Origin of the sequence: Lacrimispora sphenoides JCM 1415 (assembly GCF_900105615.1) — a bacterium.
Taxonomy (GTDB): domain Bacteria; phylum Bacillota; class Clostridia; order Lachnospirales; family Lachnospiraceae; genus Lacrimispora; species Lacrimispora sphenoides.
In genome coordinates, this window is sequence record NZ_LT630003.1 from 5,108,076 (window position 1) to 5,300,135 (window position 192,060).

Annotated in this window: 176 protein-coding genes, 6 tRNA genes, 3 rRNA genes and 1 pseudogene (1 of these 186 cut by a window edge); 153 read left to right on the forward strand and 33 right to left on the reverse strand. The window is 43.6% G+C overall.

Translation table 11 applies throughout. The annotated features are described in order from the left end of the window. From BMX69_RS23085 to BMX69_RS23135, 10 genes are all read left to right on the forward strand, one after another. Positions 1-126, forward strand: the 3' portion of a protein-coding gene (locus BMX69_RS23085; RefSeq protein ID WP_054792123.1) for a hypothetical protein. 858 nt of this gene lie to the left of the window's left edge; the window shows 126 of its 984 coding nt (coding positions 859-984); its start codon lies beyond the left edge, outside the window; it ends in the stop codon at positions 124-126. A 40-nt stretch (positions 127-166) separates the two neighbouring features. After that, positions 167-670 (forward strand): GreA/GreB family elongation factor, encoded by a 504-nt coding sequence (locus BMX69_RS23090; RefSeq protein WP_054792124.1) that lies wholly within the window; start codon positions 167-169, stop codon positions 668-670. A 22-nt stretch (positions 671-692) separates the two neighbouring features. Continuing rightward, positions 693-2,042: an MATE family efflux transporter gene (locus BMX69_RS23095; RefSeq protein ID WP_100043645.1), complete on the forward strand. Its 1,350-nt coding sequence runs from the start codon at positions 693-695 to the stop codon at positions 2,040-2,042. Further along, positions 2,035-2,649, forward strand: a complete 615-nt coding sequence (locus BMX69_RS23100) for an HAD family hydrolase (protein WP_100043646.1) — start codon at positions 2,035-2,037, stop codon at positions 2,647-2,649. Before BMX69_RS23095 ends, BMX69_RS23100 begins: the two co-directional genes overlap by 8 nt. Before the next feature lie 58 nt (positions 2,650-2,707). After that, a complete protein-coding gene (locus BMX69_RS23105) occupies positions 2,708-3,589 on the forward strand; it encodes a DNA glycosylase (protein ID WP_054792125.1) in 882 nt (293 codons plus the stop codon). 540 nt (positions 3,590-4,129) lie between these two features. Further along, complete coding sequence (ltrA, locus tag BMX69_RS23115; protein WP_100043648.1) at positions 4,130-5,413, forward strand: group II intron reverse transcriptase/maturase; 1,284 nt, start codon at positions 4,130-4,132, stop codon at positions 5,411-5,413. A gap of 214 nt (positions 5,414-5,627) precedes the next feature. Beyond that, positions 5,628-6,695, forward strand: a complete 1,068-nt coding sequence (locus BMX69_RS23120; RefSeq protein ID WP_054792154.1) for an ABC transporter ATP-binding protein — start codon at positions 5,628-5,630, stop codon at positions 6,693-6,695. Beyond that, a complete protein-coding gene (locus tag BMX69_RS23125; protein WP_100043649.1) occupies positions 6,695-7,561 on the forward strand; it encodes an ABC transporter permease in 867 nt (288 codons plus the stop codon). The genes BMX69_RS23120 and BMX69_RS23125 overlap by 1 nt, the downstream gene beginning before the upstream one ends. A gap of 10 nt (positions 7,562-7,571) precedes the next feature. After that, positions 7,572-8,942 (forward strand): GldG family protein, encoded by a 1,371-nt coding sequence (locus BMX69_RS23130; protein ID WP_100043650.1) that lies wholly within the window; start codon positions 7,572-7,574, stop codon positions 8,940-8,942. A gap of 14 nt (positions 8,943-8,956) precedes the next feature. Continuing rightward, positions 8,957-9,937, forward strand: coding sequence for a DUF4340 domain-containing protein (locus BMX69_RS23135; protein ID WP_100043651.1), 981 nt, complete (start codon positions 8,957-8,959; stop codon positions 9,935-9,937). 46 nt (positions 9,938-9,983) lie between these two features. On the opposite strand, the gene BMX69_RS23140 is transcribed toward BMX69_RS23135, so the two are convergent. The 3 genes from BMX69_RS23140 to BMX69_RS23150 are packed head-to-tail and all read right to left on the reverse strand — an operon-like array spanning position 9,984 to position 12,874. Then, complete coding sequence (locus tag BMX69_RS23140; RefSeq protein WP_025231377.1) at positions 9,984-10,334, reverse strand: cupin domain-containing protein; 351 nt, start codon at positions 10,332-10,334, stop codon at positions 9,984-9,986. A gap of 23 nt (positions 10,335-10,357) precedes the next feature. Beyond that, positions 10,358-11,923, reverse strand: a complete 1,566-nt coding sequence (gene lsrK / locus BMX69_RS23145; protein WP_054792152.1) for an autoinducer-2 kinase — start codon at positions 11,921-11,923, stop codon at positions 10,358-10,360. Positions 11,924-11,944: 21 nt separating this feature from the next. Next, positions 11,945-12,874 (reverse strand): sugar-binding transcriptional regulator, encoded by a 930-nt coding sequence (locus BMX69_RS23150; protein ID WP_054792151.1) that lies wholly within the window; start codon positions 12,872-12,874, stop codon positions 11,945-11,947. Positions 12,875-13,178: 304 nt separating this feature from the next. On the opposite strand from BMX69_RS23150, the gene BMX69_RS23155 reads away from it, so the two are divergent. From BMX69_RS23155 to BMX69_RS23225, 15 genes are all read left to right on the forward strand, one after another. Then, a complete protein-coding gene (locus BMX69_RS23155) occupies positions 13,179-14,714 on the forward strand; it encodes a sugar ABC transporter ATP-binding protein (RefSeq protein ID WP_100043652.1) in 1,536 nt (511 codons plus the stop codon). Continuing rightward, positions 14,711-15,709, forward strand: a complete 999-nt coding sequence (locus BMX69_RS23160) for an ABC transporter permease (protein ID WP_100043653.1) — start codon at positions 14,711-14,713, stop codon at positions 15,707-15,709. Before BMX69_RS23155 ends, BMX69_RS23160 begins: the two co-directional genes overlap by 4 nt. Then, positions 15,706-16,701 carry an ABC transporter permease gene (locus BMX69_RS23165; RefSeq protein ID WP_025231382.1) on the forward strand — a complete coding sequence of 332 codons (996 nt, stop codon included), beginning with the start codon at positions 15,706-15,708 and terminating at the stop codon, positions 16,699-16,701. The genes BMX69_RS23160 and BMX69_RS23165 overlap by 4 nt, the downstream gene beginning before the upstream one ends. A 64-nt stretch (positions 16,702-16,765) precedes the next feature. Further along, complete coding sequence (locus BMX69_RS23170) at positions 16,766-17,917, forward strand: substrate-binding domain-containing protein (RefSeq protein ID WP_054792150.1); 1,152 nt, start codon at positions 16,766-16,768, stop codon at positions 17,915-17,917. A gap of 59 nt (positions 17,918-17,976) precedes the next feature. Further along, positions 17,977-18,858: a 3-hydroxy-5-phosphonooxypentane-2,4-dione thiolase gene (gene lsrF, locus BMX69_RS23175; RefSeq protein ID WP_092240433.1), complete on the forward strand. Its 882-nt coding sequence runs from the start codon at positions 17,977-17,979 to the stop codon at positions 18,856-18,858. Between the two features lie 267 nt (positions 18,859-19,125). Beyond that, on the forward strand, positions 19,126-20,604 hold the full coding sequence (locus BMX69_RS24985; RefSeq protein ID WP_100043654.1) for a collagen-like domain-containing protein: 1,479 nt from the start codon (positions 19,126-19,128) through the stop codon (positions 20,602-20,604). A 98-nt stretch (positions 20,605-20,702) separates the two neighbouring features. Then, the gene (locus tag BMX69_RS23185; RefSeq protein ID WP_100043655.1) at positions 20,703-20,942 is read left to right on the forward strand and encodes an acyl carrier protein; all 240 of its coding nucleotides are present in this window, start codon (positions 20,703-20,705) and stop codon (positions 20,940-20,942) included. Then, a complete protein-coding gene (locus BMX69_RS23190) occupies positions 20,939-22,423 on the forward strand; it encodes a class I adenylate-forming enzyme family protein (RefSeq protein ID WP_100043656.1) in 1,485 nt (494 codons plus the stop codon). Before BMX69_RS23185 ends, BMX69_RS23190 begins: the two co-directional genes overlap by 4 nt. Continuing rightward, complete coding sequence (locus tag BMX69_RS23195; RefSeq protein WP_100043657.1) at positions 22,420-23,289, forward strand: hypothetical protein; 870 nt, start codon at positions 22,420-22,422, stop codon at positions 23,287-23,289. The genes BMX69_RS23190 and BMX69_RS23195 overlap by 4 nt, the downstream gene beginning before the upstream one ends. A 197-nt stretch (positions 23,290-23,486) precedes the next feature. Further along, complete coding sequence (leuB, locus tag BMX69_RS23200) at positions 23,487-24,602, forward strand: 3-isopropylmalate dehydrogenase (protein WP_100043658.1); 1,116 nt, start codon at positions 23,487-23,489, stop codon at positions 24,600-24,602. Continuing rightward, positions 24,592-26,253 carry a dihydroxy-acid dehydratase gene (gene ilvD, locus BMX69_RS23205; protein WP_100043659.1) on the forward strand — a complete coding sequence of 554 codons (1,662 nt, stop codon included), beginning with the start codon at positions 24,592-24,594 and terminating at the stop codon, positions 26,251-26,253. The genes leuB and ilvD overlap by 11 nt, the downstream gene beginning before the upstream one ends. A gap of 15 nt (positions 26,254-26,268) precedes the next feature. Next, positions 26,269-27,948 carry a biosynthetic-type acetolactate synthase large subunit gene (gene ilvB, locus BMX69_RS23210; RefSeq protein WP_100043660.1) on the forward strand — a complete coding sequence of 560 codons (1,680 nt, stop codon included), beginning with the start codon at positions 26,269-26,271 and terminating at the stop codon, positions 27,946-27,948. 24 nt (positions 27,949-27,972) lie between these two features. Next, the gene (gene serC, locus BMX69_RS23215) at positions 27,973-29,058 is read left to right on the forward strand and encodes a 3-phosphoserine/phosphohydroxythreonine transaminase (RefSeq protein ID WP_025231393.1); all 1,086 of its coding nucleotides are present in this window, start codon (positions 27,973-27,975) and stop codon (positions 29,056-29,058) included. Between the two features lie 25 nt (positions 29,059-29,083). Continuing rightward, the gene (locus tag BMX69_RS23220; protein ID WP_054791761.1) at positions 29,084-30,247 is read left to right on the forward strand and encodes a phosphoglycerate dehydrogenase; all 1,164 of its coding nucleotides are present in this window, start codon (positions 29,084-29,086) and stop codon (positions 30,245-30,247) included. A 201-nt stretch (positions 30,248-30,448) separates the two neighbouring features. Further along, positions 30,449-31,687 (forward strand): DUF1015 domain-containing protein, encoded by a 1,239-nt coding sequence (locus BMX69_RS23225; RefSeq protein ID WP_100043661.1) that lies wholly within the window; start codon positions 30,449-30,451, stop codon positions 31,685-31,687. Between the two features lie 27 nt (positions 31,688-31,714). Here the strand turns inward: BMX69_RS23225 and BMX69_RS23230 are convergent, their stop codons facing one another. Then, positions 31,715-32,731, reverse strand: coding sequence for a helix-turn-helix domain-containing protein (locus tag BMX69_RS23230; RefSeq protein WP_100043662.1), 1,017 nt, complete (start codon positions 32,729-32,731; stop codon positions 31,715-31,717). A gap of 274 nt (positions 32,732-33,005) precedes the next feature. Here BMX69_RS23230 and arcC point away from each other — a divergent pair, with 274 nt between their 5' ends. Genes arcC through aguA form a run of 4 tightly spaced genes read left to right on the forward strand, consistent with a single transcriptional unit; the run spans position 33,006 to position 37,505 of the window. Next, positions 33,006-33,950 carry a carbamate kinase gene (gene arcC / locus BMX69_RS23235; protein ID WP_054791734.1) on the forward strand — a complete coding sequence of 315 codons (945 nt, stop codon included), beginning with the start codon at positions 33,006-33,008 and terminating at the stop codon, positions 33,948-33,950. 34 nt (positions 33,951-33,984) lie between these two features. After that, positions 33,985-35,013 carry a putrescine carbamoyltransferase gene (gene ptcA, locus BMX69_RS23240; protein ID WP_054791735.1) on the forward strand — a complete coding sequence of 343 codons (1,029 nt, stop codon included), beginning with the start codon at positions 33,985-33,987 and terminating at the stop codon, positions 35,011-35,013. Between the two features lie 7 nt (positions 35,014-35,020). Continuing rightward, positions 35,021-36,385 (forward strand): APC family permease, encoded by a 1,365-nt coding sequence (locus BMX69_RS23245; RefSeq protein WP_197678654.1) that lies wholly within the window; start codon positions 35,021-35,023, stop codon positions 36,383-36,385. A gap of 19 nt (positions 36,386-36,404) precedes the next feature. Beyond that, the gene (aguA, locus tag BMX69_RS23250) at positions 36,405-37,505 is read left to right on the forward strand and encodes an agmatine deiminase (protein WP_054791736.1); all 1,101 of its coding nucleotides are present in this window, start codon (positions 36,405-36,407) and stop codon (positions 37,503-37,505) included. A gap of 82 nt (positions 37,506-37,587) precedes the next feature. Here aguA and BMX69_RS23255 read toward each other — a convergent pair whose 3' ends face one another. Beyond that, complete coding sequence (locus BMX69_RS23255) at positions 37,588-38,754, reverse strand: M23 family metallopeptidase (RefSeq protein ID WP_100043664.1); 1,167 nt, start codon at positions 38,752-38,754, stop codon at positions 37,588-37,590. A 304-nt stretch (positions 38,755-39,058) separates the two neighbouring features. Here BMX69_RS23255 and BMX69_RS23260 point away from each other — a divergent pair, with 304 nt between their 5' ends. Next, on the forward strand, positions 39,059-40,246 hold the full coding sequence (locus BMX69_RS23260; protein WP_054791737.1) for an iron-containing alcohol dehydrogenase: 1,188 nt from the start codon (positions 39,059-39,061) through the stop codon (positions 40,244-40,246). Positions 40,247-40,376: 130 nt separating this feature from the next. On the opposite strand, the gene BMX69_RS23265 is transcribed toward BMX69_RS23260, so the two are convergent. Next, entirely contained in the window at positions 40,377-40,673 is a 297-nt protein-coding gene (locus BMX69_RS23265) for a hypothetical protein (protein ID WP_025231402.1), read from the reverse strand. A gap of 37 nt (positions 40,674-40,710) precedes the next feature. Between BMX69_RS23265 and BMX69_RS23270 the strand changes: the two genes are divergently transcribed. The 8 genes from BMX69_RS23270 to BMX69_RS23305 all read left to right on the forward strand — a co-directional run bounded on the left by BMX69_RS23270 (position 40,711) and on the right by BMX69_RS23305 (position 50,892). After that, a complete protein-coding gene (locus tag BMX69_RS23270) occupies positions 40,711-40,998 on the forward strand; it encodes a VOC family protein (RefSeq protein ID WP_160117925.1) in 288 nt (95 codons plus the stop codon). 327 nt (positions 40,999-41,325) lie between these two features. Beyond that, complete coding sequence (locus BMX69_RS23275) at positions 41,326-43,611, forward strand: helix-turn-helix domain-containing protein (protein WP_100043665.1); 2,286 nt, start codon at positions 41,326-41,328, stop codon at positions 43,609-43,611. A gap of 165 nt (positions 43,612-43,776) precedes the next feature. Beyond that, positions 43,777-45,447, forward strand: coding sequence for a type 2 periplasmic-binding domain-containing protein (locus tag BMX69_RS23280; protein WP_100043666.1), 1,671 nt, complete (start codon positions 43,777-43,779; stop codon positions 45,445-45,447). A gap of 114 nt (positions 45,448-45,561) precedes the next feature. Continuing rightward, a complete protein-coding gene (locus BMX69_RS23285) occupies positions 45,562-46,482 on the forward strand; it encodes an ABC transporter permease (RefSeq protein WP_100043924.1) in 921 nt (306 codons plus the stop codon). Between the two features lie 12 nt (positions 46,483-46,494). Then, on the forward strand, positions 46,495-47,373 hold the full coding sequence (locus BMX69_RS23290) for a carbohydrate ABC transporter permease (RefSeq protein ID WP_054791741.1): 879 nt from the start codon (positions 46,495-46,497) through the stop codon (positions 47,371-47,373). A gap of 35 nt (positions 47,374-47,408) precedes the next feature. Beyond that, positions 47,409-48,587, forward strand: a complete 1,179-nt coding sequence (locus BMX69_RS23295; protein WP_100043667.1) for a glycoside hydrolase family 88 protein — start codon at positions 47,409-47,411, stop codon at positions 48,585-48,587. A 13-nt stretch (positions 48,588-48,600) separates the two neighbouring features. Then, positions 48,601-50,625, forward strand: a complete 2,025-nt coding sequence (locus tag BMX69_RS23300) for a heparinase II/III family protein (RefSeq protein WP_054791744.1) — start codon at positions 48,601-48,603, stop codon at positions 50,623-50,625. An 87-nt stretch (positions 50,626-50,712) separates the two neighbouring features. Further along, complete coding sequence (locus BMX69_RS23305; protein WP_100043668.1) at positions 50,713-50,892, forward strand: hypothetical protein; 180 nt, start codon at positions 50,713-50,715, stop codon at positions 50,890-50,892. Positions 50,893-50,972: 80 nt separating this feature from the next. On the opposite strand, the gene BMX69_RS23310 is transcribed toward BMX69_RS23305, so the two are convergent. From BMX69_RS23310 to BMX69_RS23330, 5 genes are all read right to left on the reverse strand, one after another. Beyond that, the gene (locus BMX69_RS23310; protein ID WP_025231410.1) at positions 50,973-51,284 is read right to left on the reverse strand and encodes a hypothetical protein; all 312 of its coding nucleotides are present in this window, start codon (positions 51,282-51,284) and stop codon (positions 50,973-50,975) included. Between the two features lie 9 nt (positions 51,285-51,293). Further along, positions 51,294-52,556 carry a Y-family DNA polymerase gene (locus tag BMX69_RS23315; protein ID WP_100043669.1) on the reverse strand — a complete coding sequence of 421 codons (1,263 nt, stop codon included), beginning with the start codon at positions 52,554-52,556 and terminating at the stop codon, positions 51,294-51,296. A 227-nt stretch (positions 52,557-52,783) separates the two neighbouring features. Continuing rightward, entirely contained in the window at positions 52,784-53,371 is a 588-nt protein-coding gene (locus BMX69_RS23320) for a hypothetical protein (RefSeq protein WP_054791745.1), read from the reverse strand. Positions 53,372-53,450: 79 nt separating this feature from the next. Next, entirely contained in the window at positions 53,451-54,008 is a 558-nt protein-coding gene (locus tag BMX69_RS23325) for an SOS response-associated peptidase (RefSeq protein WP_100043670.1), read from the reverse strand. 35 nt (positions 54,009-54,043) lie between these two features. Next, positions 54,044-54,523 (reverse strand): DUF2127 domain-containing protein, encoded by a 480-nt coding sequence (locus tag BMX69_RS23330; protein ID WP_100043671.1) that lies wholly within the window; start codon positions 54,521-54,523, stop codon positions 54,044-54,046. 240 nt (positions 54,524-54,763) lie between these two features. Between BMX69_RS23330 and BMX69_RS23335 the strand changes: the two genes are divergently transcribed. From BMX69_RS23335 to BMX69_RS23390, 12 genes are all read left to right on the forward strand, one after another. After that, positions 54,764-55,192 carry a pyridoxamine 5'-phosphate oxidase family protein gene (locus BMX69_RS23335; RefSeq protein WP_242941323.1) on the forward strand — a complete coding sequence of 143 codons (429 nt, stop codon included), beginning with the start codon at positions 54,764-54,766 and terminating at the stop codon, positions 55,190-55,192. Positions 55,193-55,392: 200 nt separating this feature from the next. After that, positions 55,393-57,330 carry a fructose-1,6-bisphosphatase gene (locus BMX69_RS23340; RefSeq protein WP_100043672.1) on the forward strand — a complete coding sequence of 646 codons (1,938 nt, stop codon included), beginning with the start codon at positions 55,393-55,395 and terminating at the stop codon, positions 57,328-57,330. Between the two features lie 119 nt (positions 57,331-57,449). Continuing rightward, positions 57,450-57,923 carry a DUF1700 domain-containing protein gene (locus BMX69_RS23345; RefSeq protein ID WP_100043673.1) on the forward strand — a complete coding sequence of 158 codons (474 nt, stop codon included), beginning with the start codon at positions 57,450-57,452 and terminating at the stop codon, positions 57,921-57,923. A gap of 195 nt (positions 57,924-58,118) precedes the next feature. After that, positions 58,119-58,811: a C40 family peptidase gene (locus BMX69_RS23350; protein WP_092240401.1), complete on the forward strand. Its 693-nt coding sequence runs from the start codon at positions 58,119-58,121 to the stop codon at positions 58,809-58,811. Between the two features lie 131 nt (positions 58,812-58,942). Continuing rightward, positions 58,943-59,686 (forward strand): C40 family peptidase, encoded by a 744-nt coding sequence (locus tag BMX69_RS23355; RefSeq protein WP_025231418.1) that lies wholly within the window; start codon positions 58,943-58,945, stop codon positions 59,684-59,686. 349 nt (positions 59,687-60,035) lie between these two features. Next, positions 60,036-60,257, forward strand: a complete 222-nt coding sequence (locus tag BMX69_RS23360) for a hypothetical protein (RefSeq protein ID WP_054791748.1) — start codon at positions 60,036-60,038, stop codon at positions 60,255-60,257. A 157-nt stretch (positions 60,258-60,414) separates the two neighbouring features. Further along, positions 60,415-60,723: a rhodanese-like domain-containing protein gene (locus BMX69_RS23365; RefSeq protein ID WP_025231420.1), complete on the forward strand. Its 309-nt coding sequence runs from the start codon at positions 60,415-60,417 to the stop codon at positions 60,721-60,723. A 72-nt stretch (positions 60,724-60,795) separates the two neighbouring features. Then, a complete protein-coding gene (gene yfcE / locus BMX69_RS23370; RefSeq protein ID WP_100043674.1) occupies positions 60,796-61,344 on the forward strand; it encodes a phosphodiesterase in 549 nt (182 codons plus the stop codon). A gap of 1 nt (position 61,345) precedes the next feature. Then, positions 61,346-62,494, forward strand: coding sequence for a THUMP domain-containing class I SAM-dependent RNA methyltransferase (locus BMX69_RS23375; RefSeq protein ID WP_330387548.1), 1,149 nt, complete (start codon positions 61,346-61,348; stop codon positions 62,492-62,494). Positions 62,495-62,536: 42 nt separating this feature from the next. Further along, the gene (locus BMX69_RS23380) at positions 62,537-63,919 is read left to right on the forward strand and encodes a lectin like domain-containing protein (RefSeq protein ID WP_242941324.1); all 1,383 of its coding nucleotides are present in this window, start codon (positions 62,537-62,539) and stop codon (positions 63,917-63,919) included. Positions 63,920-63,944: 25 nt separating this feature from the next. Further along, positions 63,945-64,559, forward strand: coding sequence for an RdgB/HAM1 family non-canonical purine NTP pyrophosphatase (gene rdgB, locus BMX69_RS23385; RefSeq protein ID WP_025231424.1), 615 nt, complete (start codon positions 63,945-63,947; stop codon positions 64,557-64,559). After that, positions 64,559-65,050: a metallophosphoesterase family protein gene (locus tag BMX69_RS23390; RefSeq protein WP_054791749.1), complete on the forward strand. Its 492-nt coding sequence runs from the start codon at positions 64,559-64,561 to the stop codon at positions 65,048-65,050. Before rdgB ends, BMX69_RS23390 begins: the two co-directional genes overlap by 1 nt. A gap of 154 nt (positions 65,051-65,204) precedes the next feature. On the opposite strand, the gene BMX69_RS23395 is transcribed toward BMX69_RS23390, so the two are convergent. Next, complete coding sequence (locus BMX69_RS23395; protein ID WP_100043675.1) at positions 65,205-66,602, reverse strand: family 4 glycosyl hydrolase; 1,398 nt, start codon at positions 66,600-66,602, stop codon at positions 65,205-65,207. A gap of 163 nt (positions 66,603-66,765) precedes the next feature. Between BMX69_RS23395 and BMX69_RS23400 the strand changes: the two genes are divergently transcribed. Then, positions 66,766-67,623 carry an AraC family transcriptional regulator gene (locus tag BMX69_RS23400; RefSeq protein WP_054791750.1) on the forward strand — a complete coding sequence of 286 codons (858 nt, stop codon included), beginning with the start codon at positions 66,766-66,768 and terminating at the stop codon, positions 67,621-67,623. A 107-nt stretch (positions 67,624-67,730) separates the two neighbouring features. On the opposite strand, the gene BMX69_RS23405 is transcribed toward BMX69_RS23400, so the two are convergent. The 3 genes from BMX69_RS23405 to BMX69_RS23415 are packed head-to-tail and all read right to left on the reverse strand — an operon-like array spanning position 67,731 to position 72,152. Further along, positions 67,731-68,852, reverse strand: a complete 1,122-nt coding sequence (locus BMX69_RS23405) for a glycoside hydrolase family 88/105 protein (RefSeq protein ID WP_054791751.1) — start codon at positions 68,850-68,852, stop codon at positions 67,731-67,733. A 26-nt stretch (positions 68,853-68,878) separates the two neighbouring features. Then, positions 68,879-70,390 carry a response regulator transcription factor gene (locus BMX69_RS23410; RefSeq protein ID WP_100043676.1) on the reverse strand — a complete coding sequence of 504 codons (1,512 nt, stop codon included), beginning with the start codon at positions 70,388-70,390 and terminating at the stop codon, positions 68,879-68,881. Then, positions 70,365-72,152 (reverse strand): sensor histidine kinase, encoded by a 1,788-nt coding sequence (locus BMX69_RS23415; protein ID WP_100043677.1) that lies wholly within the window; start codon positions 72,150-72,152, stop codon positions 70,365-70,367. Before BMX69_RS23415 ends, BMX69_RS23410 begins: the two co-directional genes overlap by 26 nt. A 185-nt stretch (positions 72,153-72,337) precedes the next feature. On the opposite strand from BMX69_RS23415, the gene BMX69_RS23420 reads away from it, so the two are divergent. The 4 genes from BMX69_RS23420 to BMX69_RS23435 all read left to right on the forward strand — a co-directional run bounded on the left by BMX69_RS23420 (position 72,338) and on the right by BMX69_RS23435 (position 78,197). After that, positions 72,338-73,687 (forward strand): ABC transporter substrate-binding protein, encoded by a 1,350-nt coding sequence (locus tag BMX69_RS23420; RefSeq protein WP_100043678.1) that lies wholly within the window; start codon positions 72,338-72,340, stop codon positions 73,685-73,687. A gap of 26 nt (positions 73,688-73,713) precedes the next feature. Then, the gene (locus tag BMX69_RS23425; RefSeq protein WP_085961515.1) at positions 73,714-74,643 is read left to right on the forward strand and encodes a carbohydrate ABC transporter permease; all 930 of its coding nucleotides are present in this window, start codon (positions 73,714-73,716) and stop codon (positions 74,641-74,643) included. 6 nt (positions 74,644-74,649) lie between these two features. Then, entirely contained in the window at positions 74,650-75,504 is an 855-nt protein-coding gene (locus BMX69_RS23430) for a carbohydrate ABC transporter permease (protein ID WP_100043679.1), read from the forward strand. 1,019 nt (positions 75,505-76,523) lie between these two features. Then, complete coding sequence (locus BMX69_RS23435) at positions 76,524-78,197, forward strand: S8 family peptidase (protein ID WP_100043680.1); 1,674 nt, start codon at positions 76,524-76,526, stop codon at positions 78,195-78,197. 219 nt (positions 78,198-78,416) lie between these two features. Here the strand turns inward: BMX69_RS23435 and BMX69_RS23440 are convergent, their stop codons facing one another. The 3 genes from BMX69_RS23440 to BMX69_RS23450 all read right to left on the reverse strand — a co-directional run bounded on the left by BMX69_RS23440 (position 78,417) and on the right by BMX69_RS23450 (position 81,086). Then, positions 78,417-78,599, reverse strand: a complete 183-nt coding sequence (locus BMX69_RS23440; RefSeq protein ID WP_054791757.1) for a hypothetical protein — start codon at positions 78,597-78,599, stop codon at positions 78,417-78,419. A gap of 150 nt (positions 78,600-78,749) precedes the next feature. Next, entirely contained in the window at positions 78,750-80,420 is a 1,671-nt protein-coding gene (locus tag BMX69_RS23445; protein ID WP_100043681.1) for a S8 family peptidase, read from the reverse strand. 147 nt (positions 80,421-80,567) lie between these two features. Beyond that, positions 80,568-81,086, reverse strand: coding sequence for a 2'-5' RNA ligase family protein (locus tag BMX69_RS23450; protein ID WP_054791758.1), 519 nt, complete (start codon positions 81,084-81,086; stop codon positions 80,568-80,570). Between the two features lie 146 nt (positions 81,087-81,232). Between BMX69_RS23450 and BMX69_RS23455 the strand changes: the two genes are divergently transcribed. Continuing rightward, positions 81,233-81,850, forward strand: coding sequence for an NUDIX hydrolase N-terminal domain-containing protein (locus BMX69_RS23455; protein ID WP_330387549.1), 618 nt, complete (start codon positions 81,233-81,235; stop codon positions 81,848-81,850). Here BMX69_RS23455 and BMX69_RS23460 read toward each other — a convergent pair. Together BMX69_RS23460 and BMX69_RS23470 are read right to left on the reverse strand one after the other, a co-directional pair. Continuing rightward, positions 81,847-82,725 (reverse strand): aminoglycoside 6-adenylyltransferase, encoded by an 879-nt coding sequence (locus tag BMX69_RS23460; RefSeq protein WP_054791759.1) that lies wholly within the window; start codon positions 82,723-82,725, stop codon positions 81,847-81,849. The genes BMX69_RS23455 and BMX69_RS23460 overlap by 4 nt on opposite strands. A gap of 848 nt (positions 82,726-83,573) precedes the next feature. Next, positions 83,574-83,653: transfer RNA gene (locus BMX69_RS23470), tRNA-Leu, on the reverse strand. 1,045 nt (positions 83,654-84,698) lie between these two features. Between BMX69_RS23470 and BMX69_RS23475 the strand changes: the two genes are divergently transcribed. The 14 genes from BMX69_RS23475 to BMX69_RS23540 all read left to right on the forward strand — a co-directional run bounded on the left by BMX69_RS23475 (position 84,699) and on the right by BMX69_RS23540 (position 97,898). Then, a 16S ribosomal RNA gene (locus BMX69_RS23475) occupies positions 84,699-86,230 on the forward strand. Between the two features lie 95 nt (positions 86,231-86,325). Beyond that, positions 86,326-86,443 (forward strand): 5S ribosomal RNA (gene rrf / locus BMX69_RS23480). A gap of 8 nt (positions 86,444-86,451) precedes the next feature. Further along, positions 86,452-86,524: transfer RNA gene (locus BMX69_RS23485), tRNA-Ala, on the forward strand. A gap of 277 nt (positions 86,525-86,801) precedes the next feature. Continuing rightward, positions 86,802-89,693: ribosomal RNA gene (locus BMX69_RS23490) — 23S ribosomal RNA — on the forward strand. The 16S, 23S and 5S rRNA genes sit together here with 2 tRNA genes alongside, the layout of an rRNA operon. A gap of 98 nt (positions 89,694-89,791) precedes the next feature. After that, a tRNA-Gly gene (locus tag BMX69_RS23495) sits at positions 89,792-89,864 on the forward strand. Between the two features lie 644 nt (positions 89,865-90,508). Then, positions 90,509-91,507 carry a serine hydrolase domain-containing protein gene (locus BMX69_RS23500; RefSeq protein ID WP_054791560.1) on the forward strand — a complete coding sequence of 333 codons (999 nt, stop codon included), beginning with the start codon at positions 90,509-90,511 and terminating at the stop codon, positions 91,505-91,507. Positions 91,508-91,728: 221 nt separating this feature from the next. After that, positions 91,729-92,325 carry a cytidylate kinase-like family protein gene (locus tag BMX69_RS23505; RefSeq protein WP_100043927.1) on the forward strand — a complete coding sequence of 199 codons (597 nt, stop codon included), beginning with the start codon at positions 91,729-91,731 and terminating at the stop codon, positions 92,323-92,325. A gap of 106 nt (positions 92,326-92,431) precedes the next feature. Continuing rightward, the gene (locus tag BMX69_RS23510) at positions 92,432-93,043 is read left to right on the forward strand and encodes a L,D-transpeptidase family protein (protein ID WP_025231446.1); all 612 of its coding nucleotides are present in this window, start codon (positions 92,432-92,434) and stop codon (positions 93,041-93,043) included. Positions 93,044-93,224: 181 nt separating this feature from the next. Then, entirely contained in the window at positions 93,225-93,719 is a 495-nt protein-coding gene (locus BMX69_RS23515) for a VanZ family protein (RefSeq protein ID WP_054791559.1), read from the forward strand. Beyond that, complete coding sequence (gene truA / locus BMX69_RS23520; protein WP_100043682.1) at positions 93,670-94,416, forward strand: tRNA pseudouridine(38-40) synthase TruA; 747 nt, start codon at positions 93,670-93,672, stop codon at positions 94,414-94,416. Before BMX69_RS23515 ends, truA begins: the two co-directional genes overlap by 50 nt. 20 nt (positions 94,417-94,436) lie before the next feature. After that, positions 94,437-95,615, forward strand: coding sequence for a cation diffusion facilitator family transporter (locus tag BMX69_RS23525; protein ID WP_100043683.1), 1,179 nt, complete (start codon positions 94,437-94,439; stop codon positions 95,613-95,615). 76 nt (positions 95,616-95,691) lie between these two features. Beyond that, complete coding sequence (locus tag BMX69_RS23530) at positions 95,692-96,270, forward strand: RNA polymerase sigma factor (RefSeq protein WP_035286440.1); 579 nt, start codon at positions 95,692-95,694, stop codon at positions 96,268-96,270. Positions 96,271-96,278: 8 nt separating this feature from the next. Further along, positions 96,279-97,745 (forward strand): anti-sigma-I factor RsgI family protein, encoded by a 1,467-nt coding sequence (locus BMX69_RS23535; protein WP_054791558.1) that lies wholly within the window; start codon positions 96,279-96,281, stop codon positions 97,743-97,745. Positions 97,746-97,825: 80 nt separating this feature from the next. Further along, positions 97,826-97,898 (forward strand) — tRNA-Gln (locus BMX69_RS23540). A 97-nt stretch (positions 97,899-97,995) separates the two neighbouring features. On the opposite strand, the gene BMX69_RS23545 is transcribed toward BMX69_RS23540, so the two are convergent. The 3 genes from BMX69_RS23545 to BMX69_RS23555 are packed head-to-tail and all read right to left on the reverse strand — an operon-like array spanning position 97,996 to position 102,411. After that, a complete protein-coding gene (locus BMX69_RS23545; protein ID WP_054791557.1) occupies positions 97,996-99,108 on the reverse strand; it encodes a glycoside hydrolase family 88/105 protein in 1,113 nt (370 codons plus the stop codon). Position 99,109: 1 nt separating this feature from the next. Beyond that, complete coding sequence (locus BMX69_RS23550; protein WP_054791556.1) at positions 99,110-100,636, reverse strand: response regulator transcription factor; 1,527 nt, start codon at positions 100,634-100,636, stop codon at positions 99,110-99,112. Continuing rightward, positions 100,636-102,411 (reverse strand): sensor histidine kinase, encoded by a 1,776-nt coding sequence (locus tag BMX69_RS23555; protein ID WP_100043684.1) that lies wholly within the window; start codon positions 102,409-102,411, stop codon positions 100,636-100,638. The genes BMX69_RS23550 and BMX69_RS23555 overlap by 1 nt, the downstream gene beginning before the upstream one ends. Before the next feature lie 215 nt (positions 102,412-102,626). On the opposite strand from BMX69_RS23555, the gene BMX69_RS23560 reads away from it, so the two are divergent. The 15 genes from BMX69_RS23560 (at position 102,627) to BMX69_RS23625 (ending at position 116,559) form a co-directional block, all read left to right on the forward strand. Further along, positions 102,627-103,985 (forward strand): ABC transporter substrate-binding protein, encoded by a 1,359-nt coding sequence (locus tag BMX69_RS23560; RefSeq protein ID WP_100043685.1) that lies wholly within the window; start codon positions 102,627-102,629, stop codon positions 103,983-103,985. A 120-nt stretch (positions 103,986-104,105) separates the two neighbouring features. Continuing rightward, positions 104,106-105,017 (forward strand): carbohydrate ABC transporter permease, encoded by a 912-nt coding sequence (locus BMX69_RS23565; RefSeq protein WP_025231456.1) that lies wholly within the window; start codon positions 104,106-104,108, stop codon positions 105,015-105,017. 5 nt (positions 105,018-105,022) lie between these two features. Next, complete coding sequence (locus BMX69_RS23570) at positions 105,023-105,868, forward strand: carbohydrate ABC transporter permease (RefSeq protein ID WP_025231457.1); 846 nt, start codon at positions 105,023-105,025, stop codon at positions 105,866-105,868. Between the two features lie 50 nt (positions 105,869-105,918). After that, positions 105,919-107,628, forward strand: coding sequence for a glycoside hydrolase family 2 protein (locus tag BMX69_RS23575; protein WP_242941325.1), 1,710 nt, complete (start codon positions 105,919-105,921; stop codon positions 107,626-107,628). A gap of 137 nt (positions 107,629-107,765) precedes the next feature. Beyond that, positions 107,766-107,838 (forward strand) — tRNA-Gln (locus tag BMX69_RS23580). A gap of 179 nt (positions 107,839-108,017) precedes the next feature. Continuing rightward, positions 108,018-108,743 (forward strand): acyl-[acyl-carrier-protein] thioesterase, encoded by a 726-nt coding sequence (locus BMX69_RS23585; RefSeq protein ID WP_054791552.1) that lies wholly within the window; start codon positions 108,018-108,020, stop codon positions 108,741-108,743. Position 108,744: 1 nt separating this feature from the next. Then, positions 108,745-109,584 (forward strand): CvfB family protein, encoded by an 840-nt coding sequence (locus BMX69_RS23590; protein WP_054791551.1) that lies wholly within the window; start codon positions 108,745-108,747, stop codon positions 109,582-109,584. 28 nt (positions 109,585-109,612) lie between these two features. Then, positions 109,613-110,197, forward strand: coding sequence for a class I SAM-dependent methyltransferase (locus tag BMX69_RS23595; RefSeq protein ID WP_054791550.1), 585 nt, complete (start codon positions 109,613-109,615; stop codon positions 110,195-110,197). Positions 110,198-110,614: 417 nt separating this feature from the next. Then, positions 110,615-111,727 (forward strand): ABC transporter ATP-binding protein, encoded by a 1,113-nt coding sequence (locus tag BMX69_RS23600; RefSeq protein ID WP_100043687.1) that lies wholly within the window; start codon positions 110,615-110,617, stop codon positions 111,725-111,727. Positions 111,728-111,830: 103 nt separating this feature from the next. Then, positions 111,831-112,919, forward strand: a complete 1,089-nt coding sequence (locus BMX69_RS23605) for a PucR family transcriptional regulator (RefSeq protein ID WP_025231463.1) — start codon at positions 111,831-111,833, stop codon at positions 112,917-112,919. Positions 112,920-113,138: 219 nt separating this feature from the next. Then, entirely contained in the window at positions 113,139-113,825 is a 687-nt protein-coding gene (gene ftsE / locus BMX69_RS23610; RefSeq protein WP_025231464.1) for a cell division ATP-binding protein FtsE, read from the forward strand. After that, the gene (gene ftsX, locus BMX69_RS23615; protein WP_100043688.1) at positions 113,815-114,723 is read left to right on the forward strand and encodes a permease-like cell division protein FtsX; all 909 of its coding nucleotides are present in this window, start codon (positions 113,815-113,817) and stop codon (positions 114,721-114,723) included. Before ftsE ends, ftsX begins: the two co-directional genes overlap by 11 nt. 23 nt (positions 114,724-114,746) lie before the next feature. Next, a complete protein-coding gene (locus BMX69_RS23620; protein ID WP_242941453.1) occupies positions 114,747-115,103 on the forward strand; it encodes a hypothetical protein in 357 nt (118 codons plus the stop codon). After that, the gene (locus tag BMX69_RS25165; protein WP_242941326.1) at positions 115,078-115,206 is read left to right on the forward strand and encodes a M23 family metallopeptidase; all 129 of its coding nucleotides are present in this window, start codon (positions 115,078-115,080) and stop codon (positions 115,204-115,206) included. The genes BMX69_RS23620 and BMX69_RS25165 overlap by 26 nt, the downstream gene beginning before the upstream one ends. Before the next feature lie 48 nt (positions 115,207-115,254). Continuing rightward, entirely contained in the window at positions 115,255-116,559 is a 1,305-nt protein-coding gene (locus BMX69_RS23625; protein WP_025231467.1) for a S41 family peptidase, read from the forward strand. 128 nt (positions 116,560-116,687) lie between these two features. On the opposite strand, the gene BMX69_RS23630 is transcribed toward BMX69_RS23625, so the two are convergent. Next, positions 116,688-117,710, reverse strand: coding sequence for a threonine aldolase family protein (locus BMX69_RS23630; RefSeq protein WP_100043689.1), 1,023 nt, complete (start codon positions 117,708-117,710; stop codon positions 116,688-116,690). A 158-nt stretch (positions 117,711-117,868) separates the two neighbouring features. Between BMX69_RS23630 and uvrB the strand changes: the two genes are divergently transcribed. The 5 genes from uvrB to BMX69_RS23655 all read left to right on the forward strand — a co-directional run bounded on the left by uvrB (position 117,869) and on the right by BMX69_RS23655 (position 123,426). Next, complete coding sequence (uvrB, locus tag BMX69_RS23635) at positions 117,869-119,854, forward strand: excinuclease ABC subunit UvrB (protein ID WP_100043690.1); 1,986 nt, start codon at positions 117,869-117,871, stop codon at positions 119,852-119,854. A 138-nt stretch (positions 119,855-119,992) separates the two neighbouring features. Further along, positions 119,993-120,226: a FeoA family protein gene (locus BMX69_RS23640; RefSeq protein WP_025231470.1), complete on the forward strand. Its 234-nt coding sequence runs from the start codon at positions 119,993-119,995 to the stop codon at positions 120,224-120,226. After that, the gene (feoB, locus tag BMX69_RS23645) at positions 120,219-122,216 is read left to right on the forward strand and encodes a ferrous iron transport protein B (protein WP_100043691.1); all 1,998 of its coding nucleotides are present in this window, start codon (positions 120,219-120,221) and stop codon (positions 122,214-122,216) included. The genes BMX69_RS23640 and feoB overlap by 8 nt, the downstream gene beginning before the upstream one ends. 20 nt (positions 122,217-122,236) lie before the next feature. Beyond that, a complete protein-coding gene (locus BMX69_RS23650; RefSeq protein ID WP_100043692.1) occupies positions 122,237-123,013 on the forward strand; it encodes a threonine/serine exporter family protein in 777 nt (258 codons plus the stop codon). Then, on the forward strand, positions 123,007-123,426 hold the full coding sequence (locus tag BMX69_RS23655; RefSeq protein WP_025231473.1) for a threonine/serine exporter family protein: 420 nt from the start codon (positions 123,007-123,009) through the stop codon (positions 123,424-123,426). Before BMX69_RS23650 ends, BMX69_RS23655 begins: the two co-directional genes overlap by 7 nt. Here the strand turns inward: BMX69_RS23655 and BMX69_RS23660 are convergent. Continuing rightward, positions 123,389-124,354, reverse strand: coding sequence for a DUF5688 family protein (locus BMX69_RS23660; RefSeq protein WP_100043693.1), 966 nt, complete (start codon positions 124,352-124,354; stop codon positions 123,389-123,391). The two genes, BMX69_RS23655 and BMX69_RS23660, sit on opposite strands and share 38 nt — an antisense overlap. Before the next feature lie 158 nt (positions 124,355-124,512). Between BMX69_RS23660 and BMX69_RS23665 the strand changes: the two genes are divergently transcribed. The 11 genes and pseudogenes from BMX69_RS23665 (at position 124,513) to BMX69_RS23715 (ending at position 133,763) form a co-directional block, all read left to right on the forward strand. Further along, complete coding sequence (locus BMX69_RS23665) at positions 124,513-124,761, forward strand: hypothetical protein (protein ID WP_054791546.1); 249 nt, start codon at positions 124,513-124,515, stop codon at positions 124,759-124,761. Positions 124,762-125,111: 350 nt separating this feature from the next. After that, positions 125,112-125,456 (forward strand): hypothetical protein, encoded by a 345-nt coding sequence (locus BMX69_RS23670; protein ID WP_100043694.1) that lies wholly within the window; start codon positions 125,112-125,114, stop codon positions 125,454-125,456. Between the two features lie 272 nt (positions 125,457-125,728). Further along, positions 125,729-125,950, forward strand: coding sequence for a hypothetical protein (locus BMX69_RS23675; RefSeq protein ID WP_054791544.1), 222 nt, complete (start codon positions 125,729-125,731; stop codon positions 125,948-125,950). A gap of 163 nt (positions 125,951-126,113) precedes the next feature. Then, positions 126,114-126,692, forward strand: a complete 579-nt coding sequence (locus BMX69_RS23680) for a type 1 glutamine amidotransferase family protein (RefSeq protein WP_054791543.1) — start codon at positions 126,114-126,116, stop codon at positions 126,690-126,692. 1,042 nt (positions 126,693-127,734) lie between these two features. Further along, a complete protein-coding gene (locus BMX69_RS23685; protein WP_100043695.1) occupies positions 127,735-129,144 on the forward strand; it encodes an esterase/lipase family protein in 1,410 nt (469 codons plus the stop codon). Positions 129,145-129,515: 371 nt separating this feature from the next. Further along, positions 129,516-129,889 (forward strand): annotated as a pseudogene (locus BMX69_RS25170) (GyrI-like domain-containing protein). 114 nt (positions 129,890-130,003) lie between these two features. Continuing rightward, positions 130,004-130,306 carry a hypothetical protein gene (locus BMX69_RS23695; protein ID WP_025231480.1) on the forward strand — a complete coding sequence of 101 codons (303 nt, stop codon included), beginning with the start codon at positions 130,004-130,006 and terminating at the stop codon, positions 130,304-130,306. Positions 130,307-130,889: 583 nt separating this feature from the next. Beyond that, entirely contained in the window at positions 130,890-131,534 is a 645-nt protein-coding gene (locus tag BMX69_RS23700; protein ID WP_054791542.1) for a hypothetical protein, read from the forward strand. 15 nt (positions 131,535-131,549) lie between these two features. Then, on the forward strand, positions 131,550-132,038 hold the full coding sequence (locus tag BMX69_RS23705; RefSeq protein ID WP_054791541.1) for a hypothetical protein: 489 nt from the start codon (positions 131,550-131,552) through the stop codon (positions 132,036-132,038). Between the two features lie 290 nt (positions 132,039-132,328). Then, complete coding sequence (locus BMX69_RS23710) at positions 132,329-132,505, forward strand: helix-turn-helix domain-containing protein (protein WP_100043696.1); 177 nt, start codon at positions 132,329-132,331, stop codon at positions 132,503-132,505. A gap of 22 nt (positions 132,506-132,527) precedes the next feature. After that, positions 132,528-133,763 (forward strand): tyrosine-type recombinase/integrase, encoded by a 1,236-nt coding sequence (locus BMX69_RS23715; protein ID WP_242941327.1) that lies wholly within the window; start codon positions 132,528-132,530, stop codon positions 133,761-133,763. Between the two features lie 195 nt (positions 133,764-133,958). Here the strand turns inward: BMX69_RS23715 and BMX69_RS23720 are convergent. After that, a tRNA-Arg gene (locus BMX69_RS23720) sits at positions 133,959-134,030 on the reverse strand. Between the two features lie 112 nt (positions 134,031-134,142). On the opposite strand from BMX69_RS23720, the gene BMX69_RS23725 reads away from it, so the two are divergent. From BMX69_RS23725 to argH, 10 genes are all read left to right on the forward strand, one after another. After that, complete coding sequence (locus BMX69_RS23725) at positions 134,143-134,907, forward strand: hypothetical protein (protein ID WP_100043697.1); 765 nt, start codon at positions 134,143-134,145, stop codon at positions 134,905-134,907. A gap of 64 nt (positions 134,908-134,971) precedes the next feature. Then, positions 134,972-136,021 (forward strand): tRNA preQ1(34) S-adenosylmethionine ribosyltransferase-isomerase QueA, encoded by a 1,050-nt coding sequence (gene queA, locus BMX69_RS23730; RefSeq protein ID WP_100043698.1) that lies wholly within the window; start codon positions 134,972-134,974, stop codon positions 136,019-136,021. Positions 136,022-136,075: 54 nt separating this feature from the next. Then, a complete protein-coding gene (locus tag BMX69_RS23735) occupies positions 136,076-136,759 on the forward strand; it encodes a redox-sensing transcriptional repressor Rex (protein WP_100043929.1) in 684 nt (227 codons plus the stop codon). Further along, on the forward strand, positions 136,756-137,676 hold the full coding sequence (locus BMX69_RS23740) for a LysR family transcriptional regulator (protein WP_100043699.1): 921 nt from the start codon (positions 136,756-136,758) through the stop codon (positions 137,674-137,676). The genes BMX69_RS23735 and BMX69_RS23740 overlap by 4 nt, the downstream gene beginning before the upstream one ends. 124 nt (positions 137,677-137,800) lie before the next feature. Further along, entirely contained in the window at positions 137,801-138,991 is a 1,191-nt protein-coding gene (locus BMX69_RS23745; RefSeq protein WP_100043700.1) for an iron-containing alcohol dehydrogenase, read from the forward strand. Positions 138,992-139,163: 172 nt separating this feature from the next. Then, positions 139,164-139,961: a sirohydrochlorin cobaltochelatase gene (locus tag BMX69_RS23750; RefSeq protein WP_100043701.1), complete on the forward strand. Its 798-nt coding sequence runs from the start codon at positions 139,164-139,166 to the stop codon at positions 139,959-139,961. Beyond that, a complete protein-coding gene (locus tag BMX69_RS23755; protein ID WP_054791539.1) occupies positions 139,958-140,959 on the forward strand; it encodes an FAD:protein FMN transferase in 1,002 nt (333 codons plus the stop codon). Before BMX69_RS23750 ends, BMX69_RS23755 begins: the two co-directional genes overlap by 4 nt. A gap of 118 nt (positions 140,960-141,077) precedes the next feature. After that, on the forward strand, positions 141,078-141,503 hold the full coding sequence (locus BMX69_RS23760; protein ID WP_054791538.1) for a GtrA family protein: 426 nt from the start codon (positions 141,078-141,080) through the stop codon (positions 141,501-141,503). Between the two features lie 15 nt (positions 141,504-141,518). After that, positions 141,519-144,425, forward strand: coding sequence for a YfhO family protein (locus BMX69_RS23765; protein WP_100043702.1), 2,907 nt, complete (start codon positions 141,519-141,521; stop codon positions 144,423-144,425). Positions 144,426-144,464: 39 nt separating this feature from the next. Further along, positions 144,465-145,838, forward strand: coding sequence for an argininosuccinate lyase (gene argH, locus BMX69_RS23770; RefSeq protein WP_100043703.1), 1,374 nt, complete (start codon positions 144,465-144,467; stop codon positions 145,836-145,838). A 69-nt stretch (positions 145,839-145,907) separates the two neighbouring features. Here argH and sdaAA read toward each other — a convergent pair whose 3' ends face one another. Genes sdaAA through BMX69_RS23785 form a run of 3 tightly spaced genes read right to left on the reverse strand, consistent with a single transcriptional unit; the run spans position 145,908 to position 148,296 of the window. Continuing rightward, complete coding sequence (gene sdaAA / locus BMX69_RS23775) at positions 145,908-146,786, reverse strand: L-serine ammonia-lyase, iron-sulfur-dependent, subunit alpha (RefSeq protein WP_100043704.1); 879 nt, start codon at positions 146,784-146,786, stop codon at positions 145,908-145,910. Between the two features lie 13 nt (positions 146,787-146,799). Further along, on the reverse strand, positions 146,800-147,459 hold the full coding sequence (sdaAB, locus tag BMX69_RS23780; RefSeq protein ID WP_054791537.1) for an L-serine ammonia-lyase, iron-sulfur-dependent subunit beta: 660 nt from the start codon (positions 147,457-147,459) through the stop codon (positions 146,800-146,802). A 39-nt stretch (positions 147,460-147,498) separates the two neighbouring features. Further along, positions 147,499-148,296 carry a histidinol-phosphatase HisJ family protein gene (locus tag BMX69_RS23785; protein WP_100043705.1) on the reverse strand — a complete coding sequence of 266 codons (798 nt, stop codon included), beginning with the start codon at positions 148,294-148,296 and terminating at the stop codon, positions 147,499-147,501. A 262-nt stretch (positions 148,297-148,558) separates the two neighbouring features. Between BMX69_RS23785 and BMX69_RS23790 the strand changes: the two genes are divergently transcribed. From BMX69_RS23790 to BMX69_RS23880, 19 genes are all read left to right on the forward strand, one after another. Next, a complete protein-coding gene (locus BMX69_RS23790) occupies positions 148,559-150,298 on the forward strand; it encodes a cache domain-containing sensor histidine kinase (protein ID WP_160117899.1) in 1,740 nt (579 codons plus the stop codon). Further along, the gene (locus BMX69_RS23795; protein WP_100043707.1) at positions 150,270-151,838 is read left to right on the forward strand and encodes a response regulator; all 1,569 of its coding nucleotides are present in this window, start codon (positions 150,270-150,272) and stop codon (positions 151,836-151,838) included. The genes BMX69_RS23790 and BMX69_RS23795 overlap by 29 nt, the downstream gene beginning before the upstream one ends. A gap of 103 nt (positions 151,839-151,941) precedes the next feature. Beyond that, the gene (locus tag BMX69_RS23800) at positions 151,942-153,267 is read left to right on the forward strand and encodes an ABC transporter substrate-binding protein (protein WP_100043708.1); all 1,326 of its coding nucleotides are present in this window, start codon (positions 151,942-151,944) and stop codon (positions 153,265-153,267) included. A gap of 68 nt (positions 153,268-153,335) precedes the next feature. After that, the gene (locus BMX69_RS23805) at positions 153,336-154,229 is read left to right on the forward strand and encodes a carbohydrate ABC transporter permease (protein WP_100043709.1); all 894 of its coding nucleotides are present in this window, start codon (positions 153,336-153,338) and stop codon (positions 154,227-154,229) included. Between the two features lie 16 nt (positions 154,230-154,245). Continuing rightward, positions 154,246-155,067 (forward strand): carbohydrate ABC transporter permease, encoded by an 822-nt coding sequence (locus tag BMX69_RS23810; RefSeq protein WP_025231512.1) that lies wholly within the window; start codon positions 154,246-154,248, stop codon positions 155,065-155,067. Between the two features lie 111 nt (positions 155,068-155,178). Next, positions 155,179-155,706: a GNAT family N-acetyltransferase gene (locus tag BMX69_RS23815; RefSeq protein ID WP_100043710.1), complete on the forward strand. Its 528-nt coding sequence runs from the start codon at positions 155,179-155,181 to the stop codon at positions 155,704-155,706. Between the two features lie 223 nt (positions 155,707-155,929). Further along, positions 155,930-157,600: a Na/Pi cotransporter family protein gene (locus tag BMX69_RS23820; protein WP_100043711.1), complete on the forward strand. Its 1,671-nt coding sequence runs from the start codon at positions 155,930-155,932 to the stop codon at positions 157,598-157,600. A 121-nt stretch (positions 157,601-157,721) separates the two neighbouring features. After that, entirely contained in the window at positions 157,722-158,753 is a 1,032-nt protein-coding gene (gene gap, locus BMX69_RS23825) for a type I glyceraldehyde-3-phosphate dehydrogenase (RefSeq protein ID WP_054791531.1), read from the forward strand. Positions 158,754-158,939: 186 nt separating this feature from the next. After that, the gene (locus BMX69_RS23830) at positions 158,940-160,151 is read left to right on the forward strand and encodes a phosphoglycerate kinase (protein WP_054791530.1); all 1,212 of its coding nucleotides are present in this window, start codon (positions 158,940-158,942) and stop codon (positions 160,149-160,151) included. A 105-nt stretch (positions 160,152-160,256) separates the two neighbouring features. Further along, positions 160,257-161,009 carry a triose-phosphate isomerase gene (gene tpiA / locus BMX69_RS23835; protein WP_025231517.1) on the forward strand — a complete coding sequence of 251 codons (753 nt, stop codon included), beginning with the start codon at positions 160,257-160,259 and terminating at the stop codon, positions 161,007-161,009. Between the two features lie 248 nt (positions 161,010-161,257). Next, entirely contained in the window at positions 161,258-162,796 is a 1,539-nt protein-coding gene (gene gpmI / locus BMX69_RS23840; RefSeq protein ID WP_100043712.1) for a 2,3-bisphosphoglycerate-independent phosphoglycerate mutase, read from the forward strand. Between the two features lie 203 nt (positions 162,797-162,999). Then, positions 163,000-164,247, forward strand: coding sequence for a hypothetical protein (locus BMX69_RS23845; protein ID WP_100043713.1), 1,248 nt, complete (start codon positions 163,000-163,002; stop codon positions 164,245-164,247). 8 nt (positions 164,248-164,255) lie between these two features. Then, positions 164,256-166,034, forward strand: coding sequence for an ABC transporter ATP-binding protein (locus BMX69_RS23850; protein ID WP_100043714.1), 1,779 nt, complete (start codon positions 164,256-164,258; stop codon positions 166,032-166,034). A gap of 115 nt (positions 166,035-166,149) precedes the next feature. Continuing rightward, positions 166,150-167,016 (forward strand): DegV family protein, encoded by an 867-nt coding sequence (locus tag BMX69_RS23855; protein ID WP_100043715.1) that lies wholly within the window; start codon positions 166,150-166,152, stop codon positions 167,014-167,016. Positions 167,017-167,043: 27 nt separating this feature from the next. After that, a complete protein-coding gene (locus BMX69_RS23860; protein WP_100043716.1) occupies positions 167,044-168,486 on the forward strand; it encodes a sensor histidine kinase in 1,443 nt (480 codons plus the stop codon). Positions 168,487-168,503: 17 nt separating this feature from the next. Continuing rightward, positions 168,504-169,493 carry a GerMN domain-containing protein gene (locus tag BMX69_RS23865; RefSeq protein WP_054791527.1) on the forward strand — a complete coding sequence of 330 codons (990 nt, stop codon included), beginning with the start codon at positions 168,504-168,506 and terminating at the stop codon, positions 169,491-169,493. 53 nt (positions 169,494-169,546) lie between these two features. Next, complete coding sequence (locus BMX69_RS23870) at positions 169,547-171,949, forward strand: ComEC/Rec2 family competence protein (protein ID WP_160117900.1); 2,403 nt, start codon at positions 169,547-169,549, stop codon at positions 171,947-171,949. 55 nt (positions 171,950-172,004) lie between these two features. Further along, a complete protein-coding gene (gene holA, locus BMX69_RS23875; protein ID WP_100043718.1) occupies positions 172,005-172,976 on the forward strand; it encodes a DNA polymerase III subunit delta in 972 nt (323 codons plus the stop codon). 55 nt (positions 172,977-173,031) lie between these two features. After that, complete coding sequence (locus BMX69_RS23880) at positions 173,032-174,237, forward strand: AI-2E family transporter (protein WP_100041182.1); 1,206 nt, start codon at positions 173,032-173,034, stop codon at positions 174,235-174,237. 157 nt (positions 174,238-174,394) lie between these two features. Here BMX69_RS23880 and BMX69_RS23885 read toward each other — a convergent pair whose 3' ends face one another. Genes BMX69_RS23885 through BMX69_RS23895 form a run of 3 tightly spaced genes read right to left on the reverse strand, consistent with a single transcriptional unit; the run spans position 174,395 to position 175,595 of the window. Beyond that, positions 174,395-174,577, reverse strand: coding sequence for a DUF6774 domain-containing protein (locus BMX69_RS23885; RefSeq protein ID WP_054791520.1), 183 nt, complete (start codon positions 174,575-174,577; stop codon positions 174,395-174,397). A gap of 57 nt (positions 174,578-174,634) precedes the next feature. Next, on the reverse strand, positions 174,635-175,120 hold the full coding sequence (locus tag BMX69_RS23890) for an ImmA/IrrE family metallo-endopeptidase (RefSeq protein ID WP_330387553.1): 486 nt from the start codon (positions 175,118-175,120) through the stop codon (positions 174,635-174,637). Next, positions 175,113-175,595: a helix-turn-helix domain-containing protein gene (locus BMX69_RS23895; RefSeq protein ID WP_100041183.1), complete on the reverse strand. Its 483-nt coding sequence runs from the start codon at positions 175,593-175,595 to the stop codon at positions 175,113-175,115. The genes BMX69_RS23890 and BMX69_RS23895 overlap by 8 nt, the downstream gene beginning before the upstream one ends. Before the next feature lie 337 nt (positions 175,596-175,932). Here BMX69_RS23895 and BMX69_RS24990 point away from each other — a divergent pair, with 337 nt between their 5' ends. From BMX69_RS24990 to BMX69_RS23970, 17 genes are all read left to right on the forward strand, one after another. Beyond that, positions 175,933-176,055: a hypothetical protein gene (locus tag BMX69_RS24990; RefSeq protein ID WP_278280702.1), complete on the forward strand. Its 123-nt coding sequence runs from the start codon at positions 175,933-175,935 to the stop codon at positions 176,053-176,055. Further along, positions 176,048-176,461, forward strand: a complete 414-nt coding sequence (locus tag BMX69_RS23900; protein ID WP_092240300.1) for a phage tail terminator family protein — start codon at positions 176,048-176,050, stop codon at positions 176,459-176,461. The genes BMX69_RS24990 and BMX69_RS23900 overlap by 8 nt, the downstream gene beginning before the upstream one ends. Before the next feature lie 13 nt (positions 176,462-176,474). After that, positions 176,475-176,672, forward strand: coding sequence for a hypothetical protein (locus tag BMX69_RS23905; protein WP_242941328.1), 198 nt, complete (start codon positions 176,475-176,477; stop codon positions 176,670-176,672). Then, positions 176,666-177,964, forward strand: a complete 1,299-nt coding sequence (locus BMX69_RS23910; protein ID WP_100043719.1) for a phage tail sheath family protein — start codon at positions 176,666-176,668, stop codon at positions 177,962-177,964. The genes BMX69_RS23905 and BMX69_RS23910 overlap by 7 nt, the downstream gene beginning before the upstream one ends. Positions 177,965-177,980: 16 nt before the next feature. Further along, positions 177,981-178,454, forward strand: coding sequence for a phage tail tube protein (locus BMX69_RS23915; protein WP_054791516.1), 474 nt, complete (start codon positions 177,981-177,983; stop codon positions 178,452-178,454). 22 nt (positions 178,455-178,476) lie between these two features. Further along, positions 178,477-178,905 carry a phage tail assembly chaperone gene (locus BMX69_RS23920; protein ID WP_100043720.1) on the forward strand — a complete coding sequence of 143 codons (429 nt, stop codon included), beginning with the start codon at positions 178,477-178,479 and terminating at the stop codon, positions 178,903-178,905. A 14-nt stretch (positions 178,906-178,919) separates the two neighbouring features. Next, the gene (locus BMX69_RS24560; RefSeq protein WP_166433157.1) at positions 178,920-179,087 is read left to right on the forward strand and encodes a hypothetical protein; all 168 of its coding nucleotides are present in this window, start codon (positions 178,920-178,922) and stop codon (positions 179,085-179,087) included. Positions 179,088-179,146: 59 nt separating this feature from the next. Further along, positions 179,147-181,609, forward strand: a complete 2,463-nt coding sequence (locus BMX69_RS23925) for a phage tail tape measure protein (protein ID WP_054791515.1) — start codon at positions 179,147-179,149, stop codon at positions 181,607-181,609. Next, positions 181,609-182,277: a LysM peptidoglycan-binding domain-containing protein gene (locus tag BMX69_RS23930; protein ID WP_100041186.1), complete on the forward strand. Its 669-nt coding sequence runs from the start codon at positions 181,609-181,611 to the stop codon at positions 182,275-182,277. Before BMX69_RS23925 ends, BMX69_RS23930 begins: the two co-directional genes overlap by 1 nt. A 10-nt stretch (positions 182,278-182,287) precedes the next feature. Next, positions 182,288-183,244: an XkdQ/YqbQ family protein gene (locus BMX69_RS23935; RefSeq protein ID WP_100041187.1), complete on the forward strand. Its 957-nt coding sequence runs from the start codon at positions 182,288-182,290 to the stop codon at positions 183,242-183,244. Further along, complete coding sequence (locus BMX69_RS23940; RefSeq protein ID WP_100041188.1) at positions 183,237-183,551, forward strand: DUF2577 domain-containing protein; 315 nt, start codon at positions 183,237-183,239, stop codon at positions 183,549-183,551. Before BMX69_RS23935 ends, BMX69_RS23940 begins: the two co-directional genes overlap by 8 nt. 29 nt (positions 183,552-183,580) lie before the next feature. Beyond that, positions 183,581-183,982 carry a DUF2634 domain-containing protein gene (locus tag BMX69_RS23945; protein ID WP_054791514.1) on the forward strand — a complete coding sequence of 134 codons (402 nt, stop codon included), beginning with the start codon at positions 183,581-183,583 and terminating at the stop codon, positions 183,980-183,982. Beyond that, complete coding sequence (locus BMX69_RS23950; RefSeq protein WP_054791513.1) at positions 183,982-185,061, forward strand: baseplate J/gp47 family protein; 1,080 nt, start codon at positions 183,982-183,984, stop codon at positions 185,059-185,061. Before BMX69_RS23945 ends, BMX69_RS23950 begins: the two co-directional genes overlap by 1 nt. Beyond that, positions 185,045-185,599 carry a putative phage tail protein gene (locus tag BMX69_RS23955; RefSeq protein WP_157724374.1) on the forward strand — a complete coding sequence of 185 codons (555 nt, stop codon included), beginning with the start codon at positions 185,045-185,047 and terminating at the stop codon, positions 185,597-185,599. Before BMX69_RS23950 ends, BMX69_RS23955 begins: the two co-directional genes overlap by 17 nt. Beyond that, on the forward strand, positions 185,589-186,497 hold the full coding sequence (locus tag BMX69_RS23960) for a hypothetical protein (protein WP_100043721.1): 909 nt from the start codon (positions 185,589-185,591) through the stop codon (positions 186,495-186,497). Before BMX69_RS23955 ends, BMX69_RS23960 begins: the two co-directional genes overlap by 11 nt. Before the next feature lie 451 nt (positions 186,498-186,948). Beyond that, positions 186,949-187,968: a tyrosine-type recombinase/integrase gene (locus tag BMX69_RS23965; protein WP_100041191.1), complete on the forward strand. Its 1,020-nt coding sequence runs from the start codon at positions 186,949-186,951 to the stop codon at positions 187,966-187,968. 164 nt (positions 187,969-188,132) lie between these two features. Continuing rightward, positions 188,133-188,597, forward strand: a complete 465-nt coding sequence (locus tag BMX69_RS23970) for a hypothetical protein (protein WP_100043722.1) — start codon at positions 188,133-188,135, stop codon at positions 188,595-188,597. A 4-nt stretch (positions 188,598-188,601) separates the two neighbouring features. Here the strand turns inward: BMX69_RS23970 and BMX69_RS23975 are convergent, their stop codons facing one another. After that, positions 188,602-189,012: a hypothetical protein gene (locus BMX69_RS23975; RefSeq protein WP_157724448.1), complete on the reverse strand. Its 411-nt coding sequence runs from the start codon at positions 189,010-189,012 to the stop codon at positions 188,602-188,604. Positions 189,013-189,214: 202 nt separating this feature from the next. Between BMX69_RS23975 and BMX69_RS23980 the strand changes: the two genes are divergently transcribed. The 6 genes from BMX69_RS23980 to BMX69_RS24285 all read left to right on the forward strand — a co-directional run. Further along, positions 189,215-189,634: a phage holin family protein gene (locus tag BMX69_RS23980; RefSeq protein WP_100041192.1), complete on the forward strand. Its 420-nt coding sequence runs from the start codon at positions 189,215-189,217 to the stop codon at positions 189,632-189,634. Positions 189,635-189,725: 91 nt separating this feature from the next. Further along, positions 189,726-189,881 carry a hypothetical protein gene (locus BMX69_RS24280; RefSeq protein ID WP_157724375.1) on the forward strand — a complete coding sequence of 52 codons (156 nt, stop codon included), beginning with the start codon at positions 189,726-189,728 and terminating at the stop codon, positions 189,879-189,881. 1 nt (position 189,882) lies between these two features. Beyond that, on the forward strand, positions 189,883-190,668 hold the full coding sequence (locus BMX69_RS23985) for a peptidoglycan recognition protein family protein (RefSeq protein WP_100043723.1): 786 nt from the start codon (positions 189,883-189,885) through the stop codon (positions 190,666-190,668). 160 nt (positions 190,669-190,828) lie between these two features. After that, positions 190,829-191,131: a hypothetical protein gene (locus tag BMX69_RS23990; RefSeq protein WP_157724449.1), complete on the forward strand. Its 303-nt coding sequence runs from the start codon at positions 190,829-190,831 to the stop codon at positions 191,129-191,131. 17 nt (positions 191,132-191,148) lie between these two features. Continuing rightward, complete coding sequence (locus BMX69_RS23995) at positions 191,149-191,574, forward strand: CPBP family intramembrane glutamic endopeptidase (protein ID WP_157724450.1); 426 nt, start codon at positions 191,149-191,151, stop codon at positions 191,572-191,574. 253 nt (positions 191,575-191,827) lie between these two features. Continuing rightward, on the forward strand, positions 191,828-192,060 hold a 233-nt coding region (locus tag BMX69_RS24285; protein WP_157724453.1), incomplete at its 3' end, for a LacI family DNA-binding transcriptional regulator.

The window sequence follows — 192,060 nt, forward strand, 5'->3', positions numbered from 1 at the left end:
GAGGTTTGCCTCACGGACAGCGGCATAGAGGCTCTGGCGGAAAAATGCGGACTTTCCATAAGATCATACCGTCATGTGGGGACTGCTTCCGGGCGTATTGAAGTAATTGCCCAGAAGAAGGAATGACGGATCCTATAGGAGAATGTAGAAAGAGGGAAGGAACAACGTGTTTGACAAATTAACGGAAATTGATATTAAGAAAATGCAGGAAGAAATAGACCACCGGAAGCTGGTCGTTCGGAAGGAAGCACTGGAAGCGGTAAAAGAAGCAAGAGCTCATGGGGATTTAAGTGAAAACTTTGAATATCACGCCGCAAAAAAGGATAAGAACCAGAATGAAAGCAGGATCCGTTATCTGGTGAAGATGATAAAGACGGCCCAGGTCATATCCGATGAATCCAGAGACGATGAGATCGGGCTCTATAATACGGTTGACTTGTATTTTGAGGATGATGACGAGGAGGAGACCTACAAGCTTGTAACAACCGTCCGTGGAAATTCCATGAAAGGCCTTATCAGCTCTGAGTCTCCTTTGGGAAAGGCTGTTATGGGACATAAGGTAGGCGACCGGGTTTATGTAAAGATCAATGACAATACAGGCTACTACGTAGTGGTAAAACGTCTGGAAAATACAAAGGATGATGGCAGTGAGAAGCTAAGGAGCTATTGATCCGCCAAAGGGGCAGGATGATATGATGAAGGATATGACAAGAGGAAATATTTCATCTCAATTGATACGGTTTTCCATTCCGCTTGTTTTGGGAAATTTATTCCAGCTCACTTATAACGCGGTAGATTCCATTGTGGTAGGACGGTTTGCGGGAGAAGAGGCGCTGGCAGCAGTTGGTGCCGCAGGCCCGGTCATGAACATTGTGATCCTGGGAATTACGGGGATCTGCATCGGGGCTTCGGTACTGATGAGTGAGTATTTTGGAGCAGGAAGCCATGAAAAGTTAAAGCAGGAGATAGCAACCACCCTTTTATTTGGCTTTTATTTTTCCCTGGTCATTGTGGGCCTGGGGGTGTTTTTTTCCGGCGGGATCATAAGGCTTCTCCGTGTACCGGAGGAAATCTCAGAAGATGCGGCTGTTTATTTAAGGGTTATATTAATAGGAACGCCCTTTACCTTTTTTTATAACGGAGTGGCTTCTGCCCTCCGGAGTGTGGGCGATTCAAAGACTCCGGTTCACTTCCTGGCTATGGCCTCGGTTTTAAATGCATTATTGGATCTGGTATTTGTGGCAGGGTTTCATATGGGAGTTTTTGGGGCTGCGTTTTCTACGGTCATTGCGGAGGCGGTTTCCGCGCTTCTGTGTATCTCCTACATATATAAAAAGGTTCCCCTTCTTAAACTTAAACCAAAGGAATTCCGTATGGACCGGGAGCTTTTAAGCCTTACTGTTAAGCAGGGTGCGGTCACGGCATTGCAGCAATCCTGCCAGCCGATTGGCAAGCTTTTGATACAGGGAGTCATAAATCCTCTGGGAGTCAGCACCATAGCCGCGTTCCAGGCAGTGAACCGGGTGGATGATTTCGCTTTTACTCCGGAACAAAGTATTTCCAGCGGTATGATGACCTTTGTGGCACAAAACCGGGGAGCCGGTAATGGAGAACGGGTAAAGAAAGGTTTTCGGACCGGACTTTTTATAGAAGCAGGCTATTGGGTGATCATATGCATTGTCATCCTGCTGGTGAAGGAACCGGTGATGAGATTATTTGTACCCAATGGGGATGGAGCCATGGTAAGGATTGGGGCGGAATATTTACACCTTATGGCTTTTTTCTATCTGCTGCCGGCGTTTACCAATGGGATCCAGGGTTTTTTCCGGGGAATGGGAAATATGTCCATCACCTTAATCTCCACCCTGATCCAGATCTCCGTCCGGGTGGCATTGGTCATCCTGCTGGTTCCGTCTATGGGAATGAATGGAGTTCCATATGCATGCCTGGCCGGATGGGCCTGTATGCTGCTTTATGAGGTTCCCTATTATTTCTGGTTTAAAAAGAAAAATGAATTATTACAGGAGAAAAATCATGATTAAAAATATAGTATTTGACATGGGCAGAGTGCTGGTACATTACGATGGAGATATTGTCTGCAGGCATTTTATTGAGGATGAGGCAGAGCGGAAGGCAGTAAGGATCGCTGTATTCGAGTCTCAGGAGTGGCTGTTTCTGGATATGGGGCTGATCTCAGAGGAAGATGCCTTAAAGAAGATGCAGGCACGTCTGGATACTGCCCATGCAAAGGAAATGGCAGCTCTTTGCCTTGAGCACTGGCATGAATATAATATGTGGCCTGATAAAGAGATGGGGGAACTGGTAGGGCAGCTTAAGGAGAGGGGATATGGTATCTATCTTTGTTCCAATGCTTCCCTTCGTCTGCTGACGTGTTATAATATCATTCCGGGAATTGAACATTTTGACGGGATCTTATTTTCCGCTGAGGTAAAGTGTTTGAAGCCTCAAAAGGAAATGTACAGCCATTTATTTGAGCGGTTCCACTTAAAGCCGGAGGAATGCTTTTTTATCGATGATTTGCCCATGAATATTGAAGGAGCAAGGGCCTGCGGTATGGATGGGTACTGTTTTGAGGACGGAGATGTGAAACGGCTGAAAGAATTTCTGGCCCATTTGAATGATAACTAAGAATGACCTGGAAACATTAGGTCTTATGGCTTTGCAATGAAATGGAGAAACGCTTATTATGTACCGGATTCAGATAAAGGATATGGATTTTGAACAGATCGCAAGGTCCGGCCAGTGCTTCCGCATGGAAGGCCGGGAGGGCGAAAACGGAGTCTGGTCGATCGCAGCTGTGGGAGAATATGTGGAAGCAGTCAAAGATGGAGACAGCTTCTTATTTTCCTGCGGGGAGAGGGAGTTTAAAGAAACATGGGCCGGCTATTTTGACTTACAGACCGATTACGGCGGCTATAAAAAACATGTGGACTCTGAAGATGCCTATCTTAGAGAAGCCATGGAATGGGGATGGGGAGTCCGGATCCTTCATCAGGATCTATGGGAAATGCTGGTGACTTTTTTGATCTCCCAGAATAACAACATCACCCGCATCACAGGCAGTGTTAAGGAGCTGTGTAAACGGTTCGGAGACAAAAGGAAGGGGCTGGGTCTGACCATGTCTCCTGACGGGAGCTGGAAAGAAACAGTAAGAAACTATGATGCCTTTCCGGAGCCGGAGAGCCTATCTTTGGCGGGCCTTAAGGGATTGGCCGGTCTGGGTCTGGGTTACCGGGATAAATACATCCTGTCAATTGCAGAAATGTGCAGCGGTCCAGAAGGAAAGGAATGGCTTTTACGCTTAAAGGAAGCAGATTATAAAAGCGCCCACAGCATTTTAATGGAGCAGTATGGGATCGGAAGGAAGGTGGCAGACTGCATCTGCCTGTTCGGGCTTCACCATGTGGGGGCTTTTCCTGTGGATACCCACGTAAAGCAGATTTTAGAGCTTCATTATCCTCAGGGCTTTCCCCTGGAGCGGTATCAGGGATATGCCGGGATCCTCCAGCAGTACATGTTTTATTATAAGATAAATCAGATACCCCGCAGCAAACTGCGGGGGACTTGACCCCATCCCTTATTTTGATTGCCTGTGCAGCAAAAGCTGCCCAGGCTTTTTGTTTGCGCGCCATGGGCGCGCTCTTATGGGTGCAAGTCCCAAACATGCCCAGGTAGTGGGAAATGTATAGCTAAACAGCAAGGGTGTCCATCGTGAGGTGGAATCTGAAGGAAGCTGTAAGCAAACCTCTGGTCTGACGGACAGAAATCGCATATAAGGCTAGGCTTTGAGAGATAAGTTGGCAAAAGACAACGAAGTCTAATAACTACCACATTTGTAGAAGCAGAGTAAATGCGGCGGATATATGGAGGGAAAGAGCGTGCACCTTAAGCGTGGAGGTCTCACAGCGGTTTCATTAGCCGAGTAACAACGAACTGTGAGAAGTCAGCCGAGTCCATAGTAGTGAAGAAGTTTCTGTAATGGAAATGGAGCGAAGGGGCGAACAATCAATCAGTTGGAGTAGGTCTCGTATTGCAGAAATGACAACATCTGCCGTAATCAATCGGGATAATGGTGGTCAAATTTAGCGAGACGGAAAGGAAACAATGCATGGAAACAAGTAGTCTAATGGAGCAGATACTAAGTAAAGAAAATCTTAATACAGCATATCTGCAAGTTGCACGAAACAAAGGTGCAGAGGGCGTGGACGATATGAAGTACACAGAACTCAAGGAACATCTTGAAAAGCACGGTGAAACCATTAAGGAACAGTTGAGAGCAAGAAAATATAAGCCTCAACCAGTACGCAGAGTAGAAATACCAAAGCCAGACGGTGGTGTCAGAAACCTAGGAGTAGCAACAGTAACAGACCGATTCGTACAACAAGCAATAGCACAGGTATTAACACCAATCTATGAAGAACAGTTCCATGACCATAGTTATGGATTTAGACCTAATAGATGTGCTCAACAAGCGATCATCACGGCACTTGATATGATGAATGATGGAAGCGCTTGGATTGTGGACATTGACTTGGAAAAGTTCTTTGATACAGTAAATCATGATAAGTTAATGACCTTAATAGGGAGGACAATCAAAGATGGCGATGTTATTTCTATCATCAGGAAGTTCTTGGTTAGTGGAATCATGGACGATGATGAGTACAAGGAATCAGTGATAGGAACACCACAAGGTGGCAACCTTTCACCACTTCTTGCAAATATCATGCTGAATGAACTTGACAAGGAGATGGAACAAAGAGGACTGAACTTTGTTAGATACGCAGACGATTGTATTATCATGGTCGGAAGCGAAATGTCTGCGAAGCGAGTGATGAGAAATCTCACGAAGTTTATTGAGGAGAAACTAGGTCTAAAGGTAAATATGTCAAAGAGTAAGGTGGATAGACCGAGCGGTCTTAAATACCTCGGATTTGGATTTTACTTTGACAGTAGAGCACATCAGTATAAAGCAAAGCCACATGCAAAATCAGTAGCGAAGTTCAAGGCAAGAATGAAACAGATTACTTGTAGAAGTTGGGGAGTAGGAAATGACTACAAAGTAAAGAAACTCAATGAACTTATCAGAGGGTGGATTAACTACTTCAAAATCGGAAGTATGAAAACGCTCTGTGCAAAGATGGATAACAACATTCGCTATCGACTGCGTATGTGCATTTGGAAACATTGGAAAACACCACAGAACAGAGCTAAGAATCTTATAAAATTAGGCGTACCGGGTTGGTCAGCATGGAAAATGGCATACCTACATGGATATGCAAAGCCAGCAAGATGTCGAGATGTACACCAAGCAATAAATAACAAGAGATTAGCCTCATTTGGACTAATCTCAATGTTAGATTACTACACCGAAAGGTGTTACTTGTTAAGTTGATTGAACCGCCGTGTACCGAACGGTACGCACGGTGGTGTGAGAGGTCGAAAATTTCTCAATTAGAGGAATTTTCTCCTACTCGATTATTTTTGAGTTTGTCGAAATATTTCATACTTTTATCACACAATCAACAAAAATATATCACACAATTTTCACAATTCCCTTTTACCCTAAGTAAGGATGCAAAATGCATAAAAGACAGGAGGAGAGAGAGTTGATTGAAGTCAGAAATCTGGTAAAGGATTACGGCGGTCATCTGGCTGTGGACCATTTAAGCTTTACGATCAACGATGGACAGATCTATGGATTTCTAGGACCAAACGGGGCCGGAAAATCCACCACAATGAACATTATGACCGGGTACATAGGAGCTACGGAGGGCGATGTGCTGATCAATGGCCATAATATACTGGAAGATGGGGAGGAAGCAAAGAAATGTATTGGGTATCTACCGGAGCTTCCGCCGCTTTATGTGGATATGACTGTGGAAGAGCAGCTGCAGTTTGCTGCGGAATTAAAGAAAATACCCAAAAAGGAGAGGAATGAGGCTGTCTATGAGGTCATGGAGCTTGCCAAACTGGTGGATGTAAAAGGCCGTTTGATCCGCAACTTATCAAAGGGCTATAGACAGCGTGTAGGCCTGGCCCAGGCAGTTTTAGGGTTTCCGCCGGTTATTATTCTGGATGAACCAACCGTAGGACTGGATCCTAAGCAGATCATCGAAATCAGGGATACCATCCGCAGGCTTGGGCAGAAACATACGGTTATTTTAAGCTCCCATATCCTTTCCGAGGTCAGCGCAGTGTGTGATCATATCATGATCATTGACAAGGGAAGACTGATTGCCAGCGATACGCCGGAGAATCTGGAACGCCAAATGGCCGGAACTGCAGGAATAGAGCTTTTAGTAAAAGGGACAGAAGAACAGATCCTAGAAGTTTTGGAAGCCATTCCCCAGGCAGCCGATGTGTCGGTACGGGAGAGCGGAGAAGAGGGAATAAACAGAGCTAATTTCCGCATCTGCACAGAAGCGGAAGGGACAGAAGATGGAGAGGATATCCGGGAAACTATTTTCTTTGCATTTGCTGACCAGAGGATTCCCATTCTTTCCATGAAGACCATAAGGGCGTCCCTGGAAGAGGTATTCCTTGAACTGACAGGGGAAGGAACGGCAGAGGGGATAGAGACAAGTGAAAGCCTTGAAACAGATGATTTTGAATGGGAGCCTTCAGAGGCAGACCTTAAGGAAGAAAAGGAAGACGGAGAGGGGGATGAAGAATAATGGCAGCAATTTATAGAAGAGAACTGAAAGCCTATTTTCAGTCCATGACCGGATACGTATTTATCGCCTTTATGGTGCTGTTTATAGGAATTTACTTTATGGCTTATAACATGATGAGCGGATACCCCTACTTTTCCTATACTCTGTCTGGCATGGTGACCATTATTATGATTGGCATTCCGGTGCTTACCATGAGAAGCTTTGCAGATGACCGGAAGACCAAAACAGACCAGCTTCTGCTCACCTCTCCGGTAACCGTTGCCCAGATGGTTCTTGGAAAATATCTTTCCATGATAACCGTCTATGCTGTCCCGGTACTGCTTTCCGGAATCTGTCCTCTCATCATCAAGCTGAATGGAAATGCAAATTTAAAAGCGGATTACGCTTCTTTGCTGGCCTTTTTCCTGCTGGGCTGCGTTTATATTGCCATCGGGATGTTTATTTCTTCCTTAACAGAAAGCCAGATCATTGCAGCCGTAGGAACCTTTGGAATCATCCTTCTTCTGCTTTTATGGCCCAGCCTTGTTGGATTTTTGCCCACATCGGCGATCGGCTCTGCAGCAGGGTTTCTGATTCTTTGGTCTGGGATCGTTTTTGCGGTATCCCGTATAACGAGCCATGGTCCCCTTGCAGCTGTTCTGGAAGCGGCTGGAGTCCTCTGCATCGCAGTGCTGTACCTTGTAAAAAAGGGCCTTTTTGAGCGCGCACTGACCAATGTTCTGGAAAAGATTGCAGTGACCGATGTATTTCAGAACTTTGCCAGTCATGACATCTTTGATGCAGGAGGCCTGGTTTACTATATCAGCATCATATTCCTGCTGGTATTCTTGACCGTGCAGTCCATAGAGAAACGCAGATGGAGTTAGGAGGATGGAGATGACTAGAAAATTAAAAAAAGGAGGCTACACGGCAATCCTAACGTTGATTGTCATAGCAGCCGTGGTAATATTAAACCTTATCGTAGGCCGTCTTCCGGAGAAGGTACGGCAATGGGATATGAGCAGCAGCCAGATCTATACCCTGGGCGGAACCACAAAGGATCTTGTTAAGGCGCTTGATAAGGATGTTACGATTTATGTGGTGGCAGATCCGGACTCGGTGGATAAGCGGATTACAAGCTTTATAAAACGTTACGAGGATTTATCCGGCCACATCAAGGTCGTGACCGTGGACTCCGTTCTTCATCCGGACCAGGTACAAAAGCTTAAGGCACAGGATAACACGCTTTTGGTAAGCTGCGATTCCACAGGAAGGACAGAATCCATCGCCCTGACCGATATCATTAAAATGGATGAAATGTCCTACTATTATTACGGACAGTCTAAGGAGACCGAATTTGACGGAGAGGGTCAGCTTACCGGGGCCATCTCCCATGTGATCAACGATGTGCAGAAAACCGTTTACGTGACAGAAGGACATGGAGAGGTGGCTCTTGGAGCTACTGCTTCTGATATGTTGAAAAAGTCAAATCTGACCGTAAACTCCCTGAATCTTTTGACAGGAGGAAGCATTCCTGAGGATTGTGAACTTTTGCTTATCAATGCTCCGGCATCAGACCTGGCGAATGATGAAAAGAAGATGATCTCTGATTACCTGGATAAAGGGGGAAGGGTTCTGATCCTCGCCGGCTATGCGGAAAAGGACCGCCCGAACTTAAGTGCCCTAATGAGCGATTACGGCCTGAATCTGGAAAACGGACTTGCAGCAGATACCAAGAAGTTTTATCAGAACAATCCCTATTATATTTTCCCGACCATTCAGGCAGGAAGCGAAGTGACGAACGGCATTGATGGAAAAAGCGCAGCCCTTGTCCTTCAATCTGCAGCCATGACCCAGAAAGAGGATTTGCCGGAAGGCGTGGAGGTAACTCCTTTTATGGAGACCAGTGATGGAGGCTTGCTGGTAACGGCCGATAAGCAGGCAGAAGGAACCTATATCCTGGGAGCCGTATCAGAGAAGACTTTAAGCTCCGGAACGGCACGTTTGACTGTATTCACTACCCCTTCCCTTATCGATGAGGGGCTGAACACCAGCTTTACCAATTTAACTAATTTAAATCTTTTCATGAATGCAGTTACGGCTAATTTTGATGACGTTTCCAATGTATCCATTCCTGCCAAAAGCCTGGATGTGACCTATAACACCGTTACCCACGGAGGCATGTGGGGAATCCTGTTTATATTTGTTATCCCGGTGATGACACTGGCAGCAGGACTGGTGATCTGGCTGAAGCGCAGGCGTCTGTAAAAGGAGGCTGAAACATGAAAAAGAAAAAGGGCCTTTTATATGGAACAGCCGCTCTGGCGGCCCTGTGTGTGATCTATGTGGGGGTGGGCCAGTATATGAACCACTCCAAAGAACAGGCGAAGGAGAAAGAGGAGGGGGAGAAAGTCTATCTCACCGACCTTTCAAGTGTTTCCAGCCTTTCCTATGATATTGACGGACAGGAGTTGTCCTTTACAAAAAAGGATGGCAAATGGAGCTATGACGGAGATGATCTTTTTCCGGTAAAACAGGAGGAAATGGATTCCCTTGCTTCCACGGTTTCAAAGCTTGAAGCCCTGCGGAAGCTGGAAGGCGGAGACAGCCTAAGTGCTTATGGTCTGGATAAGCCCATAAGAAAGATCGCTGCAGCAGCAGAGGATGGGACGAAATCCGTGATCCTCCTTGGCAATGCCACCGGTGACGGGGATTATTATGCAGCACTGGAAGGGCAGGATACCCCGTATCTCATCAGCTCCACCCTGTACAATGAAACCGGCACCGGACTAAATGATCTGATGGCCCTGGAGGAGTTCCCGGCTGTTTCCGGAGCTGACATAAAGAGCATTACAATAACAAAGGCAGGCATCAGTGAACATTATGTAAAAAAGAAGCTGGATGAGAAAGATGGGACGATCGAATGGTACAGGGACTCTGCGGATTCGCCGGACAACAAGCTTTCCGATAATTCCGGCCTGAATGTCCTGGCAGATTCCTTAAGCGGTCTGAAGGTAAAGAGCTGCTCCAATTATAAGGTACAGGATGGCGAACTGGCAGGCTACGGTCTTGATCAGCCTGCTGCGGTCATTACCTATACTTATGATAAGAATGGCTCGGAAGAATCCTTTACCCTGTCTGTGGGTTCCTTAAACAGCGATTCCAGCTGCTATTACACCCGTACAGAAGGATCTTCCAATATTAATGAAATAGAAAAGGCTTCTATTGATAAGTGTTTGACGGTAGATAAAGGCATTTCATAAAAATAGTAAATGGTACCCTGATTCTTCAGGGTACCATTTTCGAAATCTAAAACGAATAGTCCTCTACTTCGACCTTATCTACCTGCTGATACGGTGCCAGAGTAGATATCATCTTTACTCTGCTCTTGTATGGATTAAAGCAGTAGTGAACCTCGGAAGGTTCAATGTGAATGAAATCTCCCTGTTTTAAATGGTGGACAACTCCATCTACAACAATATTGATCTCTCCCTCCAGAATGAAGAAATCTTCTTCCATTACGTTATGATAGTGAGCGGTGAAATCCTCACCTGGCTGGAACTGTACGACTGCAAAATTCATGCGCGGTCCTTTCATCAAATATTTTGGGCCGCTGTCCCCAAAACGGAATTCTTTTTCTGATTCATTGGTAATGAACATATTTTTTTCTCCTTTTTCTTCTCTTATAAACCAGGTGCTATCCACATATTCTTAGTGATCTTACGGTCACAGAGAGCCAGCTGAGCCTGATAAAATTCTCTCCATTTCCCATAGATTTCCCCATAAATCTTATGATTCTCCATGTTAGGCATAAACTGCCTCTCTATCGTTACCAGCCCTTTTGCAGTTTCAGCTATATCCTGATACATGCCGATTCCATATCCGGCCAGGATCGCAGCGCCCAGTGCAGTGGCTTCCTTTACCTTAGGAACCTTTACCGGAAGCCCCAGAACATCAGACAGGATCTGGGCCCAGAGGGAACTGTTAGAGGCTCCGCCGGCAAACGTGATTTCTTCTGGAAGATGGCCGATGGCATCCTGGACCAGATCCAGATGTCCTTTTGTAACCAGAGCCGCATTCTCTAAAATTGCCCGGTAGAAGGTATAATGGTTATATTTCCCGGGATCAAGGCCAAAGTTGGAGAAGGTCGGTGCGGCGTGTTTCCAGTTAATAAAGTTCATTACATCCGAAAAAGTGCACATCATTCCATAGCACCCTGCCGGTATTTTCTCTGCTTCCTCATTCATCAAATCATAGATGCTCATACCTGCTTCCTCTGCCAGCTTTTTTTCTGCATGGCAGAAGCTGTCCCGATACCATCGCATGACAAGGCCAGGCTGAAAAGCAAGGGCTTCAAATTGCCAGATACCTGGTATGGCATGACAGTTTACACGGACACGGCAGTCCGGATCCGTATCCGGTTTCTCAGTGTTGTACTCATACTGCCAGAAGCTGCCTCCGAATACCGCGGCTTCCCCGGCATGTACCACTCCTACGCCAATACAGCCAAGCTGGGCATCTCCTCCGCCAACGACGACGGGAATTCCTTCCGGCAGTCCAGTCTGGTCTTTGCAGCAGGAAGCGGTTTTCCCGATTACGGTCCCGCATTCCTTTACAAGGGGAAATATATCTGTCCGGAGTCCGCACCGTCCGGCAATCTCCGGATTCCAGCAGCGGTTTTTTAAATCAAACAATCCTGTGGTTGATCCGTTGCTTGGCTCTACGGCAAGGATCCCGGTCAGCTTAAATATGAGCCAGTCATTGAACATTCCAATGTATGCGGCCCGTTTATAAATATCAGGCATTTTATTCTTCACCCAGAGAAGCCTTGGAAGGGCATCCAGTGCATAGGACTGTCCTGTTTCCTGATAGAGGAGGCGTTCAAGCTCCGGATCACTGCGGATCAGTTGTTCAACTTCTTCATTGCTCCGGGCATCTACATTGGCGCAGGCCCAGATTTCTTTTCCTTCCTTGTCGTAAAGAACGATACCTTCTCTCATGCAGGTGGTGGAGATTGCGGCTACCTCATAAGGATCGATAGAGCTTGTGCATAAGACCCTTCGGATACAGGATGCGGCAAGCTCCCAGTTATGTACCCAGTCAAAATCCATACTCCCCGGATACCGGGGATCTTCCCTGTGTTCCCATTCCTCTTGAATACAAGAGATCTGATTGCCCATGCTGTCAAAAAGTACGGCACGGATGCTGCCGGTGCCTGCATCAATTGCTAAAAGGTAATTTGATGACATCTCCATTCCTCCATTCTATTTTCATATCGGTGAGTCGGGATCTTCCTCCATCAGGTTTAATGCCGTTTGTTCATCTGTGATTAACACATTTAAATAGCCTCCCTTTAAAGAAGCACGTATGGCTTTTACTTTGCTGTCACCTGCGGCAACTCCAATGACATTGGGCAGGGTGCGCAGGGTTGCAAGAGATGTGCTTAACAGCCGGTCTTCGATATCAGTATGAATGGGATTTCCGTCCTGATCGATGAAATGGCTCAGGATATCACCTACGGCTCCCTGCATGGATAAATAGAGAAAGTCATTCTTTGTGAAAATTCCATTCTTGATTATGGTTGCATCTTCTCTGATCCCTCCTATGCCTACGACGGTCATGGAAGCCAGATTCACCATGCGGGAAATTTCCTGTACGGAAGGCTCGTTCTGCATGGCACTGCAAAGCTCCTTGGTTGAAACAACGAGCGGTGCAGGATACAGAAACAGTTTTGCATTAAATTTGCTGGAAAATGTATTTGGAAGATAATAACTGACTCCTCCTGTTAAAGATACGGCAGACAGAGGTGCTTCTGTTATGGTGGCCAGGTGATTGATAACCCGTCCAAGAGTATCTCCGTATCCTATATTGATGTATGTGTTTTCTGTAATCCGGTCACTGATATACATAGCGGCGGCTTTGGCAATGGTATCGTTGAGAGAGGAACTGCCTGGTACAGAAGGAACTACAAATGCATCCTTTAAATTCCATCTGCGGATTAACTCCTGTTCGACTTTTAAGTGACGGCTTCGTTCCTGGGAAATCTGAAACTGGATCACTCCATCCTGCCTGGCTTTCTCTAAAAGCTTAATCACTTTCATACGGGATATTCCCAGTTTTTCGGAAATTTTTTGCTGGGTCATATTTTCTATATAATAATACCATGCTGTCTTAATAATAAGGGAATCTTCATAGTTCATTTTTAGGTCTCCTGTTCTTTATTGTTCTAAACAAATGTTTCTAGTCGAATAAAATGTTTCGAATTTTCTTTAGTATAACAAATGGAATTTCATATGTCAATAGTGACGGATCAAAAAATATAAACCCGTAATCGATAAGTAAAATATCATAAATAATACATATTATATCGTTTAAATTAGTTCAAAAACACCATATATTTCTGAAAAAACTATTGACAACGTGTTTTGCGTCATGTATGATATGGGCATGAACAAAAGTTAGCTATGCGAACAAATATATCAAATATGATGGGTGGGAGGAAATATGAAACAATCAGAAGCAGCCCGTTCGGAACAGACACTGTTTTCTGCCAGAGGTATTGTCAAATCATTTGGCTCCAATGCTGTTTTAAAAGGCATCGATTTAAGCGTAGGAGAGGGGGAAGTACTTGCCCTGATTGGCGGAAACGGAGCGGGAAAAAGCACCTTGATGAAAATCATTATGGGAATCTACCAACCGGATGCCGGAAACGTAACGGTTGCTGGGGACATGCTTTCGGTATTCAAACCGTCTGTTGCTCTTTCTAAAGGAATATATATGGTTCCCCAGGAACCCATGCTGTTTCCTAATATGACTGTTGAAGAGAATATCCTGATCGGTTTTAGTGAAAATACGGCTGTTCTTAGGAAGCGGCTGCGAAACATCATGGATGAGATCGGCTGGCATCTGGATACGGACCGGAAGGCAATGAGCCTTTCTATCGCAGAACAGCAGCTGGTGGAGCTTTTAAGAGGGCTCTTAAGGCAGGCGAAGCTTCTGATTTTAGATGAACCTACCAGTGCACTGACCTTTGATGAGGTAGAGAGCCTTTTCCGGATTGTGGAGGATTTAAAGAAGAAGGGCATTGGGATCATCTATATTACTCACCGTCTGGCTGAGGTATTCCAGATCGCTACTCATGTGGCAATTATGAGGGACGGCGTGATTACATTGAAGGGAAAGACCTCGGACTTTACCAGGGAGATGCTGGTTAAGGGGCTGCTTCCTCCCAACATGGATGGGCAGCAGAGAGCTGGGGAAAAAGAATCCAGTTATCTGGAATACTCTGCGCTGGAGCCGGTATTTGAACTGAAAGGTTATTCCGGTTACGGATTCCGGGACATAAACCTTAAGATTTATCCTGGAGAGATTCTTGGGGTCGCAGGAGTTGTGGGAGCCGGGCGTACCGAACTTGCAGTTACGATTTTTGGAAAAGATAAGGTTCTTGGAGGGAAGGCTTTTCTGGATGGAAAAGATGTGACAGGCCTATCCACCAGGGAGGTTTTAAGAACCGGTATCAATTATGTACCGGAAGACCGCCGCTTAAATGGCCTGTTTGGTATCAGTGATGTTGCGGCTAATATCACCTCTGCTCTGGTTCCGGGGAAATCCCTTGGGCGTATATTTTTAAATAAGAAGGCGGAGCAATTGATCACCCGGAAATATGTAGAGGATTTCCGCATCAAGATTACGGGTCAGGATCAGATTGCGGGAAGCCTTTCCGGAGGCAACCAGCAGAAGATCGTAATCGGCCGGTCTCTGTCTACCAATCCAAAGCTGGTGATTCTGGATGAGCCTACACGTGGTATTGATGCAGCGGCACGGGGAGATGTGTATGCAATTATCCACGAACTGAAAAAAAAGGGAGTGGCGGTTATGCTGATTTCTTCCGATATGGAAGAGATTGTAGAGCTTTCAGACCGGGCAGTTGTGGTCTTTCAGGGACGGCTTAGAGGAGAATTAGGCAAACATGAGATCTCCCAGGCAAGCCTTATGGCGGCATCTTTTGGCGTGACAGAAGGAAAGCAGGTGGAAGCATGAAAAAGATTGGAAAAATCCGTGAGTTAAATAGTTTTCTGTTTCTGGCAGGACTGATTTTTCTGGTAGGCCTGGTGAACAGGAGTTTCTGGCAGCCGGCAGCCATATGGAACTGCTTTAATGACAGCGTTGTATTTACCCTTCTGTCGGCAGGAATTGCCTTTGTTATCTTAACGGGAGAAATCGATGTTTCCATTGGGGCTGTGCTGGGCTTATCGGCAGCCGTAGGAGCCGCTCTCTTAAGAGATGGATATGGGATGGTGGCAGCTACGGCAGCTGCTCTGGCCATCGGTATTCTTACCGGACTGGTCAATGGAGTCGGCGTGGCTGTATTTCACATTCCCTCTCTGATTTTTACTTTAGGTGTTAACGGTGTTGTGCGCGGGATGATTTATGTATACACGAAGGGTGCCTGGGTTGAAAACCTTCCGGCGGATTTTACCAGAATGTCAAACCGCATCCTGATTGGAAACTTAACTGTTTTTTATGCGCTGGCAGTCCTTGTGATCTTGATTGGCCATCTTATTTTGACGAAAACGAAAAAGGGAAAATATTTTATCGCAGTCGGAGATCATGCGGCTGGTGCAACCTTGGTGGGAATACCGGCAGATAAAACAAAGATTGCAGCTTATATCCTGTGCGGAGTGTTTGCTTCCGCCGCAGGTATGATTTATGCGTCCCGCATTGGCTTTATTACGCCCACAGCAGGGAATGGATATGAGATGAAGGCAATTGCTGCCTGCGTTCTCGGAGGCTTAAGTTTAAGCGGCGGGATTGGAAGCCTGGCCGGAGCCTCCATCGGTGCGGTCATCATGTCCTCCATCAGCAGAATTCTTGTCTTTCTTGGATTTTCTTCTGATTATGACAATACGATCACAGGTGTCATGCTGCTGACCATTGTTGTAATTAATACTGTGTCTCAGAACCGGGCAGTAGAGAAAAACCGTCACCGGATCCTGGCCGCAAGGACTGCAGAAAAAGGAGGAGAGAAGAAATGAAATCTCATATCTGGAAAAAGTGGGAATTTGTACTCTCTTTGATATTAATTCTGGAAATTGTTGTTTTTGCATCAAAGAACAGTAAGTTCCTTATGCCGAGAGTGCTGTTTGGCAGTATGAATGATATCATTTCCATTTGTATTATTTCACTGTTTGTCACCTTTGTAATGATCACAGGAGGAATCGATATCCAGGCTGGTTCCATTGTAGGGCTTTCTTCCATTATTCTGGGAGTTGCCTGGCAGGATGGAGGAGTGAACATTTGGGTTGCCTCCCTGATCGCTATGATTGCAGCCGGGTTTTGCGGTGCCCTTTCCGGCTATTTTATTGCATTCTGCGGCGTACAGCCTATGGTGGTCACTCTTGGAGGGAGTTTTCTGTACTCGGGAATTGCTCTTCTGGTGTCCAATTTGTCAGCAACGGAGAGCTACAAAGGAATCAGCGGTTTCCCGGATGGTTTTTTAAGGCTTTCTAAAGTAAAGCTGTTTGGTGTGATTCCAAGTCAGGTGATCATTTTTCTTATCCTGGCAGTGCTGGCTTATTTTCTTCTACATAAAACCAGATATGGCAGACAGGTATTTCTGGTAGGGGTAAATCCCGATGCGGCGGAATATTCCGGAATTCATGCCAAATTCATTATTATGAGCACTTATATTCTTTCTGGAATCAGTGCGGCGGTTGCAGGAATCATCCTGACTTCTTATCTTGGTACGGCAAAAAGCGATATTGGCTCTACCCTGACCCTTCCCATCATCACTGCGGTGGTCTTAGGCGGTACTTTAAGTACAGGAGGAAAAGGAAGCGTACCTGGAACGGCCCTTGCCGCGGTAGTGATCGGTACTTTGAGATTCGGGCTTCCTCTGTGCTTTAAGGTAAGCCAGCAGTATTTGGACATTCCGGCCGGGCTTCTATTACTGGCAGTGGTGACGGGCAGGGCTGTTCTGAATAATCCGGCTCTCAAAGCACGTTTTCTGAAACGAGAACAAAAGTGATTGGTAACATGGGGTGTAAACCTCATTCATATAAAACGATCAAAATATAAGGAGGTTTTTATTTATGAGAAAAGCAATGGTACTTGTATTGGCAGGGCTGATGGCGGCATCGCTGACTGCTTGTGGCAGCTCAGGAAAACCTGCTGCGGCATCTAATGCACCAGCTGGGGAAACGAAAACAGAATCAAAAGCAGAAGAGAGCAAAGACAATACCGGTTCTTCCGGTATTTCTGGAAAAACAGTTGCATTTATTCCTAAGCTGACAGGAAATGCATTTTTTGAATCCGCCAATGCGGGAGCACAGAAGTATGGAAAGACCTGGGATATTACCGTTGACTATCAGGGAAGCGCCAATGCGGCTGTAGCTGACCAGGTTCAGGTAATCAACAATGCGGTGGCAAGCGGCGTGGATGCCCTTTGTGTTTCTTCCGTAGATGCAACAGGGCTTGACTCCGCATTAAAAGAAGCGTCTGACGCAGGTCTGACTGTGGTCACATGGGATTCTGATGTTTCAGATACGGTGCGTACGTTAATGGTTTCACAAGGAACTCCTGAGATGCTTGGGAAAATGCTGGTAGATATGGGAGTGGATTCTTTAACAAAGCGGGGGAAGGATGTCAAAGCTGATGCGGTGAAATACTGCTGGCATTATTCCCAGGCAACGGTAGCGGATCAGAATTCCTGGCAGGTTGCGGGAGAAGCCTATATCAAAGAGAACTATCCTAACTGGGTGAATGTGGCTCCGAATAATTATTATTCCGAACAGGATGCGGAAAAAGCGGTTTCGATCGGGGCATCTATTCTGGAAGCCAACCCGGATATTGACCTGATTATCTGCAATGACTCTACGGCTCTTCCAGGCCAGTGTAAGGCAGCCCAGAACAAGGGCCTTACAAAAGAAGATGTAACCATTACCGGTTTTGCCTCCCCCATGTCCATTAAGGATTACTGCAATGCGGGTGTGATTGAGCAGTGGGGGCTCTGGGACTGCCAGGTGCAGGGAGCGATTGGCTGCTATCTTGCCGCCTATCTGTCCGCAGGGAATCAGGTAAAAGTAGGAGACAAGATTGATATTCCGGAAATCGGTACCGTGGAAGTAATGCCAAATGACTGTTTGGTAGAGGGGGCAACCACCGGTGAGGTAAACAATGGAGTTGTTCTCCTTCCAGAGCGTACGGTATTTAATAAAGATAACATGAACAACTATGATTTCTAATACGGCTGAACACCAGGAATCATGACAGTAAATAATATAGAAGCAAAAGGAGAAAGAATATGGCAGATTTGGATGGAATGAAAGTAGAACATGATTATCACCTGGATGAACCATTTGCAAACAATAAGCCTTTTTATGTAAAGGGTGCTGGTCATCTGGATTGGGGAATGAAGAAGCATTTATCAAATATTTTTGATGAGAACAGCGGAAATACGGTGATGTTTGCTTTTGATCATGGATATTTTATGGGTTCTGTATCTGGCCTGGAGAGACTTGATATAGTGGTGCCTAAGCTGCTTCCTAATATTGATGTTTTAATGGGGACAAGAGGGGCAATCAGGAGCTGTGTGCCGGCAGAAGGAAGGAAAGGCATTGCACTGCGTGTTACCTCCGGTTCTTCTATGCTTGACGAGGATTTGTCCCATGAAGTCCTTGCCGTTGACATAGAGGATGTGATTCGCATGAATGCGGATTGTATGGCGGTTCAGACGTTTATCGGGGGGGATGGACAACTTTCAAGCCTTGATAATCTGTCAAAAGCGGTAAATTTGGGTATGCGCTACAGCATTCCTACCATGGGAGTTGTGGCAGTCGGAAAGCAGATGGAGCGTACAGACCGGTTCTTTAAGCTGGCTACCCGCATTGTGGCGGAGTTAGGAGCCAATATCATAAAAACCTACTACTGTGAAAACTTTGAAGAAGTGGTATCTGCCTGCCCTGTTCCCATTGTGGTAGCAGGAGGCAAGAAACTTCCGGAGAAAGAAGCTTTGGAGCTTGCATATAACTCCATCAGCCAGGGGGCAAAAGGGGTTGATATGGGAAGAAATATCTTCCAGAGTCAGAGCCCTGTGGAGATGAGCGCGGCAGTCCGTAAGATTGTACACGAAGGTTTTACTGCAAAAGAGGCTTTTGAGTTCTATCAGGATATGATTCATCAGTAAATAACGGTTTCATTTTTAGGTTAAGTACCTGCCCAAATTGGCAGGTACTTTTTTGCTGCAACAGAATCGTTTTTGTGATATGCCAAATGCTATGACTGACGGTAAACCCTTTATGGAAGGGCGCAATAAGGGGATTAGACAGTAAGAGATTAGAAACATATATTAATGTATAAAGAGGTGAAATCCCCTTTATGTTATGACTTCAGCTTTGTACAAAGGTCTTACAAGTAAACACCGTAATTTACGCTCTAACAGGAGAGGATTATAATGAATAATTGTAGAAATTGTAATGAAAATCGCTGCCTTGATGAAAAACGCTGCTGTAACTCAACAGGATCGCAAGGCTGCAGATGCTGCGTGGGACCAACAGGACCACAAGGCGTACCAGGGCCTACCGGACCAACTGGACCAACCGGAGCAACTGGCGCTCAAGGGCCGATGGGACTACAAGGACCTGTAGGACCGATGGGACCAATGGGACCACGGGGATTTATTGGCCCGACCGGACCTACAGGCCCGACCGGCCCGACTGGTGCCCGGGGACCGATGGGACTACAAGGACCTACTGGACCTACTGGACCAACTGGTGCAACTGGCGCCCAAGGATCTCAGGGACCTACTGGTCCGACTGGACCCACCGGCCCTAGAGGTCTTGCTGGATCCACCGGCCCGACCGGCCCGACCGGAGCAGCCGGAGCCACCGGCCCGACCGGACCTACCGGCCCCATAGGGCTTACCGGAGCCACCGGCCCGACAGGAGCAGCCGGAGCCACCGGCCCGACCGGACCTACTGGCCCCATAGGGCTTACCGGAGCCACCGGCCCGACAGGAGCAGCCGGAGCCACTGGCCCGACCGGACCTACCGGCCCCATAGGGCTTACCGGAGCAACCGGTCCGACCGGCCCGACTGGAGCAGCCGGAGCCACTGGCCCGACCGGACCTACTGGTCCCATAGGGCTCACCGGGGCAACCGGCCCGACTGGTCCCACCGGACTTACCGGAGCAACAGGTCCGACCGGCCCGATCGGATCCACAGGCCCGACCGGACCTACTGGCCCCATAGGACTTACCGGAGCAACTGGACCGACTGGTCCCACCGGTCTTACAGGAGAAACTGGGCCTACCGGACCTACTGGGCCTGCAGGAACGGGCACCAATATGTCAGGAGTGATTCCTTTTGCCATTGACGATGAATATGCCGAGGTTTCCACGGATGACCTGGGCAATCCGTCAATTATTCAATTTGCTGGATTTGAAGCAAATGCAATTAATTCAGGCAGGCCTACACAGCTTCAAGAGGGTGACTGGGCAGCTGGAACGATTACATTTAACTTCGTTAACTATGATCAATTTTACCGTAGTTGTTTTGTTATGCCTTATGATGCAGTCGTAAAAAATATTTATGTACTATTTGGGGCTAAGATGTCACTATTTTTACCGGAGGGATCTACGCTGTTCCCGTTTGCTGCCCTTGCAGTTTTAACTTCAGATATACCTGGGCAGATGACAGGTGAGATGGTGTTTACCATTCTTCAGGATACCCTGACTTTTTCGGATCCGTTTATAGCGCCGGCAGGTGGAGGGCAGGTTCCCAAATATACACTGGAAAGAGGTTCCCTGACAGACATCAATGCCTCGATCCCGGCGGGTTCCCTTGTTGGAATTATTGTCGGATGCAGAGCAGAAGGTGTTACTTCGGAACTATTCGTCAGGTTCTCAGTAAGCGGCGGGATTTTGCTTGAGTAAGCAATAGAAGCAGGCCTGTATCCAGCTTTGCAGCAAGATACAGGCCTTTCTTCGTAACTAGGAATATCCGGAAGAATAAGGAGGGAAAACCGGCAGTTATGATCAATGACGAAATTATCCGTATGATAGAGGAAGCGGCCCAGTTTCCGGTTTCTGACAGAAAGACCAATCTGTATAAGGATCTGGGGCTTGACTCCCTTTCTTTTATCCATCTTTTACTTAAGATAGAAGATACGTATTCCATTACCTTTGATATTACGGAAATGGAATCTTGTCTGGAAGTTGGCCGGATGATTGAACTGGCTGAGAAGAAAGTAAAGGAGAAAAATATAAAATGATCAGAGATTTGTTCATGAATCAAACAAACCTGGAGAAACAAGCGATTATTGATGGAGAAACAAGTATCACGTACCAGAACCTGGTTCAAAAAGCCGCGGCAATACAGGCTTTCCTGCCCAAGAATGATTGGAAAATTGCCGCAATATTTTTACCGGATGGGAGCGATTATATCGCTGCTCTTTTCGGAATATTCCTGTTGGGGAAAACAGCTTTCCCTATCAGTGTCCGCTTGACAAAACACGAAGTAACTCCTCTCCTGGACCAGACATCCACAGATATAATCATTACTTCCATAAGATACCGTTCGTTTTTTGATGAAATAAAATCCATGGATGTACCTGATTTACGGGTGACTTACGTTGAAGAATGCCTGCTGGGGGAATCTATGCAGGTTCTTTACGAAAACAGCCCGGGACCCGATGAACCCATAATTCTCTTAACAACATCAGGCTCTACCGGCAGGGTGAAAATTGTACCTCTTTCAGAAAGGAATGTTGAAACTTCCGTTTTGGGATACATCGATAAAATGTGTTTTGAGGAGATGGATGAGAAGGATATCAGGTACATCCTTGCAGCTCCTTTTTCTTCTGCATATGGAATGATGATCCTTTGTGCATGTCTCATGAAAGCGTTCCCTATAGTTTTTCTCAAGGAAGATTTTACGCTGGACTCCTTTTATAAAGCGGTTCAGGAGAATAGAGTGACCCATTATGAGGGTGGGGCATTGGTTCCCCTTCTGATGGAACAGACAACGGGCAGGCCCATTCCTTATGATATTCATTTATTAAAATATTTCGGATTTGGAGGAAGCAAAGTTTCCGGTACCACATTGAAAAAGCTTATAACAGCTTATCCGGGAATCCAGCTGTGGCAAGGCTACGGGATGACAGAAGCAGCCCCGTTAATTACAAAATGCTCGAAAATCAGTTTAGAGAAACTGGATTCCGTAGGAAAGGCGATAAAGGGGGTTGAAATATCCATAGAAGCTGACGGGGTGATTACGGATGTTCCATACACCAATGGGGAAATTCTTGTAAAGGGACCCAATGTGATGTCGGGATATTTTAGAAATGAAGAGGAAACAAAGAAGGTACTGAAACATGGCTATTTGTATACGGGTGATCTTGGCTACCTGGATGAAGACGGCTATTTGTATATCTGCGGGCGGAAGAAAAACGTAATTATTGTCAGAGGATTCAACGTATATCCGGAAGAAGTGGAAGCCTGTATCTTAAACAGTCTGCTTGTAAATGACTGTGTTGTTTATGGAGAAACGGATCCTTTAGGAATTGAAACCGTATGCGCAGATATCGTTCCGGCCGATCCTCTGGTCAGTCAGGAAAAAATCGAGGAAGAAATCAGGGCTTACTGCAAAGTGCATTTGTCAGGATTTAAACAGCCCCGGAAAATTCAAATAGTTGATGCGATCAGAAAAACTGTATCTGGAAAAAATGAAAGGAGAAAAGGGGAGCAACTATGAATCTGATTTATTTTCAGGGATTAAACTGCTATACCAGCAGCATGTTAAATGCTGCTGTTTTCATAGGAGTGGATTACCGGAATGCGCTTGCTGACTTATGGTCGGAAACAGACTTTACCTATGACCAGATCCATCACTTATATTTATCCAGAAGAATGCCTGCAAATCTGGAAGCCTTGGGTGTAAACCTGAAATTTTTGAATTGCTGCTCCAAACAGGAAATGGAGAAAAATATATCCAGTCTTACCTTAGGACAATATCATGTAGTTGAAATGGATGCATTTTTCATTCCGTGGGTTCCTTATTATCATACATTACACAGTTTCCATTATTTTATTGCCCGGAAGGAGGAAAAAGGGGTTTTTTCCTGTTTTGACCCTACGTATGATAATAAATATATGGAATTAACAGAGGAAGATATGATTTCCCACGTCTCTGATATTTGCCAGATCCAGAAGGTTTCGGAAAAACAGTTCTGTAAGGGAATCCGGCAGGAGGCACAGGAAATTTTGTGCACTCATCAGAAAAAACAGGATAATCTGCTTGAACAAATCAGAGAATGCGCTTATGGAAAACAGAAGAATGGGGAACTGCTTGCAAAGTACATAGATGCTTTGATTAACAACCGATATCTCTATCTTCATTATCTTCAAAACATGCCATTGTTCAGAGAATCATATGACAGGTATTTCCATAAGGAATACTTCATAAAGTGGACGGCAGTGAAACATGGGTTATATAAGGCTTCTTTCAGGCAGAACAACCGGGAAATCATCCAGGAAGTATGCGGGCATTTCCAGGAACTGATCCAGGAAGAAATGGACATTGCCCGGAAAATTGAGGCATTGGGCCCAGAAGAGATTTAGGTAGAAAAACAGCCAATGGGAACCGGATGATCGGTTCCCATTTTTTTATCTTATAACTTAAATTTATAGTATCGATTCCAATCTCATATATTCTTTTCCCGAAAATTATTTTATTTTAGTTGAAAAATCCCGATAAATGTTCTATTATGAGAAGAAATATATTAGCATAGTACAGTGTCATAGAGGGAGTGGAAGAGATGAATTACAACATTGCAGTGATTCCCGGCGACGGGATCGGGCCTGAAATCATTGGAGAGGCGAGAAAAGTCCTTGATAAAGTGGGAAGTGTATACGGTCATGAATTCCAGTATACAGAGGTATTGATGGGCGGCATTTCCATTGATACATATGGAGTTCCCCTAACAGATGAAGCCCTTGAAACAGCGAAAAACAGTGATTCCGTTCTCCTTGGGGCAGTTGGCGGAAATGTAGGAAATTCAAGATGGTACGATGTGGCACCGAATCTGAGACCTGAAGCGGGGCTACTTGCCATCCGTAAGGGTCTTAATTTATTTGCCAATATCCGCCCGGCCTATCTGTATAAAGAGCTATCGGATGCCTGTCCTTTAAAGAAGGAGATCATTGGAGACGGGTTTGACATGGTCATCATGAGAGAACTGACAGGAGGTCTGTATTTCGGAGAGCGGTATACCAAAGAGGTAGAGGGCGTTATGACTGCCGTGGATACCCTTACCTATAATGAAAATGAAATAAGAAGAATCGCCGTTAAGGCTTTTGATATTGCCATGAAGCGCCGGAAGAAAGTAACCAGCGTTGATAAGGCAAATGTGCTGGATTCCTCCAGACTTTGGAGAAACGTGGTGGAAGAGGTGGCAAAGGATTATCCGGAGGTGGCCTTAACCCATATGCTGGTGGATAACTGTGCGATGCAGCTTGTCATGAATCCGGGACAGTTTGATGTGATCCTGACAGAGAATATGTTCGGCGATATCTTATCCGATGAAGCCAGCATGATCACAGGCTCCATTGGAATGCTATCCTCGGCCAGCATGAATGAAAGCAAATTTGGAATGTATGAACCAAGTCATGGCTCCGCCCCGGATATTGCGGGTAAAAATATTGCAAATCCTATAGCAACCGTTCTTTCCGCCGCTATGATGCTTCGTTATTCCTTTGATCTGGATACAGAAGCAGCAGCCGTGGAGGCAGCCGTGGAGCAGGTGCTTAAGGAAGGATACCGGACGGCAGACATATATTCGGAAACGTGTAAAAAAGTCTCAACCGCAGAGATGGGAGATCTGATTGCGGAACGGATTGGAAAAGAAAAGGAGTGTGCAGCACATGAAAAGTGATTCAGTAAAAAAAGGGATGCAGCAGGCACCTCACCGTTCCCTGTTTCACGCACTGGGAATGACAGAGGAAGAGATGGAAAGACCTCTGATCGGTATTGTCAGTTCTTATAACGAAATCGTACCAGGCCATATGAACCTGGACAAAATAGTGGATGCCGTTAAAATGGGAGTCGCCATGGCAGGCGGTACACCGGTGATGGTTCCGGCCATAGCAGTATGTGATGGAATTGCCATGGGACACATTGGCATGAAATACTCACTGGTTACCAGGGACCTGGTTGCAGATTCCACAGAATGCCTTGCAAGAGCCCATGCTTTTGACGCCCTGGTCATGGTACCCAACTGTGATAAGAATGTTCCTGGACTTTTAATGGCAGCAGCCCGCATTAACATACCCACAGTGTTCGTCAGTGGCGGACCAATGTTAGCAGGGCATGTGCACGGTCATAAAACCAGCCTCTCCAGCATGTTTGAGGCGGTGGGAGCTTATACCGCAGGAAACATGACAGAAGAGGATGTTAGGGAATTCGAGCAAAAGGCATGCCCTACCTGCGGATCCTGTTCCGGTATGTATACGGCCAACAGCATGAACTGCCTGACCGAGGTTTTGGGAATGGGACTGAAAGGAAACGGAACCATTCCGGCAGTTTATTCGGAACGTCTTAAGTTAGCAAAACATGCGGGAATGGCAGTTATGGAGATGCTTAAGAAGAACATCTGCCCCCGTGACATCATGACGGAAAAAGCCTTCCGCAATGCCCTGACCATGGATATGGCTCTGGGATGCAGTACCAACAGCATGCTTCATCTTCCTGCCATTGCTCATGAGGCAGGAGTGGATTTAAATCTGGAAATTGCAAATGAGATCAGTGCAAAGACACCTAACCTTTGCCATCTGGCTCCGGCAGGACCCACTTATATGGAAGATTTAAATGAAGCAGGCGGCATTTACGCTGTTATGAATGAGGTCAGCAAGCTGGGACTTCTGGAATTAGACTGTATGACAGTAACAGGTAAAACGGTTGGAGAGAATATTAAGAGTTGTGTAAATAAGAATCCTGAAGTGATCCGGCCGGTGGAAAATCCTTACAGCCAGACTGGCGGAATCGCCATATTAAAGGGAAACCTGGCCCCTGATTCCGCAGTGGTAAAGCGCTCCGCCGTAGCGCTTGAGATGTTAAAGCATGAAGGCCCGGCTAGAGTGTTTGATTGTGAAGAGGATGCCATAGCAGCCATCAAGGGTGGAAAGATTGTGGCAGGAGATGTGGTTGTTATCCGTTATGAAGGTCCCAAGGGAGGCCCGGGCATGAGGGAGATGTTAAATCCCACCTCAGCCATTGCAGGCATGGGGTTAGGTTCCTCAGTGGCCCTCATTACCGACGGACGTTTCAGCGGCGCTTCCAGAGGCGCCTCCATCGGGCATGCATGTCCGGAGGCAGCGGTGGGTGGTCCCATTGCTCTGGTGGAAGAGGGAGACATCATTTCCATTGATATTGATAACCATCGGTTAGACGTGAAGGTATCTGATGAAGAAATGGCCAGAAGAAAGGCCAATTGGCAGCCAAGGAAACCACAGGTGACCACTGGATATCTGGCACGCTATGCAGCCATGGCAGCCCCGGCAAGCCGGGGAGCGATTCTCGAAATATAAAAAAAGGAGCAGCCTATGAAGACATTGACAGGAGCAGAGATTGTGATCGAATGCCTGAAAGAGCAGGAAGTGGATACTGTTTTTGGATATCCGGGCGGTACGATCTTAAATATATACGATGCCCTTTATAAACATCAAGATGAGATCACCCATATCCTGACCTCCCATGAACAGGGCGCAGCCCATGCGGCAGACGGATATGCAAGAGCCACCGGCAAGGTGGGAGTTTGTCTGGCCACCTCAGGGCCTGGAGCCACCAACCTGGTAACCGGAATTGCCACCGCATTTATGGATTCCATCCCAATGGTTGCCATTACGTGCAACGTGGCAGTGAGCCTCCTGGGAAGAGACAGCTTCCAGGAGATCGATATCACCGGTGTGACCATGCCTATTACAAAGTACAACTTCATTGTTAAAGATATAACAAAGCTGGCTGATACCATCCGCCGGGCCTTCCAGATCGCACAGACCGGAAGACCGGGACCTGTGCTGGTGGACATCACAAAGGATGTAACCGCCGGCACCTTTGAATATGAATCCCAGACTCCGGAGCCGGTAAAAAGGCAGGAGGATACCATAACCGAGGAGGATTTAGAGACAGCGCTGCAGCTGATCCGGAAATCCCAGAAGCCTTATATCTTCGTAGGAGGAGGGGCGGTTGCTGCCAATGCCTCGGAGGAGCTTTCTTCCTTTGCCCACAAAATTCAGGCCCCGGTGGCAGACAGTCTTATGGGAAAAGGAGCTTTCGACGGAACCGATGAATTGTATACCGGAATGGTAGGAATGCATGGGACCAAGACCTCTAATTTTGGAATTACGGAATGTGACTTATTGATCGTAGTGGGTGCCCGGTTCAGTGACCGGGTGACCGGTAATGCCGCCAAGTTTGCCAAGAGGGCAAAGATCCTTCAGTTTGATGTAGACCCGGCGGAGATCAATAAGAACGTTAAGACATATGCCAGCGTCGTCGGTGATGTAAAAGTGATCTTAAGAAAGCTGAATGCCCGTTTGGATCCCATCAATCATGAAGAGTGGCTGGCCCACATTGACCGGTTGAAGGATATGTATCCCATGCGCTTTGATAAGAGCGCGCTGACCGGTCCCTATATCATTGAAAAGATTTATGAGATCACACAGGGAGACGCCATCATTACAACTGAGGTAGGCCAGCATCAGATGTGGGCTGCCCAGTTCTACCAGTATAAATATCCCAGAAGCTTCCTTTCCTCTGGTGGTCTTGGAACCATGGGCTATGGCCTGGGGGCTTCCCTGGGAGCAAAGCTGGGTTGCAAGGATAAGGTAGTCATTAACGTGGCAGGAGACGGATGTTTCCGTATGAATATGAATGAGATCGCCACGGCGACCCGCTACAATATTCCCATCATTCAGGTGGTTTTAAACAACCACGTGTTAGGCATGGTCCGTCAGTGGCAGACCCTGTTCTATGGAAAGAGATATTCACATACAGTTCTAAATGATCAGGTGGATTTTGTAAAGGTAGCGGAAGGGCTGGGAGCTAAGGCTTACCGTGTGACCAGTAAGGACGATTTTGAGCCTGTCCTCAGAGAAGCTATAGAGTTAAACGTTCCTGTTGTTATAGATTGTCAGATTCATTGTGATGACAAGGTATTCCCAATGGTATCACCGGGAGCGCCCATCCAGGATGCGTTTGACGCAGAAGACTTAAAGATTTAAGACAAAAGTATGAGGAGGAAGATTATGAGCAGAGTGTACAATTTTTCCGCAGGGCCTGCTGTGCTGCCGGAAGAAGTCCTGAGAGAAGCCGCAGAGGAGATGATGGATTACAGAGGTTGTGGTATGTCAGTCATGGAGATGAGCCACAGGTCTAAGATGTTCGAATCCATCATCGGTGATGCAGAAGCGGATTTACGGGATTTATTGAAGATTCCGGACAATTACAAGGTATTATTTTTACAGGGCGGAGCCTCCCAGCAGTTTGCTATGGTTCCCATGAACTTATTCAAGAATCGCGTAGGGGATTACATCATTACGGGACAGTGGGCTAAGAAGGCATACCAGGAAGCAAAGCTTTACGGTACGGCCAATGCGGTTGCGTCAAGCGCCGACAAGACCTTCAGTTATATCCCGGATGTTTCGGATCTGCCGATTTCTGATGATGCGGATTACGTTTATATCTGTGAAAATAACACAATTTACGGGACTAAGTTTAAAACATTGCCAAATACAAAAGGAAAAACACTTGTTGCCGATCTCTCCTCCTGTTTCTTATCGGAACCTATTGACATCTCAAAATACGGCCTGATTTTTGCAGGCGCCCAGAAGAACGTAGGGCCTGCAGGCGTGGTCATCGCCATCATCCGGGAAGACTTGATCACAGAGGATGTGCTTCCGGGAACGCCTACCATGCTCCGATATAAGACTCATGCCGATGAGAAATCTCTTTATAACACACCGCCGGCTTATGGAATCTATATCTGCGGAAAGGTGTTTAAGTGGTTAAAAAACCTTGGCGGTCTGGAAGCCATGAAAGAACTCAATGAAAAAAAGGCAGCCATTTTATATGATTATCTGGACCAGAGCAAGATGTTTACCGGTACTGTAGTAAAGGAAGACCGTTCTCTGATGAATGTACCCTTTGTGACCGGAAGCGAGGAACTGGATGCACTGTTTGTAAAGGAATCAAAGGCAGCAGGTTTTGAAAACTTAAAAGGCCACCGGAGCGTAGGTGGTATGCGTGCCAGCATTTATAACGCCATGCCCATAGAAGGTGTGGAGAAGCTGGTTTCCTTTATGAAGGATTTTGAAGCAAAGCATGGGAAATGACCATACAGTTAAGAGAGGAGACATGATGAGAAAAATTCATTGCCTCAATGCGGTTTCCAGCTGCGGAACCGCATTGCTGACAGAAGATTATACCTTAACAGATGACATAAAAGAAGCGGATGGTGTCCTTGTCCGAAGCGCTTCCATGCACGAGCTTGAATTCCCTGAGGATCTTTTAGCCATTGCAAGAGCTGGAGCAGGAGTCAATAACATCCCCCTGGATGAGTGTGCCGCAAAGGGAATCGTGGTGTTCAATACACCGGGAGCCAATGCCAACGGAGTCAAGGAGCTGGTCATTGCAGGCCTTATGCTGGCTTCCAGGGATATTGAAGGAGGCATCCGCTGGTGTAAAGACAATAAGGATGATGAGAATATTGCAAAATCTGCGGAAGTAGCTAAAAAAGCCTTTGCAGGATATGAAATTAAAGGAAAGAAGCTGGGCGTCATCGGACTTGGAGCCATTGGTGCGGAAGTGGCCAATGCCTGCACTTCCTTAGGGATGGAGGTTTATGGGTATGATCCCTACATTTCCATAAATGCGGCATGGAAGCTTTCCAGAAATATCAAGCACATCACATCCGTAGATACCATTTACCAGGAATGCGATTACATAACCCTTCACCTGCCGTTAATTGATTCCACAAAAGGAATGGTGAATAAGGCGGCTCTTGAACGTATGAAGGATGGCGTTGTGGTCTTAAACTTCTCAAGAGACGTCCTGGTGAATGAGGATGATATGGCAGAAGCCTTAAAAACCGGCAAGGTGAAAAAGTATGTGACGGATTTCCCCAATCCAAAATCCGTTCATATGGAAGGAGCCATCGTTATCCCTCACCTAGGGGCTTCTACCGAGGAATCTGAGGATAACTGTGCCAAAATGGCGGTAGAAGAGATCGTGGATTACATTGATAACGGGAATATCCGCAATTCCGTAAACTTTCCTGCCTGTGATATGGGAGTGTGCAAGGCAGCAAGCCGTATCGCAGTGCTTCACTTAAATATCCCAAACATGATCGGGCAGATTACAGGAACCCTGGCAGCAGGAGATATGAACATCTCTGATATGACCAACAAAAGCCGTGAAAAGTACGCATATACCCTGCTCGACTTGGAAAGCGTTCCGGATGAAGAGAGCATAAGTAAACTAAGTGAAATAAAGGGCGTACTCCGGGTGAGGGTAGTTAAATAGTGTAGGAGTTAAGTCATGTCATAAATCATTTAGCGGGTAGATGTATTTCCAAAGGGGAAAGATATGGGCCGCTAAATGATTCATGCCGGGCGTCAGCCCTATAGAAACATGTATGTAATTTGTGCGGTGAGCTAGCTCACTAAGCACAAATTACATACATGTTTCTGCATGACTGAACTGTAAACAAATAAAGGAGATATTATGGCAATTGTAAAACCATTTCAATGCGTTAGGCCTGATGAACGGTATGCCAGTCAGGTGGCAGCCCTTCCCTATGACGTATACAGCCGTAAGGAGGCCTGCCAGGTAACGGCAGCCAACCCAAGGTCATTTTTAAACATTGACAGGCCGGAGACCCAGTTTTCTGATGATGTGGATATCTATGATGACCGTGTTTATGAAAAAGCCAGGGAAATGCTGAAAAGCTGGATCGAGGACGGGACTCTTAAAAAAGATTGTCTGGAAGCCTATTATATCTATGAACTTACGATGGACGGAAGGCGTCAGACGGGAATCGTGGCTTGTTCTTCCATTGATGATTATGTGAATGGAGTCATAAAAAAACACGAAAACACCAGAGAGGAAAAGGAAGTGGACCGGATCCGCCATGTGGATACCACCGATGCACAGACCGGCCCCATTTTTCTGGCCTACCGTTCCAATGAAACGGTCAATAAAATTGTGAATTTAATAACAGACACTGAGCCTTTGTATAATTTTACGGCAGAAGACGGGATCAGTCACAGGGTATGGCAGATCCATGACAAAGACAGCATCTCCCTGATCGAGAAGGCTTTCCAGACGATCCCCTCTACTTATATTGCAGATGGCCATCACAGGGCGGCTTCCGCTGTAAAGGTTGGGCTTAAGAGGCGCATGGAGAATCCGGGGTATACAGGAGAAGAACCCTTTAACTATTTCCTTTCCGTGCTGTTTCCCCATGACCAGCTGATGATCATGCCATATAACCGGGTGGTAAAGGATTTAAACGGCCTTACAGAAGATGAGTTTCTTCAAAAGGCAGGGCAGTCCTTTGAAGTATCCTGTATGGGAACCGAGGCCTTTGCACCTTTGGAAAAAGGATCCTTTGGTATGTACTTAAACCGGAAATGGTACTGTTTAAAAGTTTTCGATTCCTTAAAATCCCCAGATCCGGTAAAGGGCCTGGATGTATCCATCCTCCAGGATTATCTGCTTGGTCCTGTTTTGGGAATCGGAGATCCCAGAACGGATAAGAGAATTGATTTTATCGGAGGGATTCGTGGGCTTAACGAACTGGAGAAACGATGCAGCCAGGATATGAAAGTGGCATTTTCCATGTACCCCACCTCCATTCAGGAGCTGTTTGCCGTGGCGGATGCAGGGCTTTTGATGCCTCCTAAATCCACATGGTTCGAGCCAAAGCTCCGCAGCGGATTATTTATTCATCTTCTAAAATAAAACACGCCGTCCCTGGCTGGCAAAAGCCTATGGGGACGGCGTTTCTTTTTCTGGTTCTTTATTTAGCTGTTCATCCCGGTAAGCGGCATAAACCTCGAGAAGCTGAGGGCGTTTTACAACCCCGATTTTTTGAAAGATATTATGAACATGCGTTTTCGCTGTTCCCAGGGAGATGTATAGATCATCGCTTATTTCCTGATTGGTTTTATCCATGAGAAGCACTCTCAGTATTTCCCTCTCCCTTGCGGTAAGATGGTTCGCTTCGCTGAAACGGTACAGAACACTTTCTTCTATATCAGAGGGCAGGTTTCCCCTGGTATTGCTGGTTACTTCCGAAACAATGGTATTATTCTTTAACAATATCATCATGTAGTACATAAGATATCCGGCAGAAAATAAGGCATAAATGAGGTATAGAATATCAGAGGTTAAACTCCTGTTATTCATATTAATATAATATTTTGAATAAGTATCAAAATTAAAGATTACAATGGTATCTTCCGCAATGATGAGGATATTCATGATAACAGTGATATAAAAAAGTCTTTTACACCATTTAAAGAAAGGGTCCTGATATTCCTCAGGATTCTTTTTTATTATTCTTAGACATTCCGCTCCTATATAAGCGTTGTAAAGCTGGCTTGGGAGGAAATAGAGCCATATTTTCCAGGCACTGTTGTCCATGGCCGGAACAAACAGCATGAAAGTCACGTATACTGCTAAAATTCCATAATCACGGTAGGTTATCATCCGGTTTAACAGCCGTTTGAAGATGGTTAAGTATCCCAGTGACAGGATCAGGTAGATCATGGTCTTATGGGTCGGAACGATCATAAAAATCCTATTATAAGATTCTGCAAAATTCCCAAACATTTCTGATGCAAAAATCACAATATCATCCGTTAAAACTGCTCCGAATATAATCCCTACCCATAACAGGATCTTTTCTTTTCCATTAAAAAAGAGCGAAAAAGACGTCCAAAAGACTCCGGAGTAGATCATGATCAAAACCAGATTGTAAATGAATAAGATACCTTTTCCCATAATTCCTCCTGACTTTTGTTCGACCTCAAGCTGCCCATCATCAGTATAGCAAATAAAAATGTTTTTTCAACTCCTATTTTTCTTGAAAAGCTTACTTTTTAGTGCATGTTGCACAAAAGTTTAGGAAAGTTTATGTGGATTAGAGTTAAAAGTGTTATAAATATCTACCCCTGGTTGAATTCTCAACCGGCGTGAGAACTGCTATTTTCATCTTGTGACGACGCGGCAAAAGCAAATCACAGCAAATCAAAAATTACAAAAGGAGGTTTTACTGATGGCAGAGAAAATAGTCCTTGCTTTAGGCGGAAATGCACTGCAGTCAGGAAAAGGAGAAGCAACTGCCAAAGCACAGCTTGAAGTCGTTCATAAGACTTGCGAGTATATAGCAGAATTAAATGAACGTGGCTATGAGATGGCTATTGTACATGGGAACGGACCTCAGGTGGGCAGAATTTTGCTTGCCTCTGAAACTGCAAAAGATGTAACACCGCCTATGCCATTTGATGTGTGCGGGGCAATGTCCCAGGGTTATATCGGATATCATTTGCAGCAGGGCCTGAAATATGCGCTCAATAAGAGGAATCAGAACTTTCCTGTTGTCACCATCGCTACCCAGATGATTGTAGACGGACACGATCCGGCTTTTCACAATCCGACCAAACCCATCGGACCTTTCTATACCAAAGAAGAGGCTCACGCTCTGGAAGAGGAGAAGGGATACGTTATGAAAGAGGATGCCGGCCGGGGATACCGCAGGGTGGTTGCATCTCCGATTCCTAAAAAGATTGTGGAGATTGAGGCGGTAAAAGAGTTGTGGCCAAAGGCAATTGTCATTACCTGCGGAGGAGGAGGAATTCCGGTCATTGAAGATCCAGCCGGCGCTCTTCATGGAACGGCAGCAGTGATTGATAAGGATTTTGCAGCTGAACTCCTGGCAGAAGAAGTGGAGGCAGATATCCTGGTGATTTTAACGGAAGTGGAAAAGGTGGCAGTCAATTACAAGAAACCAGATCAGAGGAATCTGGATCATCTTAGCCTGATGGAAGCGAACAAGTATTGTGAGGAAGGACAGTTTGCACCGGGTAGCATGCTTCCCAAGGTTCAGGCAGCCATGAAATTTGTAAGATCCAATCCGTCAAAACGGGCGATCATCACTTCCCTTGACAATGCAGTTGAAGCACTGGACGGAAAGACAGGCACCATATTCACATTTAATTAATAAACAATAAAAATTTATATAAGGAGACTTTGCCATGAAAGCAAACGGAATTACACATTTTATTGACACCAACGATTTTACTAAGGAGCAGTTGTTAGACATCATTGAACTGTCTCTGGCAATTAAAAGAAGCATCAAGGCAGGTTATTATCCCCCTCTGTTAAAAGGAAAAACACTGGGAATGATTTTCCAGCAGTCTTCCACAAGAACCCGCGTTTCTTTTGAAACAGCGATGGAACAGCTTGGCGGACATGCCCAGTATTTAGGACCTGGCATGATTCAGCTTGGCGGTCATGAGACCATCGGCGATACCGGAAGAGTGCTTTCCCAGCTGATCGATGTGGTAATGGCCAGAGTGGTTGAACACAACTCCGTGGTGGAGTTAGCCAAAGCATGTACAATCCCGGTATTAAACGGTATGAGTGATTACAATCATCCGACCCAGGAAATCGGAGATCTTTGTACAATCGTAGAGCATCTTCCAAGAGGCAAAAAGCTGGAAGACTGCAAGGTTGTTTTCGTAGGCGACGGAACCCAGGTATGCGCTTCTCTCGGATTTATCACCACAAAGCTTGGTATGCATTTCGTTCATTACGGACCAAAGAACAATCAGCTTTTGGAAGAGCACAAAAAGATCATGGTAGAAAACTGCAGGATTTCCGGCGGTACATGGGAAGTAACAGACAACCGTGACAGCGTAAAGGGAGCAGATTTCATTTATACAGACGTATGGTATGGACTATATGAAAATGAGACTCCAAAGGAAGAGCGTGTTGCTACATTTAAGGATTATCAGGTAAACAGAGATTTAATGTCTCTTGGAAATATCGGCTGCAAATTCATGCACTGCCTGCCTGCGACCAGGGGAGAAGACGTGACCGATGAAGTACTTGACAGCGACAGCTCCATAGCGTTCTTAGAGGCAGGGAACCGCCTGACAGCAATGAGAGGCCTGCTTGTTTACTTTACCCAGTATCAGAGAGATCAGGCTCCAAGCGAGCTTCAGATCGCAGCGGCAAAGGAACAGTTAGAGAAATTCATGGATGATAGAAATATCAGATAGGAGGAGAATGATGTCAGACGCGCCAAAGAAGAAGTTTCGGTTAATTGATGCCATAATGACGGTTATATGCGTTGTATTTGTGGCAGAAGCAGCAAGTCCGGTGGCAGCGATTGGTAATTCCCAGTATTTTTGGTGGATTTTCCTCTTAATAGCATTTTTGCTACCATATGGCTTGATCTCCTCAGAACTGGGGACAACCTATGAGGGTGACGGTGGATTATATGACTGGGTGTCAAAAGCCTTTGGTAAAAAATGGGGAGGAAGGGTGTCCTGGTACTACTGGATCAACTTTCCGCTTTGGATGGCTTCTTTGGCGCTTATGTTCCCCGAGGTCATTAATCTTTTGACCGGAGGACAACTAGGATTTTTCCCGTCCTTGATCATAGAGCTTACGTTTGTATGGATCATTGTTTTCATCAGCTTTTTTTCCGTTTGTGACAGTACCTGGATCTTAAACGGAGCGGCAGTAATTAAAATCCTCATTGCAGTAATCCTGGGCTGCCTTGGCATTTACGGTGCGGTCACTCACGGAGTTGCCAATGAATACACCTTAGCCTCCTTGATTCCAAGCTTTAATTTAAACAGCTTATCCTACATATCAGTTATTTTATTTAACTGCCTTGGATTTGAAGTTGTTTGTACCTTTGCAGATGATATGGAGAATCCTAAGAAGCAGATTCCTCAGGCGATTATTGCAGGCGGAATTGTCATTGCAGCGATCTATATCTTTATGGCCTTTGGAATCGGTGTTGCGATTCCGGCTGATCAGATCAGTACGAGTACCGGCTTGGTTGCAAGCGTCCAGCTTTTGACCGGAAGCACCAGAGGGATCATTGTAACAGTGGTTGCCATTGGCTTCCTGCTTACACTTTTTGGAAATATGGTTTCCTGGTCACTTGGAGTAAACAATGTGGCAGCTTATTCGGCAGAGAATGGGGACATGCCGGCGGTATTTAAGATAAGGAGCAAAAAGAATGATATGCCCATTGGCGCTGCCATTATGAATGGACTGGTAGCCAGCATGGTTCTTATCATCGCTCCCCTTATTCCTAATCAGGATCTGTTCTGGTGCTTTTTCGCACTGAATCTGGTTATGTTTTTGCTTTCCTATATCCCTGTATTTCCGGCCTTCTTAAAGCTTAGAAAGATAGACCCGGATACAGAGCGGCCCTTTAAGGTTCCGGGAAGCAATGGTTTCTTAAGGGTTTTGGCATTCGTTCCAATGGCGCTGATCATCGTTGCGCTGATCTTCACCGCAGTTCCTTTAAGCTTTGATCCGGAAACTCTGGCAGGAGTCCTTCCGATCACCATCGGGGCAGCGATATTCCTCATACTTGGTGAGCTGATTGTAAACAGAAAAAGAGATAAATAAGAAAGAGAAGGGATAAATTATGGCAAAGAGAATTGAGAACACAACACCAAAGCAGGATGGATACCGTATGCCTGCAGAATTTGAAGAGCAGGAACAGGTTTGGATGTTATGGCCGGAAAGGCCGGATAACTGGAGAAACGGCGCAAAGCCGGCACAGCGTGTATTTACTGAGGTTGCGAAAGCGATCCTCCAGTTTGAGCCGGTTACAGTTTGCGTATCTCCTGCACAATATCAGAACTGCCGTGCCCATCTTCCTGCTGAAATAAAGGTAGTTGAGATGACAAGCAATGATTCCTGGATCCGTGACTGCGGACCGACCTTTGTCATCAATGATAAAGGCGGCATCAGAGGCTGTGACTGGACCTTTAATGCATGGGGCGGTCTGGTAGACGGACTTTACTTCCCATGGGATCAGGATGATCTTGTGGCACAGAAGGTATGTGAAATCGAAGGAATCGATTCCTACCGTACCGAAGGCTTTGTTCTGGAAGGCGGTTCCTTCCATGTAGACGGAGAGGGAACCATCATTACCACAGAGATGTGCCTGTTAAGTGAGGGAAGAAATCCTCATATGACAAAAGAAGAAATCGAAGATATGCTGGATCAATACTTAAACTGCCAGAAGGTTATCTGGATTAAGGATGGCATTGATCCAAACGAAACCAACGGACATGTTGACGACGTTGCCCAGTATGTAAGACCGGGGGAAGTTGCCTGTATCTGGACGGAGGATGAAGAGAATCCTTTCTATAGAGAAGCCCAGGAAGCTTATAAAACATTATCCGAAGCAGTAGACGCAAAGGGCCGTAAATTAAAGGTACATAAGCTTTGCCTGACCAAGAACCCTGTTCTGCTTCATGGTGCAGATGCGATTGATTTGGTAGAGGGTACCCTTCCAAGAGAAGACGGCGAGATTTCCATCGCTTCCTATATGAATTTCCTGGTCGTAAATGGGGGAGTGATCGTTCCCCAGTATGGCGATGAAAATGATGCATTGGCCTTACAGCAGATCCAGGAAATGTATTCGGACCGCAAAGTGGTTGGGGTACGTACGGAAGAGGTTGCATTTGGCGGCGGAAATATCCACTGCATCACCCAGCAGCAGCCAAAAGTAAAATAAAGCGTTTCACACTGTCTCCTCGAATGTATGCAGATACAGGGGCTGTTGCACTTGCCGCAACAGCCCCTGTCATAGTTAGAGGTCAATTTTCTGCTTTAGGAGGTTCAGGCGGAATGAAATTATCAGGGATTCCTGGATCCGTCATATTATAAACCCGGTTATATTCTTTTGTCTCCTGGTTCTTAAGCGTCTCGGAGCGGTTCATGGAAAGAAATTTGGTTAGCTCATAGCAGCTGACCCAGATCTCATTGTTGCCTTCCTTTTGTGACTCATCAAAGATAAGCTGAAGTCCAAAGTGGAGATGAGGTTCATTGATATTATTGGTGTTTTCATTCCTGCTGTATCCGGTACGTCCCAGATAACCGATCACATCTCCTGCCGTAACGATGCTGCCCTGGCTTAAGGATTTATGATAAGGATAATTCTTTCTTAAATGGGCGTAATAATAATACCGTTTTCCATCAAAGCTTCGTATTCCCAAACGCCAACCTCCATACTGGTTCCAGCCGATGGCCTCCACATAGCCGCTTTCCACTGCAATGATGGGAGTCCCTACCTGGCCCATCATATCATGCCCCAGATGTTGTCGTCTGTAGCCATAAGAGCGTGCAACTCCAAAATCGTCAAAATCATTATAGGGGAAGCCCTTGGCAATGGGGGAAAAGCTTTTCAGCCCATACTTCTTTACCCAGACCTTATCCGGATCCTGGGTGCCGTCGGGAAGGAGGGCAGGAGTGGCGTACAGGGGTGCATTTTGAGAGGAAATCTGAATATCATACTGGCCCACAAGGCCATCAAGCACCGCTCCATAGGCTTCTCTGTAATAGGAATAGTGGGTCATTTTTGCAGTCAGTTCTTCCATGGTTTTACCGGCTAGAAGCTGCTCCGCCAGCCCATCTAAATCTTTGGTGGAATATCTGGAAAAATCCCCCCCGTACTTGGCACCAAGATAAGCAAGTAAATCCACCCAGTTTAAATGGGGCTCAGACTGGCAGGTATTAACATCATATCGGAAGGCCTCCTGCATGGCCCTTGCGGTCACATCAAAATCCACCCATTTTATAAATTTTTTTGCCTCCGAGGGACTGGCGTTACTGTCCTGATTGACTACCGGAAATGAGGGCTTCCCGCCTGGGGATATGAAAAACAAGGAGACCAGCAGAAATGTCAGAATAATGACTTCTATGTAAATGATGATATGGTGTCTGGATACATGGGAAAGTCTGATATCTTTATTAAATAGGTTCATAAGCGTTCTCCTTGTCATTCCATGGCATGATTTACTTTAATAAAGGCAAGCCAGGCCCGGACTGAAAAAAGCAGATCAGCCGTTCGATGAGCCGCCAGATGAATCGAACTACTTACATATGAAAAAGGAAAGCAGATTACTAAGGCTTTCCTTTATAAGATATGCTGTGATAATAAAAAATATGAAGGGAAACAGGTGAGTAGAGTCCATATTGGAAAAAAGAAATGTTCGTGGTATAATTTCTATTAAGAATAAAAATGATGCGGAACATGAAGATTAAACCGCAGCGGAAAGTGAGGACAGAATGAATAATTTTGAGTATTGTGTACCTACAAGGGTGATATTCGGCCGTGATTCCCACAAAAAGGCAGGTGCCATCATTTCTGAATATGGATTTCATAAAATCATGATTCATTATGGTGGAGGCAGCGTAAGAAAAAGCGACCTGCTTGGGCTGGTGGAAGAATCTTTAAGAGAGCATGGAATCGAATATGTTCTTTTTGGCGGAGTACAGCCTAATCCGGTTTTATCCCTGGCAAAAGAAGGCATGGAGTTATGCAGAAGGGAACATGTGGAGTTTATTCTGGCAGTGGGTGGCGGAAGTGTTATTGACTCAGCCAAGTGCATTGCCGACGGAGCACTTAATCCTGAAATTGATCCCTGGAAATTCTTTTTAAAGGAAGAGGTTCCGGCAAAAGCACTTCCCCACGGAAACATATTAACCCTGTCTGCTTCAGGGAGTGAGACAAGCTTATCCTGTGTTATCACAAATGAAGAGGGGGACTTAAAGCGAGGGTTTAACAGCCCGACCCATCGTCCTCTGTTTGCCATCTGCAACCCGGAGCTGACGTTTACTGTCAGCAAATTCCAGACCGGATGCGGAACCGTAGATATCATGATGCACACGCTGGAACGGTATCTGGGAGGGACGACAAAGGATACGCCTTTAACGGACCGGATCGCAGAAGGGCTATTAACCTCTGTTATGGAAGCGGGAGCTGTGGCAGATAAAAATCCAGAGGATTATGAGGCACGTGCAACCCTTATGTGGGCAGGAAGCCTCTCCCATAATGAGCTTACCGGTCTGGGAAGGGAATATATGATGCAGGTTCACCAATTGGAGCATGAGCTGTCAGGAATGTATCCGGCCATTGCCCATGGTGCCGGTCTGTCTGCCCTGTTTTGTTCCTGGTCCAGGTACGTATGCGAAATTGATCCTATGAGGTTTGCCCAGCTGGCTGTCCGGGTATTGAATGAGGAAATGAACTTTGAAGAGCCTTTAAAAACGGCTCTTAATGGGATCAACAGATTGGAAGGATATTTTAAGAGCCTTGGAATGCCTGTCAGCCTTAGAGAGCTGAATGCGGGAATAAAGGAAGCGGATTTAGAAATTCTGGCGGATAAATGCTCCTTTTACGGAACCAGAACTTTGCCCGGAATCCGGTCACTGGGGAAACCAGAGATGATTGATGTATACCGGCTTGCTTATTAAAGCTTAAGCGGCCTGCTTTGATCCGTACAAATCATGATCTGGCAGGCCGCTTCCAATGAAAGAAAACCGGGGCAGGATATATCCAATCTCCGATCTTGGTTTTTGCTTTCATAAAATCACCTTATTTTCACTAACCTTTATAGCATCCCATTTTACATATACTAGTTACAACCGCCCTTAACTCCTCCTTTTCCCCCTCTTTGCAAAAGGGTTTGAAAATGCATACCATGGTTATGGCATTCTGGGGAGGGCGGGTCATAATGAAGGAATTGCAGATAAAGCGGAAGTTGATTCCCCTGGCCTCTTGAATGGATACCAGGTAGGGCTTATAGGTTGCGCCCCGTAATTCCCTTGTGGCCTCATAGAAGATCGCCAGGTCTTTGCAGTTTACATCGCGGTATGGGGTAAAAATGCATGGGCTGCACATATAAGAAACTCCTTTGCTTTTTCTATTGTTATATCATATGCGGAACTTGACCTTAAGGTACGGGAAAAGGCCAGCTGTCCGCAGCTCCACTGGAATTGTATTTTTATTCATAGAAGAACCAGGGTATATCCCGCCGATATGGCCGGAAGAAAACGAAAAGCAGCAAAAGCAAATGCATTTTGATTTCCAGGTTGACGATGTTTTTGAAATGTCAGAAGCAGCAAGAAAATTAGGGGCCGTTATGGCGGAGGATCAATACGGCGGCGATGATTTTATCACAATGTTAGACCCGTCAGGGCATCCTTTCTGCTTGTGCAGGAAATAAGAATAAAGAATAGCAGAAAAAAGGTTCAACCGTGAGGGCGGCTGAACCTTTTCGTAATATTATTTGCAGAACTGAGAAATTAAATCTAATAAATCGCTTAAGTTACATGAGCTTAAATCAAAGAACATGATACGTAACCTCCTTATTATTATTTGTTTTTTGAACAACTTCATTGTAACACTTATGTAATAGAATTGTAACATATAAAAGATGGAATTTAAGGAAGGAATTGGTCTAATTATAAAAAACGACCATAACATCTATATTTAGTTGCATATTTATGATAAAATATACCATAAGAAGATACGATTGAAGGAAGTAAAAAGTATGATAAACAAGGGTAAAGCTTATAAAAAGCTGTATTTATCTTATGGCTTCATTTTTCTAATCCCGATTTCCATGGGGATTTTGTTTTATTTTTATGCTTATTATATTGCAAAGGAACAAGCGGATACCTCTAACCGGAGTTTGATTCAGACTGTGAAAAATACCTGTGACAGAGAGCTGGAATACTATGAGAATATTTTAACACAATTGGCTCTTAACAAGAACGTACAGCAGCTTTCTGTGGTGAAGGGAGAATTTCGGTCCGACAATTCCTATCAGCTTTATACGATTCAGAATGAAATTATGGATCTTAAGGTAACGATCAATAAAAGCGGCGATTACTGCAAAGATATCATGGTTTATTTTAAGAACTGTAACAAAGTGGTCTCTTCCTTTGGTAACATGGATTTTCCCATGTATAGCGATCTTTATTGTTTTGGAGCGGAAGATACAAAATCAGCTGAGATTTTGAAAAATCATCTGTCTGAATATCACTTTCGTGATTCCATTCCAATGAATTCCAAATGGACTCAGGGAAGACCTACCCTCCTTTTGACCATGAACAACTTAAAAGGAGAATTCGGAGAATCCACTGCAATGATCGGAATCTGGCTGGATATGGATGCACTAAACAGCAGCATTGAAATGGCTTCCTGGGAGTCGGGCTTGGATTGGCTGATTATAAATGAGGATAATCAGATTATGAACCGGTCTGAGGATTATTCAAGCATTGGAATCCAATATGAGCATCTAAATCAGGATGGGGATCAGAAAATAAGGTGGAATGGGGAAGATTATATTATACGCACTGTATTTTCCGATACGTTTAATTGGAAATATGTTCTGCTGATGCCAGAGAAAATGATAAGCGGTTCAGCAGGAAAGATGCGGAATATTTTCGTTATTGGTATATTTATCTGCCTGTTTACCGGCTTCGGAGCAGCCTCCAGGATGATGAAAATTAACTACAATCCATTAAAGGTTCTCATGGAAGTGTTCCGGAAACACGATGATACTCAGGAGATATTTGTTGACAATGAATATTTATATCTGGAGGAAAAAACCATTTCACTTCTGGCTGAACGATCGGATTTTAAACATATGGTGAGCAGGAGCCAGGAAGTGGTAAAACAGTATTATCTAACGGATCTGATGATAAATTCCTTTGAACAAAGTAAAGATACACCGGACCGGGAAGCAATTGTTAAGAAGTTCCGGGAAGAAAGCAACCTTGTACTTCTTATTACAGGAAAGGACACTTCCGGGCGGGAGGAAAACCAGGAAGAATACATACAAATAAACAGTCTGAGAAAGTTTATTATTGGAAATGTGTTTGGCGAAGGAATTGAAGGCAGCTTCAGTATGGAGAAGGTGGAGCTGGGAGATACCGTCGCGATGATTGTCAATATCCCTGAACTTTCTGAAGGGTATGATGAGAAGTTAGAGGAAATCATCGATGCAATGCAGAAATATATCTATGAGAATTTTGGATTTATGACAGTTGTATTGGCAGGAGAAGCTCATAAAGGGCTTGAGGGGATTCATTTATCCTATATGGAAGCAAGAGAAGCAGAGGAGTTTGTGGCTGTTCTGGATCCTGATTATATCAGTTACCGGGAAATTAAAAACAGTACCCATAAAAAATACGATTATTCAACTGATCAGGAACTACGAATCATAGCAGCAATCAAAAGCCGCAACAGCGCATTGGCTTCTTCTTATATTAATAAAATTTTAGATGTCAATTTTCTGGAAAATAAAGCATCTCTGGATATGTTAAAATGCCTTCTGTATGACTTAATGGGAACAATTATGAAAGGAGTACAGGAAGTAGAGGAGATTCCAAATGAAGATTTAGGACTAAAGCGCATTTCTGTAAAAATGCCTCTTGATAAAATCAAGGAAACGTTTGGAGAAGCCGTTGAAAAATTGTGTAAATCCACGGACAACTCCAAAGAGTGCGGACAAAATCAACAATTGTGCGAAAAGCTGCAGAAATATATCCAGGAGAATTTCAGCGATCCTGACTTAAATATTTCTCAGACAGGACTTCATTTTCATATGACACCTGCCTATCTATCCTCTATTTATAAAAAGTACACAGGGGAAAGCCTTTTAAAGGTCATCAATCAGACACGGATCGATGAGGCAGAGAAACTTTTGGCAGAGGGGATTAATGTGGTTGAGGTAGCGGAGAGAGTAGGTTTCCGGGACAGCTCCACGTTTATCAGAACCTTTAAGAAATTTACAGGAGCAACGCCCGGACAATTAAAAAATGGACGGTAGAGATTCGATAAATTGTAAATGAATTTTAGTTTTAGTCAAGAAAGGTTGATGAGATCATGTGATTTTGTCAACCTTTTTCAATATTTGAGTATATAAAATGCACATAGTACCATGTAGAATATAAGAAAATAAGTGCAATGTGCATAAAAAGAAGGAGGAAGTATTATGAAGAGAAATTTAAAAAAACCGATTGCTGTATTAGTAGCAGCGGCGACTGCCATCTCTCTGCTGGCAGGGTGTGGAAGTAAAACAGGGGCGGCCCCAGGGGCAGGGGAGACAAAGGAAACAGCAAAAACCGGGGAAAGCAGTTCGAATGCGGAAGCAGGGGGAGAGGTATCTTATCCACTGACAAAAGGAGGGGAGCTTACCTATTGGCTTCAGCTAAATCCTAACGCATCAGCTAACTTTACGAATTTAGGTGAAACTGAATTAGGAAAAGCGTTACAGGAACAGACCGGTGTTACAATTAAGTTCCAGCATCCCGCAGCAGGTGCTGACCAGGCTAAGGAACAGTTTAATTTAATTGTTGCTGATGGAAATCTCCCTGATATTATGGAGTGGCAATGGGTAAAGATGTATCCAGGCGGTCCGGAAAAAGCAATTAAGGATGGAGTTATCATTCCTTTAAATGATGTTTTTGATATGTATTGCCCAAACCTTAAAAAATACCTGGCAGAAAACCCTGATGTAGATAAGATGATTAAGACAGATGACGGCCACTATTTTGCATTCCCATTCATCCGCGGTGAAGATAAGCTGCGCTATACAGTAGGTGGGTTCATCCGTCAGGATTGGCTGGAAGAACTGGGACTTGAAGTGCCTACAACCATCGACGAGTGGCATACGGTACTGACTGCATTTAAGGAAAAGAAGGGTGCCGAGGCTCCTATCAGTTTTGACTGGACCAACTTCAAACAGTCCAACCCATTTGCATTCGCCTATCATGTAGGAGCTGCAAACTCTACATGGTTTATCATCGATGATGAGGGTAAGATCGCTTTTGCACCTGCTCAGGACGGATATAAGGATTATCTGATGACTATGAACCAGTGGTATCAGGAGGGGTTAATTGATAAGGATATTGCTACTCTTAACGGTGATCAGGTAACGGCTAAGATGACCAGTGATAAATCTGGTGTTTCTGTAGGCTGGGCAGCAAGCCGTATGCAGCTGTTTATGACAAGCGTACAGAAGAGCAATCCTGACTATTTGCTGGTTCCGACTCCAACTCCAACGTTAGAAAAGGGTGCTGCACCTGAATATGGCTATATGGAAAATAAGTTCCCTGATGTGGGAGCAGCCATTACCACCAGCTGTAAAAATGTAGAACTGGCAGCCAGATTATTGGATTACGGTTATTCTGAGGCAGGGCATAACTTATTTAATTATGGTGTGGAAGGTGTATCTTATGAGATGAAGGATGGGAAAGCCGTTTATACCGATCTGGTTATGAATAACCCGGATGGCTGGCCACTGGCACAGTCTTTATCCAAATACGTCCGTGCTAATTATAATGGTCCATTTGTACAGGATCTTAACTATCTTGAGCAGTATTTACAGCTTCCTACCGTTAAGGATTGCCCACAGGTATGGGAAGTTGCGAACGCAAACAAACATACAGTTCCAAATATCACTCCAACCCAGGAGGAATCTAAGGAACTGGCCACTATTACAAATGAGCTTACAACTTATATAGATGAAATGACCCTTAAATTTATCTTTGGTACAGAAAGCTTTGATAAATGGGATAATTATATCCAGACTTTAAAGGATATGAAACTGGACCGTGCACTTGAGATTGAGAACGCAGCTTTAGAGCGTTATGAAGCTAGATAATTCTGGTTGATTTCCAATTAAAATATGGCCGGGCGATTGCATAGTCAGTCCCCGGCTGTTTTCAAATCAAAGTTTTTGGATCAAGTATTCAGATGAAAGGAAGGGATGGAAGGAATGATGGGAAATTCGTTGAGCAATAGAATCAGGAAAGATTTACAGAGAAACTGGACGTTATATCTGCTGGTGCTTCCTGTCCTTATTTATTATGCTGTTTTTATGTATAAACCGATGTATGGTGCAATTATTGCATTTAAAGATTTTACGCCTGCCAAAGGAGTATTTGGCAGTGAGTGGGTGGGGTTTGAAAATTTTACCAGATTTTTTACAAGTCCTTATTTTGGAAGGCTTTTGAAAAATACTCTGTTGCTAAGTATTTATAGTATTATATTTGGGTTCCCGGCTCCTATTATTCTGGCCCTTTTGCTGAATGAAGTAAAAAATGCTAAATTTAAAAAATTCTCTCAGACAATTACCTATCTGCCTCATTTTATTTCACTGGTAGTTGCCTGTGGTATGATTAAGGATTTCTGTCTGACAACCGGCCTTTTTAATGATATAGTTGCGCTGTTTGGGGGAACGCGGAATCCTCTACTTCAGAATCCTGCGTATTTCCGTACAATATATACAGCCACCAGTATATGGCAGGAGATTGGCTGGGGATCGATTATCTATCTTTCTGCATTATCTGGTGTTGACAGTCAGTTATATGAAGCAGCCTCTATTGATGGCGCAGGGAAATGGAAACAGCTTCTTAATGTAACGTTACCTGGAATTGCACCTACGATTATTATCATGCTGATTTTAAGAATGGGTTCCCTGATGAGTATGGGATATGAGAAAACGATTCTGCTATATAATCCGTCTACCTATCAAACTGCAGATATTATTTCTTCTTATGTATACCGTGCAGGTTTAATTGAGCAGGATTGGAGTTATTCAACCGCTATTGGTCTGTTTAATTCTGTGATCAACTGTGTTCTGTTGTATATTACAAATAAGGTCTCTAAAAAAACAACAGAAAACAGCCTGTGGTAAAGGAGGAGAAAGATGAAAGTTAAAATTTCCCGCGGAGAGAGAATATTTCATGTAGTCAATTATATTATTTTGACTATCGTTGCATTAATCTGTTTATATCCCATGTGGTTTGTGGCTATGGCTTCGTTCAGCGACAGCAGCCAGCTGATCGCACATTCAGGATTCTTATTAAAGCCCTTGGGATTTAATCTTCAGGCATATTTGAAGGTATTTGAAAACCCTATGATTTTAAAAGGTTATGCAAATACTCTGTTTATTCTGGTGGCAGGTGTTGCTCTGGATCTGGTAATGACTGCACTTGCAGCTTATTTCTTTTCCAGAAAGGGTGTTATGTTTAAAAAGCCATTGATGCTGTTTGTGCTGTTTACCATGTTTTTCTCAGGAGGAATGATTCCGTTTTATTTAAATCTGAAGGATTTGCATTTGATTAACAGCAGATGGGGACTCATCATTCCTTTTATGATCAGTACTTATAATATGATTATCTTAAGAACATCCTTTGAGTCCATTCCAGACAGCTTAACGGAAGCAGCCAGAATTGACGGGGCTGGTCATATTACCATTTTGTTTAAGATTATTTTGCCGTTGTCGAAAGCAATTATGGCAGTTATGGTTCTGTATTATGGGGTTTCCATATGGAATGCATGGTTCTGGGCTTCTGCGATCTTAAGAGACCGGGAATTATATCCCCTTCAGGTTATCTTAAGAGAAATCCTTATATCCAATGATTTACAGGCGATGAACGGAGGTGCGGGAGCTGATGCGGAGGCCATTGCACAGAGCATTAAGTATGCCACAATCATGGTGGCTACTGTTCCGATTTTATTCGTATATCCATTTTTACAAAAATACTTTACAAAGGGAGTTATGATCGGAGCAGTGAAGGAATAAGGGGATCTTTTACTTGACTTGAGGAGGAACGGTATATGCAAACAAGAGAAGAACTATTACAGCACAAGGAAATTGATGATGGAATGCTAAAAGCTGCCTATGATAAGGCGGCAGAACTGATCAAATCAGCGACGAATCAGTTTACGGAACAATTTCCCCGGGAGGCCAGTGTGAATAATTTCTACCAGCAGGGAACCAACTACGAATGGACACCTGGGTTCTGGACTGGTGAGGTATGGCTGGCTTATGAGAAAACAGGAGATGGGGCATTAAGAAATACAGCTGAAATCGAAGTAAAGGATTTTTACAGAAGGATCAAAGAAAAGGAAGGGGTGAATCACCATGACATGGGATTTTTATACTGCCCCTCCTGTGTAGCTGCATACAAACTTACGGGTAATACGACTGGTAAGGAGGCTGCTATTATGGCGGCAGATAATCTGATGACGAGATTTCATGAAAAAGGCCAGTTTTTTCAGGCCTGGGGAAAGCTGGGGGAAGAGAACAATTACCGTATGATTATCGATTGCCTTCTTAATATGCCTCTGCTTTTCTGGGCAGGTGAAGTGACTGGAGAGGAAAACTACATAAGAAAAGCAGAAGCACATATTAAAACTGCAATGAAAAATATTATTAGAGAAGATCATTCCACTTATCATACTTTTTTCTTTGATATTGAGACAGGAGAACCAAAGAAGGGCGTCACCCATCAGGGGTATCGGGATGGTTCTGCCTGGGCAAGAGGGCAGGCATGGGGAATCTACGGATCTGCACTTGCTTATAAATTTCTTAGAAATGAGGAATATGCTGATATTTTCTGCAAAGTAACGGATTATTTTCTGGAGCATTTGCCTAAGGACATGGTTCCTTACTGGGATTTTGATTTTAGTGACGGAAGCGATGAACCAAGGGACTCTTCTGCAGCCGCTATTGCAGCCTGCGGTATGCTTGAGATGAGCAAATATCTTCCTAATGAAGAAGCAGAATATTATACAGGTATGGCGAAAAGGCTTCTGCATGCACTGGTTACGGAGTGCGCGGTGACTGATCCGGCTGTATCAAATGGTCTTCTGTTACATGGAACCTATGCAAAGAGTTCTGCATATAACACATGTCCAAACCACGGAGTCGATGAGTGTGTTCTTTGGGGCGACTACTTTTATATGGAGGCATTGACCCGGCTTTCTACAGACTGGGAGCCATACTGGTATTAATGGAGAATTGGAAATGACAATCGAACAATATTTTGACAGACCGGATGCTTTTTATTTTGTCCCTGACCCGGGAAATTCAGCCTGTTATTGTAAAGAACATTGGAATGATGATGTGGAGCATATTTTACGGATAGCAAATGAGGTATGTGAAAATACATTTCTGTTTGATTTAAACTGGGATATGGAGCGTACCTATGAACCTGTGGTATTTTCCGGGGAAATTGACTGGCGCTATATGCCTTCCGGTGATCCGGAATTTGTCTGGCAGTTTAACAGACACAGGTTTTTCATTTGCCTGGGGCAGGCCTGGCAGATGACAAAAGATGAAGCGTATGTAACATGCTTTCTGCGCCTGGTGAATGATTGGATAGACAGGGTTCCACTTGATGAAAAGACAGTGATGGGACCGTGGCGCCTGTTGGAAACAGGGCTTCGGGGAGAGACATGGACGAAAGCGATCCGCTATTTTAAAGACAGCAGCTTAATAACAGAGGACTTTTTAGACCGATTTGCAGAAACACTGAGGCTCCATGCCAGAAGACTGGTGGAAAAGGGCGGAGACGAAAGGCTGCAGAGCAATTGGTGCATTCTGGAGAACAGCGGACTTTTCGAGATTGCGATGGGACTTCCTCAGAGCGATGAAACAAAGGAGTGGGCGTCCATTGCTCTGGAGAGGATCTATAAGTCCGTAAAGGTGCAGATTTACAAGGATGGCAGCCAGTGGGAGCAATCCCCTATGTATCACAATGAAGTATATCATTGCCTGTGCTGCGTGATTTTCCTTGCAAGAGCGAACGGGATACCACTTAAGCCGGATTTAGAGGATGCGGTTCATCGCATGGCACTGGCAAATGTTATCTGGAAAAAGCCAAACAGCCATCAATTTACTCATGGTGATTCTGATGACACCGATTTACGGGATAAAATCACCATGGGAGCCTGGCTGTTCCAGGATCCTGTCTTAAAATGGAGCGGTTATGAGCTTATGGATTATGAAGGAGCCTGGGACTTTGGAAGCAATGCCTGTGCTGACTATACCTTTCTTCCTGCAAGAGAACCGGATTTTATATCGGCATGTCTGGAGAACAGCGGGAACTATTATTTAAGGGAAAGCTGGAAACGGGATTCAAATCTTCTTCATTTTACCTGCGGTGCAATGAGTACCGGTCATTGCCATGGGGATAAAATGCATGTGGATTTAGTTGTGAATGGAGAAGATGTACTGGTTGATGGCGGCAGAGCAACCTATATGAACGTTCCTCTTCGTTTTACTTTGAAAGACAATCCAGGCCATAATACCACAACCGTAGATGGGGAATCCTTTACTTCATTTGAAGATTCCTGGTATACAAATAAGCTTTCTCTTCCTGTAAACAGAACATACAGAGCCGGAGAGATTGCAGAATTTGTCCAGGGCGGTCATCTGGGATATATGAAAAAGGGTATCTTTGTGAACCGGCGTATCATCTGGATCAAACCGGATATTTATCTGATTCATGATCAGTTTTATGCAGAAGGAGAACATGAATACCGGCAGTATTTTCATTTCGCACCGGAAGGAAAGGTTTTCACAGAAGTAAATTCAGTGACTTTCCAGGGAAAAGAGACCAGAGTATTTTTAAACTTTTTGACAAAAGATGCCTTACTTGAAAGCAGCAGAGGTGTGACTTCAAGACATTATAATCAGTGGGAAGAAAATGATGTAGTTACTGCAGTTTTGAAAAAGAAGGGATTTGCCAGCATGATTACAGTCATAAATGGAGGGAATTCTTCTACAGCAGAACCGGCCAAGGTGAAGGCTGTGGAGACATACAGCCATACACTTCACAAACCACTGACAGAGAGCGAAGCTCAGGCTGTGAAAATCACGGTGGGAAATCGAAGCTATGTTGTAATTTTCTGCAACGATGAAGTCCTCCATACTTCAGATGCTGTAATAGCAGAGGAATGTTTTGCTACAGGAAATGTCTGCGTTTTCAATGTCAGTGACAGGAAAGAAGGAGAAAGGCTTTATGCCGGGGAAGTTCTCCATGTATAATTGATTGCGGGAGTGTTGCTCCATGGCTGAGTTTCAGCCATGTGCAATGCTCCCTCTTTCTTTATAAACCGTTAAATAAGGCCTGGCATGGAACCCGATTTTCACATCTTGTCTATTGATGCCATAAAGTATAGTATAACGTTACTTAGAAGGGAGGGAAATATATGTGTTGCTTTAACAGGGGATGCCGTAGAAATTGCAGATGCAATTTTTGTAATTGCTTTTTTGGATGTAACAGATGTAACTGGTGGTGGTAATAATCACTAAAGGATAGCAGGGTACTGCAGGATCCGGGACTATCAGTGTAAATAATACAGGTGGGTACCCGGGATTCCGGCCCCACCTATTTATATTATCATAACCCATTTACAGGATTCCATATAAAAGATCAGTTTAAATTCTCTTTTCAGGCCCCCAATGATTGCATCACATTGAAATTCTTTTGATGGAATTCCGTTATAATTTTTATCCTCTGAACATTTTATGATTATATCAGATACTGTTTGTATGATACCATCATCGCCTTCAAACTTAAGACTTAAAGGCCTGGGGCTGCAGCTGGCGGTAAACCATACCTTGCAGGCGACATGATACATTTTACCTTGCGGTTCTCCGCTGTTAATATCTTTTACATTAGTCCCAATTCCAAATACTCCCATATCTTTCACCTACAATATATGTTGTTTGCTGTAGTCTACGGTCCGTTTCTCCCGGCTGATTCCGCCGCTCATGTGATCGACTGCTTTATCATTTAAAAAGCTTGCTCTTTTAATTGAGTCAATTCCAAAACGCTTTCTGATTTCATCCACTGCTTTATCCATCCGCTCCATTTTTTCATAATCTATTTTATCGAATATATTTAATTGACGGCTGTTCTCTGTGGTTACATGGCTTGTATGGATTCCTAAATGACGGATAGGAATCTTATTCCACATCTCATCAAAAATCCGGCAAGCGGTTTCATAGATTTCATAAGTGATATTTGTTGGCGTATCAAGGGTTCTTTGATGACCATAATATATAAAGTTATAGTCCTTTATTCCCACGGAAATCACGCTAATTTTCACGTTGTCCTCTCTTAATCTGGCAGATACGGTCTCTGCCAATGATAACAGTACTAACCTGGCTGTACTTGCATCCACTAAATCAAATGCAGTGGTTGTACTATTCCCATAACCTTTATTTGGCGGGGGAGCAGGTTCTACTGCTGAAACATCGATTCCGTTTGCAAAAGACCATATGACCTCCCCATACTTGCCGAAATGACTTTTAATGATTGATAAATCAGTCTGCGCCAATTCTCCTATGGTCTTGATTCCCAGATTCCGTAATTTCTGAAAGGTTGCCCTGCCCACGAAAAATAATTCTTTTACAGATAATGGCCACATTTTTTCTTTTATTTCACTTAGCCACAGCGTATGCACTTTGTCAGGCTTTTTAAAATCGGATGCCATCTTGGCCAGGACTTTATTGTTTGAAACACCAATGTTTACGGTAAAGCCAAGTTCTTTGTGTATACGTTCTTTTATATCATTTGCTGCCTGATAAGGATCTCCAAACAAGACTTCAGTACCAGTCATATCCATAAACGCCTCATCAATGGAATACTGCTCCACAATAGGAGAATATTGTTTCAGGATATGAATAAATGCAGAGGAAGATTTCTGGTAGAGATTGTAGTTTGGGGGAACTAAAACCAGGTCAGGGCATTTTCTTAGTGCCTCAGTCACGGACTCCCCGGTTTTTATATGATACTTCTTTGCCGGCACGCTTTTGGCAAGTATAATACCATGCCTTTTTGTAGTATCTCCGCCAACCGCAGACGGTATATCCCGCAAATCTAAAGTTCCTCCCAAATGATGGATTCGATATGCTGCTTCCCAGCTTAGAAAGGCGGAGTTTACATCGATATGAAATATGACATTATTCATGGAATCACCTCGGCTATATTATAATCGAATATATGTTCGATTAATAGTGGAAATAAAAGGGAAGGGTTAAATAAAAGGGAAGACAAAAAAACAGCAGGCTGATTGAGACCTGCTGATATTATTAAGTAATATTTATATTACCGATAGCAAATGGTGCTTTCTATAATCGGATGGGCGGGCTAAAAAACAGCCCTTTTATCAAAACCTGCTTCACAAGTTCCGATAAGCTATAATATTTGAATATGGAAAGCAATCGCTTGATATGGGATAAACGCGGTTTGAATTTCGGAATGGATCACGTTTACTAATAAACCAGGGTAAAGTGTACGGAAAGGAACAGGGTTGCCATTTGTATCGCGAACGGTAGCCTTAGTGGCAATATGAAATTCTATTTGATTATCGGGATTATCAGGATCGTAAGTATAGAAAAGAAATTTATCGATGTCCACTTCTGTGATTAGAGCTGTGGTAGAATTAAATGATGGCTGACCGTATTCTTTTGCAACAATTAAATAAGCGTTAGCTTGTGGCGGAATGCGCCATTCCATAATCGGTGAAAATAAGGCATCCACCACCATGCCTTCTTCGATGTCACATAAGCATATATGCTGACCGAATAGATTCAGGACATCTGTGTAAAAGCTTGCATTAAGCCTTAATGGTTCGGATATCGTTTCATTTTGTACAGACTGAGAGTAGATAATGTCTATATATCCAGTGGCTCTGCTGCGGGTAAAAACCTCTGTAACCATTGCATTATTAACTTGCAGGATTCGTCCCATTTGCGTGATTGTACCTAAATCATTCATGTACATTTATGGCCTCTTAGAGATTTTATATAATCGTTATATTATATGCATAGATTTTTAAAATTGCTATGGCAGAGCCAATCTTTTATATAGCCTTATACTGTACTTCACTGATTGCCTGATTCATTGTACTAACCGGGTCATGTCCATAAAGCCATTCGTCGTGACTTTTTTTGGAGAGAATTACCGGCATTCTGTCATGAATAAATGAAATGCCGGACCAGGCCGGACGAGTCAGGATAACGAAAGAGGAGTCTCCTGTTTGTAAGTCTGTTTTTGATAATCCCGCCATCCATACCGGACTTTTTTCCGGAGCCATCAGGGCATACTTCACCTTTTGCTTTCCCCGGCGTTCCCATTCAAAATACCAGCTTGCAGGAACCAGGCAGCGTCCCTCCATCATCGGACGCCGAAACATATTTTTCTCTGCTGCCGTCTCGCTTCGGGCATTAATTATCTCACCTTTGCCGTCATACTTAGGAAATCCCCAGCGCATTGCTTTCATGATTCCATCCGGGGATAATACAGGTGCAAGGTTAGTCGGGAATATTTCTCCGGTTTTTACCGCAGTTTTTCTCTCTACTTCGGCAACAATTGAACGTAATTCGCTGTCATCTATTTCAATGTAATATCTTCCGCACATGTTATTAACCACCTTTCCAATTAAACTTTTATAAATCAGGATTTGATTCTCTTATATTCCAAATAGGTTAATGCAATCATAACCGCGTCAAAAATGGTGAGCACGATGAGAAATGCAGATTGAGTCAACGTATAGCGGTATATCTGATATGCCATAAAAAGAAGAAAAGAGATGATGGTCAGCGGATATGCCCATCGCTTTTTGCGCCACAGTAAAAGAATCAGGATGCATTTTATAACCCCGTGGGACATTAAGTAAAATACAGCAAAATGCTGGGTGCTGATTGAAAAGCTGTTGCTTAAGCTTATCAGGAAATTTGCCACGATGTCCTTAGGGTCTTCTGATAATTCATGCCGGGTTAAAAATAGTGTCAGCCAGTTCAACCGGGTAGGGCTTAGAAATATCAGGAATGCCCCGCCAACAATTTCCATCAGGCCATGAATGCCCTTTAAAAGCAGTCCGATTTCAAAACTGATATGAACGAGATCTTTCTGCCCATTAGTAATATGTTTCATCTATACCTCCAAATGGAACCTCATAAATTTGTCTCCTTCTTTGCATTGAAGAGATTATATCACTTACAGTATGCAGCATCAAGGTGTGATTATAAACATAATGAAAATTTTAAATATCCGATTGACGATTGATAGTTGGTAGTTTTTTAACAATATGAAATTATTAAAGCAGGAACATGACATACTGTTGTCTTAATTGATGTGATATATTTATTTCAAATAAAAAAACAGGAGGCAAATATGATGAATGAAGAAGTTATTACCAGAGCCGGAGAAATTATTGAAAGAAAGACCGGTGGAGGAAACGAGGGATATTGCGTATTGGCGTTGATTGACAAAGACGGTTATCCGACCGCCTCCACGATATCCGCATCAAAGGCAGATGGTATCGACTGGATCACATTCTGCACTGGACTTGGAAGCAATAAATCCAATCGCATTAAACAATGCAGCCTCGCCAGTGTTTGTTTTAACGGAATAGACCACAATATCACCCTGGTGGGGACAATAGAAATATTAACCGATCCGGATATAAAAAAAGAGATGTGGTACAAGGGGCTTGAAGAAAATTTTGACGGACCGGAGGATCCAAATTACTGTGTTCTGCGTTTTAAAACAGAACGTTACAATCTATTTGTTGATTGGAAGGAAGCAAAAGGAACATTATAAAGGGAAAGAACCAACGATTCCGCAAGCTGCTGGCTATGGTGTTTAAGCCGGCAGCTTTCTTGTTGTGCAGGATCAAATCAAGGGAAGTCTTGGCCCCATGGGGACTGCCTTGCTAAAAAGGGTTTTAAATTGAAATCTTTTATGATACTATAGCTCTATAGAAATGCAGCAGCATCGCTTCAGGGAGAAGGGGAGGTATTATGAGAAGTTTGGCGTATTTAAAACTGATGGCAAGGGAGTATCCGACGATTAAGGCTGCTTCCAGCGAGATCATCAACCTTACTGCCATACAGGGCTTACCAAAGGGAACAGAATATTTTTTCAGTGACTTACATGGTGAATATGAGGCATTTGTCCATTTATTAAAAAGTGCCTCAGGCGTTATCCGTGAAAAAATCACGGAAACATTCAGCCACATCATACCAGAGAAAGAAGAAGTGGCGTTAGCCAACTTAATTTACTATCCGGAGCGGATCATGAATCAGCTGGAGCTTAAGGGCCTGGCAGACGGAGACTGGCAGAGAGTGACCATCTACCGGCTGGTACAGATTTGCAAAGTGGTTTCATCAAAGTACACCAGATCCAAGGTAAGGAAGAAAATGCCCCCGGAGTTTGCCTACATTATTGATGAGCTGCTTCATGTGGATTATAATGATGATAATAAACGTGTATACTATAATGAGATCATACGGTCCATCATTGACATCCGGGTGGGAGATAAGTTCATCATAGCCTTATGCGAGCTGATCCAGAATTTGACCATTGACAGCCTGCATATTATCGGAGATATTTTCGACCGCGGTCCAAGGGCGGATATTATTATGGATGAACTGCTGCAATTTCATGACGTTGATATCCAGTGGGGCAATCATGATGTTTCCTGGATGGGAGCAGCCACCGGGAATCTGGCCTGTATCTGCAACGTACTGCGTATCGCTATCAGCTATAACAGCTTTGATGTGCTGGAGGACGGATACGGCATCAACCTGCGTCCCTTATCCATGTTTGCAGCCAGGATTTACAGAGAGGATCCCTGCGATCGGTTTGTACCCCAGATCCTTGATGAAAACATCTATGATGCGGTGGATCCGGGGCTGGCGGCAAAGATGCACAAGGCCATTGCGATCATTCAGTTTAAGGTGGAAGGCCAGATCATAAAACGCCATCCGGAATATGAGATGAGCGACCGGATCCTGATTGAGGCCATTGACTTTGACCGGGGTGTTGTGACCGTAGAGGGTAAGGAATATCCAATGCTTGATAAATTCTTCCCAACGGTAGATCCTAAGGAACCATTAAAGCTGAGTAAGGAGGAAGGAGAGCTTCTCCATACCCTTCAGCTTTCTTTCATGCATAACGAGCTTCTTCATAAGCATATTCGTTTTCTGTATTCTCATGGAAGCATGTACAAATGTTACAATTCAAACCTCCTCTACCATGGCTGTATTCCTATGAGGGAGGATGGCTCCTTTGAAGAGATCGTTGTGGATCACCATGCTTACTCAGGGAAGGCGTTAATGGATTACGTGGACCGGAAGGCTCAAAATGCATATTTTATGCCGGAGGGGTCTGCGGAGAGTGAGGATGCCAGGGATTTCATGTGGTATCTATGGTGCGGAGCCAAATCTCCGGTTTACGGCAAGGGGAAGATGACGACCTTTGAACATTATTTTATCGAAGATCCATCTGCTCACAAGGAGCCTATGAACCCTTATTACAGACTTAGCATGAAGGAAGAAACCTGTGATAAGATATTAGAAGAATTCGGCCTTCCTAAAAAAGGTTCCCACATCATCAACGGTCACGTTCCGGTGAAAATAAAGGAAGGGGAATCGCCGGTGAAGGCGAGAGGCAAGCTGTTCCTCATAGATGGAGGGCTGTCAAAGGCCTACCAGACTAAGACAGGAATCGCAGGCTATACGCTCATTTATAATTCCAACCATCTGGCTCTTGCGGAGCACAAGCCCTTTGATCCGAATAAGGAAAGCACGCCAAAAGTTTCAGTTGTTGAGAACATGAAGAACCGGGTCATGGTGGCGGATACGGATAAAGGCGCGGAGCTGGCCGAGCGGATTGCAGATTTAAAGGAACTGGTGGCGGCATACCGGGATGGCGTAATTAAGGAGAAGGTAGAGTAGTCTGTTCGGATAAGCCCTATTATGAAATTTTAAGAATTTTTTCAGAGAAGGCTTCTTTACGAAGTCCCTGTCGGATGATACAATAATCAAAGCTATTTACTTAATTGAAGGAGGCTCAGATGAGCAGACAGGAGTTTTTACAACGCTTAAGGGAGGCTTTATCAGGTGAAGTTCCTGGAAGCGTGATTGAAGAAAATATCAGGTACTATGAAGAATATATCGGCACGGAAGTGAGAAATGGTTCTACGGAAGAGGCAGTGATAGCCTCCATCGGCGATCCAAGACTGATTGCCAAGACTATTTTAGAGGCCAGCGAGAATGCAAAGAGCAGCGGATCCGGAAGAACTTTTTACGAATCCTACTCTGGCGCGGATCGGAATGTGTATGAGGATCCAGGTAATTCCGGGCGCCGTATGCATTACATTGACTTGAGCAAATGGTACTGGAAGCTTTTGGGAGTTACGGTTCTTATCTTATTTTTCTTTCTGATTGCCAGCATTGTTACAGGGATTTTCAGCCTTCTGATGCCTATTATGGGCCCTTTGCTTTTGGTATTTCTCATTGTCTGGTTCGTAAAAGGAACGAAACGATAAAGTCAAATAAATTTAACAAGTATATGGAAATATTACGAAACTGTGACGGCAGTTATGACGCATAAAGCGCCATAACTGCCGTTTTTGCTTGACAAATTCGAGGAATAAGTATATAATTCGAAATGTAACAATTATGTAACATTTTAATGAAGTATTGCGGGAACGACAGAAAAACGTAAAAACAGGAGATTTAATATGAAGAATAAAATGTGGAAGGCGATGGGCCTTTTAGGGATTTTAGCAAGTTTAAGCTGGACTCCCCAGGTAGAGGCGAAAGCAGCGGAAATTGCTGTAGAAACCAGCACAACACTTTATGCGAAGATGGATATGCCTGTGTCTGTCAGAGAAGCTGCGGATAAGTCGGGAACGGCTCTTTCCCAGGCAGGGGAAGGCCAGACTTATGAAGTGGTTGAATCCCCAGGAGATGGCTGGATTAAAATAAAGACTCCGGAAGGAGAAGGTTACATACAAAGCGATGCTGCGACCCTGATTGAGAAGACTCAGGAAAAGGTGGACAAGTCTGTAATGCAGCGCCAGAAAATTGTAGATTATGCGCTTCAGTTTGTGGGCGGACGCTATGTCTACGGAGGAGTTAATCCCAAAACAGGAGTGGATTGTTCTGGATTTACCAGCTATGTATTAAGGAATGCGGCTGGTGTAAGCTTAAGCCATAGCTCTAGGTCTCAGGCAGGGGAGGGCCGCAGCGTCAGCTACGAGGATGCCCGTGCAGGGGATCTGGTATTTTATGGAAAAAATGGATCCATTAACCATGTTGCCTTATATATGGGAGACGGCCGGGTCGTCCACGCTTCCACAGAAAAGACCGGAATTATCGTAACAAACGTCATGTATCGCAAACCTGTGAAATTTGTCAGGGTTTTAAACTAAAATAATTTTAAATTCGTGCACTTTTAAATAATACTTGACGAAAAGATAAAATAATTGTATAATAACCGTAATGAATTTAATACTTATGTAACATTTGAAAATCAAAAAGTAAAAATAGGAGCAATTTCCCGATGATAAACAATGCATGGAAAACGTTAGGACTTATGGCTTTTTGCGGAGCAATGGTAATGGCAGTTCCTTCAGATGTAAGAGCAGATGAAATTTCCGGTCCAGGACTCAGTTATGGGAACTATATGGTGACCGTTGATGCAGATAATGTAACGATCAGCAAGGATGAAGCTGGTAAGGAAGCGCTTATGACCGCTTCCAAAGGATCTTCCTTTGAAGTTGTACAGGATATGGGCGGCGGATATATGAAGGTTAAGATCAATGATACATATGGCTATATGCCAGTAGAAGGCAATGCAACCGTATCTTCAACCGATGAAGAAACATTGGCTGCATTGGAAGTTAAGACTCAGACTCAGACTCAGACAGAGGCGGTTGTTAATTTCAGACAAAGCATTGTTAATTACGCTCTTCAATTTGTAGGCGGACGTTATGCCTATGGCGGCAGCGATCCACGTACCGGAGTAGACTGCTCCGGATTTACCAGATATGTGATGCAGCATGCAGCAGGCCTCACTTTAAATCGTTCCTCAGGTGGACAGGCTTCCCAGGGAAGAACAGTCGGCGCAGATCAGATGCGTCCGGGCGATTTGATTTTTTATGGAAGCGGATCATCCATAAACCACGTTGCCATGTATATCGGTAATGGACAAGTAGTGCATTCATCAACTTATAGAACAGGTATTAAGACTTCACCGTGGAATTATCGGGCACCTGTAAAAATCGTCAACGTTCTTGGCGATTAATGAAATAGCGGATAACCGGATTTTGGAAGGGATATAAGACCCTCGGCATTTTATGCTGGGGGTCTTTTGATGCTTAAATCAGAAAAAAGAGAAACAGCCGGAATAGGGGAGCTATTTCGGCTGCTTCTGAGGGGAGTATAAATAATTAATAAGGATGAGGGGAAAACCCCTCATTTTGATTATAATATAGCTGTGATAAAAATGCAAAGTATTTTTACAAAATATGGCTGCATTTTCGAATAATATATCATTTCCTCTTTAATTTTAAAATAAAAAAACAATTGTATAATATTTTATAAACCCGCCATACTAACGATGTAACGAAAAACGCCGACAGGAGGTATTTATTATGTCTAAGAATGATATGGAGAACTCCAGGAACTCCCAGAACAACAACCAGAACAACAACCAGAATAACAACCAGAACAACAATCAGAACAATAATCAGAATAACAGCCGTAACTCCAGCAGGGACAGCAGCCGTAATTCCAGCAAAGACAGCAGCCGTGATTCCAGCAGGGACAGCAGCCGTGATTCCAGCAAAGACAACAACCGTAACAGATTCAACTAATAACGGAAGTTGTTTTAATTGTTCTTGAGAAAAGGCGCGGGAAAGTGACAAAGAGGTCCTTTCCTGCGTTTTTTTGATGAAATCTTCCTGTTTCTATATGATTTTCGCAATCCTGAAAATATGGAATATATTATTACTAGAAAGGACAGGTGATAGTATGTTCAAGACCATACCGATTTGGGAAATCGATCACTATATCGATTACTATAGTGATATTATGATTATAGATCTTCGCAGTCAATCGTCCTACAGGCAGTCCCATATTCGGGGAGCGGTAAATCTGCCATATGAAAATATGGATCGTTGGGTAAGCAGCTTGCCAAAAGATAAACTTTTGATTATTTACTGTTCCAGGGGCGGACAAAGCATGATAGTCTGCAGAAATTTGGAGCAGTCTGGATATGATGTAGTCAATATAGCCAATGGAATCACTTATTACAAAGGAAAATATATGGTTCGCGGATAGGTAAATTCATTGACAGAATTACCCCGCTAGCCTTAAAATATACCTATTAAATACAAAAGGAGAAAACAACCTATGAAATATATGATTGCTTCCGACATTCATGGTTCTGCCTATTTTTGCAGGAAGCTGTTAGATGTATATAAAACTTCCGGAGCCGGCAGGCTGATCCTGTTAGGAGACATTCTATATCATGGCCCCAGAAATGACCTTCCAAGGGAATATGCCCCGAAAGAGGTGATTTCCATGCTAAATGAATGCAAAGACCAGATCTATAGTGTAAGGGGAAATTGTGACACAGAAGTGGATCAGATGGTACTGGAGTTTCCTATTCTTGGGGATTATGCCCTGATTGCCGTCTCCGGCCTGACGATCTATGCCACCCATGGACACATTTATAATCAGGAAAACCTGCCTCCGTTACAAAAGGGAGACATCTTGCTTCATGGACACACTCATATCCTGACAGCAGAGCGTTTTGGAGATATTACCATATTAAATCCAGGCTCAGTGTCCATTCCAAAGGGCGGTAATCCTCCTACTTACGGTATGCTGGAGGATAAGGTGTTCCGTGTTATGGATTTTGACGGGAATGTAATAAAAGAGATGAACTTAGGAGAATAAAGTGAAAAAAACATTTGAACTGATCGCACCCTGCCATTTCGGTATGGAAGCGGTTTTAAAAAGAGAGATCACGGATCTCGGTTATGACATTGCATCAGTAGAAGACGGAAGGGTTACCTTTATTGGAGATGATGAGGCCATCTGTCGTGGGAATGTTTTTCTTCGTACGGCAGAAAGAGTTTTGCTAAAGGTGGGAAGCTTTCATGCAGAATCCTTTGAAGAGCTTTTTCAAGGTACTAAGGCAATTTGCTGGGAAGATTTTATACCTCAGGATGGGAAATTTTGGGTCGCCAAAGCTTCATCAATTAAAAGTAAATTATTCAGCCCCTCAGACATCCAGTCCATCATGAAGAAAGCCATGGTGGAACGGTTAAAAGGGGCTTATGGTGTGGAGTGGTTTCCGGAGACCGGAAGCAGCTATCCTCTGCGGGTATTCCTTCATAAGGATGAAGTGACCGTTGGCATTGATACCACTGGAGATTCTCTCCATAAGAGAGGATACCGTACATTGACCAGCAAAGCTCCGATCACGGAAACCCTTGCTGCGGCCCTTATTATGCTGACTCCATGGAACAAGGACCGGATTCTTGTCGATCCTTTCTGCGGAAGCGGGACCTTTGTGATTGAAGCGGCCATGATGGCGGCCAATATGGCCCCAGGCATGAACCGTTCCTTCCTATCCGAAGACTGGAAAAACCTGATTCCAAGAAAGTGCTGGTATGAGACAATGGATGAGGCAAACGACCTTTTGGATTCAGATGTCAAAGTGGATATACAGGGCTATGACATAGACGGTGAGATTGTAAAGGCTGCCAGAGCTAATGCAGAGTCAGCCGGAGTGGATCACATGATCCACTTTCAGCAAAGACCCCTGACTGCCTTAAGTCATCCAAAGAAGTACGGTTTTATTATTACGAATCCCCCTTACGGAGAACGAATTGAGGAAAAGAAGAATTTACCGGAGCTGTACCGGCAGATTGGAGAACGGTATAAAGCTCTTGATGCATGGTCCCTGTACATGATCACTGCCTACGAGGAAGCTGAGAAATACATCGGCAGAAAGGCGGATAAAAACCGGAAAATTTATAATGGTATGATGAAAACCTATTTCTATCAGTTTATGGGGCCAAAGCCCCCAAGGCTTCGATGAGCCAAAGGCGAATCGAACTTTCTTAAAGAAAAGGAGATTCGGTTGAAGATTAAAGGATGGTTTTTCCTATTTCTGATGATCATCTGTTTTTCTGCAGGATACAGGACTCCCAGTTCGGAGATCATTCCTGTGAATATAGCAGACCAGGATTATTTAAAAGAGCCGGGAAGTGCACAGGCGAACAGCCGGGGGGTGTCATCGAAATCGGAAATTATAAATGAGCAGCTCCCGGCCTTTTATGATGGGAGAAAAGAAGGCCGGGTTCCTTCTGTGAAAAACCAGGGTTCCATTGGAACCTGTTGGGCTTTTGCCTCACTGCAGGCCTTGGAAGCGGCCCTGCTCCCCGGTGAAAGCTATGAATTTTCAGAAGACCATATGTCATTGAACAATGGGTTTTGCATTCCCCAGGAAGAGGGCGGGGAATATACCATGTCAATGGCCTATCTGTTGTCTTGGAGAGGACCGGTATTGGAAGCAGACGACCCATACGGCGATGGCATCTCCCCCGATGGCTTAAAAGCGGTAAAGCATGTTCAGGAGATCCAGATCCTGCCGGATAAAGATTTTGAAAAAATTAAACGGGCGGTTCTTATGTATGGAGGGGTTCAAAGTTCCCTTTATACTTCCCTTGCGGAAGGGGACATCCGGTCTGAAGCCTATAATGAAGATGCCTACGCCTATTGCTACACTGGCACAGAGCCTCCGAACCATGATTCTGTGATCATTGGCTGGGACGATGCTTATCCGAAGGAGAACTTTCATGGGGAAGTTCAGGGAGATGGAGCATTTATTTGTATGAACAGCTGGGGAGATGGATTCGGAGACCAGGGATATTTTTATGTATCCTATTATGATTCCAATATTGGAAGGAATAACATTGTTTATACGGTTGTGGAAAACACGGACAATTATGACCACATTTATCAGTCCGATCTCCGGGGCTGGGTCGGCCAGCTGGGATATGGAGAAGATACCGTGTGGTTTTCTAATGTTTACGAGGCCGGAACCTCCCAGAACCTTGAAGCGGCAGGCTTTTATGCTACAGGTCCCCATACTTCCTATGAGGTTTATGTGGTTCGTCATGCGGGGAGGGAATCCGATATTTTGGAAGGTCAGGATTTTGACCGGAAAGTTCTTCTTACCAGGGGAAGCTTTGACTATGGAGGATACTATACGGTGCCCCTTATGGGAAATCATCGGGAAGACTTAGAACTTTCCCCAGGGGAACGCTTTGCAGTTATCGTAAAGATTACTACGCCGGATGCAGTTCATCCTGCGGCCATTGAGTATGATGCGGGAGATGGACGTACCTTTGTCAATGTCACAGACGGAGAAGGCTATATCAGTGCTGATGGCATGACATGGGAACGGGCTGAAGAGAAAAGGTGTAACCTGTGCTTAAAGGCATACACAAAAGACCGGTGAAAACGTTTTATGGAGGACGGAATAGATGAACGATAAAAAGATCGTATTTGCTACAGGAAATGAAGGCAAAATGCGGGAGATCAGGGAGATCCTAAAAGACTTAGGAATGGAGATCCTCTCCATGAAAGAGGCCGGTGCAAGCCTTGATATTGTGGAAGATGGAGCTACTTTTGGGGAAAACGCGGAGATAAAGGCAAGGGCAGTGTGGAAAAGAACCGGAGGAATCGTGCTTGCAGATGATTCTGGCCTGGTTGTGGACTGCTTAAATGGAGAGCCTGGGATCCTTTCTGCCAGATATATGGGAGAGGACACTTCCTATGAGATTAAAAATCAGAATATCCTCGACAGAGCTGCTCATGCAAAGGGCGGAGATAGAAGCGCCCGTTTTGTCTGCAATATTGCCGCAGTGCTCCCTGATGGAACGGTGCTCCATACGGAAGAATCCATGGAAGGGCTTTTGGCTGACCAGCCTGCCGGAAAGGAAGGCTTTGGCTATGATCCCATCCTCTATATACCGGAATTCGGAGTAACCAGCGCCCAGCTTACCATGGAACAGAAGAATAAGATCAGCCACCGCGGAAAGGCTCTGGAGGCCATGAAAGGCCGGCTTAAAGAAACTTTTACAGGAGGGAGAGAATAATGAAAATACTGATTGTCAGTGATACGCACCGCAAAGATGAGAGTTTACATAAGATCATTGCAGAAACCGAATCGCTGGACATGCTGATCCACCTGGGGGACTCAGAAGGCAGCGAAGACAAAATAGCGGGCTGGATTCCCGCAGGCTGTGAGCTTCAGATGGTTCTTGGCAACAATGATTTTTTCTCGGATTTGGACCGGGAGAGGGAAGTGGTAATAGGGAAGTACCGGGCTTTGCTGACCCATGGCCATTATTATAATGTATCCCTTGGGGTTGAGCGCCTGGAGCAGGAAGCTGCGGATAGAGGAATTGATATTGCTATGTACGGTCATACCCACAGGCCTTTTTATGAGGTACATAACGGGATCACGATATTAAACCCGGGCAGCCTTTCTTATCCCAGACAGGAAGGGAGAAAGCCATCCTACATGATTATGGAGATCGATGAGCAGGGGGAGGCACATTTTACCCTGAAATTTCTGGAGAAATAAACGCCTGTTTAAGCAAAACGCAGGATTACTCCAGAAAGGCTGGGGCAATGGCTCAAAATAGAATAAGGCGCTGCTGCAAAAAAGACAATCTGTATCAGATATAGTATCTGATGTTTGATTAGCTTTTTGCAGCAGCTCCTTATTTTTTATAGTATTATTTCCAGCCCTCCGGCAGATAGGCCAGGGTATTTTCGATCATATCGTCTGCCAGCTTTTTAACTTCTTCTTCTCCAGCCCGGTCTTTTACCAGGGGATCGTTTAAGAAGGCTTCGTATACCAGGGAGCGGTCATGAGTGAGAGCGGCTTTAAGAATCCGCTGATGGTTGGCAACATGTGGCTCGATCAGTTCAAGGACATTCTCCGGAATGGCGCCAGCTACCACCGGTTTAATGCTGTCCCGGCTGAACAGAGCGTTGGTTTCAACGACGGCCTCTGCCGGCAGGTTAGGAATTTGCAAGAAGGAATTTGGGATATTGACATTGCTCACGGTTTTTTCAAGTCCGCACAAAGCTTTGATGAGAAGGATTCCTTCTTCTCCGGATGCTTTCCGTTCAATTTTCTCTTCTCCCCCAGCAAGACGGTGGCTCTTAGCTAAACGGTTCTTTAAATCCTCTTTTCTCCAGGCAACGGTAGTTAGGCCGAATTTCCAGCTCTTTACGGTTTCCGGGTCTTTTAAGTAATCGCTTCCGGGCATGAATTCTGCAAGATGGCGGTCACCGGCAGCAGCAATCAGGCCATAGCGGCGGAAAAGATCAAACTTTACCCTGTGAGCGCATTCAAAGCTGTTGTTAGCCCAGTTCTTATCCGGTTCGTTGTAGCCTTCCTCATAGTGAGCGTCAATATAATTACGGTAAACAGGGAATAAGTCGATTCCCTTGTAGGAAGCCTGGTCAAACCAGGTGAAATGATTGATTCCCAAAACATTTACATTGATGTCCCTTCGGTCAACGTTTTCAAAGCCAAAGGTTTCTTCACAGATTCCCTTTAAAACCTTCTGGGTGCCGAATACTTCATGGCAGCAGCCGAAAGCCTTGATCTCAGGGAATACGTGGTAAAGAGTCTTTACGCAAAGGGACATTGGATTTGTATAGTTGATGATCCAGGCATTTGGTGAATATTCTTTTATAGCTTCTGCGATGGTCACAAACATCGGGATGGTGCGGAGAGCACGGACCATTCCTCCGGGACCGGCGGTATCACCTACGGACTGGTAGATGCCAAGCCTTTCAGGAAGATGGACGTCTGAATCCATCTCATCAAAGGTTCCGGGGAGAATGGAGATGACAGCAAAGTCACAGCCCGTTAAAGCTTCCTTTAAGGAGGAGGCGGTGACGTAATTCCATTTTCCAGTGGTATCTTCTCTGTTTGTCAGTTTGTTTCCGATGATTTCATTATTTTTTGCGGCTGTCTCATCGATGTCATATAAACGGATTGTTCCGCTTAAGGAATCTTCCATGGACAGATCCGTCATAAAGGTCCAGGCCCAGCCTCTGGAGCCGCCTCCGATATAGGCGATATTAATATCGCTGACTTTGTTGTTTGCATATTTCATAAGGGTATCCTCCTGATAAAAGAATAATTCTGTAAAAGGTTTCTTGGTTATTGTTGCAAGTTCATTTTAGTACCATTATAATGGATTATAGTATTAGAAATCTTATATAATCGGGGCTTTTTTTAATAAAATCATACTTTTGGCTACTATTTTGGAGGCGGGGATGGAAAAAACCATATTTTCGGAAAGCATGGAGGGAATCACCATTGATGAGGTGGTCCGGGACCAGGAATATTCCATGGCAATGAAGCATTTTCATGATACCTACGAACTCTATTTTCTTCTGGAAGGGGAACGTTATTATTTCATTGAGAAAGAAACCTATTATGTGAAAACAGGGGATGTCGTTTTGGTAAACCGGGAACAGGTCCATAAGACGAGCCAGGCTGGAAGCAGGAGACATGACCGGATCCTTCTCCAGCTAAGCGGAAGAATTCTGGAGCCATGGCTTAAGCAGGCAGGGGTCTCTTCCCTTGAGAAGCTTTTTGGAGATTATTATGGAGTGGCAAGACTTTCCCAGGTGGAATGGGAAGAAATGAAGGGGCTGCTGCTGGGGATTTCAGAGGAACTGATTCACCGGAAAGAGCGGTATGAGATAATGGTAAGATTGAAGCTTTCCCAGATTTTACTGATGGTCTACCGCAGCAGGAAGAAGACTGTACTTAAGGAGATGCCTCCCACGGTTCAGACTGCAAAGCATGGAAAGGTGCATGAGGTGGCAGAATATTTAACACTTCACTGCGAGACAGGGGAGAGCTTAGAGGAACTGGCAGAGACATTTTTTATCAGCAAATCCTATTTGAGCAGAATCTTCCGGGAGGTAACCGGGTTTTCTGTAAATGAATACAGGAACTTGGCCAGAGTGAGAAAGGCGAAAGAACTTCTGGCAAAAAGTGGGTATTCTATTACGGAAATATCAGAAATCCTTGGATTTGAAAGTATTACCTATTTTGAGCGGGTATTCAAAAAGCATACGGATGTGACACCGTTAAAATACAGAAAGGCAGGGGGAGAGGCCTAGTGACATAAGAGGCAGCAGAAACGGGTTATGAAATGGCATAAAAAGAAGGAACTGGCAAGAGTACAGCCATGTTCCTTCTTTCCTTTCCAGGCAGTATTGCCGGAGGGTTATTCCTTTTCCAGGGCCTCGCACAGAGCGGTCAGGGCAAGAGCCTGTCCATAGGCCATGGGCATGATAGCGATGTTCTTATAATGGTCGGAATCCATGCCGATTCCGGTTCCTGCCGAAACATTTAACACAGTTCCATCATCAGATATATTGGCGCAAATGGCTTCAATGGCCCGGTCAGCTGCAGCCTTATAGGAGCCGTCTAGTATTCCTGCTTTCACACCTCTTAAAAGCCCGGCGGTAATGGCGGCAGAGCCGGAGACTTCGCCGTAGCTTAAATCATCGGTTAGAACCGTGTTCCACAGTCCTGATGGGGACTGAAGGTGTAAAAGGGCGGAGGCCTGAGATTTGAAGGTGTCAATCAGGAATGCCTTCACCCCTTTATCTAAACCGTCCCCGCAGGTATCTAAATATTCCATAATCCCGTAGGTAAACCAGGAGTTCCCTCTGCACCAGAAGATGCCTCCGAAGTTATCCATGCGCTCAAAGCTGAAGCCGTGGTGGAAGAGGCCGGTCTGTTTATCAAAGAGATATTTGATATGAACCAGGAACTGATGAAGAGCTTCGTCTTTCAAAAGGGCGTTCTCAGATATGTATCCCATTCTGTTTAAGAAAAGCACGGACATGAACAGAGTGTCGACCCAGATCTGCCCGTTGTTTAAACTAACACCATCCCGGTCTCCGATGGCGCTGGTCACATGCTGGAATCCATTGTCCGGTGTTTTCGGAAGGTCGCTTATGAGCCAGTTTGCCCTCTTAACGCACAGATCGTAAAATTCCTCCGGATTGTCAAGGCCTTCGTATAAAAAGGACAGGGGCAGAAATGGAGCGGTGGTATTGATGTTTTTAGAAGGAAGCCCCTTATTCTGGTGGCCGCTGTACCATCTCTTAAAGAATGGGAGATACCGGGTGTCTCCGTAAAATTCCTGGAGTTTATATAAACCATACAGTCCGACTCCCTGAGGCCAGTCCCACTCCTCTATGCCAAAATCTCTTTGGATAAGCCCTTTTTTTGTATCAGTGCTACTGACGCTCTTGTCTTTGTCATAGTCATATCCTCCAAGATTCATCAGCTTCTCCACAACCAAATGGATTTTTTCAAGTAGCTGTTCGTTTGTCATCACTATTTCTCCTTTTCCATGCTTGTTTAATGCTTGCTTTTTAGTTTTTCTATATATTCGGTCGGCGGGTAGCCGGTATACCGCTTGAATACCTGACTGAAGTACTGGGGATTGCTGCCGAATCCTACCTGGCGGGCAATGTGCTTTATGTTATCATTCTGATAATAGGTCATCAGCCGGATGGCTTCCTCCATCCGCTCCTTGTTTAAGTAATCGGAAAAACGCATCCCCTCTTCCTTTACGAACTGCTTGCTTAAGTATCCTATGCTTACGAAAAGATAATTCTCAGCCAGCCACTTTAAAGAGAGATTTTCAGAGTATAAGTGTTCTCTGATGTAGGCTTTTAAAAGGGCGATGTTGGAGCCGGTCTTATGAGTTCCGCATGCGGTGTCTTTCCGCAGTACCACACGAAGAAGTTCCCGGATCCCGGATACCGTATCGCAGGAATAGAGACGGCGGAAAAAGTCACAGGCAGCGTCTACAGGTAGCTTTTCCCGTTCCGGCCCTATCTGAAGGAATAATCCTAATGCAAGGTTTCTGGCAGTAGATAAAGGAATGGAGTCCATAAAAACGGAGTCAAGGAGCTCCTTAGCCTGCACCACATCCTCGGCAGAGGTGATGGAGTTCTCAAGCCTGCTGATCATCCAGGGGGAAGCAATATGGTTTCTGATTTCGTGGACATCTCCTCCTTCACTGAAGAGAAGGATCCGTTCAAAACGGGAGATCTTCTGAATGATTTCCTGAAAAAGCTTTTCAGATGAATCCCTGAGAAGGAATTCCGCCACAAAAGTAACGGACTGACCGGGATACCGAAGTTCGGTTATGGCACTTTCGATCCGTTCCTGTATCGCCAGAGTAAAAGCCGGGAATATGAGGACCGCAGTGTTTTTTACATAAACAATGGAGAACTGCAGGGGAACCTTGGAAGCATCTAAAAGCTTTTTAACGTCACAGATAAAGCTTTTTATATAGCTTTCTTCCACAAAGGAACAGATACAGGCATAAATGCAGTTCTTCGGAAGGGATAAAAGGCCCTGGTATTTACGGAATACGGCCGGAAAGGAATCCTGGTGCTCCAGGGCTTCCATAATAAAGCTCTGCTCCAGGGGAAAATGAAGGCTTCTTAAGAAATCCTGCTGCTGCATCTTCCTGCTTTCTTCCTCCTGAAGTCGTTCCTTCCTTATGGAAACCAGAGATTCGATCAGTTCATTTTTATCGGTTGGCTTTAAAAGATAATAGCGAACCCCGTATTTCATGGCCTGTTTGGCATATTCAAAATCATTGTACCCGGAAAGAAGAATAAAGGTAATATGGGAATCTGATTTTATGGAACGTTCAATAAGGTCCAGGCCGTTTAAGATAGGCATTCGGATATCCGTAATCACCACATCCGGATAATCGTCACAGATGATATCGTATGCCTCCATTCCATTTTTTGCAGTGGCGATGAGTTCATAGCCGATGGATTTATAGTCGATCATTTGGGAAAGGGCCTCTCTTATAATCAGTTCATCATCTACAATCATCAGTCTCAACATATGAAATCTCCTTTTCCTTAGGAATAGACAGCATAACCACTGCCATGTCTCTTTCGTTATAAAATTTCAGGCCATAATGATCTCCATAGAGGAGCTTTAACCGGGAATGAATGTTGGTCAGGCCCACACCGGAGCCTTGGGGTTTGATCTCTTTGTGCCTGATCTTTTCTAAAAGGTCCGATTCAAACCGGGAACCGGTGTTGGATACCCGGATCTCATAATCGTTCTCCATTTCCTCTATGATGACCTGTATCCTGCATATTTCATCCGTATCCTCCATGGCGTGTTTTAAGGCGTTTTCAACCAGGGGCTGAATACAGAACTTTGGAACAAATATTTGGGTAATGTTCTCCGGGGTCTTAAGCTCAAAGTGAAGCCTGTCCTTAAAACGAATTTCCTGAATGCGGATGTAATTATCCAGCACGTCCAGTTCATCTTCAAGGGGGATAATGTCTTTTTGTCCGGCAATGGAGGCCCGGAATAAATTCCCAAGGGAACGAACCATAACCGAGATATCTTCGGCTCCGTATTTCTGCGCCATCCAGTTGATCGTATCCAGGGTATTGTATAAAAAGTGAGGATTGATCTGCTGTTGGAGCATCTTTATAGTGGAATCCCTAAGCAGAAGCTGCTTGTCATAATTTTCATCCCGCAGGACCTTTACGCTGTGGGTCATTTCATCAAAACTCCGGTGAAGCTGGCCGATTTCGTCCTGGCGGTTTTCATAATCATAGCATTTCACATCACAGGCCAGGGACTCCCCGCTGCCGAACTTTTGAATCTTCTCTATCAAATAATCCAGGTGGCGGAAGATATGGCGGAAAATCAGGTTGACATAGGTTGCGGTGATAAATATGATAAAGACGGTAAATATAATGATCTGAAGACTCATAAGTTGAATTCTGTAAAAAAGCGGATCATAATCCCTGAAATATATATAATCCCAGCCCACATAGGGAACATGACTGGTTATGATAAATTCCTTTTTATTGTCCAGTGTGGAAATGAGATAGGCATTTTCCTGCTGTTTGCCGTCGGCAATGATTTCCGCGCAGTACGCGTCGTGAAAGGCAGTTGCAGGGTAAATCCTCTTATCCCCTGACATCAGGATGAAATTAGAGTTTTCCACAAGGCTCCCGGCACTTTTTAAGCCGTCCTCAATCATTCGCTCCATGTTAACCGTAATGTATAGCCCGGCCAGCTTTTTTAAGTTTAAGTATTTAAGCTTTAATATCTGCCTGGCGCATACCGTATCATTTCCCGGCTCTATGCCAGGAGCCCAGGTTGCTTGTCCCTTTAAGTCGCTGATTGTTTTATCAAGCTCCCTTAGGTCGAACTTAAGGATCTCGTCAGAGCTTCCCATACAGATATTCGTTCCGTCAGTCAGGATAATATTAATGGTTTTTATATATTTGCTGCGGTAAACATAGGAATAAAGCTGCTGATAAATTTCCTGGCGGGCCTGGGCCCGCCGGTTGCTGTAAGGTTTCTCCGCTAAAAACACCAGATTATCCTGAAGGATGGGGTCACCGATCATGCTGTATGATATGCTCTGGATCAGCTGTATTTCCGATTCCAGATAAGTGGTCACATGATTTAAGGAGTTGGCATTGGTGCGGTACAGTTCCTCATTATAGCGGGAGGTGAGAATCCTGATGCTGATCAGGAAGGTAATACAAACTGCCAGCAGGGCAAGCAGAAAAATGGTCAGTATTTTTTTGTATAAAGACAGGTTATTAAACCAGAACGTACATCCTTTCATAATCTTATATCCTTTCCCAAGTAATCGTATTATATAGTAAAAAGATAAAAAAAGGAATTGCAAAACCGTCTAAAATTACATAAAGCCGTTTTTTTAAACATAAAAAGCCACATTTTAACTTTACCATTGTGCATAATTGCCATAAAATGTGGATAACACAAAAAACTTAAAGGGAGGTTTTACAAGTGAGAAAGAGATTACTGGCAACATCACTTGCTGCATTAATTGCAGCGGCATCTTTAGCAGGTTGTGGTTCCAAGACAGAAAAAGTGGATTCAGGGACGACAGCGGCTGCTGCAACAGAGGCGTCAACTGCAAAGGCAGATGAAGGCTCAAAGACAGAATCAGGAGATAAGGTAACTTTAAACATTTGCTGGTGGGGCAATCAGACCAGAAATGACGTAACAAAAAAAGCAGCGGATTTATACATGAGTAAAAATCCAAATGTGGATATCAAGGTTGAGTTTACTGACTGGGGTGGTTACTGGGATAAGCTTTCTGCAATGGCAGCAGGCGGTAACTTACCGGATATCATCCAGATGGATTATTCTTACTTAAACCAGTACCAGAAGAGCGGACAGCTGGCTAATTTATCAGAATTCATGTCCTCAGGCGTTATTGATACTTCAAAGATTCCTTCAAGCATCATTGAGAGTGGTTCTATCGATGGAAACTGTTATGCTCTCAGCCTTGGAAGCAACGCTCCTATGATGGTTTATGATAAGGCCATTGTAGAAAAGGCAGGAGTGACCATTCCTGAGCAGATGACCTATGATGAATTATATGACATTTCCAAAACCATATACGAGAAAACAGGGGTAAAGACAGCTTATGACGGCTGGATCAATATGCTGCAGATGACAGCAAGAGCCAATGGTTCTCATATATTCGATGAGTTAATTGAAGGTAAGGAAGATTCTACGAAGATACATTTCGCCAATGTGGAGAAATTCCAAAAGGCAGAATTCTCCATCGCACCGGATATTCTTGTTGAAAAGAACCCGGATAACATTGAAACAAAACCGATTGTAGATGAGACCACATGGAATGACTTCCCATATTCCAATCAGTTTATCAGCCTTTCCAATGCAGCCGGAAGAGAGTTAGAAGTAACGATGAATCCGGTTCTGAACAAAGACACACAGAATATGTATTTAAAGCCAAGCCAGTTCTTCTCCATTGCTGAAACTTCCAAGAACAAAGAGGAAGCTGCAAAGTTTATTGACTGGTTCACCAACAGCGTAGAATGTAATGAAATCCTTTTGGCTGAAAGAGGAATCCCGGTTAATACTGAGGTTGCTGATGCCATTAAACCAAAGGTAGATGCAGTAGCACAGAAAGTATTTGACTATGTCGCAAAGGTTTCTGAGATTGCGGTACCGATTGATGCTCCAGATCCGGCAGGTAAGGGTGAAGTTGAGGCGTTAACCAAGAGCGTAGTAGAAGCAATCCGCTATGGTGATACATCCGCTGATGAAGCGGCAGCCAGCTTTGTACCTGAAGCGAAAAAGATTTTGGAAGAAGCAGCGAAATAGTGACAGAATAGTCTGGAGGGAATTAGATGAAGAACAATCAAATGACCCCCAAAAGAAAAAAAACATTTTCCCAGGTAATGAATACACCGAAGGTTGCAGGATATGTATTTATCCTGCCCTTCATTATAGGCTTTCTTGCCTTTCTGGCCGTACCAATGATTTTTTCTTTAGGGTTTTCGTTTACCAGATACAATATTTTAAAATCACCGGTTTTTATAGGTCTGGAAAATTACAAGGCCATGTTTACAGCGGATCCAAAGTTTTGGAAGGTATTTGGCGTGACCATGTACTATGTTCTGTTTTCGGTTCCCCTCCGGCTTCTCATGGCTCTGCTTGTAGCCATGCTGCTTGTAAAAAGCACTAAAATGTCCGGTTTTTACAGGGCTGTTTATTATCTTCCTTCCATCATTGGCTCCAGCGTGGCTGTGGCAATTCTATGGAAGCGGATGTTTGCCAGTGACGGTGTAATAAATGCAATTTTAGGTATATTTGGGCTGCCGTCCGACATTGCATGGCTGGGTAGAGCGGATACCGCTATCTGGACCCTGATTATCCTTGCTGTCTGGCAGTTTGGTTCTTCCATGCTCATATTTTTATCCGGGTTAAAACAGATTCCCGTGAGTCTTTATGAGGCGGCTACCGTAGATGGTGCAAATGGCATTCAGCGTTTCTTTAAGATCACGATTCCAATGCTGACACCAACGATTTTCTTTAACCTGATTAACCAGCTGATCAACGGCTTTATGGCATTTACCCAAAGCTATATTATTACTCAGGGAAAACCAAAGGACAGCACCCTGTTCTATACAGTATACATGTACCAGAATTCCTTTACGTATAATAAACTGGGCTATGGCTGTGCAATGGCATGGTTCATGGTGTTTGTAGTAGGGCTTTTGACCCTGATACTTTTCAAGACACAGAAGAAATGGGTATATTATGAATCAGAAGGGTGATAAAATATGAAAACAGGATATAGAGAAAGAAGAATAGCCACCACAGTGGTTTATCATGTGTTCACCTTTTTGCTGGCATGTGTTATGATATATCCCCTTGTGTGGATGGTGATGAGTTCCTTTAAGAACTCCAATGAAATATTCCGGACTGCTGCTAAACTGCTGCCTGATAAATTTTCACTTGAAAACTACCGCGTAGGTTGGCAGGGCTTTGCCGGATATGGTTTCAGCACATTTTTTAAGAACTCTTTTATCATTGCAGGCCTATCCACGGTTGGGGCGGTCGTTTCTTCCGCCGTTATAGGCTATGGATTTGCCCGTATTGATTTTAAATTTAAAAATTTCTGGTTCGCATGTATGCTGCTTGCCATGATGCTTCCGTTCCAGATCATCATGATTCCCCAGTATATCATTTTTAACAAAATGGGCTGGGTGGGAAGCTATCTTCCCATCATTGTACCTCAGTTTTTTGGACAGGGCTTTTTCATTTTCTTAAATGTACAGTTTATAAAGGGAATCCCCATTGATTTAGATGAAGCTGCCAGAATGGATGGATGTACCATATACTCCATTTTCATAAGGATCATCCTTCCTCTTATTAAACCGTCTCTGGTGACTAGCGCCATTTTCTCCTTTATGTGGAGATGGGATGATTTTATGACGGCTCTGCTTTTCTTAAGCGATCCAATGAAATACCCGGTCAGCTATGCATTAAAGATGTTTTCCGACCCAACAGCCGGCTCAGACTGGGGCGCGATGTTTGCAATGGCAACTTTTTCCCTGATTCCTATTTTTCTGATTTTCCTGACCATGCAGAAATATCTGGTGGAAGGAATTGCCTCCACAGGAATCAAGGGTTAATACAGATTTTTGGCAGGAAAACCGCTTAGTGGTTTTCCTGCTTATTTTAATGGTGATAAATTAGGAAGTAAATACGGAAGAAGAAAATCGAACAGAAGAAGAACCAGCAGAGGAAGGCCCAGCAGGGGAAAACCTAGCAGGAAAAGACCCAGCAGAGGAAGTCCCATCTGAGGAAGACTCAACAGAGGAAGTCCCAACAGAGGAAGACTAACAGAGGAAGGCCCTGCAGAGGAAGGTCCTGCAGAGGAAGGTCCTGCAGAAGAAAGCCCTGCAGAGGAAAGTTCGTTAGAGAAGTATTCGGAAGAAAATCTGACATAAAAACCCTTGGCTGAGAATCGGAGCCGGATGGTGACCAGGAACTAAATGAAAAGGTATCATTTGAGAAAATTTTGACCGGGAGAGCAGACCGTGGATCTTCGGAAGGTAACGCTGCACAGGATTCTTCCCAGGAAGAAAATGGTTAGGTCATAGAAAAAACAATTGGCACCATCTGCCGGAATATGGGCAGGAGAAAACGGCTGCCGAATAGGAATCCGTTGGTTTCATAAAGTAATCTTGCTTTACACTTCAAAATATGGAGGAAGCCGACAGGAGGGGGGATCCTGTCGGCTGAGTATGAAAAAATGTATATGAAAGGTCTCTCTGGCCTGTTTACAGGTATTAATATACGGTGGAAATGTGTTGAGAATTTGTTGGAAATGTGAAGAAATTGTGAAAGGAGAGATTAAAATAAAAATGGAGCACCGCAGGATTGGGGAAATACGGCACTCCAAAGAAGAGTTATATAAATTATAGCGCAAATAATCGATTAAGTAAAGGGAAATAAGTAAATTTTTATGGATTATCCGTTTATATTTCGTAAATACATCATAAATTGCAATATAAAATATAAATACACACATTACTCCACTATTGCCATTTTATTCCCTGGATTGTGGCAGATTCTTCTGCTCATATTGGAACCTCTTTTGCATAAAATATATCATATGCTTCATTTGAAACAGGCAGGAGGCCGCAATATGGAAAAAATACTGGATAATCGGTATTATGATCTTATCATAAGTAATGCCATGGTGCCATCTTATAATACTGGTGATAATATTACCACGCTGAATGATATGAATTCCTTACTGCATATACCAAAGGATCAGATGGAGCCCTGTGATCTTGGGATAAATCCCTATCATTTCTTTCCGGCTCTATATACCCTGGAGTCATCGGTCAGCATTGAGAAATCCGGTATAGGATCTGTTCAGAGGACTCCTGGCCTTGGCCTGATTGGGAGAGGGGTAATTGTTGGCATTGTGGATACTGGTATTGATTACCGCCATCCTGCTTTTAAGTATAATGACAGAACAACCAGAATCCTGTCTATATGGGATCAGACCCAGGTGGGAAGCACACCTCCAAGAGGGTTTACTTTCGGTGCAGAATATACCAAAGAACTGATTAATTTTGCATTAATTTCTGAAAACCCTCTTGCGATTGTTCCCACAGTTGATACCATACGTCACGGAACTGCCATTGCAAGCATTATTGCCGGAAGGCCTAATGATGATTATAACTTCAGCGGTGTTGTTCCTGAAGCGGACCTTTTGGTAGTAAAACTTAAAACGGCTAAGGATAATTTAAAGAAACTGTTCTTTGTTCCGGATAATGCTTTGTGCTATCAGGAATCAGACATCATCCTTGGAATCCGGTATTTGGTTACTACTGCTCAAAGGCTGAACCGGCCTCTAGTCATATGCATTGCCCTTGGAAGCAGTCAGGGAGGGCATGACGGGCGAGGTGCCTCCACCGCTTATCTGGATTATCTGGTACAGCTTCCAAGAATCGGTGTGACCATTGCTGCCGGAAATGAAGGCAATAACGGAAGACATTTTTTTAACAACACTCAGACCGCCCCTTACATAGATACCTTCCAGTTAAACGTAGGAATCAATGATAAGGGATTTTCCATGGAAATCTGGCCTTACATGCCTTCCAGGCTTTTTATAGAGATCACCGCTCCAACCTGGGAGTCCTCACAGATTATTTATCCTTCCTTTTCAGATTGCAAAAAAATTGTATTTCAATCCTTGGACAGCATTGTCTGGGTGAACAATATTATTTTTGAAGAGGAAACCGGAGATCAGCTGATTCTGGTGCGTTTTCAAAATGTAGTTGCCGGAATCTGGAGTATCAGGGTAGGCAGCACTGAAAATGAAGGTTTTTCCTATCATGCCTGGCTGCCCTCCGGTAATCTCATATCAAATGAGACCTTTTTCTTAAACTCCAATCCTGATACAACCATAACCGCCCAGGGAGATGCCATACATCCCCTGACAGTTACGGCCTATAATCAGCTGAATGGAAATATATTGAGTGAATCAAGCAGAGGATATACCAGACTGGGGCTTGTAAAACCTGATTTGGGTGCTCCAGGCTACCAGCTTCCCTGTGCACTTCCTGACTTTCGATATGGAAATGCGACCGGTACCGGAGCTGCGGCTGCCCATGCGGCTGGGGTCGCAGCCATGAGTATGGAATGGGCCTACAATAAGGGAAACTATACTTCCGTTACCGGATATCAGGTCAACCGCTTGTTAATTCGCGGGGCAAGACGGGACCCTGAGAATATTTATCCCAACAATATATGGGGATACGGACAGCTGGATGTGGCAAATATGTTCAGGCAGCTGACATCAATTTAAGATCAAAACCTTTAGGCTGGATCGAGTTTTCTCCGGCGGCCTGGAGGTTTTTTTGGTAGGAACGTTTGAGGAAAAAAGCATCAATTAAATCAGGCGGTTCTACCTGATGGAAGGGGTTAAGGATAGTTTCTAAATTGGGAAAGGGGTCTGGGATTTTCCCGGGCCCTTATCATATGACGCATAGATCAAAAATGGCGGGTTTTCAAAAACCCAGCCCGCCTATTTCCGATTTCTTAATTCTTTTCTGATCCTGGGTTCAATCCCTCTGCGTTCCATTTCGGCCATGATGTTTTCAAATTCTCCGGGAGGGGCAGAAGGGGGGATTACATCCCTGCTGGCGGCCTCTAACCGGTTGAATTCTTCCTCCAAGGTTTTTTCAAGTTTTTTATTCCAGTGTCTCATATGATCACCTCCCAGAAAATTATATAACAGTTGTAAAGCACCTTTTATATAATGTTCCGGACATATAACTGAAATTCTGTTTTTTTGACTCTAATTGTTCTCCATTCCAGTCAATCGGATATTCTCAATCCCCGATTCTGCTTGATGAGGTTAAATACTGGTAAGCTGCATGAACATATTGTTCACATTCACCTGGCCGTATCCCCATACGTTATTTGGATAGGTGTATGAGCTTGCGCGCATTGCCCCCCTCATCATCAGGCGGCTGACATCGACTCCATTCATTGTTTTGTAATGTTCCTTGACAATGGCCCACTCAAAGGCCATGGAAATGATGCCGGCCACGTGGGCTGCAGCAGCCCCTGTTCCAGTAATAGAGCCATACCTATTTCCAGGAACCGCACAGGTAAGCTGATAACCAGGAGCGGCAATATCCGGTTTAATAAGGCCAACTCTTGTATAACCTCTGCTTGATTCACCAAGAATTGAGTTGTTCATCTGATTATAGGCAGTCACAGTCAGCTGGCGCCTGCCGTTTCCGGGTGAAGTGATGGTGGTATCCGGAGAGGAATTAAGAAAAAAGGTCTGGTTGGATATGAGACCATTTGAAGGGAGCCAGGCATGAAAGGACAAAGGTTCATTTTCAATGCTTCTGACCCGGATGCGCCAGACTCCGGGAGTGGTGTTTTGAAAACGAACCAGGATCATCTGGTCTCCGGTTTCCTCTTCAAAAAGATAATTGTTGACATAAATGGTAGTAGGGGTGAATACAAAGTTAAATACTCTGCAATCGCCGAGGGAAGGATATACCTGCTGGGTGGATTCCCTGTTTGGTGAGGAAATATCAATGGAAAGCCGTCCAAGGGAACTTGACCAGATTTCCATAGCAAACATTTTATCTTTTTCCCCTATTCTTAATTCAAAATCATTGTAATAAGGCTCTAATTGGGTAGAATTAAAATAATGTCTTTGACTGTTTCCCTCGTTACCGGCAGAGACGGATATGCCGATACTGGGCTGCAGTGCCAGGTCATTTAAGTAACCGCTTAGAGCGCCTCTCCCGTCATGACCTCCCAGGCTGCTTCCTACGGCGAAGCAGGTGACCACAGGACGGTTATACTTTTCTGATATGGTAAGGGAATAACGGAAGCCAAGAATAAGATCCGATTCCTGGAAGCATAAAGCATCATCAGGTATAAAATAAAATTTTTTTAGATTTTCTTTTGCTTCCTTAAGCTTTACGATCACCAGATCAGATTGAGGGACTATACCACTAAAGGATTCCAGTAAGTTGGGAGTGCCGGCAATAACGCTTGCAATAGACGTTCCGTGCCCGTTTGTATCTGTAGATGGTACAACAGATAGGGGATCATCAGAATTTAATGCGGTATTGATTGTCTCCTGGCTGTATTCCGTACCAAAGGTAAAAGTCTCAGGAGGGGTTCCTTCCTGTTGGGTCTGGTCCCATATGGAGAGAATACGTGTCGAGCCGTCACTGTTGCGGAAGGCAGGATGCTGGTATTCAACACCCGTATCAATGACTACAATGATTACGCCCTTTCCAAACAGGGCTAAGGCAGGATTCCGCTGAACCGTTCCTACGCCGGACTGTTCAAGGCTGACCGTAGATGTGAGCGTAAATATTCCGGGAAAGGTGTGGACTGGATATTTTACCATATCACAAAGAGTTACGTCGGCAGCCGGGATATGCAGTAAGGAATGCCGGTTGTTCAGATAGGTAATGTTATCATCGCTGGTGGCTGAAGTAATTGGATTTGTAATAATTAAATCAAAATAATTGTTATCCAAAATTTTTTTCACAGTTAAGTCTCCTTGCCGTTGCTGACAGTAGTGGCTGTCTAAAATAGGGATGTCCCGGCAGCACTGCCGGGCCGATATGCATGTTAAATAATATGGCAGAAGATGAAAAAATATGAGAAATGGATCGACCGGAAGGCTATACCGCCTTCATTCCGGCAGTCTGTGCTCGCTTATTATCATTGACTCTCCCGATGCACCTATCACTTCAACTGAAATTGTGTTTATTACAGCTTTAAATGTTTCATTGCATTTAGAAGCATCTAAATAGGCCATTTCCAGTTTTTCTAAGGAGTCTAAATTTCCAAGAGTTAAATGAGGAGTATAAGGGTATCCTTTTTTATACTCCTTTAATAGACCGGAATAGAGTAGTTCATGGATTTCATGAATATGTTCCTTTCCTTCTATAATATTTAAAAACAAATAATTCCCTAATTCACCAGGCTGCTTTGTAACTCCATTCAGAGTAATTTCAAAAGGTTTGATATTCATAAGCTTATCGCTTAAGTGCTTGTTCAATCTATCATTACTCATATTGCTTTGAAAGGGAAAAACTAAAGTAATATGCGGTTTAACAAGAGCAGATAATGGATCGTATTGTTTCCTATAGAAATGAATCACATCCATGTTATGAAATTCTGGAAATATCATGATTGTTCTGGTATCCAAATTGCCTCTCCTTTCTAAATTAACTTTGATTGCTTCATTTTTTCTTTTGCCTGCCGTCCGTAACCGCAATTTTGAAAGATAATCTTGATAGTTATGGAGATGTGAGATAATATACTACTTAGTATGGAGTGAGGAAGGAAAGCATTATGGAGGATAAAAAATGGCTTGAATGGGCGGTTGAATTGCAGGCAATCGCACAGGCCGGACTACATTATACGAAGGATTGCTTTGACCAGGAACGATTTGAAAGGATCCGGGAGATTTCGGCTGAAATAATCAGCAGACAATCAGAAATGCCTGTCGAAAAGGTCAAAGATTTATTTTGCGGTGAAACAGGATACCAAACCCCCAAGATCGATACCAGGGCCGCCATTTTTAAGAACAACAGGATTCTTCTGGTTAAAGAAGCCGATGGGAGATGGTCACTGCCTGGAGGCTGGGTCGATGTAGATTTATCAGTAAAAGAAAATATAATAAAAGAAGTCAGGGAAGAAGCAGGCCTTGATGTCGAGGTTGAAAAGGTTATTGCCGTGCAGGACAGAGAAAAACATAATCTTCCAATCTATGCCTACAAAATTTGTAAAATTTTTATACAGTGTTCCGTTATTGGAGGTTCATTTAAAGCAAATAATGAAACCACGGACAGCCGTTATTTCTCATTGGAAGAATTGCCGCCACTTGCAACGGAAAAGAGCAATGCAGAACAGATAAAAATGTGTTTTCAGGCTTTTTCTGAGCAAGCCTGGAAAACAATCCTGGATTAGATCTCCGATTGATTAATGTCAGCATTTTTTATTGAAGTGATATATTTGATCATATTTTCATCGTCTTGCACGAAGTAGGTGTAACCCAAATGGCCGGAAACTTGCAGTGCAAGAAAACGAAACAGATCGCAGGCTGAGAAAACAGCATTCCAAAGATTTTCAGGACTGCCGTCAGAGTAGGTCTTCAAATATTTATCATACAGCTCTGAAGGCAGGTATTTTTTATAATATTTCCCCCACATTCCCGTTGAAACAGAAAATCCATGATTCATGCCGATGTACCATTCCACCATTATATCAAGCTGAATGTGTACAATCTCCATATACATTCTCATCGCATATGGAATCTGATTTCTTTTAATTCCTTTTGCAACGTTGTTTAAACACCACCAAAACTCATTGCAGCATCCGTCATACATTTGTTTCGTGGGAATTTTAATCCAGTAGCCAGTATCACTTGCCTGAGGTATTTGAGGCAAGATATGATCCTTGTCCAGCAAAGGCACTGTAAGGCTGTCGGAAAGATAATTCTCAATGGCCTTTTCTTTGGTCATAATATGCAGATCAATTCGATTCCCGTCTTTATATAAGATGAGCCAGCCATATGATTTGGTAAAGTCGCAGTCTTTGCCCCAGCCAAAGTCATTAGAATCCGGTTCCTGCATGACGGCAACTTCTCCAAAGACCTTTATCCACGTTTTATCCGACAAAAATGATTGTGTCTCAGAAACCACAAAAACAATGTCATAATCCTGATAAATATCCTTTTCAATAAGGGGATTTGCTCGGGAACCATTCATGTATGCTGCTCTGATGCGTTCATCAGCTTGTGCAACTCTCAAAATCAATTCAAACATTTCCTTTTCACTGCGCATGGCAACTTACCTCGTTTGATATAAATGATAGAAACCTTTGTATGCTTATTCTACCATGGCACCTTACGAAAGTAAATAATACGGCCGGTGCAGGGGAGGTCAGCAGGAAACTGTTGAATATAGAAGAGAAATTAAGGCATCAAGATTTACTTATCCTGATGCCTTTTTATTTTACTGCATGAAATGGGCTGTATCCATCTTCCCTATTATAACTAATAAAGTGTAGGTACCGGAACGCATGCTACTTCATCAATCAAATCCGGATCAAAACCAAAGAAAGTCCAGCTTCTTCCTGTCCAGCGGTATCCTAACACTGCACCGTACTGTAAACTAATTGGATAATACCAAAACTCATCACCTAACTGTGGCCATACATACGTATATTTGAACATGCAATCAATCATATATGAATTTCTTGGTTTTCTGGGTGGTACTCTTGGAGGAGGAGAAGTAGGTGCTCCATAAGGAGGGGGATAATTTGTCATTATATTACTCCAATTATTTTACTATAAATTAGAATATGAAGAAGGATAAAATTTGTTCTATCATTCAGACATATTTTACCATGTTTTTTACATTAGTCCCGATCCCCAATACTCCCATATGTTTTTCTACAGATTGTAATACTGCTCAAACCGTTTTAATTATTTAGTAAATTAAAAGGCAGGTCTGGAATTCCAGATACCCGCCCTTTATTGAATTATATCATTTCTAACTTCTTTATGTGTGAAATCGTGTTGCATTTATGGGTATATGAGTGCCTTATAAAGTAAAAAACTTTCAAGCCTGATATGCAAAAACCCTAGTGTTTGCAAGAAATTCTTGTAAACACTAGGGTTTTCGATCAATGCGGGTAACAGGACTTGAACCTGCACGGTCTCCCACCAGAACCTAAATCTGGCGCGTCTGCCAATTCCGCCATACCCGCTGACGACAACATAGATGATACCATTTGAGTGACAAATTGTCAAGAAAAAGGAGACATTTTCCCATGGGAAATATCAAATAAAAGCTCCTGCAAAAATTCCATTAGATATCCAAGAGCGTTCCACTCTCATAATAAATAGAACAGTAATATAGAAATCACGTTGATAGGAGTCAAAATCATGGAGTATGATTGCGACGCGTACCAATTCATTGTCAGTAACTTATTTATATAGGAAGAACAGTAATGGTGCTTGAGAAAATACTTTTTATTATAAGGGCCGATATAAAGGTATGAAGGTTCTTATAGGATTCCTCTTATAGCTATAAGTTTGCGTCAACGAGCTTAGATGTTTATCGGATACTCAAAGAACTTTCATTATTGCTAAGACTGTGGAAAAATTTAAGAGGGATAATGTAGGCGCAATCTCTTGAATTTTTGATAGTCAATTCAAGATGGCTGTTATAAGAGATCCACTCAAAATAACAGATTAAAGGTGCAGGTAATGCTGAAGGTGATTTATATAATAGGTAATAAGAAAATTCAAAGACAAATATACAGGCATTAAATCTATGTAATATAGAAGGGAAACAATGGTCAGTACGATAGAATATAATATGCCGATTTTACCATTCAATGTTCTGGAATATTAATTTGAAAAAAATACAAAATAATTGTTGACTTTTGTCAGATGCTTTGGTATGATATAACTCGCCGCTGAAAACGGCGGCAAAAACTTCTTCTAAAACACATCGATGAGCGATGAAAAAGTTTTGAAGAAAAATAAAAAAAGGTTGACAAAAACAACCCGTTATGATATCCTATAAAAGTTGCTGCTGAGACAGCGACACGAAATAAAGCACTTTGAAAACAGAAGATTGAACAGTATGTAAAACCCTGAAAATTCTAATAAAACAAGTCATGTTTGATGGCTTTGAATGAGAAAATTTCAGAACGAATACAAGCAATTGTATACGAACCAAACAACAAGTAAAACGGGAAATAAATTAGCTAGTTAGTTGATTTTGACCCCGGATTGAACACCATTTAATTTGAGAGTTCGATCCTGGCTCAGGATGAACGCTGGCGGCGTGCTTAACACATGCAAGTCGAGCGAAGCGATTTAAATGAAGTTTTCGGACGGATTTTGAATTGACTTAGCGGCGGACGGGTGAGTAACGCGTGGGTAACCTGCCTCATACAGGGGGATAACAGTCGGAAACGACTGCTAATACCGCATAAGCACACAGTGCCGCATGGTACGGTGTGAAAAACTCCGGTGGTATGAGATGGACCCGCGTCTGATTAGGTAGTTGGTGAGGTAACGGCCCACCAAGCCGACGATCAGTAGCCGACCTGAGAGGGTGACCGGCCACATTGGGACTGAGACACGGCCCAAACTCCTACGGGAGGCAGCAGTGGGGAATATTGGACAATGGGGGAAACCCTGATCCAGCGACGCCGCGTGAGTGAAGAAGTATTTCGGTATGTAAAGCTCTATCAGCAGGGAAGAAAATGACGGTACCTGACTAAGAAGCCCCGGCTAACTACGTGCCAGCAGCCGCGGTAATACGTAGGGGGCAAGCGTTATCCGGATTTACTGGGTGTAAAGGGAGCGTAGACGGCACTGCAAGTCTGGAGTGAAAGCCCGGGGCTCAACCCCGGGACTGCTTTGGAAACTGTGGTGCTAGAGTGCAGGAGAGGTAAGTGGAATTCCTAGTGTAGCGGTGAAATGCGTAGATATTAGGAGGAACACCAGTGGCGAAGGCGGCTTACTGGACTGTAACTGACGTTGAGGCTCGAAAGCGTGGGGAGCAAACAGGATTAGATACCCTGGTAGTCCACGCCGTAAACGATGAATACTAGGTGTTGGGGAGCAAAGCTCTTCGGTGCCGCCGCTAACGCAATAAGTATTCCACCTGGGGAGTACGTTCGCAAGAATGAAACTCAAAGGAATTGACGGGGACCCGCACAAGCGGTGGAGCATGTGGTTTAATTCGAAGCAACGCGAAGAACCTTACCAAGTCTTGACATCGGAATGACCGGGATGTAACGATCCCTTCCCTTCGGGGCATTCCAGACAGGTGGTGCATGGTTGTCGTCAGCTCGTGTCGTGAGATGTTGGGTTAAGTCCCGCAACGAGCGCAACCCTTATCCTTAGTAGCCAGCAAGTCAAGTTGGGCACTCTGGGGAGACTGCCAGGGATAACCTGGAGGAAGGTGGGGATGACGTCAAATCATCATGCCCCTTATGATTTGGGCTACACACGTGCTACAATGGCGTAAACAAAGGGAAGCAAAGGAGCGATCTGGAGCAAACCCCAAAAATAACGTCTCAGTTCGGATTGTAGTCTGCAACTCGACTACATGAAGCTGGAATCGCTAGTAATCGCGGATCAGAATGCCGCGGTGAATACGTTCCCGGGTCTTGTACACACCGCCCGTCACACCATGGGAGTTGGTAACGCCCGAAGTCAGTGACCCAACCGTAAGGAGGGAGCTGCCGAAGGCGGGACTGATAACTGGGGTGAAGTCGTAACAAGGTAGCCGTATCGGAAGGTGCGGCTGGATCACCTCCTTTCTAAGGAAGAAGAAGTAAGGGTTTTATATACTGTTGAGTCTTAAGTTTTCAAAGAAATAAAAAAGAATATGGAAACACCAAGAAGACAAAAGATTTCTGGTGCCGATGCGCTTAGGGGAGACACCCGTTCCCATCCCGAACACGATGGTTAAGACTTAAGCGGCCGATGGTACTATGCTGGAGACGGCATGGGAGAGCAGGTGGGTGCCAGATTACTTTATGGGGGTGTAGCTCAGTTGGGAGAGCACCTGCCTTGCAAGCAGGGGGTCAAGAGTTCGAATCTCTCCATCTCCATTTGGTGTAATTACGAAGTTTATTATAATTAATAGCACTTCAGATTGCATCACGCATGTACCTTGAAAACCACATATTGAAATATATCTAGATTAGTTTTTATATGTTAAAGTATAAAGACGACATCAAGACATCCGAGGTGTTACATCGAACGATGTAACCAAACAAAACTCGTTAAAGTAACCGTAACGTACGGTGAAATAACAAACCTAAGACCAGAGATACAACGCTATGTATCTTAGATAAGTAGCCCGCACCCGCAGGTGAACATCGAATTGGTTAAGCTAATAAGAGCGCAGGGTGGATGCCTTGGCACTAAGAGCCGATGAAAGACGTGATAAGCTGCGAAAAGCTTCGGGGAGGAGCAAATATCCTTTGATCCGGAGATATCTGAATGGGGAAACCCAGCTGAGCAAACCTCAGTTGTCGTATGGTGAATACATAGCCATACGTCGGGAACCCGGGGAACTGAAACATCTAAGTACCCGGAGGAAAAGAAAGAAAACTCGATTTCCAAAGTAGCGGCGAGCGAAATGGAAGGAGCCTAAACCAGTATGCGTGCATACTGGGGTTATGGACTGCAATAAGTGAGACGATTTGTTACCAGAACGGTCCTGGAAAGACCGGCCATAGAAAGTGAAAGCCTTGTATGGGAAAGCAATAGTCAGCGAGCAGGATCCAAAGTACCACGAGACACGAGAAACCTTGTGGGAATTCGGGGGGACCACCCCCCAAGGCTAAATACTACTTAGTGACCGATAGCGCATAGTACTGTGAAGGAAAGGTGAAAAGGACCCCGGGAGGGGAGTGAAAGAGAACCTGAAACCCTGTGTTTACAAGCTGTGGAACCACGTTAAAGGTGGAACCGCGTACTTTTTGTAGAACGGTCCGGCGAGTTACCGTTACTGGCAAGGTTAAGCACTTAAGGTGTGGAGCCGAAGGGAAACCAAGTCTTAATAGGGCATAGAGTCAGTAAAGGTAGACCCGAAACCGGGTGATCTACCCATGTCCAGGTTGAAGTTTCCGTAAAAGGAAATGGAGGACCGAACGCACATCCGTTGAAAAGGGTGGCGATGAGGTGTGGGTAGGGGAGAAATTCCAATCGAACCCGGAGATAGCTGGTTCTCCTCGAAATAGCTTTAGGGCTAGCCTCGTATTAGTCTGCCGGAGGTAGAGCACTGAATTTCCTAGGGGGCGTCAAAGCTTACCAAAGAATATCAAACTCCGAATGCCGGCCAGATGATGTACGGGAGTCAGACTGCACGAGATAAGTTGGGTAGTCAAAAGGGAAAGAGCCCAGACCACCAGCTAAGGTCCCAAAGTGCGTGTTAAGTGGAAAAGGATGTGGGATTTCACAGACAACTAGGATGTTGGCTTAGAAGCAGCCACACATTCAAAGAGTGCGTAATAGCTCACTAGTCGAGAGGTCCTGCGCCGAAAATGTCCGGGGCTAAAACACGACACCGAAGCTGTGGAATGTATATTTATATACATTGGTAGAGGAGCATTCTTAACGCACAGAAGCATTACCGTAAGGAGATGTGGAGTGTTAAGAAGAGAGAATGCCGGAATGAGTAGCGAGATGGAGGTGAGAATCCTCCAGGCCGAATATCTAAGGTTTCCAGAGTAAAGCTGATCTGCTCTGGGTAAGTCGGGGCCTAAGGCGAGGTCGAAAGACGTAGTCGATGGACAACAGGTTGAAATTCCTGTACCGCATATTATCAGAACTGTGGGGACACAGAACCGAAGAAGAACCCGGGAATGAAAAGACCGGGGCAAGCACTGGACTGGCTGGAATGGCAAATCCACCCAGCAACAGGAAGGTGTGACGCGTACCGAACATAAGTAGGGAAGTCTTCGTAGGGGCTGTCAAGAAAAGCCGCTATTGTGTAATATGTGCCCGTACCGTAAACCGACACAGGTGGATGAGGAGAGAATCCTAAGGCCGGCGGGAGAAGCATTGTTAAGGAACTCGGCAAAATGACCCCGTAACTTCGGGATAAGGGGTGCCTGGGAAACCAGGCCGCAGAGAATAGGCTCAAGCAACTGTTTAGCAAAAACACAGGTCTATGCAAAACCGAAAGGTGAGGTATATGGGCTGACGCCTGCCCGGTGCTGGAAGGTTACGAGGAGGGGTTAGCGGCAACGCGAAGCTCTGAATTTAAGCCCCAGTAAACGGCGGCCGTAACTATAACGGTCCTAAGGTAGCGAAATTCCTTGTCGGGTAAGTTCCGACCCGCACGAAAGGCGTAATGATTTGAGCGCTGTCTCAACAATGCACCCGGTGAAATTGAAGTACCAGTGAAGATGCTGGTTACCTGCGCCAGGACGGAAAGACCCCATGGAGCTTTACTCCAGCTTGATACTGGGATTCGGTACTGCATGTACAGGATAGGTGGGAGGCTAAGAAGATAGGACGCCAGTCTTATCAGAGCCGATGTTGGGATACCACCCTTGCGGTATTGGATTTCTAACCTGCAGCCATGACCTGGCTGGGGGACAATGTCAGGCGGGGAGTTTGACTGGGGCGGTCGCCTCCGAAAGGGTATCGGAGGCGCTCAAAGGTTCCCTCAGAATGGACGGAAACCATTCGAAGAGTGCAAAGGCATAAGGGAGCTTGACTGCGACACCGACGGGTGGAGCAGGTAGGAAACTAGGACTTAGTGATCCGGTGGTATAAAGTGGGATTGCCATCGCTCAACGGATAAAAGCTACCCTGGGGATAACAGGCTTATCACTCCCAAGAGTTCACATCGACGGAGTGGTTTGGCACCTCGATGTCGGCTCATCGCATCCTGGGGCTGTAGTAGGTCCCAAGGGTTGGGCTGTTCGCCCATTAAAGCGGTACGCGAGCTGGGTTCAGAACGTCGTGAGACAGTTCGGTCCCTATCCGGCGTGGGCGTAGGATATTTGAGAGGAGCTGTCCTTAGTACGAGAGGACCGGGATGGACTGACCTCTGGTGTATCTGTTGGCTATCAAAGCCATGGCAGAGTAGCCAAGTCGGGAAGGGATAAACGCTGAAGGCATCTAAGCGTGAAGCCCCCCTCAAGATGAGATATCCCATCGCAAGAGTAAGACCCCTTGAAGACGACGAGGTAGATAGGGCAGAGGTGGAAGCATGGCAACATGTGCAGCTGACTGTCACTAATAGGTCGAGGGCTTAACCAGGTTGGTTTAGGTAAGAGGAAAGAACGGATGAAGATAGATATGTAGCAATGTGTGGTTTTGAGGGTATATGTCTCAAGAGGAAAGTTAATAAGAGATATGCGCGAGTGGCTCAGTTGGTGGAGTACGACCTTGCCAAGGTCGGGGTCGCGGGTTCGAGTCCCGTCTCGCGCTTTTTTTATTTGCAGCGGAAGCCTTAATTTACTAAGGCCTTCGCTATTTTTTCGTATTTACAACTTGAAGACAGCTGAAGACAGTTTACAAATCAATTGCTATGAGGTCATAAGTTTATTTCTCTATGATTATACTATTTGTAGCTTAGTGTAATGATAGCAGTAATAGAAAGAAGGTTAAATTTATGGTAGGTAAAATCATCAATCGAATAAAATGTTTGGTAACAAACAAAGAGTTTATAAGTAGATTTATAGTTTCCACAATTTACTCGTTAATTGCTACAATCGCAATTTGGTTTATTTTTAATCGTTTACCTGACGAATATAGAAACTTGAATTAATCCTAACATGAATACCGGCAATCATATGAACTGGTGGATATGAAATTGTGGATATTAACTAGTGGACAAGCTGTAGAAACATGTCAGACAATGTGTGCGTCTCTATATTTTAAATAGATTTGGCGGCAGTAATATTCGACTCCATCTTCACACGTACAATTTAAAGGATCAGAAACGGATTTCCAGTTATGGAGATCTGTTTTTTTATGGGGAAATAATTGAATTTGGGATGCTTCTTTTTTAAAGTACTTATGTTATACTGAAGGAAGATTACTAAAAAACAGCAGAAAGGAATCAAACGCGCATGGATATAAATGACTTGATCGGCTTGGACTTCAGGGGCTGTGTGCTCATACAGGAAGGTAATGAAATGGTTTTTCAGAAGTCATTTGGGTATGCGGATTTACCTAATAAGGTTCCAAATGAAAACGATACAAAATTTGCGACGGCATCTGCAGGTAAGGTTTTTGTTGCTGTTGGAATATTGCAGCTAATAGAACGAGGGTTGCTCAAGTTTAATGATGAAATAGGAAATATTTTCAATTTTGACTTAAAGGCTATTGATGGTACAATAACCATAGAGGAATTACTATCTCATACTTCTGGAATACCGGATTACTTTGATGAAGGGGTAATGAGTGGCTATGAGGAACTGTGGACCGATTTTCCTAACTATAAGATACGCTCAAATAAGGACCTGCTGCCACTTTTTATTGATAAGCCAATGATGTATACACGTGGAAGCATGTTTCAATATAATAATACCGGCTTTGTCGTGCTGGCTATGATAATTGAAGAATTAACAGGATCAGCGTTTGATGAATATCTGAAAGAAAATGTATTTGCTCCTTGTGGTATGGTTAGTACCGGGTATTATGAATTGGACAGACTGCCTGCAAAATGTGCGGTAAATTATATTTACAATGAAAAAGATAATGATTACCGTACCAATATTTTCAGTGTGGACGCAAAAGGCACAGGTGCAGGCGGCGCCTATACAACAGTAAATGATATAAGCCTATTTTGGGAACATTTGATGTCCGGCCAATTGCTTTCGCCAGAGATGACAGCGGCTATGATGACAAATCATAGCGGAGAAGCGCAATGCTATGGCTACGGCATTTGGTTAGAAAAGCAGGATAACGGTTACGGTTACAGACCATATTTTCAAGGCTGTGATCCAGGTGTCAGCTTTATTTCCAGCTATGATGCAGATAAAAAGACGATGATCGTTTTGGTAAGTAATTACGGTGATAACGTCTGGGAACCTTTAAAAAAGATAACTAATCATTTAACAAAATAAATACTGTACGCAATACTTTTTTTGCAATTTGGCTTAAGTATGAATAAGTAGAGCCGAAATGTGGTATACAGGTATTTAAGAATGTGGTAAAATGCAGTTATATTAACAGGAGATTTAAAGCCCATTTGACAGCCTTGTAGATATCTTGCTATACAGAAACTATGATGGGTAGAAGAGGATTACTCAGAAATTACTCAGCAGAAGATAAGGAGGAGCATATGTTGGATAAGGTGATTACAATTAGCCGGGAGTTTGGAAGCGGCGGACGAGAGTTGGGCATGAAACTGGCTGAAAGGCTGGGAGTTCCATTCTATGATAAGGACCTGATTTCTTTATCTGCAGAAGTAAGTGATCTGGAGGAGGAAGCATTTCTGCATTACGACGAGCATCTTCCCGTCCATCAGGAATCCGTAGAACAGCTCCATTATACTCCCTTCTCTACAATTTATGAGATTTCCATGTCAGATCAAGTTTTTCTGGCCCAGTCTTGTGTGATACGAAAGCTGGCAGAAGAGGGACCATGTATCATCGTTGGACGATGTGCGGACAGGGTGCTTGAAAGCAGCATCAATCTGTTTATTTATGCCAAAATGGAAGAGCGGATTAAACGGATGAATTCTCTTGAAACAGGCGTCAGCCCTGAATTGATGGAAGAACGAATCCGGGAGATAGATAAAAAGAGAAGAGATTATTACCAGTATTATACCGGATGCGAATGGGGCAAGGCACAGAATTACCACCTTTGTCTGGAAAGCAGTTTGGTAGGGGTAGAAGGCTGCTTAAATTCTACACTGGCTTATTTGCAGGGTTTACTTTAAATAAATGGAATTTATAATAGGAAAATTTTGGATGGAAATGTAAGAATATTGTAAATGATAGTTTCCAAAATGGATGGTATAATGTAACAAAAAAGGAGAGTTAAGAATGATGAAATGGTTAGGAAAAGGATATAGGTGTCTGATCTCAGCCGTTCTGGTCATCGTTTTGGCGGTATCTTCCCAAGTTACTGGGTACGCAGAGCCGGTGTCCGGTCCCGGTGCCAATATTACCTCCGGCAATACCGGTACGACCAATAACGTGACCATATATGTGAGCAAGAGAACAAAGACGCTTACATTAAAGCAGAATGGTGTATTGATTGCAGAATACCCGGTTTCCATGGGCGCGGCCTCAGCGGAAGGAAATAAAAAAGTAGAGGGTGACATGAGAACACCCAGCGGGGAGTTCTATGTATGTACCAGAAATGATAAGAGCATAGCATATCTGGCATTGGGACTTTCCTATCCGGGTATTAAAGATGCGGAAAGAGGATATGCAGACGGCATTATCACCGAGGCTCAAAGAGATGAAATAATAAAGGCCAATTTGGCAGGGCAGCAGCCACCATGGGATACTCCTCTGGGAGGAGCTATTGAGATTCATGGCTGCAGGGTTCCTGACGGAACCACTCACGGCTGCGTTGCAGTGGACAACAGCGATATGGATGTATTATGGAGTTACTGTAATTTAGGCGTACCGGTTACGATTGGACCATAAAAGGAATTTCCCCAAATATGCGGTTTTAGGCCGTTTTTGGGGATTTTTTTAATGCCTATCCTTGTATTATAACTGCTGTTGTACTATAATAGATGAAATTATGATAAAATATGGAAGATAGAGGAAATGAAACTCAGGCCGCCTAAAAGGTGGAGAAAGGCGGAATTTTGAGGAAACGGCTATGAAAAAGAAAGCGATATGGACGGCAGTGACCATTCTTTTTATCCTGTTCTTATTTTCAAATTCCATGAAGCCGTCGGATATCTCATCGGCTGACAGCGGATGGGTGCTTCGGGTGGCACAGGAATCACTTGGATCCGTGGGAATCAGCACAAGGTGGCTGACAGAGCACATAATCCGTAAAACGGGACATTTCACAGAATATACCTTATTGGGAATTTTGCTGTACGGTTGTATAAGTTCCTTTGACTTTCCGGCGGAGAGAAGATATTTTCTACGATTAACAGCTGGGTTTATGGTACCGTTTGTGGATGAGACCATTCAGCTTGGGGTAAGGGGCCGTTCCGGTCAGATATCAGATGTGTGGCTGGATTGCGCAGGAGTGGCTTTTGGAATATTAATTGCTGCCTTGCTGTACAGATATAGAAGAAGAGGTCGAAAACAATATGATAAAAAATTATCGAATGTTCCTGGAATACGACGGAAGCCGTTATGATGGCTGGCAAAAACAGGGAAATACGGATCAGACCATACAGGGGAAGATCGAACATGTTTTAGAACGTATGCTGGGACAGGCAGTGGAAGTACATGGTTCGGGACGAACGGATGCAGGCGTTCATGCATTGGCCCAGGTAGCTAATTTTCATGGGAATACAGGAATGAGTTCAGAGGAGATCAGGGAATATTTAAACCAGTATCTTCCAGAGGACATTCGGATAAAAACCGTGGAGTGCGTGGCAGAGCGATTCCACAGCCGCCTTCATGCCCAGGAAAAAACCTATTTATACCGGATCGATATGGGCGAAAAAAAGCAGGTTTTTGAAAGAAAGTATATCTATGGTCTATTTAAGGAGCTTGATATAAAGGCTATGGAACGGGCTTCGACCTTTCTTATAGGTGAACACGATTTTAAAAGCTTTTGTTCCAACCGGAAAATGAAGAAATCTACAGTCAGGGTTTTAAAACGGATTGAATTTGAACAGCAGGGGAGCCGTCTTCTGATACGATTTACGGGAAACGGCTTTTTATATAATATGGTCAGGATCTTAACGGGTACGCTGATCGAAGTGGGATTGGGACAGCGTAAAGCGGAAGAGATGAAGGAAATCCTGAATGCAAAGGATCGGAATGAGGCAGGCTATACGGCGCCGCCGGAAGGACTGTTTCTTGAACAGGTATGTTATAAAGAGTAAAGGCCTGAAAAAGGAGTACTATGACAGAGTTTTTGGTTAGGAGATTTGTTAAGGACTATAAAAAGACAGAGGATACTCAGGTACGGACCCGGTATGGGCTTATGGCGAGTATCGTAGGCATCTGCTGCAATGTAATTTTGTTCAGCGCAAAACTGTTGGTTGGAATGCTGGTGAACAGTATCTCTGTTATGGCAGATGCTTTTAATAACCTTTCTGACGCTGCTTCTTCTATCATTGGCTTTATAGGGGTAAAGATGGCCGGAAAACCAGCCGATGAAGACCATCCCTTTGGACACGGAAGAATGGAGTACATTGCTGCTTTTATCGTAGCCTTTTTGGTCATTCAGGTAGGCTTTTCCTTTTTAAAAACATCCATTGGGAAAATTATTCAGCCCGAAGAGATGACGTTTAAGGCTGTGTCTGTTGTAATTCTATTGCTATCTGTTTGCGTTAAGCTCTGGATGGCGTTTTTTAACAATACTCTGGGGAAAAGAATCCAGTCCACGGTCATGAAAGCTACGGCGGCAGATTCCCTTGGAGATGTGATTACCACTTCTGCCACGATCGTATCAATCCTTGTTTATGGCATATGGGGACTTAATATTGACGGAATCATAGGGATTGCGGTTTCTGTCATTGTCATGTGGGCAGGTGTTAAAATTGCCAAGGATACCCTTACTCCTCTAATCGGAGAGCCGATTGATCCCAAGTTATATGTTGAGATTACAGAATTTGTAGAAAGCTACGATGGAATTATAGGGAGTCATGATTTGATTGTACACAACTACGGTCCTTCCAGAAGCATGGCTTCCATTCATGCAGAGGTGCCTAATGATGTTGACATAGAAGTGTCCCACGAAATCATTGATACCATTGAGAGGGAAGCAGTAAGAAAATTTGGGATATTTCTGGTAATCCATATGGACCCGGTAGAGACAAAAGATTCCAGGGTTTTGGAATTTGGGAACATGGTGAATAATGTGCTGCAGGAGATAGATTCGAGGATTTCTTTCCACGATTTTCGTATGGTAGAGGGAAAAAGCCAGATCAATCTGATCTTTGATCTGGTGATGCCCCGGGAATATGATAGGAAAAAGAAGGATTGGCTGAAGGAAGAAGTCACGAAAAAGGTAACTGAAATAGATAAGCGGTGCTGTCTGATCATAACTGCGGAAAGCGGTTTTGGGGTGGAAAAATAAGGTAATAAAAATTTTCCATATTATGCAATAAGATGACAGTATTTCGCATTAACATAGTAGAAAGGAAATCGGATCCATGTTATTTATGGGATTGATGAGCCTTGGCGGGCCTGAGGATTATGGCCGTTTGAGCGACGAAGAGCTTCTTAAAAAAGTTGCGGTTGGGGACCGGGAGGCCTTTCGGCAGCTATATCAGAATACGGACCGGACGATATACAGCTTTATCCTGTCTATTGTAAGGCACCCCCAGGATGCGGAGGAGATCATGCAGGAGGTATATCTTAAGATATGGACTTCTGCGTCAGGCTATAAATCCCAGGGGAAGCCCTTGGCATGGATGTTTACCATTGCCCGGAATCTGTGCTATATGAAATTCCGTGAGCAAAAGCATGATTCGGATGTGACACTGGAGGATTTAACCGGAGCGGAAACAGGAGAAGTCTGCCCTGAGATTGAGATGGCAGCTGATAAGATGGTTCTTCTTGCCGCTCTTCAAATTCTTAAGGAAGAGGAACGGGAGATCGTTCTCCTTCATACCTCGGGAGGTATGAAGCACAGGGAGATCGCCGCCAGCCTTAAGATTCCTTTGGCTACAGCTCTTTCCAGATATAACCGTGCAATGAAAAAACTGGAAAATTATTTGAGAGAGGAGTAGGCTTTAAGATGGCTGAATTAAATCGCAGACAATTGAATAGACAACAGATTGAAGCCTGCTTAAAATCTGCGGCCGGGGATTTGACTCCTAATGTTTTGGAACGAATTGACTTGAGTACGCCTCAGATAAAGGCAGAGGAGGAAAAACGTTCCGTTTTCTTCCTGAGGCAGAGGGTCATTGCAACCTTGGTGGCTGCATGCTTTTGCATGATCGCTTTGGCCGGAGGAACATATACTTATCAGAATGGGAAAGTAGATTCTGTAATTGGAATAGATGTAAATCCAAGCGTGGAATTATCTGTGAATAAAAAGAATAAAGTCCTGGAAGCAAAGGCCCTTAATGAGGATGGGGAAAGCATCATGCAGGACATGGATCTAAAGGGAGTGGATTTGAACACAGCGGTCAACGCCGTGATCGGTTCCATGGTGACCCACGGCTATTTAAGTGAGCTGGATAATGCGATCCTGGTTACTGTGTCCAATGACAGCATCAGCAAGGCGCAGGGCCTGCGCTATGCGGTGGTCAATGACATCCGGAATACGCTGGAGGAAAAACAGCTGAAGGCGGTGGTCTATGACCAGCAGGTCATGGAAGAGGATGAAGTAAAACAGCTGGCAGAGGAATATAAGATTTCATATGGAAAAGCTTATTTTTTGAGGGAGCTGATTTTGCAAAACAATTCTCTTTCCATGGAAGATATGAAGGCGTTGGCGCCTCTTACCATGGAGGAGATTGCAAAAGTAATAACGGAACGCTCTTATGCAGTGAGCGGTAAGACTGATGCGGGGGAAGAGACGATCCCGGCGCAAACAACTCAGGTTGCCACAGCAACCGTGCCTGAAACCATAGCAGAGAGTTCTGCGGCTGAGGAATCAAGTACTGCAGCCTCTTCATCAGAAACGACAAGCCAGGCACCGACACAGGCGACCCAGACCCAGCCAACCGCCACAGAAGCGACTACAGTGGGAGAGACCACCTCAGAAGCGGATGTCGTAACGACGGAAAATGTTAAAATCGACTATGTGGATTACGACAACGGCGTTGTGAAGGTTTATTTTAAAACCAAAGTGAAATGGAAAAATCCTACGGTTTCAGTAAAAGACGGAGATGGAAAAACCTATTCTGCCAAGGTAGGAGATACGGATTCTTATTCCTGTGAGATTCATGTGACAGGTCTGGAGGGAGGTACGGAATATACCTTCACCCTGGGCGGTATTTCTCCTAAGATAGGAAAGCAGACAACCGTAAAGGGGATCTTTGAGACTCCTGTGATCGGAGATGGGAATGCAGATCCGGATACAGCAGAAGAAGAGAGCGAAGAGACGAAACAAACAGAGCAGACGGACCCTGCTAAGGAAAGCAGCCCGCCTGAGACGACAAAGAATGCGACGGAAACCGGGAAAAACGGTTCCCAGGAAGAGCCTCATACAACAAAAAATCAGGAAGAGCCTGCAACATCAGGACGCTCTTCCTGATGATTTGTTTTTGGAAATAAAGTGTAAAAAAGTACTTGACCAGAATGAAAAGCTATAGTATAATACATTCGTTGCACTCATGGGCTATCGCCAAATGGTAAGGCAACGGACTCTGACTCCGTCATTTTCAAGGTTCGAATCCTTGTAGCCCAGTGATAAGAAAAACCAGTAAATGTAAGATTTACTGGTTTTTTTGTATGTATATTTAACCTCATTAAGCAGGGGGCGGATTGGGAATATCCGATTGTTATTAATTCAACCCTTCGACCAGTGAGATCAGAGCCAATGATTGTCCGTAGGCCATGGGGCGAATGGTAATGTTTTTATAATGATCTTCATGATAGCCCATCCCGGTTCCTGCGGATACATTTAACACGGTTCCGTCTTCTCCTATGTTTTTGCATACCGCTTTAACGGCCCTGTCTGCACAGTCATGATATGATTCATCGAGAATCCCCATTTTTATTCCTTTTAAAATACCGCCGGCGATTGCTCCTGAGCCGGATACTTCTTCGTAACTTGAAGGATCAGTGAGAACGGTATGCCATAAACCAGAAGGGGTCTGTAAACCTATCAGAGCATTCACCTGGGCTTTAAAGGTATCTGTCAGGTAAGTGAGAAGCCCCGGATCAAGAGTTCCTTCGTAGGACTCAATATATTCCAGAATTCCATAGGTAAACCAGGAGTTGCCCCTGCACCAGAAAACTCCTCCGAAATTATTATTTAACGGAAAACTCCAGCCGTGATAAAATAATCCGGTATGTTTGTCGTATAAGTATTTGATATGTAATAATACCTGATGAAGAGCCTCGCCTATCCACTCCTGATTCTGGAAACGATGGCCCATTTTATTTAAAAACAAAACTGCCATGAATAACGTATCAATCCACATTTCCCCATCATTTAACAGGACTCCGTCGCGGTCTCCGATGGCAGTTACCACATGCTGGAAACCGCCTTCTTTTGTTTTTGGAAGTCCGGTCATCAGCCAGTGGGCGTGCTCCAGGCACAGCTTCTCATATTCCGGGTTCTTAAGATCATCAAGCAGTTCGGCTAAAACCAGGTAAGGGGCAGTTGTATTAATATTTTTGCTGGGCAGTCCTTTCTTTAAATTGTTCTCAAACCAACTGTCAAAGAATTCTAAGTAACGGTTATCTCCGTAAAATCTCTGTAGCTTTAAAAGACCATAAAGACCTACGCCCTGAGGCCAGTCCCATTCTTCGATACCAAAGTCCCTGGCAATGATGCCGCGGCTTGCTTCTTCCTTTCCGACAGAGCGGTCATTTTCATAGTCAGCTCCTCCCAAGTTCATTAGCTTGTCCATCACAAGATGGATTTTTGGCAGTAATTCTTTGTTTGTCATGTCATTCTCCTCCGTTTAACTTTTTTGCATATGCGCTTGGTGTCAACCCCGTATTTTTTTTGAAAATTTGGCTGAAATACTGGGGGTTATTTCCACATCCTACCTGCTGAGCGATCCATTGAATTTGTTCGGTATGACCTTCTGCTAATAATTGCTTGGCTTTCTGGATGCGCAGGATGGTGATGTAGTTTGAGAATTTTTGTTTTGTTTCCTTGCTGAACCGTTTGCTTACATAATCCACATTCATAAACAGATAATTCTCTGCGATGGATTTCAAAGTAAGATTGGGATTGTCCAGATGTTCCTCTACATATTGCATGACCTTTTCAATAAAAGGGCTGTAGCGCTGGGAATGGGTGGACGGCTCTTTTAAGGCCTCGTTAAGCTTTTCACAAAGTAAGGAGCGGATGCTGCCAACCTCAGTCTGCTGGTTTAAATCCATCAGATACTCCGTGGTGTCAACGGATGACAGGTAGTTGCTTTCTGTGGCAAATTTAATCAGTATCCGTGAACCTGCCTGCTTTAAAAAGTCGGGATTGCCGATGTCGTTTAAAATTGCAGTAAGTTCTTCCAGGTGTGATTTCAGTTCCGAGCCGTTTGCTTCTATTAAAAGTGTGGTCAGCTCTTCTATTTCGGAGATCAGGTTTTTATAATTACAGGTGGGGACTGGCTGCAGTCCATTCATGAAATAGATGATTCCGTAACGCTTGATCTTTGCAATCAAGGTTTCTAAAAGCCTTCCCAGGCTGGAAAAGGTATAACGTTTATAGTCTAATTCCACTGACTGCGCCTTTGGATTTAAGCTTCGCATAAATGAATCGAACGTATCATAGGAGACCTGATATCCTTCAAAAAACAGTATCAGGGAGTTTTTCACATATATGCTGTAGAGTTCTATACCAGGTGCATGTTCGGCCATGTAATCGTAAATACGGCTTAAAACAGAGATAAAATAATCTTCTTCCAGATAGTGTAGAAAACACATTTCATAACCCGTATTATAAAAATCCATAAATCCGGAATAGGCATTCCAGGAAGATTCTGCCGGTTCAGGCAGAAAAATCTGTTCGTTGATAATATTTGCCAGAATGCTGTGGTGGAGATTGGCGGTCAGAGCCTTCTGGCGTTCTTTCAAATCCTGAAATGCCTGACGGTGATAGTATTCCTGGATCACATCCCGCATGCTTTCCATGATTTGTGCCTCGTTGCAGGGTTTAAGAAGATAATGATGGACCCGGTATTTCATCGCCTGCTTTGCATATTCAAATTCTCCAAAACCAGAAAGCAGGATGAACTGGATATCCATATCGGTTTGAGATATGCGTTCGATCAACTCCAAACCTGACAGGCCAGGCATCCGTATGTCAGTCATAACGATATTAGGCGATTCATCGAGGATCATATTATAAGCCTCAATACCGTCGCGGCAGGTTCCTATAAGTTCGATACCCAGGCTGTTCCAGTCAATAAGAGAAGAAATAGATTCCCGGATCATTCGTTCATCATCGGCAATTATTAATTTAAGCATTAACGTTCTCCTTTCGTATCAGAAATGACTAAAGGATGAGGATTAAGTGGAAAGGACAAACGGGCGACGGCATGGTCATCCTCATTATAGAGAGTTAGACCATAGTTCTCTCCGTAAGTAAGTTCCATTCGCTCCAGAATATTTAAAAGACCAATTCCAAAACCATGGGGTTCGATTTTGTGAGTTTTAAGTTTCTTTATGAGGTCATCCTCAAAGAAGGAACTGTTATTTTTAACAGAAACGAAGAGGGAAGAACCGTCTGTTTCAGCTACGATTTGAATTCGGCATTCTTCCGTATTTTCCTCCAATCCATAACGGATGGCATTTTCCACCAGTGGCTGGAGCGTCATCTTAAGTACATAACATCCGAAGAGATTCTTGGGAGCGGATATCTCATATTCCAGCCGGTCTTCATAGCGGTATTTTTGGATTGTCATATAACATTGTACAAGCTCCAGTTCCCGGCTTAAAGGAACTTCTTTGTGCTTTTGATCCAGTGTAATACGAAGGAGTGTACCCAGGGATTCTGTCATGGAAGAAATATCTTTTGCCCCAACTGACTTTGCCCTCCAGTTAATGGATTCCAGGGTGTTATATAAAAAATGCGGATTCATTTGAGTTTCCAGGGCTTTTAGCTGTGCTTCCTTTATAAGAATTTTGTTTAAGTAGTTGGTCCGGATCAATTGGTTTACTTTATCAACCATTTGGTCGAAGCGGGTGTGAAGAATACCTAATTCATCAGCACGTTTGCTGTAATCGTAGGAAATCTGCGGTGTTTCATTTTCTCCGGCTGCAAAGCGTTCCATTTTTAAAAGCAGATTATCAAAATGCCTTGTAATGGAGTCGATCAAGGCAGAGGAGAGCAAAATGGCCAGTCCTATGGAGACTGTAATGATTGCCAGGCATATTTTTAGGCTGGTACGGAGTGAATCCGCAATGCTGTCATATGGAATCAGACAAACATAATCCCAGTCAAATTCCGGTATGATTCCTTTTACATAAAAGAAGCTGTTACCATCCGGATTCACAAGACCATATCTGGAATGAAAGAAATTATCAAAAAGTGACAGTTCCCCGGCTTTTAAACTGGAGGAATTATAGATTAAATCCTCCTGACCGTAAAGAATATAACGGGTATCATCATAAAAATGGCTGGTTTTTGTGGCAGCTTTAATCATACCGTCAATATTTAAGCTGACAACAAGCGTTCCTAAGGAATCCAGACTTAAATATTCCGAGCGGCGCAGATTCTTGACCATAAACAGGCCGTACTCATCGCTGTAATCGGTAATCCAGAGAGTGAGTCCCTTCGCGTTCTCTGCTCTTGCAACAAGATCCTGAATAACGGATTCCGGCAGGGTATTTCCCGATGTGATATGGGTATGAATGGAATAGCGATCCTGATAAAGACTCATATAGTTGATATTGTTTTTCCGGAAGGTAAAATAATATTCATTTAAAGTTCCGTAAAGAGCTTTGTATGCAATGGAACGGTCCTGAACGCTGGAAGAATCCTTTAAAGTCCCGAGTCCGCTTTGAACATTGGTATCAGCAAGGAACATATCAGCCATAGTAGAAATATTGTCCAGCTGGTTACTTAACTCTTTGGCAGTATAGGATAAGGATGAGGCCACAGATTGATAAAGCACCTTTTGATGGGCCTTGGATACCAGATGTATACTGAACAGAGAAACGAAAGCCAAAAGGATGATGCAAAGAAATACAATGGAATGAATCTTCTTTTTTAAAGAGAGATTTCTAATAAACTGCTTCATAAAGGACCGCCTTTCGCGTACTGAACTAATGACAGCTAAATTATATATAAAACATTCCCGCAAAACAACCAATTAAGTAAAAGAACTATTCAAATTATACAGACAACACGGTTTTTTCAACTTGGAACCCGGTTTTACTCATTTACTGGAAGAATGGTGGGAAGTATAATGAAAACGCTTGATAGAGCAAAAGTAGATGAATGGAGGAAGGTTTCATGAAGAAAAGAATTGCGTTACTAATGGCGGCAGCTATGGCAGCAGCTTCACTTACCGGATGCGGAGGCGGTGCCACATCTACAACTGCAGACACTACGGAAGGTTCTGCTGCAGCAGAGTCTACCGCAGCAGGTGCAGGGAATGGTGGCGGAGATGTAAAGCTGACTATGAGTTGGTGGGGAAATCAGGTCAGAAATGAGAAAACTCAGGCTGCCTTAGACTTATATGCAGAGCAGAACCCGGGGACAGTGATAGAAGGGCAGTTTTCCGAGTGGTCTGATTATTGGAACAAACTGGCCACATCTGCAGCAGGGCAGGCAATCCCGGATCTTGTGCAGATGGATTATTCGTTCGTTGACCAATATGTGAAGAACGGATTGTTGGTAGATCTAAAGCCATATATTGAAGATGGCACCCTGGATGTCTCCAATATTTCCGAAAACACCATGGCCAGCGGTGAGGTGGGAGATGGAATCTATGCAATCTGCGCAGGAATTAATGCGCCTTCTCTTCTGTATAATAAAACACTGCTGGAAGAAAACGGGATTGAAATTAAGGATTATATGACTACGGATGAATTTATTAATTTGTGCCGCCAGGTTTACGAAAAGACAGGGTATAAAACAAACATTGCTTATTATAATGCGGGAGCCTATCTGGATTACTTTATGAGAGGCAATGATATTGTTCTCTATGGGGACAAAAAGATGGGCGGAACTGCGGAAGATTACATTCCATTTTTCCAGATGTATGAGACGGGAATTAAAGAAGGATGGTTTATTGATCCAGGCGTATTTGCTGAGCTTTCCATCGGTTCCGTTGAACAGGAGCCTCTGGTTTACGGCTCCGGTCCTGAAACCATGTCCTGGTGTGCTTTTTATAACTCAAATCAGCTGACTGCTATTCAAAAAGCAGCTCCTGATGGTATGGAAATCGGTATTACCACCTGGCCGTCAGCAGATCCGAAGAAATCCGGTTATTTAAAGTCTGGCATGTTTTTCTCTGTAGGCGCTCAAACAAAGAATCCGGAAGAAGCAGTTAAGGTTCTTAACTTCTTAACAAATTCCAGCGAGGCAAACGACATTTTGCAGGGAGAAAGAGGTGTTCCGGCTTCCGGCGTAATTGCAGGGGAACTGGCACCGAAGATGAGTGATGTGGATCAGGAGGTAATCCGTTATATCAATGATGTTGTAACCCCGAACTGTTCCCCTATCAATCCACCGCAGCCAGACGGCGCAAGTGAGGTTTCCAATCTGTTAAATCAGGTTCAGGAACAGTTATGCTACGGTGCTTATGATGCAGCTACAGCAGCAGAAGAATTCTTTAACGGGTCTAATAACATTATGAACAAAAAATAAATAGAAGCAGTACAGGGGCAGAGATTGCTCTGCCCCTGATTTAACATCATCAAGTAGCGATGCGGATTGCGAATATCCGATTGACTAAGAACACAAGTTATCCCTGAATGGAGGACGTCTATGAAAGATAACAAAGGGGCAAGCCTCAGACATTTCCTGAACAAAGAAAGTACAGCGGGAGTGATATTCAGTCTTCCTTTCATCATCGGCTTCCTGCTGTTTATGGTGGTGCCTATGGGAATATCCTTTTACTACTCTTTGTGTGATTATAACATTTTGTCGCCGCCTGTTTTTGCAGGACTTAAAAACTACATAAAGATGTTTACCGATGATAAAGTATTTTTCCAGACCATAGGAGTCACGTTTTATTTCGCCTTAGTATCTGTTCCTCTGCGTTTGATCTTTGCACTTATGGTGGCAATGCTTTTGCTTAATACAACAAAGGCAACCGGCTTTTACCGGGCGGCTTACTATCTTCCATCCATCATTGGAGGTTCAGTGGCTGTCGCTATTCTCTGGAAGAGAATGTTTGCAACTGACGGTGTGGTCAACCACCTTTTGGGTATTATGGGGATTCAGACCAGCTTTGCATGGCTTGGAAATAAGAACACGGCTATCTGGACCCTTATTATCCTGGCAGTCTGGCAGTTTGGTTCTTCTATGCTGATTTTTTTATCATCCTTAAAGCAGATTCCTGTAACGCTTTATGAGGCTGCCAGAGTAGACGGCGCAAATAAATTTTCCCAGTTTTTCAAGATCACTCTGCCTCTTTTAACACCTACTATTTTCTTTAATCTGGTGATGCAGATGATCAACGGTTTCCTGGCATTTACCCAGTGCTTCATTATTACGCAGGGCAAACCGCTTAACTCCACTTTGTTCTATACGGTTTATATGTACCAGCAGTCCTTCGAGTTCTATAATACTGGATACGGGGCAGCCTTAGCCTGGGTAATGCTTGGGATTATTGGCCTCATTACAATGATTCTGTTCGCAACGAAGAAATTCTGGGTTTATACGGAAGGAGTGTGAGACAGATGAAGACTAAAAGAAAAATAGGCAAAATTTTTTACCATGTAATCGTCTGTGGTCTGGGGCTTGTGATGATCTATCCTCTGGTGTGGATGGTTATGAGCTCTTTTAAGGAAACCAGTACCATCTTTCAGACAGCAGGTCAGCTGATTCCGGAAAAATTTGTATTTTCCAATTATATCAATGGTTGGAAAGGCTTTGCAAAGATTACGTTTGCAACTTTTTTTAAGAATTCCCTGTTTATAGCCGTTGCAGCAACCTTTGGAACTGTCTTTTCCTCGGCTTTGGTAGCCTATGGCCTGGCAAGATGCAGATTTTTTGGCAGAAGAGCTCTGTTTGTAGCTATGCTGCTTTCTATGATGCTTCCGGCTCAGGTACTGATGATCCCTCAGTATTTATGGTATCAGAAATTAGGGTGGGTAGGAAGCTATAAGCCGTTAATTCTTCCTTATTGTTTTGCGATTCAGGGATTCTTTGTTTACATGATGATCAATTTTATAGATGGAATCCCTCGTGAGCTTGACGAGGCAGCTAAGATTGACGGTTGCTCTTATTATGGCATATTTTCAAGGATCATTATGCCGCTTATATCCCCGGCGCTGATTACGGCCAGCATTTTTTCATTTATGTGGAGATGGGATGATTTTCTTTCCGCCCTGCTTTATATCAATGAGTCTGCCAAATATCCGGTCAGCCTTGCCTTAAAGTTGTTTTGCGATCCGGGATCCTCTTCCGATTACGGCGCGATGTTCGCAATGGCAACCTTATCAATCCTGCCTGCAGTCATTATCTTTATCTGCCTTCAGAAATACCTGGTGGAAGGCATCAGTACTTCCGGTTTAAAAGGGTAAGATAAAGTTTTGTCTTAAGTTGAAATTGGAAAATGGAAAGGAGAATGAAGATGGTCATTGAAAGTTATCCAAGGCCTGATTTTAAAAGGGAAGATTGGACAGATCTGAATGGAGAATGGGATTTTTCTTTTGATGAACCGGTATTTGACCGGAAAATTCAGGTTCCGTTCTGCTATCAGTCTGAAATGAGCGGAATCTGTGATACGAGAGTCCATCATATTGTGTGGTATCGGAAAGAGTTCGTTGTGGAAAAGGGCAGATTAAGTGGAAAAAGCCTGCTTTTAAAGTTTGGAGCCGTGGATTATGAAGCTGAGGTTTATATCAATCAAACCTATGCAGGCGGGCACAGAGGAGGCCATACTCCCTTTGAGGCAGATATTACCGGACTGGTTTCCGAAGGAAAGAATATCATAACGGTTAAAGTCATGGATTACAGTGACGCGGATAAACCGAGAGGAAAGCAGACCTGGACAGGTGAAAATTTTGCCTGCTGGTATACTCCTACAACTGGGATATGGCAGAGCGTGTGGCTGGAATATGCGGGAAAACCCTATATTAAACGAATAAAGGCAACTCCGGATCTGGAATGTAATGAAGCATTATGCGAAATCTTTATTTCCACCATGGAGCGTATGACTGCGGAAGCTTCCTTTCATAGCCTTCCTGCAGAAGGCGGTATGGAAATGGATCTGGGCAGTTTGAAAATAGCCTGTGAAAACGGCTATGGAAAAGGAATTCTGGCTTTGCCGGACTTGGATCTGCGCCGGGATCAACTGACATGGACGCCGGAAAAACCCAATTTAATTGAGATGGAAGTAAATCTTCAAAATGATAAGGTAACCAGTTATTTTGGACTCCGGTCTGTCTGCGTTTCAAATGGAAGGATTCTGCTAAACGGAGAGGTGTTATATCAAAGGCTGGTTCTCGATCAGGGCTACTGGAGTCAAAGCCTTCTCACGCCTCCCAATGAGGAAGCCATCCGGAATGATATCCTGCTTTCAAAGAAAATGGGGTTTAATGGGGCCAGAAAACATCAGAAAATCGAAGATCCAAGATATTACTACTGGGCCGATAAACTGGGATTTCTTGTATGGGGAGAGATGCCAAGCTGCTATATGTATACAGACAATACTGTGGAAAGCACTTCCAGAGAGCTTGCTGAATTTATTGAACGGGATTATAACCATCCATCCATTATTACATGGGTGACAGCGAATGAAAGCTGGGGAATGAGAAACATAAAAACGGATAAAAGTCAGCAGAGCTTTTCTAATATGCTGTTCTATCAGGCCAAAGCTCTGGATAAAACCAGACCGGTCAGCGGAAACGATGGCTGGGAACAGACCGAGCACACCGATATTCTTGCCTTACATGATTATGAACTGATGCCGGAAACCGAAGGGAAATATGATTGTCTGGAAGATATCCTTAATAGCCATGCGGAACGCCGCTTTGTTCTGGCGGATGGGCAGACGTACCGGGGGCAGCCTGTCCTGATGACAGAGTATGGCGGCATCGCTTTTTCTGCAGAAGAGAAAGGCTGGGGGTATTACAATAAGGTGGGAAGCGAAGGGGAATTTTTAAAACGTCTGGAACCAATCACGGATTTCCTGATTAAAAGCAGAAAATTTTCCGGTTTCTGTTATACGCAGCTTACGGATGTCATGCAGGAGACTAACGGTCTGCTGAGGGAAGACAGAACGCCTAAGCTTCCTCTGGAAAAACTGGAAAAGATCTTTGGAAAGAAAATTTACGAATAAAAAATCTTCTGCCGCCCGGACAATCTCTGATGAGGAGTATATGATTGAACCCGGGTGGTAACGAAGTTTTTTAAAATGAGTTAAAAAAGGCTTGACTAATGTAGAAAAATCTTGTATAATTCCTCTTGTTGTATTGATGGGCTATCGCCAAATGGTAAGGCAACGGACTCTGACTCCGTCATTTTCAAGGTTCGAATCCTTGTAGCCCAGTCTGAAAAACGGAACCCTATAAGGTTCCGTTTTTTGTATTACCGGTTGTTAAGTTATTGTTAAAGCTTTCCTATTTGATAGAATTTCTCGGGATACCGGGGCAGGGTTCTTTCTGGTTTATCTGGACAAGAGCATGAAAATGCTTTATAATGTTATATAATTTTGATGAGAGGTGTGTAATGTATACATTTGGCAGCAGGGTCCGCTACAGTGAGACAGATGAATGCGGTAGACTGACTTTAACAGGCATTATGAATTATCTCCAGGATTGTTCTACGTTTCAGTCTGAGGATATTGGTCTTGGGATTTCTTACTTAACTGACCGTCATAAGGCCTGGTGGCTTTCCTCCTGGCAGATCGTGGTGGACCGTTATCCCGTTCTGGGTGAGGAGATTGTGGTAGGTACCTGGCCTTATGATTTTAAGGGATTTTACGGATACCGGAATTTCACCATATGTGATCAGGCCGGAGAGTACCTTGTAAGGGCTAATTCCGTATGGTTCTTATTTGATACGGAAAAGGGGCGTCCAGTTAAAATTGAACCGGAAGACCTCCGGGGATATGGAAACGGCAATGAAGAGCGGCTTTCTATGGATTATGCTTCCCGTAAGATCCAATTGCCGGAGGAATATGAAGACACAGAGCCGGTTACCATTGGAAAACATCATATTGACACGAACCATCATGTCAATAACGCTCAATATGTGGAGATTGCCAGAGAGGTGCTTCCGGATGAAATGGAGGTTTCCGAACTGAGAGTGGAATATAAAAAAGCGGCAGTCTTTGGAGATGTAGTTTATCCCCGCATAAGCCGGACAGAGGAAGGGTATACGGTTTCCCTGTGTGATGAACGGGGAGCAGCTTACGCAGTCATCTGGCTGCGGGGAACAACAGAGAGGATGTAACATGATTGAATTAGGAAAGATGCAGACCCTGGTCGTACAGAGGGTCAAGGATTTCGGCGTTTATGTGGGTGAGGAAGAAAGAAGTGAGGTTTCCGTACTTCTTCCTAAAAAACAGGTGCCGGAGGGAGCCGGGCCTGGAGACAGGATTCCTGTATTTATCTATAAGGATTCGGAAGACCGGCTGATAGCCACTGTAGCATCACCGAAGCTTCAGGCAGGTGAGACGGCTGTGCTTCTAGTGAAAGAAGTTGGGAAAATCGGTGCATTTCTCGACATGGGGCTTGAAAAGGATCTGCTTCTTCCTTTTAAAGAACAGACCCATAAGGTAAAGCAGGGAGAGAAGGTGCTGGTGGCCCTTTACATTGATAAAAGCAAACGTCTGGCGGCTACTATGAGGGTATATACCTATATGAGCAATCAGTCCCCTTATAAGAAGGATGATCAGGTGACCGGAATTATTTATGAAATCAATGAAAACCTGGGAGCCTTTGTAGCAGTCGATTATAAGTATTATGGCCTGATTCCCCGGAAAGAAGTTTTTGAAAATTACCGGGAAGGTGATGAAGTAACGGCACGGGTAACGAAGGTAAGAGAAGACGGAAAGCTGGATCTAAGTCCCAGACAGAAGGCTTATATCCAGATGGATACGGATTCCGGCAAGGTTCTTGAGATCATAGAAACACAGTTTGACGGAAGTCTGCCGTTTACAGATAAAGCGGATCCGGAGATCATCAAGCGGGAATTTTCTATGAGTAAGAATGCGTTTAAACGGGCAATCGGACATCTCCTGAAAGAAGGAAAAGTCAGAATAACAGATAGTAAAATTGAGAGAATCAGATAACGGGTAAAAGGATAACAGGAGGATTATTTTGGACTCGATAGACTATTATAATAAGTATGCGGCAAAGGAATTTGAAGAAACAGTGAACCAGGATATGTCAGGAATTATGAAGGAATTTCTGGATCTTCTGAAAGAAGGTGATACGATTCTGGACTTAGGCTGCGGATCAGGCAGGGACAGCCTGTCTTTCTATGAACTGGGATACGATGTGACACCGCTTGATGCATCGGAAGAGATGTGTAAGCTGGCAGAAATCCATACCGGTCTGGAAGTGCTTCAGATGACATTTGAACAAATAGATTTTGATAATGTATTTGATGGAATCTGGGCCTGCGCATCCTTACTTCACACTCCAAAGAAGGAACTTTCTGACATTCTTACAAAGATAGCAAGGGCCTTAAATGATAAGGGAATCCTTTATATGTCTTTTAAACTGGGAGACTTTGAGGGATTCAGAGGAAAACGGTATTTCTGCGACTTGACGGCGGATTCCATGACTGAACTCTTAAGAGATAATGGACGGTTTGAAATCGTAAAGCTTTGGGAAACAGAGGATGTACGTTCTGGTCATTCTGACGTAAAATGGCTGAACGTTCTTGTGAGAAAGCAATAATACAACTTATCAGAAAACGTTTTTTGGATTTCTGATAAAAGGCAGTGCTTTTTACTGCCGTCCATCCGATTATGAAAACATCCTTATGTTTTCATAATACAACGTATAAGATTTACAAGACGGTGCCAAAATTATTGGCGCCGTCTTGTGATTTCTGACTAAAACAGGGCGAAAATACTCCCTGGCTATCGAATATAAACAGAAATATTGGAGCGTTTCTCTTGATATTTTGACGTTTCAATCACTTTTAAAACCCGTTATACAAATTAGCCAAAAGCCATAATTGTATTTTGGTAAATAACAATATGGTAAAAGAAAAATAATTCATGTATGATTGTTTCAGAACAAGGGCCGCAGCAATGAGAGCTGTCGGTTCAGATCAGAGCATAAACACTTTATTTTAGGAGGATTAGTAAGATGGCTAGTTTATCACTGAAAAACATCGTCAAGAAATATCCTAACGGATTTGAAGCAGTTAAGGACTTTAATCTGGATATTGCTGATAAGGAGTTTGTAATTTTCGTAGGACCATCTGGATGCGGTAAATCCACAACTCTTCGTATGATTGCAGGTCTGGAAGACATTTCTTCTGGTGAACTTTACATTGACGGAAAATTAATGAATGATGTAGAGCCAAAAGACAGAGATATCGCAATGGTATTCCAGAACTACGCTCTGTATCCTCATATGACAGTATTTGATAACATGGCGTTTGGCCTGAAACTGAGAAAAACTCCAAAGGATGAGATTGATAAGCTGGTTCATGAAGCTGCAAGAATCCTTGATCTTGAGCATTTATTAGACCGTAAACCAAAGGCTTTATCTGGTGGTCAGAGACAGCGTGTTGCCATGGGACGTGCTATCGTACGTAATCCAAAAGTCTTCTTAATGGATGAGCCGTTATCCAACCTTGATGCGAAGCTGAGAGGCCAGATGCGTATTGAGATTTCCAAGCTGCATCAGAGACTTCAGGCAACAATAATCTACGTAACTCATGACCAGACAGAGGCTATGACACTTGGTACCAGAATCGTAGTAATGAAGGACGGCGTTATCCAGCAGGTTGACTCTCCTCAGAACTTATACGATAAGCCAGGTAATAAATTCGTTGCAGGATTTATCGGAGCTCCTCAGATGAACTTAATCGATGCTACTGTAGCTAAGAGAGGAAGCGACGTTACTTTAACATTTGGCGGAAATACAATCGCTCTTCCAGAAGGAAAAGCGAAAAAATTAGAGGATGCCGGTTATATCGGAAAGACTGTAGCCCTAGGCATTCGTCCGGAAGATTTACATGATGAGGAAGCTTTCCTTACATCATCTCCGGAAAGTGTCATTGACGCTACCATTAGAGTTTATGAATTGTTAGGTGCTGAAGTTTACTTATACTTTGATGTGGAAGATGTAAACTTTACTGCAAGAGTAAATCCTCGTACAACTGCAAGACCAGGGGATACAATTAAGCTTGCTCTTGACTTAACAAAGATCCATGTATTCGATAAAGACACAGAAATCGTAGTTTTAAACTAAAATTTATGAAAATTTAAGCAAGCGGTTATTCTACCCGCTTGCTTTTTTTTTCTTTTTGCTTTAATATATAATAAGGTAAATTTACGAAAAAGGAGAATATGCCATGATTTCGAATCAAATACTTCAAACAACCATTGAAGGATTAAAAGGGATTACGAGAATTGATCTGTGTATTTGTGATACAGAAGGAAAGGTACTGGCAACCACATTTCCTGATGCGGAAGATTATGAAAGTTCAATCCTGGCGTTCGTGGATTCTCCGGCCGACAGCCAGGTAATCCAGGGATATCAGTTTTTTAAAGTGCTAGATGAGCACCAGTTAGAATACATTCTTCTCGCAAAGGGTGGAAGTGACGATGTTTATATGGTCGGCAAGCTGGCCGCTTTCCAGATTCAGAGCCTGCTTGTTGCGTATAAAGAAAGATTTGACAAGGATAATTTTATTAAGAACTTATTGCTTGACAATCTGCTTTTGGTGGATATCTACAACAGAGCAAAGAAGCTTCATATTGAAACAAACATCAAGAGAGTTGTATTTATTATTGAAACCCAGCATGAAAAAGATGTGAACGCACTGGAGACAGTTCGCAACTTATTTGCTGCAAAGACCAAAGACTTTGTTACTGCCGTTGATGAGAAGAATATCATTCTTGTTAAAGAAGTAAAAGAAGGCGAAACTTACGAGGATCTGGAAAAGACTGCCAACACTGTTCTGGACATGCTCAATACCGAGGCAATGACTCAGGTCCATATTGCATTTGGTACGATCGTAAGCGAAATTAAAGAGGTTTCCAGATCTTATAAGGAAGCCAAGATGGCCATGGATGTTGGCAAGATTTTCTACAGCAATAAAAATGTGGTTGCCTATAGTAAACTGGGAATCGGACGTCTGATCTATCAGCTTCCGCTGCCTTTATGCCGCATGTTCATCAAAGAGATTTTTGACGGTAAGTCACCGGATGATTTTGATGATGAAACATTGACAACTATTAATAAATTCTTTGAGAACAGCTTAAATGTGTCCGAGACATCCAGACAGCTGTATATTCACAGGAATACCCTTGTTTACCGGTTAGACAAGCTTCAGAAGAGTACCGGCCTGGATCTGCGTGTATTTGAAGACGCCATCACCTTTAAGATTGCCCTGATGGTAGTTAAATACATGAAATATATGGAGAATCAGGACTATTAACGCTGGCTATGAGCAGTGCGAAAGAGGCAGCTATACAGCTGTGTTGTGCTTGCACAAAAGCAGTAGTATAGCTGCCTCTTTTCATAGGACGAAACCTGTTAACCGAGATGGAGCAAAGCGCAATTGAGGTTTCACTGCGGGGTAGAGGGTCCCAATTTCGATTTTTCCCTACCCGCCCAAAAGCAAAAGTAATCAAAGCACAAAAATTAGAGGACTGAAATGATTGAACTATGGAATGTAAGCAAAACATATGAGGCCGGAAATAAGGCGCTGCGTAACGTCAGCATGACCATTGAGGACGGGGAATTCGTTTTTATCATTGGCCGCAGCGGTTCAGGCAAATCCACACTTTTAAAAATGCTGTTAAAAGAAGTGGAACCTACCTCCGGTAAAATAGTTGTGAATGATATGAATCTAAGCAAGATGCCCAGAGGTTTCATTCCCAAATACCGGCGGAAGCTTGGCATGGTTTTCCAGGATTTCCGTCTGTTAAAGGATCGGAATGTCTACGAAAATGTAGCCTTTGCGCAGCGGGTGATCGGTGCATCCACAAGAAACATAAGAGAGTCGGTTCCCGCCATGTTGAAGATGGTGGGACTTTCTTCAAAATACAAATTTTTTCCTCAGCAGTTATCCGGCGGTGAGCAGCAGCGTGTCGCTATTGCCAGGGCTTTAATTAACCGTCCTGAAATCCTGTTGGCAGACGAGCCTACCGGAAATCTGGATGGACACAACTCCATGGAGATCATGAAGCTATTAAATGAGGTTAATAAGCTGGGAACAACGGTAATCGTTGTCACCCATAGCCAGGAAATTGTAGACCGAATGAAAAAACGGGTGATTGTGATGGACCGTGGAACCATCATAAGCGACGAGAAAAAAGGCGGTTATACATATGAGAATTAGTACATTTTGGTATTGCCTGAAACAAGGTGTAAATAATATATGCAGGAACATTTTGTTTTCCCTGGCATCCATTGCAACGGTTTCCGCCTGCATCTTTTTGTTTTGCCTGTTTTTTTCTATTGTTATTAACGTGCAATATGTGATTAAGAATACGGAAAGCACGGTGGGAATCACGGTGTTTTTTGATGATGGGCTGGATTCGAATAAGATCAAGGAAATCGGCAATAAGATCAAAGCCAGAGATGACGTAAAGGAAGTGACATTCACATCGGCAGAGGAGGCATGGGCGGATGCGAAGCAGGAATACTTCGGTGATATGCAGGATCTTGCGGAAGGATTTGAGGAAGACAACCCGCTGGCCAATTCTGCTTCTTATACCATATTTTTAAACGACCTGGTGGATCAGGACCAGGTTGTTGACTGGTTAAAGAACATTGAAGGTGTCAGAAAGGTTAATTATTCAAAAACCGCAGCAGAGGGAATGAATAGCTTAAGCAAGGTGATCGGAGTTCTTTCCATGTTGATCATCGGCGTTTTGCTGGCAGTAGCCATATTCTTGATCAGCAATACCATATCAGTGGCAGCTGCTTTCCGGAAGAATGAAAATCAGATCATGAAATTAATCGGCGCCACCAATTATATGATCCGGGCACCCTTTGTGGTGGAAGGAATTATCATCGGACTGGTGGGAGCCTGCATTCCTCTGATATCGATTTACTTCCTGTACCGGTCCACGGTTGAATACGTGGTCACAAAGTTCAGCATCTTATCAGGGCTGTTTCAGTTCCTTCCGGTGGAAGCCATATTCCCTTATATGGCGGCAACGGCACTGGCACTTGGCGTTGGAATCGGTTTTTTTGTAAGCTTCTTTACCATCAGGAAGCATTTAAAAGTATAAGGGCTAATTTCCAACTTTTGAACGTGGAATATATTGGCAGCACTGCTGCATATGATAGAAAAATGCCGGAGAGTGATATCCGGCCAAGGAAAAAATTCTCAGCTTTCCAGTTACGGAAAACAGATTGGGGCCCACCAGAGAGCGTTTCTGAGCCGAAAAGAGCCATTGCTGCAGCGAAGCAGGCCGGAAAAACGTATAATACGGTTGGTATGGGGAATATTAAATTTATATGGCTCTGCCCGCGTAAAGCCGGAACATTTCGGCTATTAACGCCGGAAGCGGCTATATCTACATACAGTTATTCTGCCGGCATATATCACAATCTCTTTTGGCGGAGAAGTTTATGCCGTTTATATGCACCGTTCACGGTTATTGGTTAAGCGGGAAGTATGGCAGGGGCAGGTAATTGCAAATGTGGGTCATACTGGATATTCCACAGGACCTTATCTCTATTTTGAGATCAGGCAGACAGCTTCCATGTAAATCCGGTGAAATGCGCAAGCCCATAAAGAGCTAGATAGGAGAATAACAGTGGAAAGTAAGAATAAATTTTGGAAAGGCGCCCTAGTAGGTGCGCTTCTGACCACATTGGCAGGTCTTGTTATTGTGGGGATGTCTTTGGGAATCTTTCTGATCGGCAGAGCTGCAATTGACGGAAAAGGTCAGACAGCCGAATCCGCTCAGGCAGAAAACCAGGAAGGCAACCTGGATATGAACCGGATCGTAGCCAAAATACAGACGATTCAAAGCGTGATTGATAAGTATTATCTCTTTAATGAAGATACGAAAAATGTGGAAGACTGGATATACAAGGGAATGCTGTATGGACTTGAGGATCCTTATACAGTTTACTATACCGCGGACGAGTATGAGAAGTTAGTAGAGGATACGGCTGGAGAATATTGCGGAATCGGAGTCATGGTCAGCCAGAGTGCTGCAACTGGAATCATTACGGTTACTAAGGTTTTTGAAGGAACACCTGGAGCTGAGGCAGGAATGCTGCCCGGCGATTTGATCTATAAGGTGGGCGATGAGGAAATGACCGGTATGGATCTGGAGCTGGTGGTAAAGGATCATATCAAAGGGGCGGAAGGAACGTCGGTAATCGTCACAGTTCTTCGCCCGGATACGGGGGCCTACATTGATATGACAATGGAGCGCCGTCAGATCACAGTTCCTACGGTGGAGCATGAAATGCTGGCAGACAAAATCGGATATATATCGGTCAGTCAGTTTGACACGGTTACAGCAGGCCAGTTTAAGAACGCCATTGATGATCTGGAAAAACAGGGTATGGAAAAGATGGTCGTGGATTTGAGAAACAATCCTGGAGGAGTTGTGGATGCGGTGGTTTCCATGCTGGATTACATTCTTCCGGACGATCTGGTAATCGAAAATCCCAATCTCGTAAAAACCAAGAAGAATAAAACGCTTCTGGTGTATATGGCAGATAAGAATGGGGAAGGAGAGCAGTATTACGCTTCTGACGGCCATAAGGTAGATATCCCCATTGCAGTTTTGGTCAACGGTCAGTCCGCCAGTGCTTCCGAAGTATTTTCCGGAGCGCTTAAGGCTTACGGAAGGGCGGAACTGGTGGGAACAAAAACCTTTGGAAAAGGAATCGTCCAGACACTGTTTCCTCTTGACCATGGTACTGCTATAAAGATGACTGTGGCCCATTACTATACGCCAAGCGGCTTTGACCTCCATGGAAAAGGATTGGAGCCGGATGTAGCGGTTGATTTAAAAGAAGAATTGAAAACAAAGATCAAAATAGAGCATAGCGAAGATAATCAGCTTGCGGAAGCTATAAAAGTATTGAAAGAAAAGCATTAGATTTTAACTGGATCGTAAAAGAAAAAGCCTTCTATGGCCGGCGAATTTAACTGCTGGCCATAGAAGGCTTTTTCTATTTCATGGGTTTCTTTATTTCATGGAGTTCTTTACTTCGTTGGTTTCTTTCATCAGCATGTTTCCAGCAGACTGACAAACCGGCGGCATGCTTCTTCACTGGTCGCCCAGGAGGTAACCAGCCGGATGGCGGTATGGCTGTCATCGATACGTTCCTGAACAGAAAAGAGGAAGTCTTTTTCCAGCTTTGTAATCACCTTGTCAGGAAAGATGGGGAAAAGCTGATTTGTCATGGAATCAGAGTAAAAGGAATATCCGCATGCTTCAATTCCTTTTCTCAGAATGGCTGCCATCTCATTTGAGTGAGAGGCCAAATCATAGAAGAGGTTGTTGGTAAACAGCTCTTCAAACTGGATCCCTAAGAGCCAGCCCTTTGCCAGCATGGCTCCCCGCTGCTTTACCATAAACCGGAAGTCCGGCTTTAAATCCTGATGGCAGATTACGAGGGCTTCTCCAAACAACGCGCCTCCTTTTGTTCCACCAATATAAAATACATCGGTAAGCCTTGCAATATCCTGCAAGGTTAAATCGTTCACAGAGCTTGTGAGTGCCGCACCAAGGCGTGCTCCGTCTAAAAACAGGTACAGTCCCTTCTGGCGGCAGATATGGTGAAGGGCTTCCAGCTCTGCTTTGCTGTATTGGGTACCGATCTCCGTTGAGTTGGAGATATAGACCATTTTCGGCTGTACCATATGTTCGTCGGTGTGAAGGTCCAGAGCTTTCTGGATATGGGCAGGAGTAAGTTTCCCGTCTTTGCTTGGCATGGCTATGACCTTATGCCCGGTGGCTTCGATGGCTCCAGTCTCATGAACGTTTATATGACCTTTATCCGTGGAGATGACTGCCTGCCAGGGGCGCAGGGCTGTACCGATGGTGATCAGATTGGTCTGGGTGCCGCCTACAATAAAATGAACATCTGCATCTTCTCTGCCGATTTCCTGTCTGATGAGGGCGCGGGCACTGCTGCAGTTGTCATCCAGTCCGTATCCGGTTTTTTGGATTAAGTTGGCATTGATCATAGCTTCTAAAATTTTCGGATGAGCACCTTCGCTATAGTCATTATTAAAACTGTACATAAATAGTCCTCCTGATGTTTCATAGTATAGGATGTATGATATACTAAAAGAAGGAGAATTACAATACCAAAAGAACAGACGTTCCCTGTTTCGCTATACTTTTTTTCTGCCATATGTTATAATTGGCAGTGATAGACATTGTTGGAGGTGAAATAATCATGGACTTTATGTTACATTCAGAATATGCTCCTACCGGTGACCAGCCTGAGGCCATTGACCAGCTTGTGAAAGGATTTAAAGAGGGCAATCAATTCCAGACTTTATTGGGAGTTACCGGCTCTGGTAAGACGTTTACCATGGCAAATGTAATCCAGCAGCTGCAAAGGCCCACTCTCATCATTGCTCATAATAAGACGCTGGCAGCCCAGCTTTACGGCGAGTTCAAGGAATTTTTTCCTGAGAATGCGGTAGAGTATTTTGTTTCCTATTACGATTATTACCAGCCGGAGGCTTATGTGCCTTCTACGGATACCTATATTGAGAAGGATTCGGCGATTAATGATGAAATTGATAAGCTGCGGCACTCGGCCACGGCTGCTCTTTCAGAGCGGAGCGATGTAATCATCGTAGCCTCGGTTTCCTGTATTTACGGCCTGGGAAGCCCCATCGATTATAAGGAAATGGTTATTTCCTTAAGGCCTGGCATGATAAAGGACCGGGATGAAGTGGTCCATAAGCTGATCGACATCCAGTATGACCGGAACGATATGGATTTCCGGCGTGGTACCTTCCGGGTAAGAGGAGATGTGGTGGAGATATTCCCGGCCTATTCCGGCAGTGAGGCATACAGGATCGAGTTTTTTGGAGATGAAGTGGAACGTATTACAGAGATAGATACCCTGACAGGAGAGATCCGGTCAGATCTGGGGCATGTGGCCATATTTCCGGCTTCCCATTACGTTGTATCCAGAGAGAAAATGGAGCGGGCCGCTCAGACCATCCTTGATGAACTAAAGGAGCAGGTAGCTTATTTTAAGAGCGAAGACAAGCTGTTAGAAGCACAGAGGATCTCGGAACGGACGAATTTTGATGTGGAGATGATGAAGGAAACCGGCTTTTGTTCCGGGATCGAAAACTATTCCAGACATTTGGTCGGAAGCAAGCAGGGAGAGCCTCCCTGTACTCTGATCGATTATTTTCCAGAGGATTTTCTGATCATGGTAGATGAATCCCACATCACCCTTCCTCAGGTACGGGGCATGTTTGCAGGAGACCGTTCCAGAAAAACAACGCTTGTGAATTTCGGCTTCCGCCTGCCGTCAGCCCTTGATAACAGGCCATTGAATTTTGAGGAATTTGAATCCAAGATCAATCAGATGATGTTCGTTTCTGCCACACCCTCCGTTTATGAGGCAGAGCATGAGCTTTTAAGAGTGGAGCAGATCATCCGGCCGACTGGACTTCTTGACCCTGAAATCGATGTCAGGCCGGTGGAAGGACAGATTGATGACCTGGTTTCCGAGGTAAATAAGGAAGTAGCAAAGAAAAACAAAGTGCTTATTACAACTCTGACCAAGCGTATGGCCGAGGATCTGACCGATTATATGAGAGAAGTGGGAATCCGGGTAAAATATCTTCACTCTGACATTGATACCCTGGAGCGTTCCGAAATTATCCGGGACATGCGTCTGGATGTGTTTGATGTGCTGGTGGGAATCAACCTGCTGCGTGAGGGCCTTGATATTCCGGAGATCACCCTGGTGGCCATTCTGGATGCGGATAAGGAAGGATTTCTCCGCTCAGAGACATCCCTGATCCAGACCGTTGGAAGGGCGGCCAGAAACTCCGAAGGCCATGTAATCATGTACGCGGATAAGGTAACGGATTCCATGCGTGTGGCGATTGAGGAGACTAACCGAAGAAGAGCCATTCAGCAGCGCTATAATGAAGAACATGGAATTACTCCTACTACCATCAAAAAGTCGGTCCGTGACCTCATTGCCATCTCAAAGGCAGCCATTGAGGATGAGAAGGACTTTAAGAAGGATCCGGAATCCATGGATGTCAAGGAACTGGAAAAGCTTTCCAAGGAGCTTACAAAGAAGATGCACCAGGCAGCGGCAGAGCTTAACTTTGAGGAAGCGGCAAAACTGCGTGACCGAATGGTCCAGGTTAAAAAGATGCTTCAGGAGATGGAAGAATAAGGAAATAAAAATGTTACTGGAACAGCTGAATGGTATTGACAATGATTCTCAATAAGAGTAAAATCTCAATGGATGCATCTAAGGCAGGAGTCTTGGAACGCCATCGGCTTAAGATGGCTGCATTCAGAGGAGATTATTATGAAGCTGCATGAAGGAGAAATCGGAAAAACCTACATCGTCTACAGTGTGATGGTAAAAGATGCCATCACCAGGCGACTGGAGGCTCTGGGAGTTAATGAGCTGACGCCAGTTACCCTGATGAATAAGAAAGGAAGCGGTACTGTGATTATCAAAGTCAGGGGTACCCGCCTTGCTCTTGGAAAAAGGATATCGGAAGGAATTGAAATCAGGGAGGCTGCGAACAATGAATAAGGAAAACAGAACGATTCGAGTCGGGTTTGTGGGAAACCCCAATTGCGGGAAAACAACCTTATTCAATGCATTTACTGGAGCAAAGCTCAAGGTGGCCAACTGGCCGGGTGTCACTGTGGAGAGAGTGGAAGGAGAGACCAGCTACAAGGGACGTCCCATCCGGGTCATAGACACTCCTGGGATCTACAGCCTCACCTGCTATACCCTGGAAGAAATAGTAACAAGGAAATGCCTGGAAAGCGGAGAGGTTGACGTGATCATCAACGTGGTTGACGCCTCATCTCTGGAACGAAATTTGTATTTGACCCTTCAGCTTCTGGAACTTAAAAAGCCGGTTATTTTAGCCCTTAACATGATGGACATCGTTGAGGACAGGGGAATGGAAATTGATTTGCATCGTCTTCCTGAGATGCTGGGATCCATTCCAGTGGTACCGGTATCAGCAAGAAAACGAACCGGGCTTGATGTATTGCTTCATGCGGTGGTTCATCATTATGAAGAAGGCCCTCAAGGCGTGGTCGTAAATTATACGCCTAAAATTGAGAATAAAATTTCCAAGATAGAAACTGTGTTAAAGGCTAATTATGGGAAGATGGATAATCTAAGATGGCATGCTATTAAGTTCCTGGAATATGATGAGGAAGTCTGGAATGATCATCCCCTGGATTTAAGCAATATCATTGACCATAATTATGAGAAGGAAATCATCAACCAGAAATACGATTATATAGAAAGCATCATCCACGAATGCCTGGTGAACAAGGAACAAAAAGCTGCGTTTACAGATAAAATCGACGAATATTTGACCCATCCCTTTTTAGGGCTGCCGATTTTCCTGGGTATTATGGCACTGGTGTTCTTTTTGACTTTTACTGTGGGAGATTTTTTAAAGGGGTATTTTGAAATCGCTTTAGGCTTGCTTTCCACCTATATGCAGCAGTTTATGGAAAGCATTTATGCCTCTGCCTGGATCACTTCTCTGGTAGTAGATGGAATTATTGCCGGAGTAGGAGGAATTCTGACGTTCCTGCCCAATATCTTTATTCTGTTCCTTGCGCTGGCTTTTCTGGAAGACAGCGGATATATGGCCAGGGTTGCCTATGTCATGAATGAGATCATGGGGCGGGTAGGACTTTCCGGAAAGGCCTTCCTTCCCATGCTTCTGGGGTTTGGATGTACCGTTCCGGCAATTATGGCGGCCAGGTCCCTTCCCAGTGAAAAGGACAGGAAAAGAACTATTTTAATTACGCCCTTTATGTCCTGCTCTGCCAGGCTCCCTATTTACGTACTGTTTTCCCAGATGTTTTTCCCGAAACATGCTTTGGTTGTAGCGTATTCCCTGTATCTTATCGGACTCATGGTTGCCATTACGATCGCTTATGTGACTCACCGGATGACGAAGGCTGAGGAAGAGGATACCCTGCTAATTGAGCTTCCCGAGTATAAGACACCAAACGGCAGAACGGTAGCGATTTATGTATGGGACAAAGTTAGGGATTATTTAGGTAAGGCGGGAACTACCATTTTCCTTGCGACCATTGTGCTTTGGTTTGTATTAAACAGCGGTACGACAGGATTTGTGACAGATGTTTCAGAGAGCTTTGCAGCTGCCATCGGACGAGTGTTAGTTCCCGTTCTCCGCCCTGCAGGCCTTGGAGACTGGAGGATAGCAGTAGCCCTTATTTCCGGGCTCTCTGCAAAGGAAGTGGTGGTTTCCAGTTTTTCGGTCCTTTTTGGAATTAACAATATAAATTCCGCTGCAGGAATGGGGGAACTGTCAGGAATTCTTGGGGGTTTTGGTTTTGGCGGTGTGAATGCTTATGCCCTGATGATTTTCTGCCTCCTGTATTCTCCTTGTATTGCAGCTGTGGCAACGATTAAAAAGGAAACGGGTTCTATGAGATGGACCCTTGGCATGGTGTTCTTCCAGTTGGCGGTGGCTTGGGCCGCTTCTGTACTGGTATTTCAGATTGGAAGTCTTATTTTTTAAACTTATAGAGGAATAAGCCTATGAATGATAAGCTGCTTGTGGAAACTGCGGTTCTGGCAGGTGAGATTATGCTGGTAAGCGGTGCGGAAATTTACCGGGTGGAGAATACCATTGACCACATTTTACGAAAGGCAGGCAGGAATACTGCGGAAGCCATCGTTTTTTCTACAGGGATTTTTGCGTCCCTTAATGACCCCGCCATTGAGGCAATAACGGTAGCGAGAAGGGTTACGGTAAGATCCACCAACTTAAACAGAGTTTACCTGGTCAATGATGTTTCCAGAATGTTGTGTGAGGACCGCTTGACGGTGGAGGAAGCCTATGGCAGACTGAAGGAGATACAGGATTCGGTTCAGTACGGCAGGAGGCTAAAGGATATTGGAGTCATGGGCGTGGCAGTATTTTTTACTCTGCTATTAGGCGGAGGGGCAAGAGACTGCCTGGCGGCGGCTGTGACCGGAATATCCTTAGCAGCAGCCATGGAGGTCTCCGCAAGAATCAGGCTCAATGATTTCTGTGCCAACGGGTTTTGCGCATTCTTAATTGCAATTACCACCCTTTTTATGGGACAGTGGCTTATGCCGGGAATCAAAAGTGACATCATCATTATCGGAGCAATCATGCCTCTGGTTCCCGGTGTTATATTTACTACGGCGATCCGGGATACCTTAAATGGTGACTATGCTTCAGGAACGGCAAGGATCATGGAGGCGGTAGTGATTGCACTTGCAGTGGCTGCAGGCGTGGGAGCAGGCATGGGCTTATTTCAGTGGATGACAGGAGGGCTGTCATGGTAGTACAGACGATAGGGGCCTTTCTGGCGGTAATCAGCTTTTCATTAATATTGGAGCTTCCCAAAAAGCATGTGGTTCTGGCAGGAGGAATCGGCGCAGCCAGCTGGCTTGTCTATCTTTTGGTGCAAGCCTCATCCGGTTCTGTTATAGCTGCTGCTTTTTTATCCAGTCTGCTGGTGGCTTTAACCAGCCACATCTTTGCACGGATGTTTAAAGCTCCGGTCACGGTGTTCCTGGTTGCAGGCATCCTGCCGTCGGTTCCGGGAACATCCATTTACCGGAGCGTATCCTATGTGATCGCAAACAACCCGGAGCTTTCCAGTCATTATCTGGTGGAAACACTACAGGTTTCAGGCGCCATAGCAATGGCTATTTTTATTATGGATTCTTTGTTCCGATTGGGGCAGAAGAGGTGAATGCGATAGACAGCTTATCGCTGCTTCCGGAATAGAAATAGATGTGATTGGAAAGACGGTCTTCTTCTGGTACTTCTTCCTGGTTAATGGAGAAAACGGTTTCTGCTAATTCATCAAAAGAAATATCTTTACTATATGGAATAATGAGGACTTCGTGAATGCTTGAAGGCAGTATGATTAAATCGCTGCCGATGCATGATGCGAAGTCTTTTAATATGCCTTCATAAAGCAGACAGCCGGCTCCATTTAATCCGGAGGAATTGGACAGTACGTACATCGGAGGAGACAGTGGCGCGGTATCAAAGAATTCTTCCAGGGATTCTTCGTTCATTCCACGTTCGGACGATTTTTTCACTATGTCCTTAATGGCTTCGGGAAGAGAGCGGATACGGGCTGGAAAAAGGCGGGGCGTATTTGACTTGGCTGCTGAGTACAATTCTTCCGTTGACCGGTTCCAGGCTTTTTGATGGCGGTTGTGGATGAGAGCGGTAAGGTGACTGTCTTCGTCTCTTTGAAGGGAAAGGTAGAATGTAATAGAAAGATCCAGTTCCGGATAGGAAATATGGGGGACTTCTTTTAACAGTTCCCGGTTGGCTGGTTCGTTGATCAGCCGGAAGATGATCTTTTCCATGATCTGTTCCTGCGACAGGAATTCTTCAATGGGAAGTTCACCTGGCAGGGGGCTGTTTTGGTAAAGAGCCATGATGTCATCAAGGATGGCATGAAAAGGCCTGCCCTTTTGGTAGGATTCATAGAAATGGTTTAAATAGATGGTGGGGGCTGCCCGTTCTCCGGCTTTTCCAATGCAAAGCCCATGCAGGATAAGCCCGTTGTTCTTGGTGATGGGCTGGAGCGTCAGGGTAAATTCCGGCCCCAGCCTTTCTTTCAGGGAATGCCTGATCGTTTCCAGAAATGTTTCGTATACCATATGGTTACCTCCTTAGGTTTATTTATGTAAACTGCTTGGCGCAGAGTTACAACAAGAACAGAATTAGAAAAACGTAAGTCATGTGCAACTGCTGGAAATAATTTCCAACAATTTAATGATTGAAAGTATATTATAGTTTAGCACAGGAGGATTGCACTATGACAAAACGTGAAACTTTAAGATGTAAGGATTTGCTATATGAAGCAATCAGGATAGCAGAACAGTCAAGAGAAGAGTTTGAAATTGTAAAGCAGTGTTTTAAAAATGATGATATGTATGGCTGTGAAAGGAATCAGCGAAAATCAGACAGGCATTGGGGATATGCAGAAGGTATTTTTAAAGCGCTAAATGAACTGGGATTTGAACACAGAGAAATGAAGAGACTTCAGGATTTAATCAAGTGGTGAATGTTAGACTCACCGGCAATCATAAGAAGGGTTTATCAGACAATGGGAACAGATTCGATAAATGATTCTCTGTTAAGGGTGAAAAGAAAGTAAAATGTAAAATTGAGGAATATAATGATATTGCTCCATTAACATAGTTTGACATCTAAGTAAGTCCATATGCTTGTATAAATATAAGTATATGGGCTTATTTTAGTGCCTGAAACTGAAAATGGGAACACATAGCCCCCTCCTATAGCTCCAGATGGCTATACGGCTATTCTGATGCGTCACAGAGGCAATGTAAAGGTGTATCTTGGAATATAAGTTTCATTTGATGTGAAAAACAGAAAAGGAAGGAATAAAGAATTATGGCAAAGAGAGTAAGTAATATGAATGAATTGGCTGCAGCTCTAAAACCTACTATGTTAGGTATGGTTGATGAGATGACAGAAAGAGTCTATCAGACATTGAATTATTTTCTAAAAGAGTATTACAATGATTATAATCCAAAATACTACCGAAGGCAATATGATTTTTTGCGTTCAGCAGTAAAGGTTGAGTCAAAAGTAAAAGGTAATAAAGTAATAGCTTCTGTGTACATTGATACAGATTCTATGGATAAAAGAAAACATATGACCGTTGCTTTACTATTAAGAGAGCTACAGAACAAATCTAAAAAAGAGAGGACAATACATATAACAAGAAGACAATAGAAAAGTCTTGAAGATGTATGCGGTAGAATGCATGGAAACATTATAGAATTGGAAAGGTTAATGTTAGAGGTGTAGGCGCGATCCGTCCTAGTATATAATTAAGGGTACTTTTTGTATGAAAGAGATATTATAGAGGTGTTGAAAGTTCATGGTAAATATTGGTAAATAATATTTACATATAAAATTGTATAATAATATGAATAGGCCGGTAGCTGTCAAATGCTACCGGCTGATTTGTTGCATAAAACCAGTTATAAAAATGGAGGATATGAATGACAGTATTTATAGAAGAGGATTTACTTACGAATTTTCCTGCTCGGCAGCTTGGGTTATATCGAAAGGTGATAAAAGAATATGGTGATGCAACTATCTATATATCTGATATGGCATATGACATTAAGGGGAATAGTTTACTTGGATATTATTCACTAAAAACCAAAGTAAACTGCAATAGATCAGACTTTTGGGAACTATTTAACAAGCTAAAGAAGTAATAGATTACAATTTACGGTAGCATTTTATTACCATAAAAACAAAATTTTGTGAGCAATTTGGTTGCCCAGGTTGTCGACATTAAGTAGTTTATAAGATAAAATAGTACTGAAGCAAGTAATTAGATTAGATTTTGTTTTAATTTAAAGGGGGTAAAATATAAGCATGATCAAAAATGAAATTCTTGTCTTATTAACTCATCAATGGTGCGATTGGGAAGCAAGTTATGTTATTGCCGTAGTGAATTCTTTTTCTGATTATGTGGTAAAAACTATTGCCATTGATGTCTTACCCAAAATATCAATGGGAGGTATCAGGGCCTGTATTGATTATAGTTTAGAAAATTATCATACATATGAAAAGCTTGCTATGGTAATTTTACCAGGAGGTCTTTCTTGGGAAGAAAACGATTATGATGAAATAAAAGGATTCGTGAAAGTACTCAAAGAAAAGAATATTTCTATTGCAGCAATATGTGGCGCGACCTATTTCTTGTGTAAACACGGCTTTCTAGATTGTGTTAAGCATACAGGAGATTCCTTAGATCTCTTTAAGAGTGCTAAGGGATACAAAGGAGAAGACTTATATGTTTCTGCTCAAGTGGTGGTGGATTGCGGTTTTATTACTGCAAATGAAACTGCAGCTGTGGAATTTGCTTATGAAATCTTCAAAATTCTTAAAGTTGATAGTAACGAGGAAATGAGTCAATGGTTTGACAATTTTAAAAATGGGGCTATTCGGTAGGATATGAGCATTATGCGAAGCCGATAAAACTAAATATGTTAGGAAACCTACTAGCTATTAATAACTAAGCTAGTAGGTTTTTTCGTTAATTTAATCAATAAAACTAAGATTATCCGGAACAGGCTCTAGATAGAGCGTAACCGACAAAACCTGGGGAAGATTTCATCGGCCGAAGTACGAACATGAGATGTTTATTGAAATTAAGTTAAAAAAAGTTAAGAGGCCGACAAGAGTGAGAGGTCTTGCCGGCTTAATGAAGTAGATTTATGTAAAAGGCTACCAGCCTATATACGTTTTTAATTTAACTGAAAATTATGATAAAAGTTTGATAAAACTGTGAAAAATTTGTGAAAAGAGGATATATATCGAATCGTATATTTTACAGATGAAAGAACTATTTCGATGGTGTGAAATGGCAACTGTAGATAACCCGGTGTCTATTGTAATTAATATGGAGGTAGCATAATGGTAATTTTTGATTTTTTATTGTATTGGCACGTATCTTCGCTGTTTGATATAAAGAGAACAAGCCTAAATGGACACCTCGTTATAGAACACAAGAGTTTCTAGATTGGAAATACCCGAACAATCCAAATATGAGAGCTTTGGAAAAGAAGAATAGGACCTGTTTAATTGGTCACTTACCTCTGACACCAGCAGAAAAGGTAGCGTATAAATAGCATATTTTTTTATATAGCAGAGAGATATACAATTCGCCTAAATTCAATTTCTTTAATACACTTTTATAGATTACTTATTTGCTTATGCAGTGGTTTTACAGCTTTTACATCTTCGTATAATATATACATTACGAATACATTACAGATTATTGATTAATTCTTAATTTTTTATTGCTCTTTTAGTAAAATCCAGATTCTATATTGATTTGATTAAAAAAGTCTGATATATTAAGCGCGAAACTATAAAATTCAGTTTTATATGGAGGGGATTTATATGAAAAAACCACATTATTAGTATCTAGTTTTACAATGGTTTTAATGTTTTTAATTACCTAAAAATTGAATCAGGGGGGACTTGTGAAATGAAAAAGAATTTAAAAAAAGCAACTATTATGTTATTAGTATTTTCTATGACACTAACAAATTTTTCAATGATTGTAAGAGCAGATGAACCAATGGCACATGAAACAGAAGGAAATGATGCAGAGGAGACAATAAGAATACCTACATTAGAAGATATAGACTATTTAATAGAATCGGCAGAAGAAGTTAAAAGTGAAGAAGATATAAATAAAATGCCTCCATTAAAGTTTCCGGTAGAATTTCCAGAAGTTAGCACCAGGAGTTTTATAGGGGGAAATAGTTATCCAATTGTATTGGTTCATGGCTTTATGGGCTTTGGAAGGGAAGAATTATTAGGATATAAATATTGGGGTGGAGTAGTTGATCTCCAAGAAAAGTTAAATGCCTCAGGGCACGAGACCTATACCGCAACAGTAGGTCCGGTATCCAGTAACTGGGATAGAGCTTGTGAACTTTACGCTTATATAGTAGGTGGAACAGTAGATTATGGAGAAGCTCATGCAAAAGAATTTAAACATAATAGATATGGAAGGACATTTCCAGGCTTATATAAAAATATAAGCAATGAAAATAAAATACATTTAATAGGTCATAGTATGGGCGGACAAACCATACGTACACTTACACAGTTGTTAAGTGAAGGAAGCGAAGGGGAGATAAATTGCGGACAAGAAAATGTTTCACCATTGTTTGAAGGTGGAAAGCATTGGATCCATAGTGTTAGTACCATATCGACACCGAATGATGGTACAACTTTATCAGATCTAATGCCATCAAAAGATTTAATAAGTTATACATTTGGTGTATTAGGAACAATAACCGGTAAAAACAACTTATTTAGCTCAACATATGATTTAAAATTAGATCAATGGGGATTAAAAAAGCAGGCTGGAGAATCTCAACGTGATTATATAAAAAAGGTTTTAGAAAGCAATATCTGGAATAGTACAAAGGATATAGCAACTTATGATTTATCCACAGAAGGTGCACAAGAGCTTAATGCATGGGTAAAAGCTCAGTCAGATGTATATTATTTTTCCTGGACAACGCAGGCAACTACAGAATCGATACTTACAGGTCATTCTATAGCACAAATTGGCCCAATGAATCCTGTATTTTATCCAACAGCAAACTTAATGGGAAAATATACACGTAAACAAAAAGATCTTCCTATCATTGATAAAAAATGGTTCCCAAATGATGGGGTTGTAAATTGTATTAGCCAAGATGGACCTAAGTTAGGGTCTAATGATGTTATTGAACAATACAATGGTGGTATAAAAATAGGACAATGGAATGCAATGCCAAGAATCATAAATACAGATCATATGGACATAGTAGGTACATTTGGCAACGTTAAAGACTGGTATATGGATTATGCAAGATTTTTAAGTAATTTGTCAAGATAAATAGATGAAATAATAAGGTAAAACTAGCTTATCAAATTTATGATGAGCTAGTTTTTTATACTAAAAGAAACGGAGTTTTTTCTTTCCGGCAATCCCTGGCTTCTGTTATCAGTTGAATAGCTAGGAAGTATCAAGTCAGCTAGTCATAGTACTAGGAATCACAGGAAGATTTGCCTGTTTGAAAATAAAATATTGAGGCTGGAAAACCGAGAATGTGGTTTATATACGATAAGTAATATGATAGAATGGTGGTATGTTATGGCGTATTTTGAGTTAGATAGAGGAGGGGATGGATGAAGATTGAAAAGTGCACAAAAGAATCGTTCGTTGTAATTTGAAAAGAAGGTACTACAAATGACGGAAACGGATTTATCCAAAAGCTTTGGGCTGATGCAAATTCTCATTTTAATGAAATAGCTCATTTAGCGAAAAAGGATGACAAAGGGAATCTTTTGGGAAATTGAGGTGTAATGTCTGATTTTTCTCGCTCATATAATCCTTGGGATAACTTTTCACAAGGATTATATCTTGCTGGTGTTGAGTGCTTGGATGATGCTGAAGCGCACACAGCTGGACTAAATGGGTGGTTCCCGGATACGAATATATTTATGTTGAAAATAAAAGTATCAATACTTTTCATGGCGTTATTAAATATTTAGAAGAAAACAATATTTCTCTTGCAGGTGCTGTGAATGATTTTAATTGTCCTGAAACAGGTAAAAATTATATGTTTTTTACTGTTTGAAGATTGTATGCAGATAAGTAACCTTAATAAAAGATTGATTTCATGTAATAAACAAAAAAATATAAAGTGACTTTATTATTCAGCTAATTATAAAAAATTTCAGGAGGTATTGAAATGGAGATTCGTCCTCAGACGGTCATTAAAATGACAGTAGTAAAAAAGAATAATTATTGCCCTATCTTTGAAGAAGGTGATGAAATAGTAATAAAGAAGCACTGCTTTGACGTAAGTTTCAACAAATTGGAAAAGTACTGCTATGCTACTTTGGCTGATATTTTTCCTAAATGTAACAATTTGAGAAAGCAACCGGTAGGATCAAAGGATACCTTTACCTGTCGTGACAATGGAATTATAGAGATTGAATTAGAAAAACTTGATGATGAGCCTTACGACTACGAAAGAAATGATTCAGAGTGAGATTACGGTAAAATAGAAAGTTGTTAATTTGTCGTTTTAAAGGGTTTTCTGGGGTAGTCGAATGGCAAAAGACACAAGGGCAGCAGCGGGGGAATTTATGCTACTACCCTTTTTGTCTTCTATTATTCGATACAGTTAAACCAGAAAATACATATAAACAGTTAGTGATTACATGGAAAAGAAAAAACGCGAATAATGTGGTATATTGCTAACAATGGAAGAAGTTAGTTGAGATATAAAATAGGGAAGTTAATTGTGACTATGTGTTAGACGACACTAACTTTCCGATATTAGCAGCGTTTTGCTTGCAATTAAATGCTGGTTTTATAGGTGAGTATAATTGTCTTTTTGAATACAAATCTGTTCAAGGAGAAGAGGCAATTATATATAATTTTTTTGTAGAAAGAGGTGATTCCAATGAATTAAATTAAGTATGATTTATTTGAAAGTAAAAAAAAGTCTTTCAAAAAGGAGGGAACTTAAGGCAAATTAAATAAATTAGAAAAAATTTTTACTTATGAAGCTAAAATTAAAATAATATTGCAATTTCATCTAAAAAGAACTATAATTTGGAGGTAATAATATGAAAAAAAGAAACTACAAAAAATACATAGCCCTTTTACTTGCTAGCTTAATGACTATAAATTCAGGCATTACAGCTTTTGCCCAAAATTATACTGCAAGTTCTGGTTTTCAGAGTGAATCTAAAACCTCTGGAAGCGTTATTATAATAAAAGATGGAGTTATAATTAATGGTGTGTATTATACAAAAGGCGAATTTACAAATTTACTTAATCAGGCCATTGAAATAAGCGGTTCGAATAATGATATACAACCACGAATGGCGATTGCGGCAGGAGTATATTTTATTCCTGGAATTGGAGAGATTGCAATCGCTGCTACAGGGGCTATAGTCGTAGCTGGCGTAACGATAGCAGTAGGCTCATGGTTATATAACACTATTACTGATTGGCTTAATGATTCTGAAGCTCGCACAATCGCCAAAATAAAAGGTAAAATTCCTGCAAGATTAAGAGATGATAATGGAGATGTAGACTTAGGAAAGTTTGATCAAAAGGTCAAAGGTACTGATAAATATAAGGAAAAAGGTGGCTGGACGATTGATAAAGATAATGCAGGACACGGGGGTAGGAAGTGGAAGCTAAACGATAAAAAGGGAAAGAGAGTTGCCTCATTAGGAGAAAATGGGGAGGTACTCGCGAATTGATGAGGTTTAAATTTTATGTATGAAACAATAGAACAATTTCAAAAATCAGATGATTATTACTATGTAGATTTCATCCCATATGAAACATCTGACGTGCGTTTTCTCGAATTGGAGGAATATTTTGAGAGCACTTATCTTCCTTCATTTGCAGAAAAGATATCACGTATTGCTTTGAAGATGATTTATTTCTATCCTAGCGAGATTTATTTAACTGAATCCCCAATACCTGTTAAGATGGAGCATGAGATTTCATTTGATGTGAATATCCGAAACAGTTCTCCAGATAAATTAGCATATATTATAAAGAGGATTGTATCAAACGACTTTTCTTCGGTACAGATACTCTTTTCAGAACCTCAATTTCTTATGAGTATTAATGGTGGATTTTCGGTTACTATTTATAAACCAACTGATGAAGTGATTCAAATATTACAGCAATTGATTGCACAAGAGGGACTATTTTTGAAATATAAGAAGCCTCCCGACGTAAAATTGCTAACGTAATATAATATTTAGCGAGGATTATAGATCGACCCATAGGGCTTATGCCTTTTTGTCAAAGATGAAAAGCTACTTATAGGCAATCTTTTCAGACAGAATCGGTGTAAAGATAGGGCATGTATGTACTTTATCGCCGATTGGATAAGAGCGGGCGGTGTTTCGGGCAGATGGAATATATTTGAATGGAAAGAAAATTACAAATTAGTGAGTGATTAAGGGGGCGAGGGTGATACTTCGCTCTTTTTGTATGTTGAAATATGAAAATGAAAGGTAGGAGATAGGTTATAGAAAAAATGTATTACAACAAAGCTGATCTACAGGAAATTTTTGGCTTTGGAAGGGATAAGATGAAAAAGTTTTTAGACAAAGGAATTCTGCCAACGGTACAAGTAAACAAGGATTACATGATTACAAAAGAAGCTCTTGATGATTGGTTCAAGAAAAATTCTGGAAAAGCTATTAAAATCTGACTTATTTTGATAATATATGAGCATGGTCAAATTAATTGCCTATGCTCTATTATTTTGGAAAGGATTCGACATAATGAGCGATATGCAAACAAATAGAAGAGATAAAGGTGAAGGTTCAACAAGATTAAGAAAGGATGGACGATATGAATACCGCTATGTAGCAGGAAAAAAATCAGAAGGAAAGGCACTATACAAGTCTTTTACTGCTAAAACGGAAAGAGAACTTAAACGAAAAATTAAGGAATATAATGAGGACAGGACTAAATATACTGTAAAAGCAGAATCCACAAGTTTTCGTGACTATGCTGAATTTTGGATGAGAACAGTAAAATACCCTATATTAAAGCCAGTATCATATGACCGTCTTGAGCAGACAAACAATACAGTTTGTAATTACATAGGTTGTATTCAACTTGGAAGTGTGTCCACAGAGGATATTCAGGCCATGATAAATGATTTATCATCTAAAAAGGCGTATTCTACTGTTAAGAAGCATTATGAATTTTTAAAAGGGATATTCCAGTATGCTTATAGCTCTCAGAAGATAACGTTTAATCCCTGTCCTGCTGTGCAATTACCGATTGAGCGTAACATGAAAATAAAAACTAAAAAGACTGAAATTCTTCCAGAAAACATAACTGACAAAATGTATGAGTTTAATAATACATTACGGGAAAGTAATAATCAATTCTTTAAGCATATGCCTGTCCTGCTGTTGATTTTAAACACTGGAATGAGAATTGTTGAAACTTTAGCTTTGGAGTGGAAGGATATTGATTTTACAAGGAGGACTTTAAGGGTAAATAAAACTTTGACCAAAGCGAAAGAACGGGACAAAAGTGGTTCTGTTGTGGGAAAGCAGAAAAAGACCTTTAGTGATATTACGAAAACGGAATCTGGAAATCGGTTAATACCTTTGAATGATATGGCGGTTTCTCTACTGATGCAGATACAGGATTATAATAGAAGAAAGAAGATTAAAACGGATTATGTTGCAAGTACTGCTGATGGAGGCTATGTTTCTGAACGGAAAATATTGAGGACGTTTAAAAGTGTTCTTGGGGTAGTAGGGGCGGAGGATTACACAATCCATGCACTTAGACATACATTTGCTTCCAGACTGTTAAAAGCAGGAACTGAGATAAGTGTTGTAAGCAAACTCTTAGGACACGCTGATATTAATACTACATACAGTACATATATCCACGTTTTGAATGATCAGATGACAGATGTAATGTCCAGTATCTCCAAGGTTTAGCGATGGAATTTTGCCCCATTATCTGACCCATTATGCGACCCATTATTGACCCATTATCTTTCAGTAAAAACCAGTAGAAAACAGTAAAAACAAGTAAAAGTCAGGAATTTGGGTAATTGGAGAAAAACTGATAAATACGAGAAAATCCTTATAAAATAAGGCTTATGAGAGGGTTAAAAATAAGTAAAAAAAGAATGCATCTGATAGGAATCGAACCTACGCACGCGGCTCCGGAGGCCACTGCTCTATCCACTGAGCTACAGATGCATCTTTTATATTCTACTATAGATTCTTTTAAAGCGCAATAGTATTTGTTGATTTTTGTCTATTTTTTTGTTAGAATAAAAAGGAGATTGATTCTCCAGGAGGTCAAGCCCATATGAAGGACTTAATTGAAAAATGGAAGAAGGTTTCCAAGGAAGAAATCAGACGGCTGCTGAAATTTTTGTTTTTTCCCTTGGCAGCGGTTATACTGATTTTTGCCGTTATTGTTTTGGATAAGCCCGAACAGTCAGGAAATGATTCGGCTAATGAATCCACAGAAGCAGTGGATCCATCGGCAGGAGAGGCTGAGGGTACGCCATCAGAGTCAGCAAAGGAAATCACGCTGCAGGAAGAGGCCATACCGGCGATTCATGATTTGATGGAAGCTTACTTTAAAGCCAGGAAGACCTGTGATATAGAGGCTCTTTCAAAGGTATTTGGCAACACCTATTCTGAAGAGGCGATGAGAGAACAGGGAGCCAGAATGGAAGAGGAAGTGAAATTCTACCAGAGTTTTGAAAACCTGGTATGCTATACGGCGACCGGATTGGACGAGGGCGATTACGTGGTATATGCCAGATTTGATATCAAATTCCGTCAGGCGGAAACTTTAGCGCCCAGCATGGTTGTATGTTACGTTAAAACAGCAGCAGATGGAAGCTATTATCTGGTTGCAGATACCAGCACAGAACAATCTGAATTTATGGAGAGAGCAAACCAGTCTGAGGCAGTGCAAAAGCAGGCAAAAGAGGTAAACGGCGGTCTTGAGAATGCTTTGAAGTCTGACGAAAATCTTCTGGCTGTCTATCACATTCTGATGGATGAGAAGGAAGAGCCGGAGGATACAACTGATTCGGGCAGCCAACCAAACAATACGTAAAACAGATGCTTCTCTGCGTGGCACCCTGCAGAGGAGCATTTTTGGTAAAGGAGAAAGCAAGTTTATGAACGTTAGGGACTTTTATTTTGATCTGCCGCAGGAGTTGATTGCCCAGGACCCTCTTGAGGACCGTTCTGCATCCAGGCTTCTGGTCTTAGATAAACACACGGGAGAGATTCAGCACAGGCACTTTAGGGATATCCTTTCCTTCTTGCGGAAAGGGGATTGTCTAGTCATTAATGATACCAAGGTCATTCCGGCCAGATTGTTTGGAGTGAAAGAGGGAACAGAAGCTAAGATCGAAATCCTCTTATTAAAGAGAAGAGAGAATGACATTTGGGAAACCCTAGTAAAGCCGGGAAAAAAGGCAAAGGTTGGAACCGTGATCACCTTTGGAGAGGGCCTGTTAAAGGGAACTGTGATCGATGTGGTAGAAGAAGGAAACCGGTTGATCCAGTTCTCCTATGAGGGGATTTTTGAAGAGATACTGGACCGTTTGGGACAGATGCCTCTGCCTCCTTATATTACTCACCAGTTAAAGGATAAAAACCGTTATCAGACGGTTTATGCAAAGCATGAGGGTTCAGCGGCGGCACCTACCGCAGGGCTGCACTTTACAAAAGAGCTGTTAGAGGAAATTGAGGATATGGGGGTGTCCATCGCCCATGTAACTCTTCACGTTGGGCTAGGAACCTTTCGTCCGGTGAAGGTAGATGAGATTGAAGCGCATCATATGCATTCTGAATTCTATATTATAGAAGAAGAAGAGGCAAAGAAGGTCAATGAGGCAAAGCAAAATGGGGGCCGCATTGTCTGTGTGGGAACGACCAGCTGCCGTACGGTGGAGTCTGCTTCCACGGACGAGGGGATTTTAAAGGCAGGAAGCGGATGGACGGAAATCTTCATTTATCCCGGATACCGCTTTAAGATTCTGGATTGCCTGATTACGAATTTTCACTTGCCAGAATCTACGCTGGTAATGTTGGTATCCGCTCTTGCAGGGAGGGATCATGTGCTTCATGCCTATGAGGAAGCCATTAAAGAGCGTTACCGTTTCTTTAGTTTCGGGGACGCCATGCTTCTTACGGACCTTCTTTATGAAGGGGAGTCTTAAGGACTGGGATGCAAGAGTACTGATGTTAAGGGAGAATGGAGAAGGTGTATGCTTATGGAAGAGAAAAAAAACTTGGTAGGAGGCATATCCAGGAAAACACTGGAGCGTCTTCCAATGTATCATCATTATCTGGAACGGAAATACAGGGAAGGGACAGAGACTATATCAGCGCCTGCCATTGCCCTGGATCTTCAGCTTAATGAAGTCCAGGTGCGCAAGGATCTGGCAATGGTAGCAAAAACAGCTGGAAAGCCCAAATTGGGATATGTGGTGAAGGACTTAATCAGAGACATGGAAGAGTTTTTAGGGTTCCATAATACGAACCAGGCGGCTCTGGTGGGAGTGGGATCCCTGGGAAAAGCCTTGCTGTCTTATAAGGGGTTTGAGCAGTACGGAGTGGAGATTGTCCTGGCCTTTGATTCCGATGGAAGAAGGGTGAATACAAAAACTGGAGGCAAACCGGTTTTTCCCATGGACAAGCTGGAAAATCTCTGCAGGAGAATGAACATTCACATCGGCATCATCACGGTCCCGGCGGAATATGCCCAGGAGGTATGTGACCGTCTGGTAGGCGGTGGTGTAAGGGCCATATGGAACTTTGCTCCCACTCACTTAACTGTGCCTGACCATGTTCTGGTGCAGAATGAGAACATGGCTGTGTCGCTGGCGGCTCTGTCCAAATATCTATATGAGGTGGACAAGGAAGGCGGGCAGTGGACGGAGGAGGAAGATCATTGAATACTGTATTGTTACAATATGCCGTGGAGGTGGAAAAAACAGGTTCCATAACCAAGGCGGCTGCCAACCTCTACATGGACCAGCCTAATTTAAGCAAGGCGATCAAAACCTTGGAAGAGAGCCTTGGCGCTCCGATTTTCAGACGGACGTCCAAGGGCGTGGTTCCTACGGCAAAGGGAAGGATTTTTCTGGAGCATGCCAGAAATGTCCTGGACCAGATCGAAAAGATGGAACATTTATATAAACCAGATCAGGTGGGAGGGGTGGAATTTTCCCTTTCTATGCCAAGGGCAAGTTATTTAAGCCTTACATTTTCCCGGTTTATCCGAAGCCTGGATAAGGAAGAGGGAATGAATGTATGGCTGCGGGAGACAAATTCTGCAGATACCTTAAAGGATGTGGAAACCGGAGAATATAATCTGGGTATTATTCGGTATCAGTCCTCTTCAGAAGGATACTATGCCCAGGCAGCAGCGGCAAAGGGCCTTTTACTTGAGCCGGTTTTGGAATACTCCCTAAGGCTTCTCATGTCCGAACATCATCCCCTTGCGGAGAAAAAGGAAATCATAGGAGAAGACTTGCTGCCTTATATTGAGATTGCCCATGGCGACGGATCATCCGGCCGCCGGGAGAATTTTGAAAAGAAAGGAAAGGTTCCGGAATCTACAAAACATGTTTACGTATTTGAACGGGGAAGCCAGTTCGACCTTTTGGATGAAGATCCTCACACGTATATGTGGGTCTCTCCCATGCCGGAAGAGCTCCTTACAAGGTATGGCCTGGTGGAGCGGCAGTGCAAAAAAAAGACCGGGACATACCAGGATGCGCTGATCTACAGGAAGGGGTATTCGTTTACGGACTGGGATAAAGGGTTTCTAAACCAGCTGGAAACAGTGAAGAGTATTTTTTTAGAATAAGAATGTTAAATATATATCAGTATTTATATACTGATATATATTTTTTTACCTTTGTATTTCCTGCCTGTTTGAGCTACAATACAGCTATAGCAAAGAACTGGATACTCACAAGGAGGATTATACGATGGCTAGATTTACATTACCGAGAGACCTATATCACGGGAAGGGCGCCCTGGAAGAGCTTAAGAATATAAAAGGAAAAAAGGCAATCGTGGTTGTCGGCGGCGGTTCCATGAAACGTTTTGGATTTCTTGACAGGGTGGTGGCATGCCTGAAAGAAGCCGGAATGGAAGTAAAGCTGTTTGAAGGAGTAGAGCCGGATCCCAGCGTGGATACGGTAATGAAGGGTGCAGAAATGATGCGTGAATTTGAGCCGGATTGGATCGTTGCAATCGGCGGCGGATCTCCTATTGATGCGGCAAAGGCAATGTGGGCATTTTATGAATATCCTGATACCACATTCGAGGACTTATGCATTCCCTTTAATTTCCCGACTCTGAGAACAAAGGCAAGATTCTGCGCCATTCCTTCTACTTCCGGTACGGCAACCGAGGTAACGGCATTCAGTGTTATTACGGATTATAAAAAAGGAGTGAAATATCCGCTGGCAGATTTCAACATCACACCGGATATCGCAATCGTTGATCCGGATCTGGCTGAGACCATGCCTCAGAAGCTGACCGCCCATACCGGTATGGATGCCCTGACTCATGCGGTGGAAGCTTACGTATCAACCCTCCATTGTGACTACACCGATCCTCTGGCTCTTCATGCTATTAAGATGATACATAATGATTTAATTGATTCTTATAACGGGGACAAGGAAGCCCGTGCCCGTATGCATAATGCCCAGTGTCTGGCAGGAATGGCATTCTCCAATGCCCTTTTAGGCATTGTCCATTCCATGGCCCATAAGACAGGGGCTGCTTATTCAGGGGGACATATTGTCCATGGCTGCGCAAACGCCATGTACCTGCCAAAGGTAATTAAATTTAATTCCAAGGTTCCGGAGGCTGCAAAGCGCTATGCAGATATTGCCCGCTTCATTGATCTGAAGGGGAATAATGATGAGGAACTGGTTCATGCATTGATCGCAGAGATCCGTTCCATGAACGAAAAGCTTAATATTCCTGCTTGTATTAAGGAATATGAAGGCGGAATCATTGACGAAGCAGAGTTCAATGAAAAATTAGGGACAGTAGCAGAGCTGGCAGTAGGTGATGCATGCACCGGCTCCAACCCAAGACCGATCACGTCCGCTGAGATGGAGAAACTGTTATCCTGTTGTTACTATGATAAAGAGGTAGATTTTTAAATAATCTCCAGTATATGAATGCAATGTGTGCAGTAGGCGCAGAACCCTTTGGTTTTGCGCCTGTTGTGCGTGAAAAGAGGTTTGACAGTAAAGTTCATCTATGATATGGTAATCGGGAAAATAATTGAAGTTTAAGCATAACGATCCATAACAGAAAGCATGGGATGTCAGAATGAAAAAGGCGATTTTAGTAGTAAGTTTTGGAACCACTTATCATGAAAGCAGAATGAAAACCATAGAAGCCATTGAACAGTCCATAAGGGAAGAGTTCCCGGAGTATGAGGTGCGCCGGGCATTTACAAGCCGGATCATTATTGAAATATTGAAAAAAAGAGACAACATTTCTATAGACAGTGTAGCAGAAGCCTTAGAAAAGCTGGCACAGGAGGGATTTCAGCATGTGATCGTTCAGCCCACCCTGGTTATGGGAGGGGAAGAGAATGACGGCATGGTAGCTGCCGTGAAGCAGTATGAGAACCGGTTCCGCCGGATCCTGTGGGGAAAGCCGCTGCTTTCGGAGAAAGAGGACTATAAAAGGCTTTGCAGCGTGCTGGCAGAGGACACGAAGGAATATGACAGGGAAGGAACGGAGATCCTATTCATGGGACATGGTACGGAGCATGAGGCCAATGAGTGCTATCCGCGTTTAGCGGAGGTGTTTAGGCAGAATGGATACAGCAGGTATCATATAGGAACCGTGGAGGCGGAGCCAACTTTTGAATCCATAAAAGAAGTGGTGGAGAAAACCGGTTCTAACCGTATGGTGCTGCAGCCGCTTATGATTGTATCCGGAGACCATGCCCATAATGATATGGCAGGAGAAGGAGAAGAATCCTGGAAAAGCCAGCTGGAGTCTGACGGCTATCAGGTGGTTTGCCGGTTAAAGGGTATGGGAGAACTGGAGGGAGTCCGCCGGATGCTCCTGGATCATGCCAGAGAAGCATGTAAGAATCTGGAGGTTATGGGATGAAAAAAAGGAGAGCAGTTGTTTTGATCGCAGGTGTAACAGCTCTTTTGCTTATGGGCTGTGAAAGAAGGGTGGATCCGCTCAGTAAATCCGATTTTATGCTGAACACCTTTGTAACTGTGACTCTTTACGATAAGGACGATCCTAAAATTTTATCTGACTGTCTGGATTTATGCCGGTCCTATGAAACTATTTTCAGTAAAACCATTGAGGGCAGTGAGGTTTACAAGTTAAATCACAGGCCTGCCAGTGAAGAGACCGTGACAGTATCCCCGGATGTGGGGGCTCTTATTTCCAAGAGCCTTTATTATTCTCAAATATCAGACGGGGGTTTTGATGTTACCATAGAGCCTTTGTCTTCTCTGTGGGATTTCACATCCCTGGATCCGGTTGTACCGCCTAATGCAAAGATCCAGGAGGCCAGGAAAAAAGTAGATTACCGGAATTTAAAGCTTGAGAGAAATACCCTTACATTTTTATCTCCGGATACTTCCCTTGATTTTGGGGCAATCGCCAAAGGATATATTGCGGACCGGATGAAGGATTTTCTTTTAGAACAGGGAGTAAAGAGTGCCGTGATCAATCTGGGAGGAAATGTCCTTTGCGTGGGGCAGAAGCCTGACGGCACACCGTTTAAAATCGGCCTTCAAAAACCTTATGCAGACCGAAATGAAACCATAGAAATTATGAATATCAATGACATGTCCGTGGTATCATCCGGAGTGTATGAACGGCATTTTGTTAAAGATGGTGTGAACTACCACCATCTTTTAAACCCGGGGGATGGTTATCCATATGAGAACGGGCTTGTGTCCGTCACCATTTTATCAGAGCTGTCCGCAGACGGGGACGCCCTTTCCACCACCTGTTTTTCCCTTGGACTTAAAAAGGGAATGGAGCTTCTGGACTCCACGGACGGTGTATACGGCGTATTTATTACAGAGGATGGAGAGGTTTACTATTCCCAGGGAGCCAGGGAGTTTCTGGTTAGGAAGCCTTAGAATCCCTTTACAATTTTCTTTCCCTATAATACAATAGAGGAAATACCCTGCGGGTATACCGGTATGCCCAAAGTGCATGGGCAGAAAAGAGGAAATGTAATTTTTTAGGAGAGAAAAGATGATTAGAAAAATCTGGGACAAGGTCATGAACCGGGAAGTCATTTCCTATTTGATATTTGGAGTGCTGACGACCCTGGTTAACTGGGTTGTCTATTGGTTCATGGTGAAGGCGGGCATTGACTACCGTGCCGCAACTGCGGCAGCATGGGTTGTTTCCGTCCTCTTTGCCTTTGTTGTAAATAAAATCTTTGTTTTTCAAAGCTATGACCTGCATCTGGGCTTTGTCATGAAGGAGATTCTATCGTTTACCGCATGCAGAGCAGCGTCAGGCGTCATGGAAATGATTCTTATGGTGATAATGGTTTCCTGGCTCAAAATGGATGAATATGTAAGTAAAATTCTGGTATCCGTGGTTGTTGTAATTGCAAACTATGGATTCAGCAAGGTTTTCATATTCCGGAAGAGAGAGGAAGAACCCCTGTAAAGAGAGGTAAATGAAATGGAACACGATGGCGAGATTGAAAAGATATCGAAAGAACTAGAGGATATGCTGCAAATGACATCAGGTGAAAAAGAAATTACAACAGGGGAAAATGACTTGAAGCAAGGAAATGAAGAGGAGAAGGTGACTTACGATCCCAAAGGGGAAAGGGCAGAACAGGAATTAGACCTGGCTTCTGCACCCAGGATACGCCTTGATATTCCGGTTGACGGGATGGAGGAGCTGTATGATGGGGATCTTGATTATGAAGATTTTAATTACGGAGAAGACTTGGAGCAGGAGAAAGAGGCTGTTCCTGTTACGGATTTCATGGACATTCTTGAGGAGCCGGAAGACGATGAAGCTGAGGAAGAGTTGGAAATTGGGCAGTTAGATAGCTATAAAGAAAGAATATTTGCTAAAAAAGAGGGGACAGGCACCAGCCTGGTAAGGCCCTCCGACGGACTCCTTGCAGCTTTTTTTGTGCCAATGGTGATCATGGTTATCATATTTGCCCAGCGGGGGATTTTTCCTTTTGGCGAGGAAAGCTTTTTAAGGACTGACATGTATCATCAGTATGCTCCGTTTTTTTCTGAGTTCCGTTATAAGCTGACCCATGGAGGAAGTCTTCTGTACAGCTGGGATATCGGCATGGGAGTGAATTTTGCAGCTCTTTATGCTTATTATCTGGCAAGTCCTTTAAACTGGCTGCTGGTACTTTGCCCGAAGAATTATGTCATTGAATTTATGACCTATCTGATCGTATTTAAGATCGGATTAAGCGGACTTTCCTTTTCCTGGTATCTGCGCAGGCATAACAAGACCATGGACTTCGGAGTCGCTTTTTTTGGCATCTTCTATGCTCTGTCCGGATATATGGCGGCTTACAGCTGGAATATCATGTGGCTGGATTGCATTCTTCTATTCCCGCTCATTATGCTGGGCCTTGAGAAGCTGGTGAAAGAAAAGAAGTGTTTCCTATACTGTATTACACTGGGACTATCAATTTTATCAAATTATTACATATCCATTATGATATGTATTTTTATGGTATTCTACTTTATTGCTCTTCTTATATTAGAAGGCTTGAGATCCTGGAAGGAAATCTTTATCCGCGGAGGACTGTTTGCTCTGTTTTCCTTATTAGCAGGAGGCCTTTCTGCTGTAGTTCTGCTTCCTGAAATTTATGCGCTGCAGTCAACTGCATCAGGAGATTTTAATTTTCCCCAGACCATCAGCTCTTACTTTTCCATATTTGACATGATCGCCAGACATCTTCCGGCGGTGGAACCGGAAATCGGGCTGGACCACTGGCCTAATATCTACTGCGGTGTGGCAGTTCTCATGTTTTTCCTTCTTTACCTGGGCTGTAAACAGATCAGGCAGAGGGAAAAGATTGTTATGTGCTCTATGCTGCTGTTTTTCTTTGCCAGCTTTTCCGTTAATACACTGAATTTTATCTGGCATGGATTTCATTATCCCAACAGCCTGCCATGCAGACAGTCTTTTATTTATATTTTTCTCATGCTGTTTACGTGCTATCAGGCTTACATTCACTTGCATGAGATTCCATGGAAGCATGTAGTAATGGCTTTTTTTGCTTCGGTGATCTTTGTTTTGATGGCGCAGAAGCTTATAACGGATGAGGCTTATCATTTTTCCGTATTTTATGTGGCTATTTTGTTCCTTTCCATTTATGCCGGCCTTATCAGCCTTTACCAAAGAGGAGTCAGCCGGAATGTGCTGGTACTTCTGGCCCTTGGCGTGGTCTCCTTAGAAGCCGCGGTTAATACCACGGTCACCAGCGTGACGACCACCAGCAGGACCAGCTATATGAAGGATAATAAGGCATCATCAGAGCTGGCAGAAAGCCTGATGCCGGGTACCTCTTTTTACCGGATCGAAAAGGTCACAAGAAAAACCAAAAATGACGGAGCCTGGTTGAACTTTCCTACGGTCTCCCTCTTTTCCTCCACAGCCAATGCAGATCTTACGGCATTCTTTAAAAAACTGGGTTGCGAAAGCTCTACCAATGCTTACAGCATTACGGGAAGCACGCCTCTGGTGGATGCTCTTTTTGCGGTCAAATACGGGCTGTACTCGGAAGAAACCGAGGATGACGGCATATCCGTACCGGTTGCTTCAAAGGATGAGATGTATCTCCGGGAAAACAGCTTTGCCTTATCTTTGGGATTTATGCTACCATATGACTTTGAAGATAACTGGCAGCTGGATTTAACAAATCCGGCAGAGGTCCAGAACGATTTTTCCGTGGTATTAGGAGCCACCCCGGTACTGTCTGAGGTTCCAAGCGAAATCACCGGAACCAGCTTTACGTTTACACCGGAAGCGGATGGAGACTATTATGTATTTGTCAGCAATAAAAAGGTGGAAAAGGTAAATGCTCTGCTTGGAGAAAAGACCAAAAACTTTGATAATGTGAGCCGCGGCTATCTGCTGGAACTGGGCTATATAAAAGCAGGGGAAAAGATTACTCTGCGAAACGATGACAATGATCAGGATCTGGTAGCGGTCGCTTACCGTTTTCTTCCTGAGGGCCTTGAGTCTGTGTACAACATTTTAGACAGGAATTCCATGAAGCTTACAAAGTGGACGGATACGCAGATACAGGGAACTGTCACTGCTGATAAGGCCGGCCTGCTGTTTTTAAGCATTCCCTATGACAAGGGCTGGACGATCAGGGTTGACGGAAAAGTTGTTGAGCCTTATAAATTATTTGATACGTTTTTAAGCGTGCATATGACTGCCGGGACCCATGATATTTCACTGGAATATATGCCGGAGGGACTTAAAACAGGCGGTATCATAACGGCTGGAAGCGTGGTCTTTCTGCTGATACTTGCAGGTGTATCCTCAGGAATAGGGAGAAAGCGCAGACCCATGCGGGTTCATTCTACCAATTAAGCAGTCACAGCAATACAAAGGAAAGGAGAATTCTCAATTATGAAACTATGGGGCGGACGCTTCACAAAAGAAACCAATCAGCTGGTTCACAACTTTAATGCATCTATATCATTTGATCAAAAATTCTATCATCAGGATATTGAGGGCAGCATTGCTCATGTGAAGATGCTGGCAAAACAAGGACTTCTTACGGAGGAAGATAAAGACAAGATCGTAAAAGGCCTTATGGAAATCCGGGAGGATTTAGAAAGCGGAGCCCTGGTAATAACGGGGGAACATGAAGACATTCATTCTTTCGTCGAAGCAGTATTAACGGAACGGATCGGGGAGGCCGGAAAGCGCCTTCATACCGGACGGAGCCGCAATGATCAGGTGGCTCTTGATATGAAGCTGTATACCAGAGATGAGATCGATGAGCTTACCCTTTTGATGGAAGGACTTCTCTCAGAGCTTTTAAAGCTTATGGAAGAAAATCTTGACACTTACATGCCTGGATTTACCCATCTGCAAAAAGCGCAGCCAATCACCCTGGCTCACCACCTGGGGGCTTACTTTGAAATGTTTGACAGGGATCATTCCCGTCTTCATGACATTAAAAAAAGGATGAACTATTGTCCCCTTGGCTCTGGCGCTTTGGCTGGAACCACTTATCCCCTGGACCGGGAATATACGGCAGAGCTTCTGGGATTTGCAGGGCCGACTCTTAACAGTATGGATTCCGTGGCCGACCGGGATTACTTAATCGAGCTATTAAGTGCCTTATCTACCATTTCCATGCATTTAAGCAGATTCTGTGAAGAGATCATTATCTGGAATACCAATGAATACCGGTTTGTGGAAATTGATGATTCCTACAGCACCGGAAGCAGCATCATGCCTCAGAAAAAGAACCCGGACATTGCGGAACTGATCCGGGGAAAGACCGGCAGGGTTTACGGCGCCCTGGTGTCTCTGTTAACCACCATGAAGGGGATTCCTCTTGCCTACAACAAGGACATGCAAGAGGATAAGGAGCTGGCCTTTGACGCCATTGATACGGTAAAAGGCTGCCTTGCCCTGTTTACCGGAATGATTTCCACCATGACCTTCCGAAAGGATGTGATGGAAGCCAGCGCCAAAAACGGTTTTACCAATGCAACCGATGCGGCCGATTATCTGGTAAATCATGGAGTGGCCTTCCGGGATGCCCATGGAATCGTTGGACAGCTTGTACTTTTCTGCATAGAAAAGGGCATTGCCCTGGATGATATGAGCCTGGAAGAATATAAGGCCATCAGCCCGGTGTTCGAGGAGGATATTTATGATGCCATCAGCTTAAAAACCTGTGTGGAAAAAAGAATGACCATTGGTGCTCCTGGCCAGGAGGCAATGAAAAGAGTCATTGAAATTTATAAGAAGAAGCTTGAAAAATAGAATCATAAAAAACCGGAAAACAGCGGAAGAGTCGACCGCTGTTTTCCGGTTTTTTATGGTATTCATTGCTTATCCGAAGATCTGCTTACGTAAGCGGCAGCCGGTAGGAGTTGCGGCCAGGCCGCCCTCTGAAGTTTCCTTTAAGGAGGCAGACATGAGATTGCCCACCTGCTTCATGGCAAAGATCACCTCATCTGCGGGAATGGCGCTTGTGATTCCGGCACAGGCAAGCTCCGAAGCAGTAAATGCATTGGCTACTCCCATGGCATTGCGCTTGATACAGGGAACCTCTACCAGACCTGCCACCGGGTCACATACCAGGCCCATGGTATTTTTCAGGGCAATGGCGCAGCTGTCGGAAACCATCTGGGGCGTTCCGCCAAAGATTTCCGTAAGAGCTGCAGCAGCCATGGCGGACGCGGATCCCACCTCGGCCTGGCACCCGCCCTCCGCTCCGGCGATGCTGGCGCATTTGGCAATGACCATACCAATGGCCGATGCAGTGAACAGGGACATGATGATATCATGCTTTGGTAAATCAAATTCGTCCATAACGGAAATGAGAGCTGCCGGAATGACACCGCAGGAGCCGGCTGTAGGAGCCGCCACGATCTGCCCCATGCAGGAATTGTATTCCGTCACGGCAAGAGCCATGCTAATGGCATTGCCAAGAAGATGGCCGTAATGGTTTTTTCCTTCCTCTACCGCCTTTTTTAATTTGGCGGCAGCTCCCCCGGAAAGTCCGCTGGAAGAACGAAGGGATTCATCCATGCCGTTTAACACAGACTGCCTCATAACCTCAAAACTGCTTTCCATGGTGGAGTAGACATCTTCCGGACTGGTCTCCATGTCCTCGGCCTGCTGCTCTAGCACAATTTCCGATATTTTTTTATTGGAAGATGAAGCGGCGGCTACAAGCTCTTCCACGGAATTATATTTTAATTGCATAGGTTCCTCCTGGTCAGTTTAATTTTAACAAAATCGTGTTGTATACATAAGGAATGGTTTGGATCTGGGAGACCAGGGACTGGTCAAAGTCAGAATCCATTTCAATGGTCATGATGGCAAGTCCGCGTTTTTCCTGCCTGTTTAAGCGGAAATTGCAGATGTTTGCATTGCCAACGGCCACCAGGTTCGTCACATGGGCGATGATTCCGGGAACATCCTGATGCATGACGATCAGGGTGGTATTCTGCCCGGTAAAATAAACCTCCATGTCATTTACCTTGTTTATGACGATGTTGCCGCCTCCCACTGACGCTCCCTGGACGGAGATGGTACTGCCATGATCTGAGGTAAGGGTGACTAACGCTGTGTTTGGGTGGGCATTTTCAATGGTTCCGGTGTGGATCGTGACGGATATCCCTTGTTCCTTGGCTGTTTCAAGGCTTGTCCGGATTCCCGGGTCCCAGGGGTCCAGTTTTAAAATTCCGCCTACAATGGCTTTGTCTGTGCCGTGCCCTTTGTAAGTTTTTGCAAAGGAGCCGTGAAACAGGATATCTGCTTTTGCAACAGGAGCACCTAAAAGCAGGGCAGCCGTTTTACCGATGCGGGCAGCGCCGGCCGTATGGGAGCTGGAAGGCCCGATCATAACAGGCCCGATAATATCAAATACATTCATGGCAATTCTCCAATTCCAAGTATTGTGTCTCTCCTTTGCTTACAGGGGTTTGAATTCCGGTTTTCGTCGGCGGAACTCCGTATAATAGGAAAATCCGCATTGCTTAAGAAGTTCACCCGCTGTCTGAAAGTCTGCTCCTAAATCTTCCGGTATATGGGCGTCGGAACCGATTGTTATGATCTCCCCGCCTAATTCCTTATAGCGCTTTAAAATACCGGCACATGGGTTTGGCTGTCCGATCCCTTTCCGGAAACCGGCTGTATTGCATTCAATTCCTTTGCCCCGTTCGATAATCGCTCTTAAAATGTCATCTAAAATATCCCTGTATGCTTCGTAGCTGTAGTAACGAGCTTTATTCGGGCCATAACGGACGATGTAGTCGATATGGCCTGCTACGTCATAGTTGTCAATATTTTTCACATTATCCAGTGTGGCCTGGAAATACTGAAGATATGCTTTTTGCTCCTCTCTTCCCTTAAAAAACTCCGGATAAGCAGGATCTTTTCTGTTAATAAAGTGGGTGGAGCCGATAACAAAATCAAAGGGATAGCTTGATAACAATTCCCTGTAATATTCTTTTAAATGGGTCTGAAGTCCCATTTCGATCCCTATGCGAAGGTCGATGCGGTCTTTGTATTCTTCCCTTAAGGCAGACATTGCTTCAAAATACTGGTCCGTCTGAAGGGTAAAATCGATGACAGAGTCCACGTCATAATCGTGGTGGTCCGTAACACAGAGGGAAGCCATTCCAAGACTTATGGCCCGTTCCAATTGGGTCCGCATTGGGGTTTTGGAGTCTCCTGAAAAATTTGTATGAAAATGATAATCTGGCAGCATGGGGTTCTCCTTTCACAAATTAAATTCATTATAATCAATCTAAGGAAGAAAAGCAACGCAGGGAAGCGGAGTTTTTATGGAAAGGAATCTGACAAAGTAAAAAAAATCACCTTTTCAGCAAAATAATTAAATTTAATAATTCATTGACCTGGGATATACTTTAAGAAAACTACCGGTATGAATCAATCCGAACTTTCTTTTGACAACCCCTGCCAAACTCGCTAGAATAAGGGTGAAAAATCATATGAATGGGGAGGCTGCTATGGCTGGTCTGATGGATGCATGGAAGAATATGAGGATTAAGACAAAAATCCTGATTATGTATTTAACGGTCGTATTATTATCCTTTGTAATCACCTTTTCGGTCATATCTGTCATTAACAGCTCCTACACGAAACGAGAAATTCTGGGAGCAGGAACTCAGACGGTCAGCGCCCTTAAGGGGAATTTGTCCCTGATCTTTGATAATGTGACCCAGTTTTCAAACCTGATCTATTTTGACAGAAATGTTCAGGAGGCTTTAAGAAATGTGGATAACAGAGCCATTGATCCGTCTATCCAGAGAACCATCAAGCAAAGTCTGGTGAATATGATCCTGTCAGGGGAGTATATTTCCAGCGTTCTGATTATGGATTCCTATCATAATGTGTACAGCTCCTATAAAAAGACACCCAAGGGGATCTACGGAGAAAAGATCCTGGAGTCTGACTGGTACCGGAACTTAAGTGAGCACAGGGGAAACGGTTTTTTTATGAAAGGAAGCGAGGGGGTCATTGAATTCTATGGAGATACTCCTTATATTACCTATATCCGGGAAATCCGGGATGAAAATACATATAAGCCTTTGGCAATCCTGCTGGTTACGGTCAATGAGGAAACAATACGCAATTACTTTAATGGGGTCAGCAATTCCAGTGACAGTGACTTTTATATCCTGGGCGATGAGGATGAATACATTGTGGCCCCTGGGAATCCCGGACAGCGGACCGGTGAAAACCGGCTGGTGATCACCCAGGACATCGGCATAGAAAACTGGAAGCTGGCCGGATCCTTTCAACTGGATAATATGACAGCCATGGCGCCCTATTATTCCACCATTATCCTGCTGATTATGTGTATGAACGTTGCTTTTGTCTTTGTATGCTCGGTCATGCTCACCCGTTTTATCTTCCATCCCCTGTTAAAGGTGGAAAAGCATATGATGCTTGTGGAAAAAGGCCAGTTTGATGAGATGGAGGTGGACCGGCAGAAAGATGAAATCAATAATCTGAAGCGGGTTTTTAATCATATGGCAAGATCCATAAAAAACCTGATCCAAAAGGTAAAGGAAGAAGAGCAGATCATTGCAAAGGTGGAACTGGATCTGCTTCAGGCCCAGATTAACCCTCATTTCCTGTACAATACCCTTGATGCGGTATCCGCTCTTGCTCTCATGCGGGATTATGATAATTGCTTTAAAATGACTCAGGCTCTGGGTAGCTTTTACAGGAACAGCCTAAATAGCGGATTGGATTTTATTACGGTAAAGGATGAAATAAGCTGCATACAAAGCTACTTAACCATCTTAAATATCCGCTATGATAATGAAATAAAGGTAGAAGTGGATGTAGAAGAAGAGGTGAAGGACTGCAGGATATTAAAGCTGCTTTTACAGCCTTTGGTGGAGAACGCGGTCCATCATGGAATCAAGCCAAGGGAAGGAAAAGGAACCGTTTCCATCAAGGCCTTTTCCGATGAGGATGAAATTATTTTTCTGGTGTCTGATGACGGGGTCGGCATGAGCGAGGAAAAGATCGAAGAAATCATGGAAGGCAGGACAGTGACCGGTAAGTCAGGATTCGGCCTTTATAACCTGATGCAGCGGATTACCCTGTATCATGGGATCAGACAGCCGGTTCTTATCCATAGTGAGATCGGAAATGGAACGGAAATAGCAGTAAGAGTAAAGCGAATGGAAGCAAAGGGGTTGGAACATGGAGATCAAGGTACTGATTGTGGATGATGAAAAACTGGAACGGGTGCTGATCAAACGGGGATTTCCCTGGGAAGATCATGGATTTTCAGTCATCGGGGAGGCTTCCTCCGGTACGGAAGCATTGGAATTTATAAAATACAGAAAGCCGGAGTTGGTTATAACCGATATCAATATGTCCCATATGGATGGTCTGGAGCTTGCGGAACATATTTCAGCTTTGGATGAGAACATTCATGTAATCATGATCACAGGATACCGGGAATTTGAATATGCAAGGCGGGCGGTAAAGCTGGGGGTAGAGGATTTTCTGTTAAAGCCCATTGATATGAATGAGCTGAAGGAAATCGCTCTTAAGATCAGGGGAAAAATCATAAAGGAAAAGGACCACCGTAAGGAGGTGGAGATGTTAAAGCAGAGTGTGTCCGCCGACCAGGACATTTTAATGGAAAGCTTCTTTCAGCGGCTGGTGGAAAAGCGGACCAGTGAGGAGGAAGCGGAGAAAAAGCTTCTTGCCTATGGCTGTGAAGCGCTGTTAGAAGGGTGCTGCTGCCTAAACCTCCACTTAAAAGAGGAACAGTCAGGGGAAGCAGACGGCAGCCTCCATAAAAGGGCCATGGAACTCCTTGGCAGGGATCCTATTGACGGGACCATATCTTTTCTTCATTATATGAAAAATATTATCTTGTTTTGTACGGTCAGGCGATTAACGGACAGCGGGGAAATCGCATGGAAAATCCATCAAATGCTGAGGGAAAACAACATTGATTCCACCATTGGCATCAGCCGCAGCCATGAGGGCTATGAGGGAATTGCAGAAGCATTTGCCGAATCGGAACATGCCCTCAGCGCATCGGTGCTTTTAGGGAATAACAGGATTATCACATACGGAGAATATATGCATATTATGGAAAAAAATCCGGATAAGCTGTCCTTTGACTGGGAGGACTTCCTATTTTCCCTGACCAATGGAATTTCCGACAGGGTATCTGCTGCAATCGAGGATTATGTGGAAGGAGTCAGGAATTCAAGGGTAACGGAAGTGGAATATTTAAGGCTTACGGTTATGGATTTAATGTCCAAGGCCGGAAGCACCCTTAATAAGTATGGGGTCAGCTTGGAACAGCTCATAGGAGAAGACCGTCTGTATGAATCCATACAATCCATACAGACGGTGGAAGAGTGCCGGCCGTTTCTGGATGAATCCATCCATATGATTCTGAACTATCATAACAGCAAGAAATCAAAGCAGGGAAATAAGGTGGTAAACGAGGCCCTGGAATATATCGATAAAAACTTTTGCGATCCTGCTCTTACTCTTAAATCCGTAGCATCGGCTGTTTTTTCCAATGAAAGCTATTTAAGCAGAGTATTTAAAAAAGAGGCCGGACAGAGCCTGATTGAATATGTCCTGAAAAAAAGGATTGAAGAGAGCATCCGCCTTCTTAATACAACGGATTACAAAGTATACGAAATAGCAGAAAAGGTGGGATTCCGGGATTCCCATTACTTTGGCATCTGTTTTAAAAAGCATGTGGGAGTAACCGTTAAGGAGTATAAGCAAAGGTAGTAAAATTTCTAACCTTTTGGGTCAAAATATTTAATTGAGTTAAAAAAAGAGTTTCGATATACTGATATCAGAAGGAAACAAAGAAACCCAGGAGGAGATTGAGATGAAAAAAAGTTTATTAAAAAGAGTTTCGGCCGTTGCACTTACGGTAGCTCTGGCTGCAGGTATGACAGGCTGTGGAAGCAAAGGCAGTGCGGCTCCGACGAACGCCGGCAGTTCAGGGGAGGGAAAGACAGAAAAGACCGTTTTAAATGTCTGGCACCAGTGGTCCAATGATACCAATGAACTAAAGAAAAAATATGACGAGGCGGTTGCCGCTTATTTGGCAGAAAACCCCAATGTGGAAATCAACACCCAGACCCTGGATACGGAGGCTTATAAGACGAAGATATCCGCAGAGTTTGCAGGAGATGCAAAAGGAATTGATGTGTTCTATTACTGGGGAGCAGGAACCGCGAGAAAGATGATCAATGCGGATAAACTCCTTCCTCTGGATTCCTATATCACAGATGATATTAAGGGAAAACTTCTGGAGGGCTCTACGGCAGCTTTTGAATACAATGGAAAAACTTATTCTCTTCCTTCCTTTTCCTGGTACATGACCTTATACTGCAATAAGGCCTTATTTGATCAGGCAGGAGCAGAGCTTCCAGATACATACGACAAACTGGTAACCGCAGTTGAAAAGCTGAAGGCTCTTGATGGGGTGACCCCTCTGGCTTCCGGCGCAAAGGATGGCTGGAATGCGGCATTCATCTATCAGGCACTGGCACTGAGGACCGTAGGGGCAGAGGAAATCAACAAGATGCTTTCCGGCCAGGCTCCCTTTGAAGGAGAGGGCTACGCGGAAGCGGCGGATAAGGTCCAGGAATTATACAAGATGGGGGCATTTGGGGCCAATCCTCTGGAGCAGGGCAATGATGATGCCAATGCAGCCTTTGGAACCGGAAGGGCAGCCATGAGGCTTATGGGAAGCTGGTTTGCAAATGGAATTTATACAGATAAGGCCGTTACCATCAATCCGGAGGATGTGGTGGCAATGAAAATCCCCATGATTACCGGCAAAGGAAATGAAACCGATTATTGCGGCGGATTCGTAGAATCCTTCTGGGTAAACAAGAGCACGAAGAATCCGGATGAGGCAGCTAAATTCGCAATCTACATAAACGAAAAGATGGGTGAAGCTGCTTATGAGTCAGGCTCAGGGTTCAGCGGTTGGAAAACAGAGGTGGATGAAAAGGGTTTAAATCCTCTTTTTGTACAGATCAAGGATCTCCTTTCCCAAGGAAAGACCTCAGTCCTTGCATGGGATACCTCTCTTGATGCGGAACCTGCCACCATTCACAATGAACAGGTGCAGACCCTGTTCGCTCCAGGTGCCGATACAGGTGAGTTTATAAAGGAACATGAAGCAGCTATTAATAAGTAAGTAAGAGCAAAGGGGGTATCGCTTACAGAAACAGGCGATACCCATTTTTTATCCAAAGGAGATTGACCATGAATAACATGTTGGGAAAAAAGAGCTTTGTGGCCTGTTTTGTGCTGCCTGCGCTCATCCTGTTTATCAGCTTTAGTATGATCCCCCTTTTTATTTCCGGAGCCTACAGTCTGTTCCAGTACGATGGCATGGGGAAAATGAAGTTTATCGGACTTGGGAATTACATAAGGCTGTTTGCAGAGGACCGCCACTTTGTGAAGGCCGTTATAAATTCCTTTCTTTTAGTGGGCGCATCCTTACTCATTCAGCTGCCCATCTCCCTTTTTCTGGCAATGGTCCTTGCAAGGGGAGTAAAAGGAGAAAAGTTCTTTCGTACCGTTTACTTTTTGCCGGTGGTCATTTCCAGTATGGTGATCGGTCAGCTTTGGATGAAGATGTTCAACAGCGAATATGGGCTTTTAAACCATTTAATCCGTTCTCTGGGAGCCTCTGATTTCAGCTATTCCTGGCTCTCCAATCCCAAGACTGCATTTCTCTCCACTTTGATTCCTGCAGTGTGGCAGTATATTGGCTACCACATGCTGATTTTTTATGCAGGGATCAAATCCATTTCTCAGGATTATTATGAGGCGGCTCAAATCGACGGTGCCAGTAAGTGGCAGGTGAATACAAAGATTACCCTGCCTCTCTTAGCGCCGGTGATTAAGACCTGCGTCATATTCTCCATTACCGGTTCCCTAAGGGCCTTTGACTTAATCTATGTCATGACCGGAGGCGGCCCAAACCATGCCAGTGAAGTGCCTGCAACCCTGATGTACAACAATTTATTCCGCAGAGGCCTATATGGGTATGGAAGCGCACAGGCATTTTTCATTGTAGTGGAATGCCTGCTGCTTACCTTTATTGTAAGCAGGCTGTTTAAAAAAGCGGAAGAAAATGCATCAGCTATATAAATGAGGAGGCGGTCCTATGAAGATGAAAAAAAAGATAAAGTTTTTGCTGCTGTGCCTCATTGCACTGACTCAGCTTTTTCCCTTATATTGGCTTTTTACCTTTTCCTTAAAAAGCAATGGAGAGATATTTGGAGAAAACCCCATCGGGCTTCCCCAGATCTGGAGATGGGAAAATTACGGAAATGCATTTACCCAGACAAACCTAATCCGGTACTTTTTAAACTCCGTATTCTATTCCATGGCAACCGTGGCCGTTGCTGGAATTTTATCTGCCATGGCTGCTTACGCCATAGCCAGAATGAAATGGAAGCTTAAATCCCTGGTATTTGGAATTTTCGCATTGGGAATTATGATTCCGGCCCAGGCCGCACTGCTGCCCCTGTTTCAGGTACTTGATAAGACTGGTTTAAAGGGCGGATACTTAGGACTTTTGATTCCTTATATTGCGGGAGCTCTTCCCATGAGCATCATGATATTAATCGGATTTTACAAAAGCATACCCATAGAAATAGAAGAGGCAGCCTGTATTGATGGCTGCGGGATTTTCCGGTGCTTTGCAACCATTATACTTCCCATCGTCAAGCCGGCGATTGCCACAGCTTCTATTTTTACATTTTTAGGGACCTGGAACGAGTTAATGTTAGCCAATACCTTTGTGGACAGCGACCGTTACCGGACCTTGCCTGTGGGCATCATGTCCTTTGCAGGTCAATATTCCACTGATTGGGGGTTGATCGGAGCGGGCATGGTCATTGCCACTCTGCCCACCATTGTTATTTATTTTATACTGAGCAATCAGATTCAGGATAGCCTGGTTGCAGGTGCGGTGAAAGGATGATAAAATTATGCTTGATAAAAGAGGAAGAGGTTTATTGGGGCTGATGCTATGAATGAAGATTAGCTCCTGCATTCCTGCCAGTTGTAATATTCTGAAAGGTGAAAGGTACGTATGAACATTATTATTGAGAAGGGAACAAAATACGACATTGATCAGCTTGAGCAGCTCTATGACGATCTGAATGATTTTCTGGAGACTGGCATTAACTATCCCGGTTGGAGGAAAGGTATATATCCGGCCCGTGAAGATGCAGTTAACGGTGTTGCAAATGAAAATCTTTATGTTGCAAAGGCTGCAGGAAAGATCGTAGGTTCATTGATATTAAGTCATGAGCCGGAGTCTGCTTATCATAAGGTGCAATGGGGGATAAATGCTGACTATTCCGATATATTTGTGATTTATACGTTTGCTGTTCATTCTGAATACCTTAAAAATGGAGTTGGCATGGCGCTGATGGATTTTGCAGTTCAACATGGGCTGAAAGAACACGCAAAAGCGATCCGCCTTGATGTTTATGACAAGAACTTACCTGCTGTTAAGCTGTATGAAAAATGTGGATTTACGTATGTGGACACCGTAGATCTGGGACTTGGAAACTATGGATTGCATTGGTTTAAGTTATATGAAAAAATATTGTAAATTTCTCCATGGCAAGAGCCGCCCGCTGATTTTCGATCAGCAGGGCGGTTTTTTGGTTTGAACGGATATTGGTTTTACCTATATTTCACCAAAATTTTACATAATTTTTAAAAAACATTGAAAAAGCAATTCCGCCTATGTTATATTTTAAACTGTGCGTCTTCCGGAGAGAGGAAGGCGTGCTGGAATAAAAACATAATCAGTGTTTATAAGGAGGTACTACATGTCTGTAAATGACATATCGAGTCTGTTTGGTTTTATGGGGGGACTGGGAATGTTCCTGTATGGCATGAATACCATGGCAGACGGCATGCAGAAGAGCGCAGGAAGCAGGATGAGCCGTATTTTGGGAATGCTTACAAACAACCGTTTCCTGGCGGTGCTTCTGGGCGCACTTATCACGGCAATAATCCAGAGCAGCGGAGCGACCACGGTCATGGTGGTCGGCTTTGTAAGCGCCGGGGTGCTTAATTTGACCCAGGCGGTCGGCGTTATCATGGGGGCTAACATTGGAACCACTATTACGGCCTGGATCGTATCCATGAATCAGCTGGGAGATGCATTTTCCATATTACAGCCCTCCTTCTGGGCCCCTCTTTTTATTGGAATCGGAGCGGTTCTTCTGCTGTTTGGCAATAAACAGAGGATGAAAACCATAGGAGAGATTCTGGTGGGCCTTGGCATGCTGTTTGTTGGCCTGGATTTTATGTCAGGAGCAATCTCTCCCTATACCGATGCCCCTATTTTTTCAGAGGCATTCCGGCTGTTAGGAAGAAATCCTTTGCTGGGCATGCTGATCGGCGCCTTGGTAACGGCTCTTCTTCAAAGCTCTTCCGCATCGGTAGGAATCCTTCAGACCCTTGCCATGAACGGTGTAGTTACTACCAATGCAGCTATATTTATCACTCTCGGCCAGAACATCGGTTCCTGCGTGACTGCCCTCATTTCCAGTATTGGTGGATCCAGGACTGCAAAGCGGGCAGCAGTGATCCATTTGTCCTTTAATGTGCTGGGAGCTCTTATTTTTGGCATCGGTTCTTTTGTCCTTTTTATGGTTACCCCGGCTTTGGCGGCCCATAACATCACTGCAGTACAGATTTCCATATTCCATACCTTCTTTAACCTGACAAATACACTCATCCTGTTCCCCTTTGCGAAACAGCTGGTGGACTTATCCGGATTTGTTGTTCCGGAGAGAGGAACCGATGATGGAGAGACGGCGGGAGAGGAAGCCGTAACCATGAAGCACCTGGATGAGAGAATCTTTGAGTCTCCCGCTTTTGCGGTAGAAACAGCCTCCATGGAGGTGGTACATATGGGACAGATCACTTTGGAAAATGTAAAGCTTGCCATGGACGCGGTCCTCACGAAAAATGCGGATAAAGTAAAAGAAGTGTATAAAATAGAAAAGACGATCAATAATATGGAAAAGATGTTGATGGAATATCTGGTCAAAATCGACAATCTGTCCCTGACAGAGGAGCAAAAATTGGTAGTCAACAACTTATTTTACAGTATTAATGATATAGAACGAGTAGGCGACCACGCAGAAAACCTGGCGGAGCAGGCGGAATATATGGTTCAGCATGAAATCAGTTTCTCCGGTACCGGTGCCTCTGATCTGGAGGTCATCTGTCAGGCAGCTTATAACTCCTTTTTTCATTCCATCGAAGCCAGAAGAAAAGGTGACATGGAAGATATCCGTAAGGTGAGCAAGTGGGAGGATGAAGTGGACCTTCTTGAGGAGGAGCTTAGGGAAAAGCATATTGAACGACTTTCCTCAGGCGGTTGCAATCCCTCGGCAGGTGTTGTGTTCCTGGAGCTTATCAGCAATCTGGAACGTATTTCCGACCATTCTTATAATCTGGCCAGCTATGTAAAGAGTGAGGTTTAAGGAGAGCAAAACCAAAATAAAAAAAAGGACTTGCTATTTAGTGGAATATTAGGTAAAATAATGGGTAGTTGATTAATATTTAACAATCAAATTTAATTTTATTCTTAGGAGGAATTGAATTATGGCAGTAAAAGTGGCGATTAATGGTTTCGGCCGTATTGGCCGTCTTGCATTCAGACAGATGTTTGGCGCAGAGGGCTATGAAGTAGTAGCTATTAACGATTTAACAGATCCAAAGATGTTAGCACATTTATTAAAATATGACACTGCTCAGGGCGGATATGCTGGATACTATGGTGAGGGTATTCACACGGTAGAAGCTTCCGAGGACTCCATTACTGTAGATGGTAAGACTATTAAAATTTATGCTCAGGCAAAAGCAGCTGAACTTCCATGGGGAGAGATCGGCGTTGATGTAGTTCTTGAGTGTACAGGATTCTACTGCTCTAAGGACAAAGCTCAGGCTCACATTGATGCAGGTGCTAAGAAGGTTGTTATCTCCGCTCCGGCAGGAAACGATCTTCCAACCGTTGTTTACAGCGTAAATGAGAATGTATTAACAGCAGATGACAAGATCATCTCCGCTGCTTCCTGTACAACAAACTGCCTCGCTCCTATGGCTAAGACTCTTAATGATTATGCACCGATCCAGTCCGGTATCATGAGCACAATTCATGCTTACACAGGCGATCAGATGATCCTTGACGGACCTCACAGAAAAGGTGATTTAAGAAGAGCAAGAGCTGGCGCTGCCAACATCGTTCCAAACTCCACCGGTGCTGCAAAGGCAATCGGTCTGGTTATTCCGGAATTAAACGGCAAGTTAATCGGTTCCGCACAGCGTGTTCCGGTTCCGACAGGCTCCACTACCATCTTAACAGCAGTTGTTAAGGGCGCAGACGTAACCAAGGAAGGCATTAATGCAGCTATGAAGGCAGCAGCAAGCGATTCCTTCGGATACAATACAGATGAAATCGTTTCCTCTGATGTTGTTGGTATGAGATTTGGTTCTTTATTCGATTCTACTCAGACCATGGTTTCCAAGATTGGCGATGATTTATATCAGGTTCAGGTTGTTTCATGGTATGACAACGAGAACTCCTATACAAGCCAGATGGTTCGTACAATTAAGTACTTTGCTGAATTAGGCTAATGATCCACAAAGGGTCCGGTCGTTATGGACCGGGCCTTTTATTTTTTAAATCTTGAAGAATAAAGGAAACGCCTTACAGGTATTCCTTTATGCCCAAAAAGAACGGGTAATAAATAGGAAACACCTTATAGGCATCCCTTTATGCCCAGAAAACATGGGCAATAAATAGGAAAGGAGCATTGAAATATGCTTAATAAGAAAACAGTTGATGATTTGTCCGGATTACAGGGAAAGAAAGTTTTAGTGAGATGTGATTTTAACGTGCCGTTAAAGGATGGAGTGATTCAGAACTTCAACCGTATTGACGGAGCCGTTCCTACGATTAAGAAATTATTAGACCAGGGCGCAAAAGTGATTCTTTGTTCCCATTTAGGAAAGCCGAAGGGCGAGCCTCTTCCTGAGTTGTCTCTGGAACCGGTTGCTCCTGCTTTAAGTGAAAGACTTGGGGTGGAAGTTAAATTTGTAAACGATCCAAAGGTAACAGGTCCTGAGACCAGAAAGATTGCTGAAGAATTAAAGGATGGAGAAGTTCTGCTGCTTCAGAACACCCGTTACAGAGTGGAAGAGACTAAGTACGGCAAGGATGAGAGCGCAGATGAGTATGCAAAAGAGCTGGCTTCCCTTTGCGACGGCATTTTCGTAAACGACGCATTCGGTACCGCTCACAGGGCTCACTGCTCCAATGTAGGCGTTACCAAATACACAACAACCAACGTAGTTGGTTATCTGATGGAAAAGGAAATCAAATTCCTGGGCCAGGCAGTTGAGAATCCAGTACGTCCTTTCGTGGCAATTCTGGGTGGAGCAAAGGTTTCCGATAAGATCAACGTAATCAATAACCTGCTTGACAAGGTTGATACACTGATCATCGGCGGCGGCATGGCTTATACCTTTGCAAAGGCTCAGGGCAAGGAGATCGGAAATTCCTTATGTGAAGAAGATAAGCTTGACTATGCTTTAGAGATGATTAAAAAAGCAGAGGATAAGGGCGTTAAACTGCTTCTTCCTGTAGATAACTTAGAAGGCAAGGAGTTTTCTAATGATACAGAAAGAAAGGTAGTAAGCGAGATTGATCCAGGCTGGTCAGGATTTGATATCGGACCAAAATCCATTGAACTTTTTAAGGATGCTTTAAAGGGCGCCAAGACTGTTGTTTGGAACGGACCGATGGGCGTATTTGAATTCTCTAATTTTGCAGAAGGTACTTTAGAGGTATGCCGTGCAGTTGCAGAGCTTTCCGATGCAACTACAGTTATCGGAGGCGGTGACTCCGTAAATGCGGTTAAGAGACTTGGTTTTGCTGACAAGATGACTCATATCTCTACAGGCGGCGGTGCTTCTCTGGAATTCTTAGAAGGCAAGGAACTGCCAGGCGTTGCTGCAGCAGATAATAAATAAGAAATCCGACTTACGATACCGGCCCGGACAAAGAATGACTGTCCGGGCCTTGCAAACAGGAGATCCCGGTCTTCTGAATGACAAACATAAAGGAAGGTTGATACTATGTCCAGAAAGAAAATTATTGCAGGTAACTGGAAGATGAATATGACTCCAACCGAAGCGGTTGAACTGGTGAATACATTAAAGCCTCTGGTGGCAAATGATGAGGTAGACGTTATTTTCTGCGTTCCGGCTATTGATATTATACCGGCAATTGAAGCTGCAAAGGGAACAAATATCCACATCGGTGCTGAAAATATGTACTATGAGGATAAAGGAGCCTACACCGGAGAGATTTCTCCCGCCATGTTAAAAGATGCAGGCGTGAAATACGTGGTAATCGGCCATTCCGAAAGAAGGGAATACTTTGCGGAATCAGATGAAACCGTAAACAAAAAGGTTTTAAAAGCCTTTGAATACGGTATCACTCCTATTGTTTGCTGCGGAGAAACACTGACCCAGAGAGAACAGGGAATCACTCTTGACTGGATCCGCCAGCAGATTAAGATCGCTTTCTTAAATGTACCGGCAGAGAATGCAGCCAATGCGGTAATCGCTTATGAGCCGATCTGGGCCATCGGTACCGGAAAAGTTGCTACAACTGAGCAGGCGCAGGAGGTTTGCGGCGCGATCCGTGAATGCATCGCTGAAATCTATGACGAAGCTACAGCGGAAGCGATCCGCATCCAGTATGGCGGTTCCGTATCTGCAGCAAGTGCACCGGAATTATTTGCACAGCCTGATATTGACGGCGGCCTGGTTGGCGGTGCTTCCTTAAAACCAGAGTTTGGAAAGATCGTAAATTACAATAAATAAGTGGGTAAAAGCTGCTGCCCCTTCCTTAAATGGTGGGGAAGGCAGCTTTTTCCTCATAATAAAGGTGGGTACCGGAGCCTGGTTATTATTTCATCATTCACCGGTTGCAAGAAATGGGTAAATCATGTAAAATATATACTGTGAGACAATGATTTCTTTAAGATTTCCCACGCTTATGAGGCATAACGATATAGATGTAAGATGCTTCTATTACAATAGAACAAAGAAGAGAAAAAGGAGAACTAGTTATGAGCAGAAAACCGATTGTATTAATGATACTTGATGGTTATGGATTAAATGATAACTGCGACCATAACGCTGTTTGTGAAGGCAAGACCCCGATCATGGATCAGCTTATGAGCCAGTACCCATTTGTGAAAGGTAATGCCAGCGGACTGGCAGTAGGCCTTCCTGACGGACAGATGGGAAACTCAGAAGTAGGACATTTAAATATGGGCGCAGGCCGTATCGTATATCAGGAGCTTACCAGGATTACAAAGTCCATAGAAGACGGTGATTTTTTTGAGGTGGCTGAATTTTTACAGGCAGTGGAAAACTGTAAGAAATCCGGATCAGCCCTTCATATGTGGGGCCTGGTATCCGACGGCGGAGTTCACAGCCACAACACCCATATTTACGGCCTATTAGAACTGGCAAAGAGAAACGGCCTTGATAAGGTCTATGTTCATTGCTTCTTAGATGGACGTGACACGCCTCCGGCTTCCGGAAAGAGCTTTGTGGAAGCATTAGAAGCAAAGATGAAGGAGATCGGTGTAGGTAAAGTTGCATCGGTCATGGGCCGCTACTATGCAATGGACAGAGATAACCGCTGGGACCGTGTGGAACGGGCATACAATGCCCTGGCAAAGGGAGAAGGAAACCATACGGAATCGGCAGCTGCCGGAATCCAGGCTTCCTATGACAAAGGGGTTAACGATGAATTTGTGGAGCCATTTGTTGTGACAGAAGATGGAAAACCGTTAGCTACGGTGAAAGACGGCGATTCCGTGATCTTCTTTAACTTCCGTCCTGACCGGGCAAGAGAAATAACCAGGGCATTCTGTGATGATGAGTTTAAGGGATTTCCAAGAGAAAAGCGCCTGAACCTGACTTATGTATGCTTTACGGATTACGATGAAACCATTAAAAACAAGCTGGTTGCTTTCAAGAAAGAATCCATTACAAATACCTTTGGCGAATTTTTGGCTCAGAACAACATGACACAGGCCAGAATTGCTGAAACTGAAAAGTATGCGCATGTAACCTTTTTCTTTAACGGCGGAGTGGAAGAGCCGAATAAGGGAGAGGACAGGATCCTGGTTCCTTCTCCAAAGGTTGCCACCTATGATCTGCAGCCTGAGATGAGCGCTCCCATTGTATGCGATAAGCTGGTAGAGGCGATCAAATCAGGAAAATATGATGTGATCATCATAAACTTTGCAAACCCTGATATGGTTGGTCATACGGGAATCGAAGACGCAGCCATTAAGGCGATTGAAACTGTGGACACTTGTGTAGGAAGAACTGTTGAGGCGATCAAGGAAACAGAGGGAATTCTGTTCATCTGCGCTGATCATGGAAATGCAGAACAGCTTTTGGATTATGAGACAGGAGAGCCATTTACCGCCCATACCACCAATCCGGTTCCGTTTGTCCTGGTAAATGCTGACCCGGCTTATAAGTTAAGAGAAGGCGGCTGCCTGGCAGATATCGCTCCTACTCTGATTGAACTGATGGGATTAAAACAGCCAAAAGAGATGACAGGAAAATCATTACTCGTGAAATGAGTTTAATTATGCCAAAAATAAGGGCTTTCCAGTGATTGTGCTGGGCAGCCCTCATTTTTGTATACGAATTAACCTTTCCTATCCGGTGGCAGCAGGCTTACTTTATGTAAACTGTAAATTAAATTTGTCCATATTTTTTTTATGCTTCCATTTCTAATGAAAATAAGATAGAATAGAGAAAGATATCTTAGGAAGGGTTTCAGATGAGTATTCGAATCAGATTTTCTTTGGAGCCAAAGAAAAAAATATTTTCAGGAATAGTCTGGAATGGCCAGTCAGCGGAAGGTATGGCAAAAGAGCTGGCAAAGGAAATGGGGTACCGCTGTTTTAGGATCGAAGGATTTTTGATTGTACAGCTATGCCAGGAAGGCTATGTCTGGCTTAAGTGGAGCAAAGGCAAGCTTCAGGGAGAGAGTCAGACGAACATTGCCGGCCCTGGCTTTCATGCGGCAGCCATCGATTTTTTGGAGAGGCTGGCCAAAAAAGAAAAGCTTAAGCTCAGGCTCGAGGACAGGACCGGATATTATATAAAGAGGGACTTTCTTGCCATGAGACAGAAATACTTTTACCAGTGGTTTTCTGATCTTATGAAGTTGGTATCCGGATGGAGCGGGGATGGGGAATACATGTTTTGCTGGCCTGCGGTCTATTATATACCGGATCGTCAGGAGGGGAAACTGGTCACCCATATTCGGTCATTTTCTTTTAAAGAGATAAAAGGAATGATGCATTCTGGTATAGGCGTTGCATTTGCCAGGGATTTTTTTGTATGGAATGAATTGGAAATGGATGCTTATTATTACAGAAACAGCGCCATGGTCCTTCTTCATCAGTTCTGTTATTTCATGCCGTCGGCCCGCAGCAGGCAGGATGAGCAGGTAAACCAGCAAATTATCGAGTTCCTTGAAACGTCGCTTTCCATGGACCGCAGGCTTCCCTTCCCCAAGAAGGAGTATTTGGAGGTATGCAGCCTTGACGGCCATATTCCTGTGGATTTAGAAGGCGTGACCGCTTTGCCGGAGGAGGTTTCCATTGGATGCAGAAAGCACCTGGTTTACCGAAAGATCGGCAATATGAGCTTTGGGATTCCGGGGAATTTTCTTTATGATGAGTCAAATAGCGGCAGCATGGACCATTACTATGACGGAAACGGATATGGAGGCCATGATTATTACATCTACGCAGCAGTTTTTGAAGGGCGTAAGGCCGAGTTTAAGAAGCAGTGGTTTGAGCAGGGGAAAGGGCCGGAAATCGTGGATTTTGACGTAGAAAAGGCCAAAGCAAGGGTTGCTTTTTATGAACCGGAGGAGAAGGAAGGGGAAATCCTTTATGGGATGTCCGCGCAGGTGCTTTATAAGGAGCAGCGTATGAACATTAATATTATAAGCCGAAAGCCGGGGGAAAGGGATTGGGCTTTGGGACTTATTAAAAATATTAAGATTACAGAGTAGAGGATTATATGAAACAAAATGAGATGAAAACGGGCACATTGTTAAAACGCTTTGTGCCCTACTATAAAAAATATACCAAAGTTATGATCATGGATTTATTCTGTGCATCGCTTACCACCATCTGTGAAATGGTATTGCCTTTGATCTTACGTTATATTACCAATCAGGGATTAAGAGATATGACATCCCTTACGATTCGTACGATCATCGGGATCGGCGCCCTTTATTTTGGCCTCAGAATTATAGACGGAATGGCCAGCTTCTATATGGCTTACACGGGCCATGTCATGGGAGCAGCGATTGAGACCGACATGAGACAGGATGCATTTGCACATTTGCAGAAGCTGTCGGATAATTACTTTAACAATACAAAGGTTGGACAGATCATGTCCCGGATCACCAGCGACTTATTTGACGTGACGGAGTTTGCCCACCACTGTCCGGAGGAATTTTTCATTGCCTTCTTAAAGACGGTGGTATCCTTTATTATTCTTGCGGGGATCAATCTCCCCCTTACGCTTATCATTTTCCTCCTGATTCCGGTTATGGCGGTATCCTGTACCTACTTTAACTTACAGGTGAGAAAGGCGTTTAAACATCAAAGAAACCACATCGGGGAGCTGAATGCCAGGATTGAGGACAGCCTTCTTGGAAACCGGGTAGTCCGGGCATTTGCCAACGAAAAAATCGAGATTGAAAAATTTAACCGGGATAATCTGGAATTCCTGGAGATTAAACGGAAAACCTATAAGTACATGGCTGCTTTCCAGAATACCATCCGGATGTTTGACGGTCTGATGTATGTGGTGGTCATCGTCGCAGGCGGCATATTCATGATTAAGGGACTGATCGAGCCCGGAGATCTGGTTGCTTATACCCTGTATGTAACCACACTCCTTGCTACAATCCGCAGGATCATCGAATTTGCGGAACAGTTTCAGAGAGGAATAACCGGAGTCGAACGTTTTATGGAGTTAATGGATGCCAGTGTGGACATCTTTGATGAAGAAGGAGCAGTGCCTCTTCATGATGTAAAAGGTAATATTACCTTTCATCAGGTATCCTTTGAATATCCGGATGACCATAATCCGGTGCTGAGCAGCATAAACCTTGATATCAAAAAGGGAGAAAAGGTAGCTCTTGTCGGCCCATCCGGAGGCGGTAAGACAACGTTGTGCAATCTGATCCCCCGCTTCTATGATCCGACGGAGGGTGAGATCCTCATTGACGGCCAGGATATCAGGAATGTGACCTTAGAGAGCTTAAGAAGCACCGTAGGTGTGGTACAGCAGGATGTGTATCTGTTTTCGGGAACGGTTTTTGAAAATATTGAATACGGACACCCCGGAGCTTCCAAGGAAGAAGTGATCCAGGCTGCAAAGCTGGCAGGAGCTCACGAATTCATAACAGGATTAAAGGACGGCTACAGTACTTACGTGGGAGAGCGGGGGGTAAAGCTTTCAGGAGGACAAAAGCAGCGTATCAGCATTGCCAGAGTATTTCTTAAAAATCCTCAGGTGCTGATTCTTGATGAAGCCACCTCTGCTCTTGATAACGAGAGCGAGCATCTGGTATCCCAGTCTCTGGAACGTCTGGCAGTAGGCCGCACTACACTGACCATTGCCCACCGCCTTACCACGATCCAGAATGCAGACCGGATACTGGTGCTTTCCGACAGCAATATTGTGGAAGAGGGAAATCATGAGGAGCTGCTTTTAAAGCGGGGAATGTATTATCAGCTTTATACGTCTGCGGGTGAAGAAGAACAGGCTGCCCTGACAAGGTAGTCATATACCGTGCAGCAGGCTACAGGGGATTTGAACCTCACAGCATTCGCCAGATGCATCAATGCAGGCAATCCTGCGCCTGGCTCATTGCTTACGGAGATGAAGGAGAACAGAAATGAAAGTAGCTATAGTAACAGACAGCAACAGCGGAATTACCCAAAGACAGGGAGCGGAAGCTGGGGTTTACGTAGTACCCATGCCGTTTATGATGGCAGGGGAAACGTTCTATGAGGATATCAGCCTGACACAGAATGATTTCTATGAAAAGCTGGAGGAAGGGGTGGACATTTCCACCTCTCAGCCATCTCCGGCCGATCTTCTGGATCTGTGGAACAGACTGTTAGAAGAATATGAGGAAGTAGTACACATTCCCATGTCAAGCGGATTGAGCAGTGCCTGTCAGACTGCTCTAATGCTTGCTGATGATTACGAGGGAAAGGTGTTTGTCATCAATAACCAGAGGATCTCTGTCTCTCAAAGGCAGTCGGTTATGGAAGCTAAGAGAATGGCAGATGATGGAATGACTGCAGCTGCCATTAAGGAAAAGCTGGAAGAGACGAAAATGGAATCTACCATTTATATTACCCTGGATACGCTGGAATATTTAAAAAAGGGTGGAAGGATCACTCCGGCAGCTGCTCTTTTGGGGACATTTTTAAGGATTAAACCGGTTCTTACCATTCAGGGAGAGAAGTTGGACGCCTTTGCCAAGGCAAGAACCATGAAGCAGGCCAAAACCATGATGATTACAGCCGCGAAAAAGGATATGGAGGAGCGGTTTGGAGATCCGGAAGGAATCCGTACCGCTATTGCCATTGCCCATACCAATAATGAAGCGGCTGCCATGGAATTTAAGAAGGAGCTGGAGGAGATTTTTCCAAAGACGGGAGAAATCTACGTGGACAATCTTTCTTTAAGCGTATCCTGCCACATTGGGCCTGGAGCACTGGCCATTGCATGTACGAAAAGGCTGGATGTATGACAGAAATAAGGTTGGAGGTGCAGGGACATGTTCCAGGTAAAGTTTTTTAATCAGAAACATGCCATAAGCCTGCGGGTCACCTTAATCATAGCCCTTCTGGTGGTTGGAATCATACCGGTATTTATTCAGAATTCAGTCATGCTGGGTACTTACCGGCAGAACCTCATTGAGTCCAGAATGCAGGACATCCAAAACCAGTGTTGGATTTTAAGCAATAAAATGACAAGGATCGGGTACCTGACCATGGAGCCAAGGGACCCTCTTTTGGATAATGAAATGTCCGTAAAGGCAGATATGTTCAATGGGCGTATCGTGGTGGTAAACCGGAATTTCAGGATCATCAGCGATACTTTTTCCCTTTCTGTGGGAAAGCTCAATATATCTGAGGAGGTCCTCCGCTGCTTTGACGGAGAAAACAGCAGCAAATATAATACGGATAAACATTATTCGGCGTTAACGATTCCTATTTATTCCAACAGCCAGGAAAAGGAAATTGCCGGGGTTATGATTGTGACGGCATCCACGGAGGATTTACTGAACCGGGTCTCTGTGGTATCGGAAAAGGGAGCATTTCTTCAGCTTATGATCTTTTCCGTTCTGGCCATCATTGTGGTCTTACTTGCTAATCTCTTGATGAAGCCCTTCCGGGAGCTGCAGCGGACGTTAAACAGAGCAGCAGAAGGGGATATGGACGAGAACATCAGCCCCTATGCCTATAAGGAAACTATAAAGATTACGGAAACCATTAACCTGACGTTAAAGAAGTTAAAGGCAGTGGACCAGTCCAGGGAAGAATTCGTCTCGAATGTTTCCCATGAACTGAAGACCCCGATCACATCCATCCGGGTGCTGGCTGATTCCCTGATGGGAATGGAAGATGTTCCGGCGGATCTTTACCGGGAATTTTTAAGTGATATATCCGATGAAATCGAGCGGGAAAACAAGATCATTGATGACCTGCTTTCTTTGGTCCGCATGGACAAGACTGCTGGGGGAAATTTAAACATTGCCCAGGTGAATATCAACGGACTGATGGAGCTGATCTTAAAAAGGCTGCGCCCCATCGCCGGGAAACGAAATGTGGAGCTTACCTTTGAAAGCATCCGGGAGGTCACTGCCGATGTGGATGAGATGAAGCTGTCCCTGGCTTTAAGCAATCTGGTGGAGAATGCCATCAAATACAATGTGGAAGGCGGCTGGGTACGGGTGACCCTTGACGCGGACCATAAGTTTTTTTACGTAAAGGTGGCTGATTCCGGAATTGGCATCTCGGAAGAGTTCCAGGAGCATGTGTTTGAGCGGTTCTACCGGGTGGATAAGGCCAGATCCAGAGAAACAGGAGGCACAGGCCTTGGTCTTTCCATTACAAAAAAGATCGTGCTGATGCACCAGGGAGCCTTAAAGCTTCAGAGTAAAGAGGGCGACGGAGCCACATTTACCGTACGGATTCCGCTCACGTATATTTCTTAGAAACAGGAGGCTATTAGATGAAACTGAAACTGCTAAGGAGGGGGCTCCTTTTCCTGGTGTGCTTTCTATGTCTGACCGGCTGTGGAAAAAGAGAAGGAAAGGGAGCGGAAACCATTGGAGATGTGTATAAGATTTATTATTTAAACTCTGCCATGACAAAGTTGGAGCCTCAGGATTATCACATGGCTCAGAAACCGGAAGGGGACATAGAAGATGCGACGGACTGGAGGATCAGAAATCTGATGGAACAGCTACGCACTGTACCTAAGGATTTAGACCGGCAGGCAGCAGTTCCGGATAAGGTCGGCTTTGAGCGTTACAAGCTGGAGGACACGGTCCTTTATCTGTATTTCGATAACAATTATGCCATGATGAATGGAACCAGGGAGATTCTATGCAGGGCATCCCTGGTAAGAACACTGACTCAGGTAAAAGGAGTGGACTATGTTGCCGTGTATACTGCGGAACAGCCTTTAATGGACAGTTCCGGAAGTCCGGTAGGGCCTATGGCTAATTCTGATTTTATTGACAATATCAGCAATGTCAACTCCTATGAGAAGACAGAGTTGCCCTTGTATTTCTCTGATGATACCGGTGAGAAGCTGGTGAAAGAGACAAGAGAAGTGGTGCATAACGTAAACACTTCCTTAGAAAAGCTGGTCATTGAACAGCTGATTGCCGGTCCGGGAAGGCCGGGGATGAATCCGACTCTGCCAAAGGATACAAAGCTTCTTAATGTGTCGGTCAATGAAAACATCTGTTATATTAATTTTGATTCCGTATTTCTTAATAACAACCTGGAGGTAAAGGAATATATCCCGATTTATTCTATCGTGAACTCCCTGGCTGCGGCCTCCTCCATCAATAAGGTGCAGATTACGGTAAACGGTTCCCAGGAAGTCATGTTCCGGGATTCCATTTCCTTAAACCAGCTTTTTGAACGCAATCTGGATTACAATGCGGAAAATGAAGAAGTATCTAGTGATATAGGAGGAACAGAACAATAAAACGCCCATTATGTCTGATCGCAGGGGGATTTGTACTTGGAGAGACTGCCGCTTTGCTGGTTTTGACATCCTGGCTTTTTATTCCGGCTTTTTTAGCTGCCGGAATTGTTCTTTATGGTTATTGGAGAGGCAGAAACCGGCTTTGGGTTCTTTTGCCTCTTCTTTTTTTATACCTGGGTGCGGCCTGGGCCGGATATGATTGCAAAAGATGGGAGGAAAGGGAAAGAACCATTGAGGAGCTTTCCGGTGGTTATGTGGAAGCAGAGGGAAGAGTTTCTTCTTTTGAAGAAAAGAATGGATCTCTTCAGATTGTTTTAAAGAAAATTAAGGTATGGAAGCAGGAAACCAGCTATTCTGTTCCAAGTCTGATGGTGTCTGTGAAGCTTTTTGGAGAGCCGGGCACAGACACGCCGTTATATCCCCCAGGAACTGGCGATAATAAAGATATAAGTCTGCGGCTGGGACAGCTTATCAAAGTAAAAGGAGAGGTACAGCCTTTTCAGTCACCAAGGAACCCAGGGGAGTTTGACAGCAAGGAATATTATGAGGGTCTGGGGATTGACGGAAGGTTTCTTGGGAAGGAACTGGAGATTCTGGATCCAGGAGAAGACCCTCTCTTAGATGGAATACGCCGGGCCAGGGAATGGGGACGCGCCCTCCTTTATAAGTATACCTCCAAAGAAGATGCCGGCGTATTAACAGCGGCGGTTTTAGGGGACACGGGCGGACTTCCGGAAGATATTAAATCTCTATATCAGAAGAACGGAATTTCCCATCTTCTTGCAATCAGCGGCATGCACATGTCCTTCCTTGGTCTTTCTTTTTACCGGATTTTAAGGAAAACCGGTCTGGGCCTTGGAAGCGCAGGTCTGGCAGGAGCTGTCCTGGTTGTCTTGTACGGGATTTTAACAGGCAGCGGTCCTTCGGTGATGAGGGCAGTGATTATGATGTCTGTCGCATTTCTGGCCTCCTATCTTGGAAGGACTTATGACCTTTTATCCTCCGCTTCCCTGTCGCTGCTGCTTCTGGGACTTAAGTCACCTCTCCTCCTTGCCAATGGAGGTGTTCAGCTGTCCTTTGGAGCGGTTTATGCCATCGGAGGAGCAAGCCCCATCATTGAAAAATGGCTTGGAAGGAAACGGTTCCTGTCAAGTGCAATTTCTACGGGAGTAGCGGTACAAATGGTCACCATGCCAATTACATTATATCATTTTTATCAGATTCCTTTCTATGGACTGTTTTTAAATCTTCTGCTTATTCCATTAATGGATTGGGTGGTTTGTTCCGGAATCGGCATTATCTTTCTTGGAAGCTTCAGCCCCCTTCTTGGGATCGGCGCGGCGGGAACAGGACATTATATTCTTGCCTTTTATGAATGGATCTGCGGGAGCATGAAAGGACTTCCTGGGTACAGCCTGACCTTTGGCAGACCGGAGGCTGGACGGCTGGCGGCTTACGGACTTATTCTGGTCGCAGGGCTTTCCTGCCTGAAAGTCTGGGAGGAGTATGAGGCTAAAAGAACCGGTGAGAAAAAAGAAGAGAAAAAGGAAGAGAAAAAGGAAGAGAAAAGGAAAGGTAGTTTCTTTGGATTAAAAGTTCTTTTCCTTGCAGGTATGTATTGCTTTTGCATTCTGTTTTTTAAGCCTGGTCCTGTGCCTGGTCTTGAAGCAGTGTTTCTTGATGTGGGACAAGGGGATGGCATCCTGCTGCGGGCAGGAAGGTCTGCGGTTTTAGTGGATGGAGGAAGCTCTTCTAAAAAATCTCTGGGCAAATATTCCCTGGAGCCTTGTTTAAAAAGTATGGGAATACCTGTGATTCATTATGCATTTATCAGCCATGGGGATCAGGATCATTTAAGCGGTGTCGCCTATCTTTTGGAAAACAGTGAAGATATAAGAATTGAAAATCTCATGCTTCCCTATCATGGAAGAGAGGATGAGGCAATAAAGAAGCTGGAAGAACTTGCAATGCGGCGGGGGACCAACGTGATGTATGTGGCAGGAGGAGATGGGGTTCAGATAGAAGACCTTTGCATTACCTGCCTGTATCCGGGAAAAGAAGACATACCGGAAACCACCAATGAGGAGTCAGAAGTATTAAAAATGGACTATGGAAGCTGCCGCATGCTGTTTACAGGAGACATGGAGGAAAGAGGAGAAGAAAAGCTTCTTGAAAGGCCTGGGGAAAGGCAGATGCTGGCAAAAGTGAATGTGTTAAAGGTGGCTCATCATGGTTCGAAATATTCTTCCGGGGAGGCATTCCTTGACGCGATAAAGCCCCGGTGGGCTGTGGTGTCTTATGGGGTGGGTAATTCTTATGGACACCCTCATCAGGAGGTTTTAGACCGCTTAAAAGAGAGAGGAACTGAGGTTTTCAAAACAGGAGAAGGAGGGGCCATAATGATGTGGACCGATGGGGAGAAGATCCGTTTTGAAAGTTTCGTTGACGGAGAGTAGTTCTCCCGTTATAATTAGAGAGGATAAAAAAGTCATGCCAAAGAGGGAGGAAACCATGCAGACGCTGACTCAGGATATAAAAAATCACAGCTTCAAGCCGGTCTATCTTCTATATGGAGAAGAAGCCTTTTTGAGGAACAGCTATAAAAATCAAATGAAGGCAGCCATTACGGCAGGCGATACCATGAACTTTAATCAGTTTGAGGGAAAAGGGATTGATGTGCGGGAAGTCATCAGCCTTGCAGATACCATGCCTTTTTTCGCAGAAAAACGTCTGATCCTGGTAGAGAACAGCGGGTTTTTTAAATCGGCTTCCGATGAAATCGTATCTTATCTGTCCCAGATGCCGGATACCACCTGCCTGATCTTTGTGGAATCAGAGATAGATAAGCGAAGCAAACTGTTTAAAAAAGTAAAGGAACTGGGATATGCGGCTGAAATGGAACGTCAGGATACGGCCCAGCTTGCCAGATGGGCGGGGACTCTGCTTTCCAGGGAAGGAAAGAAGATCACGGGACGTACCATGGAATTGTTTCTTCACATGGCCGGAGATGATATGGAAAATATCCGTATGGAACTGGAGAAGCTCATAAGCTATACTCTGGGAAGAGAGGTTATAACGGATGAGGATGTGGAAATCATCTGCACAGTCCGGACAACCAATAAAATTTTTGAAATGGTGGCGGCGATTGTGAACAGGGAAACAAAAAAGGCCATGGACCTTTATGAGGACCTGCTCACCTTAAAGGAACCACCCATGAGGATCCTGTTTCTGATTGCCAGACAGTTTAATCAGATTCTGCAGGCAAAGGAGCTGATGGGGAAGGGAATGGATAAGGGCGGCATTGCTTCAAAGCTTAAGATCCCTCCTTTTGCAGCAGGAAAGATCATGCCACAGGCAAGGACTTTTTCCAAAGATCAGATTTTGTCTTATGTAAACTTGTGTGTGGAAACAGAAGAAGCAGTTAAGACCGGGAGGTTAAATGACCGAATGGCGGTGGAATTGCTGCTGACACAAAAATATTAGGGTTTAACGATTAAACCGGTAAAACTTGGTTATTTTATTTGGAAAGGAGGTCAGGATGGAAGAATTGTTGAAAAAAAAGCAGATAAGGGTATTTTTATCAAGGCTGCTGCTTGCTATGCTGGTTATTATATTTTATAAAATTGTTATGAATGTTTCAGATGTGATGGTTTGGCTTAAATCATCTACAAAAGTACTTATTCCCTTCTTTTATGGATTTGTCATAGCATATCTGCTGAATATCCCATGTTCTGCGCTTGAACGACGCTTAAACAGGCTTAAATCCAGTCCGTTTCAAAAGAGGTCCAGGGGGATCAGTGTTTTTATTATTTATGCTTTATTTATCTCTGTTGTTGTTCTGGTTATTAACAAGGGAATTCCCCTGCTTCAGAGAAGCATTTTGGATTTTATAACAAATTTCAATACTTATTATAGTAACGCCATAACGGCTATTGAACAACTGCCGTTAGAAAAGTTTGGCTTATCGGATAAGCTGGGAGAGATTTTGCCGCCCCAGACTGCCTGGAAAAATGTGTTGGAAGGAATTGGCCTGAAAGAAGTAATGGGCTCACTAAATGCTGTCTTGGGAGTTACTTCCCATATTTTTAGCGGATTTATTACAATTGTATCTTCCGTGTATTTCCTTCTGGAAACTCATAATGTTAAATTTCAGATGAAGCGGCTCATGGATTTGTTTCTTCAAGAAAAAACCAGAAATGCAGCTTTAAGGTACGGAACCATTATCAATGACAGTTTTAAAAAGTTTATTGTCTGCCAGCTTTTAGATTCCCTGATTTTATGTACGATTACCACCATTGAATTTACCATACTTGGTTCCAGGTATTCGCTGGCGCTTGGGGTCATGCTGGGGATCTGCAATATTATCCCTTACTTTGGCTCAATTTTTGGCTCCATAGGCGTTGTGATTATTATTGCGTGTACGAGCGGAATCAATACAGGGGCGATTGCCGGTCTGGTTTTACTTGTTACTCAGCAGATTGATGGAAATGTGATACAGCCAAAGCTTATGGGAACCTCATTTTCCTTAAGCCCGGCTTTGATTGTTATAGGAATCACTGTGGGTGGTGCAATTGCAGGGATATGGGGGATGGTTCTGGCAGTACCCGTGGTTCATATATTAAAGATTATTGCCGGGGATGTCATTGCAGCCAGGGAGAAAAAGGTTCGGGAAGCTTATGCAGAGCCGGTCCCAGTCAATGCGGACCCTTTCCCGGATGATGTCTCTTCCGGCCATAAGAAGTAGATTTACCTAAGTGAGCAGGTTCTTAAGAACCTGCTTTTCTGTTTATGGCATAAGATAGAGTGCTGCTTCCATAGATGATTGTTCGTCTATGGAAATAGCACTCCTTTCTTTATGGACCGGGTATTACGGAATCCCCCTTTTATCTCAGCAAATTTCATCAGCTGGTGTTTTTTTCTTCATCGTTATTACAACAGAGATCCTGATAGGCTGAAATGGTACTCAGTGTATCACCAAGCTGTGAAAATATGGAACTTATCAAAGCGATTTCATCAGCAGACCGTCCCTCGGCGATACGGCAGGCCATGGTAGATATAAGAATTACAAGTTCACAGGGTTGCATAAATATATCACCTCTGGATAGTATATGTGCCAGAGGGGCGGCAAGACAGAAAATATCTTACACTATTTTATAGATGTTAAAAGGTTCAAATAGTATCAGATAATTATCTTTTTGCAGTCCTTTTCCGTATATTGTCTGATAGCAGTGAATGGCATCAAGCAAAAACTCTTCCGTTACATCCAGATGTTCCGCAATTTCGTACCCATTCCGGCATCCGGCTTCTTTTGCCGCCACCAGCTTATCAAGGGTTATCATTTTATTGTAAGCCCAAAGCCTTGCAGTACGCTCCTGCTTCTGGTTGGACACATCGGACTGGTCCAGAATATCGCCGGTGGTGGTATGGTAATGTCCCAGCTCTTCCGCCAGAACGCAAGCCTTCTGACAATCTGTCATATCCTGGCGGATCAATATCTGGGTGCCTTTAATCCTGCCGTCATTGGCTATCAGCGGCCGTTCCTTTATGATGATTCCATGGGAATCCGCTTCTTCTAATAAAGATTCATAGTTCAAATAAATCACCTCAATGAGTTGTCTTTTATTCATCAAAAAAGGCATCATCGTGCTTCTTCATTTCTTCTGTCACCTCAATGTCGGTCCGTTCATGGGCTGCAACCGGTTCCAGGTAGGTTCTGCTGTCAGTATTAAAAATATTAACCGGGCTTTGGCTTTTTACGTATTCGGGGATATGAACCATTTCTCTGACACGTTTTAGGGCTTCTTTCTGCCCTTTCTCATTTAAACGGTGAAAATTCTCAATCATTTCTCCGGCATATTCCCCGAAACGTCCGCTGATATAGTCAAAAGCGGAAGCAGTATCGCTTTCCCAACCCATGAGATAGGCTGGGGTTGTCCTCAAAGCATTGGCAATTGCTATGATCTTTGACTGGGGAAGCCCTCTTCCGTCTACCTCGATTTTATTAATGGAAGAACGGGATTTATAGCCGGCCTTTAACGCCAATTCTTCCTGCGAGATCCCAAGCTCTTCCCGTCTCCTTTTAATAATCTGTCCTATTTCCACAGGATCACCTCCATAACGGTATTATATCACGGTGTAGAAAGATATTCAACAAAATTGCAAAATGTTGTTGACAAATATAGGACATGGGAGTATGATAACAAATGTAGACAATATGACTACAAAAGAAAAGAAAGAAAGTATGAAAGATACAGTTCAGCTTATTGATGAAATTAAATAGCCCGAACTGGAAAAGGGGCAGTTGCAGCAAAACTGAATCTTTCAAACGATTAAAAAGCTGTACAGGTTATTGAGGATTGCATAATTGCGGAAAAAGAGTATTTTTTTTACCAATCATGTAGACTAAATGACTACAATGGACTGAGAAAAGGAGAATCCTATGAAAGTGAAAGAACAAGGGAAGGTAAGAAGTCCGACAAAAAAGGAACGAATCCGGTTTAGGGAAAGGCAGGTGCCGGAAGGAAAGGCTGGAGGCATAGGAAAGGGGGGATTATATGTATAACGAAATCATGGATGGAGTTATCAAACGGTTGGAAGAGTTTTTTCCGGAAGCCAGGATCGATACAAGCCCTTTTGGGGAAGGGATTTCTGAACCTTATTTTGAAGTCGGACTTTTAGAGACGTTTGAAAAGCCAGTGAACGGGCAGCGTTATTTCCGCAGCATAAGCATGTATGTAACGTATAACTGCCAGAATTCAGTACAGCCCTCAAGGGACAGGAATCTTGTTCTGGATGTTCTTATGGATAAACTGGAATACATTACTCTGGAAAACGGCTCTTTGATAAGAGGCAGCAGCAGAAAGGGTAAAAGCGAAGGGGAGGCCCTAAACTTCCTGGTGGATTATCAGGTCTACATTTTAAAAAACGGGGAGTCGGAAGAATTCATGGAAGATATTAAATTAAAATGAAAGAGGTGTTATCGTGGCAAAAAAGAACGTAAAAGAAACGGACGGGACCAGCGTAATACGTTATACAAAGGATCAGCTGATCAGTTCAGAAAAGTATCGTAATCAGAGGGACTTAATAAGTGCTTTGTTTGATGATAGGAAAGTATATTCTGTAACAGAAGCAGAAGAAATCATAAATCAATTTATGAAAGGAAAGGTGAAAGTATGTTAGGTGGAGGAAATTTTACAATTCAAAACAAAGTATTTCCTGGTGCATATATCAATTTTGTAAGTACTGCTTCGGCAGGCGCATCCATGGGAAACAGGGGGGTGGCAGCAATCCCTATGGTTCTTGAATGGGGACCGGAGAAAGAGATATTTGAGGTTACATCAGAGGATTTCCAGAAAAGGTGTAAAGAAATTTTTGGCTATGCAATGGACGATGCGGCTATGCTTCCGGTCAGAGAGCTTTTCCGAAATATGACGAAGGGAATTTTTTACCGCTTGAATACAGGGACACATGGGGCAAACGAATATGGCACGGCAAAATACTCTGGTAACAGAGGAAATAATCTGATGACCATTATTGCGAAAAATGTTGATAATAATTCAAAATTTGATGTGAAGACCCTGTTTGCAGGAAGAGAAGTTGATCGCCAGACAGTTGCAGAGGCAAAAGAGCTGATGGATAACAGTTACGTCATATTTAAAAAGGATGCCGAACTGGCAGAAACGGCAGGACTTCCCTTTACAGGAGGTGCCAATGGTGCTGATGTGACAGGAGAGGATTATGCAGAATTCCTGGATAAGATGGAGAGTGCTTCCTTCCAGATTCTTTGCTGTCCTTCTGCTGACGGTAAGGTAAAAGCTTTGTTTACAGCATTTACAAAACGTATGAGGGATGAAGCTGGTGTGAAGTTCCAGACTGTATTACACCAGTATTCCAAGGCTGATTACGAGGGTGTCATCTCCGTTGAGAATGAAGCGAAAGAATCAGCTACAGGCCTTGTTTATTGGGTTGCTGGCGCAGAAGCCGCATGCCCTGTCAACAAGACCATTGAAAATAAAGTTTATGACGGGGAGTATACCGTTAAGGCTTCCCATACCCAGGCTCAGCTTGCTGATGCAATAAGGGCAGGTAAACTTATGCTTCACAGTGTAGGAAGTGAAATCAGGATTCTGACTGACAGTAATACTTTGGTTACTTATACAGAGGAAAAAGGGGAAGATTTCTCTAACAACCAGACAGTCCGCGTTCTGGACCAGATTGGAAATGACGTTGCTTCTCTTTTCCATACACGTTACCTGGGTAAGATTTCAAATGACGATGCAGGACGGGTAAGTCTTTGGAATGACATTGTTACATATGGAAAACAGCTGGCGGTATTAAGGGCGATTGAAGCTGTAAATTCGGAAGAGGTTACTGTGGAAAAGGGACTGGGCAAGCGGTCCGTTGTGGTGAATTTCCCGGTGAAACCGATTAATTCCATGAGCATCTTATACATGACAGTAATTGTATCATAAGAAAGGGGTAATGAACATGAATAATATTACAATGGACGCATGGGACGCTATCAGCGCCACAAAAGCAGAGTGCTATATCACAATCGGAAACGAACGTTATAATTTTATGCAGGCTTTAAACCTGGAGGCTAAGATTGAAAAGGTAAAATCAGAGATCCCGATTCTGGGACGAGCCATGAAGGGGAATAAGACCGTGGGAATGAAAGGAAGCGGATCAGCTACTTTCCATTACAATACAAGCATTTTCCGGGATATTTTATACAAGTTCCAGCAGACCGGAAATGATATCTATTTTGATATCCAGGTGACCAATGAGGACCCTGCTTCCAGGGTAGGCCGTCAGACTGTGATTTTAAAGGATTGCAACTTAAATGGAGGAATTATCACCAAATTTGATGCAACAGGAGAATACTTAGAAGATGAGTTTGAATTCACATTTGAAAGCTGGGAGATGCCTGAAAGATTCAGCAATCTTGCGGGAATGCAGTAAAAGAAGAAAGGAATAAAAGGATATGGGAGATTTAAGTTGTTTTTTAAGCCAGAATGCAGTTAAGGCGGAGCATGAAAAGTTCGTTGCTTCCAAACGTTTTTTAGGTCCGGGAAAAAAACCTGTGGAATGGGAGATTAAAGCCATTACCTCTAAAGAAGATGAATCCCTAAGAAAAGAGAGCACGAAAAGGGTTCAGGTAACAGGAAAAAAGGGACAGTATACCCAGGAGACGGATTATAACCTTTATCTTGGGAAGCTGGCAGCTGAATGTACGGTTTACCCTAACCTAAATGATAAGGAATTACAGGATTCCTATCATGTTATGGGGGCAGACGGACTTTTAAAGGCCATGCTGACTGCAGGCGAATACGCAGGTTATCTGGAACGAATTCAGCAAGTGAATGGTTTTGATATTACACTGGAAGAGCAGGTTGAAGAGGCAAAAAACTGATAGAAGGGGGTGATATGGAAGCAAATATTGCTTACTATTGCCTCCACAAGCTCCACAAATGGCCTCATGAGTTTCTAAGCCTGGACAGGTATGAACGGGCGTTTGTTATGGCAGCGGTACAGCTTAAGCTGGAAAATGACAAGAAAGAGGCACAAAAGACGAAGAGTGCCAGAAAAAGATAGAAGAATGGAAGAGCATCTTTTAGGGTGTTCTTCCAAAAAAAAGAAAGGAGGGAAAGCGTTTGGCAACAATACAAAATTCAATACAGCTTCAGGATGGAGCCTCCTCCGTATTAATGAAGATCAATCAGTCAATCAATATTACAAGCCAGTCTTTTCGAAAATTCCAGATGGCGACAGGTGGTTTTATAGGCTTGCCAGGGATGTCGGCATCCATAACAGATATTCAGAGTATGGGAATTCAATTTGAACAGGTCACTGAAGTAATCGTACAGGCCAAGGAAAAGCAGGAAGAGTTAAATAAAACCATTGATGATGGTAAGAGCAAACTCCAGGATATGAAGAAACTCTGGGATAAAGCATTATCTGGTTTAGGTAAGATGGGAATCAACACCAGTCCTATGGATATATTTAACCAGGCAAATGATATAAAAGCAGCCGGAAATCTCATACAGTCTAGGACCGGAATGCAGGGGCAGGATCTGGATATGGCAAAGCAAAGTGCTAAAAATCTATATGTGGATAACATAAGCGGCAGTCCTGAAGATGCAGCAAAGAGTTTATCTTCGGTACATCAGATGACTGGTCAGACAGGTGATAGCCTGGAGCAGCTTACAAGAGCAGGATTGCTCCTTAAAGACACCTTTGGTTACGGCCTGGCAGACAGTATCCGCACTGCAGGAGTGCTGCAGGAGCGGTTTGGGGCTACCGGTGCCCAGTCATTAGACTTAATCGTACAGGCAACCCAGGCTGGACTTGATAAAAATGGAAAACTGCTTGATTCGATCAATGAATACTCTTCTCAGTTTAAAAACTTGGGCTTTGAAGGGGCAGAAATGTTTAACATGCTGATTAATGGAGCGCAGAATGGAGAGGTTTCAGTCAGTACTTTAGGTGAGGCTGTAAAGGAATTTTCATTAAGGGCTGTTGGCGGAGGAAAGGACGCTCAGGAAGGTTTTTCAGCTTTGGGGCTTAATGCTGGCAGGATGACCGAGGCATTCGGAAGTGGTGGTGAAACGGCAAAGCAGGCATTCCAGCAGACCATCGCCGCTTTAAGCAGTATGGAAGATCCCGTCAGTAGGAATATAGCAGGAATGAAACTGTTTGGCAGTGCCTGGAGAGAGCTTGGCAGTGAAGGAATCATGGCATTGTCTAACTTGGATGGGTCCGTAGAACTGTCAACGGAACACCTTGAAGAATTAAATAACATAAAATACAACGATGCAGCCAGCGCACTGAGCTCTTTGGCAAAGACGGTAAATATGGGACTTGCCGGTCCCATAGGCAGTACAGTTGACAATATAACCAAAGCGATCAACAGCTTCACAAACGGGCTTAAAGGAAATGTTGGTGAAATCAGCGGGATTTTTGGTGCCATTGGATTTGTAGCAGGAGTTGTGGGGAGAGCTTTTGCAGAAATATGGCCTGTGATTGAGCCTGTTCTATGGGGAATTATTGCGGCTTTGATTGTTTACAATGCGACCATGAAGGAAGGGTGGATTGAGATAATAAAGAATGCGGCTGCTTTGGTGTGGGAGACAACTTGCAATTGGGCTGCAGCAGCAGCTGCTTTTGCATCAAAATTAGCTCACGAAGGGTTAAATGCAGCATTAGCTACCTGCCCTATTAATTTTATAATTATGGCAATTATCATATTAATAGCGCTTTTTTATGCAGGTGTAGCTGCTGTTAATAAATTTGCCGGAACCTCTTACAGTGCAACCGGGATAATATGCGGTGCTTTCGCGGTAGCCGCTGCATTTATAGCCAATATACTAATGGGGATCCTGGAAATTGGTTTAGGAGTCATTGAATATTATTATAATGGCTGGGTAGCTTTTGCAAACTTTTTCGGAAATCTGTTTCATGATCCGGTAGCTTCGGTGATACACTTATTTGCAGATTTAGGCGATAGAGTTCTTGGTGTTATACAAAAAATAGCACAGGGCCTGGATTTTATATTTGGTACACATATGGCAGATACTGTGAAAGGCTGGCGGGATAATTTATCGAATCTTGCCGATGAGCTTGCTGATAAATATGGAAATGGAACATATGAAGTCAAAGCTGAAAAACTGGATATAGATCAAGTGTTAGCTGGTCTCAACTGGTCTCCGGAGCGATTGAATTATAGTGATAACTATCATAAGTGGTATGAGTCTGGAAAAGGTATTGAAGATAACGCAAAGGGAGGCTTTGATAAGATAAAAGGTTTCTTCGGAGGACGGTCCTCACAATCAGACTTGCCCGGAACAACTGACAGTATTGCCCAGAGTACCGGAGATACTGCCATGAATACAGCAGCCATGGCAGACTCAATGGATATCATGGATGAGGAATTAAAATATATGCGAGATGCTGCAGAACAGGAAATCATCAACCGGTTCACTCTTGCGGAACTGAAGTTAGATGTAAATAACAACAATACCATAAAGAATGTGGCTGATATTGATGAAATGTACCGCAGACTCGGGGATGCTACCAGCGAAATTCTTGCTTCAGCTGCGGAAGGAGTGAATATATAATGGCATATGAAGTTTACATTGACGATATGCTTCTTCCGCTGCCACCGGAAAAAATACCCGTAAAGTATAACGGACAGAATAAGACGGTGAACCTGATTAACGGCGAAGAAATTAATCTGGTCAAACCATTTGGTCTTGCGGAAATAAGCATTGATGTGATTATTCCCCAGATGGATTATCCCAGTGCAATTTGGGATGGAAGCATTAACGGGTCAGAGGATTTTCTGGAAAAGCTCCAGGAGTTAAGGGAGGGCCAAAACCCCTTTGAATTTACCGTTATCCGGCAAGGGATGGGGGGGAACAGTCTTTTTGATACCAGTATGGATGTAATTCTGGAAGATTATAAGGTTACAGATGATGTAAGTGAAGGACTCGACCTTATCGTTTCCCTCACAATGAAGGAATATAAAAATTATGGAACTAAAATTATGAATTTTACTATTGTTGAAGAGAAGCAGGAAATAGAGTCTGTGCAGCAGGAAGAGGAACGTCATGGAGAGCCGGCGCAGGTAAAGAATTACACAGTCGCAAAGGGAGACTGTCTATGGTCCATAGCAAAAAAACAGCTTGGCAATGGGAACCGGTGGCAGGAAATCCATAATCTAAACCGGGACAAGATAACAAATCCAAATGTTATTTATCCAGGGCAGGTTCTCACCATGCCATAGGAGGTAGGAAATGGAAGCACATTTATATATCCAGAACGGTCAGACCGTATATGAGCCGGTGGTGAAAGGGGCTATTACCTGGGAAACACAGCGAAGAGGGCAGCCTGGAAAGTGCTCTTTCACCCTAATCCCAGACAGGTGCCTCCAGATTGAGGAGGGCAATGCCCTCCGTCTGGATGTGGATAAAAAACCTGTTTTCTTCGGATTTATTTTTGAGCGTAACTGGAGCAGCAACGGAGAGGTGAAGGTTACCGCTTATGATCAGCTTAGGTATCTGAAAAATAAAGATACCTATAATTACACGGATTTAACTGCCGGAGAAGTGATCCAGATGATAGCCAATGATTATCACTTGGAAACGGGAGAATTACAGGATACGGGTGATAGAATATCCAGAAAAGAAAAGGATAAAACGTTGTTTGATATTATCTTAAACAACTTGGATCTTGCAATGATACATACGAAAAATCTGTTTACCTTTTATGACGATGCAGGAAAGCTCACCCTAAAAAATATGGAGAACATGAAGCTTGACATTATGATTGATGACAAGACAGCTCAGGATTATGACTATAAGGTAAGCATTGACAGTAATACTTACAATCAGATCAAGCTGTATTGCGATAATAATGATACAAAACAAAGAGAAATCTATATGACTAAACACACCGAAAATATCAACAAGTGGGGGATTCTGCAGAAAGACGAGTCCATCGATCAAGGGGTAGACGGCCAGGCGATTGCAGAAACATATTTGACTTTATACAACCGCCCCTCCCGGATCCTGTCCATCAAAGACGCCTTTGGAGATATCCGGGTACGTGCAGGTTGTCTGATTCCGGTATTTCTGGATATAAAGGATATGGGAGTAAAAAACTATCTGGTGATCGAGTCTGCAGCCCATAAGATTGATGAGGGGGTGCATACCATGGATTTAACATTGAGAGGGGCGAAAATCAGTGGCTGATGTAGAGTGGATTGAAAATATTAAACGGATTGTAATTCAGGCTATTGAAGCTGGAGATCCATGTGATGTAATTCCAGGAACTGTAATAAAGGAAAATCCAATGGAAATACAAATTGACCAAAAAACAATCCTGTCCAATTTACAGGTTATTTTGCCGAAGCAATTCACTGATCATGCGGAGGTGATGAATATTCCGGGAATGGGAGAGGTGTCTGTAACCATAAAAAATGGATTAAAAGCAGGTCAAAGGATTCTTCTGCTTCAGAAGAGAGGCGGACAACAGTATGTAGTGATAGGTATGTGGTAATAGGTTCATGAAAGAAAGGAGGTGTTGCCATGATTCCGGTGGCAGGTAATATTTTAGAGCAGGATTTTAAGGTTGTTCATATGCCGTCAAAGACTTTTCGACTGGATATGGAAAAGAAGCGTGTGATTGGAATGGCAGATGGTCTGGAGGCGGTAAGGCAAGCGGTTTTCTGTATTCTTAATACAGAGCGGTTTGATTGGCTGATATACAGTTGGAATTACGGCATGGAGCTTAAAGGTTTATTCGGAAAGTCGGCAGGGCTGGTAAAAGCAAAGATCAAAAAGAGAATTAAAGAAGCATTACAGCAGGATGACAGGATTCAAAGCGTTGACACGTTTTCCTTTGAAAGCAATGGGAGGATACTCCATGTAAAGTTTACAGTTCATACCATTTTGGGTGAATTTGAGGTAGAGAAGGAGGTGGATATATAATGTATGAAAATATGACGTATGAAGTTATTTTGAAACGAATGTTGGATCGGGTTCCCAAGGGATTGGATAAAAGGGAGGGATCTCTGATTTATACGGCGCTAACTGCAGCGGCGGCAGAAATGCAGATCATGTACATAGAATTTGATACAATTTTAAACGAAACCTTTGCAGATACTGCATCCAGAGAAAATTTAATTCGTAGAGCAGGAGAGCGGGGATTGCAGCCAAAAGAAGCAACCAGAGCTGTTTTAAAAGCGGTAGCGACCCCTGATACAGCCGCGATTTCAATTGGTGACCGTTTCCGTCTGGGGCTTAACTATTATGTGATTTCGGGCAGCATGGGCGGAGGAATCTATCAGATTACATGCGAAGCTGCCGGAACTAATGGGAATCACCAGTTTGGCCGATTGATTCCGTTATTGAATATTCCGGGACTGACAGCTATGGAAATGACAGAACTGCTAATTCCTGGAGAAGACGATGAGGAGACGGAGGTGTTCCGAAAAGTTTATTTTGATTCTTTTCATGAGAAACCTTTTAGCGGAAACCGAAAGGACTACAAGGATAAAACCAATGGCATTCCGGGAGTTGGAGCAACGAAAATAACCAGGGCATGGAATGGTGGTTCTACTGTTAAATTAACAATACTGGATTCTAACTTTAACAAGGCTTCCGATCTTTTAGTACAAACTGTTCAGGAAACAATTGATCCTGAGCAAAGTGGAGGCGGAGATGGTCTTGCACCGATTGATCATATTGTAACCGTGGATACTGCCAAGGAAGTGAAGATACAGATTAACAGTACTCTGGAATTTGATAACAACTATCCTTATAAGGTTTTACTGGAACAGATAGAGAGTGCGGTTGATGCTTATTTGGGAGAACTAAGAGCTTCATGGGAAGGTCTTGGAGATCATGGGTGTATTGTAAGAATCTCACAACTGGAATCAAGAATTTTGGGAATCCAGGGTATTTATGATATCAGCAGCACACGTATAAATGGAGCAGCAGAGAATCTGGAATTAAATAAGTACCAGATTCCAATATATGGGGGGATTGAAATTGATTCGAGAAGTTGATTTACTGTCCTATATTCCTGACTTTATTAAGGAATATGAAGAAATGAGAGCCGTACAGGAGCTGATCCAACCGGAGATACAGAGGTTGGAGGATGAAACAGAGGTTGTGTTTAACAATCAGTTCATTTCAAGCTCCGACAGTAAAAGTATTAAACGTTACGAAAAAATGCTGCTTATCCAGTCTTTGCCTGATGATACGCTGACTGACAGACGCTTTATGGTGTTATCAAAATGGAATCGAATGATTCCATATACAAAGGTAACGTTAAGGCAAAAACTCTCTATATTATGCGGGGAGGATGGTTTTACGTTGAAAATTGATCCGAAAAAGGTTATTACTGTTAGGGTGGCATTAAAGAGTAAACGGAATTTTTATGAAGTGAAGGAAATGCTGGAGGAATTTGTACCTTGCAATATGGTCATAGACTTGGACCTGCTTTATAATCAACACAGTTTGCTCTGTGAATTTACTCATAAACAATTAGCAGCCTGGAGTCACAGGCAGATAAGAAATGAGGTGCTTATCAATGGGAAATGAAACAAAAAATTATAAGTTTCCGAAGCCTAGTGAAGATGATTTTTATGATATTTCAGAATACAATAAGGCTATGGATATATTAGATGAAACGCTGACGGGAATGAGTGATCGGAAGCTTGATCGTAATGGAAATGCTTCCAATGTAGTTACTGAGTTCAGCCAGGAAATTTTACGTAATAACATTGTATCAGGAGAAAAATTATCAGTCTCCCATGGAAAAATACAAAAGTGGTTTTCGGAGATGAAAAATATAGCATTTTCCGGACTGGCATCGGATGCCACTCAGGATGCGGCTCACCGTTTTGTGACGGATACAGAGAAAAGCAATTGGAATGCTAAGGTTTCGGCTTCCGGGGGCGATATTTCTGGGACAAAGATAGGTTCGCTTGAAACTATAACATCTGAATTTCCGGTTCCTTCTGAAGGGGAGACATCAAAGATGTTTCTGGGGAAGGTGAAAAAGTTTATTCAAGATTTTAATAATTTTAAAACGGGGATAATTACTGTTGGGAAGTTGGTCAATAACGGGCAGACTACGGCAGCAGGGTATGCTTTGGATGCAAGGTATGGGAAGACGTTGTATGATATGTATACTCAATTAAATGCTGATATGAGTTATTATCGTCGTATCAGGTATGGCGTAAAATTTATTGTTGATTCTGGCGGTAGAGACTGGATAAGAATACCGCTTGCCGACCTAGGGTTTCCAAACGATACATTAACGGATTACCCCTGCGTGGTAGCACTTCCGCAAATTAACATCAATGATACCGTAAATACTAATAGAGATGTCCAAATATTATGCTCAAAACCGAATACAGACCGCAGATCTATAGAGCTATTACTTAACAGGGCATTTTCAGGCGGAGTACTATTCTCTGTCTGGTATATTGCTTAAATGATCATTTTCCAATACGAATTCCCACAATATTTTGTATAGTAGCAGTATTATAACTATACTCATGGGTCCCATTCTGGTATATTCTGGTTTTGCTTATAACGTTGGTATAAAATGTGGTTGCCACAACCGCATTGGAAAAAACTATCTCGAAGCGATAAAGGTCAGTGTAATTTGGTTGTACGTTTACAGCAAATCCTATTAACGCATTTTGTGTTTCACTGAACCAGTTTTTCAGGCAGATCGTCGGATTCCAGTCGATTAAGACTTGAAACAAATGATACCCGTAAAAGGACTTAGTTGTTTCATATGTCCGGTTATATTGTGCCGTACCACTAAAAAGATTCTCCCTTACAATCCCCGTATTATTTAAATCAGCATATTATTGAGCTGGTGGTAGACCAAATCGGCCATTCCTTTTAAAATAGACATCAAAGGAGGGCTTATACAAATGATAGAACAGATACTGGAGAAAGTGATCAATGCCATGATGCCACACCTAGATGGCGGGCAGATGGAGCAGCTGCACAATGCATTGTATATCAATTTTCATGGCGTTGAGGTTAAGGAAGAATGTTACGAGGTGACAGAAACGGGCATTGATGGTGACGCCATGAAAGTGAAAATGTTTGTGGCCAGCAAGAAAGCAGTTAACCGGCAGGATAATACCTTAAAGCAGTATACAACGGAAATCTGTAAGATGCTGGATTTTTTAGGAAAGAGGATTGAGGACATTACAGCCATGGATTTGCGTTATTATTACGGGGTCATGAGGGAGCAACACGGCATCAAAATGACCACCATGCAGACAAGGCTGCATTATTTATCTAGCTTCTGGGATTTCCTTACCACAGAAGAGCTTGTGACCAGTAACCCGGTTAAGCGTGTCGGAATCCTGAAGCTAGCCAAGACCATTAAAAAACCGTTTTCCCAGGAAGAAATGGAAGCACTTAGGATTAATTGTACGGAACTGAGGGATCGTGCAATTATGGAGTTTTTATACAGTACAGGTGTCAGGGTATCAGAGTTGGCGTCACTGAATGTTTGTGATATTGAAATGGGGAGGCAGGAGTTGATTGTATTTGGTAAGGGAAGTAAGGAAAGAAAGGTTTATCTGACGGATAATGCCAAGTTTTACTTGAAGCGTTACCTTAAAGAGCGTATGAAGGAGGAGGAAATAACCGAAGAAGAATTGGAAAATAAGCCTTTATTTACTACATTGGATCAGCCACACGCTCGCCTGACAGTTGCCGGAGTTCAGTATATGCTTCGGGAGCTTGGACGACGTGCGGGTGTGAAGAAGGTTCATCCGCATCGGTTCCGTAGAACTATAGCAACAGATTTGTTAAATAAAGGGATGCCGGTGGAGCAAGTGTCAAAGCTTCTGGGGCATGAAAAACTAGATACTACAATGATTTACTGTACGGTTCAGGAAGAAAATGTCAAGGAATCACACCGAAAGTTTGCATAAATAGCTGATATGGATTGATTTTAAGTGGTCGGAAACGGGTGCTTTATTAAGTTTACCATTTTTTAGCACAAAAGTTGGGAATGCGCAATATGGAGTCGTGAGAGGTGACTAAGTAAAATGCTGATTTATCATACAAAGTTATATCTTCCGGAGATATACTTACATTGGATCGCGGTTTTTATTATGCCTATCCTAGTTGCAATAATTTACCGCCAGATACAGGCGAGGCATTCTGGCTATCAGTTAACAAAGTTGACAATAATAATAAAATCATCGATGCTGTTCCGGCTGGAGCGGGTTATAAGTATTATTACAAGGCAAAGAAAAGCGAAGGTGTATGGCAGGGCTGGAATAAATATCCAGAAAGTACTAAATTACTCGGATACCTCGAAAGACAATATGTGTTTGAGGCTAGCGCTGCCAATACAGAACAACTAATTGCTTGGTGGGCTGGAGAACCGGAACTTAAAGGAAAAACTTTAGTAAACGTATACGCTTCGATTGTTGAAGGTTGGACTAATACTATCTTTACATACTCTCCGCCCTATTTACATGGCGAAAACATTGGAATGCGCTTTAGTGTAGCCCAGAAATATACCATTGTATTAAAATATCAGTACCTCCAATAATCATTTAAACTGCAATGGTAGAAATCCGTTTCCACTGAGACGGAACACCGTCCCACGCCAAGTATCTACAATAAACATTACTAGATGCAAAAATTACCTGAAATCCGTGAGTTGCGCCTGAAACTAATATTGTACAATCTGGTAGAGAAGAAATCCCTGGTGGTCCATTTAATATTGGAACGGCACCTCTAAATCGATGAAATCCTGTCTGGGTTGTTGAATTTAAGTCAACTGTACCATTAGTCGGATCATACATATAGGTAACGGCTATATCGCTCAAATAATATTTATTTGCATTAGACATGAAATACAGGATTCCATCTCCGTCTGACCCTATTCCAGTGTCATTTCCGATTTCAGAAAACATGAAGCCGCCCCCATTACCTGCTGAGGCTATAAAAGTATTTTTCTGCAAAGTGGAACTACCTAAATCAGCATATTATTAAGTGATCTCTAGAATTCCTAAAATTAAACATCTCTTTATACAAGGAAACAATCAAATTTAATTAATAAAGATGATCTCGAATACAATTCAATATAAAAAACATCTAGTTTTAAAAATAGTACAACGATAAAATTCAATAACAAAATAATTATTAAAAATGAGGTGAGAAAAAATGAAGCACACACTATGTGTCTTGATCGGAATCATTGGCAATATCATCACAACCCTTTTTGGTGGCTGGGACACTGCGATCGGTACCCTGATCTTATTCATGACCATCGATTTTTCCTCCGGCCTAGCTGTAGCCGGAATATTCCACAACAGCCAGAAGACAAAAACAGGTACTCTTGAATCAAAAGCAGGCTGGAAAGGCCTATGCAGAAAATGCATGACCATACTATTTGTATTAATCGCCCACCGACTAGACTTATCCCTAGGAACCTCCTACATACGAGATACGGTCATCATCGGTTTTATGGCAAACGAGCTCATATCTATAGTAGAAAATGCAGGCCTTATGGGCCTTCCTCTTCCAGCGGCTATTGTTAAAGCCATAGATATTTTAAACAAAAAATCACAAACATCACAATAAATATGAAAAGCCATCAAAAGCCCATCTTTAATCCCGGTACATTCCCTCCCAATAAATCATATAATAATAACAGAAAGGACAAGGTGATTTAATGGTTAAAAGCGAAGCAACAGAAACTATGCCAAACATAGAGCTTTTGGGAATACAGGAAAATCTAAAGAATTCCGATTACACGGAGATTGAACGTTTCCGGGAATCCTTTGATGCAGATGAGATGGGCTTTGTGGGTCTAAGGGAAGGAATCTAATATGGAAGTTCAAAAACTATTGACACCATACAACTATAGCAACGGTCAGATTGACCGGATAAAATATATTGTAATACACTATGTAGGAGCTCTCGGAGGAGCAGAAGCAAACTGTAAATATTACGCCTCCCAATACATTGGAGCCAGTGCTCATTATTTTGTCGGTTTCAGCGGAGAAATATGGCAATCCGTTGAGGACAAAGATATTGCATGGCATTGCGGCGCAAAAACATATACCCATCTGGAATGCCGCAACAGCAACAGCCTGGGAATAGAGTTTTGTGTCAGGAACAATGGAAGTCAGACAGATACAAGCAGAGACTGGTATTTTGAAGATGCAACAGTAGAGGCTGCCGCCCAATTAACAAAAGAACTAATGAAACAGTACAATGTCCCGGCGGATCATGTAATCCGCCATTATGATGTAACGGGAAAAATCTGTCCCAACCCTTATGTATACAATCACACTCAACATACCTGGGATAGCTTTAAAGCAGCACTTGCAGAAGAGCAGCATAAATCCGGTTGGATTGAAGAAGAGGGTGGATGGAGATTCTACTTAGGGAATACCGGAAATTATGTTACGAACGATTGGTATAAGGACGGAGAAAACTGGTACTGGTTCGACGGTGCCGGATTTATGGTAAAAGATACATGGAAAACCGGGTCAGATGGCAAATGGTATTATTTAAATAACAACGGTTCAATGGCAAGAGCCAGTGGATCAACTGGAAAGAAGAGCTGTACCGGGTTACGGAAGACGGAAGCCTGTTTGAAGGAAAAATGAATCTGAGCACTGATGAAAAAGGTGCCCTGCATATAGTCTGAAAAAAGACGGGAGCCCGGCAATCCGGCCCCGTCTAAAATTATGGAAGCCATCGAAAGATGCTGGAAAATATTCATACACTATGCTAAAATTGCCTGTATAGCAGATCATTGTGTATCCCATGGAGTTTATCAGAAGAAGATCCAATGAATCAGAGGCAGTGGAATTTTTCGGCATTCTACTGTTGGGGGTCTCCATCATGCTTTTCCGGTATTCATGGACAGAAGTCGGTTTTTCTCCTGAAAATGTACTCCGAACTATTTTATTAGGAGCATTTCTTGGCGCCGTTGTTTTTACTGCAGGCTATGGTATTGAAATACTGATTCAATCGTTAACAGGCAATTTTTCAGGACTTAAGTTTTACGTAACCAGCTATTCCGTTTTAGGCAACCGGGGTATGCAAAACACATTCTTTTTATCATGATCTGTTTAGCAGGAAACATGATCAATGTGATAATGGAAGAGGGAGTTTTCCGGGGATTGTTTGTCCGGCTGGCAGAAGAAAAGCAATCTTTTCCTGCCGCATGTATCCTGTCTTCCGTTCTCTTTGGAGTTTGGCATATCATGCAGCCCTTAAGAAATGTAATAGACGGTAATCAGTCCATGGCAGGTGCATTTATGGCTGGCCTGATTCTGGTGGTCACCAGTACTCTGCTTGGAATTCAGTACTGCATGCTTTACAAGCTCACAGGATCCCTGTGGGCAGGAATGGCGGCTCATTTTGTGAATAATACCACGGCCAATCTGCTGCATGTGGTTACGGCTTCCGGTGTGGATGAACTGCTGACTGTCCGCATTACCATTGCACAAACCCTTTCATTTCTTATAGTACTTTTCTTTTGTATCTCTCGAAACAGAAAGAAATAGCTCCCATCCGTGTGGAAGAAATGAGAACAATCTTCTCAAATAAACGTCTGGAGGGAAAAGTGCATAAAAACAACGATGATAATTCGGCATTTATAACAAACAATATAAAATATATTGACACAGGCCTTAGAAAATGTTATTTTGTAATCATCAAAAACGTTTTCGTAAATAGGTATTTCGTGCAACACTTCTAAAAAGAAGTGTTAAAAAAAACCAAAGACCAAAAACGTTTTTGGAATAAACGAGGTGTAGAATGGCAAAATCAATTTATGACGTGGCACAGGAAACGGGATTATCAGTAAGTACGGTATCAAGAGCATTAAACGGATACAGCGATGTATCGGCCAAAACCAGGGCGCGCGTGGTGGAGGCGGCGGAAAGACTTGGGTACGTTCCCAATACCAGTGCCAAAAATCTGTCTTCAAAGAACAAAAAGAATGTGGCTTTGCTCATCTGCGGACTTTTGGAAGAGGCCCAGTCTAACGA

What these genes read in the sequence shown, in the direction of transcription:
- BMX69_RS23900 (WP_092240300.1), top strand. Translation starts at nt 176,048, where the DNA reads ATGTATAACGAAATCATGGATGGAGTTATCAAACGGTTGGAAGAGTTT.
- BMX69_RS23405 (WP_054791751.1), bottom strand. Translation starts at nt 68,852, where the DNA reads ATGACAAACGAACAGCTACTTGAAAAAATCCATTTGGTTGTGGAGAAG.
- tpiA (WP_025231517.1), top strand. Translation starts at nt 160,257, where the DNA reads ATGTCCAGAAAGAAAATTATTGCAGGTAACTGGAAGATGAATATGACT.
- BMX69_RS23105 (WP_054792125.1), top strand. Translation starts at nt 2,708, where the DNA reads ATGTACCGGATTCAGATAAAGGATATGGATTTTGAACAGATCGCAAGG.
- BMX69_RS23705 (WP_054791541.1), top strand. Translation starts at nt 131,550, where the DNA reads ATGTATGAAACAATAGAACAATTTCAAAAATCAGATGATTATTACTAT.
- BMX69_RS23590 (WP_054791551.1), top strand. Translation starts at nt 108,745, where the DNA reads ATGATTGAATTAGGAAAGATGCAGACCCTGGTCGTACAGAGGGTCAAG.
- BMX69_RS23700 (WP_054791542.1), top strand. Translation starts at nt 130,890, where the DNA reads ATGAAAAAAAGAAACTACAAAAAATACATAGCCCTTTTACTTGCTAGC.
- BMX69_RS23130 (WP_100043650.1), top strand. Translation starts at nt 7,572, where the DNA reads ATGACTAGAAAATTAAAAAAAGGAGGCTACACGGCAATCCTAACGTTG.
- BMX69_RS23790 (WP_160117899.1), top strand. Translation starts at nt 148,559, where the DNA reads ATGGCTGGTCTGATGGATGCATGGAAGAATATGAGGATTAAGACAAAA.
- BMX69_RS23640 (WP_025231470.1), top strand. Translation starts at nt 119,993, where the DNA reads ATGAAGCTGCATGAAGGAGAAATCGGAAAAACCTACATCGTCTACAGT.
- BMX69_RS23435 (WP_100043680.1), top strand. Translation starts at nt 76,524, where the DNA reads ATGGAAAAAATACTGGATAATCGGTATTATGATCTTATCATAAGTAAT.
- BMX69_RS23805 (WP_100043709.1), top strand. Translation starts at nt 153,336, where the DNA reads ATGAATAACATGTTGGGAAAAAAGAGCTTTGTGGCCTGTTTTGTGCTG.
- BMX69_RS23455 (WP_330387549.1), top strand. Translation starts at nt 81,233, where the DNA reads ATGGAGGATAAAAAATGGCTTGAATGGGCGGTTGAATTGCAGGCAATC.
- BMX69_RS23265 (WP_025231402.1), bottom strand. Translation starts at nt 40,673, where the DNA reads ATGTGCAGCCCATGCATTTTTACCCCATACCGCGATGTAAACTGCAAA.
- BMX69_RS23795 (WP_100043707.1), top strand. Translation starts at nt 150,270, where the DNA reads ATGGAGATCAAGGTACTGATTGTGGATGATGAAAAACTGGAACGGGTG.
- BMX69_RS23195 (WP_100043657.1), top strand. Translation starts at nt 22,420, where the DNA reads ATGAATCTGATTTATTTTCAGGGATTAAACTGCTATACCAGCAGCATG.
- BMX69_RS23655 (WP_025231473.1), top strand. Translation starts at nt 123,007, where the DNA reads ATGGTAGTACAGACGATAGGGGCCTTTCTGGCGGTAATCAGCTTTTCA.
- BMX69_RS23555 (WP_100043684.1), bottom strand. Translation starts at nt 102,411, where the DNA reads ATGAAGCAGTTTATTAGAAATCTCTCTTTAAAAAAGAAGATTCATTCC.
- BMX69_RS23390 (WP_054791749.1), top strand. Translation starts at nt 64,559, where the DNA reads ATGAAAATACTGATTGTCAGTGATACGCACCGCAAAGATGAGAGTTTA.
- BMX69_RS23600 (WP_100043687.1), top strand. Translation starts at nt 110,615, where the DNA reads ATGGCTAGTTTATCACTGAAAAACATCGTCAAGAAATATCCTAACGGA.
- ftsX (WP_100043688.1), top strand. Translation starts at nt 113,815, where the DNA reads ATGAGAATTAGTACATTTTGGTATTGCCTGAAACAAGGTGTAAATAAT.
- BMX69_RS23565 (WP_025231456.1), top strand. Translation starts at nt 104,106, where the DNA reads ATGAAAGATAACAAAGGGGCAAGCCTCAGACATTTCCTGAACAAAGAA.
- BMX69_RS23330 (WP_100043671.1), bottom strand. Translation starts at nt 54,523, where the DNA reads ATGAAACATATTACTAATGGGCAGAAAGATCTCGTTCATATCAGTTTT.
- BMX69_RS23510 (WP_025231446.1), top strand. Translation starts at nt 92,432, where the DNA reads ATGATGAAATGGTTAGGAAAAGGATATAGGTGTCTGATCTCAGCCGTT.
- BMX69_RS23850 (WP_100043714.1), top strand. Translation starts at nt 164,256, where the DNA reads ATGAAACAAAATGAGATGAAAACGGGCACATTGTTAAAACGCTTTGTG.
- BMX69_RS23150 (WP_054792151.1), bottom strand. Translation starts at nt 12,874, where the DNA reads ATGAACTATGAAGATTCCCTTATTATTAAGACAGCATGGTATTATTAT.
- BMX69_RS23415 (WP_100043677.1), bottom strand. Translation starts at nt 72,152, where the DNA reads ATGAAAGGATGTACGTTCTGGTTTAATAACCTGTCTTTATACAAAAAA.
- BMX69_RS23945 (WP_054791514.1), top strand. Translation starts at nt 183,581, where the DNA reads ATGATTCCGGTGGCAGGTAATATTTTAGAGCAGGATTTTAAGGTTGTT.
- holA (WP_100043718.1), top strand. Translation starts at nt 172,005, where the DNA reads ATGCAGACGCTGACTCAGGATATAAAAAATCACAGCTTCAAGCCGGTC.
- BMX69_RS23225 (WP_100043661.1), top strand. Translation starts at nt 30,449, where the DNA reads ATGGCAATTGTAAAACCATTTCAATGCGTTAGGCCTGATGAACGGTAT.
- BMX69_RS23325 (WP_100043670.1), bottom strand. Translation starts at nt 54,008, where the DNA reads ATGTGCGGAAGATATTACATTGAAATAGATGACAGCGAATTACGTTCA.
- BMX69_RS23710 (WP_100043696.1), top strand. Translation starts at nt 132,329, where the DNA reads ATGTATTACAACAAAGCTGATCTACAGGAAATTTTTGGCTTTGGAAGG.
- BMX69_RS23430 (WP_100043679.1), top strand. Translation starts at nt 74,650, where the DNA reads ATGAAAACAGGATATAGAGAAAGAAGAATAGCCACCACAGTGGTTTAT.
- BMX69_RS23760 (WP_054791538.1), top strand. Translation starts at nt 141,078, where the DNA reads ATGATTAGAAAAATCTGGGACAAGGTCATGAACCGGGAAGTCATTTCC.
- BMX69_RS23425 (WP_085961515.1), top strand. Translation starts at nt 73,714, where the DNA reads ATGAAGAACAATCAAATGACCCCCAAAAGAAAAAAAACATTTTCCCAG.
- BMX69_RS23285 (WP_100043924.1), top strand. Translation starts at nt 45,562, where the DNA reads ATGATGGGAAATTCGTTGAGCAATAGAATCAGGAAAGATTTACAGAGA.
- BMX69_RS23960 (WP_100043721.1), top strand. Translation starts at nt 185,589, where the DNA reads ATGGGAAATGAAACAAAAAATTATAAGTTTCCGAAGCCTAGTGAAGAT.
- BMX69_RS23365 (WP_025231420.1), top strand. Translation starts at nt 60,415, where the DNA reads ATGTTCAAGACCATACCGATTTGGGAAATCGATCACTATATCGATTAC.
- BMX69_RS23460 (WP_054791759.1), bottom strand. Translation starts at nt 82,725, where the DNA reads ATGCGCAGTGAAAAGGAAATGTTTGAATTGATTTTGAGAGTTGCACAA.
- BMX69_RS23630 (WP_100043689.1), bottom strand. Translation starts at nt 117,710, where the DNA reads ATGTACAGTTTTAATAATGACTATAGCGAAGGTGCTCATCCGAAAATT.
- BMX69_RS25165 (WP_242941326.1), top strand. Translation starts at nt 115,078, where the DNA reads ATGCACCGTTCACGGTTATTGGTTAAGCGGGAAGTATGGCAGGGGCAG.
- BMX69_RS23585 (WP_054791552.1), top strand. Translation starts at nt 108,018, where the DNA reads ATGTATACATTTGGCAGCAGGGTCCGCTACAGTGAGACAGATGAATGC.
- BMX69_RS23160 (WP_100043653.1), top strand. Translation starts at nt 14,711, where the DNA reads ATGAAAAAGATTGGAAAAATCCGTGAGTTAAATAGTTTTCTGTTTCTG.
- BMX69_RS23675 (WP_054791544.1), top strand. Translation starts at nt 125,729, where the DNA reads ATGACAGTATTTATAGAAGAGGATTTACTTACGAATTTTCCTGCTCGG.
- BMX69_RS23395 (WP_100043675.1), bottom strand. Translation starts at nt 66,602, where the DNA reads ATGAAATATGCAAACAACAAAGTCAGCGATATTAATATCGCCTATATC.
- queA (WP_100043698.1), top strand. Translation starts at nt 134,972, where the DNA reads ATGAACGTTAGGGACTTTTATTTTGATCTGCCGCAGGAGTTGATTGCC.
- BMX69_RS23930 (WP_100041186.1), top strand. Translation starts at nt 181,609, where the DNA reads ATGGCATATGAAGTTTACATTGACGATATGCTTCTTCCGCTGCCACCG.
- BMX69_RS23980 (WP_100041192.1), top strand. Translation starts at nt 189,215, where the DNA reads ATGAAGCACACACTATGTGTCTTGATCGGAATCATTGGCAATATCATC.
- BMX69_RS23135 (WP_100043651.1), top strand. Translation starts at nt 8,957, where the DNA reads ATGAAAAAGAAAAAGGGCCTTTTATATGGAACAGCCGCTCTGGCGGCC.
- BMX69_RS23750 (WP_100043701.1), top strand. Translation starts at nt 139,164, where the DNA reads ATGAAAAAGGCGATTTTAGTAGTAAGTTTTGGAACCACTTATCATGAA.
- serC (WP_025231393.1), top strand. Translation starts at nt 27,973, where the DNA reads ATGAGCAGAGTGTACAATTTTTCCGCAGGGCCTGCTGTGCTGCCGGAA.
- leuB (WP_100043658.1), top strand. Translation starts at nt 23,487, where the DNA reads ATGAATTACAACATTGCAGTGATTCCCGGCGACGGGATCGGGCCTGAA.
- BMX69_RS24990 (WP_278280702.1), top strand. Translation starts at nt 175,933, where the DNA reads ATGAAAGTGAAAGAACAAGGGAAGGTAAGAAGTCCGACAAAAAAGGAA.
- ltrA (WP_100043648.1), top strand. Translation starts at nt 4,130, where the DNA reads ATGGAAACAAGTAGTCTAATGGAGCAGATACTAAGTAAAGAAAATCTT.
- BMX69_RS23830 (WP_054791530.1), top strand. Translation starts at nt 158,940, where the DNA reads ATGCTTAATAAGAAAACAGTTGATGATTTGTCCGGATTACAGGGAAAG.
- lsrK (WP_054792152.1), bottom strand. Translation starts at nt 11,923, where the DNA reads ATGTCATCAAATTACCTTTTAGCAATTGATGCAGGCACCGGCAGCATC.
- BMX69_RS23255 (WP_100043664.1), bottom strand. Translation starts at nt 38,754, where the DNA reads ATGAACCTATTTAATAAAGATATCAGACTTTCCCATGTATCCAGACAC.
- BMX69_RS23560 (WP_100043685.1), top strand. Translation starts at nt 102,627, where the DNA reads ATGAAGAAAAGAATTGCGTTACTAATGGCGGCAGCTATGGCAGCAGCT.
- BMX69_RS23190 (WP_100043656.1), top strand. Translation starts at nt 20,939, where the DNA reads ATGATCAGAGATTTGTTCATGAATCAAACAAACCTGGAGAAACAAGCG.
- BMX69_RS23880 (WP_100041182.1), top strand. Translation starts at nt 173,032, where the DNA reads ATGGAAGAATTGTTGAAAAAAAAGCAGATAAGGGTATTTTTATCAAGG.
- BMX69_RS23680 (WP_054791543.1), top strand. Translation starts at nt 126,114, where the DNA reads ATGATCAAAAATGAAATTCTTGTCTTATTAACTCATCAATGGTGCGAT.
- BMX69_RS23685 (WP_100043695.1), top strand. Translation starts at nt 127,735, where the DNA reads ATGAAAAAGAATTTAAAAAAAGCAACTATTATGTTATTAGTATTTTCT.
- BMX69_RS23820 (WP_100043711.1), top strand. Translation starts at nt 155,930, where the DNA reads ATGTCTGTAAATGACATATCGAGTCTGTTTGGTTTTATGGGGGGACTG.
- BMX69_RS23935 (WP_100041187.1), top strand. Translation starts at nt 182,288, where the DNA reads ATGGAAGCACATTTATATATCCAGAACGGTCAGACCGTATATGAGCCG.
- BMX69_RS23355 (WP_025231418.1), top strand. Translation starts at nt 58,943, where the DNA reads ATGATAAACAATGCATGGAAAACGTTAGGACTTATGGCTTTTTGCGGA.
- BMX69_RS23295 (WP_100043667.1), top strand. Translation starts at nt 47,409, where the DNA reads ATGCAAACAAGAGAAGAACTATTACAGCACAAGGAAATTGATGATGGA.
- BMX69_RS23345 (WP_100043673.1), top strand. Translation starts at nt 57,450, where the DNA reads ATGAGCAGACAGGAGTTTTTACAACGCTTAAGGGAGGCTTTATCAGGT.
- BMX69_RS23765 (WP_100043702.1), top strand. Translation starts at nt 141,519, where the DNA reads ATGGAACACGATGGCGAGATTGAAAAGATATCGAAAGAACTAGAGGAT.
- gap (WP_054791531.1), top strand. Translation starts at nt 157,722, where the DNA reads ATGGCAGTAAAAGTGGCGATTAATGGTTTCGGCCGTATTGGCCGTCTT.
- BMX69_RS23280 (WP_100043666.1), top strand. Translation starts at nt 43,777, where the DNA reads ATGAAGAGAAATTTAAAAAAACCGATTGCTGTATTAGTAGCAGCGGCG.
- BMX69_RS23915 (WP_054791516.1), top strand. Translation starts at nt 177,981, where the DNA reads ATGAATAATATTACAATGGACGCATGGGACGCTATCAGCGCCACAAAA.
- feoB (WP_100043691.1), top strand. Translation starts at nt 120,219, where the DNA reads ATGAATAAGGAAAACAGAACGATTCGAGTCGGGTTTGTGGGAAACCCC.
- BMX69_RS23990 (WP_157724449.1), top strand. Translation starts at nt 190,829, where the DNA reads ATGGAGTTTATCAGAAGAAGATCCAATGAATCAGAGGCAGTGGAATTT.
- BMX69_RS24985 (WP_100043654.1), top strand. Translation starts at nt 19,126, where the DNA reads ATGAATAATTGTAGAAATTGTAATGAAAATCGCTGCCTTGATGAAAAA.
- BMX69_RS23865 (WP_054791527.1), top strand. Translation starts at nt 168,504, where the DNA reads ATGAAACTGAAACTGCTAAGGAGGGGGCTCCTTTTCCTGGTGTGCTTT.
- BMX69_RS23755 (WP_054791539.1), top strand. Translation starts at nt 139,958, where the DNA reads ATGAAAAAAAGGAGAGCAGTTGTTTTGATCGCAGGTGTAACAGCTCTT.
- BMX69_RS23275 (WP_100043665.1), top strand. Translation starts at nt 41,326, where the DNA reads ATGATAAACAAGGGTAAAGCTTATAAAAAGCTGTATTTATCTTATGGC.
- BMX69_RS23785 (WP_100043705.1), bottom strand. Translation starts at nt 148,296, where the DNA reads ATGCTGCCAGATTATCATTTTCATACAAATTTTTCAGGAGACTCCAAA.
- BMX69_RS23245 (WP_197678654.1), top strand. Translation starts at nt 35,021, where the DNA reads ATGATGTCAGACGCGCCAAAGAAGAAGTTTCGGTTAATTGATGCCATA.
- sdaAA (WP_100043704.1), bottom strand. Translation starts at nt 146,786, where the DNA reads ATGCAATTAAAATATAATTCCGTGGAAGAGCTTGTAGCCGCCGCTTCA.
- BMX69_RS23170 (WP_054792150.1), top strand. Translation starts at nt 16,766, where the DNA reads ATGAGAAAAGCAATGGTACTTGTATTGGCAGGGCTGATGGCGGCATCG.
- BMX69_RS23890 (WP_330387553.1), bottom strand. Translation starts at nt 175,120, where the DNA reads ATGAATAAAAGACAACTCATTGAGGTGATTTATTTGAACTATGAATCT.
- BMX69_RS23985 (WP_100043723.1), top strand. Translation starts at nt 189,883, where the DNA reads ATGGAAGTTCAAAAACTATTGACACCATACAACTATAGCAACGGTCAG.
- BMX69_RS24280 (WP_157724375.1), top strand. Translation starts at nt 189,726, where the DNA reads ATGGTTAAAAGCGAAGCAACAGAAACTATGCCAAACATAGAGCTTTTG.
- BMX69_RS23855 (WP_100043715.1), top strand. Translation starts at nt 166,150, where the DNA reads ATGAAAGTAGCTATAGTAACAGACAGCAACAGCGGAATTACCCAAAGA.
- BMX69_RS23320 (WP_054791745.1), bottom strand. Translation starts at nt 53,371, where the DNA reads ATGTACATGAATGATTTAGGTACAATCACGCAAATGGGACGAATCCTG.
- BMX69_RS23515 (WP_054791559.1), top strand. Translation starts at nt 93,225, where the DNA reads ATGAAAAAGAAAGCGATATGGACGGCAGTGACCATTCTTTTTATCCTG.
- BMX69_RS23525 (WP_100043683.1), top strand. Translation starts at nt 94,437, where the DNA reads ATGACAGAGTTTTTGGTTAGGAGATTTGTTAAGGACTATAAAAAGACA.
- ilvD (WP_100043659.1), top strand. Translation starts at nt 24,592, where the DNA reads ATGAAAAGTGATTCAGTAAAAAAAGGGATGCAGCAGGCACCTCACCGT.
- uvrB (WP_100043690.1), top strand. Translation starts at nt 117,869, where the DNA reads ATGGACTTTATGTTACATTCAGAATATGCTCCTACCGGTGACCAGCCT.
- BMX69_RS23165 (WP_025231382.1), top strand. Translation starts at nt 15,706, where the DNA reads ATGAAATCTCATATCTGGAAAAAGTGGGAATTTGTACTCTCTTTGATA.
- argH (WP_100043703.1), top strand. Translation starts at nt 144,465, where the DNA reads ATGAAACTATGGGGCGGACGCTTCACAAAAGAAACCAATCAGCTGGTT.
- BMX69_RS23290 (WP_054791741.1), top strand. Translation starts at nt 46,495, where the DNA reads ATGAAAGTTAAAATTTCCCGCGGAGAGAGAATATTTCATGTAGTCAAT.
- BMX69_RS23800 (WP_100043708.1), top strand. Translation starts at nt 151,942, where the DNA reads ATGAAAAAAAGTTTATTAAAAAGAGTTTCGGCCGTTGCACTTACGGTA.
- BMX69_RS23185 (WP_100043655.1), top strand. Translation starts at nt 20,703, where the DNA reads ATGATCAATGACGAAATTATCCGTATGATAGAGGAAGCGGCCCAGTTT.
- gpmI (WP_100043712.1), top strand. Translation starts at nt 161,258, where the DNA reads ATGAGCAGAAAACCGATTGTATTAATGATACTTGATGGTTATGGATTA.
- BMX69_RS23260 (WP_054791737.1), top strand. Translation starts at nt 39,059, where the DNA reads ATGAATAATTTTGAGTATTGTGTACCTACAAGGGTGATATTCGGCCGT.
- BMX69_RS23100 (WP_100043646.1), top strand. Translation starts at nt 2,035, where the DNA reads ATGATTAAAAATATAGTATTTGACATGGGCAGAGTGCTGGTACATTAC.
- BMX69_RS23500 (WP_054791560.1), top strand. Translation starts at nt 90,509, where the DNA reads ATGGATATAAATGACTTGATCGGCTTGGACTTCAGGGGCTGTGTGCTC.
- BMX69_RS24560 (WP_166433157.1), top strand. Translation starts at nt 178,920, where the DNA reads ATGGAAGCAAATATTGCTTACTATTGCCTCCACAAGCTCCACAAATGG.
- BMX69_RS23665 (WP_054791546.1), top strand. Translation starts at nt 124,513, where the DNA reads ATGACAAAACGTGAAACTTTAAGATGTAAGGATTTGCTATATGAAGCA.
- BMX69_RS23360 (WP_054791748.1), top strand. Translation starts at nt 60,036, where the DNA reads ATGTCTAAGAATGATATGGAGAACTCCAGGAACTCCCAGAACAACAAC.
- BMX69_RS23910 (WP_100043719.1), top strand. Translation starts at nt 176,666, where the DNA reads ATGTTAGGTGGAGGAAATTTTACAATTCAAAACAAAGTATTTCCTGGT.
- BMX69_RS23605 (WP_025231463.1), top strand. Translation starts at nt 111,831, where the DNA reads ATGATTTCGAATCAAATACTTCAAACAACCATTGAAGGATTAAAAGGG.
- BMX69_RS23095 (WP_100043645.1), top strand. Translation starts at nt 693, where the DNA reads ATGATGAAGGATATGACAAGAGGAAATATTTCATCTCAATTGATACGG.
- BMX69_RS23885 (WP_054791520.1), bottom strand. Translation starts at nt 174,577, where the DNA reads ATGCAACCCTGTGAACTTGTAATTCTTATATCTACCATGGCCTGCCGT.
- yfcE (WP_100043674.1), top strand. Translation starts at nt 60,796, where the DNA reads ATGAAATATATGATTGCTTCCGACATTCATGGTTCTGCCTATTTTTGC.
- BMX69_RS23575 (WP_242941325.1), top strand. Translation starts at nt 105,919, where the DNA reads ATGGTCATTGAAAGTTATCCAAGGCCTGATTTTAAAAGGGAAGATTGG.
- truA (WP_100043682.1), top strand. Translation starts at nt 93,670, where the DNA reads ATGATAAAAAATTATCGAATGTTCCTGGAATACGACGGAAGCCGTTAT.
- BMX69_RS23725 (WP_100043697.1), top strand. Translation starts at nt 134,143, where the DNA reads ATGAAGGACTTAATTGAAAAATGGAAGAAGGTTTCCAAGGAAGAAATC.
- BMX69_RS23535 (WP_054791558.1), top strand. Translation starts at nt 96,279, where the DNA reads ATGGCTGAATTAAATCGCAGACAATTGAATAGACAACAGATTGAAGCC.
- BMX69_RS23950 (WP_054791513.1), top strand. Translation starts at nt 183,982, where the DNA reads ATGTATGAAAATATGACGTATGAAGTTATTTTGAAACGAATGTTGGAT.
- BMX69_RS23695 (WP_025231480.1), top strand. Translation starts at nt 130,004, where the DNA reads ATGGAGATTCGTCCTCAGACGGTCATTAAAATGACAGTAGTAAAAAAG.
- BMX69_RS23300 (WP_054791744.1), top strand. Translation starts at nt 48,601, where the DNA reads ATGACAATCGAACAATATTTTGACAGACCGGATGCTTTTTATTTTGTC.
- BMX69_RS23440 (WP_054791757.1), bottom strand. Translation starts at nt 78,599, where the DNA reads ATGAGACACTGGAATAAAAAACTTGAAAAAACCTTGGAGGAAGAATTC.
- BMX69_RS23815 (WP_100043710.1), top strand. Translation starts at nt 155,179, where the DNA reads ATGAACATTATTATTGAGAAGGGAACAAAATACGACATTGATCAGCTT.
- lsrF (WP_092240433.1), top strand. Translation starts at nt 17,977, where the DNA reads ATGGCAGATTTGGATGGAATGAAAGTAGAACATGATTATCACCTGGAT.
- BMX69_RS23650 (WP_100043692.1), top strand. Translation starts at nt 122,237, where the DNA reads ATGAATGATAAGCTGCTTGTGGAAACTGCGGTTCTGGCAGGTGAGATT.
- BMX69_RS23570 (WP_025231457.1), top strand. Translation starts at nt 105,023, where the DNA reads ATGAAGACTAAAAGAAAAATAGGCAAAATTTTTTACCATGTAATCGTC.
- BMX69_RS23350 (WP_092240401.1), top strand. Translation starts at nt 58,119, where the DNA reads ATGAAGAATAAAATGTGGAAGGCGATGGGCCTTTTAGGGATTTTAGCA.
- BMX69_RS23315 (WP_100043669.1), bottom strand. Translation starts at nt 52,556, where the DNA reads ATGAATAATGTCATATTTCATATCGATGTAAACTCCGCCTTTCTAAGC.
- ilvB (WP_100043660.1), top strand. Translation starts at nt 26,269, where the DNA reads ATGAAGACATTGACAGGAGCAGAGATTGTGATCGAATGCCTGAAAGAG.
- BMX69_RS23220 (WP_054791761.1), top strand. Translation starts at nt 29,084, where the DNA reads ATGAGAAAAATTCATTGCCTCAATGCGGTTTCCAGCTGCGGAACCGCA.
- BMX69_RS23310 (WP_025231410.1), bottom strand. Translation starts at nt 51,284, where the DNA reads ATGGGAGTATTTGGAATTGGGACTAATGTAAAAGATATTAACAGCGGA.
- BMX69_RS23735 (WP_100043929.1), top strand. Translation starts at nt 136,076, where the DNA reads ATGGAAGAGAAAAAAAACTTGGTAGGAGGCATATCCAGGAAAACACTG.
- BMX69_RS23920 (WP_100043720.1), top strand. Translation starts at nt 178,477, where the DNA reads ATGGGAGATTTAAGTTGTTTTTTAAGCCAGAATGCAGTTAAGGCGGAG.
- sdaAB (WP_054791537.1), bottom strand. Translation starts at nt 147,459, where the DNA reads ATGAATGTATTTGATATTATCGGGCCTGTTATGATCGGGCCTTCCAGC.
- BMX69_RS23140 (WP_025231377.1), bottom strand. Translation starts at nt 10,334, where the DNA reads ATGTTCATTACCAATGAATCAGAAAAAGAATTCCGTTTTGGGGACAGC.
- BMX69_RS23400 (WP_054791750.1), top strand. Translation starts at nt 66,766, where the DNA reads ATGGAAAAAACCATATTTTCGGAAAGCATGGAGGGAATCACCATTGAT.
- BMX69_RS23530 (WP_035286440.1), top strand. Translation starts at nt 95,692, where the DNA reads ATGTTATTTATGGGATTGATGAGCCTTGGCGGGCCTGAGGATTATGGC.
- BMX69_RS23410 (WP_100043676.1), bottom strand. Translation starts at nt 70,390, where the DNA reads ATGTTGAGACTGATGATTGTAGATGATGAACTGATTATAAGAGAGGCC.
- BMX69_RS23230 (WP_100043662.1), bottom strand. Translation starts at nt 32,731, where the DNA reads ATGGGAAAAGGTATCTTATTCATTTACAATCTGGTTTTGATCATGATC.
- BMX69_RS23670 (WP_100043694.1), top strand. Translation starts at nt 125,112, where the DNA reads ATGGCAAAGAGAGTAAGTAATATGAATGAATTGGCTGCAGCTCTAAAA.
- BMX69_RS23550 (WP_054791556.1), bottom strand. Translation starts at nt 100,636, where the DNA reads ATGCTTAAATTAATAATTGCCGATGATGAACGAATGATCCGGGAATCT.
- ftsE (WP_025231464.1), top strand. Translation starts at nt 113,139, where the DNA reads ATGATTGAACTATGGAATGTAAGCAAAACATATGAGGCCGGAAATAAG.
- BMX69_RS23715 (WP_242941327.1), top strand. Translation starts at nt 132,528, where the DNA reads ATGGTCAAATTAATTGCCTATGCTCTATTATTTTGGAAAGGATTCGAC.
- BMX69_RS23965 (WP_100041191.1), top strand. Translation starts at nt 186,949, where the DNA reads ATGATAGAACAGATACTGGAGAAAGTGATCAATGCCATGATGCCACAC.
- rdgB (WP_025231424.1), top strand. Translation starts at nt 63,945, where the DNA reads ATGAACGATAAAAAGATCGTATTTGCTACAGGAAATGAAGGCAAAATG.
- BMX69_RS23995 (WP_157724450.1), top strand. Translation starts at nt 191,149, where the DNA reads ATGATCAATGTGATAATGGAAGAGGGAGTTTTCCGGGGATTGTTTGTC.
- BMX69_RS23845 (WP_100043713.1), top strand. Translation starts at nt 163,000, where the DNA reads ATGAGTATTCGAATCAGATTTTCTTTGGAGCCAAAGAAAAAAATATTT.
- BMX69_RS23660 (WP_100043693.1), bottom strand. Translation starts at nt 124,354, where the DNA reads ATGGTATACGAAACATTTCTGGAAACGATCAGGCATTCCCTGAAAGAA.
- BMX69_RS23125 (WP_100043649.1), top strand. Translation starts at nt 6,695, where the DNA reads ATGGCAGCAATTTATAGAAGAGAACTGAAAGCCTATTTTCAGTCCATG.
- BMX69_RS23335 (WP_242941323.1), top strand. Translation starts at nt 54,764, where the DNA reads ATGATGAATGAAGAAGTTATTACCAGAGCCGGAGAAATTATTGAAAGA.
- BMX69_RS23745 (WP_100043700.1), top strand. Translation starts at nt 137,801, where the DNA reads ATGGCTAGATTTACATTACCGAGAGACCTATATCACGGGAAGGGCGCC.
- arcC (WP_054791734.1), top strand. Translation starts at nt 33,006, where the DNA reads ATGGCAGAGAAAATAGTCCTTGCTTTAGGCGGAAATGCACTGCAGTCA.
- ptcA (WP_054791735.1), top strand. Translation starts at nt 33,985, where the DNA reads ATGAAAGCAAACGGAATTACACATTTTATTGACACCAACGATTTTACT.
- aguA (WP_054791736.1), top strand. Translation starts at nt 36,405, where the DNA reads ATGGCAAAGAGAATTGAGAACACAACACCAAAGCAGGATGGATACCGT.
- BMX69_RS23155 (WP_100043652.1), top strand. Translation starts at nt 13,179, where the DNA reads ATGAAACAATCAGAAGCAGCCCGTTCGGAACAGACACTGTTTTCTGCC.
- BMX69_RS23270 (WP_160117925.1), top strand. Translation starts at nt 40,711, where the DNA reads ATGCGGAACTTGACCTTAAGGTACGGGAAAAGGCCAGCTGTCCGCAGC.
- BMX69_RS23860 (WP_100043716.1), top strand. Translation starts at nt 167,044, where the DNA reads ATGTTCCAGGTAAAGTTTTTTAATCAGAAACATGCCATAAGCCTGCGG.
- BMX69_RS23545 (WP_054791557.1), bottom strand. Translation starts at nt 99,108, where the DNA reads ATGACAAACAAAGAATTACTGCCAAAAATCCATCTTGTGATGGACAAG.
- BMX69_RS23340 (WP_100043672.1), top strand. Translation starts at nt 55,393, where the DNA reads ATGAGAAGTTTGGCGTATTTAAAACTGATGGCAAGGGAGTATCCGACG.
- BMX69_RS23305 (WP_100043668.1), top strand. Translation starts at nt 50,713, where the DNA reads ATGGAACCCGATTTTCACATCTTGTCTATTGATGCCATAAAGTATAGT.
- BMX69_RS23810 (WP_025231512.1), top strand. Translation starts at nt 154,246, where the DNA reads ATGAAGATGAAAAAAAAGATAAAGTTTTTGCTGCTGTGCCTCATTGCA.